Genomic DNA, 227,144 nt, shown 5'->3' on the forward strand with positions numbered 1-227,144 from the left:
GCTGATGGAATTCCGCTTCGTTGACGACGACCCGGCCGGCGCGCCCGTTGCCGTTGCCGCAGTCGGCCGGCATGGCCTCGCAGAACTGCGCATAGCCGATCGGCGTCGAGGTCGAGCCGCTCACCGCCATGTTGGCGGCGAAGGGCGAGAGCATCGCCACCGCCTCGCTGGCCCGCGCCGTCTCGGCGGGAACCGCCAGCACCGCCATCGCCACCGCGACCAGGGCCCCTGTGAGGCTCTTCAACATCGCGAACTCCATTTCCCTGTCCATGATCACATCATGGCAGAGAGATTTTGATCTTGATCTAAGCGCCACGTGGAATTCGTAACGACTGCGGCGAGGGAATGTTAACGGGTTTTCTATTGCTCGTTAACCATTGCAGCTCGCATTTTATTTACGTCTGCCCGGCACGCGGGGGGCGCGTTCCGCTTGCCGAGTCGGTGTGGGACGCCTATGTCATCGGCGTGCTTGACCCGACCCGACATGCCGATCCTCGGCACCAGCCCATCTTCAACGTGCCGGCGGTGATCGTCGGGCTGGCGGTGGTGCTTATCGCCATCCAGGCGCTGCGCAGCGTGGTGGGCGAGGCGACCGACATCGACATCCTCGCTCTGTTCGCCTTCATCCCGGCCCGCTTCGATCCGACGGTGTTCGCCGACGGCGTGCTGCCCGGCGGCACCGGGGCGGATGTCTGGACCTTCGTCACCTATGCCTTCCTGCATGCCGATTTCATGCATGTAGGCGTCAACACGCTGTGGCTGCTGGCCTTCGGCTCGCCGGTAGCCCGTCGCTTCGGGATGGCGCGCTTCCTCGCTTTCTTCCTGTTCACCGCGGCGGCGGGGGCGGGGCTGCATCTGCTCACCCATGCCGGCGAGCCGGTGCCGATGATCGGCGCCTCCGCCGCCGTCTCAGGCTGCATGGCGGCGGCGCTGCGCTTCATGTTCGCGACCGAGGGCTATGCCGCCTGGCGCCCGGATGCCATGCAGCACGCCGTGCTGCTGCCGGCGCCGCCGCTGCTGCGGGTGCTGCGCGATCGGCGGGTGATCAGCTTCGTGGCGGTGTGGTTCGCCATCAACCTCGCCTTCGGGCTCGGCGCGCCGAGCGGCATCGCGTCCGGCGCGGTCGCCTGGGAAGCGCATATTGGCGGCTTCCTCGCCGGTCTGCTGGCCTTCCCGCTGTTCGATCCCGTGCGGCGCACCCCGGCCGACCGCCGCTACGCCGACTGACGGCGACGGCATCGCCGGCCCTCTCCGGTCGAGGCGTTTTCCGCGAGTTTCAGCAACCCTATTGCCGTCCGGCCCAATCGGGTCGATCATCTGTCGCAAGGGAATGTGCCGACGCCACGGGACGTTCCGCAACCGGCGGACGATCAAACGATCCGCCCGACAAGCGGAGCACCACCATGGCGGATGGTGCCCACCGGGAAGGAGGCAAGCCATGACCGTGCGGTCTATCTTGGACGAGAAGGGTTACGACGTTGAGACCATCGGCCCGAGCGCCTCGTTGCGCGAGGCCGCGGAGGTGATGTCGCAGAAGCGTATCGGCGCCCTGGTGGTGACGGATCGCGAGCGGCGGGTGATCGGCATCCTGTCGGAACGCGACGTGGTACGGGTGATCGGCCTTGAGGGGCCGGAGCGGCTGGACGACGAGTTGTCCACGGTGATGACCGTCAAGGTGGTCACGTGCGACACCAACGAGACGGTGCCGCAGCTCATGGAGCAGATGACCGCCGGCCGCTTCCGCCACATGCCGGTTGTGCAGGGCGGCAAGCTGATCGGCCTCGTCTCCATCGGCGACGTGGTGAAACACCGCCTCGCGGAATTCGAGCGCGAGAGTTCGGCGATGCGGGAATACATCCTGTCGACCTGAACGGCGGAGAGCCTCTGGGGGCCATCATCCCGAGGCGTGAACGGCGCGAGCCTCGCTGAGGCGGGTTCCGTGCACGCCGAGGCATCGTGCGCGTTGCCGCGAGCGGCCGACCACCTTGGAAGATGACGCCGCTCCGGCCTGATCGGGCGGAGGCGACGGGGGGCGCCGCAGGGCAGGGCGAACTTGTCCCGGGCAAGAGGCGTTCAGAGCGAACGCTTGGAGGCCACGCAGTCCCGGCCCTGGCGGGGATCCTGAACGCCGTGCGCCCTCAGAAGCGCGGCGTGTCGGTCTTGCCCGGCGTGCCATAGACTTGCTGCGGGTCGAACAGCTTGCCGCCGTCATTCACCGTGAGCGTCAGTTCCGGCGAGGGCGCCGCGCCGAGCGGCACCGAGCGGAAGAAACACGAGCGATGCCCAGTGTGGCAGGCGGCACCGCTGCCGGCCATCTCGACGCGCATCAGCACGGCGTCCTGGTCGCAGTCGATCCGGAGCTCCACCACCTTCTGCAGGTGGCCGCTTTCCTCGCCCTTCTTCCACAGCTTGCGGCGCGAGCGGCTGTAATAATGCGCGAAGCCGGTCTCGATGGTCAGCGCCAGCGCCTGCGCGTTCATATGCGCGAGCATCAGCACCTCGCCGTCGCCGGCGTCGACCGCGACGGCGGTGACGAGGCCGTCGGCATCGAATTTCGGGCTGAGGCGGTCGCCTTCCTCCACCGCCAGCTTGTCGCCGGCGGGAGCGAACCAGCCAGCGGCGTCGCTCACGACCGCGCGCCGCGGATCAAGTTCATGAAGCGCACCTGCTCCTGCGGGTCGTCGCGGAACACGCCGGTGAACTGCATGGTGACGGTGGAGGCGCCCGGCTTCTGGATGCCGCGCATCGCCATGCACATGTGCTCGGCCTCGATGAGGATGGCGACGCCGCGCGGCTTCAGCGTCTCGTCGAGCGCGGTGATGATCTGCGAGGTCATGTGCTCCTGCGTCTGCAGGCGGCGGGCATACATGTCCACGACGCGGGCGATCTTGGACAGCCCGACCACGCGCTCCACCGGGAAATAGGCGACATGCGCCTTGCCCATGAACGGCACCATGTGATGCTCGCAATGCGAATAGAACACGATGTCGCGCACGACGACCATGTCGTCGAAATTGCCGATCTCGCCGAAGGTGCGGTCGAGCACGTTCTCCAGCGGCGTGCCGTAGCCCTTGTAGAGCTCCTCATAGGCCCGCACCACGCGCTTGGGCGTGTCGATCAGCCCCTCGCGTTCCGGGTTATCGCCGGCCCAGGCGATCAGGGTGCGCACCGCCGCTTCGGCTTCCTCGCGGCTGGGCTTCTGCGGGGCGGTCGTCTGGGCGTCCTCGACAGGGCTCCCGCTTTCGTTCTTGGCACTACGCATCAGAGCATTCAGCACGGCATCCATGACGAACTCCGTTCGACGGCGCATTGGTAACCGGGCGCCGGGGTGTCACCGGTTTTGTCGCCATGCGGGTGAAGGACCGGCCGGAAGACCGGCTGCTCCGCCTGCCACGCAGAGGCTCGAACGGGACCGGGGCTTCTTCCGCCACGATCCCGCATTCCTATATAAGGGACACATGCCGCGTCGCAACCAACCATTACGCAATGCTGCTCCCGCCGGATGGGCGTTCTCATGATCAACGACGTCTATAATCGCCGCATTCTCGAGCTTGCCGCTGATATACCACGGCTCGGCCGGCTCGACTCTCCCGATGCCACTGCAACCGCGCATTCGAAACTTTGCGGTTCCACCGTCACCATCGACCTCTCCATGAAAGAGGGCGTCGTCACCGATTTCGCCCATGAGGTGCGTGCCTGCGCTCTCGGACAGGCCTCCTCCTCGATCATGGCCGATCACGTGGTGGGCGCTACCGCCGACGAACTGCGTGAGGTGCGTGACGTCATGCGACGCATGCTGAAGGAAAACGGCCCGCCGCCGGAGGGGCGGTGGGCCGAACTCGCCGTGCTGGAGCCGGTGCGCGACTACAAGGCGCGCCACGCCTCCACCCTGCTGACCTTCGACGCCGTGGTCGACGCTATCGGCCAGATCAAGGCGCGGCAGGCCACCGAGGCGGCGGAATAGGGCCTCACCGCACGGTGAAGAAGGTGAACAGCACCTCGCCCTTGGCACCGGTAAGGCAGAGGAAGCGGTTCGGTTCGTCCTTGCGGTCGCGCTGAATATAGGCCTCGCCCATGATCACCCCATTCACCGGCGTCTCGCCGATTTTGCTGTTGGCGGTGGCAATGGTGAGACCGTCGACGTCGATATAGATGTCGTCGACCGAAGGGGAGACGGCCTTCAGCCGCTCCAGCGCCCGTTGCTTGCAAGCGGCGACGCGCTGCATGTCGGGGTCCACCTCCGGCGAGGTGGCGGCCGAGGGCGCCGGCTGGGTGCCGCCGGCCGGACCGGGCGGCGCCGGAGTCGCTGCGCCGGGCGTCGTGGACGGCGATGCCGGCGCGGTCTGGGCGGTGGCCGGCAGAGGTCCGAAGCTCGCGAGCAGCAATGACAGGCCCACGAAGCGGGCAGGGAAGGCGGCAATCCGGGCGGCAAAGATCATGGCGGGTTCCTCGGGGAGGCGCCTTTCGGCGCCGTGCCCCTTCTCAATGCGCCGCCCGGTACGTGGTTCCCGTTCGCGATGTCTTGCGACGGGACGAGACACCATTCAGCCGCCATAGCCGAGCACGCGGCGCACTTCCGCGCGCGCCGCCGCAAAGTCCTCCTGGAACTTGGCGTTCCGCAGCTCCTGCGTGGCGATCAGCGTGCCGGCGATGCGGCCGGCGTCGATGTCGCTCGCATAGTGAATGCCGCCGATCACGCGGTTATGCGCGTAGTCGGCCGCGCGGGCGAAGATCTCGGCCTGCTTCTCCGGCACCATGTTGGCGAGCACCACGGCGGTGAGATAGGCGAAGCTGGCATGGCCGCTCGGATAGGCGCCGCTCTTGGACAGCGGCACCATCGGCTTGACGCGCGAATCGAAAAGATGCGGGCGAGGGCGCTTCCAGACGTCCTTGGCCGGATCGACGATGTAGCCCTCATCCTCGGCGACGCGGGCGAAGAAGGCCTTGGCGACCGGCAGCTTGTCCCCCGTGAAGTCCGCCCCCATAACATTGGCGAAGCGGAATACGTCCTCGGTGGCATCGGCCTGGGCGGCGGCGGCCTGATCCGGCGTGCGCGCCTGCTGGATGAGGAGCAACTGGCCGATTTCCGCCGTGGTGGTCGGCGAATCCTGCGCCGGCGGCGGCGCCAGTACCTTGGTCAGGTCGAGCTGTTCATGGGTGATGTAGTTGCCACCATCGGCGAAGGCTGGGACGGCGACGAAAAGCACGAGGAGCAGGGGAGCAAAGGCGAGCCGGCGCATGGTGGATCTCCGCGAGGGTCAGAACACGGGCGCCAGATAAACCGCCAGTTCATGACGCCGGCATGTCGGTGGAAATCATAGTGAGATGACCTATAGTCATCGCGAACGTATGGGAAGTCTTACGAAGGGTCATGATTCGCCATTTGCTTTCGATCCCGTCCTATCTGTTGAGGGCACCGATCCTCGTCTACCGCTATTCGCTGTCCGCCTTCATGGGGCGGCAATGCCGCTACCTGCCGACCTGCTCGGAATTCGCCGATCAGGCGATCACGCGTCATGGCGCCTGGGCGGGTGGCTGGATGGCGGCGGGGCGGATTTGCCGCTGTCATCCCTGGGGTGGCTCCGGGTTCGAGGCGGTGCCGGTCGAATTGCCGCCGAAAGCCGTGTGGTATAAGCCGTGGCGCTACGCGCGGGCGCCTTCTTCCTGGACGAAGAGCTAGATCGTCTCCCGTTCGCGCGGGCGGGCGACGGCCCGCCGGTCACATCACTGAGAACAGCCTACCTGCGTGGTTCGCAGGAGTGGGCAGGAGAAAAGACCATGATCCATCTCACCTTCCCCGATGGCGCCGTGCGTGAATATGCCCCCGGCACCACCGGCGCCGAGGTCGCCGCCTCCATCGCCAAGTCGCTGGCCAAGAAGTCGCTGGCGATGAAGCTCGACGGCGTGCTGACCGACCTCTCCGATCCCATCGCCACCGATGCCAAATTCGAGCTCGTCACCCGCGAGAGCCCGGAGGCGCTTGAGCTCATCCGCCACGACGCCGCCCATGTGCTGGCCGAGGCGGTGCAGGCGCTGTGGCCGGGCACGCAGGTCACCATCGGCCCGGTGATCGAGAACGGCTTCTATTACGACTTCTTCCGCAACGAGCCGTTCTCGCCGGAGGATTTCGCCGCCATCGAGAAGAAGATGCGCGAGATCATCGCCCGCGACGCACCCTTCACCAAGGAGGTGTGGGACCGCGACGAGGCGAAGCGCGTCTTCGGCGAGAAGGGCGAGGCGTTCAAGGTCGAGCTGGTCGACGCCATCCCGGCGGACCAGAAGATCAAGATCTACAAGCAGGGCGAGTGGTTCGACCTCTGCCGTGGCCCGCACATGCCGAGCGTTGGCAAGATCGGCAACTCCTTCAAGCTGATGAAGGTGGCCGGCGCCTATTGGCGCGGCGACGCCAAGAACCCGATGCTGACCCGCATCTACGCCACCGCCTGGCGCACCGACGAGGAGATGGCCGCCTATCTTCACCAGCTGGAGGAGGCGGAGAAGCGCGACCATCGCCGCCTCGGCCGGGAGATGGACCTCTTCCACTTCCAGGAGGAGGGGCCGGGCGTCGTGTTCTGGCACCCCAAGGGCTGGAGCCTGTTCCAGAACCTCGTCGCCTATATGCGGCGGCGCCTGAAGGAGGACTATGACGAGGTCAACGCCCCGCAGGTGCTCGATAAGTCGCTGTGGGAGACCTCCGGCCACTGGGGCTGGTACAAGGACAACATGTTCAAGGTGCAGCCGGCCGGCGACACCGAGGACAATGACCGCGTCTATGCCCTGAAGCCGATGAACTGCCCCGGCCATGTGCAGATCTTCAAGCACGGCCTGAAGTCCTACCGCGATCTGCCGATGCGGCTTGCCGAATTCGGCGCGGTGCATCGCTATGAGCCGTCCGGCGCCCTGCACGGGCTGATGCGGGTGCGCGGCTTCACCCAGGACGACGCCCACATCTTCTGCACCGAGGAGCAGATGGCGGCGGAGTGCCTGAAGATCAACGATCTCATCCTCTCGACCTATGCCGATTTCGGCTTCGAGGAGATCGTGGTGAAGCTCTCCACCCGGCCCGAGAAGCGCGTCGGTTCCGACGCGGTGTGGGACCACGCCGAGGATGTGATGGGCCGCGTGCTCACCCAGATCGAGGCGGAATCCGGCGGCAAGATCAAGACCGGCATCCTGCCGGGCGAGGGCGCCTTCTACGGCCCGAAGTTCGAATACACCCTGCGTGACGCCATCGGCCGCGAATGGCAGTGCGGCACCACGCAGGTGGACTTCAACCTGCCGGAGCGCTTCGGCGCCTTCTATGTCGACGCCGACGGCGGCAAGAAGACGCCGGTGATGATCCATCGCGCTATTTGCGGCTCGATGGAGCGCTTCACCGGCATCCTGATCGAGCATTTCGCCGGGCATTTCCCGCTCTGGCTGGCGCCGGTGCAGGCGGTGGTGGCGACCATCACCTCCGAGGGTGACGACTACGCGCAGGAGATTCTCGCGCTGGCCAAGAAGCGTGGCCTGCGCGTCGAGAGCGACCTGCGCAACGAGAAGATCAACTACAAGGTCCGCGAGCACTCGCTGGCCAAGGTGCCGGCGCTGATCGTCGTCGGGCGCAAGGAGGCGGCGGAGCGCACCGTCTCCATTCGCCGCCTCGGCTCGCCCAACCAGACGACGCTGTCGCTGGATGAGGCGCTGGATGCGCTGGTGGCGGAGGCGACCGCGCCGGACGTCACCCGCGCCGCCGAGTAGGCGGCCGGGCGGCACGCCGGCAAGAGTGGCGATAACGAAAGGCCCGGGGCTCGCTCCGGGCCTTTTTCATGCGCCCCGGGCGATCCCCGAGGGGCCGGGCGGTGCCTCGCCCGCTGCCGCACCGTCGAGCGAAGGGCAGCCCCCCGGCACGTCACCGTGACGGGTGGCTGTCGTGGCCGGCAGCACGTTCCGCCGCTAGGTTGGCCTGGCTTCCTCGGAGACCCCCGCCATGCTGCTTCGCCTCGACCGTGCCCGGCTGCGATCGGAACGCCGCAAGCGCGGCTGGTCGCAGGACCAGCTGGCGGCGATCAGCCGCCTCAGCGTGCGGACCATCCAGCGACTCGAAAGGGGCGACGCGGCCACCCCCACCTCGCTCGCCGCGCTGGCACTCGCCTTGTCGCTGTCGGAAGCGGCGCTGGTGGTGCCGGACGGCCCGGTCCGCCGCGTCACGCCGCTCACCATCTGCCGCGATCTCAACGCCTCCCGCCGGCTCTACACCGGCCTCGGCTTCCGCGTGATCGAAACCGACGCCCCCGGCTGCATCGGGCTGAAGGGCGGCAGCGGCCACCTCATCCTCTGCACCCTCGCCTTCATGCGTGGCGACTATGCGCATCCCGGCCTCGACGAGTTCGTCGACCGCACCATCCCCTATATCTGGGTGCGTTCGCTCGACGCCGCGCTGGCCGGCTATGCGAACCCGCTGGAGGTGGTGGAGACGCGCGCGGGCACCCGCGAAGCGCTGGTCGAGCAGCACGGACAATGGGCCATCCTGGCTGAAACCCCGCCGTGAAGCGCTCGGCTCGGCTTGCGATCCCCTTGGAGGCATGTCAGCGCGGTCGGCAAAATGACGCCTTCGGAACGCAGCGCGGCTCCGGCTCCTTCCCCCACCACCAGCCAGCCTTCGCTCCTCGCGAGCCTTCGCTCATCATTAGGCTTCGCTTACCACAGGCCGAAGCGCGGCCGGCCCGGCCTCACCGAGGCGCCCTCGCGGACGTCGCAAAAGCAGAACGCCGGCCCCGCGAGGGACCGGCGTTCGGTCGTCATCTCGATTGAGAGCGGCCGGGCCCTCAGGCCCGGTCGCCCGGTCTCACATCTGCGGGCCGGCCGGCGGCAGTTCGCCCGCCGAACGGTTGACCGTCACGCCCACCGGCAGCGGCTGAGCGGCGCGGCCCGGCAGCAAGGCGGCGGCGCGAGAGCGCAGCGCCGTCCAGGTGGCGAACTCGTTGTACTTCGAGCCTTCCAGCCAGCCGATGAAGGCGGCGGCGAGGAAGGGCAGCGCCTGGATCGCCAGGGCAAGGGCGAACAGGTCGACCTCCACCACCGCGTGCCAGTTGGTCATGCGCAGGGCGATGGCGCTGAGCAGCAGCCCGCCGCCGATCACCGCCTCGGGCAGCGCCGGGAAGGCGCGGGCGGCGCCGGACAGCCAGGAGCCCTTGGCGGTGCGGGCGAAGGCAAGGTCCTTGTAGCGGAACCCGTCATAAACCGCCTTGGCCACGGTGAACTGCACCGCCATCGCCGCGAAGGCCGCGCCGATCATGCGCAGCGGCGTGGTGGCCACCCGCAGCCGGTAGAGGGCGCAGAAATGCAGCACATAGATGCCGAAGCAGAACACGATCGGGATGGTCAGGATCCGCTGCGGCACGGCGATGCCGAGGCCGAGCACCACCGGCGCCCACAGCAGCGACAGCACCGCGACCAGCGCGCCGATGCTCTCGGCGCCGAGCCAGCTCACCCAGCCGATCGAGAACTCGCGACGCTGCGCCGTGGTCAGGCGGGTCCCGCCATTGGGCAGCATGCGGCGCCAGTGCTTCTTGATGATCTGCATGCCGCCATAGGCCCAGCGGTGGCGCTGCTTCTTGAACGAGGCGAAGTCGTCCGGCAGCAGGCCCCAGCCATAGCGCACGCTGGTGTAGTGGCTCTTCCAGCCGCGCTCGACGATGGACAGGCCGAGATCGGTGTCCTCGCAGATCGTGTCGCTCGACCAGTCGCCGGCTTCCACCATGGCGGCGCGACGGATCAGGCACATGGTGCCGTGCACCACGATGGCGTCGTGCTCGTTGCGCTGGACCATGCCGATGTCGAAGAAGCCGGCATATTCGGTGTTCATCGCCTCGTTCAGCAGGCTGCGACGGGCGTCGCGATGGTCCTGCGGCGCCTGAACGATGCCTACCGTCGGGTCCTCGAAGGTCGGCACGAGGTCGCGCAGCCAGTTGGGCGAGACCACGTAGTCGGCGTCGATCACGCCGATGATCTCGGCGTCCGGCGCGGTCTGCTCCATGGCCACGCGCAGCGCGCCGGCCTTGAAGCCCGCGACCTTGGGCAGGTTGATGAACTTGAAGCGGTCGCCGAGCTGCTGGCAATAGGCCTCGATCGGCTCCCAGAAGGCCGGGTCGGGCGTATTGTTGATGATGACGAGGCATTCGTAGTTCGGCCAGTCGAGCCGCGCGATGCCGTCGAGCGTCTGCTTCAGCATCTCCGGCGGCTCTTTATAGGCCGGGATGTGGATCGACACCTTGGGCGTGCGGGCCGGCATCGGGCCGTTGGCGTTCTCGATCAGCCGGCGCGGGCGGCGGCCAAAGGCGATGGTCGCCAGTTCCTCGACCCGGTAGAGCATGACGATGACCAGCGGCACCAGCAGCACGATCGAGACCACGAAGGTGATCTTGTTGCCGCCGATCACATAATGCGTCAGCCAGTGGTCGGTGACGGTCGCGATCCAGGCGCCGACCAGATTGGCGGCACCGGCCATCACCGCCGCCTGGGTGAAGGTCAGGCGGGCGAAGCGGAACAGCGGCAGCGAGAAGGCGATGCCGAACAGCAGCGCGATGGCGGCAGTGGCGCTGTAGGTCGAGGGGGTGATCGGGCCGGAGAGCGGGAACTTCAGATGCCGGTCGGCATCGAGCATGCCCCAGTACTGGCCGACCGAGCCCTCGAAGCTCTTCCACGGCGCGTCGAAGGCCTCGATGAGGTTGTAGTCGATGCCGAGCGCGTCGGCGCGGGCGGCGAAGTCGCGGATCACCCGCGCCTGGATCAGCTCGCCGGGCACGGCGGCATCGCGGTTGTAGCCGGCGCTCGGCCAGCCGAACTCGGCGATGACGATACGCTTGCCGGGATAGGCGGCGCGCAGGCGGTTGTAGATGTTGATGGTACGGTCGACGACCTGATCGGCCGGCACGCCTTCCCAATAGGGCAGGATGTGCGCGGCGATGTAGTCGACGGCAGAGACGAGCTCGGGATGATCGAGCCAGACGTCCCAGGTTTCACCGGTGGTGACGGGTACGTTCACCTCGCGCTTCACGCGGCGGATGGTGTCGATCAGCTGCTCGGGGGTGCGCTCGGCGCGCAGGATCGACTCGTTGCCGACCACGATGCCGACGACGTTCGAGTTCTTCTTCGCCGCCTCGACGGCGTTGGCGATCTCGCGGGCGTTGCGGTCCTCGTTATTGTCGAGCCACGCGCCGACGGTCGTCTTCAGCCCCTTCTCGTTGGCGAGGCGGGCGACGTTCTCCAGGCCACCGGTGGAGGCGTAGGTACGCACCGCCTTGGTGTAGGGCGCCACCGCTTCCACGTCGGAGCGGATCTGGGCCTCTGTGGTGGGTTGCCCCTTGTCCGGGTTCGCATCGCGACCATACGGCGCGAAGGACATGCTGGCCAAACGGTCGGGGATCGCCGGGGCGGTCGCCTCCGAACGCATCGCGAGCCACATGAAGGCATGCACGGACGTGACTACCGCAATCGCAGCGGCAGCGACACGAACAGCGGGACGCATGGACTAACCACCAGCTTTGGAGAGGTATTGGGGCGATATATAATTCAATTCTAACGCTTTTGCAGCATCCGCATGCCTGCATCGCAAAAAATGCGATTCGCGCCTGCGGCTTGCTCCAAACACGCCAACGGAAAGATGGTTCCCGTCTGTGGCGGCGGCGTGTCGCGGCTGGGGCCGCGTGATGAATTCATTTGGGTAAAATCAGCTGTCCCAAATCACTGCGCGGCCGGTGCCGCCGCAGGCGCCGACGGCGCCGCCGGGGTCGAGTCCGGGTTCACCCAGCAGGCGTGGACGCGCTCGGAGAGACGCTCCTGCGCCTTGGGGTCGATGTTGCCCTGCCGCACGAGGCAGCGGAAGGCGATCTTCAGGTGCTCGGTAGGGCAGCCGAAGCGCTCATAGAGCTCCATGTGACGCTTGGCGGTGTCGACATCGTCGCGCCACAACAGCAGGGCGATGCGCCGGCCGCTCCACACGCATTCCGGCAGGCCGGCATTGCCGGGCAGCTTGGCCGCCTCGTTGTATTCCTCAATCGACCGGCGCTGGGCCTCCTTGGCCTGCTCTTCCGGGGATTGCTGTTCGGCCGGCTTCTGCTCGGACGCGCTGTTCTGCGCGAACGCCGGAGCGGTGACGGCAGCCGTGAGAAGAAGGCCGCCGAACAGGGCGGCGGTGAGGAGGCGTACGGAGCACAACATGGAGAAGTTCGTCACACGCGAGAGGAAACCGGACAGGCTCGAAGACACTAGGTGAAGCTGCCGAATTTGTCAGCATCGCGGCGTCGTTGCTGCCTTGTTGTGCGTAAATGTACTCACCGGACAATTAAACCCCGCGCGGCGCCTCCCCATACCGCCGCGATGTCGCACTGCCGCATGGGCCGATGTCGCGCCGTTGCGCGGGGCCCGGCCATATCGACGCCGCGATTTGCCGTCCTGCTGCCTCCCGCCTTATGCCGCCCTGTGCCCCCTTGCGCTCACCATGTTGCGCGGCTACCCCAGCCGGTGCCGCATCCTAGATCCCGCTGGAGACGTCCCGCATGCGCTTCGCCCTTCCGCTCGCCGCCGTCGTCTGCGCGGTGATCGTTGCCGTCTGGGCCTGGCTCGGCCAGCCGGTGCCCATGCCGGCCACGCCGCTGGCGGCGGGGGAGAAGATGCCCTGCGTGTCCTACGCGCCGTTCCGGCCCGGCCAGTCGCCCTTCGTCGAGGGGCTGGTCATCCCGCCCGAGCAGATCGACGACGATTTCGCCCGGCTGGCGAAGATCACCCATTGCGTGCGCACCTATTCCACCGAGATGGGGCTGGACGTGGTGCCGGCGATGGCGCGCAAGCACGGGCTGAAGGTGCTGCAGGGCATCTGGATCGGCCGCAACGAGGAGAAGAACCGCGTCGAGATCGACGCGGCGGTCAAGGCGGCGCAGGAGAATCCCGACGTCATCGACGCCATCATCGTCGGCAACGAGGTGCTGCTGCGTGGGGAGCAGTCGCCCACCGGCATGGCGGCGCTGATCCGCGAGGTGAAGTCGAAGGTGCCGGTGCCCGTCACCTATGCCGATGTCTGGGAGTTCTGGGAGCGCAACCGCGACCTCGCGCAATATGTCGACTTCGTCACCGTGCACATCCTGCCGTTCTGGGAGGATGTGCCGGTCGCCGCCGACAAGTCGGCCGCGCATATCGGCGAGATCCGCGAGCATGTCGGCAAGGTGTTCGCCGGCAAGGACATCCTGATCGGCGAGACCGGCTGGCCGAGCGAGGGGCGCATGCGCGAGGGCGCGCTGCCGTCGCCCTCCAACCAGGCGATGGTGATCCAGGAGTTGCTGGCGCTCGCCAAGGACAAGGGCTACCGCATCAACGTCATCGAGGCCTTCGACCAGCCGTGGAAGCGCGCTTCCGAGGGCACGGTCGGCGGCCATTGGGGCTTCCTCGACGCCTATACGCGCGACTTCAAGTTCGGCTGGGGCGAGGCGGTGTCCGATCATCCCTACTGGCTGCGCCAGGCGCTCATCGGCGTGTTGCTGGCGCTGGGCGTGTTCGCCGCCGGCGCCTTCGGTGGCCGCGCCGGGAACATGGACACCCGCCGCTGGCTGGCGGTGTCCGGCATCGGGCTGTTCGCCGGGCTGACCATCGGCCGCGCCTTCGTCTCGGTGCCGGTCGAGAGCCTCGGCGCCGGCGGCTGGATCCGCGGCGGCTCCATCCTCGCTCTGGCGGTCCTCGTCCCGCTCGCCGCCGCCTTCGCGGTCGGCCGGCAGGCGAGGGCGGCGGCGCTGACCCAGGCGCTGGACGGCGTGTCCCGCCGCGCCGCCGCGCCGGTGGAGCGGGTGATGGCGATCCTGCTCGCCGCCTCGGTGGTGGTGATCGCCCATGTGGCGCTCGGGCTGGTGTTCGACCCGCGCTACAAGGACTTCCAGTTCGCCGGCCTCACGCCGGTCATCATGGCCTTCGCCTTCTACGCGCTGACGGCGGCGCCGCGCGTCACCGCCGAGGCCTCGGCGGCAGAGAAGATCACCGCGGCGATCTTCCTCGGCAGCGGCCTCTACATCGTCTTCAACGAGACGCTGGCCAACTGGCAGGGCCTATGGACCGGCGTGCTCCTGGTGGTGATGGCGCTCAGCCTCTGGCGCCTTGCCACGGCCGCGCAAACGAGATGAGCAGCAGGCCGGCCGCCACGCTGGCCAGGTTGTTGTTGTACATCACCAGCCCGACGCCGGTGGCCATGGCGGCGATGGTGAACATCGGCACGGACGGCCGGATCAGTTGCACCAGCGACGTCGCCAGCGCGGCGATGCCGAAGGTGGAATAGCCGAACAGCTCGATCACCGTCCGCCGCACCGTGCAGGTGCCGGTTTCGACGCCGAGGCAGGCCAGCCCGACCGCCGACTGCTCGACCAGCGCGTAGCGCATGTAGATCGCCCAGCCGAGCGCGAAGCCGCCGAGCACCAGGATGACGTTCCAGGCGCGGGCACCCGGCAGGAAGTTGCGCTGGCTCATGGTCGGCTCCTCACATCGGCGTGTCGCAGAGACCCCTTGGATGCCACGGCCGGCGCCGCCATTCAACGGCCGGAATTTCCCAGTCTTTCCGGCGGCGTCTTTCCGGCAGCCTCCGCGCTGCGGTAAACACGGGCGCCCGCCCTCTCGGAGAAATGCGCATGCGCCGCCTGCTCGTCATCGTCCTCGCCGCCGGAGAAGGCACGCGCATGAAGTCGGCGCTGCCGAAGGTCATGCACAAGGTCGCCGGGCGCAGCATGGTCGGCCATGTTCTGGAGACCGCCAGGGCGGCCGGCGCCGCCGAGATCGCCGTGGTCATCGGCCCCGATCACGATCAGGTGGCGGCCGAGGCGCGCCGTCTGGCGCCGGAGGCGAGCGTCTTCGTGCAGAGCGAGCGGCTCGGCACCGCCCATGCCGTGCTCGCCGCCCGCGAGGCGCTGGAGCGCGGCTATGACGATATCCTCGTCATGTATGGCGACACGCCGCTGGTTCGGCCGCAGACGCTCGAGGCGCTGCGCGCGCCGCTGGCCGAGGGCGCCGGCCTCGCGGTACTCGGCTTCCGCCCCGCCGACCCCGCCGGCTATGGCCGCCTGATCACCCAAGGCGACGACCTCGTCGCCATCCGCGAGGAGAAGGACGCCAGCGCGGCGGAGAAGACCATCGGCCTGTGCAATGCCGGGCTGATGGCGCTCGACGGCGCGCTGGCGCTGGATGTGCTGTCGGGCATCGGCAATGCCAACGCCAAGGGCGAGTACTACCTCACCGACGCGGTGGAATCGGTGATCGCCCGTGGCCGTCCGGCGGCGGTGTGGGTGGCGGAAGCCGGCGAGGTCGCCGGCGTCAACACCCGCGCCCAGCTCGCCGAGGCCGAGGCGGTGATCCAGCAGCGGCTGCGCCGCGCGGCGATGGAGGGCGGCGCCACCCTCATCGCCCCGGAAACCGTGTTCTTCAGCGCCGACACCACGCTCGGCCGCGATGTCGTCGTGGAGCCCAACGTGGTGTTCGGCCCCGGCGTCGCGGTGGCCGACGGCGTCGTCATCCGCGCCTTCAGCCATCTCGAGGGCGCGACGCTGGCCACCGGCGTCTCCGCCGGTCCTTTCGCGCGCCTGCGCCCCGGCGCCGCGCTGGGGGAGGGGGTGCATATCGGCAATTTCGTCGAGATCAAGAACGCCGACCTCGCACCGGGGGTGAAGGTCAACCACCTGTCCTATGTCGGCGATTCCACCGTCGGCGAGGGCACTAATATCGGCGCCGGCTCCATCACCTGCAATTATGACGGCTTCAACAAGCACCGCACGGTGATCGGCGCCAACGCCTTCATAGGCACCAACAGCCTGATGGTGGCTCCCGTGACCATCGGCGACGGCGCCTATGTCGGCACCGGCTCGGTCATCACCGACGACGTGCCGGCCGATGCGCTCGCCATCGGCCGGGCCCGGCAGGTCAACAAGCCCGGCCTCGCCACGCGTCTGCGTGAGCGTCTTCAGGCGATCCGGAAAGCCACCCCGCAGAGCTGAGATAAGAATCGTTATCCGAATTGATTTTTGCAGTGCGGTGACACCCGGTTAAACCCGTGCCGGTAAGTTCCTGTGCTGGTTCGCGCGAAAGGTCTGCGCCATGTGTGGCATCATTGGCATCCTCGGTACCGCTCCGGTGGCCGACCGGCTCGTCGATTCGCTGAAGCGTCTCGAATATCGCGGCTATGATTCCGCCGGCATCGCGACGCTGGAGCAGGGGCGCCTCACCCGCCGCCGCGCCCAGGGCAAGCTGCGCAACCTCGAAACCGAACTCGGCCAGGCGCCGCTCGCCGGCCAGATCGGCATCGGTCACACGCGCTGGGCCACCCATGGCCGCCCGAGCGTCGCCAACGCCCATCCGCACGCCACGACGCAGGTGGCGGTGGTGCATAACGGCATCATCGAGAACTACCGCGAGTTGCGCGAGGAGCTGCTGCGCGACGGCGCCAATTTCGAGAGCGAGACCGACACCGAGGTCGTCGCCCATCTCGTCACCCGCGAGCTGCGCAGCGGCGCCGGGCCGGAAGCGGCGGTCGCCGCCTCGCTGCCGCGCCTCAAGGGCGCCTTCGCGCTCGCCTTCATGTTCGACGGCGAGGACGACCTCCTGATCGGCGCCCGCAAGGGCTCGCCGCTCGCCGTCGGCTACGGCAAGGGCGAGATGTATCTCGGCTCCGACGCCATCGCGCTCGCCCCGTTCACCGACACCATCTGCTATCTCGACGATGGCGACTGGGCGGTGCTGCATCGCGGCCGCGCCGAAATCCGCAACGCTGCCAATGACGTGGTGGTGCGCCCGATCCAGCGCTCCACCGCCTCCGCCTTCCTGGTCGAGAAGGGCAATCACCGCCACTTCATGGCCAAGGAGATGCACGAGCAGCCCGAGGTCGTCTCCCACACGCTGGCGCATTATCTCGACCTCGCCGCCGAGACGGTGCAGCTGGAAGCCGACCTGCCTTTCGACTTCACCAATCTTGAGCGCATCTCCATCGCCGCCTGCGGCACCGCCTATTATGCCGGGCTGATCGCCAAGTACTGGTTTGAGCATTTCGCCCGGCTGCCGGTGGAGATCGACGTCGCCTCCGAGTTCCGCTACCGCGAGGCGCCGCTGCCGAAGAACGGCCTCGCTATCGTCATCTCCCAGTCCGGAGAGACCGCCGACACCCTGGCCTCGCTGCGCTACGCCAAGCAGGAGGGGCAGAAGGTGATGGCGGTGGTCAACGTGCCGACCTCCACCATCGCCCGCGAGAGCGACGCGGTGATGCCGACCCTCGCCGGCCCGGAGATCGGCGTCGCCTCCACCAAGGCCTTCACCTGCCAGCTGGCGACGCTGGCCGCCATCGCGGTGGCGGCGGGCCGGGCGCGCGGCGTGCTGTCGCCCGAGCGCGAGCGCGAGCTGGTGCGGGCGCTGGTCGAGGTGCCCAGGCTGATGAACGAGGCGCTGCGGCTCGGCCCGCAGATCGAGTTGCTGGCCCGCTCCTTCGCCAAGTCGCAGGACGTGCTCTATCTCGGCCGCTCGACCGCCTATCCGCTGGCGCTCGAAGGTGCGCTGAAGCTGAAGGAGATCAGCTACATCCATGCCGAGGGCTATGCCGCTGGCGAGCTGAAGCACGGCCCGATCGCGCTGATCGACGAGAAGATGCCGGTGGTGGTGATCGCCCCGCACGACCAGGTGTTCGACAAGACCATGTCGAACATGCAGGAAGTCGCGGCGCGCGGCGGGCGCATCGTGCTGCTCACCGACGCGCGCGGAGCCGCCGAGGCCGGCATCGAGACCGAGGCGACGCTGGTGCTGCCGGAGATGAACCCGCTGATCGCGCCGCTGGTCTATGCCATCCCGATCCAGCTCATCGCCTATCACACGGCGGTGCACATGGGCACCGACGTCGACCAGCCGCGCAACCTCGCCAAGTCCGTCACTGTGGAATGACCGTCGTGGCGGGCTCGCCCTGCCGCCGCCGATCGTCTCAGAAGTTCGGCTTCTGCAGCATGACGCGCAGTATGTCGCGCAGGTAGCGGCGCGGCTGGCGCCAGGGCGAGCGCCGCCCGATGGAGATGAAGGAGACCGAAGCCGGAAGCCGAACCGGTTCGGCCTCCGGCTCGGGCTCAGGCGGGAGAGCCGGCGAGGTCTCGGTCTCCACCGGCTTTGCGATCTGCTCCAGCAACCGGGCTGCCTCGCTGCGCGGCGCCGGCAGGTGATCCAGCGGATGCACGCCGGCGGGATCGCGCGCCAGTTGCTCCATCACGTCGCGATAGCGGGCGAGCTCGCGCTCCGGCGGCGACGGCTTGGTGGCGAATTCGAGCGGCAGCATCGCCGCGCAATCCGGCCCGAGGCCGATCGCGGCGGCGCAGTAATTCACCGTGCAGCGTTTAGCGAGGGATTCGCGATAATCGGACACGTCGGTGCGGTTGGCGTACCAGCCGTTCTGGCCGTGCACCCGATAACGGACACTGTTCGTCGGCAAATAATATTTGCGGGCGCCATAGACGCTCGACGCCATCACCAGGCAGCCATCGGCGCACATGCGCCACATGCGGATGAACGGCTCGGGGAACTCGGTGCAGCGCCGCGCCCAATAGAGCCGCATCGACAGTGCCGATGTCGACGCCCCATACCAGGCGCCGGTGAGATAGGTCATCACCACCGTATGGCCGAGATCTTCCTCATCGGAGGCGAAGGCCTCGACCTCGTTCGACAGCCCGAACCGCTGCAGGTCGGAAAACACGAAATCGACGTCGGGGCGGGCATCATAAAGTGCGCCCAGCCGGGCGAGGTAGCCGGGCTCCCACAGGTCGTCGGCGTCGAGGAAGCACACCACGTCGGCCTCCGCCCGCGCCGCGCCGTTGGCGAAGCCGGCAAGCTGGCCGCGATTGGGCGAGAAGACCAGCTCGACGCGCGGATCGTCGCCATGCGCCTGCCTCAGCCGCGCCGCCGAATCGTCGGTGGAGCCGTCGTCGATGACGATCACCCGCTCCGGCAGGCGAGTCTGCGCCAGCGCGCTGGCGACCGCCTCCAGGACGAAGCGGCCATAATTGTAATTGGTGATCACCACCGCGAAGGTTGTCGGCACGGAGCGCTCCCTTCATTCCGGCCGGCGGCCGCTCCGTGAGGACGCCGAACCATCCGGACCGCCGCCCATGCTGTCAAGCCGGGGCGGGCGAGGGGGGCATGGCAGGCGGGGTGGGGAGCTAGCCGCGCCCGCGATAGGGCGGCACGCCCTGGTCGGGCAGCCAGATGTCCTTGGGCGGCGCGCCGCTCTGCCAGAACACGTCGATGGGGATGCCGCCGCGCGGATACCAGTAGCCGCCGATGCGCAGCCAGTGCGGCTTGAGCAGGTCGTGCAGCCGCCGCCCCACCGCCACCGTGCAGTCCTCGTGGAAGGCGCCATGGTTGCGGAAGCTCGCGAGATAAAGCTTCAGCGACTTCGATTCGACCAGCCAGCCATCCGGCACGTAGTCGATGACCAGATGCGCGAAATCCGGCTGCCCGGTCACCGGGCAGAGCGAGGTGAACTCCGGGCAGGTGAAGCGGGCGACATAGAGCGTGTCGGCCTGCGGGTTGGGAACCCGGTCGAGCACCGCCTCGTCGGGCGAGGCCGGCCACACGGTGGCGCGGCCGAGCTGCAGTGTCTCGTCGGTCATGTCGTTCTCCTCGCCCCCGCCCGGACGGTTGTTTAGCGCGGGCTGTTTCGCATGTCCTCTTTCGCATGTCATGGCGAGGCGGTAGAAGCGCCGAAGGCACCGCCTGCGATACTGCTCACCATGACGAATTGGGGAAGCGAATGACTGCCATTGTCGACATTATCGGCCGCGAAATTCTGGACAGCCGCGGGAACCCGACCGTCGAGGTCGATGTGATCCTGGAAGATGGTTCCAAGGGCCGCGCGGCGGTACCCTCGGGCGCCTCGACTGGCGCCCATGAGGCGGTCGAGCTGCGCGACGGCGACAAGGGTCGCTATCTCGGCAAGGGTGTGGAGAAGGCGGTCGACGCCGTCAATGGCGAGATCTTCGACGCCATCGGCGGCATGGACGCCGAGGACCAGGCGGCGATCGACCAGATCCTGATCGAGCTCGACGGCACCCCGAACAAGGCCCGCCTCGGCGCCAACGCCATTCTCGGCGTGTCGCTCGCCCTCGCCAAGGCCGCCGCCGATGCGCGCGACCTGCCGCTCTACCGCTATGTCGGCGGCGTCAACGCCCGCACCCTGCCGGTGCCGATGATGAACATCATCAATGGCGGCGCCCACGCCGACAACCCGATCGACTTCCAGGAATTCATGATCCTGCCGGTCGGCGCCCCCACCTTCGCGGAAGGCCTGCGCACCGGCGCCGAGATCTTCCACACGCTGAAGAAGGCGCTGAAGGATGCCGGCCATAACACCAATGTCGGCGACGAGGGCGGCTTCGCCCCCAACCTGCCGTCGGCCGACGCCGCGCTCGCCTTCGTGGTGAAGGCCATCGAGACCGCCGGCTACAAGCCGGGCGAGGACGTCTATATCGGCCTCGACTGCGCCTCGACCGAGTTCTTCAAGAACGGCAAGTACGACTATGAAGGCGAAGGTGTCGTGCGCGACATCGAGACCCAGGTGAAGTACCTCGCCGATCTCGTCGCCCGCTATCCGATCGTCACCATCGAGGACGGCATGGCCGAGGACGACTGGGAGGGCTGGAAGCTGCTCACCGACACCATCGGCTCCAAGTGCCAGCTGGTCGGCGACGACCTGTTCGTCACCAATGTGAAGCGCCTCTCGGCCGGCATCAAGCAGGGCGTCGGCAACTCGATCCTGGTGAAGGTCAACCAGATCGGCTCGCTCACCGAGACGCTGAACGCGGTCGAGATGGCCCACAAGGCCGGCTACACTGCGGTGATGTCGCACCGCTCGGGCGAGACCGAGGATTCGACCATCGCCGACCTCGCGGTCGCCACCAATTGCGGGCAGATCAAGACCGGCTCACTGGCGCGCTCCGACCGTACCGCCAAGTACAACCAGCTGCTGCGCATCGAGCAGGAGCTGGGCCCGCAGGCGATCTATGCCGGCCGATCGGCGCTGAAGGCGCTCGGCTGAGCCCTTTTCGCCGTTTCTTGACGACACAGTTAACGGAGCCTCAACCGGATACGGTTAGGCTCCGTTTTCATGATAGCACGCACCCGCTGGCGCTCGATTCTCCAAACCGTCACGCTGCATCTCGGCGCGGCATCGCTCATCGGCTACTTCGCCTTCCAGGGCTATAACGGCCAATACGGACTGGTGGCGCGGCGGCATTTCGAAGAGCAGATGCAGACGCTGACGCAGGAACGCGATGCCTTGCGCACCCAGCGCGAGGCCATCGAGTCCAAGGTCCGGCTCCTGTCGCCGGATCTCGTCGATGCCGACATGCTCGACGAGCAGGCGAGGTCGCTCCTGAACCTCGTCCACCCCAAGGACCTCGTGCTGCTCCGCCCGCACGTCGCGACGACAGCCACGCAATAGCGACATTATTCCGTTCGACTATCGGCGAGGCGCCTTTTGGCGCCCGCTGGCGTGTGCGCCTGGTATATCAGCGGGAAACCGATAGATCGCAAGAACTTAACTTTATTTAAGTTAAATCACACATTTAACCGAATAACAGTTCAGGCACAGAAACCCTTGCGCTGGCAACATGTTGTGCGCCGCAGCATTGCGTTGTGCGCGTAGCATTGGTGCGCAACTTGCGCTAAGACACTGGCAAAATCCGCTAACGAGCTAGGGATGCGCCTATGGCTGTAGCTGCGAAGAAGTCCCCCGCCCCCAAGGCCGCCGCGCCCCGCGCCGCCGCCAAACGGTCCGACAAACCCGTCGACAAACTGGACTTCTCCAAGGAACAGGAACTGGCCGCCTATCGCCAGATGCTGGAGATCCGGCGCTTCGAGGAGAAGGCCGGCCAGATGTACGGCATGGGCCTCATCGGCGGCTTCTGCCACCTCTATATCGGCCAGGAAGCCGTCGTCGTCGGCATGCAGCTGGCGCTCAAGCAGGGCGACCAGGTCATCACCGGCTACCGCGACCACGGCCACATGCTGGCCACCGGCATGGACCCCAAGGGCGTCATGGCCGAGCTCACCGGCCGTCGCGGCGGCTATTCCAAGGGCAAGGGCGGCTCGATGCACATGTTCAGCATCGAGAAGGGCTTCTACGGCGGCCACGGCATCGTCGGCGCCCAGGTCTCGCTCGGCACCGGTCTCGCCTTCTCCAACCACTACCGCGAGAACGGCAACGTCACCCTGGCCTATTTCGGCGACGGCGCCGCCAATCAGGGCCAGGTCTATGAGAGCTTCAACATGGCCGAGCTCTGGAAGCTGCCGGTCGTGTACATCATCGAGAACAACAAATACGCCATGGGCACCGCGGTGAACCGCGCCTCCGCCCAGACCGACTTCTCCCGTCGCGGCACCTCGTTCAACATTCCCGGCGAGCAGGTCGACGGCATGGATGTGCGGGCGGTCAAGGCGGCCGGCGAGCGCGCGGTGGAATTCGCCCGCTCCGGCAAGGGTCCCTACATCCTCGAAATGCTCACCTATCGCTATCGCGGCCACTCCATGTCCGACCCGGCCAAGTACCGGTCGAAGGAGGAGGTGCAGAAGATGCGTACCGAGCACGACCCGATCGAGCAGGTGCGCGCGCGCCTTCTGGACAAGGGCTGGGCCAGCGAGGACGACCTCAAGGCCATCGATGCCGAAATCCGCGAGGTGATGAACGCCGCCGCCGATTTCGCCAGCCACGACCCGGAGCCGGATCCGTCCGAGCTCTACACCGACATCCTCCGCTGACCGGCGGGGGCTAGGGGCATGCTCGCCTGGCTGTTCTGGGGTTTGTGGGTCGCCGGAGCATCGGCGATCGTCGTGCTGTGGGTCTTCGCCGCCGGCACGGCCTACCGCATTCTCACCGGCGTCCGCGCCGGCGGTGGCAGCAACGCAGCTGCCGACTGGATCAAGATGGTCGTGTGGCCGTTCGCCATGCGCCACCTCGCCGGGGCGCCGGCGGACCGGGCGGCCAGTCTCTCCAAGATGCTGGTCGCCCTCTTTGCCGCCTTTCTCGTGGCCACCGCTTCGCTGGCCGTCTACAGCAACCTGACGTTTGCGCCCTCCGCTCAGACGCATCAGTGACGCGCGATCTCGACGCTCGTTCTTTGGGGAACGCCGCCATGCCGACCGAAATTCTCATGCCCGCCCTGTCTCCCACCATGGAAAAGGGCAACCTTTCCAAGTGGATCAAGAAAGAGGGCGATACGGTGAAGTCCGGCGATGTCATCGCCGAGATCGAGACCGACAAGGCCACGATGGAAGTCGAGGCGGTCGATGAGGGGACCCTCGGCAAGATCCTGGTGCCGGAAGGCACGCAGGACGTCGCGGTCAACACCCCGATCGCGGTGATCCTCGCCGATGGCGAGGACGCCAGCGCCGCCGTGGCACCCGCGCCCAAGGCCGCCGAGCCCGCCCCGGTCGTGGCCGCCCCGGCCGAGCCGGCGCCGGTCGCTGCTGCTCCCGCTCCGGCGGCTCCCGCCGTCGTCTCCGCGCCGGCTCCCGAGCCGGAGGTGCCGGAAGGCACGGAGATGGTCAATCAGACCATGCGCGAGGCGCTGCGCGACGCCATGGCCGAGGAGATGCGCAAGGACGGCGACGTCTTCGTGATGGGTGAGGAGGTCGCCGAATATCAGGGCGCCTACAAGATCACCCAGGGCCTGCTGCAGGAATTCGGCCCCAAGCGGGTCATCGACACCCCGATCACCGAGCACGGCTTCGCCGGCGTCGGCGTCGGCGCCGCGATGGCCGGGCTGAAGCCGATCGTCGAGTTCATGACCTTCAACTTCGCCATGCAGGCGATCGACCAGATCATCAACTCCGCCGCCAAGACGCTCTACATGTCCGGCGGCCAGATCCAGTGCTCGATCGTGTTCCGTGGCCCGAACGGCGCCGCCGCCCGCGTCGCCGCGCAGCACAGCCAGGACTACACCTCCTGGTACTCGCACATCCCCGGCCTCAAGGTGGTGGCGCCCTATACCGCCGCCGACGCCAAGGGCCTGCTCAAGGCGGCGATCCGCGATCCCAATCCGGTGATCTTCCTCGAGAACGAGATCCTCTACGGCCACTCCTCGCCGGTGCCGAAGCTCGACGACTTCATCGTCCCGCTCGGCAAGGCGCGCATCGCGCGTCCCGGCAAGGACGTCACGCTGGTGGCCTGGTCCATCGGCATGTCCTACGCGCTGAAGGCCGCCGACGAGCTCGCCAAGCTCGGCATCGACGCCGAGGTGATCGACCTGCGCACCATCCGCCCGATGGACACCGAGACCATCCTCGCCTCGGTCCGCAAGACCGGCCGCCTGGTCACGGTGGAAGAGGGCTGGGGCCAGTCCGGCGTCGGCGCGGAAATCTCCGCCCGCGTCATGGAAGGCGCCTTCGACTATCTCGACGCGCCGGTGCTGCGCGTCTACGGCAAGGACGTCCCGATGCCCTACGCCGCCAATCTCGAGAAACTCGCGCTGCCCAACGTCCAGGAAGTGGTCGAGGCGGTGCGCGCGGTCACCTATCGCTGAGGACGGAGAGCGCCCATGCCGATCGAGATCCTCATGCCGGCCCTGTCTCCCACCATGGAGAAGGGCAACCTCGCCAAGTGGCTCAAGAAGGAAGGCGACAAGGTCGCGCCCGGTGACGTGATCGCCGAGATCGAGACCGACAAGGCCACGATGGAAGTCGAGGCCATCGACGAGGGCACGCTGGCGAAGATCCTGGTGCCGGAAGGCACGGCGGATGTGCCGGTGAACCAGCTCATCGCCGTGCTCGCCACCGATGGCGAGGACGCCAAGGCGGTCGCCGCCGGCGGCGCCTCGGCCCCCAAGGCCGCCCCGGCGCCTGCCGCCGAGGCTCCCAAGGCGGCCGAGCCGGCCCCGGCCACCGCGCCCGCTCCGGTCGCGGCACCCGCGCCGGTCGCCGCCGCGGCTCCGGCCGCCGCCGGCGCGCGCGTCTTCGCCTCGCCGCTGGCTCGCCGCCTCGCCAAGGAAAAGGGCGTCGACCTCGCTTCCGTGCAGGGCTCCGGCCCGCGCGGCCGCGTCGTCGCCGCCGACGTCGCCAGCGCGACGCCCGGCGCCGCCAAGCCGGTCGCGGCTCCGGCGGTCGCGGCTGCCGCGCCGGCCCCCGCCGCTGCGGCTCCCGCTGCGCCCAAGCCCGCTCCGGCCCCCGGCGCGCTGCTCGATCAGGTCAAGGCCTATTACGAGGCCGGGACCTATGAGGAGATCCCGCTCGACGGCATGCGCCGCGTCATCGCCCAGCGCATGACCGAGGCGCGGCAGACAGTGCCGACCTTCTACCTCACCGTCGACTGCGACATGGACGAACTGCTGAAGCTCCGCGAGACCCTGAACAAGGCCGCGCCGGAGAAGGACGGCAAGCCGTCCTACAAGCTGTCGGTCAACGACTTCGTCATCAAGGCCTACGCGCTTGCCTTCCAGCAGGTGCCGGATGCCAACATGGTGTGGGGCGGCGACCGCTACCTCAAGCTGAAGCACTCCGACATCGGCGTCGCGGTGGCGATCGACGGCGGCAAGGGCCTGCTCACCCCGATCATCCGCAAGGCGGAGACCAAGTCGCTCTCGACCATCTCCAACGAGACCCGCGACTTCGCCATCCGCGCCCGCAACAAGAAGCTGGCCCCGAACGAATATCAGGGCGGCTCCTCGGCGATCTCCAATCTCGGCATGTTCGGGATCAAGGACTTCACCGCCATCATCAACCCGCCGCACGCCACCATCCTCGCGGTGGGCACCAGCGAGCAGCGGGCGGTGGTGCGCAAGGGCGAGCTGACCGTCGCCACCCAGATGACGGTCACCATCTCCTGCGATCACCGCGTCATGGACGGCGCCATGGGCGCGCAGCTCATCACCGCCTTCAAGGCGCTGATCGAGAAGCCGATGTCGATGCTGGTGTGATCGACACCGCGTGAGGGCCGGGGCGTTCGTCCCGGTCCTTGCCTTCCTGCCTTCCACGTCTTTTCAGCGGCGCACCGGGCGGATGCCCGGCAAAAGCCGGGGCGAATGCCTCGGTGTCTTCGCGCAAGACGGCGGCCGAAAGGTCGCCTTGGCCCCGGGTATGACGGAACCACGCACATGGCCGCTTCCTACGACCTCCTCATCATCGGCTCCGGCCCCGGCGGCTATGTCGCCGCCATCCGCGCCGCCCAGCTCGGGCTCAAGGTCGGCGTGGTCGAGCGCCAGTACATGGGCGGCATCTGCCCGAACTGGGGCTGCATCCCGGCCAAGGCGCTGCTGCGCTCGGCGGAGATCTTCCACTATATCGAGCACGCCAAGGATTACGGCCTCGTCGCCGAGAAGTTCGGTGTCGACATCGCCGGCGTGGTGAAGCGCTCGCGCGGCATCGCCAGCCAGATGAGCAACGGCGTCGGCTTCCTGCTGAAGAAGAACAAGGTCGAGGTGATCTGGGGCCAGGCCACCATCACCGCGCCCGGCAAGGTGTCGGTCGCCGCCACCGATGGCGCGCCGAAGGGCGCGCTCGGCGCTGGCGAGTACACCGCCAAGAACATCATCGTCGCCACCGGCGCCCGTCCGCGCGCGCTGCCGGGCATCGAGCCGGACAGCAAGCTGATCTGGACCTATTTCGACGCGCTCGCTCCGGCCAGCGTGCCGAAGTCGCTGCTGATCATGGGCTCGGGCGCCATCGGTGTCGAGTTCGCCTCCTTCTACAAGGCGATGGGCTCGGACGTGACCATCGTCGAGCTGCTGCCGCAGATCCTCCCCGTCGAGGACGAGGAGATCGCCGAGCACGCCAAGAAGCGCTTCGAGAAGCAGGGCATCAAGATCCTCACCGGCGCCAAGGTGTCGAAGGTCGTCAAGGGCGCCGACAACGTCACCGCGACGGTCGAGACCGCCGACGGCAAGGTGCAGACCCTGGTCGCGGACCGCCTGATCTCGGCGGTCGGCGTGGTCGGCAACATCGAGAATCTCGGCCTCGAGAAGCTGGGCGTGAAGACCGATCGCGGCTGCGTCGTCATCGACGGCCTGTGCCGCACCAACGTGCCCGGCATCTACGCCATCGGCGACGTCGCTGGCCCGCCCATGCTGGCCCACAAGGCCGAGCATGAGGGCGTGATCTGCGTCGAGGGCATCGCCGGCAAGCACGCCCATCCGATGGACAAGCTGATGATCCCCGGCTGCACCTATTGCATGCCGCAGATCGCCTCGGTCGGCCTCACCGAGAAGAAGGCCAAGGAAGCCGGCTACGAGGTCAAGGTCGGCCGCTTCCCCTTCATCGGCAACGGCAAGGCGGTGGCGCTGGGCGAGGCGGATGGCCTGGTGAAGACCATCTTCGACGCCAAGACCGGCCAGCTGCTCGGCGCCCATCTCGTCGGCGCGGAAGTCACCGAGATGATCCAGGGCTTCGTGCTGGCGATGAATCTCGAGACCACCGAGGAAGAGCTGATCAACGCCGTCTTCCCGCATCCGACGGTTTCTGAGACGATGCATGAGAGCGTGCTCGCCGCCTATGGGCGCGCCATCCACATCTGAGCAGGCCGCAAGGCCGCTCCGCAGCAGGGCAGGGGTCAGCCATGGATAGCTTTGCCGCCGTCGCGGACCAGCCGGGAGTCGGCTGGTTCACCATGATCATCATCGGCCTGCTCGCCGGCTGGATCGCCGAGCGGGTGACCGCGAGCGATCACGGGCTGTTCGCCAACCTGCTATTCGGCCTGATCGGCGCCTTCGTCGGCAAGTATCTCGCCGAGCTAGCGGCGGTCCCGGTATTCGGCTTCTTCCGCACCCTGATCGCCGCCACGGTCGGCGCGATCATCGTGCTGTTCATCTGGCGCAAGCTGCGCTCGCGCTGACGCGTTGCCGCGCCGAGGCGTGCGCGGCGCTCGGGGCTCCCCTTCGCAAGGCGGGGTTTCCCGGGCGGCACGCAACGACTAAGTGTGAAGGCGAAACGCGAACGGGTATCGGGCACTTCATGGTCACCGTCCTCAACACTCTGAACCGCGCTCTCGAAAAGCCGCGTCACCCGGAAAAGGTGAACCGGCCCGAGACCCCGGTTCTGAAGAAGCCGGACTGGATCCGCGTGCGCGCGCCCGGCACGCCGGGCTGGCAGGAAACCGCCAACATCGTGCGCGCCAACGGCCTCGTCACCGTGTGCGAGGAGGCCAGTTGCCCGAACATCGGCGAGTGCTGGCAGAAGAAGCACGCCACCTTCATGATCATGGGCGACACCTGCACGCGCGCCTGTGCCTTCTGCAATGTGCGCACCGGCATGCCCGGTCCGCTGGACATGGACGAGCCGCAGAAGGTCGCCGACGCCGTTGCCAAGCTCGGCCTCGAGCACGTCGTCGTCACCTCGGTGGATCGCGACGACCTCGCTGATGGCGGCGCCGAGCATTTCGCCCGCACCATCCGCGCCATCCGCGCCACCAGCCCCGGCACCACCATCGAGATTCTCACGCCGGACTTCCTGCGCAAGGACGGTGCGCTGGAAGTGGTGGTCGAGGCGAAGCCGGACGTGTTCAACCACAATCTCGAATGCGTGCCCTCGCTGTATCTGAAGGTGCGACCGGGCGCCCGCTACTTCCATTCGCTGCGGCTGCTGCAGCGGGTGAAGGAGCTCGATCCGTCGATCTTCACCAAGTCCGGCATCATGGTCGGCCTCGGCGAGGTCAGGAATGAGGTGCTGCAGTTGATGGACGATTTCCGCTCGGCGGACATCGACTTCATGACCATTGGCCAGTACCTGCAGCCGACCCGCAAGCATCACCCGGTGATGTCCTTCGTGACGCCCGACGAGTTCAAGTCCTACGAGACCATCGCCTATGCCAAGGGCTTCCTGATGGTGTCGTCGAGCCCTCTGACCCGCTCCTCGCACCATGCCGGCGAGGACTTCGCCCGGCTGCGCGCGGCGCGGTCGACGAAGCTCGGCACCGCGGCCCCCGCCAACCTGACTTCGTCTCTCGCGCCCGCCTGAGCCATGCCGTCGTTCCGTAGCAAGCGGCAGGTCCGGCATTCGGCGGCCCACATGTTCGAGCTCGTCGCCGATGTCGAGCGCTACCCGGAATTCGTGCCGCTTTGCGAGAGCCTGCACATCCGCCGGCGGGTGGCGAGCGGCGAGGGGATCGACATCCTCGTCGCCGATATGACGGTCGCCTACAAGGTGTTCCGCGAGAGCTTCACCAGCCGGGTGACGCTGGATCGGCCACGCCTCACCATCGTCGTCGAATATCTCGACGGCCCGTTCAGCCGGCTGGAGAACCGCTGGACCTTCAAGGCGACCGGCGAGCGCACCAGCGAGGTCGAGTTCTTCATCGACTACGAGTTCCGCTCGCGCACGCTCGGCCTGCTGATGGGCGCGATGTTCGACGCCGCCTTCCGCCGCTTCGCCGACGCCTTCGAGAAGCGCGCCGACGAGGTTTACGGCACATTGGCCTGAGGCCGTTCCCTCGGCCGCGCGCGGCGGCCCGGCGTTGGCCGTGGCGCGGAGCGCGTCAGCCTTCCGCCAGTTCCGCCAGCATGGCGAGCGCCGTCATCACCGCATGCGCCCGCACGCCGGAGCGGTCCTCGCCGGCGAACACCTCGCGCCGCACGATCACCCGTCCATCGGCCCGCGCGGCGGCGAAATGCACCAGCCCGACCGGCTTCGCCTCCGAGCCGCCGCCCGGCCCGGCAATGCCGGTCACGGAGACGCCGAGCGAGGTGCCGGCGGCCTTCAACAGGCCCGCCACCATCTCCCGCGCCGTCTCCTCGCTCACCGCGCCATGCGCCGCGAGTGTCGCCTGGGAAACCCCGAGCAGGTCCATCTTGGCCTGGTTGGAATAGGTGACGAAGGCGCGGTCCACCACGTCGGAGGAGCCGGCGATCTCGGTCAGCGCGCCGCAGACGAGGCCGCCGGTGCAGGATTCCGCCGTCGCCGCCGTGAAGCCACGCGCCCGGCACAGCTCCAGCACCCGCGTGGCCAGCGCGTCGCGCTCGTTCATATCTCGTCCTCCGCGAAGGGCAGCCGCACCGTGGCGGTGGCGAGCGCGGCGATGCCCTCGCGCCGGCCCGTGAACCCCAGCCGCTCGCTGGTGGTCGCCTTCACGCTCACCCGCGCCACCGGCAGGCCGGCGATCTCAGCGATCCGCTCGCGCATCGCCTCGCGGTGCGGGCCGATCTTCGGCTCCTCGCACACGATGGTGGTGTCGAGATGGGCGACGCGCCCGCCCTTGGCCGCGACGAGGTCCACGGCATGGCGCAGGAACTGGTCGGAGGCCGCCCCCTTCCATTCCGGCTTGGAGGGCGGGAAGTGGAAGCCGATATCCTGCGCGCCGATGGTGCCGAGCAGCGCGTCGGTCAGCGCGTGCAGCACCACGTCGGCGTCGGAATGGCCGGCGAGCCCGCGCCCGAAGGGGATGGCGATGCCGCCCAGCATCACATGGTCGCCCTCGCCGAAGGCGTGCACGTCATAGCCGGTGGCGGTGCGCACATCGGCGAGGTCGCGAAGTTCCCGCGCAACAATCCGTTCGGCGTTCACGAAATCCTCCGGCGTCGTCAGTTTGAGATTTCCGGCCTCGCCGGCGAAGCTCGCCACCCGGTGCCCGGCGGCATCGGCCACCGCCGCGTCGTCGGTGAGGTCGTCGCGCCCGGCCTGCGCGAGGTGCGCGGCGCGAATCAGCGCGTAGCGGAAGCTCTGCGGCGTCTGCACGCTGCGCATCTGGTCGCGGTCGGGGCCGGAGACCACGAAGCCGTCCGCCTCCCAGCGCTTCACCGTGTCGACGAGCCGCAGCACCGGCACCGCCGCCCCATGCCGCGCCGCCGTCTCCAGCGCGTCGGCGACCAGCCGCGCGGTGATGAAGGGGCGGGCGGCGTCGTGGATCAGCACCAGTTCCGGCGGATCCTCCGCCAGCGCCTCCAGCCCGGCGCGCACCGAGGCTTGCCGGGTCGCCCCGCCGGCCACCGGCGCGGCGAGGCGGGCGCCGCCAGCCCCCGCAAGGCCTTGCGTCGCCGCCGCATAGAGCTCGGCATGGGCGGGGTCGATCACCACCACCACCCGGCGGATGCCGGGCTGGGCGAGAAAGCGTTCCAGCGTATGGCGCAGCAGCGGACGCCCGCCCAGGGGGCGATACTGCTTCGGGAGCCCGTCTCCGGCGCGGGTCCCGCGCCCGGCCGCCACCACGATGACGTCGGCCCGCAGCCCAGCCTGTCCATCCGCCTGCATGTCGACCACCCGCAACTCCGCTTCCAGCCGCCCGGCGGCACCGCCGGGCCTTGCCCCGGCCCTCCGTTTAGCGCAAAAGCGGCGCGGCAGTGCAAAAGTTTCCCGCCATCCGGCGGTAGAGACTTGATGACGGGCCTCGTCTGTCTATTATGTAGGCACCGCCCGCTGGGCTCATTTCGTGTGCACCGAGTGATCACCGCTTGATCGTTGATGCCTTTCAGAACGCCAATCTGACCGTCGGGCCGCTGACGCTGCCGAATCGCGTCGTGCTGGCGCCGATGGCGGGCATCACCGATGCCCCGTTCCGGCGCATGGCGCACCGCTACGGCGCCGGCCTCGTCGTCTCCGAAATGGTGGCCTCGGAAGCGCTGGAGACCGGCCATGCCGAAACCGCGCTGCGCGCCGAGGCGGCCGGCCTGCCGGTCCATGCCGTGCAGCTCGCCGGCAACGAGCCGGCGTCGATGGCCCGCGCCGCCGCCATGGCCGAGGCCTCCGGCGCGGCGCTGATCGACATCAATATGGGCTGCCCGGCCAAGCGGGTCACCACCGGCCTCGCCGGCGCGGCGCTGCTGCGCGACCTCGACCTCGCCACCCGCATCATCGCGGCGGTGGTCGGCGCGGTGCGGGTGCCGGTCACGCTGAAGACCCGCCTCGGCTGGGACGATAGCGGCCTCATCGCGCCGGAGCTGGCGCGCCGCGCCGCCGATATCGGCGTCCGGCTGGTCACCATACACGGCCGCACCCGCTGCCAGTTCTACACCGGCTCGGCCGATTGGGCGGCGATCGCCGCCATCAGCGGCGCCATCGATCTGCCGGTGCTCGCCAATGGCGATCTGGTGGCGGCGGAACAGGCGCCTGCCATGCTAGCCGCCTCGGGCGGGGCAGGGGTGATGATCGGCCGTGGCGCCCAGGGGCGGCCGTGGTTCCCCGCCCAGGTCGCCGCTTATCTCGCCACCGGCCAGGTACCGGCCGATCCGAGCCTCGCCGAGCAGCGCGACGTGCTGCTGGAGCTCTACGAGGACTGGCTGTCGCATTACGGGGTCGAGCTCGGCCGCCGGCAGGCGCGCAAGCACATCGGCTGGGCGCTGGAGGCGGCGGCGGTCACCGCCGGCCGCCCGCCCGACGCGCTGGCGCATTGGCGCAAGCGGATCCTCACGCAGGACGAACCGCGTGAGGTTCGTACCGGCCTCCGCGCTGCCTTCGACGAATTGTCATGGAGTGCCGCAGCATGAAAACGCTCAAGCCGGATTCAGCGGCGAAGGCTCCCGCGTCGAAAAAGCCCGCGGCCCGCGGCGGCGTCGATTCCGTCCCGCCGATCGAGGCCGGCACCCCGGCCATGTCGGATGCGGTGGTCAACGCGCTGCCGCATCCGGTGTTCACCGTCGCCGACGACGACCGGCTGGTCGACGCCAACGTCGCCGCCGAGGCCTTCTTCGAGGCTGGCCATGCGGTGCTCGCCCGCCATCGCCTGCAGGAATTCATTCCCTTCGGCAGCCCGCTGCTGGCGCTGGTCGAGCAGGTGCGGGACAGCGGCGCGGCGGTGAACGAGTATCGCGTCGATCTCGGCACGCCGCGCAATGGCGGCGAGCGCATCGTCGACATCCATGTCGCGCCGCTGCCGGAAGCGGCAGGCTATGTGGTGGTGATGCTTCAGGAGCGCACCATCGCCGACAAGATGGACCGCCAGCTTACCCATCGCGGCGCCGCCCGCTCGGTCACCGCGCTCGCCTCCATGCTGGCGCACGAGATCAAGAACCCGCTGTCGGGCATTCGCGGCGCGGCGCAGTTGCTGGAGCTCAACGCCAGCGACGACGACCGCTCGCTGACCCGGCTGATCACCGACGAGGCCGACCGCATCGTCAAGCTGGTCGACCGCATGGAGGTGTTCTCCGACGAGCGGCCGATCGAGCGCGAGCCGGTGAACATTCACGCGGTGCTGGAGCATGTGCGCACGCTGGCTTCCACCGGCTTCGCGCGCAACATCCGCTTCGTCGAGGAGTACGATCCTTCGCTGCCGCCGGTGCTGGCCAATCGCGACCAGCTCATCCAGATCTTCCTCAATCTGGTGAAGAACGCCGCCGAAGCCATTGGCGACAGCCCGGATGGCGAGATCATGCTCACCACCGCCTTCCGTCCCGGCGTGCGGCTTACCGTGCCCGGCTCGGCGACGCGCGTCAGCCTGCCGCTGGAATTCTGCGTGCGCGACAACGGTCCCGGCGTGCCGGAGGACCTGATGCAGCATTTGTTCGACCCCTTCGTCACCACCAAGCCAACCGGCACCGGCCTCGGCCTCGCTTTGGTCGCCAAGATCGTCGGCGACCATGGCGGCATCATCGAATGCGACAGCCAGCCCCGCCGCACCATCTTCCGAGTCCTCATGCCCATGTATCGCGGCGCTGCCCGCGGCACTGAGAAGAATTGAGAGCGCCATGCCCACGGGAAGTATTCTGGTCGCCGATGACGACGCCGCCATCCGCACCGTGCTCAATCAGGCGCTGTCGCGAGCGGGCTACGAGGTGCGTTCCTGCGGCAATGCCGCCACGCTGTGGCGCTGGGTGAGCCAGGGCGACGGCGATCTCGTCATCACCGATGTGGTGATGCCGGACGAGAACGCCTTCGACCTGCTGCCGCGCATCAAGAAGGTGCGTCCCGATCTGCCCGTGATCGTCATGAGCGCGCAGAACACCTTCATGACCGCGATCCGCGCCTCCGAGCGCGGCGCCTATGAATATCTGCCCAAGCCCTTCGACCTGAAGGAGCTGATCGCCATCGTCGGCCGGGCGCTGTCGGAGCCGAAGAAGCACGATCTGGCGCCCAAGGGCGGCGACGAGACCGACGCCATCCCGCTGGTCGGCCGCTCGCCGGCGATGCAGGACATCTACCGCGTGCTGGCGCGGCTGATGCAGACCGACCTCACGGTAATGATCGCCGGCGAGAGCGGCACCGGCAAGGAGCTGGTGGCCCGCGCGCTGCACGACTACGGCAAGCGCCGCAACGGCCCGTTCGTCGCCATCAACATGGCGGCGATCCCGCGTGACCTCATCGAGAGCGAGCTGTTCGGCCATGAGAAGGGGGCGTTCACCGGCGCCAATGCCCGCTCGGCCGGCCGCTTCGAGCAGGCCGAGAGCGGCACGCTGTTCCTCGACGAGATCGGCGACATGCCGATGGAGGCGCAGACCCGGCTTTTGCGCGTGCTCCAGCAAGGCGAATACACGACGGTGGGTGGGCGCACCCCGATCAAGACCGATGTGCGCATCGTCGCCGCCACCAACAAGGACCTGCGCATCCTCATCCAGCAGGGCCTGTTCCGCGAGGATCTGTTCTTCCGCCTCAACGTGGTGCCGCTGCGGCTGCCGCCGCTGCGCGAGCGCACCGAGGACATCCCGGATCTGGTGCGCCACTTCTTCCTCCAGGCCGAGCGCGAGGGCCTGCCGCGCAAACAGATCGACATCGCCGCCGTCGACCGGCTGAAGCGCTATCGCTGGCCGGGCAATGTCCGCGAGCTGGAGAACCTGATCCGCCGCCTCGCCGCGCTCTACCCGCAGGAGATCATCACCGCCTCGATCATCGAGGCGGAGCTGGCCACCCCGGTGTCGACGGCGACCCCGGAGGAGGGCGGGCAGGACGAGACGCTGTCCTCCTCGGTGGAGCGTCACCTCAACACCTATTTCGGCGGTTTCGGCGAGAACCTGCCGCCGCCGGGTCTGTATCACCGCATCCTGAAGGACGTGGAATACCCGCTGCTGTCGGCCGCTCTGGCGGCGACGCGCGGCAACCAGATCAAGGCCGCCGAGTTGCTCGGGCTCAACCGCAATACGCTGCGCAAGAAGATCCGCGACCTCGATATCCAGATCATTCGTACCAGCCGCTAGGGGGCGTCGCCCACATTCAAGTGATGTGGATGCCAGCCGATTAAATGCGGCTGGGTCTGGCGCGTGTCACATTTTTGCACCAGTGTCGTTTCACTGCATCAGTTGCGCCGGTTCGAATCGAACCGGCCGGTGCCGTGGTGAGACATGAGCGATAGTGGCCGAACACGAGAGACCGAAAGCCGCGACACTCCCGACCTCGGGGGCATGGGCTTTCGTTTCTCGTTCTGGGGGCTGGCCCCACTGGCCGTTCTGGCCGCACTGGTCACCTCACTGGTCAGCTTCGTCGTCCTGATCGGCATCACCCCGCTGGTGCCGTCGCACGAAATCGTCATCGTCGTGCTCTGCATCAACGGCGTGATGTCGCTGACCCTGCTCGGCATCATCGGCCGCGAGGTCTGGCGCATCGTCAAGGCCCGTCGCAGGGGCCGCGCCGCCGCCCGGCTGCATGTCCGCATCGTCGGGCTGTTCGGCGTCGTCGCCGTCGTCCCGGCACTACTGGTAGCGCTTCTGGCGAGCATCACACTAGATCGTGGGCTGGATCGCTGGTTCTCGGTGCGCACCCGCGCCATCGTCGACAATGCCGTGTCGGTGGCGCAGACCTATGTGCGGGAGCACGCCTATTCGATCCGCGGCGACATCCTCGGCATGGCGCGCGACCTGCAGCGTATCCGGCCGCTCTGGGACAGCGACCGCAGTCGCTTCCGTCAGGCGATGACCGCCCAGGCCGTGGTGCGCGGGCTACCGGGGGCGATGGTGATCCAGCGCGACCTGTCGGTGGTCGACCGCACGACCATCCGCACCGGCCGGGAATTCGTGGTGCCCTCCAATCTCGCGGTGAAGGACGCCACCGAAGAGCAGCCACTGATCTACTTGCCGACCGATGCCGATTTCGTCGGAGCGGTCATCCCCTTGAAAGATTTCGGAGATTTGTTTCTGTACGTGGCGCGTCCCATCGATGCGCGCGTGATCAACTATCTCAAGGAAACCCAAGCGGCGGTCGCTGATTACCGCAACCTCGAGCAGCAACGCATCGGCGTGCAGGTCGCTTTCGCTCTGCTCTACGCGGTGATCTCGCTGACCGTCCTGCTCTGCGCGGTATGGCTCGGCATCCATTTCGCCAACCACCTCGTCGCCCCGATCCGCCGGCTGATCGGAGCGGCCGACTTGGTCGCCGCCGGCAATCTTTATGTCGAGGTGCCGGTACGGCGAGCCGAGGGCGACCTGTCGAGCCTCGCCGAGACCTTCAACAAGATGACGCAGGAACTGCGCACCCAGCAGAACGACCTCGTGCAGGCGCGTGACCAGATCGACACCCGCCGTCGCTTCACCGAGGCGGTGCTGTCCGGCGTGGGAGCCGGCGTCATCGGTGTCGGTTCCTCCGGTTCCGTCACCATCATCAACCGCCCGGCGGAGAAGATGCTGGGCGTGAGCGAGGACGACGCGCTCGGAAAACCGCTCGGCGATATCGTGCCGGAGATCGCCCCGATGCTGGCCGAGGCGGTGGGCGCGGGCCCGCGCTCGGTGCAGGGCAACACCACGCTGTCGCGCAACGGCCGCGACCGGGTGATCGCCGTCCGCTTCACCACCGAGCAGTCGCGCGAGGCCGATCACGGCTGGGTCGTCACGCTGGACGACATCACCGAGCTCGTTGTCGCCCAGCGCTCGTCCGCCTGGGCCGACATCGCCCGGCGCATCGCCCATGAAATCAAGAATCCGCTGACCCCGATCCAGCTTTCCGCCGAACGTCTCCGCCGGCGCTATGGCAAGGTGATCGGCGAGGATCGCGAGGTGTTCGACCAATGCACCGACACCATTATCCGGCAGGTCGGCGACATCGGCCGCATGGTGGACGAGTTCTCTTCCTTCGCCCGCATGCCCAAGCCGGTGGTGGAGGAGCAGGATGTCGCCGAGACGGTGCGCCAGGTGGTCTTCCTGATGCGGGTCGGCAATCCGGAGATCGACATCCAGTTCGCGTCTCCGGAAGGTCCCGTGACGGCACGCTTCGATCGACGGCTTATCTCCCAGGCGCTCACAAATATCGTGAAGAACGCCACCGAAGCGCTTGCCGCCGTTGAGCCGGGGGAGCAGATCGAGCCTCCGCGTATCGCGGTGGAACTCTCGGCCGACGAGCGGACCATCACCATCGACATCATCGACAACGGCAAGGGCCTGCCGACAGAGAACCGGGCTCGGTTGCTCGAGCCCTATGTGACGACGCGTGAGAAGGGCACCGGCCTTGGCCTCGCCATCGTCGGAAAGATCATGGAGGAGCACGGCGGCGGGATCGAACTCGCCGACGCGCCGGAAGGGCGGGGCGCCTGGATCCGCCTGCGCTTCCAGCGTGCGGGCGCCGGGCTTCCTCATCTCGTAACCAGCGAAAAGGCCGCGCCTGTACCGCAGGCCGGATAAGGGAGTGCCGACATGGCGACCGACATTCTGATTGTCGACGACGAGGCCGATATTCGCGGGCTGGTCGCCGGCATTCTCGAAGACGAGGGGTATGGCGCCCGTACCGCCAAGGACAGCGACGAGGCGCTCGCCGCCATCGAAGCGCGCCGCCCGCACCTCATCTTCCTCGACATCTGGATCGAGCGCTCCAAGCTCGACGGCCTCCAACTGCTGGAAGTGATCAAGCGTCACCATCCGGAAGTGCCGGTGGTGATGATCTCCGGCCATGGCACCGTCGAAACCGCCGTGGCGGCGATCAAGCAGGGGGCCTACGACTTCATCGAGAAGCCGTTCAATTCCGACCGGCTGATCCTCGTCGCCAATCGGGCGCTGGAGACGCTGCGACTGAAGCGGGAAGTGCGCGACCTCAAGCAGCGCGCCCCGCTCGCCCAGCACCTGATCGGCAAATCCTCGGTCATGAACCAGCTGCGCCAGACCATCGAGCGGGTGGCGCCGACCAACAGCCGCATCATGATCGTCGGCCCCTCCGGTTCCGGCAAGGAGCTGACCGCCCGCATGCTCCACGCGGCCTCGGCGCGCGCCAACGGGCCGTTCGTGGTGATCAACGCCGCGGCCATCACCCCCGAGCGCATGGAAGTGGAGCTGTTCGGCGTCGAGGCGACGACGGGGCAGGGGCGGCAGGTCGGTGCGCTCGAGGAGGCGCATGGCGGCACGCTGTTCATCGACGAAATCGCCGACATGCCGCGCGAAACCCAGAACCGCATCCTCCGGGTGCTGGTCGACCAGAATTTCATGCGGGTCGGTGGCGCCACGCGCGTGTCGGTGGATGTGCGGATCATCTCCTCCACCGCCCGAAACCTGGAGAAGGAGATCGCCGAAGGGCGTTTTCGCGAGGACCTCTATCACCGCCTGGGCGTGGTACCGATCCGTGTACCGCCGCTCGCCGAGCGCCGCGACGATGTGCCCGAGCTGGTCGAATTCTTCCTCGAGCAGATCTCGCAGGGCACCGGCCTGCCGCGCCGACGCATCGCCGACGACGCGCTGGCTGTGCTGCAGTCGCACGATTGGCCGGGCAATGTCCGCCAGTTGCGCAACAACATCGAACGGCTGCTGATCCTTGCGAGCGGCGAGCCCGATGCGCCGGTGACGGCCGACATGCTGCCGCCGGACGTAGGCTCCCTGGTACCCAACCTGCCCAACGGCAATGGCGGCGAGCATCTCATGGGGCTGCCGCTGCGCGATGCCCGCGAGGTGTTCGAGCGCGAATATCTGGTGGCGCAGATCAGCCGCTTCGGCGGCAACATCTCGCGCACAGCCGAATTTGTCGGCATGGAGCGCTCGGCACTGCACCGCAAGCTCAAGGCGCTCGGCATCGGCTGAGCCGGGATCCCCGGCCCACAGTCGCGCGACACCTCCGCCCTCGATCGGACGACTATCGCCCGATCGTCAGGAAAGTGCTCTAATATCAATAGGCTGGCGCATGTTGCCTTTCGCGAAAGTCTTTCAGCTTTTGCGGAACATGCTCTAGTCTCCCGCGTAAGGGTTTGGGGGTAGCGATGAAGGTCGTGATCTGCGGCGCGGGCCAGGTGGGTTTCGGCATCGCCGAGCGATTGGCGGCCGAACAGAACGACGTGTCGATCATCGACACCTCGCCCCGGCTCATCCAGGCCGTGACCGACACGCTGGACGTGCGCGGCTTCGTCGGCCACGGCTCGCATCCCGACGTGCTGGAGCGCGCCGGCCTTGAGGCGGCCGACATGCTCATCGCCGTCACCCTGCACGACGAGGTCAACATGGTGGCCTGCCAGGTCGGCCATGCGCTGTTCGACGTGCCGACCAAGATCGCCCGCGTCCGTGCCCAGAGCTACCTGCAGGGCCATTGGCGCGACCTGTTCTCGCGCGACCACCTGCCCATCGATGTGGTGATCTCGCCGGAGATCGAGGTCGGCGAGATGGTACTTCGCCGCCTGTCGCTGCCCGGCGCGGTCGATACGGTGAGCTTCGCCGACGGCGCCGCGGTGGTGGTCGGCGTGCGCTGCGCCGATGATTGCCCGGTGCTCGATACGCCGCTGCGCCAGCTTACCGATCTGTTCCCCGACCTCCGCGCCGTGGTGGTGGCGGTCAACCGAAAGGGGCGGGTGTTCGTGCCGCGCAGCGCGGACGCACTGATCGCCGGCGATCTCGTCTATTTCGTCGCCGGCGCCGATCAGGTGACGCGCACCTTGTCGATTTTCGGTCATGACGAGCCGCCGGCGCAGCGCGTGGTCATCGGCGGCGGCGGCAATATCGGCCTTTATGTCGCCCGCGAGCTGGAACGGCGTAATCCGCGTGCCCGCGTCAAGATCATCGAGGACAATGCCGAGCGCGCGGAGGCCATCGCGCAGGAATTGTCCAAGACGGTGGTGTTGCGGGGCAGCGCCCTCGACCGACTGATCCTGGAAGAGGCGGCGGTTGGCGATGCCGACACCATGATCGCGGTGACCAACGACGATCGCGTCAACATCCTGTCGTGCCTGCTGTCGCGCGAGCTCGGCGCGTCGGGCATGCTGTCGCTGCTGAACGATCCCAACTATCCGGCCTTCGCGCGCGGGCTCGGCATCGACGCTTATGTCAATCCGCGGCAGATCACCGTCTCGAAGATCCTGCAATATGTCCGCAAGGGCCGTATCCGCGGCGTGCATTCGCTGTTGAACGGCGCCGGCGAGGTGATCGAGGCTGAAGCACTGGAAACCTCGCCGCTGGTCGGCAAGCCGCTGCGTAGCCTCGACCTGTTCGACGGCATGCGCATCGGTGCCATTCTGCGGGGCGGACAGTTGATCCTGCCGCGCGGCGATGTGGTCATCCATGCCCGCGACCGGGTGATCATCTTCGCGCTGGCCGACCGGGTGAAGCGGGTGGAGCAGATGTTCCGGGTCAGCCTGGAATTCTTTTGAGAGACGAGTTCGTCTGAAAGGCGCTTGCCTATGATCGCGCTCGCCCGCTACGGAGCCGCCGCCGCCTGCGTGCTGGCAGCTTTCCTTTTCGCCGCCGCAATGGACGCATTGCTGCGCGGCGAAGACGGAGCCGCAGCGTTCCTGGCGACCGCCCTGCTTACCGTGTTCGGTGCCGGTGCCGTCTATCTCGGGCTACGCAATGTGAAGGCGAAGCTCGAACGCCTGTCGTCCTTTGCGCTGCTGCTGGTACTCTGGCTGGGCATCCCCACGCTCGCTGCTCTTCCTATCGCGGCGACGACGCCACTCACCTTTGCTCAATCCTGGTTCGAGGCGACCTCGGCCTTCACCACCAGCGGCGGCGGACTGATCCACAGCGTCGATGGCTTGCCGCGAGCGACGCTCGGCTGGCTGCTGACCCTGCAATGGACGGGCGGCCTGCTCACCCTGGTCGGCTTCGTCGCCGTGCTCGGCCCTGCAGGAGTGGGCGGCCTGCCCGACCACGCCGAACGCAGCCATCTGCTCCGGCGCAGCGGAGCAACCTCGATCTCCGACGCCTTGCGACAGGTGCTGCCGGTCTATCTCGGCGCCACCGTGCTGTGCACGGTCATGCTCTACATTGTCGGCGTGCGGATGTTCGACGCGCTCGGCCTCGCCGGCGCCGCCTTGTCGACCGGCAGCCTGCTACCGGATGCCGACGGCATGACCGCCTATGGCCCCTTCGCCGTGAAACTGGTGATGATGCTGTTCATGCTGGTCGGCGGAACCAGCATTCTGTGGCATCGCATGATCCTTACCCGTCGCTTTCGCCTCGCCCTTGGGCAGCAGGAGAATCTCGGCGTCGTGGTGGTGAGCCTGCTTATCGGCGTGCTCGCCGCCGCCGGCTGGTACGCGACCCCGATCGGCGGCCAATCGTTGGTACTGGCGTTGGAGGACGGGTTGTTCACCGGCATCGCGCTGGTGACGACCACGGCCATCGAGCCGCATGCCGGTGCCTTCGGGGCCTTGCCCCTGGCTCTGGTGCTGGTGGTCATCTTCGTCGGAGGGGCGAGCTTTTCCTCGGCCGGCGGCATCAAGATGTACCGGGCCGCGGCCATGGCCGTGCAGGCCTCGCTGGAGCTGGAGAGGCTCGTGCATCCCAACGCCGTGCATCCGCGCCGCCTCGGGCAGCAGAGCATCTCGATGCAGATGATGAAGGCGATCTGGCTGTGTTTCGGCGTCGCCTGCTGCGGCATCGCGCTCCTGACCATCGCCATTGCACCGGCCATGCCGAGTTTCGACGCCGCGCTCGTCGCCATCGTTGCCGCCATCAGCAATGCCGCGCCGGTCTATTACGCTGGCTGGGGGGAAGCCGTCGTCTGGCCGGATTGGATCGCGCTACCAATCTACGCCCAGCTTATACTGGCCCTCGCCATGATTCTTGGACGGCTCGAAATCCTCGTCGCCCTCGGTCTGGTGCATTTCGCCTTCTGGCGGCGGTAACGAAAGACGGCTCGAGGAAACCATGTCGCGCGTGGCTTATGTGAACGGTCTCTATGTCCCGCATGCCGACGCGGCCGTGCATGTCGAGGACCGTGGCTACCAGTTCGCCGACGGGGTCTACGAGGTCTGCGAGGTGCGCGGCGGACGGATGGTCGACGAACGCCGCCACATGGAGCGGCTACAGCGCTCGCTACGCGAACTGCGTATCGCCATGCCGATGCCGCCGGCCGCGCTCGGCGTGGTGCTGCGCGAGACGATCCGGCGCAACCGGGTGCGCGAGGGCATCGTCTATCTCCAGGTGACGCGCGGCGTCGCTCGGCGCGACCATTATTTCCCGTCGCCCGACACGCTGCCGTCCATCGTCGTCACTGCACGCGCCACCGACCAGGCGAAGGCCGCCGCCTCGGTGGCGAGTGGGGCCGCCATCATCACCGTGCCGGACAATCGGTGGGATCGCGTCGACATCAAGACGGTCGGCCTGCTGCCCAACGTGCTCGCCAAGCAGGCGGCCAAGGAGGCCGGGGCGCGGGAGGCGTGGTTCGTACGGGATGGCGTGGTCACCGAGGGCGGCTCCACCAATGCGTGGATCGTCACGCAAGCGGGCGCCATCGTCACCCGGCCCGCCGAATCGGGCATATTGCGCGGCATAACCCGCACCGTGCTGTTCGAGGTGGCGAATCGCCTCGGCCTGACGGTGGAGGAGCGCGGATTCACGCTCGACGAGGCGCTAGCCGCCCGCGAGGCCTTCATTTCCTCGGCCAGCAACGTGGTGGTGCCGATCGTGAGCATAGACGGAAAGACGATTGGCGACGGCAAACCGGGACCTGTCGCCCGCTCGCTGCGCGATTCTTTCTACGATGTTGCGGAATTTGCCCGCAAATAGCGCAAAACCCCTTCACAGACGAAGGCATCTTGCGCGATAGGCTTGGTGTGCGATGCTAAATGAGCACGTCACCGTTGCCGATCCCCGGACGGGAAAGGCAGAGGTGGCGGCCGCGCCGGCGCACCACACAAACAACGGATCAAAAAACATGGCCGCGGAACGTACCCAAAACCTTCAGGACACCTTTCTCAATCACGTCCGCAAGAACAAGACGCCACTTACGATTTTCCTCGTTAATGGCGTGAAGCTGCAAGGGGTTGTCACCTGGTTCGACAATTTCTGCGTCCTGCTGCGGCGGGACGGGCATTCGCAGCTGGTCTACAAGCACGCGATCTCCACCATCATGCCCGGTCATCCCGTCCAACTGTTCGAGCCTGACGAGACCGGCGAGAAGGGTTGAGCTTGGAAAGCAGGAATTCCCGGCGCTCGCCCGCCGGTTCCGGCGAGAGCCTCGCACCGACCGACGAACCGACCGGCGACGCCACGCGTGTCGTCGTATTGGTTCCGCATGTCACCCGCAGGCCGGGGGAGGAGGGCGAGCGTCGTCGCTCGCCGGAAGCCCGGCTGGACGAGGCGGTCGGACTCGCCCGCGCCATCGATCTCGATGTGGTGTCGGCCCATGTGATCGGCCTCTCGGCCGTGCGGCCGGCTACCTATCTCGGCAGCGGCAAGGTCGAGGAGATCGGCGAGGACGTGAAGGCTCATGAAGCCGGCCTCGTCTTTGTCGACGCGCCTCTCAGCCCCGTCCAGCAGCGCAACCTCGAAAAGGCGTGGTCGGCCAAGGTGATCGACCGGACGGCTCTCATCCTGGAGATCTTCGGCCAGCGCGCCCGCACCAAGGAAGGCGTGCTGCAGGTCGAGCTCGCGCATTTGAACTACCAGAAGAGCCGGCTGGTTCGCTCCTGGACCCATCTGGAACGCCAGCGCGGCGGCTTCGGCTTCCTCGGCGGTCCCGGCGAAACCCAGATCGAGGCGGACCGCCGCGTCATCGGCGAGCGCATCTACAAGATCGAGCGCGAGCTTGAGCAGGTGAAGCGCACACGCGCGTTGCATCGAGCCAGCCGCAAGAAGGTGCCTTACCCGGTCGTCGCGCTGGTCGGGTACACCAACGCCGGCAAGTCGACGCTGTTCAATCGGCTGACCGCCGCCAGCGTGATGGCGCAGGACCTGCTGTTCGCCACGCTCGATCCGACGCTGCGCTCGGTGAAGCTCGACACCGGCGACCAGATCATCCTCTCCGACACGGTGGGCTTCATCTCCGACCTGCCGACGCAGCTCGTCGCCGCCTTCCGCGCGACTCTGGAAGAGGTGATCGAGGCCGACATCATCCTGCATGTGCGCGACGTCTCGCACGAGGACACGGCGGCACAGGCGGCCGACGTCGCCGACGTGCTGCGCGGCCTCGGAGTCGATCCCGATGACGACCATCGGCTGATCGAGGTGTGGAACAAGATCGACAGCCTCGATGAGGAAGGTCGCACCCGCATCTTCAATGCCGCCGCGCGGCTCGCCGGCGATGCCCGGCCCATTCCGGTCTCGGCGCTGACCGGCGAGGGGCTCGACGAGCTCAAGCTCGCTATCGGCCGCCGGTTGTCGCGTGACCGGGTGACACTGGCGCTCGATCTCAGTCCGGCGGACGGGGAGGGGCTCAGCTGGCTCTATCGCCACAGCGAGGTGCTGGACCGCAGGAACGGCGACAGCGGCACCCTGCACCTGGTGGTGCGGGTGGCGCCAGACCGGGCCGAGAACATCGAGAAGCGCTTCGGCGCCCGCCGCACCGCCGGACGGCGCGGCGCCGCCTGAGCAACGACCCGCCTCATCGACACCCCGGCCCGGATCCCAGACATGACCACGCCCACTTTTGCCGAGCTCGACACGCTGTTTCGCACGCGCCGGGCGAAGATCGGCATCATCGGCCTCGGCTATGTCGGCCTGCCGCTGGCGCTGGTGGCGACAGAGGCGGGCTTTCCGGTGATCGGCTTCGACATCAATCCGCGCCGCGTGGAAGCGATCAACGCCGGCGAGCAGGTGATCCGCTATATCCCCGCCGCCCGCATGGAGGCGGCACTGACCGGCGGCCGCTTCCGGGCCACGGTTGATTTCTCCGGCCTCGGCTCGTGCGACGCCATCGTCATCTGCGTGCCCACGCCGCTGACGCGCCAGCGCGAGCCGGACCTCTCCTTCGTCGCCGACACGACGAGGACTATCGCCGGAACGCTGCGGCCGGGACAGCTCATCGTGCTGGAATCGACCACCTGGCCCGGCACCACCGTCGAGCTGGTGAGGCCGATCCTGGAGGCCACCGGCCTCGCCTCCGGCCGGGACTTCTTCCTCGCCTTCTCGCCGGAGCGCGAAGATCCGGGCAACGCCCACTACTCCACCGCCACCATTCCCAAGGTGGTCGGCGGCGACGGGCCGGAGGCGGGTGCGCTGGCGCAACTGCTGTACGGACAGTTGATCAGTTCCGTGGTGCCGGTCTCGTCCACCCAGGCGGCCGAGGCGGTGAAGCTCACGGAGAACATCTTCCGCTCGGTCAATATCGCCCTGGTGAACGAGCTGAAGACCGTCTACGCCGCCATGGGCGTCGACATCTGGGAGGTGATCGAGGCGGCCAGCAGCAAGCCTTTCGGCTTCATGCCCTTCTATCCCGGCCCCGGCCTCGGCGGGCACTGCATTCCGATCGATCCGTTCTACCTGACGTGGAAGGCGCGGGAATTCGACATCGAGACGCGGTTCATCGAGCTCGCCGGCCAGATCAACACCCGCATGCCCTATCTGGTGGTCGACCAGCTGGCAGAGGCGCTGGACCGGCATTTCGGTCGCGGCCTTGCCGGCGCGCGCGTGCTGGTGCTCGGCGCCGCCTACAAGAAGAACGTCGACGACGTGCGCGAGAGTCCGGCGCTGAAGCTGATGGAACTGATCGACGAGCGCGGCGGGCTCTGCGAATTCCACGACCCGCAGGTCACAGCGCTGCCGCCGACCCGGCGTCATCCACGCCTCAGCGGCAAGCCGTCGATCCCGCTGGATGCGGCGACGCTCGCCGGCTTCGACGCCGTACTGGTCGCTACCGACCATGACGATGTCGACTATGCCCTGGTGGCCGAGGAGGCCCGCCTCGTGGTCGACACGCGCAACGTCTTCGCCCGGCTCGGCCTGACGCCGGCGCGGCTGGTCAAGGCCTGAGGCTCCCCGGTTCAGTCGGCGATTTTCGCGCAGATGGCGGCGTCGGCGACATCGGTGCAGGCCGGTCCACGCCGAAAATCGTCGTAGTAGATGCGCCAGACATTGCCATCGCCGCCGCGATACGGACCGAACTTAAAATACATGTGCTCGCCGAGCTGTGGCCCCTCATGGCCGATCTTGCCTTCGACGGTGACGATCCACTTGCCATTGGCGACGACGTCGATTCGCCCATCGCCAGTGGGGCCCGGCTTCACGCTGAAGACATAGTCGACCCAGCCTGATCCGGCAGCTGGCAGCGCTCCGCGCGGCGTCACCCGGATATCCGGGGTGCAGCCGGTGAATCCGGCCTCCTCCGGCCCCATGACGCCCGGCTCGATGGCCACCAGCGTGCGGAACTGGTTGTATTCGTCCGGGGGGCTCGCCATGGCCTCGCCCGGCTTGCAGCCAGTAGGGCGCTCCGACGTGCCGATGGGAGCGAAGGTGCCGGTGTCGGTATCCACGGTAACGGCGATGCGCCCCTCCATCAGGCGCAACGCGAGCAGGGGACTGTAGTCGCCCATCGCACCGGGATCGATCTCGCGCTTCCACTGCATCATCACATAGCGATGACGCTCGGTGGAAACCGGCTGTGCCAGCTGCATCGAAAGCGCATACCAGGTCTGCCGCCCGTACGGCACCAGCACGTCGGGCTTCTCCCAGATCTCCGCCCGCTCACTGCACAGCTCACTCTCCGGCGGACACAGCGGCCGGACCGACAGATCGAGCGACTGTCGACCGCTGCGGACCACCTGGGACTGAAACACAACGGTTCCAGCGCTCTGCTCGTGATTATGCTTGTAGAAAAGCCCCCCTCCGGGAGCGAAGTCGTCCCCCTCGAACCCGTCGGCCAGCGGAGTAGCGGACGTGTCCGCCCGCCCCGGAGAGGGCAGCATCGCGGCGGTCAGGAAGGCGACGAGCAGGGCAGCGGTCGGGGCAGCGCGCATATCACCGGGACTCGATTGTCATGCTAGGATCATAAAAAGGTGAGGCACCCGGCGAATGGGCGCCTCGCATACTATCTGATGCCGTTAGAGTAGCTTTGAGCGAGAAAAGGCGCCACGCGCGTTGTCGGTCAATTTTTTTCGTTACGTCTGGATGTACAGCCGGCGTGAGCAGCTCATCGTGCTGTTCTACGTGGTGGCCTCGTTGCCCTTCTATTGGTGGTCGCTCGACGTTCCCAAGCGGATCGTCAACGAGGGCATCCAGGGCAGCGTCTTCGAACATGGCGTCACCCAGGCTCGCCTGTTCGCCTTCACGGTGTCACTGCCCGACTTCCTCGGCGGAGGCAGCTATGTGATCTCCGATGGGCTGCTGCTGGCGCAGCTGCCCTACCTGTTCGCGCTCAGCCTGGTCTTTCTCGCCCTCACGCTGGTCAACGGCTGGTTCAAGTACGTCATCAATATCCGCAAGGGTGTGCTCGGCGAGCGCATGCTGCGGCGCCTCCGCTTCGACCTATTCGGTCTGGTCATGCGCTTCCGGCCGGAAGACATGCGCACGACCAAGTCGGCGGAAGTGACCAGCATGATCAAGGACGAAGTCGAACCGATCGGCGGTTTCTTCGGCGAGGCGTTCATCACCCCGGCCTTTCTCGGCACCCAGGCGCTCACCGCTATGGCGTTCATCCTGGCCCAGAACATGTGGCTCGGCACGCTCGCCATCGGCCTGATCCTGGTGCAGGGCGTGGTCATTCCGCATCTGCGCCGCGAGCAGATCCGCCTCGGACGGGAACGGCAGATCGAATCGCGCATTCTCGCCGGTCGCATCGGCGAGATGATCGAAGCGGCACCGGCGCTGCACAATTACGGCGTCACCGGCCATTCCTCGTCCGAGATCGGTCATCGTCTCGGGACGTTGTTCGACATCCGGCTGCGGCTCTATCGCCGCAAATTCGCGGTCAAGTATCTCAACAACCTGTTGGCCCAGCTCACGCCGTTCGTCTTCTACACGGTGGGCGGCTATCTCGCTCTCAAGGGCCAGCTCGACATAGGCCAGTTGGTCGCCGTCATCGCCGCCTATCGCGATCTGCCGACGCCGATCAAGGAGCTGATCGACTGGGACCAGCAGCGGGCCGACGTGACGGTCAAGTACGAGCAGGTCGTCAGCCAGTTCTCCAAGGACACGCTACTGCCCAAGGAAACCAACGAGCCGCCGCCGGCGTTCGCCGCCGACGCGCCGATCACGGTGGTGGGCCTGCGCGTGATCAATGGGCGCGGCCTCGTCCAGCTCGATCGCATGTCGGTCGCCATCGATCGGCCCGCACGCATTGCTTTTGCCGGCCCCACCGGGGGCGGACGCGACATTCTAGCGAAGGTAATCGGCCGCCAGATCACCGATTATCAGGGCAGCGTGACGATCGGCGGTCACGAGATCGCCACCATGTCCGACCGCGAGGCGAGCAGCATCATGCTCTACGCCTCGAGCGAGCCCTACATCATGTCGGGTTCGATCCGCGAAAACCTGACCCTCGCGCTGCGCCGGGCGACGCCGCGCCTCGACGAGCGGGCGCCCCTCACGCCCCAGCAGCGCTACTGGCTCGATGAAGCGCGCATGACCGACAATCCGCTGGTGTCGCCCGATGCCGACTGGATCGACTACGACGCCATCGGAGCTTCGAGCCCCGCCGAAGTCGACGTAGCCATCAGCAACGCGCTGCGCATCGTGCGCGGCTATGACGAGATCTTTCGCGTCGGCATGTCGAGCCGCCTCGGCGACAATCTTCCTCCCGACACCGCCGAGCGGCTACTCGCTGCGCGGCCGGCGATGATCGAGCGTTTCAGGGACCGGGGGCTCGAGCAATATGTCGAGGCATTCCAGCCCGACACCTTCAATACCAGCGCAAGCATCGGCGAAAACCTGCTCTACGGCGTCGCCGTCGGCGAGCGCTTCGCTGCGGAACACATGGCGGCGGACCCGTTCATGCGTTCGATCATCGCCGCCGAAGCTCTCACCGCTCCGCTTACCGCGATTGGTATCAAGATGGTGGAGACGGTGGCCGACGTCTTCCAGGATCTCGCTCCCGACAACCCATTGCGGGAACGCTATTCCTTCATCGACAATGCCGAAATCGAGGCGGTATGGCCCGAGGTCCGCTCGGCCTGGAACCGCGGCCAACGCCGGCACCTCAGCGCCCAGGTACGCGACAAGCTGATCGGCTACGCGCTGATGTATGTCGAGCCGCGCCACCGCCTGAACCTGATCGACGATCGCCTGGTGGCCCGCATCCTGCGGGCCCGGGTCAGCTTCCGGCAATTTCTTCCGGCGTCGGAAGCCAAGGACGTGGAGTTCTATGACGAAGGCCGGCTGATGCCGGCGGCGTCGATCCGCGACAATCTGATCTTCGGCCGCATCCGCTACGGCAAGACGCATATGCGCGACAAGCTGCTCGCCGTGGTCGGCGAGGTGCTGAACGAGCATGGGCTGGAGAGCTTCGTGGTTTCCAAGGGGCTCGACCAGGAGGTGGGTCCGGGCGGGCGGCTGATCTCGATCCAGCAGCGCGTGACGGTGCAGCTGGCGCGCGCGATGCTGCGGCGGCCGGATATTCTCGTGCTAGACGATGCGCTATCTAGCTTCGCACCGTCGGAAGGCCATATGATCCTTCAGGATATAATGGAAGCCATGCAGGGGCGTACCGTCATCGTCACCCAGGCGGGAGACGATGACTTCTCGCCCTTCGACATGGTGCTGAAATTCGAGGGTGGTAAGTTCACTGGCTTGGAGCGCAAAGACAGTGCAAAGCCCCCCTCCGAAGCGCCGGCGTCGGTGCCCGCAGCGGCGTCTGCATAAAGGGGATCGTGCTCCTCAGGAGGGTGGCAAATGACCATCGAGGACGAAGTCAGGTCGATGCAGAAATTCCGCATGTTCCATCATGTGGAAGTGTCCAAGCTGAAACTGCTTGCCATGGTCAGCGACCGGATCACCTTCCAGCCGGGCGAGGTGATCTACGAGCAGGGCGCTGCATCGGATGCGGTATATATCGTGCTGGAAGGCGAGTTTACCGTGTCGCTGCGCACGCCTGCGGGGGTGATCAACTTCGCCGAACATGTGCGTGGCGCCATTCTTGGCGAGGCGGGGGTCTTGTGCGATCAGGTCCGCATGGTAACGATCACCGCCGAAAGCCCGGTGGTGGCGCTGCGCATCGACCGTGACGTCTTCCTGCAGTTGCTGAAAGAATCGCCGCCGTTCAATTTTGCCGTCATGCGTGAGCTGGGACGACAGATCATGGATCTCAACAACATCTGCGCCCAACTTGTACAGCAGCTGCCGAAGGGGGCGCCGGCGGTGGATGCCGGCCACCGTCTCGGCGAGCCGCAGCACACGCACTGATCCACTCCGATGTCCTCCGTCGGCACGACGACTGGATCGCCGGCTTCGGGGAAGCTCCAGCAGGATTTTCGCGACCATCCCTGGTCGTGCCACGCGCGGCTATGGTCGGGCGTCGTCCTGTTCACTTTCGTGCTGACGCATCTGATCAACCACGCGCTCGGCATTTTCGGAATCGAGGCGATGGAGGTGGCGCAGCAATGGCGCTGGCTGCTGTGGAAATCCCTTCCCGGCAGCGTGTTGCTCTATGGCTGCTTCCTGACCCATATGATCCTCGCCAGCCTGCGCATCCTGCGCCGCCATACCTGGCGGATGCCGCGGGACGAAGCCTGGCAGATCGTCTCGGGGCTCGCGATTCCGTTGCTCGCGGCCGGCCATGTGCTGGAAACGCGGGTAGGTGGCACCTGGTTCGGCGCCGACGAGAGCTATCACGCGGTGCTCGCGAGGATGTGGCCGGCGGTGGCCACCTGGCAGACGGTGCTGCTTCTCGTGGCGTGGACGCATGGCGTGGTCGGCATCCACCATTCGTTGCGCTACCAGAACTGGTACCCTCACTGGCGCACCACATTGCGGATGGTGGCGATCATCGTGCCGCTATTGGCGCTGGCCGGCTTCGTCGCCTCGGGGCGGGAGGCGGGGACCAGATTTGCCAATCCCAAGCCGATGACCGAGGAGCAGCGTGCCGGTCTCGACAAGGCACGAATGATGCTCGACAGCGGGCTCGGCGCCTTCGGGATCGGACTCGCCGGCCTGATCGGCTTCGCCTATGTGCGACGGCGTTCGCGCGCCACGGTGACCATCACCTATCGCGGCTACGGCCCGGTGCAGGTGCCGCGGGGCATCTCGGTGCTGGAAGCCAGCCGCATGCACGGCATTCCGCATCCCTCCACCTGTCGGGGGCGAGGGCGCTGCTCGACGTGCCGCGTGCACATCCTCTCCGGCGCGAAGGGCCTGCCCGACGCATCGGGTCCGGAGCGTATGCTGCTGTCCCATATCGGCGCGCCGGAAAACGTACGGCTCGGCTGCCAGCTGCGCCCCACTCACGATATCGGCGTGCGGGTGCTGATGCCGGTGCTCGGTCGCCCCACGGCCGATGCCGACAGCGAGGCGAATGAATGGGCGCTGGAGCGGAACGCCACCGTGCTGTGCCTCGACCTCCGGGCATTCAGCACCCTGACCCAGAACCGGCTGCCTTATGAAATCGCGGTTCTGATCAATCGCTTCGCCGCCGAGATGACGCAGGCGGTGGAAAGTCATGGCGGGCATATCGACCTGATGTACGGGGACGGCCTGCTGGCGGTCTTCGATGCCGACGAACACCATGTCGGTGCCGGCGCACGAGCCGCACTGAGTGCGGCGCGGGACATGAGCCGGGTGCTCGACCTGCTCAACTCAGAAATGCGTGGAGCTCTTCCGATTCCGATCCGCGCCGGTATCGGCATCCACACCGGGCCAGTGGTGCTCGCCCGCATCGGCGACGGATTGCAGAACTCGGTCATGCGCGCCATCGGCACCACCGTGGCGTTCTCGGTCGGCCTTGAGGCCGCCTCCAAGGAATTCCTCGCGGACTACGTGGTCGCCGTTTCGACCGCCGAAGCTTCAGGGTATGACTTTACCGATCACAGCGTCCGTGACGTCGTGGTCGATGCTCACAACACGACGGTGCCGGCCTTCGCCATTTCCGATCGTGCAGCGCTGGACAAGATCATGGCGCGCCCTGCTATGCTGAGAGTATTGAACAAGGCCGGAGTATAGACGCGTGGCGCCCGCGACGCCTTCAGATGTCCTGCGCATCGAGGATTTGCGCATCTCCTTCGAGATGCACGGTCATCTCAACGAGGTGGTGAAAGGAGTTTCGCTACGTGTCCCGGCTGGCCGGACGGTCGCGCTCGTCGGCGAATCCGGCTCCGGCAAGACCGTCATCTCTCAGGCGATCATGGGGCTGCTGCCGCGCAACGGCATCATCTCGCAGGGCAGCATCCAGTTCAGCGATCCGCTCAAGGATGGCAAGGTCCTCGACATCGCCCAGCTTCCCGCTGACGGCAGCAAGATGCGCAAGCTGCGCGGCGGTCGCATCGGCATGATCTTTCAGGAGCCTATGTCCTCGCTCTCGCCGGTACACACCATCGGCAGTCAGATCGAGGAGGCGCTCCAGCTCCACCGCCCGCATCCGCGCAAGGAGGCGAGGGCGGTTACCGAGAAGATGCTCGGCCTGGTCGGCTTCCGCGACCCGCCGCGCTCCTACGAGCGTTATTCGTTCGAGCTCTCCGGCGGGCTGCGCCAGCGCGCCATGCTCGCCATGGCACTTATCTGCCATCCGGCCCTATTGATCGCCGACGAACCGACCACCGCGCTCGACGTCACCATCCAGGCGCAGGTGCTGAAGCTGATGAAGGAGCTTCAGCGCGACATCGGCATGGCGATCCTGTTGATCACCCATGATCTCGGCGTCGTCGCCAACATGGCCGACGAGGTCGTGGTGGTCTATCGCGGCGAGGTGATGGAGGCCGGCACGGTGGAGGACATCTTCCGCCGGCCGTCGCATCCCTATCTCAAGGCGCTGCTGAAGGCCTCGCCCGATTTCGACATGCAGGAGGGCGAGCGCCTGGTGGCGCTGCGCAACGTCGCGCCCGTCGCCCCGACGCGGGCCAAGCGGGTCTATGAGGGCAACAGCGCCCCGTTGCTGAGCGTCCGCCACCTGCGCAAGACCTATGGCAGCAAGGGCGGCGGATCGGTGCTGGCCGTCGACGATGTCGGCTTCGACATAGGCCGCGGCGAATGCCTCGGTCTCGTCGGCGAGAGCGGATCGGGCAAGACCACCGTCGGCAACATGATCATGCGGGCGCGCAAGGCCGATTCCGGCGAGGTCGTGTTCCACGGCGAGAAAGGCGCCGTGGACGTGCTGGGTCTCGATTCCCACGCGCTGAAGGCGTTCCGCCCGCATATGCAGATGATCTTCCAGGATCCGGTGAGCTCGCTCTCGCCACGCATGACCGTGCTCGACATCATCCGCGAGCCGATGATCATCCAGGGCAGGGGCGACGCCAACGCCCAGAAGCAGCGCGCCGTCGAGCTGATGCACGCCGTCGGCCTCGACCCGCGTTTCCTCAACCGCTATCCGCACAGTTTCTCGGGCGGCCAGCGCCAGCGCATCGGCATTGCCCGCGCCCTGGCGCTCGACCCGGATCTCATCATCTGCGACGAGCCGGTCTCGGCGCTCGACGTCTCGGTGCAGGCGCAGATCCTCAACCTCCTCAAGGATCTGCAGGCCTCCCTCGGGCTGACCTATCTGTTCGTCTCGCATAATCTCGCGGTCGTCCACTACATGGCCGAGCGCATCGCGGTAATGGCGCGCGGCCGCATCGTCGAAATCGGCCCCCGGCAGGAACTCTTTCGCAATCCCGCGCATCCTTATACGCGCTCCCTGCTGAAGGCGGTGCCGTTGCCGGATCTCGACCGCAAGCTCGATTTCGATGTCGCCATGTCCGGCGGCACCGCGTCCGATCCGGCGAGTTGGCCGACCGAGTTCCGTGATACCAAAGACGGGCCGTTGCGGATGATCGACCTCGGCAACGAGCACAGCGTGCTGGCGGCCGAGCGCTGCACCGCCCATGATATTCGCTGCGCATAGAGGGACATCATGCGGCGAAGGACATTCCTGGCTCTGATGATGGCGCTGGCAGGGGAGCGGGTCGCAAGCGCGGCGCCGGGACGCTACCCACCCGAGCCGCCACTGCTGCGCACCGAGGTCGATATCAATCAGATGCCGGCTTTGCCGGATCGTCTGCCGGATCATCCGCGCGTGATCGACGTCGCCGGTATGGGCCGGGAGCCCGGCCGCTATGGCGGCACCATGCGCATGCTCATGGGCGACCAGCGCGATATCCGGTCCATCAGCATTTATGGCTACACACGGCTGGTGGTGTTCGACACCTCCGGCAGGATCGTGCCCGACATCCTGGAGAGCGTCGACGTCGAAGGCGGCCGCATCTTCACCCTGCACCTGCGCAAGGGGCATAAATGGTCGGATGGCTGGCCCTTCACCAGCGAGGACTTCCGCTACTGGTGGGAGGACATGGCCAATAATGACCGGCTGAGTCCGGGAGGACCGCCGTTCCAGCTGTTCGTCGACGGCGAGGTCGCCAAATTCGAGATGATCGACGAGACGACCGTACGCTTCAGCTGGAGCAAGCCCAATCCTGCCTTCCTGCCGGCGCTGGCCGGTGCGCAGCCGCTGGAGATCTTCGTACCCGCGCATTATCTGCGGCAGTTTCACCAGCGCTACGCCGATCCGATCCGGCTGGGTGCGCGGATCCGGCAGGAACGCGTGAAGGACTGGGGCGCGTTGCACGACCGGATGGCCCGCTCCTACCGGCCGGAAAACCCCGAACTGCCGATGCTCGGCCCGTGGATCCCGCGCACCAAGCCGCCGGCCGAATTCTTCGTGTTCGACCGCAATCCCTATTTCCACCGCGTCGACGAGCGCGGCTGGCAGTTGCCCTATGTCGATCGCATCACCATCGCCATCGGCACCGCCTCGCTCATTCCGGCCAAGGTGGGTGCCGGAGGCGCCGATCTGCAGGCGCGTTATCTGCGCTTCGACAACTACACCTTCCTGAAAGAGGGCGAACAGCGCGGCAACTACACGGTACGTCTGTGGGAGCGGGGGGAGGGCGCCTATGTCGCCATTTTCCCCAATCTCAATGTGAAGGATCCTGTCTGGCGCACCGTGCTGCGCGACGCGAATGTCCGGCGCGCCCTGTCGGTCGGCATCAACCGGCGCGACATCAACCAGGTCATCTTCTTCGGGCTTGCCCATGAGGGCGCAAACACCATCCTCCCCGGCAGCGCGCTCTACGATTCCAAATATGACAACGCCTGGTCCCAGTACGATCCGGCGCTGGCGAACAAATTGCTGGATGCCGCAGGCCTGTCGAAGCGCGACGACGATGGCATCCGCCTGCTGCCCGACGGACGGCGCGCCGAGATCACCATCGAGACAGCGGGCAACAGCACCGAGGAAACCGACGTCCTCGAACTCGTGGCCTATGACTGGGAAAAGATCGGCATCAAGCTGTACGTACGGGCGACGCAGACAGACCTGCTCCGGCGCAGCGTCAGCTCCGGCAATGCGATGATGTCGGTGTGGCCGGGCTTGGACAATGCCATCCCGAGCCCCGACATGGCCCCGGACGGCCTCGCCCCGACCAACTCCATGCAGTTCCAATGGCCGCAATGGGGGCAGTTCGTCGAGACCGGCGGCATGGCCGGAGAAAAACCCGACATGCCCGCGGCGCAGGAACTCATCGACCTGCAGAACCGGTGGCGCCAGTCGGTGACCACCGAGGAACGGCAGGAAATCTGGCGACGCATATTGCAGATCAACGCCGACGAGGTCTTCACCATCGGCATCGTCAACCGGGCCTCGCAGCCGGTCGTGGTCTCGAACCACCTGAAGAATGTGCCGGAGACCGGCATCTTCAGCTTTGAACCCGGCGCCTATTTCGGCGTCTACATGCCCGACACATTCTGGTTCGACGACGGGAAGGAATAAGCGATGCTTCGCTATATCGCCCGCCGCATCCTCATCATGATCCCGACGCTGCTGATCACCAGCGCGCTGATCTTCACGGTGATGCAGCTGCCGCCAAGCGACTATTTCGAAACCTATGTCGCGGAGATGGCGGCGCAGGGCGAAAAGGCGGATATGAGCCGCGTCGAATTCCTCAAGAAGGAATACGGCTTCGACAAACCGCTGATCGAACGCTACTTCCTGTGGGTTACCGGCTTCGTCCGCGGCGATTTCGGCTATTCGTTCGAGTACGAGATGCCGGTGAGCGACGTGGTGGGCGAGCGCCTTGCGCTCACCGTGCTGGTATCGTTCTGTACGATCCTGATGACCTGGATCGTCGCTTTCCCGATCGGCATCTATTCCGCGACCCACCAGTATAGCTGGGCGGATTACGGCCTGACCTTCATCGGCCTGCTCGGCATCGCCGTGCCGCACTTCCTGCTGGCGCTGATCTTCATGTATTTCGCCAATGTGTGGTTCGGCCTGTCCATCGGCGGCTTGATGGATCCGATCTATTTCAACCAGCCGTGGAACTGGGCCAAGGTACAGTCGGTGCTCGCCCATCTGTGGATCCCGGTGCTGATCATCGGTGCCGGCGGCACCGGCAGCATGGTGCGCGCCATTCGCGCCAACCTGCTGGACGAGCTGCAAAAGCAGTACTACGTCACCGCCAAGGCCAAGGGCCTGCCGCCGGGCAAGGCGCTGGTGAAATATCCGCTGCGCATGTCGCTGAACTTCTTCGTGTCGCATATCGGCGACGTGCTGCCCTCCATCGTATCGGGTTCGGAACTCACCGCCGTCGTACTGTCGCTGCAGACCACCGGCCCGCTGCTTTTGCGGGCCCTGCAAAGCCAGGACATGTATCTCGCCGGCTCCTTCCTGTTGTTCCTTTCCTGCCTCACCGTGGTCGGCGTGCTGATCTCCGACATCCTGCTCGGCTTCCTCGATCCGCGCATCCGCCTGCAAGGGGGACGCACGAAGTGAACCAGCCGGTCTCCCTGCCGCCGTCCGGCGCGCCGCTGTCGCATTTCATCGCCGAAGGCGTGTTCGACCCCCACCAGGCCGACAAGCTGACCAAGGCGCAGGAACGGGTCTATCTCGCCTCGCAGCTGACACTGATGTGGTGGAAGTTCCGCAAGCACCGGCTGGCGGTCATTTCCGGCGTCTTCCTGATGGTGCTCTACGCCTCCATCCTGATCAGCGAATTCCTCGCGCCTTACAATTACCAGTCGCGGCACACTGACTTCATCCGCACCCCGCCACAGAGCGTCCACCTGTTCCACGACGGGCGGTTCGTCGGCCCCTTCACCTATGGGCTGACCTCCACGCTCGACATGAACAATTTGAAGCGGAACTACAGCGAGAACACGCAACAGATTTTTCCGATACGGTTTTTCTGCCGCGGTGACGGCTACCGCTTCTGGGGAATGTTCGAGGGCGACCTCCATCTCGTCTGCCCGGGCGAGGGAGGCACGATGTTCCTGCTCGGCACCGACCGGCTGGGCCGCGACATGCTCTCGCGCATCATCTACGGCGCCCGCATCTCGCTCACCATCGGCCTGATCGGCATCTCCGTCAGCTTCGCGCTCGGCATCGTGATCGGCGGCCTCGCCGGCTATTATGGCGGCCTGTTCGACCTTCTCGTGCAGCGCACCATCGAGGTGGTCCAATCGCTGCCGACCATCCCGCTCTGGCTGGCGCTGTCAGCGATCATGCCGCCGAGCTGGAGCCCGATTCTGGTCTATTTCGGCATCACCGTGATTCTCGGGCTGATGGACTGGACCGGGCTCGCCCGCGCCGTGCGCTCCAAGCTGCTGTCGCTGCGCGAGGACGACTACGTCGTTGCGGCACAGCTGATGGGGGCGGGCACGCCGCGCGTGGTGTTCCGCCATCTTGTGCCGGGCTTCATGAGCCATCTGATCGCCTCGGCGACCATCGCCATCCCCAGCATGATCCTCGGCGAGACGGCGCTGAGCTTTCTCGGCCTCGGCTTGCGCCCGCCGATCACCAGCTGGGGCGTCATGCTCAACGAGGCGCAGAACATCAACATCGTTGTGCTCTATCCCTGGCTCATCCTGCCGGTGGTACCGGTGATCGCGGTGATCCTCGCCTTCAACTTCCTTGGCGATGGGCTGCGCGACGCCGCCGATCCCTATCGATGAGCCCTGCCACGCCCATGACCAGCCCGTCCCGCCTGGAAAAGACGCTGTTCCGACTGCAATCGCAGCAGGCCTGCCTTGCCTGGGCCTTCAGGGAAATCGTCGATCGTCCCGGCCCGGTGATCGAGCTCGGCCTCGGTCTCGGCCGGACCTTCGATCACCTGCACCGGCATCTGCCCGATCGCGAGATATATGTGTTCGACCGGGTGAACGGCGCCTATGCCGATTGCCAGCCCGATCCCGCTTTCCTGTTTCTGGGAGAGATCGAGCAGACGCTACCGGCCTTGCATGATCGGCTCGAGGGACGGGTCGTACTTGCCAATTCCGACCTCGGCTCCTTCGATCGCGATTCCAACCGTCGCGTCGCGGAAATGTCGAGCCGCCTGCTGCCGCCGATCATGGCGCCGGGCGGGATCGTCATGTCAGACCTGCCGCTGAGCCTCGCCGGCTTCGACGAGGTGCCGCTGCCGCCCGGCGCCCTGGAAGGCCGCTACTATCTCTATCGCCGCGCGGGCTGAAGGTCGGCCACATCACCGGCGCCGAGAACTTCCCGCACCCCGACGAAGTTGGCCACGCCGGAATCGAGCAGACGGTCGACCAGTTCATCGAGGAAACGGTCGATCCAGCCGTCATGCACCAGATGATGGGTGAGCAGGCCGATCGGCTCCAATACGCCGGGCGCGGCCGCCAGCTCCTCCTCGATGAGCCTTGCGAGATTGTCCAGCAGCTCGCCCTCGTCAGCGAGGCCACCGCCTTGACGCCAGGCGATCGGATCGAGATGGGTGTTCAACTGCAGCAGACCGGGGGCGGCGTAGCGCGCCTTGCGCCGCTGGAAGGTCGACACCGCCCGGAAGCCACAGCCGGGCAGGGCGGCCAGGAGAGCCGGGTCCACCCGGTTCCACGGCGGCACGAAGACCGGCACCGCCTGGCCGCCGAACAGCGATGTCACCCGCTCCAGTCCCTCCACCGCCTCCGCCGTCATGGTGGAAAGCGGACGATGCGCCCCGAACTCCGCCTTCTTCGCATCGGCCGGGGCGTGGTTCGCGTGCCCCCAGCCATGCACCAGCATATCGACGCCGCCGAGGGTTGAGAGACGGCGGGCCAGTTCCGGCGTCGCGCGCGCGGGTATCGTCGCCAGCGCGAGAGGAATGCCGCGGCCGACGGTGCGGTCGAGCAGGCGGTCCAGCGCCGCGCTCGGCATCACGGCGTCGTCGTCGCGCCACCAGAAGTGCAGCTGCCGCTGCATCGCCCGCGCGCGGGCCAGCGCGGCGTCGAGCCGGTCGCGTCCTTCGGCGCGGCCGGCGGCGCGCCCGGCGAACTCGCCGACCAGCCGTGCCGCACGGACGGCGCCGTCACGGGTAATGCCGGACCAGTCCGGACGCGGCCGCTCCAGCAGGGCGGTCGCAGCCGTCGCCAACCGATCGCCGTCGATCTCCACGGTGGGGATGACACGCGCCAGCCCCCGACGCTCCAGCTCGGCCGCGCGCAGCGTCTGCTCGCGCTCGCCGCCCTCGGCGAAGGGCACCAGCAACGCCCTCGCCCCCGCCGCGGCAAGGTCCATGACGGTATTATAGCCGGCCTGGCTGATGGACAGCGCCGCTCGCCGCAGCAGCAGCGGAAAGTCCGGCCGCGCCCGCTCGACGATCAGGTTCGACGGTGCTGCCGTTACGAGAGCCGCGAAATCAGCTTCCGGAACCCCCTGGCCGACCAGCAGGCGCCAACGATGTGCTGGCAGCTTCGCGGCGGCGGCGAGGGTGGCGCGCGCTAGTGGCAGGCTAGCGGTCGAACCACCGCCCGATACCACGATCTCATCCCGGCCATCGATTCTTCCATCGTCTGAAACTCGATTTCCATCATGGAGATAGCCGGTATCTTTTACACGGCGAATCAGCGCTGGCGTCGTCGGCCAGGACGCCGACAGCGGCACGATGTCGGCATCGCCATGAAACAGCACGCCATCGTAATAGGCCGCCAGCCGCGCCAGCGCGCTTTCCGCCTTTTCCGGCCGCGACGGCGGGTTGAGCACGTCGCGGATCGAGCACAGCACCGCAGGTCGCGGATGCCGGATATGTGCGCGTTGCAGCAACGCCTCGAATTCGCCCGCCAGGCTGCGGCGGCCGAAGGGGAAGAGCTCCGTGATCAGCACATCCGGTCGCGCATGATCGAAGGCATCGACGAGTTCCTGCGTCCGGCGGGCAAGGTAGGCATCGTCGACCGGTTGTCCATTCGGCATCAGCAGGGTAGCGAAATCCGCTCCGACGCAATGAAGCGGCGGCAACTGCACGAGCTCGCAGCCGTCGAGCCGCACTGTGGGATTAGGCCGGCCACCCGACGCCAACACCACGCGCCAACCTTCGGCGGCCAGGATGCGGCCCAGCGCCGCCATGCGCGCCAGATGACCGACGCCCAGCAGATGCGTGACCGCGATGAAGACCGAGCGGTCACTCATGAAGGAACTCCAGGCGGGGGAACGGGTGCCAAGATGCCGGCTTCGGCGAAAGCCTGCCCGACAATGGCCGAGGCGGCCGCCAGATCCCGCTCCGACGCGACGAAACGGAAGGCGGCGGCAGCCATGGCCGCACGGCCGGCGGCATCCTCGATCAGGCCGTCCAGATTGGCTGCCAACGCCGCGATATCGCCCGGCGGCGACAGTTGGCCGGTCTCGCCATCGCGGATGACATCGGGAATGCCACCATAGCCGGCCGCGACGCAGGGCAGGCCATGTGCCTGCGCCTCCAGATACACCGCGCCAAAGGCCTCGTTCACGCCCGGCCAGACGAACAGGTCCGCATCGGCCAACAGACGACTGAGCACGGCTCGCTCAGAAACCGCACCCATGAAACGCACGCGCTCGCCGAACCGCGAGAAAAGCGCTTCCACCTCGCCGCGCGCCGGTCCGTCGCCGATCACCGTCAGCTGCCAGAGCTGCTCCGCAAGGCAGCCGAGCGTCTCCGCCAGTTGGCGGTAGGAGGCCAGCTTGTCGCCCGCGCGCATCATCGCCACGGTGACCAGCCGAATGTCGCGCCTGGTGGAAACCGTACGCGAGGACCCGGCCGACGGCCATTCGCTGAGGTCTAGAAAGGGGCGCAGATCGACGAGACGCTGATGCGGCGGCCGCAGCGCCTCCAGCATCTCGCGGTCGTGGCGGGTCGGCGTGAGCACCAGATCGGCGCGCGCAATGGCCGCCTCGCTGAGACGGTGCCCCTCGGCATAGGGGCCGCTGGCTCGCTTGGGGGCACGTGACGCCTCGGCGATCACGTAGGGCACGCCCAGCGCCTCGGCGAGGGCAGGGCCGATCAGGTCCGGTGCCTTGTAATAGACGTGATAGGTGAAGACGCAGGCGATCGGGCCGAGGCCGGCCTGCCGAGCCACGATGCACTCGACCTCGCCACGCGCCGCCGCGCGCAGGTCGGCCCACGCAGCTATCGATGGCGCGAGGGTCAAGCTCCGCAAACGGGACGCCAGCTCCACCTCATAGCCAAGCCGCCCGAGCAGCTTCTGAAACAGCAGCGCCATGGTCCTCTCGCCGGAAGGAACCGGATGGTCCGGCGGCTTCAGCGGCGCGAGGTACAGAACCCTCATGGGCGCGGGCGAGGGGCGGCGAGGGGGCGCATCAGCGCATCCAGCCGCGAAACGCCCGCCTCGAAGGAAAAAGCCGAGATCAATCGCCGATAAGCCGCCTCGCCTAGCCGCTGCCGCTCCGCCGGTTCGGCGATCAGCCTCCCGAGCGCCTCGGCAAGCTCCACCGGCGCCTTTGGCGGCACCAGCAGCCCGCTGACGCCGTTCTCGATGAATTCCGGCACGCCGGCGAAATCGGTCGAGACGGCCGGTAGCGCCTGCGTCGCCGCTTCCATCAGCACATTGGGCAGGCCGTCCCGGTCTCCATCGCCGGCAGGACGACTGGGCAGCACGAACAGGTCGGCCTGTCGCATCGCCTCGACCACGGCGCCCTGCGCCTGGCTGCCGCGCCACTCGATGCGGTCGGCAAGACCGAGCGCGGCAGCCTGCGACTTCAGCGCGTCGAGCAGCTCGCCGCCGCCGATATGGACAAGCCGCCAGTGCAGGGCAGGTGGCAGGCGCCCCAGGGCGGCGAGCAGATCGTCGAACCCCTTCTTTTCCACTGCGCGGCCAACCGCCAGCAGCCGCACCGGGCGCAAGGGGTCGCTGCCGTCCGCCGGCTCGCGCCGCTCCGGGGGCAGGGGAAAGCGGGCGAGGTCGAGCCCGTGATAGACGAGCTCCACCCGTTCGCCCTCTCCGGGCTCGGCCACCCGCCGCAGCTCCGACCAACCGTCACGCGTGCAGGTCACCCCCCACCGCGCCGCGCCGATCTTCTCGCGGCGCTCCCATTCAGGCGTGGTCCAGATATCCTTGGCATGGGCGGAGAAGGAGAAGGAGCGGCCGGTCAGCAGCGCCGCGTAGCGGGTCACCGAGGCCGGCGTGTGCAGGAAATGCACATGCAGGTGGCGAATGGCAGGATCGACCTCGCGCGCCAGCACCAGTGCCTGGCCGAAGCGCCGCACACGGCTGGCCGAGAAGTCGCGGCGGAGGTCGCGCAGAAAAACCGACAGCGCCGCCCGCAGATTCAACCGCCGCAGCGCGTGGAATAGTCCACCCGCGACCCGGCGCGGATCGTCGTGCAGATATTCCGGCAGGTAGAACAGCCGGGCCGTGATCTGCTCATGCATCGGATGTCGGTAGCGGTCGGTCGGCCGGCGGAGCGACCAGATGTCGAAGACGTAGCCCGCCCGCTCCAGTGCCAGGATTTCCTGCGCGATGAAGGTCTCCGACAAGCGCGGATACCCCTTGAGCACGATGGCGAGGCGAGGGGAGGTACCCTCCCCGGGCTTGACCGGCGCAAAGGTGCCGCCATCGCGGAGCGGTAGCGTCATGCGTCAGATTCCGATGCCGATGGCCGGCCCACTATCGAGATCCGCCTTGCGGATATGCGGTTCCAGATGCTGGCAAATCCGGCCCAACCCGTCGAGCAATCCCGTCATCGGCACCTTGGAGGGCGAAGGCTGATCGCACAGATTGGTCAACGCCGCCGCCATCTGGAGCGGGTCGCGGGCGTCCGCCCCGTACTCCATCGGGTCTTCGAGCATCCTCATCAATCCGAGTTCGGCGGCACGGGCGGCGCGGATGGTCTGCTCGAGCCGGGGCCGCGCACGCGGCACCAGCAGGGCCGGTTTGTCGAAGGACAGAATCTCGCAGAACGTGTTGTAACCGCCCATGGCGACCACGGCGGCGGCACGGTTCATCAACCGCTCGATCTTCGGATCGAACACGATGGCGTCGACCTTCGCGAGCCGCTCGATACGCTCCAGGAAATGCCCCCGCTGGGTATTGGACAGGAACGGCCCGAAGGCGATCACCGCGGGGAGGGGGATATAGGGGTCCGCCTCATAGGCGGAGATCACCCAGTCGATCAGCCCCGCCCCGTCGGCGCCGCCGCCGGTGGTGACGAGGATGAACGGCCCCTTGGTCGAGCGCGGATAGCGCATGGTGGCGAGGCCGCCCGGCACCGAGCGGCGCAGATAACCGGTATAGACGAGGCGCGAGCGCAACTCCGCCGGCAGCGGGATGCCGTCCAGCGGGCGGTAGAACTCCTCGAGCCCGTAGACGAGCACGTCGTCATAATACTCGGTGAGCGCACGGATCGCTCCCTTGTCGTGCCACTCCACCCGGATGGCTTCCGGTCCGTCGAGCACGTCGCGGATGCCGACCACGCGCCGCGTGCCCATATGGCCCATCAGCTTAAGCGTCGGGAGCAGCTCGCCGCGAAACCCGGCCGGCTCCTTGTCGGCGATGAAGATATCCGGGCGGAACGCCTCGGCAGTCTGGCGGATCAGCGCCTCGCGAATATTGGTGACCTGCGGCAGGCTGAGGCGAAGATTGGCGCTGGCATATTCGCCGTCCTCGCTCTTGGCGACGCTCGGCACATGCACGAAATCAATGCCCGGCGCGAAATTGAAGCTGCCGGCGAGGGCGGAGCCACAGATGATCAGGATGGACAGGTTGTCATGCGCGCCCACCAGCGCATTGGCGATGGCTCGCGTACGGCGGATATGCCCCAGCCCATAGGTGTCGTGGCTGTACATCAGGATGCGTGGCGTGGCCTTGCCCGGCCGGCCGGCCTCCGCGATCGATGGCACCGGCATACGAGGAACTTCCATCAAATCATCCACTTGCGAGCGTCCGCCAAGCCTGTGCGAGGCAAGGCTTTCGCCCTGCGCCATCCCCGGTGGCCTACCGGGGAAATCGTAGGGCTGAGATGCCCGTTCTGTCGAGCGGACTCGATTATGCCTAGCCGAGATTCGATCAAAAGTAGAGGCCCCAAAAACCACGCTCCCGATCTTGTTCGCCGTGCGGCGTCCGGGAGCGTGCCGATCGAAAATTTCCGTCGCCGTTGAACCACTTAGCCGAGTGATTTGGCCTCCTGCCACAAGGCCTCCATCTCGGCGAGACTGGCGTCGGCCGGACGGCGCTCCTCTCGGGCCAGCGCATCCTCGATATGAGCGAAGCGCCGGATAAACTTGTCGTTGGTGCCGCGCAGCGCCGCTTCGGGATCGACGCCGAGGTGACGGGCGAGGTTGGCAACCGCGAATAACAGGTCCCCGACCTCGGCGGCCGCCGCGGCACGGTCGCCGGTCGCGATCTCCGCCTCGACCTCCGCGATCTCCTCGCGGATCTTGTCGATCACCGGGCCGGCATCCGGCCAGTCGAAACCGACGGTCGCGGCCTTCTGCTGGAGCTTGACCGCGCGGGTGAGGGCAGGCGCCCCCACCGGAATGCCCGACAGCACCCGCTCACCCTCGCCGTCCGCCGGCAGGCCTCGCCGTGCCCGCCGTTCGGCCCGCAGGCGTTTCTCTTCCGCCTTGATCTCGGCCCAGGCCTGGTTGACCGCCGCGACATCGCGGCCCTGATCAGCACCGAACACGTGCGGATGGCGCCGGATCATCTTGGCGGTGATCGCCGTCACCACGTCACCGAAATCGAACAGCTGCTGCTCGCGCGCCATCTGCGCGTGAAACACGACCTGCAGCAGCAGGTCGCCAAGCTCGTCGCACAGATCCTCGGGATCCTGGCGCGCAATGGCATCGGCAACCTCGTAGGCCTCCTCGATGGTGTAGGGCGCGATGGAGGCGAAGTCCTGCTCGAGGTCCCATGGGCAGCCGGTGACCGGGGTGCGCAGCGCCGTCATGATCTCGATGAGGCGTTCAATGTCGCGGGAGGGCGTCACGATATCGGGGCTCCGCGTTTATCTCAGGAAGTCGCAGAAGACATATTATGGAAAATATTTTGATAGTGCTTTGGGTGAAGCTTACCGTTCAAGCCTCTACCCAGGCGTCGCTAATGTGATCTGCATGCCGTCATGTGCCGGCACGATGTGGGACGGCAGTTCGGCGGCCAGCCGGCGATAATCCAGATCGGTGTGCAGATTAGTCAGCACGGCGCGACGCGGCTGCATCCGCTCGATCCAGTCCAATGCCTCGCTCACCGATAGATGCGTCGGGTGCGGCGTGTAGCGCAACGCATCGATGATCCAGGCGTCGAGCCCCTCCAGATAAGGAAGGCTCTCGGCCGGAAGGTCGTGCAGATCCGGGCAATAGGCGAGGTCGCCAAAGCGGAAACCGTAGGCAATGATCGCCCCGTGGAACATGCGGAACGCCGTCGCCTCGATCGGGCCGCCGGGACCTTCGACACGGATGGTGTCGCCATGTCCGAAGCGGTGCTCGTCGAGGATGGGCGGGTAGTCGCTGCCGGGCGGCGACTGGAAGCAGTAGCTGAACCGATTGTTGAGGATCACCGAGGTTTCGGCGTCCAGGAACACGTTCATCCGCTTGCGATGCAGGATGGTGAGCGGGCGCAGATCGTCGATGCCATGCGTGTGATCGGCATGCTCATGGGTGAACAGCACTGCGTCGAGCCGGTCCACGCCGGCATCGATCAGCTGCTCGCGCAGGTCAGGGGAGGTATCGATCAGCAGCCGGGTGACCGGCCCGCCCTCCCCGTCGGAGCGCTCCACCAGCAGCGAGCAGCGCCGCCGCCGGTTGCGCGGCTCGGCCGGGTCGCAGGCACCCCAGCCCTGCCCCACCCGCGGCACGCCACCGGAAGAACCGCAGCCGAGGATGGTGAAGGTCAGGACCATGGGCGCGGACGGCTCGCTCTCAATGGGCGCGGGAGAACAGGCGGAAGAAATTCTCGGTGGTCAGCTCGGCAAGGGCCTCCGGGGCGATCCCGCGAGCCTCGGCCAATATACGCGCCGTCTCGACGACATATGAAGGCTCGTTGCGCTTACCCCGCCACGGATTGGGCGCGAGATAGGGCGCGTCGGTCTCCACCAGCAGCCGCTCGGCCGGCAGGGTCGCCGCAATCTCGCGCAGCGGCGCGCCGCTCTTGAAGGTCAGGATGCCCGAGAACGACACATAGCCGCCAATGGCGACCGCCCGGCGCGCCAGTTCGGCGCCGGCGGTGAAGCAGTGCAGCACGAAGGAAAAAGCGCCCTTGGCGTATTCCTTCTCCAGCACCTGCGCGACATCGTCATCCGCCTCGCGCGCATGGATGACGAGGGGCAGGCCGGTCTGCCGCGCAGCGGCGATGTGCAGGCGGAAGCCGGCCATCTGATCGTCGCGCGGCGCGGTATCGTAGTGATAGTCCAGCCCGGCTTCGCCGATGGCCACCACCTTGGGATGGTCGGCGGCGGCGAGAAGCTCGGGGAGGGTGACGTCGCGCTCCTCACCGGCATTGTGCGGGTGCGTGCCGACCGAGCAGAACACGTCGTGGAAGCGCTCGGCGATCGCCCTCACCTCGCCCGAACGGCGCACCCGCGTGCCGATGGTCACCATGCGGCCGACGCCCGCTGCGCGGGCACGCTCCACTACCGCGTCGAGCTCTGAGGCGAAGTCCGGGAAATCGAGATGACAGTGGCTGTCGACGATCATGCGCTCGGCGCTTCCGGCTCGACGTAGCGCGGGAACACCGGCGCCGGGGCGGGCAGGAGGGTACCGGCGACCAGACGCCCGCCCTCCCCCAGTGTGGCGAAATCGCGGGTCTCAGCCGGAACGGCGAGCAGATCCAGCAGCTTGGCCGCGCTGTCGGGAATGAAGGACTGAGCAAGCACCGCCACCTGCCGGATCACCTCCGCGGTGGTCCACAGCACGGTGCCGAAGCGCTCCGGCGCGCTCTTGCGCAGTTCCCACGGCGCCGAGGCGGCGAAATAGCGGTTGGCATCCGCCACCACTGCCCAGATGACGGCCAGCGCCTGGTGGATCTGCTGCTCGTCCATGGCATTGCGCGCGGCCGACAGCATACCGTCGGCGCTGGCCAGCATGGTCGCGTCCTCGGCCGACAGCACGCCGCGCTCGGGCAGCACACCGCCGAGGTTCTTGGCGATCATCGACAGCGAGCGCTGGGCGAGGTTGCCGAGATCGTTGGCGAGATCGGCATTGGTGCGGGCGACGATCGCCTCGTGGCTGTAGGAGCCGTCCTGGCCGAACGGAATCTCGCGCAGCAGGAAATAGCGCAGCTGATCGACGCCGTAGGCGGCAGCGAGATCGAAGGGGTCGATGACGTTGCCGACCGACTTCGACATCTTCTCCCCGCGATTATGGATGAAGCCGTGCGCGAACACGGTCTTCGGCACCGCAAGGCCCGCCGACATCAGGAAGGCCGGCCAGTACACCGCGTGGAAGCGGATGATATCCTTGCCGATGACGTGCAGGTCGGCCGGCCAGAACCGCTTGAACAGTTCGCTGGCGTCGTCGGGAAAGCCGACGCCGGTGATGTAGTTGGTGAGGGCATCGACCCACACATACATCACATGCGCGTCGTCCCCGGGCACCGGCACGCCCCAGGAGAAGGTGGTGCGGCTGATCGAGAGGTCCTGAAGACCGCCCTTCACGAAGCTCAGCACCTCGTTGCGCCGACTCTCCGGCCGGATGAAGTCGGGGTGCGCCTCGTACCAGGCCAGCAGCTTGTCCTGATAGGCGGAGAGGCGGAAGAAATAGCTCTTCTCCTCGGTCCACTCGACCGGCGTACCCTGCGGGCCGAGGCGCACGCCATCGGCGTTCACCGTGGTCTCATCCTCGGCGTAATAGGCCTCGTCGCGCACCGAATACCAGCCGGAATAGGCGCTGAGATAGATGTCGCCACTATCAGCCATGCGCCGCCAGATGTCCTGGCTCGCGGCGATGTGGTCGGCATCGGTGGTGCGAATGAAGCGGTCATAGTCGACGCGCAGCAGCGCATCCATCGCCTTGAAGCGATCGGAGTTCTTCGTCGCCCACTCGAACGGCGTCAGCCCCTGCTTTTCCGCCGTCTGCGCCATCTTCAGCCCGTGCTCGTCCGTGCCGGTGAGGAAGCGCACGTCGTAGCCGTCCAGTTTCTTGAAGCGGGCGATGGCATCGGTGGCGATCTTCTCATAGGCATGGCCGATATGCGGCGCGCCGTTCGGGTAGTCGATGGCCGTGGTGATGTAGAAGGCGGGTTTCACGAGGCGTAATCCTGGCACGATCTGGCGGCGGCCGGACCGACAGGCTGCCTCGTGCAGGCGGTGCCGAAAGCTTATGGCCCTACCGCCTCGTGGAGCGATGCGAAGATCCGGAAGACGAACGTCTTGCGATCGAGATTATAGACATCCGCGTCGATCGCAGCGCGGCGAACCTTCTCCCACACCTCCGGCAGGCGTGCAAGGCGCACGCCCGGGCTTTGCACCCTCCCCGTGGCGCGGTCGGATATCCAGTTGTCCACGGCGGCGATGAAGCTCTCGGCGCCGCCCTCACGGTCCGCCTGCAGCTTGTCGCCGAGGCTGTGAAGCGCCTTTGGATCGATACGCGGCAGCTGCGCCAGCAACTCATTGGTGGCGCGGCGCACGGCCAGGCGGTCGGCGGAGAGCAGGGCCAGCGCCTCGCGCACGCTGCCTTCGCTCGCCTCCGCCGCCTCGGCGAAGCGTTCGCGCACCAGATCGGGCATCCGGCCGGCGAGATGGTCGAGCGCCTCCGTCACCTGTTCCGGCGATAGGGCCCGCAGGGACAAGGCACGGCAACGCGAGCGGATGGTCGGCAACAGCCGCCCCGGCGCGTGGCTGACCAGCAGGAACAGCGCGTTGTCCGGCGGCTCCTCCAGCGTCTTCAAAAGGGCATTGGCGCCCTGCGCGTTCATCTCGTCGAGCGTGTCGACGACGCAGACCCGCCAGCCTCCCAAAGCCGCCGTCGAACCGAAGAAGCTCCGCACCCGCCGCACCGTCTCGGCCGGAATGGCGGTCGGCAGCTTGCCGGCATCGTTCGGCATCCTTCGCAGGACCAGCAAATCGGGATGCGACAGCGCCGTCACCTGCCGCGACACCGGATGATCGGCGCCGATCTCCAGCGTGCCGGCCGGCGCGCGGCCGCCGGAAAGCACAAAGCGCGCAAGGCGATAGGCAAATGTCGCCTTGCCGACGCCCTCCGGCCCGCCGATCAGCAGCGCGTGCGGCAGCCGGCCAGCATCCCAGGCCTCACGCATGGCGGCCTCCGCCTCGGCATGGCCGATCAGCAGATGATTGGCGCGCGGCGTCGGCGCGGTGCCGAAGCGGTCGGCCTCGATGATGGCGTCGCTCATGATGTCTTCCTGGACCGGCTCCGGCCTGCCGGCAAGGGCAGGCGTTCGCCGACGACGCGCCAGATGTCGGCCGCGACGACTTCGATGTCGCGAAGGCCGTCGATCACGGCGCAACGCTCAGGCTCAGCGCGCGCGAGATCGATGAATGCCTCGCGCAAGTGCTGGTGAAAGCTCAGGCTTTCGCTCTCGAAACGGTCGGCGGCCGCGCCGGAACGGGCGGCCGCGCGGCTGAGCCCGGCCTCAGCCGGTACGTCGAGGATCAGGGTGAGATCGGGCCGCGTCTCGCCCACCGTCACCACCTCGAGCTCGCGCAGCAGGCCGGCATCGACCTGGCCAAGCGCCCCCTGGTAGACGCGGGTGGAGTCGGCGAAGCGGTCGCAGATCACCCAGCGTCCGGCGGCGAGTGCGGGGCGGATGGTGGCGTCGAGATGATCGGCGCGGGCGGCGGCGAACAGGGTCGCTTCCGCCAATGGTCCCAAGGGCTTGGCGGCACCCGACAGGATGACGTGGCGCAGGATTTCCGCTCCCGCCGAGCCGCCGGGCTCGCGGGTGGTGACGACATCGAGCCCGGCCTGCCGCAGGCGTTCGGCAAGCAGGCGCACCTGCGTGGACTTGCCGGCGCCCTCGCCGCCCTCGAAGGTGACGAACCGCCCCGAGACCGGCGGCCGCACGGTGCGGCGGCGTGGCGCGCGCGGCTTAAGTGGCTCTGGCATAAGCACTCTTCAGCTTGCTGAATCCCTCGCGGGCAAGGCCGACCACGAGTTCATAGGCGCCGTCCAGCGCCCGGCGCCAGAGCGGGCCCTCCGGCACATCCTCGGCCGCGACCAGCGGAACTTCCAGCGCCAGCTGGTCGCCGCGCATCACCCGCAGCCGGGCGAGCTCGGTCCCGGCCTTGACCGGCGCGTCGATCGGGCCCTCGTAGAGGATGCGGGCATTGATCCGCTCGCCGCCGCTGCGCGGTACCAGAAGGCGGATCGGCGCGGTGCCGACCAGAGGGATGCCGGCACGCGCGCCGCCATAAAGCGTCGCTTCGCCAACCACTTGGCCCTTATCGAACAGCAGCTGCGACTCGAAGGAACGGAAGCCCCATTCGAGCAGCTTGCGCGCGTCCTCGGCCCGTTCCTTGTCGGTCTTGGCGCCGAGCAGCACCAGAATCAGCCGCTGCTCGCCCTGCACCGCCGAGCCGACCAGATTGAAGCCGGATTCCTTCAGATAGCCGGTCTGGAAGCCGTCCGCGCCCAAGCTCATGCTCAGCAACGGGTTGCGGTTGTTCTGACGGATCTTGTTCCACAGGAAGTCGCTCTCGGAGTAGACCTTGTAGTTCTCCGGGAACGTGCGGATGATGTAGGCCGCCAGCCGCATCATGTCGCGCGCGGTAGTGAGTTGCGAGGGGTCCGACAGCCCGCTGGAATTGGCGAATACCGAATTTGTGAGGCCGATTTTCTTGGCCTCTTCATTCATCTTCTGCGCGAAAGCGAGCTCGTTGCCGGAAATGCCTTCGGCCAGAATCATCGTTGCGTCGTTGCCGGAGGGGATGATGGCGCCGCGCAGCAGGTCGGAAACCTTGATCGAGGTGTTGAGGCCGGCAAACATGGTGGCGCCGCCCGCGGGCGCACCGCCACGCCGCCACGCGTATTCACTGACCTTGAACTCGCTGTCGAGCGTCACCCGCCCTTCCGCAAGTTCTTGAAAAACCACGGCTACCGCCATCATCTTGGCGATGCTGCCAGGGGCGACGGGGGTATCGGCCCCTCGCTCGAACAGCACGGTGCCGCTGTCATAGTCGACCAGAATCGCCTGCGGCGTGGCGATAGCCGGCGGCTGGACCTGCGCGCTCGCGGGAACGCAAATCAGCCCGGCAACCAGAGCAGCGCCGAGGCCGATGAGGTGTACGATGAGAGCGAAACGTAGGCCGATCCGGCCGATCAGGCCAGATTCGGTGGCGACAGGTGATGACAGCTTGCCCGACGACATGGCCGACGACCCTCCGCGCAGGCCGGAAGAGTTAGCAGCCGACGCCCCGAGGAGCAATCAGCGCCTCCGGCGACGCGCCGAACCGGTCGTCGAATGTGTCAGTACAGACCCTGGCCGGTGGCTGCGCCCTGCGACGGGGAGTAGCTCATGACCGGCTGCGCACCGACCACCCAGCCGGCAGCGGCAAGCGACTGCTGCTGAGTCGGCTGCGGGGCGGGCTTGGGCGCCATCTGGGCGACCGCCGCCGGCGCATTGGCCGGGACCGGACGGGCGGCGACGGGAGCGGGCCTGGCCGCCGGAGCGACCGCGACGGCGGCCGGCCGGGCAGCGGGAGCCGCGGCGACGGGCGCCGCCACCGGCTTGCTCGCCGGCTTGGGCGGCAGCGGGGCGAAGGCGACCTGCTGCGGCGCGGGAGCGGGCGGAGCCACCACGGCGGCGGCCTGCTGCGCCGGACGGGCGACGCGCACCGGACTGACGGCATAGGCGCTCGCCACCACCGGACCGGCGACCGGCGCTTCGGCGACGTCCTCGGCGCTGGGCTCGCCGAGCTCGAACGGACGGCTCGGCGGCAGCGGCACATTGGCCGCGACGGCGGCAGTGGCAGGCTTACCACCGGCCGAGGCGAACAGGCCGGAGGACAGCGCCGGCAGGCGCGGCAGCTTCGGCGCGGCCGAGGCAAGCATGGTGGTCGGGATGACCTGCTTGCCGTTCTCGCGCAGCGTGGAGGCGAGCTGGATGTCGTCCGACCCCTCAAGCGGGGCGCGGCCGACATATTCCACCCGCACGCGGGCGGTGCCGACACGCTTGAAGCCGAGCAGATCGGCGGCGCGCGAGGAGACGTCGATGACGCGGTTGCCGTGATACGGCCCACGATCATTGACGCGCACCACCATCGAGCGGCCATTGCTGATATTGGTGACCTTGACGTAGCAGGGCATCGGCAGGGTCGGGTGCGCGGCGGCGATCGACTGCATGTCGAACACTTCGCCATTCGCCGTCAGGCGACCGTGGAAATCATCGCCATACCAGGAGGCGAGGCCCTCGGCGCGGTAATTGGTGTTCTCGTAGGGCGTATAGACCTTGCCGGCCACCGTATACGGCTTGCCGACGCGATAGGTACCGCCGCCCTTGGGAACCGGATCGCCCGGCTTCACCACGCGCGGGCTCGCCGCCACGCCGTATTTGGGATCGATCTTGCTGGTGAGCTTGTTGTCACCCGTGCAGTTGGCGACCATCAGGCCGACACCGACAAGAACCGCGACACGGCAGACCCCCGAGAGGTCCATCGAAATCAACCGCGCCGATTTTTTGCCGGCAACCCGACCTCGAGCCGTTTCCTGCCCCATGCACCCGACCGTTCCGTTGGCATCCGTCGCGGCACCTTGAACGCTGGTACCGAAATTCTAGCGGATGCGAACCCACATTCGGGACATCGGGCCACCCACCCGATCCCCCACTCCTTATGTCACAGGAGGCCGCCCAAGTGCGGCAAAAATGCGACGCACATTACAATATGGTAAACAAACGGTAAGCCGACGTTCAGGAAAGCCCAGTCGCGACAGGGCTTTGGGCATGCTGAGCCGGCGCTCCAAGGCAGCCGGCCGGCGCGCCGGTGGCGGGAATACGGCAGCAATCTGGGACAGGCCGAGACCGTTGCCAACGGGATTCCGTCGGCATCCACAGGGACGATATGGCAGGCGGAAGACCCGGCCGGCCGAGCGGCGAGGACCCTGCGTAAGCGCCGCGTCGCGGGCGTCAGGAGCGCCGTGAGCCCCCTGCCCCGCCCGCCAACGGCGCGATCAGCGCTCAGGCCGCCGTGTCAGGCAACACCCGGAGCGCCGGCCGGCAGCACGATCACCTTCGAGCCGGTGGGAACCCGGCGATAGAGATCGATGATGTCCTGGTTGAGCAGCCGGATGCAGCCGGAGGACACCATGGTGCCGATCGACCACGGCTCGGTGGTGCCGTGCAGGCGGTAGAGCGTGTCGCGGCCATCCTTGTAGAGGTAGAGCGCGCGCGGCCCGAGCGGGTTGGTCGGGCCGCCGGGCAGGCCGTCGCGATAGGGGCCGTAGCGCTCCGGCTCGCGGGCGATCATGCTCGGGGTCGGCGTCCAACGCGGCCACTGCGCCTTGCGGGCGATGATCGCCTCGCCCTGGAAATTGAAGCCTTCCTGCTTGCCGACGCCGACGCCGTAGCGGATCGCCCGGCCGTTCTCGCGCACCAGATAGAGAAAGCGCCGGTTGGGATCGACCACCAGCGTGCCGGTCGGTTCGGCGCCGCGATAGGCAACCTCCTGGCGCAGGAACTGCGGGTCGATCTCGGAGATGTCCACCGCCGGCACCGGGAAGGGCTCGCCATCCACCGGGCCATACATCGCCGCCCAGCGCGGATCGACCGTCGGGGTCGCGGCGGTCGGGGCCGGGAGGCGGCCCTGCGTCGCGCAGCCGGCCAGAAAAAGCGGGGCACCGATGAGCGCGGCACGACGGGTAAGCAGCATGATTCTCCAGAGCCTCAAATGAGCGAATGCGCGGCAGCAAGCCTCATGGCCGCAGCCATGTCCATATGGCATAATGTGATTGTGATCATAACTTTGAGATATGACACTTCCCGGGAGAACCATGGACCTGTCGCTGGCGCTGCGCGCCTTCATCCGCACGGTGGAAAAGGGATCGGTGACCGGCGCGGCCCGCGATCTCGACATTTCGCAGCCGGCGGTCACCAAGCATCTGCGCAATCTCGAACGCCATGTGAACGCACGATTGCTTGAGCGTTCGGCGCGGGCGGTGCGCCCGACCGCGCAGGGACAGGCGCTGTTCGAGGCCTCGCGCGCGGCACTCGCTTCCATCGACGCGGCGCTGGAAGGGGTGCGGCGCGACAGCGGCCGGATCGAAGGTACGCTGCGGCTGTTCGCACCCGCCTGCATCGGCACCCAGTGCCTGCACCCGCTGCTGGTCGAGTTCCAGCGCGATCATCCCGGCGTCGTCGCCGACCTGGTGCTGGATGGCCGGACGGTCGACCTCGTCTATGAGAATTTCGACCTTGCCTTGCGCTATGGCCGACCGGAGGGAAGCGACATCGTCAGCCGCCGGATCGGCATGGTGCGCCGGGTGCTGGTCGCCTCCCCCGCCTATCTCGCCGAGGCCGGACCGATCGACACCCCGGAGGATCTCGCCGCGCGGCCGCTGGTGGCGACCACCGGAGCGCTCTCCGAGCGCGACCGGCTGGTGCTTGTGCGCGACGGCGAGACCTCCGAGCTGGCGGCCAACCTGAAGCTGCGCACCAATGTGGCGCAGGTGCTGGTGCGCAGCCTGAGGGAAGGGCACGGGCCGGGGCCGGTGCAGAAGCTGCTGGTGGCCGACGAACTGGCGCGCGGCGAGCTGGTGCGCATCCTGCCGGACTATGAGGCGAAACCGAGCGAGCTGTTCCTCGCCCTCCCCTCGACGCGCTTCCTGCGTCCCGCGGTGCGCGCCTTCGTCGACTTCATCGTGCCGCGGCTGAAGGCGATTGATGGCATCGACTGAGCGCAGGGTGGCGTCCGTTCAGGGCGCCCCCTTCCCTGCCCGCTCCCGCGCCGTCGGGCAGGTGAGGTGCAGCGTGCCGCCGACGGTGACCGTGGTGGCGAGGCCGAGATAATCCGGCACGGTGACGTGCGGGGTTTCCAGCGGATGGGAATGGGTGTGGCCGATCACCAGCACCGCGCCGCCGGACGCCTCCCCGGCGGCGATGCCGGCCGGCGCGTCCTCGAACACCAGGCAATCCTGCGGACGCACGCCCAGCCGCTCGGCGGCGAGCAGATAGCCGTCCGGCGCCGGCTTGCCGCGCACTATGTCCTCGGCGCAGACCATCCGCGCCGGCGGCGTCAGGCCGGCCGCGCGCAGCCGGGCTTGCGCCAGATCGCGGGTCGCCGAGGTGACGATGGTCCAGCGCTCGGCCGGCAGCGCCTCAAGGAAGGCGACGGCGCCGGGAATGGGCGCGATGCCGCCGACATCCTCGATCTCCGCCCGCGTCACCCAGGCGGCTTCCGCCTCGATGTCGAGGCCGGGAATGTTGGGCGCCTGCCGGCGGATGGTGTCGATCGCCTGCACGCCGTGAATGGTCGGCAGGAAGCGCGCGACATCGAGGCCGTGCCGCTGCGCCCAGCGGGTCCATACCCGCTCGGCCGCCGCGATGGAGGTGAGCACGGTGCCGTCCATGTCGAAGAGGAAGGCGGCGAAATCCCGGTCGAACAATCCAGGCACTCCCCGTGCGGGCCGTCTCGCACGATCAAGATGAGACGCGCACCGGACGGCGCCGGTGCGGAAGGGGTGGTGCGGACGACGGGACTCGAACCCGTAAGCCTTTAAGGGCGCAAGATTTTAAGTCTCGTGCGTCTACCAGTTTCGCCACGTCCGCCGAAAGATCGACTTACCACCGGAGCGTGCCGCGCCGGTGCGGGCCGTGCAACCCAGACTATAGGATCTCGCCGGGCGCCCTCAGCTCAGGCCGGCGATGAAGCCGGTCTCGTCGACATAGATGTTCTCCGCCGCCGGATGCGAGGGCAGGCCGGGCATGGTCATGACGTCGCCGCACAGCGCGACGACGAAGCCGGCGCCGGCCGAGAGCCGCACGTCCCGCACCGGCAGCACGAAGCCGGACGGCGTGCCGCGCAGGCCGGGATCGGCGGAGAAGCTGTACTGCGTCTTGGCCATGCAGACCGGCAGGTCGCCATAGCCGAGCCCCTCGAAATCCGCGAGCTTCTTCAGCGCCCCGCTGTCGAAGGCCACCGAGCCGGCACGGTAGATGTGGCGGGCGATCGACTCGATCTTCTGCACCAGCGGCAGATCGTCGTGATAGAGCACCTTGAAGTCGGACGGGCCGTCGGCGAGCCGCACCACCGCCTCGGCGAGGCCGGTGGCGCCGGCCGAGCCCTCGGCCCAGTGGTTGCACAGATGCACCTCGGCGCCGACCGCGGCGCAGGCCTTCTCGATCTCGGCGATCTCGGCCGGCGTGTCGGAGGTGAAGCGGTTGATCGCCACCACCACCGGCAGGCCGTAGGACTTCATGTTCTCGATGTGGCGCACCAGGTTGCCGGAGCCGGCGCGCACCGCCGCCGGGTTTTCCGGGCCGAGATCCTTCTGAGCGATGCCGCCATGCATCTTCAGCGCCCGCACCGTGGCGACGATCACCACCGCCGAGGGGGCGATCTCGCCCTGCCGGCACTTGATGTCGAGGAACTTCTCCGCGCCGAGATCGGCGCCGAAGCCGGCCTCGGTCACCACGTAATCGGCGAGGCCGAGCGCGGTGCGCGTCGCCACCACCGAATTGCAGCCATGGGCGATATTGGCGAACGGCCCGCCATGGACGAGGGCGGGCGTGCCCTCCAGCGTCTGCACGAGGTTGGGCTGGAAGGCGTCGCGCAGCAGCGCCACCATCGAACCGGTAACCTTCAGCTGGGCGGCGGTGACCGGATGGCGGGCGCGGGTATGCGCCACCACCATGCGGCCGAGCCGCTCCTCCAGATCGTCGAAGGAACGGGCGAGGCAGAAGATCGCCATCACCTCGGAGGCGACGGTGATGTCGAAGCCGTCCTCGCGCGGGAAGCCGTTGGGCGGGCCGCCGAGGCCGACGGTGACATGGCGCAGCGCGCGGTCGTTGAGGTCGACGACGCGGCGCCAGTTGATGCGGCGGGCGTCGATGTCGAGCGCGTTGCCCCAGTAGATGTGGTTGTCGATGGCGGCGGCGAGCAGATTGTGCGCGGCGCTGATGGCGTGGAAGTCACCGGTGAAGTGCAGGTTGATGTCCTGCATCGGGATGATCTGCGCCCGTCCGCCGCCGGTGGCGCCGCCCTTGGAGCCGAACACCGGACCGAGGCTCGGCTCGCGCAGCGCGATGGCGACCTTCTTGCCGATGCGCGCCAGCGCGTCGCCCAGCCCGATGGTGGTGGTGGTCTTGCCCTCGCCGGCCGGCGTCGGGTTGATGGCGGTGACGAGGATGAGCTTGCCGTCGGCCTTCGCCTCGGCCGGATGCACCGCCTCGAGCGCGATCTTGGCCTTGATGTGCCCGTAGCGGAACAGCACCTGCGGATCGAGCCCCAGCTGGGCGCCGATCTCCTCGATCGGCCGCGGGGTCACCGTGGCGGCGATCGCCGCATCGCTGTTCGGATCGATCTTGCGCGCGCCGCGATCCATCGCCGTTCCTGACATTCCCATTCCCGTCATTCCGTTCCGCGCCGCCTTAGAGCACGCCGGGGCCGGCCTGCTCAAGGCCCGACGCGAACCGCCTCAGGCGCTGCGGGTGCGCTCGCCGAGGATGGCGACCAGGATCATGCCGCCGATGACCGCCATGTGCTCGACCGCGAAGAAGAATTCGAGCTGGGCGATCTCGCCCTGCATGGTCCAGAAATGATGGGCGATCGGAATGGTCAGCGCGGTGAAGATGGCGCAGGCGCCGGCGCCGAGCCAGGCGGCGCGGTTGAGGAGAATCAGCGCCGAGCCGACTAGCTGGGTGATGATGGTGGCCACCGCGTAGAAGGCCGGCGGGCTGAGGCCGAAATGCGCCATCTCCGCCACCGCGCCGGGGAAATCCACCAGCTTGGAGATGCCGCTGCCGAGGAACGGCACCACCAGCAGCACGCGGGCGAACAGGAAGGTGGCCGGCGACCGGAGGATCGCGGAAATAATGCGAGGCGTCATGGGAGAGGCCTTGTCGCGAGGGTTGTGGAAACACCCTCGCATACCGCAGCCGGCTGTCCTTTGCGAGGCCCCCCGCCGGCTTTATTGACGCCGGGGAAACGCCCGCGCCGCGATGAGCGCGGCGTTCTTCTCCGACGGCTCGTCGGCCGACGGCTCGGCGACGGGCGCGACGGCTTCGTCGGCCGCGGCAGCCTCACCCTCCTCGGCGGCCTCCGCCTCGCGCGCGGCCTTGGCCTCGGCGATGAACTCGCCGGCGCCCTTCTTGGCCTCGCGCACCGATTCGCCCATCTCGCGGGCGTAGCGGTCGAGGTCGAGCCGGAGCCCGCCGACCGACGGCTTTTCGGTTTCCGCCGCATAGGCGACCATGCGCAGCGACAGGCCGAGATCGGAGACGAGATCCGACAGGAAGCCGTCGGCGAGGTCGTGCTCGTCGGCATAGGTCATCAGCATGTCCCACAGCGCGGCGCGATGGGTCTCGTAGGCCTCGTCATACGCCTCGTCGCCATCCTCGGGCGGGTTGCCGTGAAAATCGTTGCCACTCATCGCAAATCTCCTCAGGCGACGCCGTCGCGGATGGGCGGCTGGAAGGACAGGCCCATGTCCCAGGGGAAGTAGATCCAGGTATCCTGACTCACTTCGGTGATGAAGGTGTCGATGACATCACGTCCGGCCGGCTTGGCATAGACGGTGGCGAAATGCGCGTTGGGCAGCATCGCCCGTACCTGCCGCGCCGTGGTGCCGGTATCGACGAGATCGTCGATCACCAAAAGCCCCTGCCCGCCCTCGCCCGCCGCCTCGATGACCGAGGGGGCGATGGGCTTGAGCACCAGGGTTTCGCCCTGGTTCTTGTAGTCATGATAGGAGGCGATGGACACGGTCTCGATGACCCGCAGGCCGAGCTCGCGCGCCACGATCGCCGCTGGCACCAGACCGCCGCGAGTGATGCAGATCAGCCCCTGAAACGGGCCGAAGCCGTGCAGCCGCCAGGCGAGCGCGCGCGCGTCGCGATGGAACTGGTCCCACGAGACGGGAAACGCCTTCTGCTGATGCGGATCGGACATGGTCGGGCCTCCTTCCGGCGGACGTACGCGCCGTCGCTTGCGCGGATCAATAGCGGGTGTGGCCGCGCGGATGAAGGGGGCCGTGATGGAAATCGCGGGAGGTTCGACAGGATAGGCGGACAGGATAGCCGAGGCACCGGCCAGCGGGGGCCGATCCGGGGGCGATCGTCGCGTCGCGGCTCTGTCAGCTGCGGTCGAGGGTGGAGCGGAGGATGACGCCGCTCCGGACCTCGGACGCTGGCACCGCTGGCCGCAGGGACCGTGTCGGAGCGTCGGCCGTGGCGATCCACCCTTGGCCCGGCAAGCGCCGGCCATGGCGACCCATCCTTGGCCCGGCAAGCGCGGGCCATGGCGACGAATGTCCGACGACCCGGCCCTCTTGCCCGCGCCCCGGCCTGCGCCATGATGGAGGGCGGGTCACCCGACCGCCCTCCTCTTCCGGGGCCGCCCATGCAGCACTTTCTCTCCGCGTTTTTCGCCCTCGACCCGTTCATCGCGCTCGGCGTGTTCGTCGCCACGGCGGCGACCGATGCCTGCTATGTCGCCTTCACCTCCGCCGTGGTGGCGCGCAGGCGGCTCTCCGCCGCCAACTGGTCGAGCGTCTGGTACCTGCTCTCCTCCTTCGCCGTGATCAGCTACACGGAGAACTGGGTGTATGTGGTGTTCGCGGCCGTGGGGTCCTGGGTCGGCGCGTTCCTGTCGCTGACCCTGCTGCACCGGCCGGGAAAGACGCCCGCGCCCCTCGGCTCCTCGCCGCCAGAGTAGCGTGGCGAGGAGAGTCGAACGGGACCGAAGCTATTTGCCGGGCGGCTTGTATTTCTTCGCCGCCTTACCGGCGGCGGCGAAGACCTCCTTGGCCTCGGCGGCGGTGAACGCTTCCGTCGTCTCGTTGTCCGTGACACCGCCGGCGGCGGCCGCCGCCAGGATGAAGGCCGACGCCTCCTTGGCGTTGGCCGCCTCGGTGATCACCAGGAAATCGTAGCGACCGAGGGTGACATAGAAGTGCAGCAGCTTCGCACCGCTGGCCTCGACCAGATTGCGGACGGCTGACGAGCGATCCTCGGGGTTGGCGACGAGGTTCTTGATGGACTCGGCCGAGTAGCGGCCGCGCGTGATGTAGATCGGCATCCGACTTCCTCCCAAGTTTGATCGGGTTCTCAAGCGCCGGTAGAGCTTTCGACGGTGATCCCCGACACGGCGTACGTCAGCCGCTGATTGCGCCCAGTGCGCAGGTCGGGAGCCCTAGGTGGCTGGTCTGAACGTAATGGCGGACTGGCCGAAGATGGCCCGGCACGCGTCCGGCCGGCGGCCCGGCGGGTCTCGACCCGGGCCTGTTTGCCGGGCGGCTTGTATTCTTCGCCACCTTGCCTTGCCGGCGGCGAAGACCTCCTTGGCCTACGCGGCGGTGAACGCTGCCGTCGTCTCGTTGTCCGTGACGCCGCCGGCGGCCGCCAGCCGAGGAGGGCAAAGCACACGCTGCCGGCCTCACCTCCCCGGGGATCGACCGCGGCGGGTCGCCCGCAGCAGCAGGCGCGGCCCCGCCCCCTCCTTCGCGAGCGTGTCGTCGGGATTGCGCAGCGGACAGTCGTGCAGGGAGAGGCATCCGCAACCGATGCAGGTCTCAAGCTGGTTGCGCAGTTGCAGCAGGCTTTCTATCCGCTCGTCGAGAAGCGCCTTCCAGGATGTAGTGAGCCGTCTCCAGTCCTCGGCGGTGAGAGGCCCCACGGGGATGGTGTCGAGATAACCTTTCAAAGTAGCCAGCGGGATGCCGGCGCGCTGGGCGATCCGGATGATGGCGATTCGGCGAAGCACGGCGCGCGGGTAGCGCCGCTGGTTTCCCCCCGTGCGCGCCGCCTCGATCAGCCCCTTCGCCTCGTAGAAATGCAGCGTCGAAACCGCGACGCCGCTGCGCTGCGCCACCTCGCCCACCGTCAATCCACCGCTGCTTTCCACGGGCATGCCCGCACCTCTTGACCTCAACCATGCTTGAGGTTTTATGAAGCGGTCGGCTTGCCCCCGCAAGCTCTCGGAGCCGTCACCCGCTCCGAGCCAACGGAGGGAAACGACATGCTCACCTATTGGCGTTCAAGGGCGGCCGAGATCGGCGCCTGGCTATTGGCCGGCTTCTTCATTCTCGGCAGCTTCGGCAACGCCTTCGCCTCCGATGCCATCATCTCCGACTATGTCCGGTGGGGCTATCCCGCTTATTTCCGCTTCGTCACGGCCACACTGGAACTGGCGGCGGCGGTGCTGATCATGCGCCGGGCAACGCGGCTCGCCGGTCTCGCCTTGGGGGCGGCGGTGATGGCGGCGGCCCTCGGCACGGTGCTTCTTCACGGTGAGTACACGCACGCCTTGGCACCGCTGGTGGTGCTGATGCTCCTCACCGCCGTGGCGACGCCGGCGATCCGGCGTGTCCGGTCCGCGCAACCCGTCCGCTAATCCGGGAGCAGCCTTTCCGACGACACGCGCCTCATCGGCCCGGCGGTGGCCAGGCTGCCAAATCCAATGCCGATCAGAGGTTGGAAGTCCCTGCTTCGCAGGCGAAGCAGGCTTCCATCCGCGACGGCCCGCTCTCCCGCCAGGGAGCGGGTCGTCGCGACATGACGTCGTCGCGACTTGAGAGTCCTCAGCCCGCCCGCGCGGCCAGCATCGCCTTGACATCCGCCATGGCGGCGGCGAGCCGCTCGGCATCGCGGGCGCGCACCACCAGATTGGTGTTGGGACGGCCGAGCTCGTCGGCGAAGGGGTAGGAGCCGATCGACACCTCGGGATGGGCCTTGGCGATCTCGCCGAGCGGGCCGCCGACATCGCCCTCCTTGGCGTCCGCCCGCACCGTCTCCGACAGCATCACCCGGCCGGTCTTCAGCTGCGGCGCCACCTCGTCCAGCATCGCCTGCATGATCGAGGGCACGCCGGCCATGACGATGACGTTGCCGATCCAGAAGCCCGGCGCCTTGGAGATCTTGTTGGCGACCAGCGCCGCGCCGTGCGGAATGCGCGCCATGCGCAGCCGCGCCTCGTTGAGGTCGGCCTCGGGAATGCGCTCCAGCAGCATGGCGCGGGCCTCGGCGTTCACCGAGATGTCGACGCCGAACGCCTTGGCCACGCTGTCGGCGGTGATGTCGTCATGGGTCGGCCCGATGCCGCCGGTGGTGAACACATAGGTGTAGCGGGCGCGCAGCGCGTTCAGCGCGGCGACGATCTCGTCCTCGATGTCCGGCACCACCCGCACCTCGGCGACGTCGACGCCGATGGCGGTGAGATATTCGGCGATGTAGCCGATGTTCTTGTCCTTGGTGCGCCCCGAGAGGATCTCGTCGCCGATGACCAGAATACCTGCCGTGACCGCGTCCTGCGTGCTCATCACCCGATTCCCCGTCGCTGGCGCCGCACCGGCCGGCGCTTATGCCGCACATGCGCGCAAAGCTCGCTTGAGGCAAGGGCACGACGCCTGCGTTTTGAGCAAAATGAAACCATTCCACGCAATATCGGCCTAGGTACTCCACCCCCTCTTCCGCTGGCACGGCGTTTGTAGCTAACTTGCCGTAGTTGGGGAGTGAACCTGCCACGATGACCGTCGCGTTCGACGAAATGACCAATGCGGACGGCTCGGTCCGCGCCGCGTACACCGCCCTCGCCCGCTGGCTGAGCAACGTTCCGCCCGACGTGCTTGATCATCGCCGCAAGGAAGCGGAGTTCATCTTCCGCAAGATCGGCATCACCTTCGCCGTCTATGGCGACAGCGATGCCCAGGAGCGGCTGATCCCCTTCGACATCATCCCGCGCGTGCTGACCGGCGGCGAGTGGAGCCGGCTCTCCAAGGGGCTGGAGCAGCGCACCAAGGCGCTGAACCTCTACATCAAGGACGTCTACTCCAAGCGCGAGATCCTGCGCGCCGGCATCGTGCCGGAGGACCTCGTCTACCAGAACCCGGTGTTTCGCCCGGAGATGAACGGCCAGAAGGTGCCGCACGACCTCTACGTGCACATCGCCGGCATCGACGTGGTGCGCATCGATTCCGAGACGTTCTACGTGCTCGAGGACAATGCCCGCACGCCCTCCGGCGTCTCCTACATGCTGGAGAACCGCGAGATCATGATGCGGCTGTTCCCCGAGCTGTTCGCGGAGAACCGCGTCGCGCCGGTGGAGAACTACGCCGACGAATTGCTGGCGACGCTGAAATCGCTCGCCCCGACCACCGCCACCAGCGACCCGGTGGTGGTGGTGCTCACCCCCGGCATCTTCAACTCGGCCTATTACGAGCACTCCTTCCTCGCCGACAAGCTGGGCGTGGAACTGGTGGAGGGGCGCGACCTCTTCATCAAGAACGACATCGTCTATATGCGCACCACCGAGGGGCCCAAGCGCGTCGACGTGATCTATCGCCGGCTCGACGACGACTTCATCGACCCCCTCGCCTTCCGTCCCGACAGCGTGCTCGGCGTGCCCGGGCTGATGAGCGCCTACCACGCCGGCAACGTCACGCTGACCAACGCGGTCGGCACCGGCGTCGCCGACGACAAGGCGGTCTACAGCTACATGCCGGAGATCGTCCGCTTCTATCTCGGCGAGGAGCCGATCCTGAAGAACGTGCCGACCTGGCGCTGCCGCGAGGCCGACCACCTGAAATACGTGCTCGACAATCTGCACGAGCTCGTCGTGAAGGAAGTGCACGGCTCGGGCGGCTACGGCATGCTGATCGGCCCGCGGGCGGACAAGGCGCAGATCGAACTGTTCCGCGCCAAGCTGAAGCAGGATCCCACCAACTTCATCGCCCAGCCGACGCTGGCGCTGTCCACCTGCCCGACCTTCGTCGAGGAAGGCATCGCGCCGCGCCATGTCGATCTGCGTCCCTTCGTGCTGACCGGTTCCGACCGGGTGCGCATCGTGCCGGGCGGGCTGACGCGGGTGGCGCTGCAGGCGGGTTCGCTGGTGGTGAATTCCAGCCAGGGCGGCGGGACCAAGGACACCTGGGTGCTGGAGGAGAACTGAGGCAGGATGGGATAAAGCCCTCTCCCCCAAGGGAGAGGGTCGGCAGGTTCAGGGAGAGTCTGACATGAGCATCGAGACCTGGCTGGCCTTCGTCGCCGCTTCGGCGGTGCTGCTGCTCATCCCCGGGCCGACCATCCTGCTCGTCGTCTCCTATGCGCTCGGACAGGGGCGCAAGGTCGCCCTGCCGGTCGCCGCCGGCGTGGCGCTCGGCGACTTCACGGCGATGACGTTCTCCATGCTCGGGCTCGGGGCGCTACTCGCCACCTCCGCCGCGCTGTTCACCGTGCTGAAATGGATCGGCGCTCTCTACCTGATCTGGCTCGGCATCAAGCTGTGGCGCGCCGGCGCCAGCCCGCTGGTCGCTCCCGCGCAGGGGAACGGGCGGGCGATCAAGATGCTGGCGCATGCGTGGCTGGTGACGGCGCTCAACCCCAAGAGCCTCACCTTCTTCGTGGCGTTCCTGCCGCAGTTCCTCGACACCTCCCGGCCGATGCTCGGCCAGATGGTGGTGTTCGAGACCACCTTCCTGGTGCTGGCGGCGGCGAATGCCTTCACCTACGCGCTGGTGGCCGGCAGGCTGCGCGGCGCCATCAGCAATTCCTCGGTCGTCGTCGCGGTGAACCGCATCGGCGGCTCCCTTCTCATCGGGGCGGGCCTTGCCACGCTCGCCTGGCGCAACGCCAAATAAGGCGCGGGTTCTCATGCTGTCACGTACCGCCGACAATCTTTACTGGCTCGCCCGCTACATGGAGCGGGCCGACTGCCTCGCGCGCCTGCTCGACGTCACCCAGCGCCTCGCCCAGCTGCCGGTCGCCTATGGCGGCTCCACCAATGAATGGCGCTCGGCGCTGCTGACCGCCGGCTGCGCCGACCAGTTCAAGCAGCTCCACGGCGACGACGCCACCGAACAGAACGTCATCAACTTCCTCGCCTTCGCGCCGGAAAACCCCTCCTCGATCCGCAACTGCTTCGAGATCGCCCGCACCAATGCCCGCTCGGTGCGCACCGCGCTCACCATCGAGATGTGGGAGACCATCAACTCCTCCTGGCTGGAGCTGAAGCGCTATTCCACCAAGGACATGACCCGCGAGGAGCTGGCGCGCTTCCTCTCCTTCGTGAAGGAGACCTCGCTGCGCTTCGACGGCGCCGCCTACCGCACCATGCTGCGCAACGACGCCTTCTGGTTCTCCCGCGTCGGCATGTATGTCGAGCGGGCCGACAACACCGCGCGCATCCTCGACGTGAAGTATCACGTGCTGCTGCCCGACTCGGAGCACATCGGCGGGCCGCTCGACTACTTCCAGTGGTCGTCGATCCTGCGCTCGGTGTCGGCGCTGACCTCGTTCCACTGGGTGTACCGCGAGAGCGTGAAGCCGTGGCTGGTGGCCGACCTGCTGATCCTCAACGCGCAGATGCCGCGCTCGCTGACCAGTTGCTACCAGAACATCTCGCGTTATCTCGATGACATCGCCGCCTATTATGGACGGCAGGGAACCGCGCAACGGCTGGCCCGTTCCACCTTCACGCGGCTGTCCAACAGCCGGATGGACGACGTGTTCCAGACCGGGCTGCACGAATATATCGAGACCTTCGTCTCCGAGAACAACCGGCTCGGCGCCACGGTGACCGAGCAGTATCTTCTGTAACGGGCGCGCGCCTCCAGACCGGCCGTGCCCGCCGCCCTCTACCGCCTTCCGCGCCGCCAACGGTGTTCCCATGCGTATCCATGTCAGCCACGCGACCGTCTACCGCTACGACCCGCCGGCCAAGGGCGCCATCCAGATCCTGCGGCTGACCCCGCGCAGCCATGACGGGCAATATGTCGTCGCCTGGCGCATCGACGTCTCCGAGAGCTGCCGGCTGCAGGCGCATGAGGACGCCTTCGGCAACCTCTCCCACACCTTCGCCATTGACGGGCCGCTGTCCGAGCTGCGCGTCACCGTCGAGGGCGAGGTGGAGACGCAGGACACCTCCGGCGTGGTGCGCGGCACGGTGGAGCGCTTCCCGCCCAGCCTGTTCCTGCGCGACAGCGAGTTGACCGCCTCCAGCGCCGAGATGCGGGAATTCGCGCAGGACGCCATCGCCGGCGAGGCCGACGGCCTGGCCCGGCTGCACCGGCTGATGGGCGGGCTGGCGAAGGGCATGACCTACGATCCCGACCCGACCATCGTGTCCACCAAGGCGGCCGAGGCCTTCGCGCTGAAGCGCGGCGTCTGCCAGGACTTCGCGCATGTCTTCATCGGCTGCGCCCGCCATCTCGGCGTTCCCGCCCGCTATGTCAGCGGCTATCTGGTGGGCGACGGCGCCCATGCCGACCAGGGCGCCGGCCACCAGGCCGGGCACGCCTGGGCGGAGGCGTATGTCGAGGGATTCGGCTGGGTCGGCTTCGATGCGGCCAACGACGTCTGTCCGACCGACGCCTATGTCCGCGTCGCTGTCGGCCTCGATTATCTCAGTGCCGCGCCGGTACGCGGAAACCGCTATGGCGGAGGTGACGAGGTGTTGTCGGTAGCGCTCACCGTCGACCAATCGAGCCGCCAGATCCAGGGCTGATATTGCCCGCCCACGAAGCGTCCCGCTATAAGGACGCGCCATGAACATGCGCCATGCGCGCGCCGGGGGAAGTGCCTTCAATGACCTATTGCTGCGGAATCCTGGTGCGCGACGGTCTCGTCATGATCGCCGACACCCGCACCAATGCGGGGCTCGACAATGTCTCGACCTTCCGCAAGCTGCACATCTTCGAGGAGCCGGGCCGGCATGTGATGGCGCTGGCCACCGCCGGCAACCTCTCGATCTCGCAGGCGGTGATCTCGACGCTGCAGGAAGGCCTCGACAACCCGGAGACCGGCGAGAAGGAAACGCTGGTCGGCATGTCCAGCATGTTCCGCGCTACCCAGTTGGTGGGCCGTGCCATCCGCCACGTCCACGGCCTCTATGCCGAGGGGCTGAAGGACGCCGATCTGCGCTTCGACGTCTCCTTCCTGTTCGGCGGCCAGGTGAATGGCGGGCGGCTGCGGCTGTTCATGATCTATGCCGCCGGCAATTTCATCGAATGCACCGCCGACACGCCGTTCCTGCAGATCGGCGAGCACAAATACGGCAAGCCGGTGCTGGACCGCTCGGTCACCTACAATACCGACCTCTATGACGCGCTGAAGCTCGGGCTGATCTCGATGGATTCGACCATGCGCTCGAATCTCGGGGTGGGCATGCCGATCGACATCCTGCTGGCGCGCCGCGATGCCGGGCAGTCCGAGCTCAATTATCGCATTGAGCCGGGCGAGCCCTATTTCCACGATCTGCGCGAGCGCTGGTCGGCGGCGCTCCGGGCGGCGCACAATAATATTCCCCGCCCGCCCTATCGCTGAGCGAAGAAGAGCCCGGAGGCACGCCGTACCATCCGGGCTCTTCGCAAGGCATTCGAAGCGGAGCTGCTCGCGCCCGATCAGGTGAGCAGGTAAAGAAGAATGATGATCGGGATCGGAATGCCGATCAGCCACATAAGAATAGCAGGCATTTCTTGATTCCTCCCTGAGGTTCAGGATCTCCTGCTGCAATAACGATGTCGTAGCCGTCCGGTTCCACGCTGCTCTTTCCACGCAGATCCTGGAGAACATCTCCGGGCGACAGGAACCCGGCTCCCGGCCGAACGAGGAACACCATGAACGCCACACCCGACGCTTCCCGAAAGATCGCCCTCGTCACCGGCGCCGGCACCGGCATCGGCAAGGCCGCCGCCCTGGCGCTCGCCGCCGATGGCTGGACGCTGGCGCTGACCGGCCGCCGGCGCGAGCCGCTCGAGGCGCTGGCCGGCGAGATCGGCGCGGCGGCGCAGGTGCTGCCGGCCGATGTCAGCGACAAGGCGTCGATCGACGCGCTGTTCGCCGAGATCGCGGCGCGCTTCGGCCGGCTCGACCTGTTGTTCAACAATGCCGGCGGCTGGTCGCCCGGCGCGCCGATCGAGGACGTGTCGTTCGACGACTGGCAGCGCGTGGTGAACGTCAACCTGACCGGGGTGTTCCTGTGCTCGCAGGCGGCGATCCGGCTGATGAAGGCGCAGACGCCGAAGGGCGGGCGCATCATCAACAACGGCTCGATCTCGGCGCATGCGCCGCGCCCGCTGACCGCCCCCTACACCGCCACCAAGCACGCGGTGAGCGGGCTGACCAAGCAGGTGGCGCTGGAAGGGCGGGCGCACAACATCGCCTGCGGCCAGATCGACATCGGCAATGCCGACACCGACATGGCGGCGAAGATGAAGACCGGCATCCTGCAGGCCAACGGCCAGATCATGGTCGAGCCGGTGTTCGACCCCGTCCATGCCGGAAGAGCGGTCGCCTACATGGCGAGCCTGCCGCTCGACGCCAATGTGCTGACGATGACGGTGATGGCGAGCGCCGCCCCCTTCGTCGGGCGCGGCTGAAGCCGGCTCAGCCGCCGCGACGCTGGCGCGGCGGCTCCTCGCTTTCCAGCGAGACATCCAGCAGCTCGGCGATCGGATAGCCCTCGAAACGCTTCACCGTCTTGGTCACCACATAGGTGAAATAGACGGAGATGCCGATCTCGCGGGTCAGCAGGTCGTCGACTATCTCCTGGTAATGGGTTATGTTGCGGGCTATGATCTGCAAGATGTAGTCGATACCACCACCGACCGCATGGCAGGCCAGAACCTCGGGAATCGTCTTCACCACCTGCTCGAAGCGGGCGAAATGCGCGCTGGTATGGTGCTGCAGCGTCAGCGTGGTGAAGATCAGCTCAGTCTTGACCAGGCGGGCGAGATCGATCTCGCCGCGATAGCCGCGCACATAGCCGGCCTGCTCCATCTTCTGAAGCCGGTCCCAGCAGGAGCTCAGCGACAGGCCGATGGCGGAGGCCAGCTCGACCTTCTTGATGCGTCCGTTCTTCTGCAGCAGGGCGAGGATCCGCACATCCACCGCGTCCAGCCTGTCGCCTGCCATCGGTCCGTCCTTTCGTTGGCGCCGCGTATAAGCACCGCGCGCCGCAATCAGCCGTAACTACGCTTCAACCAATCCTTCGGCAGGGCCGGTACAAAATTACCGTCACGTCCGGTCATGTCGTCATTGGCGACCATCGCATTGAGGATGGCCTCCTCAACGCTATGCACCAATGCGTCGAAAAACCGATCGATGTCGGCCTCGGGTACGAATTCCGCAGCGAGCCGCCGGCCTCTGGCGCCGGTGGCGGCCTCGGCATTGGCGGTCGAGAAGGCGAGGAAGATGTCGCCGGACGAGTGATAGCCGAGCCCGCCGGTCCAGGCGACGCCGAGCGGCACCCGGCGCGCCAGCCGCTTGAGCTGGTGCGGCAGGAAGGGGGCATCGGTGGCGATCACCGCGATGATCGAGCCCTTCTCCATGCGCGGCGTGCGCTCGATCATCGCCGGCTCGGCGAGTTCGGCGCCGACGCGACGGCCGCGAATCATCAGGTTGCGGCGCTGGCCGAAATTCGCCTGCACGAAGGCGCCGACAGTGAACGTCTCGCCGGCCCATTCGACGCGGCGCGAGGCGGTGCCGGACCCGCCCTTGAAGTTGAACACGATCATACCGGTGCCGCCGCCGACGCTGCCTTCCTCGATCGGCCCTTCCACCGCGCCATCGATGGCGGCGAAGACATGCTCCGGCTTCACATGGAAGCCGTTGATGTCGTTTAGGAAGCCGTCATAGGTCTCGGCGGCGACCGGCAGGCCCCAGGCATCTTCCATCACCGACGGCGCGCGGGCGTTCATCCAGCCGAGGGTGGCGTCGCGGGTGACGCCGCAGCTATGGGTGTTAGTGATGGTGATCGGGAAATTGAAGGCCCCGATCTCCTCGATGATGTGCGCGCCGCTCATCTCGCCATTGCCATTGGCGCTGAACAGGCCGGCGAAGACCGGGGCGGCGAGCTGATCGCGCGGGCGCGGCAGGATGGCGGTAACGCCGGTGCGCACCGGCCCCTGCCCCACCGCCAGCGGTCCCTCGCCCTCGATGAGGGTGGTATAGCCCACGGCGACGCCGGGCACGTCGGTGATGGCGTTGTGCGGCCCCGGCACGCCTTCGAAGGGGATGCCGTAATGCCGCGCGCGCGGCCGGCCAGCCGGGGTGAAATGGTATGAATTCATAGACAACTAGTAGACGAAATCTGCGCAATATGGAATGCAGCGCACCATAAGAAACAACTATCCTAACAATAGGATAAGCCACGATTAATCGAGAATCGTTCCAATATGGAAAGGAATTTTCTCGATGCGCGGCGTCCATCGGCCCTCCGCCTCCAGCGCCCGGACGTGGTCGGCAACCTGCGCGAGCGTCGCGAACCAGACGTCTCCCTTGGCCTGCATGTGCTCGATCAGCGCGCGGATGGCAAGCGCCTGCGCCGGGCGCCCGCTCACCGCCGGGTGCCAGACCGGCACGAACAGGCCGCCGAACTCCCAGAACGCGTCGAACTCCTCGCGGAACACCGCCAGCGCCTGCGAGGGCGGCGAGATCGTCATAAGGTAATCGAAGGCGCGGGCCGACACGTACTGATTGTAGTCGTCCACCGAGGCCGGTATCGGCAGCTCGATCAGGCTACCGCGGCCATTGTCGAGCCGGAGCGGGATATCATCGGCGAAGAGGGACGAATCATAGGTGAACCCCTCCTCGATCAAGAGGTCGAAGGTGGAGCGGGACAGACCGTAATAGGGCGCGCGGTAGCCGCGCGGCTTCGCACCGCAAAAGCGTTCGATCACCTCGCTGCCGCGCCGCAGCGTGGCCAGCTCCTCGTCCCGCGTCTGCTTGCTCGGCCATTCGTGGAAATGGCCGTGATGGCCGATCTCGGCACCGGCCTTCAGCAGCGCCTCGATGGCGGCGGGATAGGTCTCGATCACCCAGCCCGGCACGAAGGCGGTCAGCGGCACGCCGGCGCGGGCGAACATATCGGCAAGGCGCGGCGTGCCGACGAAGGGATCGTAACGCATATGCGCCAGTGCCTGCGGCAGGTCGGCCGCGCCGGCGCGATGGGCGGCGTGTACGACGCTGTCGGCGTCGACATCGAAGCTGAAGGCGACGGCGCAGCGCGCGCCATTCGGCCAGGGCGGCGGATTGGCGATCATGGCGGCTCCCTCAGCTGGTGCGCACGCCGCCGTCGAGGAACAGCGCGTGCAGATCGTGGGTATCGACCGCGCCGACCGGCGCGTCCAGCGCCTCATGGCCGCGCACCAGCACGCAGACACGGCTTGCGAGGGCGAGCGCCTTGGTAACGTTCTGCTCGACCAGGAGGATCGGGATCGACAGGCGCTTGTGGACGTCGGCGATCGCCTCGAAGACGAGGTCGACGGTGGCCGGGGCGAGGTCGCTCGACGGCTCGTCGAGCAGCAGCACCGAGGGGTTGAGCAACAGCGTCGAGCCGATGGCGAGCATGCGCCGCTCGCCGCCGGACAGGTTGCCGGCCAGCGCCCGCCGCCGCTCCTTCAGGCGCGGGAACAGCGCGAACACCTTCTCCACCTCCTGCTCGAAGGTCTTCGGCCGGAGATAGGCGCCCATGCGCAGATTGTCGGCGACGCTCATGTCGCCGAACACGTTGCGAGTCTGCGGCACATAGCCGAGGCCGGCGGCGGCACGGCCATGCGCCGGCAGCTGGGTGACGTCGCGCGCGCCGAGCGCGATCGAGCCGGAACGCACGTGCGTCAGCCCCATGGCGGTCTTCAGCACCGTCGACTTGCCCGAGCCGTTGGCACCGAGCAGGGCGACCACCTCGCCGGCGCGCAGGGTGAGCGAGAGATCGTCCAGCACGGTGATCGGCCCGTAGCCGGCGGTGAGCTTGGAGAGCGTCAGCACATCGGTCATCGCGGTCATGCCGGCATGCCGAGATAGGAGCGCACCACCCGCTCGTCGGCGCGGATCTCCGCCGGGGTGCCGGCGGCGATCAGCTCGCCGGCGTCGAGCACGAACACCCGGTCGCAGACATTGGCGATCATTTCCATATTGTGCTCGATCAGCATGACGATGCGGCCTTCCGCCTTCAGCTCGTGCAGCAGCGCCGCCTGCTGCTCGATCAGCACCGGGTTGACGCCGGCCGCTGGCTCATCGAGCAGCAGCACGGCGGGATCGGACATCAGCAGCATGCCCATGGTGAGCAGCTTCTGCTGGCCGCCGGAGAGCGAGCCGGCATAGTCGTTGGCCTTGTGGGCGAGGCCGAGGCGCTTCAGCATCGCCTCGGCGCGCCCGGCGATCTCCGCCTCGCGCGAGGATACGGCGGCGGGGCGCAGGAACAGGTTGAACACGCCCTCCCCGGCCTGGTCGCGCTCGCCGGCCATCATGTTCTGGAACACGGTGAGCCGGTGCGCGAGGCGCGGCACCTGGAAGGTGCGGCCGATGCCGGCCGCCGCCACCTGCTCGGGCCGGCCATAGGCGAGCGGGCGGCCGTTCAGCGTCACCGCGCCGGAATCCGGCACATAGACGCCGGCGACGACGTTGAGCAGCGTCGACTTGCCCGATCCGTTCGGCCCGATGATGCCGGTGATGCTGGCCGGCATCGCCACCAGCGACACCGCGCGAAGCGCCTGGAAGCCGCCGAAGGACAGCGAGACGTCATCGACGCTGAGCATCGCGGACCTCCTTCTTCTCGGGAACCAGCCCCTGCGGGCGGAACAGGAACATCAGCACCAGCACCAGCCCGAACAAAGCGAGCCGGCCATTGGCCAGCACGTCGGCCGGCAGGTCGATCCAGGAGGCGACGAAGCGCGAGGACACGCTGAGCAGTTGCACCGCCGCCGCGCCGACAACGACGCCGAGATTGTTGCCGGGCCCGCCGAGGATCAGCGCCGTCCAGACGATGAAGGTCTCGGTGACGGTGAAGCTGCTCGGCGAGACATAGCCGACGATATGGGCGTAGAGCACGCCGCCCGCCGCCGCCATCGCCCAGGCGATGATCGACACGGTGCGCTGATAGGCGACCGGGTTGCGGCCGAGCGTGGCGGCCAGCACCTCGTCCTCGCGCAGCACCTTCAAGAGGCGGCCGAACGGCGAGTGGGCAATGCGGTGCGACATCAGCCACGCCACCGCCATCAGCGCCAGCGCCGCGCCCAGCGCCAGATGCGGATCGGCAAAGCGCGGCACGGTGAGGCCGTCGGCGCCGCCGAGGCTCGGCGCGTTGAGCGCGGTGAGGCGGAACAGTTCGCCGGCGCCCAGCGTGATCAGCGCCCAGTAATCCTGCGACAGCCGGCGCGCCGGCAGCAGCACCAGCAGCGAGACGGCCACCGCGACGACGAGGCCGAGCGCGGCGCCGGCCGGCCAGGGCAGGCCCGCCTGCGCGGCGAGCGCGGCGGCGTAGGCGCCGAGGCCGAAGGGCAGCACCTGGCCGAAATTGACGAGGCCGGTCAGCCCGAACTGGATGTTGAGGCTGAGGCCGAGCACCGACCAGACGGCGATGATGGTCAGGCAGTAGATCGCGAAATCAAGCATCGCCTCACCTCCCCGCCAGCGGCGACAGGCGCGGGCGCAGCAGCAGCACCACAACCAGCGCGAGGACGGCGACATAGTCGCGGAACTGGGTGGGGATCTGCCAGCTGTCGCCGCCGACCAGCGCGCCGAAGTCGACATAGATCAACAGGTTCTGCGCGAAGGACAGGATCAGCGCACCGAGGACCGCGCCGAACACGTTGGACAGGCCGCCAATGGTGACGGCGGCGAAGACCGGCAGGAGGATGATGAGGTCCATGTTCGGCTGCAGCCGGGTCTCGAAGGCGAGCAGCGTGCCGCCGATGGCGGCCAGCGCGCCGGAGAGGAACCACATCAGCCGGATCAGCCGCTCGCCGGGAATGCCGCGGGTGACCGCGAGGTCGGCGTTCGAGGCCAGCGCGCGCAGCCCCGAGCCGATGCGGGTGCGGTTGAGGAACAGGTGCAGCAGCAGCATCAGCACCGCCGCCACCGCGACCACCAGCGCGTCGAGGGTGGTGAACACCGCGTCGCCGACGATCACCGCCTCGGAGGAGATGTCGAAGGCGCGCCCGCCGCCGCCATAGATGATCGCCACCACCGAGCGGATGAACAGCGCGACGCCCCAGGAGACGATCATCTTGCCCTCCGGCGTGATGTCCCGCAGGCGGCTGAAGACCAGTATGTCGACGAGGATGGCGATGAGGCCGGTGGCCACCGCGCTCAGCGCCACGGCGGCGGGCAGCGGCAGGCCGGGAATGGCGGCGAAGCTATAGGTGAGATAGCCGCCGACCACCGCGAACTGGATATGCGCGAAATTGGCGAAGCGCAGGATCGAGTAGCACAGCGCCACCCCGACCGCGATCACCGCGATCATGCTGGCATAGACGAGGGAATTGAACAGAACCTGGAGCACGGGCGGGGAAAGCTTCCCAAGGAGCGGACGGGCAAGGAACGGACGGACGAGGAGCGCACGGACCCGCCGGACAGGCGGAACCGCCCGACGCGCAGGGCGCGCCGGGCGGTGTTGGCATCAGGCGTCAGTTGCGGGTGGCGGTGGTGACGAAGTCGCCGCCCTTGTACTCGATGACGTCGATCGGCGGGGAGACGCGCTGGCCGCGGGCGTCCCACACGATCTTGCCGGTGGCGCCGTCATAGCTCGACACCACCTCGGGCAGCGCCTTGGCGATGGCGGCGGGCTCGGCGCTGCCGGCCTTCTTGATGGCGGCGGCGATGACCATCAGCGCGTCATAGCCGTAATAGACATGCGCCATCAGGTCGGCGGTGCCGTTGAACTTGGCGCCGTACTTGTCGGCGACCGCCTTGCCGGCCGGCTGGGCGTAGCCGCCATTGTCGACGCCGAACAGCTTGCCTTCCACGAAGCCCTTGTTCTCGAGCTCGAGGATCGAGGGATAGGCGGCGTACCACTTGGCGGTGAGGCCGAGCTCGCGGGCGGCCTTCAGCATGGCGCGGGAATCATCGCCATAGCCGGCGGTGATGATCACGTCCGGCTTCGCCGGCACGACCGGCTGGATGTCGGCGCGGTAGTCGGGCTGGCCCTCGGTGAAGGCGACCTTCTTGACGATCTTGCCGCCCTTCGCTTCGAAGGCGGCCGCCGCCGCCTCGGCGACGCCGAGGCCGAAGGTGGAGTTCGGCACCACGATGGCGGCGGTCTTGGCGCCGCTGTCGGAGATCAAGAGGCCGAGTTCCTTGCCGACAATGTCGTCGAGCGGCAGGATCGAGAACAGCGTGCCGGGATAATTGCCGAGCTTGGGCGAGGAGGACGAGGTGTTGACCAGCACCCGGCCCTTCTCCTTGGCCAGCTCCGCCACCGGGATCATCAGGCCGGAGCCGCCGAACATGATGGCAGCCGGCACCTTGTCGACATTGTAGAGCTTGTTGGCGGCGTTCAGCGCTTCCTGGGCGCGGTTCTCCGAATCCTCGACGATCAGCTTCACCGGCCGGCCATCGATGCCGCCGGCGGCATTGATGGCATCGGCGGCGAGCTCGACGCCGCGGGTCATCTGCACGCTGGTCTTCACCGCCGAACCGGTAAGGTTGGCGATCACGCCGATCTGGATGGGGTCGGCGGCGCGCGCCGGACCCTGCACCGCTGCGAGAGCGAGTGCACTGCAAAATGCCAGGGACAGAAAATTCTTCATCGTCGTGCCTCTCTCCGGTCAGGTCGCTTACGGATTATTCTTTGGCACAAAGCCGGCCCCGGCGTCGCATTCGACGCGGAAAAGCCGACACTGCACATGACGTCCCCACGTTAATGGGCGCCGAGGGAAAGAAAACCCGACACGCGGCCGACCGTCCGAAGGATTTTCGGCGAAGCGAGCGGGTGTCGCCCGGCTTTTCTCCGGGGCGTCCGGCGTATCGTCTCCCTACCCGAACAGACGGACCTGAGGACCTATGACGCGACGCAAGATCATCATCGACACCGACCCCGGACAGGACGACGCCTTCGCGCTGCTGCTGGCGCTGGGCTCGCCCGACGAGTTGGAGGTGGTCGGTGTCACCTCGGTGCACGGCAATGTGCCGCTCGCCCGTACCACGGTGAATGCGCAGATGGTGATCGAGCTCGCCGGGCGCGCCGACATCCCGGTCTATCCCGGCTGCCCGCGCCCGATGGTGAAGCCCGGCTTCACCGCCGAATATGTGCACGGGCCGAGTGGGCTCGACGGCTGCGACCTGCCCCCGCCCTCGGCGCCGGTCGGCGACAAGCACGGCGTCGACTTCATCATCGACACGGTGATGGCGGCGGCGCCCGGAGACATCACGGTCTGCACGCTCGGGCCGATGACCAATCTCGCCGTGGCGATGATCAAGGAGCCGGCGATCATCCCGCGCCTCGCCGAAGTGGTGTTCATGGGTGGCGGCTTCTTCGAGGGCGGCAACACCACCCCGGCCGCGGAGTTCAACATCTATGTCGATCCACATGCGGCGCATGTGGTGCTGGCCTCCGGCGCGCCGGTGACGATGGTGCCGATCGATGTCACCTACAAGGCGTTGATGACGCCGGACTGGTTGCGGCGGCTGCGCGCGGTCGGCACCCGCGCGGCGGTGGAGGCGGCCGGCATGGCCGAGTTCTACCAGGACTACGGCAACAAGAAATTCGGCACCGACAGCTACCCGCTGCACGATCCCTGCGTGATCGGCTACCTGCTGCGGCCCGACCTCTTCACCGGCCGCAAATGCCATGTCGAGGTGGAGATCCACTCGCCGGTGACCTCGGGCATGACCGTGGTCGACTGGTGGAACGTCACTAAGAAGCCGGCCAACTGCCTGGTGCTGCGCGACCTCGACAACCCGCCGTTCTACGAGCTGATGCTGGAGCGGATCGCGCAGCTGCGCTGAGGGCTAAAGGCTCCCGGCGGCGCGGTCGTTTGCCGCCGGGGAGGCCCCTCTCCCTATTGGGAAGAGGGGCCGGCGCGCAGGCAGGAAATCAGGCGCCCGGCGGGCCGTCAGCGGTGGCGGCGCAGGCCGGCGGCGAAGTCGAGCACCGAGCGGGCCAGCCGCTCGCGGTCGCCCAGCGTCTCCATCAGCGTGCGGGTCGCCACCGAGGGGATGCCGAGGCCGGTGGAATCCGCCGCATCGGCATCGTCGAGGATGAAGCCGTCGATCAGGTCGCGATAATGGTCGGCGATGGCGCGGATCGACACCGGCAGGCCGAGTTCTTCCATGATCTTGGCGGTTGGTCCCTTCACCGCCTTGCCGCCGACGATCGGCGACACCGCGATGACCGGCGCCGCCGAGGCCTTCAGCGCCTCGCGCAGGCCGGGGATCGCCAGCATGGGATCGACCGACAGATACGGGTTGGACGGGCAGATGACGATGGCGGCCAGCGTGCCGTCGGCGAGCAGCGCCAGCACGTCGTCCTGCGGCTTCGCCGTCTCGGCGCCGGCGAAACTGATGCCGGTGACGCGCGGCCGGCAGCGATGCTCGACGAAATAGTTCTGGAAGGCCAGCCGGCCTTCCTCTGTGTCGACCAGGGTGCGCACCGGATCGTCGCTCATCGGCAGCAGCCGGGCGTGCAGGCCAAGCCGCGTGGCGAGCCCGGCCGTCACCTGCGACAGCGTCTCGCCGGCCGCCAGCCGCTGCGTGCGCACCACATGGGTGGCGAGGTCGTGGTCGCCGAGCTGGAACCAGGTGTCGCCGCCGAGCCGGCCGAGCGCCTCCATGAAGTGCCAGGTCTCGCCGGCGAGGCCCCAGCCGCGCTCGGTGTCGTTCAGCCCGGCCAGCGTGTAGGCGACGGTGTCGATGTCGGGCGAGACGTGCAGGCCGAGATGGGTGAAGTCGTCGCCGGTGTTGACCGCCACGGTGAGATGGCCCGGCCCCAGCGTGCGGTAGAGGCCGAGCGCCAGCTTGGCCCCGCCTATGCCGCCGCACAGCGCCAGCACCTGCGCCCGCGAATTCTCCTCCGGTATCGTCATCGCTCCCCCGTCAGGGCTTGATCACCAGTTCACGCGGAAAATCCGTCAACACCTCCGGCGCGCCGGAGGCGGTGATGCGGAAGGTCTCGCTAAGCTCATAGCCCCAATCGTCCATCCACATGCCAAGGATCATGTGGAAGCACATGTTTTCTTCCAGAACCGCATGCTCGCCCTCGCGCAGGCTGAGCGTGCGCTCGCCCCAGTCCGGCGGGTAGTTGAGGCCGATGGAATAGCCGATGCGCGAGGGCTTTTCATAGCCGGCGCGGGCGATGACGCGATTCCACACGCTCGCCACCTCATGGGCGGTGGTGCCGGCGCGGGCGGCGTCGAGCGCCACCTCCATGCCCTCGGCGACCACCTTCACCACGTCGAGCAGCGCGGCCGGCGGCGTGCCCATATAGAGTGTGCGCGCCAGCGCCGCGTGGTAGCGGGCGTGGCAGCCGCCGAGCTCGAGATAGGCGACCTCGCCGTGCTTGTAGCGCTCGCCGGTCCAGGTGAGATGCGGCGCGGCGGTCTTCTCGCCATGGGGGACATTGGCGAGCGCGGCGGGATAGTCGCCCCAGAAGCCGGCGCTGCCGCGGAACTGCGCGGCGGTGATCTCCGCCACCGCGTCGCATTCCCGCACGCCCGGCGCCACTGCCTGCATGCCGACCGTCATCGCGTTCGAGACGATGGCGGCAGCGCCGCGCATCAGCTCGACCTCCGCCTCCGACTTCACCAGCCGGACCCAGGCGACCAGCAATTCCGCGTCGACCAGCCGCGCGGCCGGCAGCGCCTTTCCGAGTTCCAGATAGGCGCGGGCGGTGAAGTAGAAGGCGTCGAGGTCGACGCCGACCACCGCCCGCCCCCAGCCGAGATCGGCGATGACGCCGGCAAGGAACTGCGCGGGATGCAGCACCGGCGAATCGACGTGGCTCTCGGGATAGGCGCGGATCGAATCGGCGTCGAGAAAGGCGGTGAGACGGGCGCCGGGGGCGTCCATCGCCCGGCCGACCCAGAGCGGCTCCTCGCGGTCGAGACCGACCACGACATATTGGTGCACGTAGAACGACCAGCCGTCATAGCCGGTGAGATAGTTCATGCTCGCCGGATCGGCGCAGATGAGCACGTCGAGGCCACGCGCGCGCATCCGCGCCTTCACCCGGGCGAGGCGGGCGAGATATTCCCCGCGCGCGAAAACCGGCATGCCGCCTTCTCCCTTGCCCGGCCGTCAGAACAGATGCGGCAGGGCGGCGCGGAACGCGCGGACCGCCTCGATATGCGCCTTGGGATCGTGAAGGCCGCCGATCGCCGCCTTGTTCCAGCGCTTCTCTTCCTCGACCCAGCGCTCCGGCATGGTGTTGACGGTGATGTGGGTGGCGCCGATGGCGCGCCACGCCTCGACCTCCTCGGCCAGCTCCGCCGGGGTGCGGTCGATGATGGTCATGGTCGCCTCGATGCCGATGGCGTCCGGGTCGCGACCATTGGCACGCGCCTGCGCCTTCATCTCCTCGATGCCGCGCTTGCCGGTGTCGTCGGCCTGGAAGTTCGGCAGCCAGCCATCGCCGAGCTTGGCGACCCGGCGGATCGCCGCCTCCGAGACGCCGCCGATCCAGATCGGGATCGGCCGCTGCACCGGCAGCGGGTTGATGCCGCCATCCTCGATGCGGTGATACTTGCCCTCATAAGTGATGAGGTCGGCGCACCAGAGCTTGCGCAGAACATCAATCTGCTCGTCCATCCTCCTGCCGCGATTGCCGAATTCCTCGCCGCACGCCTCGAATTCCTCCGGCTTCACGCCGACGCCGACGCCGAGCCGCAGCCGGCCGCCGGAGAGCAGGTCGACCTCGGCCGCCTGCTTGGCGACCAGCGCGGTGCCGCGCATCGGCAGCACCAGCACGCCGGTGACGAAGTCGATCTTGGAGGTCACCGCCGCGAGGTAGCCGAACAGCACGAACAGCTCGTGGAACATGTCCTCGGCGTCGTGGACATAGGTCCAGCCCGGCCGGCTCGCCTTGTTGAGGCCGATGATCTGGTCGAAGGCGGTGAGATGCGTGTAGCCGAGCTCCTCGGATACGACGGCGAACTCCTTGATGGTCTTCGGATCGGTGCCGATCTCGAATTGCGGGAACAGGGCGCCGATCTTCATGAAGCTTCTCCGGGAACACGTCGGGCGGGCGCGGTGGCCGCCCCGTCAATCTGTTTAGGACGAGAGGCGACCCGGCAAAAGCCGGGACGCCTACTTACCGGCGGATCGATCAAAGGCTGGCCGCGACGGTCTCCACCGCCTGCTTCGTCGCGTCGACGACGATGTCGGCCTCCTCGCGGGTGAGGCAGAGCGGCGGGGCGAAGCCGATGATGTCGCCCTGCGGCATGGCGCGGGCGATGACGCCGCGCTCCAGCATCGCCGCCGCGACTCGGACGCTCACCTTGTTGGAGGGCTCGAAGAACACCCGGTCGTCCTTGTCCTTCACCAGCTCCACGGCGGCCAGCATGCCCTCGCCGCGCACCTCGCCGACCAGCGGATGGTCGGCCAACGCATCAGTGAGCGCGCCGCGCAGATAGGGGCCGACCTCGCGGACATTGGCGAGGAGGTCCAGTTCGTCGATCAGCTTGAGGTTGGCGACGCCGGCGGCGGCGCAGAGCGGGTGCGAGGAATAGGTCCAGCCATGGCCGATCGGGCCGAAACTGTCCGAGCCGTCGACGAGGATCTTCCACACCTTGTCGGAGACGATGACGCCCGACAGCGGCGCATAGGCCGAGGTGAGTCCCTTGGCGATGGTGATGAGGTCCGGCTCCATGCCGTAGAAATCCGAGCCGAACATCGTGCCCAGCCGGCCGAAGCCGGTGATGACCTCGTCGACCACCAGCAGGATGTCGTATTTCTTCAGCACCGCCTGGATCTTCGGCCAGTAGCCGGCCGGCGGCGGCACGATGCCGCCAGTGCCGAGCATCGGCTCGCCGACGAAGGCCGCGACGGTGTCCGGCCCCTCGGCGAGGATCATCTCCTCCAGCTTGGCGGCACAGAAATCGGAGAACTGCTCCTCGGTGAGGCTGCGGTCGACGCGGCGGAAATAATACGGTGCCTCGGTGTGCAGGATGTTGCCCATCGGCAGGTCGAACAGATTGTGGAAGCCGGCCAGCCCGGTGAGGCTGCCGGTCATCAGCCCGGAGCCGTGATAGCCGCGCCAGCGCGAAATGATCTTCTTCTTTTCCGGCCGGCCGAGCACGTTGTTCACGTAGCGGATGAGCTTGATATTGGTCTCGTTGGCATCCGAGCCCGACAGGCCGAAGAACACCCGGCTCATGCCCTTGGGCGCGCGGTCGATCACCATCTTGGCGAGCTCGATGGACGGCTCGGAGCCATGGCCGGCATAGGCGTGGTAATAGGCGAGCTTGTGCGCCTGGTCGGCGATGGCGTCGGCGATGGATTTCCGGCCATAGCCGACATTCACGCAATAAAGTCCGCCGAAGGCATCGAGGCTGCGGCGGCCGTCGCGATCGACGATGTAGACTCCCTCGCCGCCGGTGACGATGCGGTTTGGCGTCTCGCCGCGCGCATGGGTGCCCATGGCGGTGGAGGGATGGAAGAAGTGATCCCGGTCCCAGGCATGCAGTTGGTTGTCGGTGGGGCCGGAATGGTCAAGCATCGTCGTCTCCGTCACTGCGGCGCGCGGGCCGCCCTCATGGCGCCCGCACCACCTTTCGCGCTCATCTTAGGCGGCGGCGAAGCGAGACAGTCGCGGCAAGCCGGAGCATCTTCCGGCGACATTTCGGCCAGAGGAAGAAAACCATCTGGTTTCTCCGGAGCCACGAGCCGGCGCGACCGGGGTCGGCATGGCGTCACGAGGGGGAGTCACGGGGCGGCGGCGAGACTGATCGGATTGGCGTAGATCCAGACGATCTCGCGCGTGCCGCCGAAGAGACGGGGCACGCGGACCCGTACCTCGACGCGATAGGCGCCGGGCTGCGCGCCGGTGAACTCGACTGGCTGCCCGCGCCAAGGCTGCCGCTCCAGTTCGACGCCGTCGCGCAGGATCCTCACCACCGGATGCAGGCGCTGCGCCGAGGACGGCAGGTCGACCCGGAAACGGGCGGCGCCGGTGCCGGCGAGCGTATCCCCCATCCAGCCCTGCGCCGATCCGCGCGTAGCGGCGAACATGAAGCCGGTGGCGTCGCCGAGAAGGTCGACGGACACATAGAGATGGCCGCGCCCGATGCCGTCGAGGATCTGCCCGCGCGCTCCCGGCGCGTCGGCGGCGAGCGGCCGATCGAGGAGGACATGGTCGCGCGCGAACCGCATCAGGTCGCCAGCCGGCGGCCAGTGCAGCTTGAGCGATCCGACAAGGCCGATCGACTGGTGGAAGTCGGGACCATAGGTGCCGACGAAGGGACGCGTCACATTGACCGCGTCCCAGCGCTGCAGGCCGGCCTCCGGCGTGTCGTAGATCATCAGGAAGGCGGAAGCCCGGCGGAAGGGGTAGAGCAGCACCAGCGCCAGCTTGTCGAGCAGCGGCGCCGCATAGAAGCAATCGGCGAGGTCGAGGATCTCCATGCCGGCGATGCGGGAATCTATTTGCCCCGACCATTGCCATTTCGGCCGGCTGGGATGGGCGATCAGCACGACGCCGTCCTGCGCCGCCGCCTCGGCGAGGAAACGGTCGGTCGCGTCCGCCCGAGCGGTCTGGTAGCTCCGGGTGCCCAGCGCCAGCAGATAGCCTTCCGGCCGGGAGTTCTCCACGCCGGAGAGCATCAGCACGCCGTGGTGCCAACCTTCCATGCCCTCCAGCGTCGCCCTCAGATTGTTGTGCTCGGTGAGGGCGAGGAAGCGCAGGCCCTGCGTGGCGGCGGCCCCGGCGAGGTCGTCATAGCTGCCATAGGCGTCGCCGGAAAAGCCGGAATGACCGTGGACGATGCCGGCATAGTCGTAATGGCCGTTCACCTCGCCACCCGGCGCCGTCTCGGCCGCGCGCGGCAGCATCAGGCCGAGCCGGAGCAGCGCGCCGCCAAGGATCAGGCTCGCAATGACGACGACGAGGAACAAGGCTCTGCGCATGCGTCGGCTCCGCATCGATCAGCCGACGGGACGACCGAGCACGAGTGAGGTCCGGCAGCGAAGACCATGCGGATGGCGGGAGTATGAAACCACCGCGGCCCGCATGAGGCAGGGCGGCAGGCGCGCGACGTGCGCGGTCTTGTCAGCCGGGAAGCACCGGATCGATTGGAAGGCGGCAAGGCGACGGATCGCGCGCAGCGTCCCGAACGATCCGAGAAGCACAGTTCGGCCGTCGCCGCTTGCCGTATGGCGACGAAACGGAATGGAATAGTGAGCGTCAACGCGGACGAAGCGCTTCAGGCTGCGATGAAGGGCGGAGGGCCCCTCTTTTCCGCAGCCGCTCGGCTCGGGACTTTCTCGGGACGCTCTGTCACGAAACGCAGAAACTCAGTGAGATTGAGCCCGCTCCGTTCTCATCGCAACACATGCGGAGAATGAAAATAACGTAGAAATCACAATAGGTCAGATGGCGACCCCGCCTGGGCTCGAACCAGGGACCTGCCGCTTAGAAGGCGGCTGCTCTATCCAGCTGAGCTACGGGGCCGCAGGCCGGCCGGAAATCAGCCGGCGGCAGCGCAACGGACCGCGCCACCGGCGCGACCCAGGGCCGACGTCAGTGCGTCCACTGCCCGACGCGGCGGAAGCTGAAATTATCGGAATAGGCGATGCGGCGCCGGGTCGCCTCCTTCGGCTCCTGCACCTGATAGGCGATGCCGTGCCGCTCGGCATAGGCCACCGCCTCTTCCTTGCTGTCGAATCGCAGGCGCAACTGGCTCTTCATGTCGCCGGAGCTGGTGTAGCCCATCAGCGGCTCCACCTGACGGGGCTGCTCGGGCTCGTAGTCCAGCACCCACAGCTTGGTCTTCGCGGTGCCCGACTGCATCGCGTTGCGGCTCGGCTTGTAGATGCGTGCGACCATCGACCTGCGCTCCCAAATCCCGCGCGCCCCACGGCGCGCGACCCGACATTCCAAGGCGGCAAAGGCGACGAACCGCGGCGCGTGTCCGGTCTGGTCGGGGCAGCAGGATTCGAACCTGCGACCTGAAGTACCCAAAACTTCCGCGCTACCGGGCTGCGCTATACCCCGCCGACCGAAACCCGTTGTGTTCCAACGTTTTTAGGCGCCGGTCTTTTCCGGCACCCGCACATGCTTTGGCATAGAGAGCCCCCCAATGGCAAGAGTTGGAGGCAAAAGTCCCAACAGAGTTCCAACGCGGCGTTCTTCGTCCGTTCATGAAGACGGAGCTTGCCGACCCCAGGCCCTTTCGCTGCCCCAACGACAGCGGCGCGCCATCACATTGGAGAGAGCCGCATCGGCCCCGCGCGGCGGAGGATGCACAAAAGCGCGATGGTGCGCTACGGTCGCGCTCAAGCAAGCATGAGGTAATATGATGCTGGATGGAGAAGCGATCCAGGCCGTATTGGAAGCTCTCAAGTCGGCGCGCGACTATATCATGTCCGCAGAGGTCGCGATGGACGGCGTCTGGGGCGGGGCGCGAACGCTCAACGAGATGATTGCGGAGGGCGACATCGCCCCGGTTCTCCAGCAGGTCGAAGCCGCCATCGCCGCGATGCAGACCCTTGCGGGCGACGTGTCGCCGCTGGTGAACCTCACATTCTTCCAATAGCCAGTGCGGCACCGCCGCGGACCCGCTCGCCGCGTGAAGCAGCCGGTCGCGGCGCCAGCGCGTCCGGACGCCCCTGAAGGGATCATCGCCCCGGTGCACCCATCCGACCGGGCGGGTGGGCGCGGGTGCCCCTTCCCGCGTGGAGGGCTTCCCGGCGGGCCTCGCCGGGCGCTATCGGCGCCGCGGTTTCGGCGGCCTCAATTCGCGGTGAAGAAGCGGTGCCGGATGCGGTCGCCCACCGCGATGCCGCGCGCCTTGGCGGTGCCGGCCGGCAACTCCAGCACGGCGCGCACCGGCTCGCCGGATTCGATGGTCTGCGTCGACAGCGGCGTGGTGTCGGCGGCGATGCGGGCAATGCGCCCGTCGGCGCGGATGAACACCATGTCGAGCGGAATGTAGGTGTTCTTCATCCACATATAGACCGGCTGCGACACCGCGAAATCGAACAGCATGCCGGCGGTGGGCGCCAGCTCGGTGCGGTACATCAGCCCCTTGGCGCGCTCGTCGGCGGTGACGGCTATCTCGACGTCGAAGGTCACCGGCCCCGAGCGGGTGTCGATGGTCGCCTTTTCGAAGCTGGCGGCATGGGCCGCCTGCGGCGCCAGCGCGAGAAAGATGAGGCTGAACGCCAGCAGCACGGCCGGCAGGACGGAAAGGCGGATCGATGCGGTCATGATGCGGCGGCGGCGCGGCAGGCGCCTTCCCTTGCTTGGCGGGGAGATCGGGCGAAAGCACCAGCGCAACATGGCGCCGATATGGCCGGAACCGGCGGGCATCCCTTCTCTCGACGGGACGCCGCGGAGAGATCAGTGCGAAGAGGGTATCGAGGAGCCGTCCGGCCGCACCTCGGCCGCCATCAACCCCTTCGGGCCCGGCCCGAAGCGCACCAGCACCACCTGGCCGGGACGCAGCTCGGTGAGCCCGTGGCGACGCAGCGTCTCCATATGCACGAAGATGTCGGGCGTGCCCTCGCCACGGCTGAGGAAGCCGAAGCCCCTGAGGCGATTGAACCACTTCACCCAGGCGCGCTCGAAGCCGCCGGTCGGCTGCACCGCGACATGGGTACGCGCCGGTGGCAGCTGCGAATGGTGCAGCGCCGTGGTCTCGTCCATCGACAGCACGCGCAGCGCCTGGAAGCCGCGTTCGCGCGCCACCACCTCGCAGACCACGCGCGCACCTTCCTGAGCGGTCTGGAAGCCGCCGCGGCGCAGGCAGGTGACGTGCAGGAGGATGTCGCTGCCGCCCTCGTCGGGAATGATGAAGCCGTAGCCCTTGGAAACGTCGAACCACTTGATGGTGCCGGCTACCTGGATCACGTGGGCATCTGCGTCCGCGCCCTCGTCGAGATCGCCGCCCAGCCCGCCACGCGCGTTCAGGCCATAACGTGGCGAAGATCCGTCGGACACCATCGACCCACCCCACTTGTGCCAGCGCGTAGCCGCCCCAGCTTCGGCACCACCTACGATTCAAGCAGTGCCGAGCATAGCACCCGTTTCCGCCACGAAAACACCCCAATCGAGTCAAAAAGCCCAAGTGTGGCTATTCGACTTCATCCAATATGTCGCCGATATCGGCATGGATCACCAAGTCGGCGACCGGGTCTAAATCGGTCGGCTCGCGGTTGATGATCACCAGCGTCGCCCCGTTCCTCTTGGCTTCCAAGGGAAATCCGGCCGCGGGATACACGACCAGCGACGAGCCGATGGCCAGAAACACATCGCAGTCCTGTGTAAACTGCCGCGCCCGCGCCATCGCCTCACCCGGCATCGCCTGGCCGAAGGAAATCGTCGCGGTCTTGACCGGACCGTCGCACTCCCGGCAGTCCGGCGCGCGCCCGCCCAGCGCGTCGAATCGCGTCCGCACCCAGGACAGCTCGTGCCGCAGCCCGCAGGCGAGGCAGGTGGCGTAGGTCGAATTGCCATGCAACTCGACGAGCCGCTCCTCCGGCACGCCGGAGGCCTGGTGGAGGCCGTCGATGTTCTGGGTGACGACGGCGGCGAGGCGCCCGTCCCCGATCAACCGGGCCAGCGCCCGGTGGCCGCGCCCGGGCTGCGCGCCGCCGAACGCCGCCTCCATGGCGAAGCGTCGGCGCCAGGCCTCGTCGCGCATGTCCCGCCTCGACAGGAAGGTCTCGAAATCGATCGGCTGGTTGCGGGTCCACAGCCCGCCCGGCGAGCGGAAATCGGGAATGCCGCATTCGGTGGAGATGCCGGCGCCGGTGAAGGCGACCCCGGCCCGCATGCCGTCCAGTATGTCGGCGAGCGCGGCCCGCGCGGACTTGATGTCGTCGTCGAGAACCATATGTTGCTGCCGCCTGCTCCATCGCCCGGACCGCGGGCGGTTTCATTCGCCGATCAGCCGAGGATGCCATGAAATATCTGCACACCATGGTGCGCGTCACCGACATCGATGCCTCGCTCGACTTCTACGTCAACAAGCTCGGCCTCGAGGAAGTGCGTCGCAAGGAGGTGCCCCAGGGGCGCTACACGCTGGTCTTCCTCGCCGCCCCCGGCCAGGCTGGCGTCGCCGAGGTGGAGCTCACCTATAACTGGGACCCGGAAGCCTATGGCGAAGGCCGCAATTTCGGCCACCTCGCCTATGAGGTCGACGACATCTACGCCACCTGCCAGAAGCTGATGGACGCCGGCGTCATCATCAACCGGCCGCCGCGCGACGGCTACATGGCGTTCATCCGCTCACCCGATAACGTGTCGATCGAGCTGCTGCAGAAGGGCGGCGCCAAGGCCCCGCAGGAGCCGTGGGCCTCGCTGCCCAACACCGGGAAGTGGTGAGGGGGCGGCAGCGCCCTTCCCTGCTCCGGCGAGGCCGGGGGTAACTCCCCCGCCCTCAACGCGGCGCGCCGGCCCGGAAACGGGCGACGCGGGCGCGCAGCCACGCCGCCAGCCGGGTCGCCCGTTGCCAGACCGGGCTGGCGCGCAGCACCTCGAGCGCCGCGCCGCGCACCATCTCCATCAGTCCGACCCCCCAGGCGAACCAGGGGAAGGTCATCAGCTTCGGCTTGCCGGCGCTGTAGATACGCTCCACCACCACGAAGCTGACCAGATAGGCGAAGGCGAGCGCGACGGTGCCGGAGGCATAATGCCCCTTGGCGGCCCAGATCACCGCCAGGAACTTCATCGGCTCCACCACCACCAGCGGCACGGCGAGCAGGATGAGAATGGTCAGGCGCCCATGCCCGGCCACCCAGGCCTCGAAGCGCTGCATCAGGCGCCAGCGCGCCACCGCCGCGATGAGCGGCCGATAGATCGGGCGCGCCAATTCGTCGAGCACGACGACCAGCAGCACCACGGCTTCGAAGAGCAGACGCGGAATCGATTTCAAAAGCTTCAGCATGGCGGGTGCTCAGTCAGCAACGGTATCGCGGCGAGATTAAGCCCGGAAGTGCGCGAATCTTGCTTGCTCGTCGACAGCGAAGCGCTTCCCGCTCCGGTGAGCCGACACGCCTCCATCCGCCGGGCCCGTGTATGCAAGCCATGCACTTGGCCCACTCAGTAATCGCCCGCTCTTGAGGCTCGACGCCGCGCTGGCAAAATGCGAGGCTCATTTCCGATAAATCGAACCGGGAAGCCGGATGGCGAACGCGCAAGGGGAGCTTGACACATGCCGACAGCCAAGCTCCAAGCGTTGAAAGTCTCGACACATTCCATGTTGAGGCTGGACGCGTCCCACGACGAGCGCATTAGGGAAGGACGATTGTCAGGAGCGGACAGCACCGCCGTGCCAATCAAGTAGTCTCGTACCTGTACCACAGACTGAGGAAACCAGGCTTGGAACTTTCCACATCGGTGCCATTCTCTATGTTGGCTTCCTGCCTTGTTTCCGCCCATAATGCATACCGCAACGCCATCATGAGTGAATAAGGTATAATGTCGAAAGCCAGACCGTCGTCACCTCGTGAACCGATGAAATGTATTAGTTACATCGACGAGGATGAGGTCGCCTTCCGCGTTTACAATGCCGAAGATCGGGTGCCGAAGGCGGTCTTCGTGCGCTTCATTGGCGCTGACGGAGAGATGCAGGTCGAGAAGCTCGCAAAGGCGGAGGAGCGCTTCTCCGTTCGTCTGCAGGGCCTCGAGGAGGGACTGGGAGAGAAGCACCGGGCCAAATTCGCTCCCTACCGGCGCATCGACTACAGCATCAAGCTGCCCGACTACCATGTGAAGTCGATCAAGCTGTTCAATGATGGCGAAGGCGGACAGAGCCGCGAAATCGGATGGATGACCACCGATCTGGCGCTGACCGAAATGCTGCCGTCCACCAAGGTCGAGTTCCGGGAGTTTTTCTCCTTCGCCTCCAATCGCCACCGGGACGCGCAGACCAGCCAGTTCGTGGCACGGAGCATCCTCCGCTATTACCAGGCGAAGGAAAACGTCGACCCCGAATTGTTCGGCTACATCGTCAATGCAGTGGTGATCCTGATCTACAAGTCGATCGAGGCCGGCAATACGGTCGACGACCTTGAGGATCTCTGGACCTTCGCCAACACGACGCTCGCCAAGATGCCGGAGGATCGCTCCAGCGTCCGGGAAGAGCCGTTGCAGCTGAAGATTTCCTATCTCACCGCCTTGTGGCACTACCGCATCAGCCAGGGCGATGTCGACAAGGCGCTCGAGACCGCGGAGACGGCGACCGAGATCTATTTCAGCTCGGGCGTGAACTTCCGGCTGACCTATGGCTATAATCTGTGCAAGTGCATGCTGTTCTGCGCCATCGTTTATTACGCGCGCGACAACCGCAAAAGCGCGGCCAAATATGCAAGGCTCACGGTCGATTGCTTCGTGAAGGCCGTGAACTGCCGGACCGTGAACTCGATCTGGTTCAACGAGCTGGAAGTGAGCCATCGCTCCGCTTCGGCAGCCACGCGGATATTGGAAAGCGTCACCAAAGAGAAGCCGATGACCGACGCCGATCTCGCACGCGAGCTGAGCGTCGCCCTGCGGGTTTCGGAGAGCACCTTCGTCGCGAAGGCCCGCACGCTCCTCTTCAAGAACTACAAGAACAAGGAAGAGGTGAGCGCGATCGCCGGCTGAGGGACGGCCGCGCCACCGCCGGCCCGCCCCGCCCGCGTCGATGGCGCACCCTAGCCGCGCCGCTCTCCTGAACCCCGGGAAGCTCGCCACGGGAAGCGCGCTCGCGGCAGCACGCCACAGGAAGCACGCACCCGGCAGCACATGGCCGCACGTCGGCCGCCCGCCGAGCCCCGGAATTCCCCCGAGCGTCGATCTGCGGCATCCGAGGTCCACGGGGTGCCATTCCGCCGGATTGCCGTCCCGCAGGGCTGAAACGTGCTGGGGCTCATGAGCCGGAAGGCGGGTGACGGTCTGGCCCCTCCCCTTCTGCGCCCGAACGCGAACCGTGCTCTTCCGCCGTGCGCGCCGGGGCGATCCGGCGGTGAAGCCGCCCGAGGGCCGGTCGCCGCCGCGCGACCCGCGACACGCGGGGCGCGGCCTCCCGACGCGTGATCCCTTGCGGAGCAAGAGCTTACCCCAACGGCCAGGCGGCGGCCTTACCGCTCTTGAGCCCCACAGCGGTCTGGGCTACAAGTTTTGCGGCCGGATCGAGTCATGTTTGCTTCTACAGCCGGGTGGATCGGATCGCTATCAAGAGCCGCGCCGTTTTTTCAATCGACTCTTCAAATTTACCGAGAGCATCGCGGCTTTTTAATAGAAATTTGCGAAGGGCGATTGTTTATGGATTTTGATCTCACATGAACATTACCTCCGTACTTGAGAGCGTCATCGATCGCGTCACGACGATCCTTCCCGAAATCTATGCCCGCCGCTTCGATGTGGAATGGAAGCCGGATGGCAGCCCGGTCACGAAGGCCGATGTGCTGGTCGAGCAGGAGGTCACCACCCTCCTCCGATCCGCCATTCCCGGAATCACCGTGCTGGGCGAGGAAACCTTCGTCGACGGCATGGCCGGCAGCGCCGATGGCTGGGTCGCGGTGCTCGACCCGATCGACGGCACCGAGAATTTCTGCTCCGGCCTGAAGGAATGGGGCGTTTCGCTCAGCATCTGGAATAATCGCGAGCATGCCGGCAGCCTGATCTTCATGCCGGAACTCGGTGAGTATCTCATCTCCGGCCGCCGGCCGCCCAAGCTGCGCTCGCGCATCCTCGGCATTTCATCGACCGTCAGCCCGGAGACGATGGACGCGCTCAAGGGCGTGCACGAAGCCCGCATCATGGGCTGCGCGGTCTATAATTTGTACAATGTTGCGCGCGGAGCGTTCGCGCGTTTTCTTAATCCCAAAGGCGCCTATTCGTGGGATCTTCTCGCCGGCGTGATGCTGGCGCGCGAGAATGGTTGCGACATTTTAATCGATGGACATCCCTATGACGGAACATTTCTCGAAGCAGGTCGGCGATATCGCGTCGATATACGGCACCGATACGATCTTCATTCTGGGCAAGGGTCCGTCGATTGATGCCATCGATCCGCGAGTCTTCGCCGGCTCGCTGGTCATCGCACTGAACGACGCCGAGCGGATCGCGCCGGCCGACATCACACTGTTCCACGCGGACTGGGTGCCGGCTTCGCTGCGCAGCGGGGGCGAACGCTCGCGGCTCTACGTGACCTCGACCGGGTTCCAGCCGCTGAAGGCCGAGGTGGTGCGGGCCCCCTACATCCCGCTCACCCAGGACACTTCCGACCTGATGATGCAGCGCCTGCTCTCGCCGGACTTCGCGCTGGAAGAGGTGCTGTTCCTGTCCGCCCTGAAGCTGGCGCGCTACGTCGCCGAGCAGCGTGGGCGCATGCAGACCGTCTACATGGTCGGCTTCGACTTCTCCTCGCGTCTCGGCTATTCGCACTCCATCACGTCCGACTACGCGCCCGAGAACGAGCGGACGCTGAAGATCGACATCCAGGAATTCTTCTTCCTCAACACGCTGTACATGCTGCGCGACTCCAATGTCGACATCCAGCATGTCGGCAACCAGCCTTTCTCGAAGCTCTCTCCGGTGGAGCTGAACGAGAAGCTGCTGCAGCGCGACGTTCCCGCCGGCGGCGACCGCCCCGGCACGGTGCGCGTCAAGGTCGTGGCCGAGCTCACCACCAACCATTTCGGCGACCGCAGCCGCCTCGAGCGGATGATCCGCGCCGCCGCCGCGTCGGGCGCCGATATCGTGAAGCTGCAGAAGCGCGACGTCGACACCTTCTACACGCCCGAGCAGCTGGCCGCCCCCTATGTCTCGCCCTTCGGCAAGACCTTCGCGGATTATCGCTACCAGCTCGAACTGGACCGCGACGATTTCAACTTCGTCGACGATCTCTGCCGCCGCCTGGGCATCAACTGGTTCGCCTCGGTGCTGGACAAGCCGTCCTTCGAATGGATGCAGCAGTTCAACCCGCCTTTCATGAAGCTGCCCAGCACCATCTCGGAACACACCGACTATCTCGCGCATGTGGCGCAGGTGTATCGCGGGGCGGTGGTGCTCTCGACCGGCATGACCGACACCGCCTATGAGAACTGGGTGGTGGAGAGCTTCCAGAACTGCGAGCAGCTCTACCTCATGCAGTGCAACTCGGCCTATCCGACCCCGCTCACCGATTGCCATGTCGGCGTGGTCCGGCACTATCACGAGCTGTCGCGCCGGCATCCGCATATCATCCCCGCCTATTCCAGCCATGATTTCGGCTGGCTCGCCTCGGCGCTGGCGGTGGCGGCCGGCGCGCGGATGGTGGAAAAGCACGTCAAGCTCGGCAACACCGAATGGGCGCATTTCGACGCCGTCGCGGTGGACCTGACGACGCCGGCCTTCAAGGAATATGTCGACGGCGTCCGCCAGGCCCAGACCATCGTCGGTTCCGACGAGAAGCAGGTCAACGCCAGCGAGCACCACAAATACCGCGTGACGGCCAACGACTAGCGGCGCATGGCCCTCTCCCCCGGGAGAGGGCCGCAACAGACCGGCGGAACGGCCGGCGGCGAAGACACGGTCCGCGACGATGCCGCCCTGTGCGGTAGGGGAACGTCTCCAGCCTTCGCCCGCGGTTCCGCGCATATTGTGAAGTAGGCCCGGTTCCAGGCGGAATGCGGGGTTTGTTCGGTAGGAATGGGCATGGCGAAATCGGAACGAATTGCAGCGTTGATGATCGGCCGCGGCGGCAGTTCGCTGAAGGGCAAGAACATCCTTCCCGTGCACGGCGTGCCGCTGCTGCAATGGGCGGCGGCGGCGGCGGTGCGGAGCCGGCATGTCGGCCGCTATTTCATCAGCAGCGACGACGACGACATCATCTCCACCGCCGGCAAGGCCGGCTACAAGGAAATCCGCCGCCCGCCGGAACTGTGCACGCCGACGGCGCAGAGCGCGGATGCCGTCATTCACGCGCTCAACATCATCGAGCGGGAAGGCCCGGTCGACATCGTCGTGGTGCAGCATGCCAATGTCGGGACCATCACCGAGGCGATGATCGACGACTGCATCGACCAGCTGATCGCCGACCCGTCGCTCAGCGCCGTCGTGCCGTCGCACGAAAAGGCCGAATATCATCCCTACCGCGGCAAGCGGATCACCGACGGCGTGCTGCAGCCCTTCGTCGAATCCGCCGGCAAGGTCTCCGCCAATCGGCAGGACCTGCCGACCTGCCTCTATTTTGATCACTCGATCTGGGCCTTGCGCGCCGCCACCATCCGCGACCCGAATGGGCAGCCGCCGTGGCCGTGCATGGGTCAGCGCATCAAGCCCTACATCACCGAGGGCTGCCTCGATGTGCACGACCTGGAAGACATCGTGACCACCGAGAAGTGGATCACCGCGCACGGCGTGCCGAAGCCGGGTTTCGCCTGATGCGATCATCCGCCCATGCGGGCCATGGGCGGGCAGCACGACCGGAGGATCGGCACTGCCGCGGCTCCGGCGGCTGATTTTTAGATAACGATAACCAACAGATGGCCCAATTCGCTGTTGCGCGTTCCCGGCAGCCACGTCAATCTAGCGGCAGCGTCGGACTGCTGAAGTTCGGCGCGGTTTTTGCCTGTGTTGCGAATGCTGGGCAGTGAAGATGACACAGGGGGTGTCATTCCGGACCGAGATCGAGACTCTCATCAGATTGGTTTGCAATCCTACGTAAAAACAAAGCTGACTAATTGCAATTTAAAGTTTGGTTGCTTCGATCTGCTTGCAGATGAGATCGACGGTACGGATCTTGCCAAGTCACCACCGACAGAGCTATGCTGCTCGGTGATTGTTTTGAACATTTAGTATGGCGGAGATACAATGAAAATGAATTTTTCTTGTCCCATTTGCGGCGGGGAGACTTTCGTCGATTTCCGCGGGCGCATTATGGAAGAGTGCAAGAAGTGCAAGTCCAAAGCCCGTGAGCGCGCCGAGGTTCTGACCCTGAAGAGCCTGGGGTATTTCGAAAGCAAGAAGAAGAAGGTTCTTCACATCAACCCCGAGCGGGCCACGGCCAAGCTGCTCAGCAAGACGTATGGCAAGGGCTACCAGGCCAAGACCATCGGCGCTTCGGTCGATTTCGTCGATAGCGTTAGCTATCCCGACCTGGAGGCGCTGCTCGAAGCCGCCACCGAGAAATACGACGTCATCCTGCACAACAATCTGCTCGAAGTGGTGTCGCTGCGCCCGTTCGAGGTGATTTCCAAGCTCGACGGCCTGCTGAAGCCCAACGGCATCCACCTGTTTACCGTTACGGTGCGCGGCATGCGGACCGATGAGGGTGGCGACCTGATGCTGGACGAAGCGGAGCGGGCGAAGCGCTTCGGCCGCGCCGACCGTTACCGCCTGTTCGGCGCTGCGGACTTCCCGCGGGCCCTGGCCACGCTGCGCCAGCAGAACAATCCGCGCTTCAACTTCGCCGCCCGCTTCTCCGATGCGGACCTCGATCGTTGGCGTATCCCGCCGAGCGAATTCCGCGACATCAACAGCAACACGGTGTTCAGCTATGTTGCTCCGCCGGCGGTGGCTGTTGCCGTCGCGGAAGCGGACGTGGCAGCGTGAACGACTGATCCCGCTGCAATAAAAGGACGGACATGAAGACGAATATCGCGGACCCCCTCCTCGAGGGAGCACTGGTTTCCGGTTCCCGTGCTTTCATGGGTGGTGGATGGTCGATCGTGCTGCGCCAGGGCGCGACCAAAGCCGCCTATTCCTTCGTGTCCATCCCCCTCACCGGCACGACCGGGGACGTTGTCGCTCCCGGCGTGCGGATTATGGGCGTGCAGAGCAACGGGTTTCTCCGCGTCGAAGCGGAGATCCCGGTGGCGCGCGACGACCGTCGCTTCGCGCTGTCGGTGGCTTTCGTGCTGGGAGCCGCCGAGGGCGAAACCGGCGGCATCATCGACACGATCGAAATCGTGCGCCGCGAGAAGGGTGGCCGGCTGCTCGGAACCGTGCTGCCGGTCGCCAACAATGTCGAGATCCCTCCTCATGCCGTCGGGCACGAGATTCTGCTGCGTCCCGAGGACCAGGAAATCTTCAAGGAGGCCTATGACGAGATCGCCGCGAGCAAGCTCAGCGGCAGCATCGGCGACACGCTGCATCTTGATTTCGTGATCCGCTCGCCCCGGGTTGCGCTGCGCCTCGCCCTGCCGACCATCGTCAAGGAAGGCGACCACGAGAACAGCCTTCGTCACGACAATGTCCGCATCGGCGACATCGCGACCTTGCATGAGCCCGGCATGGGCGCGCCCGAAGGGGCGGTCGCCATACCGCTCGCCATCCCCCTGACCACCGCCACGGTCCTTCCCCTTTTCGCCGCGAACCCGATCGTCGGGATCCCGGCCGCGTCCTCCGCCACAGTGCCGGCTCCCACGGCGGCGCCGGCGCCGGCGCCCGCGCCGCCGTCGGGAGTCATCTCCTCGAAGGACCTCAAGGCGATCGATAGCGAGATTTCACATCTCGAGCGCGCGCTGTGGGGCGGTTATTCGCAGGTCGCCCAGGAGGGCCTGCTCCGTGTCGCCAAGTCGCGGCTTTCCCATCCCGAGGCCCGGGTGCGGGCCTGCTGGGAACTGTCCCGCTGGTTTTCCGTCAAGGGCGACTTCCATCAGGTCGTCGAGCTGCTCAACGATGTGCGCACGCTCTCCAAGCCGTTCGCGCGCCGCAAGACCTTCCGTCTCGTCGAGATCAACGCCCTGCTGCAGATCGGCGATCTCGACGCCGCCGCCAAGCGCGTCGAGGACGCGACGAAGGGGCGCCCGGACGACAATGATTATCGGTTGATGGGCACCAATGTCGCCTATCTGCGGGCCATCAACCATCCCGAGCAGCTCAAGGAGATGAGCGCGCAGCGTCTGGCCGCGTTCAATACCATGTTCGCGCAGGACAATCTGGCGACGCTGGTGGTCGATCTCGACAAGGAAGAGCTGAACATCAACAGCCTCCGCTGCGACGCCACCGACCGCTGGATCACCGACGGCCCCAAGATCAGCGTGCTCATGGCCGCCTATGGCGCCGAGGAGCACCTGCATCTCGCGGTGGAATCCATTCTCGGCCAGACCTGGCGCAACCTCGAACTGGTCATCGTCGAGGACTGCAGCCCGGACGGCACCTGGGAACGCATGCAGCATTTCGCCGCCCTCGACGACCGGGTGCGCATCTTCCGCAACAGCGAGAACCAGGGCGCCTATATCACCCGCAACAACGCGCTGGGCTACGCCACCGGCGAGTTCATCACCGTGCACGACAGTGATGACTGGTCGCATCCGGAAATGCTGGCGGCGCAGATGAAGCCGTTCCTGGAGCGCGACCCCGAGGAGGTGAAGGCGACCTTCTCGATGATGTGCCGCGTGACGCCGGATCTGCGCTTCGGCATTCGCCCGAGCCGGCGCAACCTCGAGACGGTGCATCGCAGCTATCCCTCCCTGCTGCTGCGGCGCAGCGACCTCGAACAGGTCGGCGTGTGGGACGGCGTGCGCGCCAATGCCGACGCCGAAATGGTGGCGCGCCTACGCGCCAAGTTCGGCGCGGAACGAATGGTCGATGCGCTGCCCAGCACGCCGATGTCGTTCTTCCTTGTCCGTCCGGAATCGCTGACCGAACAGGGCGAGACCAGCCTGCTGAGCCTCACCTTCGGCGTGCGCCACGAATATGACCGCCAGGTCGCGCACATGACCCGGAAATGGGAAGCGGAAGGCGTCATTCCCGGCCAGCGGACGAGCAAGAAGGAACCCTTCGCCTCGCCGCAGCTGCTGCTGCCCTATCACATGCGGCCGGAGCCGAAATACGACATGATCCTGGTCTCGGATCTGTCGCTGCTCGGTGGCACGCGCGGCTGCAATCTCGGCTATATCGACGCTGCGGTGGCGGCGGGCCGCCGGGTCGGCCTGTTCCACTGGCCGCGCGGCGACCTTCGGCTGCTGCCGGACATCGACGCTGCCTATCGCGACCGCAACCAGCACCCGCAGGTGGACATCATCACCTGCGAGGAAGAGGCGGAGTGCGAACTGCTCATCCTTCATCACCCGCCGGTGATGAAGCACATGCTCGACCGTTTCCCGAGGATCTCCGCCAAGAACGGGGTGATCCTGGTGAACCAGCTGCCCTATCAGGTGCTGGGCGGACAGAACTCCTTCTACGAGCCGCTGCTCGCCGAGCGCAATTTCCGCCGGCTATTCGGCATCAACCCGCTCTGGGCGCCGATCTCGACGCTGGTGCGGCGGCACCTGGAGGAGCAGGACAGCGGCCTGCGGATGACCGACTTCGACTGGCTGCCGCCGATCAACGTCCCGCTGCGCGATCCGCCGGAGCGAGACAATCCCGGCCGGCCGCCGGTGATCGGTCGCCATGCCCGCGACCACTGGACCAAATGGCCGGAGAACACCGGACTGCTGTCATCCGCCTATATGGTGGACACGGAGGTTTCGGTCCGCCTGCTGGGTGGCGCCAACACGCCGGAGCGCTTGCTGAGCGGTCTGCCGGCGAATTGGGAGGTGCTGGAGTTCGACAGCATTCCGGTGCTCGATTTCATCGATTCACTGGATTTCCTCGTCCACTTCCCGCACACGCAATATATCGAGGAATTCGGCCGCAACGTCGCCGAAGCCATGGCGCGCGGCGTGCCGGCGGTGCTGCCGCCGGTGTTCCGCGAGACCTTCCACGAGGCCGCGATCTATTGCGAGCCGGAAGAGGTGGGCGAGACCATCCGGCGGATCTGGGCCGACCAGTCGCTGTACATGCACTATGCTCGGGCCGGGCGTGATTTCGTGGCGCAGAATTGCCATGTCGCCTCGCTGCAGAACCGCATGGCCGCTTTTCTGGGAACGCCGTCTTGAACGCACGCCCCGAACAGAACGGTGCCCCCATCGCCAGCGTCGCGGTTCTCGGATCCTGCGTGAGCCGGGATCTCATCCGGATCGCCGCCGACGATTCGCTGGTCAAGGTGAAAACCTATATCGCTCGCAGCACCGTGCGATCGGTGCTGGCCGCCCGGCCGGATTCGCTGCCGTTCAGCCCGTCGACGGAAGCCGCCTCGGGTTTCGAGAAGCGCAATTTCGAGATCGACGTCGATAAGTCGGCTTTCAAGCGGCTCGCCACCTCCGGCGCCGACATCTGCATCGTCGACATGATCGACGAACGCCTCAGCACCTGGCAGCGCGACGGTAGCATATTGGTGGCCTCGAAGGGGTTCGAGGCCATGCTCGGCAAGAAGCTCGGCGCACCCTGGAGGCTTCAGTCCTCGTCCACGACCCATCAGGAAACGCTGGCAAGGGCACCGCTCTGGTCCGTGAAGCTGCGGGAAGCGCTCGGCGACATGCCGGTCGTCGTCCATCGGGCCCTGTGGGCGGACGATGGCAGCATCACCACCGAGAAGCTGGCGGAGCAGAACGCGTTCCTCAACGAACTCTACGACATCATCGGCGCCAATCTGCCCGACGCGATCGTGGTGAGCGCCGATGCCTCGGTGCAACGCGCCGCGGAAGAGCATATGTGGGGCACCGCGCCCTTCCATTATGTCGATGAATATTACCACGACGTCTGGAACAAGATCCTCGCTTCGCAGCACGTCGGCGGCACCGGGCAAGCGCCCGTTCCCCATCCCGCCATCTCGTAACGCCTGTCCGCAGCGCCTTCGGGCCGGCAGACGCTTACGGCCCGGCTCGGTCGACGGCCCGGCATGACCTCGAGCTGGGTGGGAGCTGCGGGGCGACGTGTCGATGACATCAGCCGCTTCGCCCCGCGCCTTTCGCTCGCGTCGCGCCCTACTGACAGTCCAGGGCGCGCACGAGCGTCGACATCCGCCCGCCATTGCGTCCGACATTGTCGTCCGGAAGGTTCGCCGGGACGGTCTTGGTCAGCAGCGGCTCCAGCCATGAACTATCGTGCACGATCAGCTGCGCGGCGCCTGCCCTCGGGGCGAGCCACTGAGGATTCGCGAGAATGTGCTGAAGCGCCCCGACGAGCCGCTGAACGGCCGCCGAATCCTCGCGCATCGGATCGTTGAAACAGGAGCGCACGTCGGCGTAGATCAGCAGCGGCCGGGCGGCGAAGAAATGGTAATGCGACGCCTTTTCCCCACGGGCCATCTCCCGCGGCAAGGTGCCGTCGTCGCCGGTACTCATCAGGGACTGATGGATCTTGGTGTTCGCCCATTCCACAAGCTTGGAATCGTGAGTGAGATACCCCGTCGTCCCAACGCCGAGGGCCGCCCAGAGCAGATGGTTGTTAAGCTGTCCGTGCTGGTCGTGGAAAGCCATGACCTCACCGGCGAGCTGGTGCAGCCAGTCGAGCCCCTGCGGCGAAACCGACACTCCCGCACGCGAGAGCTTGAAGGCGGCCAAGGAGAGCCCGGCGAGCGCCCATTGCTGCTCGTAGCCGGACTGCATCGCATCGGACTTCCTCAGGAGGCTTGCCGCACGATCCGCGTGGGCGAAACTCTCCATCAGACAGGTGACCCCATCCTGCTTGACGGACAGCCTGGCCGCCGGGTCCGCTTGTATCGAACCGTCTGTTTCGGCGGTGAAAAAATTGACGAACCGCCGGATCTGGGCCTCGTTCTTGCGCGTCTGGCGCTCGTCTTCGCCGTCTGGTCCACCCGGTCTTTTAATGGCGTCCGGACGATCCGCCCGGATGACGTCCGGCACCGGCGGAGGGAGCGGGCAGGATTGGGCGGCAAGAAGCGGCGTCGACAGCATCGTCGTCAACAATACCGCCGCCATCAGCGCGACATGTCTCATTCGGGCAGTTACCTTCTCCGGACCCAAAGCAACCACCGCTAGAACGGCTCTCCATTTCCAGAAATGAAGGCCGATATAGCTGATCAGGCTTTATGTAAGCCTCCCTGCCGCGAAGATGAGCCTGTCAGAGAGAGGCGCCGGACGTCAAGTGATCCGGGGTTGCGCAGATTGGTATTGACCAAACTTTGATCGCGCGGCGCCCGCGGCGCGCACGCTCGCGGCCAACGCGCCGCCGCCGATCAGCGCGGCTCGCTCTCGAGCCAGCGGCGCTTGGATTCCGCCAGATGCACGCGCATCTGCGCCTCGGCGAGCGGACCGTCGCGCACCTCCAGAGCCGCCAGGATCGCCTCGTGTTCGGCCAGCGCCGATAGCCAGTTCACCGGCGTGTCGAAATGCGCGCGGAACTGCGAGGACATCGGACTGTGCCGTTCGTCGAACAGCTCCGCCACCAGCCGGACGATGACGCTGTTGCCGGTCTGGCCGGCGATGGCAAGATGGAACTGCCGGTCGTGGTCGAGCGGCTTGCGCCCCTCCTCGATGTCGGAGCGCATCGCATCGAGAATGCTGCGCATCGCCTGCAACGCCAGCGGCGTGACCCGCGCCGCCGCCAACGCCGCCACCGCGCTCTCCACCGTGGCGCGCGCCTCCATCAGCTCCACCGGGCTCTCCCCGGTCGCCGCGACGGCGAGCGGCCGGCGCTCGCCTGCCCCGGTCACATAGATGCCCGAGCCCATGCGGATCTCGACCGTGCCGTCGATCTCCAGCGCGATCAGCGCCTCGCGCAGCGAGGGACGCGAGACGCCGAGCTGCTGGGCCAGCTCGCGCTCCGCCGGCAGCCGACTGCCGGCGGAGAAATCCCCGCTCTGGATCAGCCCACGGATCTGGTCGGCCACCTGCTGATAGAGCCGGCGCTCGGCGGTTCGGATGATGTTCATCGTCGCGTCCTAGTTTGGCCTTACCATAAGAGCCACGGCCCTTTCCCACAAGCCGACGGCAAGCCACTGGAATAACGTATATTTCCCAAGAGGCCTGACCAGTTTCGCCCCTACTGGCAAAAATTGGCTTGACCAGTTCCGTGCCGGACACCATAGGTAACGCAAGCGGCCAACGAGCCGAACAAGACCCGGCGCAAGCGGGCACCACGTCGCGGTCGCGACTATGGGAGGACAGGATGGCGTATAGCCAGACCGCCGGCGACACGTTGCAGGCGCCGCACGGTGTTGCGCAGGGCGAGCCGCTGCTCGCGCTGGAGAGCATCACCAAGGAATTTCCCGGCGTGAAGGCGCTGCAGGGCGTCAGCTTCAATCTGCGGCGCCACGAGGTGCATGCGGTCTGCGGCGAGAACGGCGCCGGCAAGTCAACGCTGATGAAGATCATCAGCGGCGTGTTCCAGCCCACCTCCGGCCGCATCGTCTACAAGGGCCAGTCCCGCCAGTTCGCCTCCCCGCTGGAGGCCGAGGCGGTCGGCATCGCCATCATCCACCAGGAACTCAACCTGGTGCCGCACCTCACCGTCGCCGAGAACATCTATCTCGCCCGCGAGCCGCGCCGCGGCTTCCTGGTCGACCGCAAGAAGCTGCGCGCCGACGCCAAGGCCTGCCTCGACCGGCTCGGCGTCGCCATCGACCCGAACCGCCTGGTGCGCGAGCTCTCGGTCGCCCAGTGCCAGATGGTCGAGATCGCCAAGGCGCTGTCGCTCAACGCCGAAGTGCTGATCATGGACGAGCCGACCTCCTCGCTCACCGAGCAGGAGACCCGGCTGCTGTTCAAGGTCATCCACGACCTCAAGGCCGCCGGCGTCGGCATCATCTACATCTCGCACCGCCTCGACGAGATGGCGGAGATCGTCGACCGTGTCACCGTGCTGCGTGACGGCCGCTACGTCGCCACCGACGACTTCGCCGCCACCACGGTGGACGAGATCGTCGCCCGCATGGTCGGCCGCTCGCTGGAGGAGAAATTTCCCGAGCGCACCTCGACGCCGTCGAGCGACGTCATCCTCGCGGTGAAGGGCCTCACCCGCAACGGCGTGTTCGCCGATATCGACTTCGAGCTCAAGCGGGGCGAGATCCTCGGCTTCGCCGGGCTGATGGGCGCGGGACGCACCGAGGTGGCGCGCGCCATCTTCGGCGCCGACGCCATCGACGCCGGCACCGTGACGCTGGAAGGCCGGCAGCTGGTGATCCGCTCGCCGCGCGACGCCATCGCCGCCGGCCTCGCCTATCTCTCCGAGGACCGCAAGGCGCAGGGCCTCGCGGTGAAGATGCCGGTCGACGCCAACATGACGCTGGCGAACATGGGCGAGGTGTCCAACCGCTTCGGGCTGATCGACTTCGCCAAGCAGGCCGAGGCGGCCAAGCGCTATGTCGACCTGCTCAGCATCAAGACACCGACGATCAAGCAGCCGGTGCGCCTGCTCTCCGGCGGCAACCAGCAGAAGATCATCATCGGCAAGTGGCTGTTCCGCAAGTCACGGGTGCTGTTCTTCGACGAGCCGACGCGCGGCATCGATGTCGGCGCCAAGTTCGCCATCTACAAGATCATGGACGAGCTGGCCGCCGAGGGCATCGGCGTCGTGCTCATCTCGTCGGAACTGCCGGAGATCCTCGGCATGACCGATCGCGTCTGCGTGTTCCACCACGGGCGCATCACCGGCGTGCTGGAGACCTCCCGCACGAACCAGGAAGAAATCATGCGCTACGCCTCCGGCTACGGACGGCCGGACAGCCGCCACTGACGGAGCCGAGAATGACCATGACCGTCACCACCCCGCCCGCCAGCAAGACGCCCGCCCCGTCCGGCCGCCGCCTGTCCGACCGCCAGAAGGACATCATCCAGAAATTCGCCGCCCTCGGCAGCCTTCTGGTGCTGATCGTCGTGTTCTCGCTGAGCACCGGCGCCTTCTTCACCGTGAATAACGGCATGACCATCGCCCTGCAGGTGACCTCGATCGCCCTGCTCGGCATCGGCGCCACCTGCGTAATCATCACCGGCGGCATCGACCTGTCGGTCGGCTCGGTGCTGGCGCTGGCCGGCGTGGTGGCGGCGCTGGCGGTGAAGGAGCTCGGCATGCCCGTGCCGGTCGCCATGATGATCGGCATCCTCACCGGCTCGCTGTGCGGCCTCGTCAACGGCGTGCTGGTCACCAAGATGCGGCTGCCGCCCTTCATCGCCACCCTCGGCATGATGCTGATCGCCCGTGGCGTCGCCCTGCAGATCACCGGCGCGCGCGCGGTGTCCGGTCTCGGCGAGAGCTTCGGCGAGCTCGGCAACGGCGCGCTGTTCCGCATCGTCAACATCGGCGACGACGGCTTCCCGAACGTGGTGTTCCCCGGCATCCCCTACCCGGTGGTGCTGATGGTGGTGATCGCGCTGGCGGTATCGCTGATGCTCAACCGCTCGGTGCTCGGCCGCCACATCTACGCGGTCGGCTCCAATGCCGAGGCGGCGCGGCTCTCCGGCGTCAACGTCTCCGGCGTCACCTGCTTCACCTACATCCTGTCCGGCTCGCTCGCCGGCCTCACCGGCTGCGTGCTGATGAGCCGCCTCGTCACCGCCCAGCCGAACGAGGGCGTGATGTACGAGCTCGACGCCATCGCCTCGGCGGTGATCGGCGGCACCTCGCTGATCGGCGGCGTCGGCACCATCTCCGGCACCTTCATCGGCTCCTTCGTGATCGGCATCCTGCGCAACGGGCTGAACATGAACGGCGTCTCCGCCTTCACGCAGCAGATCATCATCGGCCTCGTCATCCTGCTCACCGTGTGGATCGACCAGCTGCGCAACCGCCGCTGACCGCGGCGCCCTCTCCTTTCCAAAGCCGCCCGGCGACCGGAAAACCGGCGCCGTCCCCCGACGAACGCATGAATCTGGAGGAAACCATGAAGAAGCTCGTCTCCGCCCTGCTCGCCTCGGCGGTGCTGCTCAGTGCCGCCGCCGTGACCCAGACCTCGGCCCAGGCCGGCGAGATCGCCGTCATCGTCAAGACGGTGAACTCCACCTTCTGGCAGAACGTGCAGAAGGGCGCCGACGCCGCGCTCAAGGAAGCCGGTGGCGCCAACACCCTCACCTTCCAGGGCCCGGCCTCGGAATCCGCCATCGCCGACCAGGTGAACATGGTGGAGAACGCGGTGAATCGCGGCGTCGCCGGCATCGTGCTCGCCCCCTCCGATCCCGACGCGCTGGTGCCGGCGGTGAAGAAGGCGTGGGAAGCCCGCATCCCGGTGGTGATCGTCGACAGCCAGCTCGCCAAGGGCGCCGAGCAGTACTACCAGTCCTTCCTCGCCACCGATAACCGCAAGGCCGGCGAACTCGCCGCCAAGGCGCTGATCGACAAGGTCGGCACCGAGGGCAAGATCGCCGTCATGTCCTATGTCGCCGGCGCCGGCTCGGAGATCGGCCGCGTGGGCGGCTTCACCGACTACATCAAGGCGAATTCCAAGCTCCAGATCGTCGGTCCGTTCTACTCGCAGTCGCAGATGGCGACGGCGCTGAACCAGACCACCGACGTGCTGGCGGCCAATGCCGACCTGAAGGGCATCTTCGGCGCCAACGAGCCGACCGCCATCGGCATGGCGCGCGCCATCAAGCAGGCCGGCAAGTCCGGCAAGATCGTCGCCGTCGGCTTCGACGGCAACCAGGACCTGCAGGAGTTCGTCAAGGACGGCACCCTCACCGCCATCGTGGTGCAGGGCTCGTTCCAGATGGGCGACCTCGGCGTGAAGACGGTCTCCAAGCTGATCGGCAAGCAGAAGGTCGAGAAGTTCGTCGACACCGGCGCGGTCGTCGTCACCAAGGCGAACATCGACCAGCCGGAAGCCAAGAACGTCCTCTACTGAGCACCTCCCGCCTGCGGGGCGCCGGACAGCCGGCGCCTCGCCTTTCCGAACGGACACGGACATCATGAAGGCCGGCGATAAACGCATCCACGCCCGTACCCAGGTCGCCGTCACCGCGATCGGCCTCGGCTGCGCGCAGATGGGCAACCTCTACCGCGTGACCAGCTACGCCGAATCCGCCGGCGCCTTTCAGGCGTCGTGGGACGCGGGCGTGCGCTATTTCGATACCGCCCCCTTCTACGGCTTCACCCGTTCCGAGCGCCGGCTCGGCACCATGCTGACCGACCTGCCGCGCGACAGCTACACCGTCTCGACCAAGGTCGGGCGGGTGATGACGCCGGACGCGACCGTCGGCGCCATGGAGGACGGCTATGCCGAGCCGCTGCCGTTCCGCCCGGTGTTCGACTATTCCCATAACGGCATCATGCGCTCCTTCGAGGCCAGCCAGCAGCGGCTCGGCCTGCTGGCGCCCGACATCCTGTTCGTGCACGACATCGGCCGCTTCACCCATGGCGAGCGCCACGAGCACTACTGGAACCAGCTGACCGAGGGCGGCGGCTTCCGCGCGCTCACCCGTCTGCGCGAGCAGGGGGCGATCAAGGCGTTCGGCCTCGGCGTCAACGAATTCGAGATCATCGAGGACGCGCTCAAGGTCGCCGATATCAACATCTGCATGCTGGCCGGCCGCTACACGCTGCTGGAGCAGCACAGCCTCGGCTTCATGGACGAGTGCGCCCGGCGCGGCGTCGGCATCGTCGCCGCCGGCGTGTTCAACTCCGGCATTCTCGCCGGCAGCAACAAGTTCAATTATGGCGACGCCCCCGCCGACATCGTCGCCCGCGTCGAAGCGCTGCGTGCCGCCTGTACCGAAGAGGGCGTGACCCTTCAGGCCGCCGCGCTGCAATTCCCGCTCGCCCATGCCGCCACGCTCACCGTGGTGTCCGGCGCCCGCAATGCCGAGCAGATCACTGCCAATGTCGGCTGGTTCGAGGAGACCATCCCCACCTCGTTCTGGAGCCGGCTGAAGGAGCGCGGGCTGATCGCCGACGGCGCCCCGGTCCCGGTGTGAGGCGGTGATGCGGATCGACGCCCACCAGCACTTCTGGCGCATCGCCGACCGGGCCGGCCAGTGGCCGCCGGCCGAGCTCGCGCCGATCTATCGCGACTTCGGGCCGGAAGACCTCGAGCCGCTGCTCACCGCCAACGGCTTCGACGGCACCGTGCTGGTGCAGACCATGGAGCGCGAGGCGGACACCGCCTACATGCTCGGCCTCGCCGCCCGGCACGACTTCATCAAGGCGGTGGTCGGCTGGACCGACCTCAAGGCGCCCGGCGCGCCGCAGGCCGTCGCCCGCCTCGCTGCCGATCCGAAGCTCAGGGGCTTCCGCCCGATGCTGCAGGACATCGCCGAGGATGACTGGATCGACGATGCCGCGCTCGACCCGGCGGTGGAGGCGATGATCGCCCACGATCTCGGCCTCGACGCGCTGGTGCTGCCGCGCCATCTCGGCCCGCTCACCGCCTTCGCGACGCGGCATCCGCAGTTGCGCGTCGTCATCGACCACGGCGCCAAGCCGCCGATCGCCGAAGGCCGCCTCACCGATTGGCGCCGCGCCATGGCGCGGCTCGCGGCGCTGCCCAATGTCTGGTGCAAACTCTCGGGCCTGCTCACCGAGGCCGGCGGCAACGCCCCGACGGCGGTGCGGCCCTATGCCGAGACGCTGCTGGAGCTGTACGGCCCGGAACGGCTGATCTTCGGCAGCGACTGGCCGGTGCTGCGCCTCGCCGGCGACTACGTCGCCTGGGTCGAGCAGTGCCAGGCCATCGTGCCGGGCGAGCACCACGACGCCGTGTTCGGCGGCAACGCCACCACCTTCTACCGGCTCGCCGACGCCCCGGCGCCGGCCGCCTGAACGGAGCCTGTTATGCAACGCATGGGCATGATGATCGGGCTCGAGCCCGGCATGGTCGAGACCTACAAGGAGCTGCACGCCGCCGTGTGGCCGGAGGTGCTCGACCTGATCACCCGCTGCAACATCCGCAACTACACCATCTTCCTGCGCGAGCCGGAGAACATCCTGTTCGGCACCTGGGAGTACCACGGCAGCGATTTCGAGGCCGACATGGCCATGATGGCCGCCGACCCGAAGAACCAGGAGTGGTGGAAGCTGACCATTCCCTGCCAGCGCCCGCTCGCCACCCGCAAGGACGGCGAATGGTGGGCGATGGCGGAAGAAGTCTTCCATCTCGATTGACCGATAGCGAAGAACGGAGAACTGGCCATGGCCAACCTTGAGGGCAAGACCGTCCTTGTCACCGCGAGCGCGCAGGGCATCGGCCGCGCGAGCGCCCTTGCCTATCTGGCGGCCGGCGCCAAGGTGTACGCTACCGACATCAACGAGGCGCTGCTCGCCGAGCTGCCGGCCTCCGACCGGCTCGTGACCGCCAAGCTGAACGTGCTCGACGACAAGGCGGTCGCCGACTACGTCGCCGGCATCGGCGCGGTCGACGTGCTGTTCAACTGCGCCGGCGTGGTGCATCCCGGCAGCATCCTCGACATGAAGGACGGCGACCTCGACTTCGCCGTCGACCTCAACATCAAGTCGATGGTGCGCACCATCCGCGCTGTGCTGCCCGGCATGCTGGAGCGCAAGGAAGGCGCCATCATCAACATGGCCTCGGTCGCCTCCTCGATCAAAGGCGTGCCAAACCGCTTCGCCTACAGCGTCACCAAGGCGGCGGTGATCGGCCTGACCAAATCGGTGGCCGCCGACTATGTCGCGCAGAACATCCGCTGCAACGCCATCTGCCCCGGCACGGTGGAGAGCCCCTCGCTGCAGGACCGCCTGCGCGCCCAGGGCGACTACGAGCAGACCCGCGCCGCCTTCATCGCCCGCCAGCCGATCGGCCGCATCGGCACGCCGGAAGAGATCGCCGACCTCGCCGTCTATCTCGCGGGCGCCACCTACACCACCGGCCAGGCCATCGCCATCGATGGCGGCTGGTCGCTCTGATCGAGTTGGGAAAGGGCAAGCCATGAAATTCGTTCGCTACGGCGAGGCGGGCCAGGAAAAGCCGGGCCTGATCGACGCCGAGGGCCGCATCCGCGACCTCTCCGCCCATGTGCCGGACATCGCCGGCGCGACGCTGGATCCCGCCGCGCTCGCCGCGCTGTCCGGCCTCGATGCCGCCACGCTGCCGCTGGTCGCCGAGGGCACCCGCCTCGGCCCCTGCGTCGCCGGGGTCGGCAAGTTCATCTGTATCGGCCTCAACTTCTCCGACCACGCGGCGGAATCCGGGATGGAGATGCCGCCCGAGCCGGTGGTGTTCATGAAGGCGACCTCGGCCATCGCCGGGCCGAACGACAATGTGCCGATCCCGCGCGGCTCCACCAAGACCGACTGGGAAGTCGAGCTCGCCGTGGTCATCGGCAAGACGGCGAAATACGTCTCGCAGGACGAGGCGATGGACTATGTCGCCGGCTACTGCGTCTGCCACGACGTCTCCGAGCGCGAGTTCCAGCTGGAGCGCGTCGGCCAGTGGACCAAGGGCAAGTCCTGCGACGGCTTCGGCCCCATCGGCCCGTGGCTGGCGACCAAGGAAGCCATTCCCGACCCGCACAAGCTCGGCATGTGGCTGAAGGTGAACGGGCAGACCATGCAGAACGGCTCGACCAAGACCATGGTCTACGGCGTCGCCTATCTGGTCTCCTATCTCAGCCAGTTCATGAGCCTGCAGCCCGGCGACGTCATCTCGACCGGCACGCCGCCCGGCGTCGGCCTCGGCTTCAAGCCGCCGCGTTACCTCAAGGCCGGCGATGTCGTCGAACTCGGCATCGAGGGTCTCGGCTCGCAGAAGCAGACCTTCGTTCCCGATCTCTGATCCTCGCTCACCGATCCTGCCGGAGGCTCCGCCATGGCGACAATCACCGATATGCGCATCATCGACCTGCGCTTTCCCACCTCGCTGTCGCTCGACGGCTCGGATGCGATGAATCCGGACCCGGACTATTCCGCGGCCTATGTCATCCTCGAGACCGACGTTCCCGGCCTTGCGGGCCACGGGTTGACCTTCACCATCGGCCGCGGCAACGACATCTGCTGCATGGCGATCTCCGCCATGCGCCATCTCGTGGTCGGCACCGATCTCGAGACGGTGCGCACGGCGCCGGGCAAGTTCTGGCGCTACCTCACCAGCGACAGCCAGCTACGCTGGATCGGCCCTGAGAAGGGCGCGATGCACCTCGCCACCGGCGCGGTGGTCAACGCCTTCTGGGACCTGCTCGCCAAGCAGGCCGGCAAGCCGGTGTGGCGCCTCGTCGCCGACATGTCGCCGGAGGAGATCGCCGACATCGTCGACTATCGCTACCTCACCGACGTGCTCGACCGCGACGACGCCCTCGCCATCCTGCGCAAGGCCGAGGCCGGCAAGGCGGCGCGCATCGCCACCCTCGAGAAGGAAGGCTACGCCTGCTACACCACCTCGGCCGGCTGGCTCGGCTATGACGACGCCAAGCTGCGCCGCCTGTGCCAGGAGGCCATCGACGCCGGCTTCAACCATGTGAAGATGAAGGTCGGCCGCGATCTCGAGGACGACATCCGCCGCCTCACCATCGCCCGCGAGGTGATCGGCCCGGACCGCTATCTGATGATCGACGCCAACCAGGTGTGGGAAGTCGGCCAGGCCATCGACTGGGTGAAGCAGCTCGCCTTCGCCAAGCCGTTCTTCATCGAGGAGCCGACCAGCCCCGACGACGTCGCCGGTCATCGCAAGATCCGCGAGGCGATCGCCCCGGTGAAGGTGGCCACCGGCGAGATGTGCCAGAACCGCATCATGTTCAAGCAGTTCATCGCCGAGGGCGCCATCGACGTGGTGCAGATCGACAGTTGCCGCATGGGCGGGCTGAACGAGGTGCTCGCGGTGCTGCTGGTGGCGGCGAAGTACGACCTGCCGGTGTGGCCGCATGCCGGCGGCGTCGGCCTGTGCGAATATGTGCAGCACCTGTCGATGATCGACTATGTCGCGGTGTCCGGCACCAAGGACGGCCGGGTGATCGAGTTCGTCGACCATCTGCACGAGCACTTCCTCGATCCCTGCGTGATCGAGAACGCCGCCTACATGCCGCCCAAGAACCCGGGCTTCTCCATCGAGATGAAGCCGGAGACGCTGGAAGCCTTCGCCTATGCGCCGGTGGTGGAAGCCGCGCCGCTGGCACGCTCGGCCTGAGCCGAGCCGGGACGCCCCGCCACACGCGGGGCGTCAATCGCCGGCAGGGCGGAAGCGCGACTGGTCGATGCCGTGGCGCTTCAGCTTGTCGTACAGCGTCTTGCGGGGAATGCCGAGCGCGCGCAGCGTCGCCTGTATGTCGCCCTGGCAGGCGGCGAGGGTGTCGCGGATCTGCATCGCCTCGAAGGCATCGACCCGCTCGGGCAGGGTGGCGCCGCCCTCCCCGGCCACCGGCGCCGGCGCGGAGGCGAGGCCGAGCGCGAAGCGTTCGGCGTAATGTGCGAGCTCGCGCACATTGCCCGGCCAGTCATGGGTATCGAGGTGACGGCGCACCGCCGCGTCGAGCAGCGGCGGCTCGCGGCGGAAGCGCTTGGCGGCGCGGCCGAGGAAATGGCCGAACAGCAGCGGCACGTCCTCACGGCGCTCGCGCAGCGGCGGGATGCGCACGAAGGCGACGTGCAGCCGGTAATACAGGTCCTCGCGAAAGCTGCCCTGCCGCACCAGTTCGGCAAGATCGGCCTTGGAGGCGGCGATCACGCGGATATCGACGCGGCGCACCTCATTGGTACCGAGCGGGGTGATCTCGCGGGCTTCCAGCACCCGTAGCATCTTCACCTGCAGCGCCGGCGACATCGCCTCGATCTCGTCGAGGAACAGCGTGCCGCCGCTGGCGTGCTCGACGCGCCCCACCCGCTTCTTCAGCGCGCCGGTGAAGGCGCCGGCGTCGTGGCCGAACAGCTCGCTCTCGATGACGTTTTCCGGCAGCGCGCCGCAATTCACCGCCACGAAGGGACGGCTCGCGCGCGCGCTCCAGCGGTGCAGCGTCTGCGCCACCACCTCCTTGCCGCTGCCGGTCTCGCCCTCCACCAGCACGTCGATGTCGGCATCGGCGATCTGCCTGAGTGTCTGGCGCAGCCGCTGCATCGCCGGCGTCTCGCCGATCAGCGGCTCGCCGGGCGAAGCCGCCTCGGCCCGGCGGCGCAGGGAGCGGTTCTCCAGGACCAGGCGGCGCTTGTCGAGCGCGTGGCGCACCGCCACCAAGAGGCGGTCGAGCGCATAGGGCTTGGCGATGAAGTCGTAGGCACCTTCGCGCATCGCCTCGACCGCCATGCCGATATCGCCATGGCCGGTGATCAGAATGACCGGCAGTTCCTCGTCGCGGCGCCTCAGGCGGCGGAACAGCTCGAGCCCGTCGATGCGCGGCATGCGCACATCGGTGACGACGACGCCGGGAAACGCCGCGTCGATCTCCTCCAGCGCCTCCACCGCCGAGGGGTAGGCGGTGACCGTGAAGCCGGCGAGCATCAGCGCCTGCACATTGGCGGCGCGCAGCGTTTCGTCGTCGTCGATGAAGGCCACGTCCATCAGTGAAGCCTCGGCAAGGTGAGGGTGAAGACCGCGCCGCCGTCATTGGCGGCATTCAGCCGGCCGCCGAACTCGGCGACGATGTCGTGCGAGATGACCAGCCCGAGCCCGAGCCCGTCCGGCTTGGTGGTGGTGAACGGCACGAACAGCTTGTCGAGCACGTCGGGCGGCAGGCCTGGCCCATTGTCGGCGACGACCAGCTCGACGGACGCCGGCGCCACGCGGACACCGAGGCGGATCTGCGTCCCCTCCCGCCCCGCCAGCGCCTCGACGGCGTTCTGCAGCAGGTTCACCAGCACCTGCTCCAGCCGCCAGCGCTCGGCGCGCACGGTCACCTCGTCCGGCGGCAGATCCAGCACCAGTTCGATGGCGTTCTGGCGCAGGCGATGACCGACCAGGATCAGCGCCCCCTCGATGGCCGGGCGCAGCGCCACCTCGCCGATGGCGGCGGGGCTCTTGCGGGCGAAGGCGCGCATTTCCTGGGTGATGGCGCCGATGCGCTCGGTAAGCGAGGCGATGGTGGCGAAATTGCCCCGCGCCACCTCCAGCTGCCCGCGCTCCAGCAGCAGGCCGCCATTGTCGGCGAAGGTGCGGATGGCGGCGACCGGCTGGTTGACCTCATGGGCGACGCTGGCGGCGATCTGCCCGAGCACGGCGAGCTTGCTCGCCTGCGCGAGCTCGTCCTGCGCCGTGCGGGCGGCGGCCTCGGCGCGGCGGCGTTCCTCCATCTCCGCGCGCAGGCGGTCATTGGCGTCGCTGAGCTCGACGGTGCGCTCCCCGACGCGGGCCTCGAGCTCGCGGCGCATCGCCGCCTGCTGGCGCCGCTCCTCGCCGAGCCGCCGGCGACGGACCAGCACCAGAGCGGCGGCGCCGATCACCGCGAGGCCGAACAGCAGAGCGCTCAACCGTGCTGCCAGCCCGGCAAGGCGTAGCGTCGCGGAAAGCGGCTCCAGCACATGCAGTGTCCAGCGGGTGGTCGGCACCGCGACCGCGGCCTCGATGAAGCTGCGCTCGCCCTGCGCCCGTGGCCACTCCACCCGTCCGCCCTCCTCGGCGCGGAGCGGCAGCAGATCGAGCGGGGCGTCGCCGAATTGCAGGCTGGCGCGGATCGCCTCGCGCTGGTCGGCCGGGATCGGGGTAATGGCGCGGAACCGCCAGTCCGCCACGCTGGTCACCAGCACGATGTCGCGCGGATCGGTCACGAAGGTCGGATCGGCGGCGCGCCGCCAGTCGGCCTCGACCTCGTCGAACTCCGCCTTGGCGACCACCACGCCGATCGGCTGCTGCGCCGCGCCGATGCGGCTGGCGATGTAGAGCCCGGGCTTGTGGCTCACCGTGCCGAGCGCGAAATGCTCGAAGCCGCCCTCCGTCATGCTGCGGGTGAAATAGGGCCGGAACGCATAGTCGTTGCCGACGAAGCTGATCGGCAGCCGGTAATTGCTGGCGGCGATGGCGATGCCGGCGGCATCGATCACATAGATGACGCCGGCGCGGGTGGCGGCGGCGAGCGCCTCCAGCTTGGCGTTGAGCGCGTCGATCCGCGCAGGATCGCGGCTCTCCAGCGCCGCGCGGACGTCGGGATCCTCAGCCAGGATGACCGGCAGGGTCCGCTGCTTCTCGATCTCGCTGCGCAGCATGGCGGCGCGAAACGTGGCCGCCGCCTCGGCCCCGGCCCGCACCTCGCCGAGTGCCCATCGCTCCGCGCCGTAGCGGGCGGCCATGTCGAGCCCGGTCAGCAGTGCGGCGCCGGCCATCCCGGCGAGCAGCCAGCGCGCGGAAGGCCGGAGACGGCGCGTTTCAGACATGAAGGGACGTCTCCGGGCAACGCGATACGTGCGGAATATCACACAGGATCGAACATTATTGTGCGGAATTCCACACAACATGTCGAGAGGCCGCACTCACCTCCCGCAAAAACCCGTTCGATAACAAGGTGTTAATTCACAGTGCCGGTTTCGGCATTGTTGGCATGCGCCTTGCGCAAGGGACGGGAAGGCGCGGCTCGCGCCGGTTCACCGCAGTTACGGCTCCCAGCGACGCCCAGGACAACGAGGCGACGACGGTTCCCTAGGAGGAATGCACATGGCGCACGCCATTTCCGCTCCCGTTCCGGCCAAGCCCCGGAAATTCTACCAGCACCTCTATGTGCAGGTTCTCGTCGCCATCGCGGCGGGCATCGCGCTCGGTCACTACTATCCCTCGCTCGGCACCGACATGAAGCCGCTGGGCGACGCCTTCATCAAGCTGGTGAAGATGATCATCGCCCCGGTGATCTTCCTCACCGTGGTCACCGGTATCGCCGGCATGCGCGACCTCGGCAAGGTCGGGCGGGTCGCCGGCAAGGCGATGCTGTACTTCCTCACCTTCTCGACGCTGGCGCTGATCATCGGCCTCATCGTCGCCAATGTGGTACAGCCGGGCGCGGGGCTGAACATCGATCCCGCCACGCTCGATCCGAAGGCCGTCGCCACCTATACCGAGAAGGTCCACGATCAGACGATCGTCGGCTTCCTGATGAACATCATACCGAACACGCCGACCAGCGCCCTCGCCTCCGGCGAGATCCTGCAGGTGCTGTTCTTCGCCGTGCTGTTCGGCATCGCCCTCGGCGCCATCGGCGAGCGCGGCCATCCGGTGATGGAGTTCTTCACCTCGCTGTCGCAGGCGATGTTCAAGCTGGTGTCGATCCTGATGAAGGCCGCGCCGATCGGCGCCTTCGGCGCCATGGCCTTCACCATCGGCAAATACGGCATCGGCTCGGTCGCCAACCTCGCCATGCTGATCGCCACCTTCTACCTCACCAGCCTGCTGTTCGTGCTGGTCGTGCTCGGCGCGGTCGCCCGCTACAATGGCTTCTCGATCCTCGCACTGCTGCGCTACATCAAGGAAGAGCTGCTGCTGGTGCTCGGCACCTCGTCTTCCGAGGCGGCTCTGCCCAGCCTGATGGAGAAGATGGAGCGCGCCGGCTGCAAGAAGTCGGTGGTCGGCCTGGTCATCCCCACCGGCTACTCCTTCAATCTCGACGGCACCAACATCTACATGACGCTGGCGGCGCTGTTCATCGCCCAGGCCACCGGTATCGAGCTGAGCCTGTGGGACCAGGTCCTGCTGCTGCTGGTCGCCATGCTCTCCTCCAAGGGCGCGGCCGGCATCACTGGCGCCGGCTTCATCACCCTGGCCGCCACGCTCTCGGTGGTGCCCGCCGTGCCGGTCGCCGGCATGGCGCTGATCCTCGGCATCGACCGCTTCATGTCGGAATGCCGTGCGCTGACCAACTTCATCGGCAATGCGGTGGCGACCATCGTGGTGGCCCGCTGGGAAGGCGAACTCGACGCCGACAAGCTGCGCCGGGCGCTGGCCGGCGAGGCCACCCTGCCCGATCCGCTGCCGGAAGTGAGCATCGCCCCTTCGCCGGTCCCCGCCGAGTGAGCGACCGGCCGATGGTCTGACGAAAACGCGAACGCGGCCTCCGGGCCGCGTTCGTCATTCCGGGGTTGCTATGCCGCGCGCCGCGACCGCCGAGCCGCCCGTCAATCCTCGCGCTTGCGACGGGCCAGCCGCCCTTCCCGCCCCTCCACCAGCGCGGTGATGACGCCGTGCAGCGTCGCCAGATCCTGCCGGGTCAGGCTAACGCGGTGGAAGATGTTGCGGATGTTGCGGATGGTCGAAGGCTTCTTTTGCGGCGAGTGGAAGAAGCCGGCCGTGTCCAGTTCGCGCTCCACGTGGTCGAAGAAGGCGAACAGATCCCCCTTGTCGGCGAGCGGCGAGCGGTCCGGCGGCTGGAATGGCAGGGCGCCGCTGGAGGCGATCTTGTACCATTCATAGCCGACCACCGCGACGGCGGTGCCGAGATTGAGCGAGGCGAAGGCCGGGTTCACCGGCAAGGTGAGGATGGCGTCGGCCAGCGAGACCTCCTCGGTATAGAGGCCGGTGCGCTCGCGGCCGAACAGCAGGCCGACATCCTCGCCGACCGAGAGACGACCGGCCACCTCGGCCGCCGCGGCATCGGCGCCCATCACCGGCTTCGCCATGCCGCGCTCGCGCGCCGTGGTGGCGACGACGAATTTGAGGTCCGCCACCGCCGCACGCACGTCCGGGAACACCGTCGCATTCTCCAGGATGCGGTCGGCGCCGGAGGCGAAGATGGTCGACTTAGGGTTCGGCCAGCCCTCGCGCGGATTGACCAGGCGCAGCCGCGACAGGCCGAAATTGCCCATGGCGCGTGCCGCCGCGCCGATATTCTCGCCGAGCTGCGGCTCGACGAGGATCACCACCGGCCCGCCCTCGTGCCACGGCTTGGTGCTGTCGGTTCCCGCGCCGGGCATCAGCGTACCCCCTCGTGGAACCGGAGGGAGCGCAGGGCGGGCGGGGTGGTGGAGATGAGCTCGGACATGCGCTCCTCCTAGAGCATGTCCGAGCAAAATTGAACGGGCATCACACGCGCATCGAACAGGTCCGGCGCAGCTCAGGCCCGTCCGGTCGCGAGGAGCCCGCCCGCGCTCACGGGCGCGGCGGCAGGCGGCTGACGGTGACGTCGTTGGGGCCGCCCGCCTTGTTGCGGATCAGCCCCCACACCACGCCGCGCTCGGCGGGATCGAAGGCGAAGCCCTGGCCGCCGATCTCCAGCGGAATCGTCTCCAGCCACTGCATGACCGAACCCATCTCCGGCGCGGCGATGACATAGAGCTCGGCATTGTCGTGGCCGGTGATATAGAGCCGGCCATCCGGCCCGAAGGCGCCGCCGGAATTGCTCATGTCCTGGAAGCGCGCCACCAGCGCATCGGGATAGACGAACGCCTCGGCGACGCTCCAGTCCGGATTGAAGCGCACGATCTGGGTATTGAACTTGTTGCCATAGGCCAGCGGGCTCTTGTCGAACACCCGGTTGTAATTGGCGAAGGCGCCCCACCAGCGGCCCTGCGGGTCGCGGTCGAGCCAGGTGAAGGAGCCACGGTCTATGCCGAAGCTGTGGCTCTCCAGATGCTTCAGCGTCTCGGCATCCCACACCTCGACCGAAGAGACCATCGGCCAGTCCGGATAGTTGGAATGGGCGGTGTAGAGCTTGCCGTCGCGCACCACGCCGCTGTCGAGATGCAGGATCGGCCCGCCCTTCGGCCCTTCCCACTTGGCGACCTGCTTGCCGGTCTCCTTGTCGAACTTGGCGATGGTGCGGTTGTCGATGGCGTAGAAGGAGCGCTCGGTCACCGCGACCGCCTGGCGGGCCTCCGGCACCTGGAAGCGCTTGATCGTCTCGGCGGCGGGGCGCTGCTCCTGCGCGAGGGCGGCCGGCGCGGCGAGCGCCAAAGCGAGCACGGCGCCGGCGGCGGCCGCGAGGAAGGGGCGACGACGGGAGGAAAATGCGGACATGGACGTCTCCTGAGGCGGCCCGGCGCACCCGACCGCCATACCTTGATGACGCCCGCCGCCTAGCAGCGGCATGTGAACCTCCCGCGACAGTCCCGCCCCGAGTTCCCCGCCCCCTGCCCCTCGGCGGTTCCGGCTTGCGGCCCGAAGCCGGTAGTCCGAAACCGGCCCGGAACTTGCCAGAAAGTCGGTGCCCGAGGCGCTTTCGTTTGACCCAAGGTCGCGGTATCACGCACGCACCGGCGCCAGCCGCGCGGACTGGCGCCGAGGCCCCATTACGAAGCCGAATCCGCGCGAGGTAGAACCATGGCGAAGATCAAGGTTGCGAATCCGGTCGTCGAACTCGACGGCGACGAGATGACCCGCATCATCTGGCAGTACATCAAGGACAAGCTGATCCACCCCTATCTCGACATCGACCTCGAGTATTACGACCTCGGCGTCGAGAACCGCGACCGCACCGAGGATCAGGTGACGATCGATGCCGCGGAAGCGATCAAGCGGGTCGGCGTCGGCGTGAAATGCGCCACCATCACCCCCGATGTCGGCCGGGTGAAGGAATACAGCCTGAAGAAGATGTGGCGTTCGCCCAACGGCACGATCCGCAACATCCTCGGCGGCGTGATCTTCCGCGAGCCGATCATCTGCAAGAACGTGCCGCGCCTGGTGCCGGGCTGGACCCAGCCGATCATCGTCGGCCGCCACGCCTTCGGCGACCAGTACCGCGCCACCGACTTCACCGTGCCGGGCAAGGGCACGCTGACCGTGAAGTTCGTCGGCGAAGACGGCACCACCATCGAGCACGAGGTCTACAAGTTCCCCGGCGCCGGTGTGGCGCTGTCGATGTACAACATCGACGAGTCCATCGTCGAATTTGCCCGCGCCTCGCTCAATTACGGCCTGATGCGCAACTACCCGGTGTACCTGTCGACCAAGGACACCATCCTGAAGCAGTATGACGGCCGCTTCCGCAAGATCTTCCAGGACATCTACGAGGCCGAGTTCAAGGCCGAGTTCGAGAAGAAGAAGATCTGGTACGAGCACCGCCTCATCGACGACATGGTCGCCTCGGCGCTCAAGTGGTCCGGCGGCTATGTCTGGGCCTGCAAGAACTATGATGGCGACGTGCAGTCCGACATCGTGGCGCAGGGCTTCGGCTCGCTCGGCCTGATGACCTCGGTGCTGATGACGCCGGACGGCAAGACGGTGGAAGCCGAGGCCGCGCACGGCACGGTGACCCGTCACTATCGCGAGCACCAGAAGGGCAAGGAGACCTCGACCAACTCCATCGCCTCGATCTTCGCCTGGACCCGCGGCCTCTCCCACCGCGCCAAGCTCGACGACAATGCCGAGCTCGCTAAGTTCGCCGCCACGCTGGAGAAGGTGTGCGTCGACACCGTCGAGGCCGGCGACATGACCAAGGACCTCGCCCTGCTGATCGGGCCGGACCAGAAGTGGCTCTCCACCACCGGCTTCCTCGACAAGATCTCCGACAATTTGCGCGCGGCCCTGGCCTGACGCGGTTTACGACAGGCGGGATGGGGGCAGCCCCCATCCCGCATTTTCTGCCGGCGCGGTCCGACGGCCCGGATGGCGAAAGGCCCGGCATGCAGATGCGAGCCCGCGCCCTATTCGACCCCCGGTGATAGCGCGCCGGGAAGCATCCGACCTTTCTTGGACATGCCGTCGACCTGCCGAGCCTATCGCAGCGGCTCCTCGAGCAAGCACTGACGCATGCCGCGCACGGCACAGGTGAGACGGCCGAAGCCCTCCCAGCGTAAGACACGGATGTCCCCGCCGAATCGGCGAAGCGTCGCCAAACGGTGGCTGGCCGTCGATGAGAGGACCTCGGAGGGATCGACAGGTGCTACGCGGCGCCGCGATCAAAATGGGCCACGAAGCGATAGGGCTCCGCCCGGGAGCCGGGCCAGCACACCGCACTGTTCGCCCGTGAGAATGCCTGTCAAACAGGCAACCGTCGTCGCCCGGCAAGCCCGCCGTCCAAGCCCAGCGACCAGCACGCCCGGCCAGCACGCCGCGCGGACGGATCGGCCCGGCCAGCCTATGCGAACCGATGAGCTCGGCTGCCTGCCGACATGCTTCCCTGCTCTGCCACGGGAGAAGGCCGGCGGTAGGCTTCGAACGGCGCAACGCCTGAATATCCCAGCCGGCTCCCGGCATCGTCACCCTGCGCCGGACAGCCGCTCTGCGAACCGCGCCAGCGGGCATGGCCCGCGCCAAGGTGCGCCACGACGTCGAGCTCGAGATTGGGCATCGATCCGGCAAACGCCTACCCGAATGGCATCCCTGCCGCCTGGGACTCACTTGGGACCCACCTTAGGCCTACCTTAGGCTCACCTTGGACCCACCTGGCACGCACTCGGCACGAACATGGCACATTGTTACGGAACGCATCGGCAATGCGGGCCGCCCAATGGGCGCGTCAAGGCCCGGCCCCCGGCCGACCGAGCGGCGCCATTCCGCAAGCGTAAAGCATCACCATCCCAAGGCGCTCCGACATTCGGTTGATATGCCTGGAAACCGCCGCCCCAGCGGCCCCTCGCCCTGTTGGCCCTCGTTGGCTCGGCCCATATTACCGCGAGCCCTTCCCCGTCACGCCCGCTGAAAGGCACCCGGCGCGGCGGCAAGAATGTCGAGCCGCCGGAATGTCGAGCGGCGAAAACGTCGACCCGGCCTTCACGCGCCCCATTCGCCGGCCACCGATCGGCGTGGCGGGGAGCGGAGAACAAGCCGACCGCCCCTTTCCACAAGCGGGGCTGATGGCCGGATGGCGCGGCGCCCGATCTCGGTCCGGCCCGGTCATAATCCATTGGCGCAAAGCGTGCATAGACTGACGGGTATCGTCTCGGAGAGAGTATCAATGGTTCTTTGCAAACTGACGCAGAACAACGGCAGTCCGGTGTGGATCAACCCCGAGCACGTCGTGCGTGTCTATGCGGGCACCACCGGCACCACCATTGCCCTGAATGGCGGCGCCGAAAAGGAGCTGCGGTCTTCGGTCCAGGAAGATCCCGAAACCGTTGTGACCATGCTCACAACGCCCGCCAAGCGACGCAAATAGGGGCACCGAATGGCGTTCCTGGCCGCCGGCACGTCAGTTTCGGCCGCACCTTGCAGGCGCACGCCTCGCCGTTCTCGGGTCCCCGCGGCCCACACCCGATCGAGGACGGCAGGCCCAGCCGCACATTGCCCCGAACTTCAGGCTTCGTCGGAGCTGTTTCGAAGCCGCGCAAGCCCGGCTGATCCGTAGCGCCGTCTCGCACGTGCCGCAGACGCCCCTTCATTGAGGGGCGTCTGCGGCATCGCCCTGAATCCAGGGAGGCACGGCGGCGGATTTCCGGCCCCGCCCGGCGAGAGGAGCAACCGCCGACATGAGCGCGCGACCAGGAATGGCCGCTCATCTCCCGGCGCTGCGGCACAAGCCGCGCGGCATGTCGCCGATGAAATGGCGGGGGCTCAACGGCATTCTGGCGCCCCCGCAACGCCGGAGCCGCGGCTCGCGCTCCCTCCGCGACCACATTCCGAATGGGCGAACCGGCGGGTCTTTCGGCCCTGCGGGAGACGGTCCCGGCACCTCCAACCGCGCCTCATCAGGGCAGGCAGTTCCCGCCCGCCGGGAGCCCCGGTCCAAAGACGCCGGGGAACGCTTCCGATGCATGGCACGCTCCCCGAGCGGCCGACCACCCGGAGCCATGCCGGGTCGATGCCGAGGCTCGTTCGATCCGGTTTCATCCTGACCGTTTGGCAGCCTGCGCTTCCCCGCCGCGGCAAGACCCCTGACGCCCGCTCACCCGGCCGGCTCCCGTTCACCGACAGCGACTGCGAGACCGATGCCATCCGGCCCAGCGCGATATCTTCGCCGGTCCGGCCACATCACCCACTGACGCCCTCTTGCCTTTCAGCCCATCACCCGCCATCAGCGGCGCCCGCCGCGCGTTCAACCGCACGAGGCCGTTCCCCGCCCCTGACAACCGGCATCCGATAAACGTCCACGCGGCCTCACCCCCGCCGCCATCCCAACTGGATCAGGGCGCCCGGCGCCGCAAGCTAGGCGCTCGCGTCCTTATCGGGCACCTCGCCGGCGGCAATGTCGCTGCGTCGCGTGACGGAGCGCGGCCCCTCTTCTTCCTTCGCCATGCTGCGGATGCGCTGGCCGATATCCGGATGGTGGCGGATCACTTCGGCCAGATCATCGGCATCCAGCACGAGCAGCATGCACCGACGGCGGGCGCGGGCGGTGGCGGCGCGGCGGGTGCTGTGGAGCAGCGCCATTTCGCCGAAGAACTGCCCCCTACCCAGCATCGCGGTTTCGTCGCCGAACTCCAGCTCCACCTCGCCGGATGCGATGAAATACATCGAACGCGCCTGCTCGCCGCGCCGAACGATGATCTCCCCGGACTGCGCCGTGTGCGCGGACAGCACCTTGTGGATCTCGCCGATCGCCGCGGCATCGAGATCGGCGAACAGCGGCACCCGTGCCAGCATGCCCCAGGTGATGACGAAATCTCGCCGCTTGATGACGTCGACGAAGGCCGTGGCGATGATGCCGACCGGCAGCGCGATCATGATGATGCCGGTCAGCATGGTCAGACCGGCGATCACCCGGCCGCCGGCGGTGATCGGATAGACGTCCCCATAGCCGACCGTGGTGACCGTCGCTATGGCCCACCACATTGCCAGCGGGATCGACCCCAGACGGTCCGGCTGCACCGAGCCTTCCGCCACATACATCGCCGAAGCGGCGACCAATACCGCCGCCACCAGCAGCCACAGGCAGGCCAGCAGCGATTGGCGCTCCGCCCGCAACACCTCGAAAAGTGATTGCATGCCAGGCGAATACCGCGCGAGCTTCACAAATCGCATCAAGCGCAGGATCGCAAGGGTGCGTAGGTCGACACCCCACAACGCCGATACCGCGAAAGGCAGCCACGCGGCCAGATCCACCAACGCCGGCAGCGTGCGCGCGTAGCGCCAGCGTGCAATGCGATGGGCAAGACCGCGATAGCGCGGATCCTCCGGCGCGATCCACAGCCGCACTGCATATTCCAGCGCGAACGCGATCAGGGAAAACGTCTCGAAGCCCCGCAGCGCCACGGCATCGTGCAGCATCAGTCTCGGCACGGTCTCCAGCACGGCGGCGAGCACATTGCCGAGCACCAGAGCGACCAAGGCGCCATTGACCGCCCGCCCGACACGATCCTCCGAGCTGCTCCCCTCCAGAAGCTCGTAGAGCCGCCGGCGGACCCCGCGGCGGCGAGTGCTGGACCACCAGCGAACATGCTGCCTGCGGGACGCCATGCGCCGGTCACTCTCCGAAAACCGCCTCGAACCGCCGCGGCCCGGGCTTCCCGTCAGTCGGCGAGCGCGGCTTCGATGGCCTCGAGCGCCGCCGACGCCTGGGCGCCGTCCGGTCCGCCGGCCTGCGCCATGTCGGCCCGGCCGCCGCCGCCCTTGCCGCCGAGCGCCTCGGCGCCGCGGCGCACCAGAGCCACCGCGTCGTAGCGATCGGTCAGGTCCGGCGTCACGCCGACCACCAGACCGGCCCGCCCCTCCTCGGTCACCGCGACGATGGCCACGATGCCGGAGCCGAGCCGCTTCTTGCCCTCGTCGGCAAGGCTCTTGAGGTCCTTGAGATCGATGCCGGAGACCTGCCGCGCCAGCAGCTTGACAGAACCGACCGTGCGCGCGGGCTCCTCGCTGGCCTCGCCGCCGCCCATCGCCAGCCGCCGACGCGCCTCCGCGAGCTCGCGCTCCAGCTTGCGGCGCTCCTCGACCAACTGGGCGACACGCGCCTCGACCTCGCCGACCGGCGCCTTCAGCACCGCCGCCGTCGCTTGCAGCGCCTTGTTCTGCGCATCGAGATGATGGCGCGCCGCATCCGCGGTCATCGCTTCGAGGCGCCGCACGCCGGCACCAACCGCACTCTCGCCGAGCACGGTGACGAGGCCGATATCGCCGGTCCGGCTCACATGGGTGCCGCCGCAGAGCTCCACCGAATACGGCGCGCCATTACCGGCATCGGTGCCCATGGAGACGACCCGCACCTCATCGCCGTATTTCTCGCCGAACAGCGCCCGCGCTCCCGAGGCGATGGCGTCGTCGACCGCCATCAGTCGCGTCTCGACCGGCTCGTTGCGCAGGATCACCGCGTTGGCGATGTCGGCAACCTCGGTGATTTCCGCCTCGCTCAGCGGCTTGGGATGACTGAAATCGAAGCGCAGCCGGTCCGGGCCGACCATCGACCCCTTCTGTGCCACATGATCGCCGAGCACGCGCCGCAGCGCTTCGTGCAGCAGATGCGTCGCCGAATGATTGGCGCGGATGGCGCTGCGGCGGGAGTGATCGACATCGAGCGCCAGCGCGGCGCCGAGCGTCAGCGTGCCGCTCTCCACCTCGACCTCGTGCACGAAGACGTCACCGAGCTTCTTCTGGGTGTCGACGACGCGCGCTTTGACCCCGCCCTCGCCGGTCAAGATGCCGACATCGCCGAGCTGGCCGCCGGATTCGCCGTAGAACGGCGTCTGGTTGAGCACCACGAGGCCGCGGCCGCCAGTGCCGATCTCCGGTACCTCGACACCCTCAGCCACCAGGGCAACGACCGAACCCTCGGCCGTCTCGGTGCCGTAGCCGAGAAATTCGGTCGCCCCGACCTTCTCGCGGATGCCAAACCAGACGGCATCGGTCGCCGCCTCGCCCGACCCCGACCACGACGCCCGGGCTTCCGCCCGCTGGCGCTCCATCGCAGTATCGAACGCACCGGTGTCGACACTGATGCCACGGGCGCGCAGCGCGTCCTCGGTCAGGTCGAGCGGGAAGCCATAGGTGTCGTAAAGTTTGAAGGCGGTCTCGCCGGAAAATTTGGCGCCGTCGCCGAGGCCTTCGCTTTCCGTCTCCAAAATCGACAGGCCGCGCTCCAGCGTCTTGCGGAAGCGCGTCTCCTCGAGGCGCAGCGTCTCGGTCACCAGCGCTTCGGCGCGCACGATCTCGGGATAGGCACGCCCCATCTCGCGCACCAGCACCGGCACCAGGCGGTGCATCAGTGGGTCGCGGGCACCGAGCAGCTGGGCATGGCGCATGGCGCGACGCATGATGCGGCGCAGCACATAGCCGCGCCCTTCATTGGACGGCAGGACGCCATCGGCCACGAGGAAGGTCGCGGCGCGCAAATGGTCGGCGATGACGCGATGGCTGGCCTTTTGCGGGCCATCCGCCGCGATGTCGGTGAGATCCTCGACCGCGCCGGTCAAGGCGCGCATCAGGTCGATCTCGTAATTGTCGTGCGTGCCCTGCAGCACCGCTGAAATACGCTCGAGCCCCATGCCGGTGTCGATCGACGGCCGCGGCAGGTTGATGCGCTCGCCGCCCGGCAGTTGCTCGAACTGCATGAAGACGAGGTTCCAGATCTCGATGAAACGGTCGCCATCCGCATCCGCCGAGCCGGGCGGGCCACCGGGAATATGCGCGCCATGATCGTAGAAGATCTCCGAACAGGGACCGCAGGGGCCGGTATCGCCCATCTGCCAGAAATTATCCGAGGTTGGGATGCGGATGATCTTGCTGTCCGACAGGCCGGCGATCTTCTTCCACAGGTCGAACGCCTCGTCGTCCTCATGGTACACAGTCACCAGCAGCTTCTCGACCGGAAGCTCGAACTCGCGGGTGATCAGGTTCCAGGCGAACTCGATGGCATTCTCCTTGAAATAGTCGCCGAAGGAGAAATTACCGAGCATCTCGAAGAAGGTGTGATGCCGGGCGGTGTAGCCGACATTGTCGAGATCGTTGTGCTTGCCACCGGCGCGCACGCATTTCTGCGAGGTAGCCGCCCGTGAATAGGGACGCTTCTCCATGCCGGTGAAGACGTTCTTGAACTGCACCATCCCGGCATTGGTGAACATCAATGTCGGGTCGTTGCGCGGCACGAGCGGCGATGACTCCACCACCTGATGGCCGTTCTTCGCGAAATAATCGAGGAAGGTCGACCTGATTTCGTTGACGCCGCTCATCGAACACTGCCCGTAGAAAATAGACCACCGGCAGGTCCGCCGGCCCGCGCCGGAGCGGCGCGCGCACCGGTTCTAACGACGCCGCAATAGCTTGTCCAGAAAGGCCGCGTGCCCGGCCACCCCCGTCCACGACCGAAGGGCGAACCGGCCGCAAGGACCGGTTGCCTTCGGGCGAGACAGCTCGAACAGGCTCAGGCGTCGGCGTCGTCCTCGCTCTCCGCCTCGCCGGCGAGGATCTGCTCGGCGATCAACCCGGCATTCTGCCGGATGGTCGCCTCGATGCGACCGGAGACGTCGGGATTCTGGCGCAGGAAATTCTTGGCGTTCTCACGCCCCTGCCCCAGCCGCTGGCTGTCATAGGAGAACCAGGCGCCGGACTTCTCGACCACCCCGGCCTTGATGCCGAGATCGATGAGTTCGCCCATCTTCGAGACGCCCTCGCCATACATGATGTCGAACTCGACCTGCTTGAAGGGCGGGGCGAGCTTGTTCTTCACCACCTTCACGCGGGTCTGGTTGCCCACCACTTCCTCGCGCTCCTTGATGGAGCCGATGCGGCGGATGTCCAAGCGTACCGAAGCATAGAATTTCAGCGCATTGCCGCCCGTGGTCGTCTCCGGGCTGCCATACATCACGCCGATCTTCATGCGGATCTGGTTGATGAAGATCACCATCGTATTGGAGCGGCTGATCGAACCGGTCAGCTTGCGCAGCGCCTGGCTCATCAGCCGCGCCTGCATGCCCGGCTGGTTGTCGCCCATCTCGCCGTCGAGTTCGGCGCGCGGGGTCAGCGCCGCCACCGAATCGACCACCAGCACGTCCACCGCGCCGGAACGCACCAGCGTGTCGGCGATCTCCAGCGCCTGCTCGCCGGCATCGGGCTGCGAGATCAGCAGATTGTCGAGATCGACGCCCAGCTTGCGGGCATAGATAGGGTCCAGCGCGTGCTCGGCGTCGATGAAGGCGCAGACGCCGCCCTTCTTCTGCGCTTCGGCGATGGTGTGCAGCGCCAGCGTGGTCTTGCCGGAAGATTCCGGCCCGAAGATCTCGACGACGCGCCCGCGCGGCAGGCCGCCAATGCCGAGCGCGATATCGAGCCCGAGCGACCCGGTGGAGACCGTCTCGATCTCCATGACCTTGTCGCCCTTGCCGAGCCGCATGATCGAGCCCTTGCCGAAATGCCGCTCGATCTGTGAAAGCGCTGCGTCCAGCGCCTTGGCCTTGTCCATGGAAGATCCTTCGACGAGTCGCAACGTAGCTTGAGTCATTGCCGGGCTCCGGGTCGCAAGCAAGTGTTTTGCGGTGATTTCGTCAATGTACCTTGTTTGTTCCATGTTCGCAATATGTTCTATTTTGCCCGACATGTTCCCGCCTTCGCCTCGGGCATCCCGGAAACGCAGCCCACACAACGACAGGCGGACGCCGCGCAGGCCAGCGTTCAGACCACCAAGTCCTTCAGCGGCACCAACGCCGGCGTATCGGGAAACACCTCGCGCGCGAGATAGCCGGCCGGCGCGCCGAACAGGTCGGCGAGGATGCCCTTGGCCACCGCGCGCACGTCGGTGGTCGGGCGCAAATCGCGCCCGTCCAGCAACGCGGCGTCGGACAGGCCGGGCCAATCGGCGATCACCCGGCCGCCGCGAATGGCGCCGCCGGCCAGCAGCACCACCGTGCCGGTGCCGTGATCGGTGCCGCGCGTGCCGTTGATGGCCGCGGTGCGGCCGAATTCCGTCACCACCATCAGCGCCGTGTCCCGCCATTTCGGGCCGAGCGTCTCGGCGAAGACGCCGATGGCGTCGTCGAGCCCGCGCAGGCGGTTGGCGAGCTGCCCCTTCACCCCACCCTCATTGGCATGGGTGTCCCATCCCTCGAAGGCGAGGCCGGCAATGCGCGGGCCCTCCTCCTGCGCCAGCAGGCGAGCGGCGCCGAGCGCGGTCCGGCTCATCCCCTTCGGGTCGGCGGGGCCGCCCTCGCGGCGGATCGCCGGGCCGTTCATCGCGATGAGGTCCTCGGTCTTCAGCCCCTCGACCAGCATGCGGTGCAGCCCGGGATCGCGCTCGGCATAGAGCGCGGCGAGACGGTCGGCCAGGTCGTCGCCGGCCGGCGGCAGCACCGCCGGGCTCCAGCCCAGCACCGGTGCCGGCCCGCGCACCACCAGCGGCGCCACCGGCCCGACGCCGAGCGCGCCCGCCGCCGCGATGCGCCCGCCCGCCGGCAGCCCGGCGAGGAAGCGGTTCAGCCAGCCGGTCTCGGTGCGGCCCGGCGCCGGCTGGCCGCTCTCCAGCACGTCCTGGCCGTCGAAATGCGAGCGCTCGCGATAGCCGGTCGCCGCCGCGTGGACGACGCTCGCCTGCCCGGCCTTGTAGAGCCGGGCGAAGTTCGGCATCGAGGGATGCAGCGCGAAGAAGCCGTCGAGCGGCAGGGCCGGGATCTCGCCGTCGAGCGCCAGCGCGAGGTCGCCATGCAGGCCGGCATAGGCGGGATCGCCCACCGGCGCCACCGTGGCGAGCCCGTCCAGCGCCCCGCGCAGCACGATGCAGACGAAGCGCGCGTCCCGCCCGCCCGCCGCGAAGGCGAGGCGCGGCATGAAGGCCCAGGCGAACAGCGCACCGGAGGTGCCCAGCACCGCGCGGCGGGAGAGCGAGGTCTCGCACAGATCCACGGCTATCTCCTCTGGAATTCCGGCGCCATCAGCAGAAGCGCGATCGCCTGCGGCCGGCTCTCGGCGCGGCGCAGCGTCTGCAGGGTTTCTCCCGATGCCGTCGAGCCGAAGGCGGCTTCGGCGAGCGCCATCGGCTCGGTGGCGCCGGCCGCCCGGCCGATCTGGTCGGCCACATCCAGGCGGGTCTTGATGCCGGTCGGCGACAGCCACGCATCGCTGCGGTCGGCGAACCCCTTGGGGCTGCCGGGGTTCCACATGGGCTGGCCCAAGGCGACGAGCTGGCCGAGCGCACCCTTGACCTGGTCCGGCTTGCCGGTCAGCCGCAGCGCCGCGAACAGGAATTCCTGCGGCGAGCGCATCTTCGTCGCCGGCGCGTCCCAGGCCTCCGGCGAATCGATCAGCACCCGGGCGAGTTCTCGTAGATCGCCGCCGCTGGTGCGGAAGCTCATGGCCAGCCGGTCCACCAGCGCCGCCGGCGGATCGTCGGCGACGAAATGCGCGGCGAATTTGCGGGCGATGTGGCGGGCGGTGGCCGGATGCGCCGCCAGCGACAGCAGCGCCGCCTCACCCTGGTCGAGGCCGTCATCCGCATAGGTGCGGCCGAGCAGCGTCTGCTCGCCGGGTTCGTGGCGGACCGGCGCGAAGGTGAAGCGTCCCCCATACAGGCCGTCCTCGTCCGCCGAGGCCACCGTCCAGCCGGTAAGGATGCGGGCAAGCGCGGTGACGTCGGCCTGCGTGTAGCCGCCGTCGACGCCGAGCGTGTGCAGCTCCAGCATCTCGCGCGCCAGGTTCTCGTTGAGGCCGCGTTTGTTCTTCAACGCCGCGTTGGAGGTCGGGCCGATGGACTGGTTGTTGTCGAGATAGAACAGCATCGCCGGGTGCTGCTCGACCGCCTTCAGCATGTCGGCGAAACGGCCGAGCACATGCGGCCGGATCGCCTCGCGCTCGAAGGCGCCGGCGGCGCTGCGCACCGAGCCGTCCTTCAGCGCGATGGCGAAGTGATTCGCCCAGAACATCACCAGCCGCTCGGTGAACCCCGTTGGCGTGTCGTGCAGGCGGATGAGCCGCGCCGCCACCTCCTGCTCATACATCGGGACATCGGGTGAGGGGCCGGCGCCGTTCCCGGCCATGGCGGGCGCCGCCATTGATCCGTCCATCGCCATGGCCGGCTGCGTCCTTGCCGATCCCGGCGGCGCATCCCGGCGCAGGGCGACCGCCACGGCGCCCGGCCGCTCCTCCTCGGCCGACCGCTGCTGGCGCGCACGGGTCACGGCGCGCTGATAGGCGGCGAAACGGGCAATCCCCTGCTGGCTGGTCGGCAGCCGGGCATCGTCCAGCCGGAGGGCGGCCGGCTGCGCCAGCTCCGCGATGAGCGCGCCGCGCGGGTCGGAGCGGATGCGTGAGAGATCGCCGGGGCGGGGGCCGAGCCCGAAGCGGCAAAGGGCGGTAAGCGCGACGCGGTCGTCGGACATGCGAACGGCCCCTGGATGAGCGCGGGATCCTCCACGCGCCGCCGGCATCGGACGGTGCGGCAAGTCTCCGTACGATACGTCGCGGTGCACCGCACCTTGCCCCGAGCCGGAACGGTGCGTGGCATTTGAGGCGATTTGGCGGCTGTCGCCTACACGACCGCCAGCCGCAGGACGATGCCGGCGAGCGCACAGCCAGCCAGCGTCGCAAACAGGCCCAGCCGGAACCACAGCGTCGCCACCAGCGCCCCGACGGCCAGCAGCGCCGCACGCCAGTCCACCGAGGCGAGCACCGGCAGATCCGGCCGCAGGCCGAGAATGTCGACGCTCTCCACCTGTCGGAAGATGATATGGAGGGCAAACCACAGGGCGAGATTGACGATGACGCCGACCACCGCCGCGGTGATCGCCGACAGCGAGGCCGAGAGCGCGCGGTTGCCGCGCAGCGCTTCCACATAGGGCGCGCCGAGGAAGATCCAGAAGAAGCAGGGCGCGAACGTCACCCACAGGGTCAGCAGCGCCCCCAGCGTGCCGGCCAGCAGCGGATCGAGCGTGCCCGGATTGCGGAACGCCGCCAGGAAGCCGACGAACTGCACCACCAGGATCAGCGGGCCGGGCGTGGTCTCGGCGAGCCCGAGGCCGTCGACCATCTCGCCCGGCACCATCCAGCCGAAACCCTCCACCGCGGCTTGCGCCACATAGGCGAGCACCGCATAGGCGCCGCCGAAGGTGACGACCGCCATGACGCTGAAGAAGGCGCTGATCTGGGTCCAGACGCTGGAAGAGCCGGTAAGCACCCACAGCAGCAGCACCGGTCCCAGCCAGAGCGGCAGCCACAGCGCCGCCACCCGCAGGGCCTTGCCGCGCGAGGGGGAGGCGTGGGCGAGTTCGCCGCGCGCGAACATGGCATCGACCACGCCGCGCACATCCGCCGCGCCCCCCGCCGCCCCGGCCCCGGCCGGCGCGAACAGTGACGGCGCGTAGCGGTTGCCGATCCAGCCGGCGAGCCCCGCCAAGGCGATGATGAGCGGAAACGGCAGATGCAGGACATAAAGGCCAAGAAAGGCCGCGACGGCGATTCCGACCATCAGCCGGTTGCGCAGCGCCCGCCGGCCGATCCGCAGCACCGCCTGCACCACAATGGCGAGCACCGCCGCCTTCACTCCGAAGAACAGCGCATCGACGAGCGGCACGTGGCGATAGAGGGCATAGAGCGCGCTCAGGGCGAGCATGACCACGGTGCCCGGCAGCACGAACAGCAGCCCGGCCATCAGCCCGCCGGCCGTGCGGTGCAGCAGCCAGCCTATATAGGTGGCGAGTTGCTGCGCCTCGGGGCCGGGCAGCAGCATGCAGTAGTTCAGCGCGTGCAGGAATCGCTGCTCGCCGATCCAGCGCCGGTCCTCCACCAGTTCCTTGTGCATGAGCGCGATCTGCCCCGCCGGACCGCCGAAGCCGAGCAGCCCGATCTTCGCCCATACGCGGAAGGCTTCCGCGAAGGTCGGAACGGCCGGGGGCGACATGTCGGCGGGCGCGGTATCGGGGAGCGGCGATGGGGTCATGGCAATGCGGTCACGGCGATAGGAGACTCGGGGAGGGCTCAGCCAGATGGCGAAGCGCCGGCATCAGAACCCCGGCACGATGACAGGGAGACGTCAGGCGTCGCCCTCCCCGTCTTCACCCACGGCCGGCTCCTCATAGAGTTCCAGCGGCAGGCCGTCGGGATCGGCGAAGAAGGTGAACCGCCGCCCGGTATAGGGATCGACCCGCACCGGCTCGACAGCGATGCCGAGGCCGGCAAGCCGCGCGACATCCCGGTCAAGCGCCTCGGTCGCAAAAGCCAGATGACGCAGCCCGCAGGCCTCCGGCCGGCTGGGGCGTGGCGCCGGATCGGGAAAGGAGAACAGCTCCAGCCGGGCATTGCCGGCGTCGAGGTCGCATTTCCACGAGCCGCGCTCGGCGCGGAATGCCTCGTGGAGCACCGGAAATCCCAGCGTCTCGCCATAGAAGCGCCGGGAGCGCTCATAGTCCGAGCAGATGATCGCGATGTGATGAACGCTCCGCATGAGCCGATCCTATCCGGAGTCGGACGGGATGGAACGCCAAGATTACAGCTGCAACGAAGTTGAGCGGCGGAGGGACTTTCCTACCCGTGGTCGCAAGGTAAAGATCGATCATCACGAGGCGGGCGGAGCACTGTGAATCGCCCGCCGCGCAGCGTCGCCCGCCCGTCCGCCCGATCTGCCTGAGATGCGTACAGGGAGATGCCCGCGCCTCCCGTGCGAATTCGCAACGGATCGCTTCGCACAAATCGTCGTCGTGCACTAGAACTATGCAGGCGACGCCAATCTCGCGTGAAAGGAGTGTTCATATGAACTGCTTCCGATCCCTTCTCATCGCCACGCTGATGCTCGGAGCGGCCGCATTGCCGGCCGCCGCCGAGAGCATCTACAACCGCGGCAACTCCGCCGACCCGGAATCGCTCGACCCGCACAAGACCTCGACCATCTACGAGTCGCACATCCTGCGCGATCTCTATGAGGGCCTGGTCATGCCCAACGCCACCGCCGGCCTCATGCCCGGCGCGGCGGAAAGCTGGACCGTCTCGCCGGACGGCAAGGTCTACACCTTCAAGCTGCGCGCCGACGGCAAGTGGTCGAACGGCGATCCGGTGACGGCCGACGACTTCGTCTACTCGTTCCGCCGCCTGGAGGATCCGGCCACCGGCGCCGAATACGCCTCCATGCTCTACGTCATCGACAAAGCCGAGGAGGTGAACACCGGCAAGGCGAAGCCCGAGCAGCTCGGCGTGCGCGCGCTCGACCCCGCGACGCTGGAGGTCACCCTGAAGGCGCCGACGCCGTATTTCCTCGAAATGCTCACCCACCAGTCCACCTATCCGGTGAACAGGAAATCCATGGACGCGCTCGGCGCCGACTGGATCAAGCCCGGCAAGCTGGTGTCCAACGGGCCGTTCACGCTGGCCGAGTTCGTGCCCAACGATCACATCAAGCTGGTGAAGAACCCGACCTTCCACGCCGCCGGCGAGGTGAAGCTCGACGCGGTGAACTACATCCCGACCGAGGACCGCTCCACCGCCATCAAGCGCTTCGAGGCCGGCGAGCTCGATTCCAATGACGACCTGCCCACCGAGCAGCTCGCCGATCTCAAGAAGAAGTTCGGCGACCAGGTGAAGGTCGGCCCCTATCTCGGCACCTATTATTACGCGATCAAGACCGACAAGGCGCCGTGGAACAACCCGAAGCTGCGCCGCGCCGTCTCCCTGCTGATCGACCGCGACTTCCTCGCCGAGAAGGTGTGGCAGAACTCCATGATCCCCGCCTATTCCATGGTGCCGCCGGGCATCGAGGGCTATACGCCCTCCGAGGCGGACTACGCCAAGACCTCCCAGTTCGACCGCGAGGACGAGGCGAAGAAGATCCTGTCCGATCTCGGCTACGGCCCCGGCAAGCCGCTGAAGCTGGAGATCCGCTACAACACCTCGGAGAACCACAAGAACACCGCGGTGGCGATCCAGGAGCAGCTCAAGCCGTTCGGCATCGAGGTGTCGCTGATCAACACCGACACCAAGACCCATTACGGCCTACTGGAGCAGAAGGGCGACTACGACTATGCCCGCGCCGGCTGGATCGCCGACTACAAGGACCCGGAGACCTTCCTCGGCATCTCGCGCAAGGCGAGCGGCAACAACTACTCGAACTTCAGCAATGAATCCTTCGAGAAGCTGATGGGCGAGGCCGCCGCGGCCGGCGGCGACGCCAAGGCCCGCATGGCCAAGCTCGCCGAGGCCGAGAAGGTGCTGATCGATCAGCTCGGCAACATGCCGCTGCTCTACTACAGCTACCACAGCATCGTGTCGCCGAAGCTGAAGGGCTGGCAGGCGAACGTGATGGACATCCATCCCTCGCGCTTCATCAGCAAGTGAGCCCCCGGCCGGCGCCGCGACGACCGGAACTGGTCTTCGCGCTGCCGGCCGCCCCTCCCCGATACGAGGATGACTCTCTTGCTGCGCTATGTGCTGCGGCGGCTCCTCACCGCCATCCCGACGCTGTTCTTCATCGTCACCCTGTCCTTCTTCCTGCTGCGGGTGGCGCCCGGAGGGCCGTTCAGCCAGGAGCGGGGGCTGAGCCCGGAGGTGCGGGCCAATCTCGAGCGGGTCTACCAGCTCGATGCGCCGCTCTGGCGGCAATATCTCAACTATCTGGCCGACCTCCTTCAGGGCAATTTCGGGCCCAGCTACAACCTGCCGGACTTCACCGTGGCCGACCTGTTCCGGGTCGGGCTGCCGGTGTCGATCCAGTTGGGCGCCTCGGCTCTCATCCTCGCGCTCATCCTCGGCTCCGTGCTCGGCGTCGTCGCCGCGCTCCGGCAGAACCGGGGCGCCGATTATGCCGTGGTGGCGCTCGCCACCGCCGGCTCGACTATCCCGACCTTCGTCATCGCCCCGCTCTACCAACTGGTCTTCGCGCTCACCTTGTCATGGGTGCCGGTCGCCGGCTGGGGCGGCGGCGCACTGGTCAACAAGATCGGCCCGGTGCTGACCCTCGCTTTGCCGCAGATCGCCATCGTCGCCCGGCTGATGCGCGGGGCGATGATCGAGTCGCTGCGCGCCAACCACATCCGCACCGCCCGCGCGCTCGGGCTCGGCGGCTGGTCGGTGGTGGTGAAGCACGCGCTGCGCGGCGCCCTGCTGCCGATCATCTCCTATGCCGGGCCGGCGGCGGCGGCGCTGCTCACCGGCTCGGTGGTGGTGGAGACCGTCTTCGCCATTCCCGGCGTCGGCCGCTACTTCGTCGATGCGGCGCTGAACCGCGACTACACGCTGGTGATGGGCACGGTGGTGGTGATCGCCGTGTTCGTCATCATGTTCAACCTGATCGTCGACCTGCTCTATGCGCTGGTCGATCCGCGGGTGCGCTATGACTGACACCGCCCTTCCCGGCCCTGCTGCCACCCCGCCCGCTGCCACCCCGCCGGCCGCGTCCCCGCCCGCGAAAGGGCGTTCCTTGTGGACCGACGCGTGGCGGCGGCTCGCCGGCAACCGCGCAGCGGTGGTCAGCGCGGTCTATCTGCTGCTGATGGCGGTCGCCTGCCTCGGTGGCCCGCTGGTCACCGGCCACGCCTACACCACCATCTACACCGACTATGTCCGCGTGCCGCCGAGCCTCTCCGCCTACCCCAAGCCCGACCAGATCGCCGGCATGCTGGACGAGGTGATCCGGCGCATGCGGGTCGAGCTGGTGTCGTGGAACGAGCAGGACGATCGCCTGTCGATGACCATCCGCTCGTCGCGGCCAATCGATCCGCGCGTGGTGCGCTATTTCGACCGCTCGTCGAGCTTCGCCGACCCGAAGGTAGAAAGCACCTCCCCCGACGGCCTGACCATGACGCTGAGCGCGGCGGTGGCGAAGCACCATTTCCTGTTCGGCACCGACAATACCGGCCGCGATCTGCTCACCCGCACCCTCATCGCCGGCCGGGTATCGCTGGCCATCGGCCTGCTCGCGGGGCTCACCGCCGTGATGATTGGCGTCATTTACGGCGCCACCGCCGGCTATCTCGGCGGGCGGGTCGACGACGTGATGATGCGCATCGTCGACGTGCTCTATTCGCTGCCCTTCATCTTCCTCGTCATCATGCTGGTGGTGTTCTTCGGCCGGAACTTCGTGCTGATGTTCATCGCGGTCGGCGCGGTGCAATGGCTGGACATGGCGCGCATCGTGCGCGGGCAGGCGCTATCCATCCGCCGGCAGGAATATGTGCAGGCCGCCACCGCACTTGGCGTCTCCTCCGCCGGCATATTGTGGCGGCACGTGGTGCCGAACACGCTCGGCCCGGTGGCCGTCTACATGACGCTGCTGGTGCCGCAGGTGATCCTCCTGGAGAGCTTCCTGTCCTATCTCGGCCTCGGCGTGCAGGAGCCGCTCACCAGCTGGGGCGTGCTGATCGCGCAGGGCGCAAAGAACATCCCCGCCGCCAACTGGCTGCTGCTGTTCCCCTCGCTGTTCCTGACCTCGACGCTGTTCGCGCTGAACTTCCTCGGCGACGGCCTGCGCGACGCCCTCGACCCCAAGGACCGCTGAAATGACCGACGGGACGACAGCCCTCCTCGAACTCGCCAGCCTCGACGTGCGCTTCGACACGCCGGACGGCGAGGTGCACGCGGTGCGCGGCATCGACCTCGCCCTGAAGCCCGGCGAGACCCTCGCCGTGGTCGGCGAATCCGGCTCCGGCAAGAGCCAGGCGATGATGGCGGCGATGGGCCTTCTGGCCAAGAACGGCCGCGCCGGCGGCAGCGTGCGCTATCGCGGCCGCGAGATCCTCGGCCTCTCCTCCCGCAAGCTCGACGAGGTGCGGGGCGCGAAGATCGCCATGATCTTCCAGGAGCCGATGACCTCGCTCGATCCGCTCTACACCATCGGCAGTCAGCTCGCCGAGCCGCTGGTCCGCCACAAGCGGCTGAGCGCCCGGACCGCCCGCGCGCGCGCCGTCGAATTGCTGACGCTGGTCGGCATCCCCGAGCCGGAGCGGCGCCTGCGGGCCTATCCGCACGAGCTGTCGGGCGGCCAGCGCCAGCGTGTGATGATCGCCATGGCGCTCGCCGCCGAGCCGGAGGTGCTGATCGCCGACGAGCCGACCACCGCGCTCGACGTCACCGTGCAGGCGCAGATCATCGAGCTCCTGCGCTCGCTGCAGCGACGCTTCGGCATGGGCATCGTGTTCATCACCCACGATCTCGGCCTCGCCCGGCACTTCGCCGACCGGGTGGCGGTGATGCGCTACGGCAAGGTGGTGGAGGAAGGCCCGGCAGGCGAGGTGCTGACCCGGCCGGCGCACGACTACACCCGCATGCTGCTCGCCGCCGAGCCGACCGGCACCAAGGCGCCCCCGCCCGGCGACGCGCCGGTGGTGCTGGAGGCACGCGGCGTCGACGTCACCTTCCAGATCGGCGGCGGACTGTTTGCGGGACCGCCGCTGGAGATCCACGCGGTGGACAAGGTGAGCCTCACCCTCAGGCAGGGCCAGACCATCGGCATCGTCGGCGAGTCCGGATCGGGCAAGTCGACCCTCGGCCGCGCGCTGATCCGACTGGTCAATGCTAAGGGCGAGATCAGCCTCTTCGGTCACCCCACTGCACAGATCGACGCGGCCGGATTGCGCGCCCTGCGCCGGCAGGCGCAGATCGTTTTCCAGGATCCCTATGGCTCGCTGTCGCCGCGCATGACGGTCGGCGAGATCATCGCCGAGGGCCTGCGCGTCCACGAGCCCAGCCTCGACGCCCGCGCCCGCGAGCGGGCGGTGATCGCGGCGCTGGAGGACGTAACCCTCGATCCGGCCCTACGAAACCGCTACCCGCACGAATTCTCCGGCGGCCAGCGCCAGCGCATCGCCATCGCCCGCGCGCTCATCCTGAAGCCCAAGGTGCTGGTGCTGGACGAGCCGACCTCCGCACTGGACCGCTCGGTACAGAAGGGCATCGTCGAACTGCTTCGCCGGCTACAGAAAGAGCACGGCCTGTCCTATCTCTTTATCAGCCATGATCTTTCCGTCGTGAGAGCCCTCTCCGACTGGATCATGGTGATGCGGCACGGGCAGCTGGTCGAGGCCGGGCCGACCGAGGAGGTCTATCGCGCGCCGGCCGCCGCCTATACGCACGCCCTGATCGCCGCCGCTTATGGGCTGGACGGCACGGCAGCGGACGCCCGCACGGCCTGAGCGCGGCGGGCGTCCCGTTTTCCCGTGGTCAGACGATGAAGTCGACCAGCCCGCCATCGACGCGCAGCGCCGCCCCCGTGGTGGCAGAGGCCAGCGGCGAGGCGATGTAGACCGCCATGTTCGCCACCTCCTCCACGCTGGCCGGCCGCCCGATGAGCGAGCCCGGCCGGTGCGCCTTGACGAAATCGGCGCCCGCCTGCTCCAGCGTCTTGCCGGCCGCCACCTCATCCTTGAGCATCGCCGCGACGCCTTCCGACAGCGTCGGCCCGGGCAGGATGGAATTGACCGTCACGCCGGTGCCCGCCATGCGCTTCGCCAGCCCGCGCGCCACCGCGATGTCGGCGGTCTTGCTGACGCCGTAATGGATCATCTCGACGGGGATGTTGAAGCCGGATTCCGAGGAGAGGAACAAGACGCGCCCCCAACCCTTCTGCGCCATCCCCGGCAGATAGGCGCGCGCCACGCGCACCGACGCCATCACGTTCACCTGCCAGTGACGCTCCCACACCTCGTCGTCGGCCTCGAAGAAATCGAGCGGCTGGAAGATGCCGAGATTATTGACCACGATGTCGAAGGCCGGCTCGGCCGCGACCAGTGCCTTCGCGCCTTCCGCCGTCGCGAGGTCGATCGCCTGGCCACGCGCGCTTCCGCCCAGCCGCGCCACGGCGGCGTCGACCTTGGCCTGCGTGCGCCCATTGATCACCACCGTGGCGCCCACGTCGTGCAGGCCCTTGGCGATGGCGAACCCGATGCCTTCCGTGGAGCCGGTGACGAGGGCAGTCTTGCCCGAAAGATCGATCTTCATGATCCATTCCCTGTTTGCGCGGAGGTGAGAAAGTCCGGCCCGTCGGCTCGCCCGCTCACCGGAGGACGTCCTGACCATAGTCCTGCATCCGGCCGGTGGATTGCCACCTCGCAGCCTCGTGACCCGACAAAAAAAGCCCGCCGGGTCCTGGGACCGGGCGGGCCTTAAGTTGCGGTCGAACTCGGCCTACTCCGCGGGATGCGGCAAGGCGACGATGGCGTGCCCGTGCTGGCGCAGCGGCCGGTTGCCGGTGAGCCGCCGCAGCAGCACGTAGAACACCGGCGTCAGGAACAGGCCGAAGAAGGTGACGCCGATCATGCCGGCGAACACCGCCACGCCCATGGCGTGCCGCATCTCGGCGCCGGCGCCGGTGGAGAGCACCAGCGGCAGCACGCCCATGATGAAGGCGAAGGAGGTCATCAGGATCGGCCGCAGACGCAGTCGGGCCGATTCCACCGCCGCCTCCACCGGATTGCTGCCGGTGAATTCCAACTCGCGGGCGAACTCGACGATCAGGATCGCGTTCTTCGCCGACAGGCCGACCAGCACCACCAGGCCGATCTGGGTGAAGATGTTGTTGTCCCCTCCCCCCATCCACACGCCGAACAGTGCCGCCAGCAGCCCCATCGGCACGATCAGGATGATCGCGATCGGCAGGGTCAGGCTTTCATACTGCGCCGCCAGCACCAGGAAGACGAGCAACAGGGCGAGCGGGAACACCAGGAAGGACGAATTGCCGGCCAGGATCTCCTGATAGGTCAGATCCGTCCATTCGTAGTCGAAGCCGGGCGGCAGCACCTCGGCGGCGATCCGCTTGGCCGCGTCCTGCGCCTGGCCGGAAGAATAGCCCGGCGCCGGCGAGGCGTTGAAGTCGGCGGTGAGGAAGCCGTTATAGCGCATGGCGCGTTCCGGCCCCGCCGTCATCTCCACCTTGAGCAGCGCCGAGAGCGGGATCATCTCGCCCGAATCCGAGCGCACTTTCAGCTTGCCGATGTCCTCGGGCTTGGCGCGGTAGGGCGCGTCCGCCTGCACCCGCACCGAGTAGGTGCGGCCGAACTTGTTGAAGTCGTTGACATAGAGCGAGCCGAGATAGACCTGCAGCGTCTCGAACACCGACTGGATGGGCACGCCGAGCTGGCGGGCCTTGGTGCGGTCGACATTGGCGAAGAGCTGCGGCACGTTCACCTGGAAGGTGCTGAACTGGCCGACCAGTTCCGGCGCCTGCATCGCCTTGGCCATGAAGGCGTTGGAGACGCGAGCCAGTTCCTCGAAGCCGCGGCCGGCACGGTCCTCGATCTGCATCTTGAAGCCACCCACCACGCCGAGGCCCTGCACCGGCGGCGGCGGGAACATGGCGATGAACGCATCCTGGATCGCGGCGTATTTCCGGTTCAGCGACATGGCGATGGCGCCGGCGCTGAGCGAGGGATCCTTGCGCTCCTCGAAGGGCTTCAGCACCGAGAACACGATGCCGGCGCTCGACGAGTTGGAGAAGCCGGCGATCGACAGGCCGGGGAAGGCCACCGCATTCGCCACACCTGGCTCAGCCAGGGTGATCTCCGTCATGCGACGAATGACCTCCTCGGTGCGGTCGAGCGTGGCGCCGTCGGGCAGCTGGGCGAAACCGACCAGATACTGCTTGTCCTGCGCCGGCACGAAGCCGCCCGGCACCGCCTGGAACAGCCACCAGGTGGCACCCAGCATGACGGCGTAGAAGATCATCACCACGCTCTTCACGGTGAGCACGCCGCGCACGCCGCGGCCATAGCCGGACGAGCCGCGGGTGAACACGTAGTTGAAGCCGCGGAAGAACCAGCCGAACAGTGCGTTGATGACGCGCTGTAGGCGGTCCGGCTCGGCATGGTGCCCCTTCAGCAGCATGGCGGCCAGCGCCGGCGACAGGGTGAGCGAGTTGATCGCCGAGATCACCGTCGAGATGGCGATGGTGAGCGCGAACTGCCGGTAGAACTGGCCGCTGAGGCCGGTGATGAAGGCGAGCGGCACGAACACCGCCACCAGCACCAGTGCGATGGCGATGATCGGACCGGACACCTCGCTCATCGCCCGGTAGGCGGCGTCGCGTGGGGAAAGCCCGTCCTCGATGTTGCGCTCGACGTTCTCCACCACCACGATGGCGTCGTCGACGACGATGCCGATGGCCAGCACCAGGCCGAACATGCTCAGCGCGTTGATCGAGAAGCCGAAGACATACATCACCGCGAAGGTGCCGACGATGGAGACCGGCACGGCGAGCAGCGGGATGATCGAGGCACGCCAGGTCTGCAGGAACACCACGACGACGATGACCACCAGCAGCACCGCCTCGAACAGCGTGTGCACGACGGCCTCGATGGAGGCGTCGACGAAGCGGGTGGTGTCGTAGACGATCTCGTAGCCGACGCCGTCCGGCATGGTCAGCTTGACCTCGTCCATCGTCTTGCGGACGTTCTCGGCGATCTCCAACGCGTTGGAACCCGGCGCCTGGAACACGCCGATGCCCACCGCCTGCTTGTTGTCGAGCAGGGCACGCAGCGCATAGTCGGAGGCGCCGAGTTCCATACGGGCGACGTCGCGCAGGCGCACCACCTGTCCGTCGGCGCCGGTCTTCACGACGATGTCGCCGAACTCCTCCTCGGTCTCGAGGCGGCCCTGGGCATTGACGGTGAGCTGAAGCTCCACCCCCTGCGACGCTGGCGAGGCGCCCACCGTGCCGGCAGCCGCCTGCACGTTCTGGGCGCGGATCTCGTTGACGACGTCGCCGGCGGAGAGCCCGTGCTCGGCGATCTTCTGCGGATCCAGCCAGACGCGCATCGAATAGTCGCCGGCGCCGAAGATATCGACCTGGCCGACGCCGGAGATGCGCGCCAGCCTGTCCTTCACGTTCAGCACCGCATAGTTGCGCAGATAAGTGGTGTCGTAGCGGTCATTGGGCGAGACGAGATGCACCACCATGATGAAGTTAGGGGAGCTCTTCGCCGTGGTCACGCCGAGGCTACGCACCTCTTCAGGCAGACGCGGCTCGGCCTGGCTGACGCGGTTCTGCACCAGTTGCGTCGCCTTGTCCGGGTCGGTGCCGAGCTTGAAGGTGACGGTGAGCGTCATCGCGCCGTCGGTCGTGGCCTGCGAGGACATGTAGAGCATGTCCTCGACGCCGTTGATCTGCTCCTCGATGGGCGTGGCCACCGTGGCAGCGATGACCTTCGGGCTGGCGCCGGGATAGGTGGCGCGCACGATCACCTGCGGCGGCACGACCTCGGGATATTCCGAGATCGGCATCACCCGCAGCGCCAGAAGGCCGGCCACGAAGATCAAGACGGAGATAACACCGGCGAAGATCGGCCGGTCGATGAAGAATTTGGACAGATTCATAGCGTCCTCCCCCCAAAGGAGGCGAAAAACGGATCAGGTGCGAACGCGGACGACGTTACTGCGCGGCGACCGTGGCAGGGTCCGTCACCTTGGCGGCGGAGGCGGTTTCCATGGGCACGACTTCCGGCGCCAGCAGCGCGCCGGGGCGCACCCGCTGCAGGCCGTTGACGACGACGCGCTCGCCGTCCTTCAGGCCGCTCGCGACCACGCGCAGCCCCCCGGTCGGCGGGCCGAGCTTCACCTCGCGATAGGCGGCCTTGCTGTCGGAATCGACGACGAAGACGAACTTCTTGTCCTGGTCGGTGCCGACGGCGCGCTCGTTGATCACCAGCGCCGGCTCGGTCTTGGCCCGGCCCATCCGCACGCGGGCGAACTGTCCGGGCACCAGCCGACCCTGCGGATTGTCGAACACCGCGCGCAGACGGAACGTGCCGGTCGCGGCATCCACCTGGTTGTCGACCAGCTGGAGATGGCCACGCATCGGCTCGCCGCCGGTGGTCGCGGTGACGATCTCGACCGGGATACGGTCGATCTCGCCGAGCACGTCGCCATCGCCGATGGTGGCCAGTGCCTGGCTCACCACGCCCTCGTCGGCGTCGAAGCTGACATAGATGGGATCGACCGAGACCAGCGTCGTCAGCACCGGCGAGGTCGGGCCGGCGGCGACGAGATTGCCGACGGTGACGTTGAGCCGGCCGACGCGGCCGTCCACCGGCGCGCGCACCTCGGTGTAGTCGAGATCGAGCTTGGCGGTCTGCACCGCCGCCTCGGCCGCTTTCAGATTGGCCTCAGCCTCGCGGAAGCTGTTGGTGCGCTGGTCGAGGTCGCGCACCGACACCACCTTGTTGTCGACCAGTTGCTTGCCGCGGTCGAGTTCGCTGCGGGTGAACTCGACCTGAGCCGCCGAGGCCTGGCGCAGCGCCTCGGCACGGTCGAGCGCCGCCTGGAACGGATCGGGATCGATGGTGACGAGCAGGTCACCCTGCTTGACCAGCGCGCCCTCGCGGAAATGCACCGTCTTCACCGCGCCGGCAACGCGAGGCCGCACCTCGACACGCTCGACCGCCTGCAGGCGGCCGGAGAACTCGTCCCACTGCATGGTGTCGCGCGTCTTGAGCACGGCCACCGACACCGGCGTCGCCGGCGGCTGCTGCGCCTGCCCGGCCGGCGGATCGGTGGCCAGCGCCTCGGTGATCGGCCAAGCGAGCCAGACCGCGGCGGCGGTCGCCATGCCGGCGAGCCCGAAGGCGAACCCAGCCTCGCGCCAGCGGCGGCGGTGCGGGGTCTCTCCGGCACGCGCCAGTTCGGCGCGGACGATTTCCGGTACGGCGGAATGACTACGAGCGTGTTCGGTGCTCATGCGGCAATCTCCCGGCCCTCAGGCCTGAACGGATTCGGCGGCGGCGATGGAGTGCCCCGCCAGAAAGGAAGCGAACAAGGGCCGCAGCTCCTGCGCCCAACGGGGCAGGCTGTCGGCATCGGCAGAGTCTTGCGGCCAGTCCGAGGTATCGGCGATGACATGGCTCTCGACCGGCACGCCGCAGCCCTGCAGGCGGCGCACATAGTCGAGGCTCTCGTCGCGCATCGGGCAGTCGTCCGAGGTGATGATCAGTGCCGGCGCGACGCCGCCGAGACGGCGCGAACCGAGCGGCGCGGCATAGGGGTGGGCTCCCTTGTCGGCCGAGCCGAGATAGGAATGCCAGCCATCCGCCCATTTGCAGCCGGCGGCGCCGGCCTCGGCGGCATGGATGGAGCCGGAGGCGAGGCTCGGATCCAGCATCGGCGAAATCAGGATCTGGCCGGCGACCGGCGGCTGGTGCTGGTCGCGCGCCATCAGAGTGAGGGCGGTGGCGATGTTGGCGCCCGCCTCCTCGCCGGCGACGAACAGTTTGGCCCCCCGCCCCGCCCAGCGAGCCCGCTGGCGATGCAGCAGGCCGAGCGCGGCGAAACTGACATTCAGCGCGGCGGGAAACGGATGCCGCGGCGCCAGCGGATAGTCGGCCGACACCACGACGGCGCCCGCCTCCGCCATCGCCCGGCAGATCAGCGCACTGCAATCGAGATCGCCGCAGGTGAAGGTGCCGCCATGCAGATGCAGGACGAGCGGCGCCGGCCGCGCCAGCACACCGGAACGGTAGACGCGGATCGGCAACACCGTCCCGTCGAGATCCAACCTGTCCTCGGTCCACAAAGCCGACATGCGATTACCCTGGAAAAATGGAGGCCGCACAGGCCACCCGATTTCATCCCTGTTGCGGTGCAGCGAGATGTAGACCCTCGCTCATGGTGAAAAAATATCGGATTCGGGATTTCATTATTCACACAGAGAAACAATATCGGGTTTCATTCGTCACAGGCGGGGACAAGGGGCATGGATCAGATCGCGGCAATGCGGGCCTTCGTCCGCGTGGTCGAGGCCGGAAACTTCACCCGTGCCTCCGACCTGCTCGACATGCCCAAGCCGACGGTGACCAAGCTGATCCAGCAGTTGGAGGCGCATCTGCGCACCAAGCTGCTGAACCGCACCACGCGGCGGGTCGGCGTCACCCCCGACGGCGCGGCCTATTACGAGCGCGCCGTCACGCTGCTGTCCGATCTGGAGGAACTCGACGGTTCGATGACGCGTTCGCAGGCCAGCCCCGCCGGGCGGCTGCGCGTCGACATCAGCACATCGCTGGCGCTGCATGTGCTGATCCCGGCGCTGCCGGACTTCCACGCCCGCTATCCCGACATCCAGCTCGATCTCGGCGTGTCGGACCGCCCGGCCGATCTGGTGGCGGAGAATATCGATTGCGCCATACGCGGCGGCGATGTGCTCGATCCCGGCCTGATCGCACGCCGGGTCGGCGAGATCGAGCTCGTGATGTGCGCCACCCCCGGCTACATCCAGCGCCACGGCATGCCCCAGCATCCGAGCGATCTGGAGAACGGCCACCAGACCATCGCCTATTTCAGCCCGCGCACCGGCCGTCGCCTGCCTTTCGACGTCACGCGCGGCAAGGAGGCCTACGACCTCGACCCGCCCTATGTGCTGGCGGTGAACGATTCCACCGCCTATCTCGCCGCCTGCCTGACCGGGCTCGGCATCGCGCAGTCAATCTATTCGCTGATCGAACCCTATCTGGAGGATGGCCGGCTGGTGCGCGTGCTGCCGGAATGGCGCTCGGCGCCGATCATCCTGCACGTCGTCTATTCGCCCAACCGCCATCTCAGCAGCCGGCTGCGCGTCTTCGTCGACTGGGTGGCGGAACTGCTCGCCACCTCGAACACGCTGCGGCGGCGGCCGGCGCCCTAGATCCCGCGAGGCTCCCGCGCACGACGCCGGAAGGCGCGCGAGGACTTGTCCCGGCCGGCCAGCCGAGGCTTGATGAACCTGATTCAATAATGATCGGATCAGGATTCACGCATGGCCGCCTTCTCGCGCTCCGATCTCGCCGATCTCAGCACCTTCGCCGCCATCGTCCGCCACCGCAGTTTCACCGGGGCGGCGATCGAGATGGGGCTGACGACCTCGGCGCTCAGTCATGCCATCCGCCGGCTGGAGGCGCGGCTAGACTCACGGCTGCTCAATCGCACCAGCCGCTCGGTGGCGCCGACGGCGCTTGGCCTCACCCTCGCCGAGCGGCTGGGCGAAGGCTTCGACACTATCGCCGCCGCGCTGGACGAGGCCGCGGGCGAACGCGCCGCCGCCCTCGGCGAGATCCGCCTCAACGTGCCCAGCGACGCCGCGAACCTGCTGCTGCACCCGGCCCTGCCGGACTTCGTCACCCGGTTTCCGCAGACACGGCTGACCATCGCCGTGGAGGACCGGCCGGTCGACATCGTCGCCGAAGGCTTCGATGCCGGCATCCGCTACGCCGACACCGTGCCGGAGGACATGGTGGCCATGGCGCTCACGCCGCCGCTGCGCTGGGTGACGGTGGCCTCCCCGGCCTATCTGGCACGCGCCGGCCGCCCGACAGAACCGGCGCAGCTCACCGATCACAGCTGCCTGCGGCTGATGCTCGGCAACAATGCGGTCTATCGCTGGGAGCTCGGCGACGGCGCGCGCCTCGTCCGCCTCGATCTGCCGGGCACCCTCACCTTCAACGACACCGCGACGACCATCGACGCCGCCGTGCGCGGCCTTGGCATCGGCTATGTGCTGGAAGAACGGGTGCGCCCGCATCTCGCCGACGGCCGGCTCGAAATGGTGCTGCCGGACTGGGCCTCCACCGGCGCGGGCTTCGCCATCTACTATCCGAGCCGGCGGCAGAACCATGCGGCGCTGCGCCAGCTCGTCGAGATCATCCGCGCCGCCTGGGAGCGGCGCGCGGTTCACGGATGAACCAGCCGGCTCAACGCCATGGCGATGACGAACACCAGGCTGAGAACGACCGCCATGTGAGTGATGAACTCGTGGCCATGGCGCCAGCGGCCGTCCGGCCGGCGGCAGGAACGTCGCATCCGAAGATCGGTTTTCATCACATGAACTCGCTGTGCAGGCATTCATGCGCCCTCGCCAGCCCGGCCAGGGCGGCGCGAATGGCGGCCGCGCAATCCGCATCCGGCTCGGTCAGCGGCAGGCGGGGCTGGTGGCCGAAAAGCGGGTTCACCAGCGACACCGCATATTTCAGCCCCGCCGGCTCGGGGGCGAGATCAAGCGCCTGCTGCAGCCGGATCAGCGCCGCCGCCAGCCGCGCCTCCTCCTCGACCCGGCCGGACAGCCGCTTCGCCCACAGCGAGGCGCATAGCCGAGGGTCGATATTTGCCAGCGGCGCCAGGCACGCACGCGGCGGCCGAAGGCCCGGCGCGAAGGCCGCCTGCCCGCTCGGCGCGATCCGCCACAGCCGCTCGGCGCAGACCTGCGCCAGGGCCGCGCTGCGGCTCGGGCTGTCGTCCTCGTCGAGCAGCGCGAACAGGCCGGGCAACTCGACCAGCCGGCGCAGCGTCGCCGGCGCGAGGCTTAAATTGGTACGCTGGGGCACATTGTGCAGCGCCAGCGGCAGCGGGCAGGCCTTCGCCACCGCCTCGACATGGCGGAACAGCCCCTCCTGCGAGGGCTTGTTGTAATAGGGTGTCACCAGCAGCGCCGCCGCGGCGCCGGCATCGGCCGCCGCCTGCGTCGCCTGGATCGTCGTCGCGGTGCAGTGGGTGCCGGTCGCGGCGATCACCGGCACCCGGCGATTGGCGACCGCCACCGCGATATGGACCAGCCGCACCAGTTCGGCCGGCGCAAGGGTCGGCCCCTCGCCCACAATGCCGCCGACGACGAGACCTCCGACGCCGCCGGCCAGCATCCGCTCGATATGGTCGGCATAGCTGTCCGCATCGACGGCCGCGCCGAGGAACGGGGTGACCAGCGGGACCAGGGTTCCGCGCAACATCTCTCCCTCCCGGTTCAGAACGGCGGCGACAGCGGACGGCGCGCGAGGCGCACGGCGCTGCGCCGTCCGCCGCATTCGGTCATCGCGTAGTGCAGCGCGGCCTCCTGGCTGCGGAAGAAGCCACCCGCACGCCCCTGCAATTCGAGGGCGACCCAGCGGCCGAAGCTGTCCTTGCCGACGGCAAAGCGCAGCTTGTTGGCGATGGGGGCGATGCGGGCCGTCACGGCATTCCTGAGACGTTTCATGATGCTTCGCGAGTTACCCGGCGCGGGATCGTGCGCCGCAACGGAAAGCTAGGAGCGACGGCATCAGGATGCGATTGCGAACGACGGGGTGTCGCATAAGGTGGACATAAAGAGCCCGCCCGACGTCAGGCCGGTGGCACGTGACGGCGGGCTTGGATAGGCTGCGGTCCTCCACCCATCCGCCGACGAGGGAGGCCGCAATGACGACATGCATCCTGCTGGGGGCTCCGGTGCAGGAGGGCACGGGGCGGCTCGGCTGCGACATGGGCCCCAGCGCCTTCCGGGCGGCCGGCCTCGCCGCCGCGCTCAGCGATCTCGGACATGTCGTCCTCGACCGCGGCAACCTGTTCCCGTCGCTGGAAGCGCGGCCCGATGTGCGCCACGGCAATGCCGCCATCAAGTCGCTGCCGGAAATCGTCGCCTGGACCGAGTTGCTCGCCACCGCGACTTATGAGGCGAGCGCCGAGGGCATGCCTATCACCCTCGGCGGCGATCACAGCCTCGCGGCCGGCACGCTGTCCGGCCTCAGCCGGCGGGCCGCCGAGCTCGGGCGGCCGCTGTTCGTGCTGTGGCTCGACGCCCATCCCGACCTGCACACGCTCGACAGCACGGAGAGCGGCAATCTCCACGGCGTGCCCCTAGCCTATGCCACCGGCCAGCCGGGCTTCGAGGGCATCTTCCCGCCGCTCGCCGCCCCGCTCGATCCCGCACGCATCTGCATGATGGGGATACGCAGTGTCGATCCCGCCGAGCGGGCGCGGCTCGCCGCCGGCAAGGTGACGGTGCACGACATGCGCGCCATCGACGAGCACGGCATCTCGGCGCTGCTGCGCGGCTTCATCGAGAAGGTCGAGGCGGCGCAGGGCCTGCTGCATGTCAGCCTCGACGTCGACTTCCTCGATCCCGACATCGCGCCCGGCGTCGGCACCACCGTACCGGGCGGGGCGACCTTCCGCGAGGCGCATCTCGTCATGGAGATGCTGTGCGACAGCGGCCTCGTCACCAGCCTCGACCTCGTCGAGCTGAACCCGTTCCTCGACGAGCGCGGCCGCACCGCCCGCCTGATGGTCGATCTGGTGGCCAGCCTGATGGGCCGGCGCGTGCTCGACCGGCCGACGCGCAGCCATTAGCGCCGGAGAGGCGCCGATTTCAGGAAGCTGGCGGCCCGCTCAGCGCGCCGCCGCCTCGAAGATCGCCTGCGTGTCGGTCAGCCACACCGGATCGAGCGACTTCGCCACGTCGAGCACCCGCCGCATGGCGGCGGCGCCCGAGGGCGTGCCGACCACGAAGGGATGGATGCCGATCGCCACCACCGTCGCCTCACGCGACGGATCGGCCGCCGCCTCGCGGGCGAGTTCGCCGATATAGTCGGTCCACAGCCGCTCGAGGTCGCCCGGCTCCATGCCGCGCAGCAGATAGTGCCCCATGTCGACCGTGACCGCCGGATAGGGGATCTGCAGCAGCGGGCCGGACGGCGTCTTCAGCTGGGTGAGATTGTCGGAATCCATCGCGTCGAGCGTGTAGCGTATGCCCTCGGCGGTGGTGGCGGCGAAGGTCTCGCCATCGGGATAGACGCTCGGGCTGGACCAGCCGACGGGACGCTCGCCGGTATCGTGCTCGATCATGTCCAGCGTGCGGCGGATATAGGCCCGCTGCGCCGCCGGCCCTTCGGAAAGCGGCAGCATCTGCGTCGAGTTGTTGAGGCCGTGACCGAGGATCGGCGCGTTGGGCTGGACGGCGCGCAACGCCTTCCACACCTCGGGATGCGCGGCGGGGAACAGCGCGTTCAGCGCGAAGCTGAGCGGCACACCCTCATCCTTGAACAGCCGACCGACCCGCGTGAGGCCAAAGTCGATGGCATATTGCCGGAACGCCTCGTTCACCACGTCGGGGCGACGCTCGGTCATGTCCGGGCGCAGCACCGGGCCACGGCCGACGCCCCAGTCCTCGACATAGAGCACGAAGGCCACCGCGACCTTCTTACCATTGGGCCACGCCGTCACCGGCACCGCCTCGCGCGGCAGGCCGGTGATGACGTCCTGCGTGGTCTGCGCCATGCTTGAGGCCGCCGGCCACCCGGCCGCCGCCAGCAGCCCAAGCAGCAGCGTCCGGCCGGCGGCCGCACGCCATCCTCCCCGTCCGCCGCGGCGCGGCCGGATCGAGCCGGTGGTGAGATGAAACCTGTCCATGTTCGCCCTGCTTTGCTTCGCCGTGCTGTCGATCCCGCGCAGCCACGGCGGTCAAGCCGCCGCAGCGATGTGCTCGCCCTGCCCTCGTCCACCCGTCGCGACGCGGCGACGGGCAGAGCGACTGCGACAGCCCGGCTGGGCTGACTTGGCTACGGCAGGTCGGCCAGCGAGGCCGCACCGGGGCCGGGGGTGATCAGCGTCGGCCATTGGTGCGAGCCGAACGGCACCTTGGGCGGCAGGTTGGCCGGCAACCCCATCGCCTTGGTCTGCGCGACGATGGAATCGCGGGCGTCGCCCCCCATCAGCTCGTAGTCCATCAAATAGCGGCTGCCGAAGAAGGTCTCGCCCACCGTGCGGTCGGCGATGATGCGGGTCAGCGAGTCCAGCATGTCGCTCGGCGTGGTGGTGAAGGACACCGTCTCGATCAGGATCAGCCGGGAATTGATGTCTTCCGGCGTGAAGAACTGCGCCAGCACGCTGTAGAGCACGTTGTTCTGCCGGGCGACATAGATGGTGTTGGAGGCGGCATAGACCTTGTCCCAGTCGGGACCGAGGTCCTTCTTCCAGCCGGCCAGCACGCCCATCCAGTGCTTCACCTGCGTGTCGGCCGCCCACTGGATGTTGAGCTTCAGCCGGTTCTTCTGCTTCGCGGCGAAGGCCTGCACATCGGCGAAGCTCACTGTCTCGCCGGCCGCCACCTTGTCGATGAAGGCGATGTTCTCGGAGATCAGCTCACGGTTGTTGGCGCGCCATTCCTCCGGCATCGAGGTCTTGTCGAGGCTGTCGAGCGCCGCCTTGAGCCGCACGCGATAGGCCTGCACCTGGGGTTGCCAGGAGTCGTCGTCCTTCTTGCCGATATGCGGCCCGACGACGACGCCGAGCGCCATCACGCTGTGGCCGACCGATTTCAGCAACTGGTACACTTCCGGCACCGGCGGGCCTTCCAGCGGCGGCTGGCCGGGACGGTAGAGGATGAAGCGGCCGCCGGCGCCGGAGAACAGGCCGAGGATCACCGGATGCTGGGCGAGAATGCTCGCCTGCACCAGCTTGGAGGCGTCGGAATACAGGTCGAACATGCCGGTATTGAGCGCCAGCACGTTGTTCTTGGCGACCGTGGCGGCGTCCGGCACCTTGGCGCCGACGATGACGTCCATATAGGCCGGGAGGTCGGATTGCGCCTGCGCATGGGCCGGCGCGCAGGCGAGGCCGGCCAGCGCGGCGCCCGCCAGCAGCGCCCGGCGAAGAGTGACGAAACGGTTCACGGCATTCTCCCCTCGCGACCTCCGCCGGCCGCTATTTTGTTGATGGATTGCGGCGCCTGGCCGGTCAGGGGCAGTAGGCCCCCGATTCCACCCAGGCCTCGACCAGCGCGCCGGCCTGTTCCTGCGTGCCCGGCAGGGGCGTCCGGCCCGGCCCCGGATGCCACGCCCAGCCGACCAGCGTGTCCTTGCCGATATGCTCGATCAGGTCGGTCAGCTTGCGGTTGCCGTTGCGCTTCGGGTCCTTGATCTGCTCGCAGATCTGCGAAACCGTCTTGCCTTCCCAGGCCATTTCAGCCGGCGCCAGATGCCAGGCCTCGTGGCCCGGCATGCGGGCGGGATCGAAATTGGCTTTGCCGTGGCAGGAATTGCAGCGCATCGTCTCCAGCCCGAAGCCGTCGACGCCGCGGAACACCGGCGGCTGGTGCGGGCGCGCTTCGTCGCCTTGCCGCGGCCGGTCGGTGACCGGATGGCAATTGGTGCAGCGCGGATTGGTGACCACCTTGCCGAGCTCGGTGAAATAGGCCGCCGAGCGGGCCTTGGGATCGGCGATGCTGGCGAAATCGGCCGGAGCCGCCAGCGTCCCCGCGCCGGTGGCCGACTGGCCGGGATCGCTGAAACCCGTCGCCACCGCGCTCGCCAGCACGGCGGCCGTCATCAGGGCGGGAAGGCGCCATTCGCGGATCATGTGCCCCCCGCTCAGGTGAGATAGCGGCCGGCATCGGCCAGGACGACCGCGCGCACCGCCTCGTGATATTTTACATAGCCGGAGCAGCGGCAGAGATGCCCGTCCAGCGCTTCGGTGATGGTGCGCTCCAGATCCGCGCGCGGGATCGGATCGCGCGCCAGCCGCTCCAGCAGCACCTGCCCTTCATTGAGGAAGCCGGGGGTACAGTAGCCGCACTGGAAGGCGAAATGCTCGATGAAGCTCACCTGCAGCGGGGTGAGCCCGCCGCCGGTGGCATGGCCTTCCACCGTGCGGATGCTCAGGCCGTCGAAGTCCACCGCCGGGGCGATGCAGGTCGGGCGGGTGGCGCTGATGCCACCGTCGTCGACGATGACCGCGCAGCTGAGGCATTGCGCGGCGCCGCAGCCGAACTTGGTGCCGGTCATGCCCAGCACTTCGCGCAGGAAGTCGTTCATCGAGAGGTCGTCGCGCACCTCGATGGGGCCGACGGCCCGGCCGTTGATGGTGAGGCTGAGCGCGGTCACGCAAGAACTCCCTTGATCATCTGCGGCGTGACCGGCAGCGACTGGAAACGATGTCCGGTGGCGTCAAAGATGGCGTTGAGGAGCGCCGGCACCACCGGGATCATCACCACCTCGGCCATGCCCTTGGGCGGCTCGCGTGGCGACAAAGGCGGCAGAATCTCCACCTCGAGGTCGTGCAGCGGCAGGTCGGAAGCGCGGGCGACGACGTAGCGCCCGAGATTCCACTGGCCGTTGCCGGGACCATCCTCGTAAAGCGGCAGGTTTTCCAGCAGCGCATAGCCGACGCCCATGGCGAAGCCGCCCTGCGACTGGCCGCGCACGATCTCCGGCACCAGCGCCTCGCCGCATTCGACCACACTATAGGCCTTGGCGATGGTGAGCCTGCCGGTGGCGCGCTCGATCTCGATCCGCAACGTCGTGCCGCACATGGAGGAGAACGAGGTGCCGATGCGGTTGTAATCGGCGGGCGGGAACGCCACCGCCTTGCGGTCGAGCCGCGTGAACTCGCCGGAGCCTTGCCGGAGCGCCAGCGCGTCGATGTCGGCGGTCCACGACTCGCCGGCGACATCGAACGTGGCCTGCGCCCAGGCCCAGCGCGAGAAGGCGTGCGTCATCGCGCCGGTGACGCCGCCCATGGCGTGCGCCTTGGCGGCGATGGCCTTGAGCGGCAGCGGATTGAGGCCGGAGATCACCAGCGTCTCGCCCTGCCAATACGCCTCGCCGTGCTGCTTCGCGCGGGGATCGCCCGGCGCGATGCCCCAGATCGCCAGCGCCGCCGGCCACAGTCCGAAGCGGAACAGGATCCGTGCCGCTTCGGCCGCCGCCTGGGTGCCGACATGGGCGCCGATGGAGGCGCTGGTCGCCGAAGAAATCTCTGGCACCCAGCGCGGATCGGCCGCCGCCTTGTCCTGTTCTTCCTGGGTGATCGAATAGGGATCGCCGGATTTGAACAGTTCGAGCTCGTCGAACACATCGACCTGCGCCACCGTCACCTCGTCGGCAATGCCGCCGATATGGCCGGCGACGCGGTTGGCGAGTGCGGTGCCGATGCCGTTACCCATCTCCACCGAGTCAGAGTGGATGGTGATGCGCCCTTCGGCGTCGATGCTCACCGAGCCCAGCGAACAGTCGGCGCCGGTGCCATAGTCCTTCGCGGCGACGGCGACACCGGTGCCGACGAGCACGCCGGGCTTCGCCCTGGTCTTCTCGGCCGCACGATCGCGCCAGATGGCGTGGGCGTCGAGCTTGTCGAGGATCTCCGGCGCCCGCACCGACACCGAATAAGGGTTGCCGGTCATGGTGCGGCCGCCGACCTTCAGCGCGTTGCGCCGGCGGAACTCGATGGGGTCGAGCGGCAGGGAGGTGGCGGCCTCGTCGACCAGCACCTCCAGCGCCGTCATGGTCTGCAGCGTGCCGTAGCCGCGCATCGAACCGGCGGTGACGCCGCGCGAATGCAGGGCGACCGTCGTCACGTCGACCTTGGGCACGTCGTACATGCCGATGGCGGCGGTGGCGCCGACCACCGCGACGCTGGGCGAGTAGTTGGCGAGACCGCCGCCGTCGAGTTCGTGATCGGCCGCGAAGGCGGTGATCAGGCCGGTGGCACGGTCGACGCCGATCCGCGAGCGCATCTTGAAAGCGTGACGCTTGATGCCGCCCTGGAACTGCTGGAAGCGGTCATGCGCGAGCCGCACCGGCTTGCCGGGGAAATACAGCGCCGCCAGCGTCATATAGAGCGGGAACGGCGTGTGGTCGCGCCCGCCGAAGCCGCCGCCGACATAGCAGAACTGCGCATCGATCTTCGCCGGGCGAAAATCGGGCTGCGCCTCGCCGACCAGATGCGCGAGAGCCTCCGCCGCCTCGAAGGGCGACTGGACGCCGAGCACGATCTCCAGCTTCTTGGCATCCGGCTCGTACCAGGCGAGGCCGGCTTCCGGCTCCAGGAACATCGGGTCGATGGACTGGGTCTCGAACTGGCGGTCGAGCACCAGCGTGCTGGCCGCCGGCTTGGCAAGTTCGTCGCGGATCTGCGTGCCGAAATTGGCGCCCTTCACATACTCGCCACCCTCGGCGACCGGCAGCGGCTCCCAGATCGGACGGCCGGAGCCTTCGAAGAAGCCGGGGCGGATCCACCCCTCCTGAATGGGCGAATAGAGGTCCGGCCCGTTCGGGTCCGGTCCGGCGACGCGGGTGAAGCGGAAGGCGACGTAGTTCGGCCCGACAATCGGGCCGGTCTCGGCGCCGAACTTCAGATGCGGATTGTCGCGCAGGAACACCCGGGCGCGGTCATAGGCATCGAAGCGGTCGAACAGCAGCAGCGCCACCGGCTGGCCGAGATAGAGCGGCGTCTTGCCGAGCGGGCAGAACAGGTCGCCCGTATAGAAGGCCGGCACCCGCAGGCCGATCTTGGCGATATCCTCGGCGGTAACGATGACCGCCGGCCGGGCCGACGCGTCCAGTCCGTCGAGCGCGAGCCCCTCATAGACATGGCTGGCATCGGGCGTGCGCAGCAGCAGCGCGTGATGCGTCTCGGCGGGCCAGCCCGGCAGATCGGCGGCGCGGAAGTCCGAGGCGTAAAGCTTGGCGCCCGTTACCTTGGCGACGCCGTCGACGCGCCCTGCCGCGGGGTGGACAACACCCCTGCCCGGCAATGTCTCGCGGTCAAGGAAACTGGGGGTCTGTGCGCTGGCCATGCGCGAAAGGCTGAGCGAGATGCCGCCGGCCGCGCTCCACTGCAAGAATTCGCGCCGCGAGGGACGCATGCTGTGCTCCTACCCGATCGAAACGCGCAACATCACTTCGGCAGAAGCACTTCCGTGCAATATTTCACGGAGAACACTTGAGGCCGGGGGGATATATTTCTTTTAGGGAGTCACTATTAACTTAGTAAGCTAGCCTGACGCAGGTGTCGACGAGCCTACCCGACGAAAGCGAGCTGTTTGTGCTTGAAGCGACGGTACATAGGCGCGAACCGACTGACAAGGTCAGTTTGGATATGTTTCAATTTTACCTTTTTTTCCGCCGGGAACAATAGGCAAGGCGTCTCAATCAAGGGCTTCGACGCTTGATCGTGCGTCTCCATTGGCGAGAAGCGCACCCGGCAGGAATGCCTACATCCTGGCGGAACGATCCACCGCGGGCATCCCGGTGAAGGAGCGGCTGAATTACTGGCGCCATGCCGTGTTGCACCGCGTCGAGCCGCTCATCCTTGCCAATGGCGCGCGCTTCTCCGGCCGGATGGTGCATATCGCCGGGGTCGGGTGCGACTTCGTGGACCACACCTCCGACGCCATCCACACGCGCCGCAACACCCAGCGCCTGAGGCGGGACGATCACGACGAGCTCATCATCAGCCTCGTCGGCCGGCCGCTCGACGCATCTCAGCCATATGGGCCAGCACAGCCTGCGCGGCGACGATCTGTGCATCGCCGATTTCAGCCGGCCGATTGAGCATGTGCGCTCACGCCATCAAGACATCACGCTGATCTTCAAGCGCGAGCAGCTGGCGGAACTGCTCGAGGGCGACGTCTCCCTGCTCGCCGGCCGGCTGCCGCCGCGCGAGGGCATCGCCAACCTGCTGCGCTCGCATATGCGCCTCGTGGCCTATGAGACCGAACGGCTAAGCCTCGCAGAGCGGGTCGTCGCGCTGGATGCCGCCGCCCACATGGCGCCGCTGGCCTTGCAGGCGACGCTTGGCCGCACCACCGATACCGAAGCTAGAGCGCTGCGCGGGAACCCTAGTCGAGCGGCACGAAATGCCGCACCGTCTCCAGGAACTTCGCCACCGAGATCGGCTTGGAGAGATAGGCCTCGCAGCCGCCCTGGCGGATCCGCTCCTCGTCGCCCTTCATGGCGAAGGCGGTCACCGCCACCACGGGAATCGCTTTCAGTTCCGGATCCGCCTTCAGCCAGGCAGTGACCTGCAGGCCGGATACCTCCGGCAGCTGGATGTCCATCAGGATCAGGTCAGGCTTGTGCCGGCGGGTAAGTTCCATCGCTTCCACGCCATGGCGGGTGGCGAGTGTTGCATAGCCGTGCGCTTCCAGCAGATCGCGAAAGAGCTTCATGTTGAGCTCATTGTCTTCCACGATCAAAACGGTCTTGGGCATGGGACGCTCGATATGCGATTCTCGGTGGCCCGACCTTGGGCAGTTCGACGATGCGCCTGCGAGATGTCGAGAAGCTCTCGGCCGAAAGAAGATTCGACCGTTGCGAACCTAGCCTGCCATTCCTTACGGAACCACAAATGCGAAGCTTCAAATCCAAGCCACTTTCCACCCGGCAGGCCGCTCAGGAAGTCGCCCTCGGCGTCCTCGGCTTCATGGCCGGCGATCCCGAGCGGATCGGCGCTTTCCTCGCCGAGAGCGGCCTCTCCCCGGCCGATCTGCGCGGCGTCGCCGGCTCTCCGGCCTTTCACGTGGCGCTGCTCGATCACCTCATCAACCGGCAGGATCTCCTGCTCGACTATGCGGCGCAGGCGAAGATCGATCCCGGCCATGTGGCGGCCGCGCGCGAAATCCTCGCCCATGTCGGCAGCGAGGACTGACGCGGGGCAAAAGGGTTCAGCACCATGGCCGCCTTCTGCCGCGACTGCCTGAACGATATGGCGGCGGGCGCGCGCTGTGCCCGCTGCGGCAGCCCGCGCGTCATCCGCCACGACGAGCTCGATACGCTGCACATCGGCCATATCGATTGCGACGCCTTCTATGCCGCGGTCGAGAAGCGCGACGATCCGGCGCTGCGCGATGTTCCCGTGATCATCGGCGGCGGCAAGCGCGGCGTGGTCTCCACCGCCTGCTACCTCGCCCGGGTGCAGGGCGTGCGCTCGGCCATGCCGATGTTCAAGGCGCTGGCACTGTGTCCCGAGGCGGTGGTGGTAAAGCCGAACATGGCGAAATACGTGGCGGTGGGACGCGAGGTGCGCGAGCGCATGCGTCGCCTCACCCCGCTGGTCGAGCCGCTGTCGATCGACGAGGCCTTCCTCGACCTCGCCGGCACCGAGCGGCTGCATGGCGAGAGCCCGGCACGCAGCCTTGCCCGGCTGGCGCGCGACGTCGAAGCCGAGATCGGCATCACGCTCTCCATCGGCCTCGCGCCGAACAAGTTCCTCGCCAAGATCGCCTCCGACCTCGACAAGCCGCGCGGCTTCGCGGTGATCGGCAAGGAGGAAGCGGCGGCGTTCCTCGCGCCGCGCCCGGTCGGTACGATCTGGGGAGTCGGGCGGGTGACGCAGGAACGGCTGGCCAAGGAGGGCTTCCGCACCATCGCCGACCTCCAGGCGGCTGGCGAATCCACCCTCGCCCGCCGGCTGGGCAATGAAGGCCTCCGCCTCGCGCGCCTCGCCTTCGGCCGCGACGAGCGCAAGGTGAACCCGGAGCACGAGACCAAGAGCGTCTCCACCGAAACCACCTTCGACACCGACATCGCCGAGTTCCGCGAGCTGGAACAGGCGCTCTACGCGCTGTGCCGCAAGCTCTCCGACCGGCTGAAGGCCGGCGGCCATGCCGGCCGCACCATCACGCTGAAGCTGAAGACCGCCGATTTCCGCCTGATCACCCGCGCCCGCTCGCTGGAAGACCCGACCCGCCTCGCCAACCGGCTGTTCGACCACGGGCGCGACCTGCTGCGCGTCGAGGCGAACGGACGCCGCTTCCGGCTGATCGGCATCGGCGTCTCCGACCTCGCCGATCCCACCACCGCCGACCCCGACGATCTCGTCGATACGCGCGGCACCAAGGCCGGCAAGGTGGAGATCGCCGCCGACCGGCTGCGCGAGCGCTTCGGTCGCGGTATCATCGAGCGCGGCATCCTTATCGATGCCGGGCGGCCGGGGCGGCGCGAGGAAAAGCCGCCCGCCTCGGACGGTACGACTTCCAGCAGCTCTACTTCGAGCAGCTTTCCTGCGGCAGCGCCTCGTAGGAAGTGAGCGTGCCGCGCAGGGCGAAGTCGCCGTAATCCAGCTTCAGCGCCCGGCTGACGCCGTTGTCATAGAGGTCGAAGCTGATCGTGTAGTCCGGCGCCGTCTCCTGCGAGCCGCGCTCGTAATAGCTGATCACCACCGGATAGCGGGGACGGCCGGCGAGATCGCCGCCATTGGCCGATTGTTCCAGCCCGGCGCCGCCGGTGAGCGGTCGGCCGATGACCGACAGCGTGTCGTAGATCTTCCGCGCATCCGGCGACCCGTCATAGACCGGCGCCTCCAGCACCGAATCGCCCTGCTCGGCGGCGGCAAGCACGCGGATCATGTGCTGGGTCGGCAGCAGCACGCCCTTGGCAAGTTCGATGGTGCCGGCCTCCGGCTTGGTGGCCTTGACGATCAGCCGCCCGTCCTTGCGCTCGGCGACGCCGTCCGCTTCCTCCGGCCGGTCGTCGTTCACGGTGTTCTCCACCCGGAAGCGGTAGGAATTGCCGTCGCCGTCCTCCCAGGTCGCGGTGGTGATGGCACTGCTCATCCGGCCGCCCTCGGTCTCCAGATTGGTGCTCTGGCGCAGTTGCACCGAATAGCCGTCGCAGGCGTTGCCGCGCAGCTCGTAGACGATGGTGCCCTCGGCGGCGTTGACGTTCTTCGCCGGCTTGCCGCCGTCGAGCGACAATTCATAGGTCGCACGATGCGGCTCCAGCCGGATCGCCGCCGCGGCCGGCAAAGCCAATGCCAGGAGCGAGGCGCCGGCGAACGCGCAAATCCTGAGTGTCGCGGGCACAGTCATCAGTTCCAGCTCCTTCCGGAAGGCGCGTCTTGCGCGCGTCGGATCGATAGGCCAAACATCGCTACCCACAACGAAGGCGACAAGATGGGCAAAATTTGGAGCGCCCGCCTGGTCCGCCCGCATCCATCGTCAATGGAGACACAGATGTCCGGCACCGTCGAATCCAAGCTCGCCTCCCTCGGTATCACGGTGCCGGCCGCCACCGCGCCGGTGGCCAATTATGTGCCGACGGTGATCAGCGGCAACCAGCTCTGGATTTCCGGTCAGGTGTCCATCGCCGACGGCAAGCCGATCACCGGCAAGCTCGGCGTCGATACCGATGTCGATGCCGGCAAGGCAGCAGCGCGCCAGTGCGCGATCAACATCATCGCCCAGGTCAAGGCCGCGCTCGGCGATCTCGACCGGGTGACGCGGGTGGTGAAGCTCAACGCCTTCGTGAACTCGGCGCCGGATTTCGTCGACCAGCCCAAGGTGGTGAACGGCGCGTCCGACCTGTTCGTCGAGGCGTTCGGCGATGCCGGCAAGCATGCCCGTTCGGCGGTCGGGGTGGCGGCGTTGCCGCTGGGCGTCGCCGTCGAGATCGACGCGGTCGTCGAATTCGCCTGACCGCGTCATGAGCGCCCCCGCCTGGCTGACCGCCCGCCCCGTCGCCCACCGGGCGCTGCACGACATGGCGCGCGGCATCATCGAGAACACCGTCTCGGCGGTGGATGCGGCGCTGGTGCACGGCTTCGCCATCGAGGTGGACATCCAGCTGTCCGCCGATGGCGAGGCGGTGGTGTTCCATGATGACGATCTCGACCGCCTGACGGAAGCGAGCGGGCCGGTGCAGGCACTCACCCTGGCGCAACTGTGCCAGGTGCCGATGCGCGGCACAGCCGACCACATCTTGACGTTCGACGAACTGCTGCAGCGTGTCGGCGGCCGGGTGCCGCTGGTCATCGAGCTCAAGAGCCGCTTCGACGGCGATACCTCGGTGGCGATCCGCGCCGTCGAGAGGCTGGCGGGTTATGACGGGCCGGCGGCGCTGATGTCCTTCGATCCTGATCTGGTGGCGGCGGTGCGCACGCTCGCCCCCGCCATTCCGCGCGGCTTCACCATGGAGCGGCGCTATGACGACCCGGAATGGGATTTCGTCAGCCCGGCGGACAAGTTCGCCTGGGGCAACCTGCTGAACTTCCCACGGATGCAACCGGACTTCCTCGCCCATTACGTGAAGGACCTGCCCTCGCCGGCGGTGTCGCAGGCCAAGCGAACCACCGGGCTGCCGGTGCTGACCTGGACGGTGCGCACGCCGGAAGACCGGGCGATCGCAGCGCGGCACGCCGATCAGATCATCTTCGAAGGCTTCGTGCCCGATATCGAATCGGCGTGAGCTCCCCTTTCCGGGAACGGATCGGAGGCGCACATTGTGCGTTGCGGCGCTCCGCCGCACTTCGGCCCAAGGTTTCGCGACGCCCATGAGTTCCGACACCATCCGCCTGCGCGTCGAGAGCGACATCACCGCCCTCCCCGCCGCACAGTGGAACGCCTGCGCCAATCCAGCCAATGTCTTGGATGGCATTCCTCAGGCAAAAATTGAGAACAAGCCCGGCAATCCCTTCGTTTCGCATGAGTTTCTCTCCGCCTTGGAGGAATCGGGCACCGTCAGCGCCCGCACCGGCTGGCACCCGCAGCATCTGGTCCTCGAAGGGGAAGACGGCCAGCCGCTCGCGGTCTGCCCGGCCTATCTGAAGTCGCATTCGCAGGGCGAATACGTCTTCGACCATGGCTGGGCCGACGCCTATGAGCGGGCTGGCGGGCAGTATTACCCGAAGCTGCAGGTCAGCGTGCCCTTCACCCCGGCCACCGGCCCGCGCCTGCTGACGCGCCCCGGCGCCCACGCGCCGACGGCGCGGCGGGCGTTGGCGCAGGGGCTGGCCACGCTGTGCGACATGCGCGGCGCCTCCTCCGTGCACGCCACCTTCCTCACCGAGACCGACGCCGCGGTGTTCGAGGCCGAGGGCTGGCTGGCGCGCATCGACCAACAGTTCCACTGGACCAACCAGGGCTATGGCAGCTTCGAGGATTTCCTCGGCGAGCTCGCCTCGCGCAAGCGCAAGGTCATCCGTCGCGAGCGGCGCGACGCGCTGGCCAACGACATCGAGATCCGCTGGCTGACCGGCAAGGACATTACCGAGGCGGATTGGGACGCCTTCTTCGCCTTCTACATGGAGACCGGCTCGCGCAAATGGGGCCGGCCCTATCTCAACCGCCGCTTCTATTCGCTGATCGGCGAGCGCATGGCCGACCGCATCCTCTTGGTCATGGCGCGCCGTGCCGGCCGCTGGATCGCCGGGGCGATCAACTTCATCGGTTCCGACACGCTCTATGGCCGGCACTGGGGCTGCATCGAGGACCACCCGTTCCTGCATTTCGAGGTCTGCTACCACCAGGCCATCGACTTCGCCATTTCGCGCGGCCTCTCGACCGTCGAGGCCGGCGCGCAGGGCGAGCACAAGCTGGCGCGCGGCTATCTGCCGGTCACCACCCGCTCGGCGCATTTCATCGCCGATCCCGGCTTCCGCGAGGCGGTGGCCGCCTATCTCGAACGCGAGCGCGCCTATTCGCAGGAGGCACAGGCGGAGCTCGCGACGCATGCCCCCTTCCGGCAGGACACGGACGAGCCTTGACCGGCGCCTGCCGGCTTGCCATCCAAGCCCGGCACATGGGAAGCCTGCACTCGGGAAGCCGGTGCTTGGAGGGTGAGATGACCTACGATCCGAACAACATCTTCGCGAAGATCCTGCGCGGCGAGATTCCGTCGCATCGGGTTTATGAAGACGACAAGGTGCTCGCCTTCCTCGACATCATGCCGCGCGCGACCGGCCACACGCTGGTGATTCCCAAGGCGCCGTCCCGCAATCTCCTGGACGTCGAGGCCGACGATCTCGCCGCGGTGATGGCCGCCGCCCAGCGCATCGCCCGCGCGCAGCTCGGCGTCTTCGAGGCGGAGGGCATCACCCTCACCCAGCACAACGAGCATGCCGGCGGGCAGGAAGTCTTCCACCTGCATGTGCATGTGATTCCGCGCCAGCTCGGCGTCGAGCTGCGCGCGCCGCTCTCCTATAAGGAAACCCCCGAGGTGTTGGCCGATCAGGCGGCGAAGCTCAAGGCAGCGCTGCAGGACTGAGATGGTCGCGCGCGGCGGCGTCAGCCGCCGACGCCAAGCCACCAGGCACCGGCGACCAGTACCGCCTCGGCGGTGAGGACGCCGGCAAGCACCGAGCGCCGTATCAACAGGAAGCCGGCGACGCCGGCTGCCAACGCGCCGGCCCGCAACAGGAAGGGCAGCGCCACCAGCGTCCCGCTCGGGGTGAGGAGGAGGCGCGCCACCACCGCGGCCAGCAGCGCCGTCGCCACCGCGCGCACCCACTGCATCCAGGCGCTGTTCTCGTCGAGCCCGCGCCCCAGCACGACGCCGAGCACGCGCCAGATCTCGTTCGGCAGGAAGCCGACGACGATCACCACCAGAATGGCGGTCAGTTCGCTGGAAAACAGCGTCATGCCCGGTCCGCCTTCCACAGCCGGGCGATGAAGAAGGCGAGCGTGCCGCCGCCAACGCCGCTCCAGAACAGGTCGAGCCCGCCCGGCGTGTTGGCGACCAGCGGCGCCAGCGCGGCGCCGAGCCCGATGGCGAGCCAGTCCACCCGCTCGCGCGCATTGCGCACCAGAAGGATGGTGAAGGAGATCGGGGTCAGCAGCAGCAGCGCCACCGCCAGCGGTCCCGGCAGCGAGCCGGTGAGATAGAAGCCGGCGGCTGTGGCGATCATGCTGGCGGCGGTCAGCCCGGCCCCGAGCCCGATGGCGTAGGAGGGACGCCCCTCCACCGCCACCTTGGGCAGCAGCCGGAAGCCTTCCACCCACATGGTGACGGCGACGAAATGCGCCGCGATCAGTTCCAGCCAGAGGCTGGGGCGCCTGCCGCGCATCAGCGGCATCAGCGCCACCACCATCGGCATCAGCCGCACACCCGAAAGGCACACCGCGACCGCGACCGCCGGCAAGGCGGCGCCGGAGGCGATGCCGCCGATCATGATCACCTGCGCCGGCAATGCCCAGATCAGCAGCGTCGACAGCAAGCCGGCCCCGATCGGAAAGCCGACATCGTGCAGCAGGCCGCCGAAGCCGAGAAAGGTCGCCATCAGCACGCATCCCGGCACCGAGAAGGCGCCGGCGACACCACGCAGGAAATAGCGGACACGAAAGGCGGGGGCCGCCTCGACGGCTGGATCGGATGGCTGCATCGGCACACTCATGTCAGCCGTTGATCGACCGGTGTGCCGCCGCGGTCAAGCGCGACCTTCGGAAGAATCTTCCCTTTCGCAAACCGGCAGCAGCCCCCGCAAAGAAAAACCCGCCCGCCGGAGGACCGGCGGGCGGGCTATTGTTACGACAAGACGGTTCAGGCCTTGACCAGCGGCACCTTCGGCACCCGCGAGCCGCCGGACGGACGACCGCCACGGCTGCCGTCGCTCGGGCCTGGCTTGCGGGCCTTGGTCGCGGCCGGCTTGCGACGCGGGGCGCGCTTGGCCTTCTCCGGCTCGATCTTCTCCGGCTTGGGCGTCACCGGCCCCTCCGGGAACTCGAAGCTGAGCGTGCTCTCGTCCGCCTCGTCGGTGGTGACGACGACGCGGACATGGCCGCCATTCTTCAGCTTGCCGAACAGCACCTCGTCGGCCAGCGGCTTCTTGATGTGCTCCTGGATGACCCGGCCCATCGGGCGGGCACCCATCTGCTGGTCGTAGCCACGCTCCACCAGCCACTGCGTCGCCTCGTCCGACAGCTCGATGGTGACGTTGCGGTCGGCGAGCTGCGCCTCCAGCTGCAGCACGAACTTCTCCACCACCAGCCCGATGACGTCGCTCGTGAGGTGGGCGAAGCCGATGATGGCGTCGAGCCGGTTGCGGAACTCCGGCGCGAACAGCCGGTTGATCGCCTCCACGTCGTCGCCTTCCCGCTTCGAGCGGGTGAAGCCGAAGGCCGACTTAGACAGGTCGGCGGCGCCCGCATTGGTCGTCATGATCAAAATGACGTTGCGGAAACTCACCTGCTTGCCGTTGTGGTCGGTCAGCTGGCCGTGATCCATCACCTGCAGCAGGATGTTGAACAGGTCGGGATGCGCCTTCTCGATCTCGTCAAGCAGCAGCACGCAATGCGGATGCTGGTCGACGCCGTCGGTGAGCAGGCCGCCCTGGTCGAAGCCGACATAGCCGGGAGGCGCGCCGATCAGCCGCGAGACGGTGTGGCGTTCCATATATTCCGACATGTCGAAACGCAGCAGCTCGACGCCGAGCGAGGAGGCCAGTTGCTTGGCGACCTCGGTCTTGCCGACGCCGGTCGGGCCGGAGAACAGGTAGGAGCCGATCGGCTTCTCCGGCTCGCGCAGGCCGGCACGCGCCAACTTGATCGCCGAGGACAGTGCCTCGATGGCCTTGTCCTGGCCGTAGACCACACGCTTGAGCGTGGTCTCCAGCGCGGCGAGCACCTCGGCGTCGTCCTTGGAGACCGTCTTGGGCGGGATGCGGGCGATGGTGGCGACGGTCGCCTCGATCTCCTTCACGCCGATGGTCTTCTTGCGCTTGGCTTCCGGCAGCAGCATCTGCGCCGCGCCGGATTCGTCGATGATGTCGATCGCCTTGTCCGGCAGCTTGCGGTCGTGGATGTAGCGCGCGGAAAGCTCCACCGCCGCCTTGATGGCCTCGTTGGTGTAGCGCAGCCGGTGATAATCCTCGAAATAGGGCTTGAGACCCTTGAGGATCTCGATGGCGTCCGGAACCGTCGGCTCGGCGACGTCGATCTTCTGGAAGCGGCGCACCAGGGCCCGGTCCTTCTCGAAGTACTGACGGTACTCCTTGTAGGTGGTCGAGCCGATGCAGCGCAGCGAGCCGGAGGCGAGCGCCGGCTTGAGCAGGTTCGAGGCGTCCATCGCGCCGCCCGACGTCGCTCCCGCACCGATCACGGTGTGGATCTCGTCGATGAACATGATGGCGTTGGGATAGGCCTCGATTTCCTTGACGACCTGCTTGAGGCGCTCCTCGAAGTCACCACGGTAGCGGGTGCCGGCGAGCAGCGAGCCCATGTCGAGCGAGAAGACGGTGGCGGTACGCAGAACCTCGGGCACTTCGCCATCGACGATGCGACGGGCCAGCCCCTCGGCGATGGCGGTCTTGCCAACGCCGGGGTCACCAACGAAAAGCGGATTGTTCTTGGACCGGCGGCAGAGCACCTGGATGGTCCGCTGAATCTCGCTGTCGCGGCCGATGAGCGGGTCGATCTTGCCGTCGCGCGCCTTCTTGTTGAGGTTCACGCAATAGGCGTCGAGCGCATCGGCCTTCTTCTTGGTCTCGTCCCCGGTCTTCGTCTCGGTCTCCTCTTCGGCACCGCGCACCGGCCGGCTCTCCGACATGCCCGCGCGCTTGGCGATGCCGTGGCTGATGTAGTTCACCGCGTCGTAGCGGGTCATGTCCTGCTCCTGCAGGAAATAGGCCGCGTGGCTCTCGCGCTCGGCGAAAACCGCGACGAGAACGTTGGCGCCGGTCACTTCCTCGCGCCCGGACGACTGGACATGGATCACCGCGCGCTGGATCACGCGCTGGAAGCCGGCGGTGGGCTTGGAATCCTCGCCGCCGTCCTGCACGAGGTTGTCGAGCTCGGTGTCAATATATTCGACGAGATTGCGGCGGAGCTTCTCGAGATCGACGTTGCACGCCCGCATCACGGCCGCGGCATCCTGATCGTCGACAAGGGACAGCAGCAGGTGCTCGAGGGTCGCGTATTCGTGGTGACGTTCGTTGGCGAGCGCCAGGGCCCGGTGAAGCGATTGCTCGAGGCTGCGGGAGAAGGTGGGCATGAGGACCTCTTCGTTTAGCCGCTGCGGAGCGTCACTTCTTCTCCATGACGCACTGCAAAGGATGCTGGTGCTTTCGTGCGAAGTCCATCACCTGAGTGACCTTTGTTTCGGCCACCTCGTAGGTGAAGACGCCGCACTCCCCCACGCCGTGCTGATGCACATGCAGCATGATGTGGGTGGCCTCCTCCCGGTTCTTGTTGAAGAACTGCTCCAGCACGTGAACGACGAACTCCATTGGCGTGTAGTCGTCGTTGAGAAGCAGCACCCGATAGAGACTCGGCCGCTTGACCTGCGGCTTGGTGCGCGTGATCACCGCTGTTCCGGGCATGCCATCCCCGCGGCGGCGACGTTCGTCGTCGGCCATGGAGATCTCGACAGTTCGGGAAGGCGACGTCACTGACATGAAAGGCTCACCTCGCTCGGCTAAGCTCGCCGGGCTGCACGATATAATAGGTACGCTCGGCTCACTCTGCCAGAGTAGCGAGACCACGAGCCGGTCGCAATGAGTTGACCGGCGATCGGCAGCGTCCGGCATCGTGCGAAGCGGGAAAAGCCGCGGCGAGCCGCCCTTCTCCGAATAAAAAAAGCCCGGCTGGAGCCGGGCTTTTCTGGCGCGTGAAGCAAATCTCAGCGGCCGCGACAGGCAGCCGCACCCGGGACAGCTAGAAAGCCGTCGTCACTTGCCGACGGGCAGCTTGCCGAGAATGCCTTCGTACGGCTTGTAGGTTTCCTTGGCGAGGTCGGCATACAGCTCGCCGATCTTGGTCGCCTGGGCGACGAAGCCCTCATAGGCGCTCTTGAAATACTCGGACTGGATCTCGACGGCCTTGTCGAGCGTCTTGGCGCCGAACAGCTTCTCCGCGGTGGCGGTGCCCTCTTCGAACGACTTCTTCGAATAGTCGGCAACTTCCACGGCAATCGCCTGCACGCCCTTCGACACGGTGCCGAAGCTCTTCATGGCCAGGTCGAGGTTGTCTTTGCCCAGCTTCTGGATCTCGTCGATGTTCTGAATCATCAGGTCGCCCTCCACAGACTTCATGCGCCAACACGAATGAACCGCGCGCCGCCAGCATGAACGTCGCTGGCAAGAGGAATAATGCGCCGCAGCATCGCCGTCAATGATTTTTGTGCGGCGCAACAAGACAGCATCACTGACCCAGTTTCACCGATGCTCGGAAATTGCCTCGCTTACGCCGGGATTTACGAGTTCGTAACCGCGCTCTCCGTAACATTGTCGGAGTGATCGTCCGGCAACGGTCGGCCTGGAAGGCACCTCCTGAGGATGCTGCACCCGGCTCGTGTCGGCTTCATGCGAATGACCGGCGCGGGCCGGCAAATTTAGTGACGGGACGGGTTCATGCGGCTTCCGGGGTTTGTCAGCGCGCAGATCATGCGTGCGGGGGTGGCCATTCTGGTACTGTCGGTCGCGGGCACCGGCGTTGCCGATGCCGCGGCGAAGAAAAAGAAGGTCAGCCAGCGAAAGCCGGTGGCGGCGCAGGTCGTCGATACGCGATGGCAGACCGGCTATGCCGACATCGTGATCGATGCCAATACCGGCCGCGTCCTTCACGAGGACAATGCCGACGCCCTGCGGCATCCCGCCTCGCTCACCAAGGTGATGACGCTCTATCTGCTGTTCGAGCAGCTCCAGGCCGGCAAACTCCGCCTCGAATCCCGCCTTCCCGTCTCGGCCCTTGCCTCGCGGCAGTCGCCGACCAAGCTCGGCCTCAAGGCCGGCTCGACCATTTCGGTGGAAGACGCGCTTCAGGGGCTGATCACCCGTTCGGCCAATGACGCCGCCATGGTCATCGCCGAAGCCATCGCCGGCGACTCCGATACCTTCGCCGCGCTGATGACCCGTCGCGCCCGCCAACTCGGCATGTCGCGCACCACCTTCCGGAACCCGAACGGCCTGCCCAACCCGCAGCAGGTCACCACCGCCCGCGATCTCGCGGTGCTGGGCCGGGCGATCCAGGAGCGCTTCCCGCGCTACTACGAATATTTCTCGATCCGCTCATTCAATTATCAGGGCGTGGCGATCCGCAACCACAACCGCATGTTCGGCCGCCTCGACGGCGTCGACGGCATCAAGACCGGCTACACCAACGCCTCCGGCTTCAACCTGCTCACCAGCGTCAAACGCGACGGCCGCTACGTCATCGGCGTGGTGCTCGGCGGTGCCAGCGCCACCTCGCGCGACAACCGCATGGCGCAGCTGATCACCGGTACCTTCGACAAGGCCTATGCCGGCCGCCAGATGGTGGCGCGCATGTCCTCACCGCCGTCGGGCGGCGCCGACCTCGAGCAGGTGGCGGTGGCCCAGGCTGCTCCGGTTCCCACGCCGACCGCGGCGCCGGCACCGGCGGTCATCCCGGTTCCCTTCGGCCGGCCGAATCTCGCCATGGCCTCGGTCGTCGACACCTCCGCGTCGAACGAGATCGACGAGGACACCGCCGAGCAGGCGAACGAGGCCGATCCCGTCACTACCGGCGCCCTGCCGCCGCAGCGCATCGCAATGGTCGCGCCGGCGATGCCGGAGCCCGCCCCTGCCCGTTCGGCGCCGCTGCCGCCGCCCGCTCCGTCCGTCGGCTCGGTCGCTCCAATCGTCCCAACCGCGGTGAAGACCGTGGCGGTCGCCAAGCCGTCCGCGCCCGTTGCCGGCTTCTCGAACCAGCCCGGCATTCTCGGCACCCTGTCCTTCGCTCCGTCGATGCCGACCGCCCAGGCGCTGCCCCCGCAGATCGCCCAGGCTCCCAAGCCGACGCCCACCGCCAAGCCCGTGCGCCTCGCCAGCGCCGATCCGGCGGAAATTCCCCGGCAGATCGCCGAAACGACCTCCCGTGCGACGGCTGCGCCGCGGTCCGGCTGGGCGATCCAGATCGGCGCCTTCGGCAGCGAGGCCGATGCCCGTGCCCAGCTCGCCAAGGCCAAGGCCAAGGCCGGTTCGGCGCTCGCCAAGGTCGATCCCTATACCGAGTCGGCGACCAAGGGTTCGTCCACCATCGTGCGGGCCCGCTTCGCCGGCTTCGACGAACAGGCGGCGGCACAGAAGGCGTGCAAGGCGCTGAAGGGCCAGTTCGGCTGCATGGTCTTCCGCAACTGAGTGAGACGAATCAATGGCTGCGGAGCAGGATGTCCTTGGCTTCGTTCACCCGGGCGGCGAGATAATTCGACCCGCCCTGGTCGGGATGGAGTTTCTTCATAAGGGTGCGATGGGCCTTTCGGATCTCGTCCGCCCCCGCCCCCGGCTGAAGCCCCAGCACTTCGTAGGCCTGCTGTTCCGTCATCGCTCCGCTCTGCGGCGGCGCAGCGCTCCGCCGGCCCGTCTCGCCCTCAGCGTGTTCACGCCAACCGGGCGCCCGGCGGTCCAGATAAGCTTCGAGTAGCTGCCGGCTTTCCGCATCGAGCGTCAAGGCGAGGCGCGCGACGTCGCCTACCGGCACGGTATCGAGATCGCGTCCGGCCAGCGGACCGATGAGAACGCGGCCCGCGAGCCGGCCGCTGTCATGATCCAGTACCATTTCGAGACTGGGCGTCCGCACCGTCGAGGAACGGCCGGCGCTGCGGCGCAGACGTGACCAGGGCGATCCTCTGGTGCTGGTACCGAGATTCCAGCCGAGCAGCGACAGGCCGAAAATGCCCAGCGGCAGCGCGGTTTCGATATGGCCGCGCGCGCCCAGGAAACCGGCCAACAGCACGGCTATCCATCCACCCACGCTGCGCGCGAGGCGGGCAAGACGCTTGGGATCGGTGCGCGCGAAGAATTTCAGCCCGTAATAGAGCAGGGCGACAATGGCCGCACCGGCCAGGAGGTTGATCATCGCGTCTCCGAATGCGGTCCGGACATCGCCGCCAGCAGTTGCCGGGCTGCGGGCGACGATTTCGCCAGCGCCGTGAGGGCCTGCTGCCCGCCAGCGGCGTAGCGCGCGGCGGCACGCAGCAGCGCGGCGAGTTGCTCCGCCGCCCCGGCATCGAAGCGGCACCAGGCGCCGCCGGTAAGCCGGGCAATCTCCCGGAAGCCGCGCTCGGCCACCGGATCGCGACCTTCCTGGAACAGGAACACCGGCACGCCCCGCAGGGCGAGGGGCCCGGCCTTGGCGCAGAGATCGTCCAGCGCCTCCTCCATGGCGTCGCCGACGAAGACGACGGCTCCGACCCGCCCGCGCTCGCACTCATTGCCGGCGTGGGCAAGCACCCGGCCGATCTGGGTCCGTCCGCCGCGGCAGTCGATCCGCGCCATCAGCTCTCCCAGCCGCCGGCCGTCGCCGACCCAGCTGGACGACCGGCACTCCTGGAGGCCGCGGTAATAGACCAGTTGCATGTCCAGCCCGCCAATGGCGGCCGCCTCGTCGAACATGCCGGCCTGCAGCGTGCAGGCGAGGTCCCAGGTCGGCTGGCGGCTCATGGTGGCGTCGAGCGCGAAGATCAGCCGCCCGCGCCCCTGCCCCGGCATCGGGGAGCGCGCCGCCACCTCGGCCAGAAAGGCGTTCACCGCCGCTCCGGCCGGAGCGGTCGACGGGGCGATCTTCGGTCCGGTGACCGGAGGCTTCGAGGTGGGATGTCGGTCGGTGGCCATGGGGTTCAATCGCGATTCGGCGGAGATACTAAACCGGCTCTGGCGTTACGTGGGAGGCGGGTGCCGCGGCAGCAAGGCGCGGTTGACGGGCAGTTGACCGCCCGGGCGCCGCTGCTAGGTTCCCCGCCCGCATTCAGGAGCGCAGGGACGGGCAGCCGTGACCGACATCGAAACCCTTCATACCGTTGCCGAGCTTCGCGCCCGGGTGCGCGCCTGGCGAGCCAATGGCGAACGTGTCGCGCTGGTACCCACCATGGGCGCGCTTCATGCCGGGCATGTCGCGCTCATGGAGGCCGCGCACCGGCATGCCGACCGGATCGTGGTGTCGATCTTCGTCAATCCGACCCAGTTCGCTCCCACCGAGGATCTCGCGCGCTACCCGCGCACGTTGGACGCCGACCGGGACAAGGCGTCCGCCGCCGGTGTGGATGTGGCCTTTGCGCCAGATGCCGTTGAAATGTACCCGAACGGTTTCGCCACAACCGTGTCGCTCGCCGGCCCGGCGCTCGGCCTGGAGACCGACTTCCGCCCCACCCATTTCGCCGGCGTCGCCACCGTGGTGGCCAAGCTGTTCACCCAGACCACGCCCGACGTCGCCCTGTTCGGCGAGAAGGATTATCAGCAGCTTGCCGTCGTCACCCGCATGGCACGCGACCTCGACCTGCCGGTGCAGGTAATCGGCGTGCCCACCGTACGTGAATCCGACGGTCTCGCCCTCTCCTCTCGCAATATCTATCTGAGCGCCGAGGAACGGCGCACGGCACCGCTGCTATACAGGGCCTTGAACGAAGCCGCCGGGGCCATTCGCTCGGGGCTTCCCGTGGCCGGTGCGATCGAAGCCGCCCGCGACGCGGTGCGGCAAGGCGGTTTTGCGCTGGATTATCTGGACGCGCGCCACGCCGAGACGCTGGCGCCGATTGCCGCTCTCGGCGACGGGCCGATCCGCCTCCTCGTCGCCGCGCGACTGGGCGCGACCCGGCTCATCGACAATATCCCGGTGCCCGACTAGACGCTCAGATACGCCACCATCATGCCGGCGATGACGAGAAGCAGGCCGATTCCCAGCACGTAGCGCATGGGACGGACCTCGGTCGCCTGGCGCTCCTTCGTCTTCGCCTCGACGACGACCTGTCCGCTTTCCAGCACCTGGCGTTCTTCGGAAACCGCCTGATTCTGCTTCAGTCCCGCATTGTCCGTGTTCTGAGCCATCTCTGCCTCCTGCGATTGGATTTCCGCAGGGACAACGTCGCAAGCGACCGTTTCGGTTCCATCCGACGTCAGAGCAGACCGAGCGATCGCAGCTCCCGGCGCAGTTCGTCGGGCAGCACGGCCGCCTGCTCGCCCACCAGATCCGACGGCGCATCCTTGGAGGCGAGATAGCGCCATCCCTGGAAGGGCCGGCTCGGCCGCGGCTCCACCCGATGCAGGATCGGCTCCAGCACCAGATGGCAGCGGCGGATGCCGTCGGAATCGACGAAGGGGCGGACGGCGGTCAGCCGCTGGCGGCACGCCACCTCGCCCTTGATCACCCAGTAGAGCGAGCCGCCATCCAGCAGTTCCTCGGTGCGGGTCGGCACCATGCGGGTGGTGTGCGTCTGCTCGACGGCAAGGCCGCGCGCATCCCGCGCGGCCAGCGTCTCGGCGATCCACTCCTCGAGATCCTTGATCGATTCGGCTCCGACACAGAGCTTGAGCAGGTTCAACGGCATGCGGGTCTCGAAAAGCAACGGGATCGAGGAGCCACGCGGCCGGGGCCGGTGGACGGCCTCCTATACGCGCTTCACCACGGGCCAGTCGACCTCGTCCTCCGGCAGCAATTGCTCTTCTTCCAGCGCCGCGGCCTTCCATTCGACGAAGGCCGGATGCGCATGGATCGCCTCCACATAGGCGGCGACCACCGCGTCGACCGGCAGATCGTAGGTACGGATACGGGTGGCGACCGGCGCATACATCGCATCGGCACCGCTGAAGGCACCAAACAGGAAATCGCCGCCGGCGCCGAAGCGCTCGCGCGCCGTCCGCCAGCGGGCGGCGAGGCCCGCGAGATCGGCGGCCGCCTTGTCGGAAAGCGCGAGCGGCTCCACCGGCCGCCACAGATTCATCGGCACGACCGAGCGCAGGGCGCCGAAGCCGCCATGCATCTCCGTGGCGATCGAGCGGGCATGAGCGCGCGCTACCGGCTCGGCGGGCCAGATCGCCTTGTCGGGAAACCGCTCGGCGATATGTTCGATGATGGCCAGCGACTCCCACACCGCCGCCTCGCCGTCGAGCAGCAGCGGCACCCGCTTCGCCGGCGAATGCACGCCGATCCGGGCCTTGAAATCGGGGTCGCCGAGCAGCACCACTTCTTCCGCGAAGGGGATGTCGAACGCCTTGAGCAGCAGCCAGGGCCGCAGCGACCAGGACGAATAATTCTTATTTCCGATCAACAGCTTCAGTGCCATCAGCCCCTCCTCGCGCGCTCCGCGTTTCATGCCAGAGTGGAGTGGCACGACGTCACGGACAAGCGAAGAGCTGTCATGGCGCCCATCAGCGTCGATGATTCATTGCATGAGGATCGGGCGCCAAGTCTCGGCTGGCAGCCCTCAATCGTCCCGGCCGGCGGGCCCAAACAATAGACCCTCGCTCGGCGGCCGCCATCAACGGCCGGTACCGTGCCGGATCAGCTCGGGATCGGCGATCAGCCAACCACCGCGTTCGCGCCACCAAAGCCGCCGAACAGATAGACGAGGGCAATGCCCGCCAGGAAAGCGACGACAGCCCAACGCGCAACTCCCCAACAGGAGCGCTCGGTAAGGGAATTCATTCTTAACTCCGGATATTCCCGTTTCACCGCTCGAAGGCCGGAACAAGACATCAGCCATATGCGGACTGTTTCAATATTTAATGAAACGTTACTGTCCGTGCAATCGCGTTACGGAAGCCGCGCACTGCATAATGCACATATCTGGTGCGCAAATAACGCATGCCCGCTTTTTGCACATCGGCCTTTTGCGGTTGTCTTGAAAGCCCTTTCGGAGCTTATCACGATGGCATCGGCAGGCGGCGGGTTCGCCGAATCGGCTTCAGGGAATCACATCAGAAATGGAAGCCAAGTCCGTGATCGGCTTTTCCTATCTCGACTATGGCGCGCTCGCGGTCTTCGCCCTGGCCTGGTTTGCCTATCATCAGCTGATGGAAGGTCACTGGGCGGAGGGACGCACGCTCAACCAGCGCATGGATGCCTTCCGGCACGAGTGGATGCAGAGGATGCTGGCGCGCGAGAATCGCATCGTCGACACCCAGATCGTCGCCGCGCTGCAAAACGGCACCGCTTTCTTCGCCTCGACGTCGCTGCTCGCCATCGGCGCCTCGCTGGCGATTCTGCGCTCCACCGAAGAGGTGCTGGCCATCTTCTCCCACTTGCCGATGGTGCAGATCGATCGGGCGGGCTGGGAGATCAAGACGCTGGGCATCACCCTGATCTTCGCCCATGTCTTCTTCAAGTTCGCCTGGGCGTATCGGCTGTTCAATTACACCGCGATCCTGCTCGGCTCGACGCCGCCTCCCGCGGAAGCCGCGACGCCGCAGGCGCAGGCGCATGTCGCCAGGCTGGCGCGCATGGCGACCCTCGCCGGGCGGCACTTCAACCGGGGGCAACGCTCCTTCTTCTTCGCCATAGCCTATCTCGGCTGGTACATTAACGGCTGGGTACTCATCATGGGGACGATCGCGATCTTCGTGGTGATGCTGAACCGCCAGTTCGGGCGCGACTCGCACTGGGTGCTCGACGAGACCGCTACCTTGGAAAACTCATGACCGACGCCGCGCCTTCCACCCTGCCCTCCGAAAGCGACATCGAGGCGGCGATCCATGCCGCGCTGGACGGTGCCGCCCGCACCATCGGCCCGGAAACCCTGGCGCGCGCGCTGATGCCGGACGGCAAGTGGCAGGCCGTGCTGCCGATGGTCCGGCGCGTCGCGGTGCGTCTGGCGAAGGAAGGCACGCTCGGCATCTATCGCAAGGGTAAGCCCGTCGACCCCGCGGATTTCCGCGGCGTCTACCGGCTCGGACCGCCGGCGACGGCAGCCACGGAAGCTCCCATAGAGGACTGATGCGCCGCGCAGGCGTTATGTGGTCGGCCCGGGGAACAGCACGCCGATGCGCCCGGTGATCCGGTAGGCGATCAGGCCGATCCACTCGCGCAGCGCCGCATCGGTCATTTCCAGCCCCTCGCTCACCCGCGCGAAGGGCCGGGTCCATTGCGGTGTCCCCGCCGTGCGGTAATCGACGGGATAGGCGACGACCGGGAAACCGGCCGCCTCGAAGCATCCGATGGCGCGCGGCATGTGCAGCGCCGAGGTGACCAGCAGCCAGCGCTCGCCGGGCGCCGGCCGGGCCAGATCACGCGACAGAGCGGCGTTCTCGGCGGTGTTGCGCGAGGCGGCCTCGAATAGGACGCGGGCCGGGTCGACGCCGAGCTGCGGCAGCAGCATGCGCACCACATCAGCTTCCGACAGGGAGGGCTTCTCGAAATCGCCGCTGCCGCCGGAGAACAGGATACGCGCCTGCGGATAGCGCCGCGACAGATCGGCGAGCGCGATCAGACGCTCGCCCGCCTGGGTCAGCGCGGGCTGCCCGCGCGCCGCGGTGATGTCTGGCCGCTCGCTGCCGCCCAGCACCACCACGCCGACGATGGGCCGGCCGTCATCGACGAAGCTGGGGAAGCGGTTTTCCAGCGGCACAGCCAGCACCCGGCCGACGGGACCCAGGCCGCAGATCAGCAGGCCGACGATGCCGAGCGCCATCATCCACCATCCGGTCCGGCGCCGGCGCAGGCTCACCAGCAGGCCGAGCCCGGCAAGGAGGGCAAGCGCGCTGGAGGGCACCGCCAGCATCCACAGCAGCTTGGCGGCGTAGAAGAAGGCGGAGCCCTCCATCAGACCTCCGCATGGCGGATGACGGCATATTCGCGGGCGCGTCGCACCTGGTCGAGATAGCGACCGAGACTGCTCACCGGCATCGGGCTGGCCAGCAGATAGCCCTGGACATGATGGCAGCCGACCGACTGGAGGTAGCGCAGTTGCTCCCGCGTCTCCACGCCCTCGGCGGTGACGGTGATGGCCAGTGCCCGGGCGAGGCGCACCACGCAGTCGATGATGGCGGCGGCGTCGTCGGTCTGGCCGATGTTCTGGATGAAGCTGCGATCGATCTTGATGGTGTCGACGCGGAAACGGCGGAGATAGCCGAGCGAGGAATAGCCGGAGCCGAAATCGTCGAGGGCGACCCGCACCCCCATATTGCGCAGCGCCGTGAGGGAGGCGAAGGCCTCCGGCTGGTTGCCCAGCAGCAGGTTCTCGGTGATCTCGATTTCCAGCCGCTCGGCGGGGAAGTTGGTCTCCTCCAGGATCTTCTGGACCGCCCCGGCGAGGTCGCGCATGCGAAAATCCACCGGCGACAGATTGACCGCCACTCGCGCCGCGCCCCAGTCGCCGGCCTGTTCGCAAGCCCGCCGCAGCGCCCAGAGGTCGAGCTCGCTGATCAGTCCCGACTGTTCGGCGACCGGCACGAACTCGGCGGGCGAGATCATGCCGCGCGAGGGATGGATCCAGCGCAGCAGCGCCTCGAAGCCGATGACGGTGCGGCCATCCGCCGAGAATTGCGGCTGGTAGAACAGCGTCAGCTCGTTGTCCTTCAGCGCCCGCTGCAGATCGGTCTCGATTTCCCGCCGCTGACGAACCTCATGCTCCATGTGCGGCTCGAACAGCCGCATCACGCCACGGCCATCCGCCTTGGCACGATACACGGCAATGTCGGCCAGCCGGATCAGTTCGCTGGCCTCACCGCCATCCGTGGGGGCGACCGTCGCGCCGATCGAGCCTCCGACGGCGAGGGGCTGGCCGCCGATCGACGTCGGCCGCCGCACCGCCTCCAGGATGGTGTTGCCGATCGCCTCCACCTCGCCCGGCGTGTCGCCGACCGGAACGAGGATGACGAACTCGTCGCCACCGAACCGCGATGCCAGCAGGCCTGGTATCGTCAGTTCCTTCAACCGTGCCCCGATCTCGGCCAGCACCACGTCGCCGACATGATGGCCGAGCGTGTCGTTGATATCCTTGAAGCCATCCAGGTCGAGGAAGAAGACCGCCAGCCTGTTCCCCTCGCCTTCCAGCCGCGACAGCCGATCGCCGAGCACCCGCATCAGCATGGCGCGATTGGCGAGGCCGCATAGCGGATCGACATAGGCGAGCCGCGAGGCATAGGCTTCGCTCGCCGCAAGGTTGCGGGTGGCCCGGCGCGCGTACCAAAGCACGCCGGCCGCTGCCACGAGCAGCAGAATCGTCGTGGCGATCAGCGCCGGCAGCAGCGCGTGCAACAGGGCCGTGCCGGGCGTGTCGGGCTTCCACACCAGCCAGGCCGGCGGGGTATCTGCGGCGGCGAACGGTATCGCCACGCCGTGGCGGTCGGCCGCCGGCGGATCGAGGCTGACGGTCGGCTCGGCGATCCGCAACTCGCGGGCGAGGCTGTTCAGGAAATGGTCGTCGATGAACAGCACCGTGACCGCGACCGGCGGTATCTGCTTCGGCGCGATCACCCGGCCGTAATCCGGCGTGATGCTGATGGCGCCGACCAGTGCGGGCCGGCCCTCGACGCGCACATAGCCGGCGCGGAACGCCGAGGGCGTGCCACTGCCCGCCCCGCCGCCGGGCGTCATCCCCTTCTGATCGCTTCGTGCGGCGACCGCCTTCTGAACGTCGAAGACGAAAGGCAGCAGCACCGAGCCGTCGAAGATGGCCTGCTCGCCGGCAACCTTCTCGCCGTCGATCGCGGCATAGGCCACCGTGGTATCGAGCACGATATAGGAACGGTCGTGATGATCCTGGTCGCGCAGCCACCTGCCAAAATTGCGGTGCACCCAGTCGACATCGAGGAAATAGGCGGTCCGCAGCACCGACTCGTCCCAATGGGCGAAGCTCGCGAGATCGCGCTGAAGCAGGCCGACCTTGCTCTGCAACGCATCGGCGACGACGCCGGTCCAGCGCTGGCGCGCCGTCTGATCGACGCGCTCCGCCGCCAGCAGCGCAAAGGCACCCATGGCGACGATCGCCGCGCACACGACCAGCGCCACCGCCAGAATGGTACGGTCGCTCGCCCTTGCCGACGTCGCCCCGGCTCCGCTGTCGATCGGAATACGCATTGCCGCCTGTCCGCTGCGATTTCCGATCAGAGGGTCAAAGCCGGTGGTCCGGACTCCCTCATGCCATCAATCCTCGTTATTTCCTGATCTTAGCAACCGAAACTTAATGTGACTTGAAAGAATGGGAACGGATCGGCCGTCGCCGCCGAGCCTCTATCATGTGACATCATGGAAGCCCTTCGCGCAAACCTGAAACGGAACCGGTTTCAAAACCAGAGCGCGGCAATACCCAAAAATGCGAAGAATCCGATCACATCGGTAATGGTGGTCACGAAGGGCCCGGACGATACCGCCGGATCGACGCCGATCCTGTTGAGCGCTAGCGGTACCAATATGCCGCCCAGCGCGGCGGCGACCAGGTTGATGATCATCGCCAGCGCGATGATGAAGCCGAGATCGGCGACGCCGAAGCGGGCGAACACCACCGCCGCCATGATCACCGCGAAGACCACGCCGTTGAACAGGCCGACCAGCAATTCGCGGGCGATGACGCGCTTGGCGTTGCTGGCGCGCAGTTCGCGCGTGGCGATGGCGCGGACGGCGACCGTCATGGTCTGCGTGGCGGCATTGCCTCCCTGGCTGGCGACGATCGGCATCAGCACCGCCAGCGCAACCAGTCGCTGCAGCTCGTCCTCGAACAGCGAGATGACGAAGGAGGCGAGATTGGCGGCGATGAGGTTGAGCAGCAGCCAGGAAAAGCGGCTCTTGGCGATGTACCAGAAGCTGTCGGACAGCTCCTCGTCGGCGGCGACGCCGCCGAGCGCCTTCACGTCCTCGTCGGCCTCCTCCTGGATGACGTCGACGATGTCGTCGACGGTCAGCACGCCGACCAGCCGGCCGGCGCCGTCGACCACCGGCGCGGAGATCAGGTTGTAGCGCTCGAAGACGCGCGCCACGTCCTCCTGGTCGTCGATCGCCTGCACCACGTGGCGATCGGGCGTCACCACGTCGCCGAGCTTCAGCCCGCGCTTGGTGCGCAGCAGCCGGTCGAGCGGCACCGACCCGGTGAGCCGGTAGGTGGGATCGACGACGAAGACCTCGAAGAAGGTTTCCGGCAGCCCCTCCGCCTCGCCGAGATAGTCCAGCGTCTGCCCGACCGTCCAGAACGGCGGCAGCGCGATGAACTCGGTCTGCATGCGCCGGCCGGCGCTCTCTTCCGGGTAGTCGAGGCTGCGCTGCAGCGCCGCACGCTCAGTGAGCGGCAGATGCCCGAGAATCTCCTGCTTGTCGGCATCGTCGAGATCTTCGAGAATGTAGACCGCGTCGTCGGAATCGAGGTCGCGCACGCCCTCGACCACCGTCTCGGTCTCCAGCTCCTCGAGGATCTGGACGCGAACGGTTTCGTCGAGTTCGGTAAGCGCGGTGAAGTCGAAATCGGCGCCGAGCAGTTCGATCAGTTTCGGCCGTGCCGGTGCCGGCAGCGCTTCCAGCAGGCGGGCGAGATCGGTCTCGTGGAAATCGGCGACCAGCTCGCGCAGTTCGTCGCCACGGCCCGCCTCGATGGCATTGCTTACCCGCTCGATGAAGGCGGGATCGTCGATCAGAGCCTGTTCGTCCTCGGGCTCGCGCTCGTCCGGCCGAACGGCGAGGTCGGTATCGTCGTTCATGCCGGCCTCCAGCGTCGACGGATCGAGGTCCGAGTGGGGGATTCGAGGAACGGAGTTGTTCTTATGAAGCATCGCCGTGGAAGGCAAATAGCGGATCGGGCGGCCGTGGCCAGCCATAAAAGCCTCGTGCCGCTCACAATGCGGTTCCCTTCCGCCTTCGGCCCGTCGACGGCATCATGAGCGCGCCACGCAGCCTGCGCATCGTCGTGCACGGTCGGGTCCAGGGCGTGGGCTATCGCGCCTGGCTGGCGATGGAGGCCGGGCGGCGCGGCCTGCGGGGCTGGGTCCGCAATCGCCGCGACGGCACGGTGGAAGCCTTGCTCCATGCCGACGAGGCGACGCTGGAAGCCCTGGTCGACGCCTGCCGGCACGGGCCGGCGGCGGCGGCGGTGCGCGCCATCGACCTTTTCGAGACGGACGAGATGCCGCCGACGGCCTTCGAGGTTCGTTCCTCCGCGTGAGCGGCGTCAGGCCTCGTCCGCGACCGTCGGGCCGAACAGGGCCTCGAACTCGCGCCGCAGGGCGAGATCGACATCTTCCATCGTCACCGGCAGGCCGAGATCGACGAGGCTGGTGACGCCATGCTCGCGCACGCCGCAGGGCACGATGCCGCCGAAATGGCCGAGATCGGGATCGACGTTCAGCGCCACGCCGTGCATCGTCACCCAGCGCCGCACCCGGATGCCGAGCGCGGCGATCTTGTCCTCGCCCGAGCCGGCCCGCTCCGGCCGCCGCACCCAGACTCCGACGCGGTCCTCGCGCCGCTCGCCGTGGACATGGAAGTTCCACAAGGTGCGAATCAGCCATTCCTCGAGCGTCGCCACATAGCGGCGCACATCCGGCGAACGCCGCTTGAGGTCGAGCATCACATAGGCCACCCGCTGGCCGGGGCCGTGATAGGTGAACTGGCCGCCGCGCCCGGTCTCGTAGATCGGGAAGCGGTCGGGATCGACGAGATCCTCCGCCCGCGCGCTGGTGCCAGCCGTGTAGAGCGGGGGATGCTCCAGCAGCCACACGGTCTCCGGCGCGGTACCGGCGGCGATGGCCAGGGCGAGCGCGTCCATTTCAGCGAGGGCGTCGGGATAGGCGACCGGCGCATTGGCGATGCGCCAGCGCACCGGCGGCGCACCGGGTGCCGGCAGCATGGTGGCGATAAGCTCGTCGCGGACGGGCGGTGCGGTATGTTCCATGGACGACCAGATAGTGATCGGGAAGGCGTCTGTCTCTAGGAGCGGCCCATGCGGCGAACAAGCCTTTCCACAGCTGCGCGCGCGGCCCTTGTGAAGCCGGAACCGATCTGTTAGACGATGCCGCGCCGCGGGGCCAGCCAATGGTTCGGCTTCCGGTGGTTGCGGTCGTGGCGGAATTGGTAGACGCGCTGCCTTGAGGTGGCAGTGGGTAACACCGTGGAGGTTCGAGTCCTCTCGACCGCACCATTCTTCTCTTTTGGTGCATCTTCAGTCCCTTAGTGATTTTCAAGGGTTTTCGGTCGCCTCCTTGGTTCGGTGATGCAGCCCCGGTGCAAGTAGCACCCCTCCTCTAGGCGTGACCCGAAATCTGGCCCATAGCGGTTTCGGAGGGTCGTTCCCGAGAAGCTCGGGAACGGATCGGACGAGGTGAGATAATCCGCCGGCCGGTCGCGAGCGCGACTGAAGCACGCAAGCGCAGTGCTGATCTCCACCTCGAATGGGACTCGAAGTTTACCTCCCTGTCGCAGGGAGTGACCTCCCTCTCCCGCAAGCAAGCCCTCGCAGGCCGCTGGTATCAGTGGTTCGTGAAGCAGTTCGAGGAAGAGCCGGCACCAATCCCGAATGATGGCTCCTCGTTCTGGAGGAGCTAGAGCGGCTTGAGTCGGCCGGTACTTCAATGGATGCGGATGAGGATGCCTGTAGGGGTGGCATCGGTCATGATGCGGCAGGCTCCATGGTTTTGAAGGAAGGTTGCCGGCGCGGCGAAATGGCCCCTGACGAGGGTCAACTCATTGTTGCGCCGGTACGGCAATATGCCTTGTATGACGCGCGGTCGGTTCAGGACGAGCTGGCCTGCACAGCGTGGAGAGTGAAATGGCCGACCTCGTAATCATCGCCTACGACTCCGAAGAGAAGGCTGAGGCCGCGCGGCAGGAGCTTCTGAAGCTTCAGAAGGAATATCTGATCGAGCTGGGTGACGCCGTGATAGCGGTTCGGCGGGAAGACGGCACGATCAAGCTGAACCAGCTCGTCAACACGACTCTTACCGGCGCGGCCTCGGGTGGTCTTTGGGGCGGACTTGTCGGCCTGATTTTCCTCAACCCGCTGCTCGGGATGGCGATTGGAGCTGGCGCGGGAGCGATTGCCGGGAAGTTCACGGACGTGGGCATCAACGATGACTTCCTCAAGGAAGCCAGTTCAGCTCTCGGCCCCAATCAGGCCGCGCTCTGCGTTCTTATCCGCAAGGTGACGGCGGACAAGGTGGTGGCGGACATGGCCAAGTTCGGCGGCACAGTCCTCCAGACCAGCCTCTCCAACGAACAGGAAGAGAAGCTTCAGGCCGCCCTCAAGGCCGGCTAACGTCCCCTGAGGTATACCCTAGCGGTCGATCAACGGACACACCGAAACCCTGACCGCTAGGGTTGGTATCAAGTCAACGTACATATTATTTGCGGACACCTTCCTTGCCGACACCGGAGAGGCTCGATGTCCACCGTGCTCTATGCCCGCGTCTCCACCGCCGATCAGACCCTAGCCCACCAGCGTAAGCAGGCCGAAGCGGCCGGCTACAGCTTCGACACGGTGATTGCCGATGAAGGCGTCTCGGGCGTCTCCATGCCCCTCAGGGAACGCCCTCAGGGCCGCAGGCTGTTCGACGTACTGCGCTCTCAGGCGACACCCTTGTGGTCCGCTGGGTGGACCGCCTCGGCCGCAACTATGCCGATGTCACCGAGACCGTCCGTGAGCTCATGCGCCGGGGCGTGGTGGTGAAGACCATCATCAATGCCATGACCTTCGACCGGGCCACCAAGGACCCCGTGGAGCAAGGCGTCCGAGGCTGGACCGAGGGGGAGCTGATGGTGGTCTTCCCCTTCATCCACGCCTCCCCCTTTGAGCTATCTCCCTAGGTCTCCCCATTCCATGGTCAGCCCAGGTCTCCTCCTCAATCTCCCCGTGAGCGGGCCTCTTCCTTCGTCTCATATCCCACGGGCTCCTCCCTATAATGGGGGTTCGCCGGAGCGGTATCCTGAGGTGGCCTTCTCAGGCTGTCATACTGGGGACGCATTGTCCCGCTAGGTCAGTATCGTCGCACACGCGGCCACGCCCTGCCTCAGGCATCGGGCTCTACTCAAATCGACGCACGAGCGTCAGCCACCGGCTATTTGCCGGAGGCACAGAGGATATATGCATACTCAGATTACACGCCGTCCCCTCCCCGTCCTTCAGCCCGCCCCTGCCCCCGAGGCGCGCCGTTCCAACCCCGATTGGAAGCCGGAGCCGTGCGGACTGACCCGCGAGCAAATCCGCGCCATCGTCATCGAACAGATCGGCTGACCTGCGGACTCAGGGAGCCCCACAGGCTGGCGTTCACGCCCCACCGCAGGGTGATAGCGGCGACGCTCAGCGCCCGCCCGTGGAGTCCTGAGGGCCACTGACGAGCCCCCTATCCATCATCCGAAGACCCACGCGATTACTCAAGACACGCGCGCCTCTACGGCAAGCGGGGGCACGCGCGAGCCCTTGCCGCGCAGGCGAGGCCCCCACGGGGGGAACGCGCGGTTCCTTCTATTCAGATACGCGCTCAGACTTCTCCGGTGGAATATCCCCCCGAAAGGCCCCCCAGGAATTCCCTACGGAGCCCCCGGAGACCTCTCCTCGCCCTGGCTCTCCAGCCGATACCGCGGCTGCCGTTCAGCCAACTCCCGCTCCGGCGGGCTCCTCCGGCACGACATGCAGCGCTTGCGGGGCCACGACGGTGAAGGGAGCCTCCACGGTCGGCGCAGGAGGCCGCGCCAGCGCCCGCGTCACCGCAACAATTCCCAGCAGCGCGGCTGACGCGGCCATGAAGTAAAACACCCCACGCAGATTGAGAGAGCCCATAATCCACGCGCCGGTCAGCGGCCCGATGGTGGAGCCTATGCCGCTCATGAGTATCAGTCGTCCGCTGATCGATACGGCCCCCTCCTGGGCCATGTTGTCCATCGCGTGCGACACGCAGACGGGATAGAGCGTGGACATGAAGCCACCGAGCAGGGCCGCGACCGGGAGGACGACGTTCAACTGACGTGGCAGGAAAATAAGGGTCACGGCGGCCAAGGCGAAGCCGAGTGCCAGAACCCCAAGGAGCATTCGCCGGTCGATGCGGTCGGACAACCATCCGACGGGGACCTGAAAGGCGAGGCCGCCCAGCACCGCGCTGAGCATGACCAGTCCTATCGTCCCCTGAGGGATGTTGTTTGCCAGCATCCAGCTCGGGACGACCGCATAGAATGTGGCGCTGATCATGCCGGCAATGGCCGCTCCGAGAATGGCAACGGGGGCCGCTCGCAGGATTTCACCGTAAGGCAGCGTAACCTCTTTCGTGACGATGGGCTGCTCAGCGCGCGTCATGCTGACGATGACGAGCGCCACCGCGAACAGGGCCACGATGATGTCGAAAGCCGTTGCACCTTCAAGTGGGAGCCGCCCGACAAGCAGCTGTCCCAGAGCAAGGGCGAGGAAGGTTCCGACCATGTAGGTGGAGAAGACCTTGCCCCGCAAAGCCGGCGTGGCCTTCGAATTCAGCCAGCTTTCCGTCGCCACGAACAGGCCGACACAGCCGAAACCAATGGCAGCACGCAAGAGTCCCCAGACGAGCGCGTCCACCACGAGGCTCATGCCCACGGTGCCGGCAATGACGATGCCGCCGAACGCCGCGTAGCCGCGAATATGTCCAATCCGCTGGATGATGCCGCCGCAGGTAACGGAGCCGATCGTGAACCCGACGAAATAGGCGCTCATGACGAGGCCTTCGAGTGCCGGATTGAAATCCTCAACGCCCAAGCGAAGCGATACCAGGGTCGTGAAGAAGCCGTTTGCCAACTGAACGAGACTTGTCGCGAAGATGAGCGCTCCGACCTGTGCGTACAATGGTCACTCCCTTGAACATTCCTGAGGTATATGGCTCCACCTTCCGCCCCACAGCGGGACCGTAACACCTCAAGCCGAATTGTTCATCTTACGGTGCAGAGACACGGATCAGAGACACCCGAGGCTGCATCTGGGCACCACCTCGGCGTCTTGTTCATCACGCCTTCCCGCTACCTGCCGGCGGCCTTCGGCACGAATTCCGGCGCCCCGGCGACATGCCTCCGAACAGGGCACCGGCGGGGGCGTGTTCTGCCAGATCAGCAGGCGGATGATGGCCCGTATCTCCTGCCGCGAGATCTGCCGCCCCTGCGCGAAGGGGGCCGTAGCGTTGCCGGAGCGGGTCGTGATCAGGAGGGGCCAGCGCTGATAGCTTCCCTCATATGCCGGGCGTCGCGGCACCACTTCGCGCTGCAAGACTCGCTTGTTCCCTGATCGAGATTTCCCGCCGCTCGCTATACCGGCTGGTGAAGTAGTCCGTCCTGTCTCGCAGCAGCAGGGTAAACTTCACCAACTCCTCCATGACATCCACCACCCGCTCATAATAGGGCGAGGGCTTCATGCGCCCGGCCTCGTCAAACTCCTGAAACGCCTTCGCGACTGACGACTGGTTGGGGATGGTCACCATGCGCATCCATCGCCCGAGCACCCTCAGCGCGTTCACGGCATTGAAGGACTGAGAGCCGCCGGAAACCTGCATCACGGCCAGGGTGCGACCCTGCGTCGGACGGATGCCGCCATATTCGAGCGGAAGCCAGTCAATCTGGCTCTTGAATATCCCCGTGATGGTGCCGTGCCGCTCCGGGCTGCACCACACCTGCCCCTCCGACCACAGCGACAGTGACCGAAGCTCTTGCACCTTGGGATGATCGGGCGGGACGCTATCGGGCATCGGCAGGCCGCGCGGATCGAATATTTGCGTCTCGGCACCCATGCGGGTCAGCAGGCGAGCCGCCTCCTCGACCAATAGCCGGCTGTAGGAGCGTTCCCGCAGCGACCCGTAGAGCAGCAGAATGCGAGGCGGATGTTGGCTCGGCCCCAGCCCCGCCAGCTTGGCAAGGTCGGGCACGTCGAGATGATCAATATCGAGAGCGGGAAAGTCATCGGCTTCAGGCATGAGGGCTCCCGGCGGTTCGGGCGATGGGATGGCGTGACAGGCCGGCAGCGATCCAGAAGCCGGCCGCGAGCAACAGGGCCCCTGCGATCAGGGCATAGAGAACGGCCTCATAGGAGCCGCTCGCGGTCCACAGGAATGCCGCCCCGAGCGGCGCGACAGCCCGGCTGATCGAAGCCGGCGCTGCCAATGCACCGTTGACCGAGCCATAGGCCTGCTTCGTCAGCATCTCGGGGACCGCAAGGCCGCGCACGATGGTCATGATGCCGTTGGCCCCGCCATAGAGCACGGCCATGATGGCGATGACGATGAAGCTCGGAGGCAGTTCGAGCACCATCAGCGCGAGCGGAAACACCAGCACGACGGCACAGCCGATGATCCGAACCGAAGCTTTCGGCGCAAGTATCCAGATGGCCAGCCGTCCAGCGACCTGCGCAGGGCCGATGACAGCCATCGCCGCGACCACGGCCGAACTGTCGAAGCCCCGCTCCATCAGCAGCGGATACAGATGGAAAGTGAAAGCGGAGAACGTTGCGGCATAGGCCGTGAAGGCGACCGCGAGCGCCCAGAAGACAGGCTGTCGCATCGCCCAACGGACGACGGAGTTCGGCGTCCATGAGGCGCCAGACGGCCCGGCAGCGTCGACCTGATGCCGATCCAATGCCGGCCGGATGGCTCCTCCATAGAGGCAAGCGCAGAGGAGGAGGTTGATTGCGCCCAGCACCATCAGCGTGTCACGCCAGCCGATCCGCTCGAGGAGCAACTGGACCAGCGGAATGAAGACCGTGGAGGCGAAGCCGCCCCAAAGCGTCAAGGCCGTTATCCCCGCGCGGGCATTGGCGGCCCCGGCCCGACGCGCCACCACCGCGAAGGCGGGCTCATAGAGGGTGGCCGCCTGAAGCGCCCCGATGCCGGCGACGCAGACATAGAAGGCCGGCAGGCTCGACATTTGCGACCATGCCAGCAGGAGGAGGCCCGCCAGCATGGAGCCCGCCGTCATCACGAGGCGACCATGGCCACGGTCGATTGCCGCCCCGACCGGATAGGCCGCGAGCCCCGCCAGCGCCAGCCCAAGCGTCACTGCCCCGTACAGTTCCGTCTTCGACCATCCAAGATCATGGCGCATCGCCTCGGCGATCAGCGGGAAGCTGTAATAGAGCGAGCCCCATGAGCAGATCTGCCCAATGCCCAGTCCGGTGATGAATAGGCTGGTGGGGCGCGGCGCGGCAATCTCGTCAGGCGCGGTCATTGCCGGCGAGTGACCCGAGAGACGTGCGGACGCTCGCCCTCATACCAACCCTTGGATCGATTCACGATCCAGACGACGGTGAGCATCACCGGCACCTCGATGAGCACACCGACCACGGTGGCGAGCGCCGCCCCCGACTGGAAACCGAACAGGCTTATGGCAGCGGCGACCGCCAACTCGAAGAAGTTGGAAGCCCCGATGAGCGCCGATGGACCCGCCACGCAATGCTGCTCACCCGAGAGGCGGTTCAGCACATAGGCGAGGCCGGCATTGAAGTAGACCTGTATGAGGATCGGCACCGCCAGCAGGGCGATCACCATCGGCTGGGCGATGATCTGCTCGCCCTGAAAGCCGAACAGCAGCACGAGGGTCGCGAGGAGCGCCACCAGCGAGAGCGGCTGGAGCCGCGCCAGAAGCCGGGTGAGCGCCTGTTCTCCGCCACGCAGAACCCGCCCCCGCACGATCTGGGCGATGAGCACCGGCACCGCGATATAGAGCACCACCGACAGCACCAGCGTGTCCCATGGCACGGTGATGGCGGAGAGCCCCAGCAGGAGGCCGACGATGGGCGCGAAGGCGAACACCATGATGGCGTCGTTGAGTGCCACCTGGCTCAGCGTGAAATGCGGCTCGCCCTTCGTCAGATTGGACCACACGAACACCATGGCGGTGCACGGCGCGGCGGCGAGGATGATCAGCCCGGCGATATAGCTGTCGATCTGGTCGGCCGGCAGGTAGGGCCGAAACAGCCATCCGACGAACAGCCAGCCCAACGCCGCCATGGAGAACGGCTTCACCGCCCAGTTGATGAACAGCGTGACCCCGATGCCCCGCCAGTGCTGGCGAACCTCCGACAGGGCGGCGAAGTCGATCCTGAGCAGCATCGGGATGATCATCAGCCAGATGAGCACCGCCACCGGCAGGTTGACCTTGGCAACCTCCGCCGCGCCTATCGCATGAAAGAGGCCCGGCAGCAGGTGCCCCAGCGCGACACCGACCACGATGCACAGGGCCACCCAGAGGGTGAGATAGCGTTCGAACGTGGACATGGTGCCTCAGAGGGCGATGCGGCGAGTGAGCAGCGGGGCGGAGGCCGGACAAAGGGCCACGGCTTGCGGCGTGGCGGCTATGGCGGCCGGAGCCTTGTCCCGTGCCGTCACCTTGAAGCCGATCTTCTCGAAGAACGGAGAGGCGGAGGTCGTCAGTAGCCAAGCCTGCCGGGCGCCGGCCTCAAAGGCCCGGCTCATCAGCAGCAGGGCTATGTTGCGCCCGATGCCCCGGCCTCGTGCCTCCTCCTTCACGAGGATGGAGCGCAGCAGCACGTCATCGCCATGAACCTCAAAGCCGCCATAACCGACCAACGTGCCCCCGAGCGTGCGGAAGCTGAAGAAACGTCCCGCGCTGTCCCGCAGGTCGTCGGTCGGCAACCCGGCATCGCGCAGCGCCTTGGCGAGGCGTGGGTCCATCGATGCCACCTGCTCATCCCGAAGGAAGGGCGAGCCATCGTCCTTGTCGAGGTCCGTCGTCGGAGCCACGGGCAACAGATCGAGCACCGTCTCGGAGGGGCGGCACAGCTTCACCCCGAGCGGTGACACGACCAACGGCCGATTGATGAGGATGGGATGAGCCGCCACCGCCTCCAGCAGGGCAGTGTCGGACAGTCCGGGATCGCCCAGCCCCAACTCCTGAAACGGCGTTCCGCGCTCGCGCAGGAGATCCCTGAGCGGCCATCCTGCCCGTTGCGCCAACTGCATCAGGAGCGCGCCGGCTGGCGGGGTCTTCAGGTACTCGATGACGTGTGGCTCGATACCAGCATGGCGAATGAGTGCGAGAGTGTTCCGCGACGTGCCGCAATCGGGGTTGTGGTAGACGATGATGTCCATTGGGTCACGCCTTTGCCGGAACGTCGCAACAGGGGGACAACTGGTCCACGAGCGGCTGGCAGACTTCAGCCCGGCCCTGACAGCAGTTCTGGATGAGGAAGCCTGTGAGCGCCGTCACAGCCTCAAGCCGAGCGCGGTAGATGATCGTGCGGCTTTGACGCTCGGCGCCGATCAGTCCCGCCCGCGTCAGCACCGCCAGATGGGTGGACATCGTGTTGTGCGGGACGGCTAACCGCCGGGCGACTTCCCCGGCTGGCAATCCATGAGGCTCATGCTCGATCAGCAGCCGGAACACATCCAGCCGCGTCGATTGCGCAAGCGCCGCGAAGGCGAGGATGGCTTGCTCTGATTCCATATGTCCACGCTAATCGACATATCGAATTGGATCAAGTCACCTCTCCCTCCAGAACCCGCCAGCGTGACGCACAAACGCCTCTGCGCCGCCCTTCTCTCCGAAGCATATCAGCCCCCCCAACACCGTTCCTCGTTGGAGGCAGCCCTGAAGGCATTGGAGCGGCAGAACTGAGAGCCCCTGAGCAGGCCCCTCTCCTACTCCTTAGGGAACACCACGTGGAACGGATGCGTCCGCAGGATGATCGTCGAGGCAATCTCACCCTTCCTGCGCATCTCCCGCCCCTTCGTCTTCCGCGATGGACGGCCCCTCACACAGCCCCAGTTCGCCTCCTGACGGACCTCGTCAAAACCCGCTTCGGTGACAGTGAAGGGTTCCGTGAAGTCGGCCTCAGCACGCACGGACCGGGATGGTCAGGCGCCGTTTACATGATGACGGCCTCCTCGTTCCCGCGATCGAAGCAAGGGAACGAGGAGGGGCAATCCTCACCTGATGGGGAGTGGATGATGTTGCGCCGAGGGCTTGCCATCGCGACCCGGGACGCCGCGCACCGCTTAGGCGGCAGCCACCTCGGCACGGATCGCCTTCGACCGCGTAGCCAGCCGCATACGGATGGCCTCTGGCAACTGACGTGCCGACTTGACACGAGGCAGATCCATCTCGGGGCAAGCCTTATCCCGGTCGCCATAGAGCGCCGCGAACTCCGCATAATTGTCGAACCGGCGGCGGGACACATTGTCCACGAAGGTCTCCGCCGGCGCCCCCTCGGCGAGCACCAGCGCATGATCCTCAAGCTCGATATGGAAGTAGGTGAAGCGCTCCTCGGGGGTATCGACGCGGGTGATGGCGGTACCGTTGACAAGGGCGCCGGCCTGCGCCAGCACGCCGTCGATCATCAGTGCGTGATCCGGCGAGAGAAAGAGATCGCGCAGGGGAACGCTCTCGCCCAGGGCACCGGCAGCCACACGAATGGGATAGGAACGCAGAGGGTCCGCGAACCGGCGCGTCACGGTCTGGCGGCCGATCCAGCGGACGGGGCGCGTCTCGCCGGACATGGTAAGCACGAGGTCGCCGATGGCGAGGTCCTCCACGAGACACTCGCCCCCCGGCGTGGCGATATGGGTGCCGGCGAGGAAGCAAACCGTGAAACTGCCGCCAGTGTTTGCCGAGACCGACCCTATGGTCTGTAAAGTATCGGTGAAAAGATAAGTCTCCATATTCATGGTGAAGACAAATCCGTCACCGCTCGCATAGAGAAAACTGGCCGACATTGTCGCGCCATACCCAATTTTCGTAAAACTCTCACCAAGCGTCAACGTATCGTCGCTGTAGGTTTCCACACCCCACATTCCCGTTTCAAGACTGTATATCTTGTCGTCGACGATACGATACGTATACATGAAAAGCTGCCAAGCCATCGGTATCCCCCAAATTTCGGATGCGTGTTGGCGCCACGAAACGAATAACCATACCTGAATATTTCAAAAAAACATCTAAACCTTGCGGCATTTTCAAATAAAACGCATCTCTCAGCTTGCTTGGCTGCCGTCTCCTCATGACCTTGATGGAAGCCGGAAAGAAGAACGACCGTAGCCTGACGGCGCGTGAACAGCGGGGATGGAACGCCGCATGCGGTGCCGTCCGATGCAGGCCCATGCGGGCCTGCCGGCCTTCCCCGAAACCTCGACGGGCCCGGGCCTCGATGTGAAGCGGATCGCGCTTGAGCATGGGGATCTCGCGCGTCGTTGCCGGGCAGGAACCGACGCGCGGGAATCGATGCGAGGGAATCGGCCCGGCGGCTTCCGCCGCTCCAGCGTCCGCCGGCCCCCTCCGGGGGCGGGCTACGCCGCCCGCCGAACCGCGTGCCGCATTATCGAAAACGCAGCTTTTGTTGGCACTCCAAGCCGATCCCGGCGTGCACGACGCCCGGCCGCTAATTGCCCTTGTCGCCGCCCACCTTTACCCTTTCGGCAGAAGCTGGCGCCGGAAGGACTGGGCCGCGAGAAAAGGACGACCTGATGGCTGTCGAAGCCGCTGCCGAAGCCGCATCCCACGCCGCCGCCCATGGCTTCAACCTGCTACCGGTCGTGGTGCTCCTGGCAGCGGCGGTGATCGCCGTTCCCCTGTTCAAGCGCCTGGGCCTCGGCTCGGTGCTGGGCTATCTGGCGGCCGGCCTCGTCATCGGCCCGTTCGGCCTCGGCCTGTTTTCCGACCCGCAGTCGATCCTGCACGTCGCCGAGCTCGGCGTCGTCATGTTCCTGTTCATCATCGGCCTGGAGATGCAGCCCTCGCGCCTGTGGGCGATGCGCGGCGAGATCTTCGGCCTCGGCCTTGCCCAGGTCGGCGTCTGCGTCGCGCTGCTCACCTGCGTCGGCCTCGCGCTCGGCTATCCGCTGGTGCCGAGCTTCGTCTCCGGCACCGGTTTCGTGCTCACCTCCACCGCCATCGTCATGCAGGTACTGGAGGAACGCCACGCGCTCGGCGCGCCCAAGGGCCGGCGCATCGTCGCCATCCTGCTCTTGGAAGACCTCGCCATTGTGCCGCTGCTGGCGCTGGTCGCCTTCCTCGCCCCGGGCGGCGGCGAGGTGACGGTGGGCGAGCGGCTGACCGGCATCGCCCTCGGCCTCGGCTCCATCCTCGCCCTCGTGCTCGCCGGACGCTACCTGCTCGATCCGATGTTCCGCATCCTCGGCAAGGCCAAGGCGCGCGAGGTGATGACGGCGGCGGCGCTCCTGGTGGTGCTCGGCGCCGCGCTCGCCATGCAGCTCGGCGGGCTGTCCATGGCGATGGGCGCCTTCCTCGCCGGCGTGCTGCTGTCCGAATCCTCATTCCGCCACCAGCTGGAAGCCGATGTCGAGCCGTTCCGTGGCGTGCTGCTCGGCCTGTTCTTCCTCGGGGTGGGCATGGCGCTCGACCTCGCGGTGATCGCCGCCAACTGGCGGCTGATCGTCATCTGCGTCATCGGCTACATGATCCTGAAGACGCTCGCCATCTACGCGGTGGCCCGGCTGTTCCGCGCCAACAACCGCGAAGCGCTTGAACGGGCGGTGCTGATGGCGCAGGGCGGCGAATTCGCCTTCGTCCTCTATGCCGCCGCCACCACGGTCGGCATCCTCACCGGCGAGGAAAACGCCATCCTCACCGCCACCATCATCGTCTCGATGGCGCTGACCCCGCTGATGATCATCGCCCATGACCGGCTGCTGCCCAAGCCGCAGGCCTCGATGGACGGCATCGAGGCGGTTGAGAACCTGTCGGCCAGCGTGCTGATGATCGGCTTCGGCCGCTTCGGCCAGATCGCCAGCCAGCCGCTGCTGGCGCACAGCTGCACCATCTCGCTCATCGAGAGCGACACCGACGCCATCCGCGACGCCCGCGACTTCGGCTTCAAGGTCTATTACGGCGACGGCACCCGCCTCGACATCCTGCATGCCGCCGGGGCGCCTGAGGCGCGGCTGATCATCGTCGCGGTGAACGATCCCGAAGCGAGCGTGAAGATCGTCGAGCTCATCAAGGCCGAGTTCCCGCTGGTGCCGGTGCTGGCCCGCGCCGCCGACCGCGAGCACGCCGCCGAGCTGATCCATGCCGGGGCCGACTTCCAGATCCGCGAGACCTTCGAATCCGCGCTCGCGCTCAGCGAGCAGGCGCTCGCCGTCATGGGCGTCGAGGAGGAAGAGCGCGCCACGGTGATCGCCGATTTCCGCCGCCGCGACGCCGAGCGTTTCACCTTCGAGCTCACCGGCGGTCTCTACGACGCTTCCGCCCGCAGCCTCATCGTCGGCAACCTGCCGCAGAAGGCGGCGGGGCCCGGAACCTCGTCGTGACCCATCCGGCGGTGCAGGACGTCTGCGGCTTCTGGCGGCAAGCCGGCTCGCGCGATCTGTGGTTCGAGAAGGACATCGCCTTCGACGCCACGTTCCGCGACCGCTTCCTCGAGCTGCACATGCAGGCCGCCGCCCGCCGCCATGACGACTGGATGGCGACCGCCGAGGGCGCGCTGGCGCTGCTGATCCTGACGGACCAGTTCCCGCGCAACGCCTTTCGCGGCACCGGCCACATGTACGCCACCGACCCGCTGGCGCGGTTTTATGCGCGGCAGGCGCAGGCCGCCGGGCACATGCAAAACGTGGAGCCGGACATCCGGCTGTTCTTCATGCTGCCCTTCGCGCATTCGGAGGATCTCGCCGACCAGGATCTCTCCGTCGCGCTCACCCGGCCGCTCGGCGCGCCGTGGATCGCCCATGCCGAGGACCACCGCGCCATCATCCGCCGCTTCGGGCGCTTCCCCCACCGCAACCCGATGCTCGGCCGCGAGACGACGCCGGAGGAAGCCGCCTTCCTCGCCGCCGGCGGCTTCGCCGGCTGAACGGCATTACACACATGCTGCCCGCCGCCATCGGTGGCGGGACACCTACCTTCCCTGTTCCCCTCCGTACCCTTGACTCCGTCGCCGGAACGCGGTTTTGTATAGAACAAAAAGGGAACAAACATGAGTATGACACCGGCTGTCTCCGCGCTGCGGGGAATGCTCGCCGGCCTTGAGGCGGAGCGGCTTCCCGGCGGCACCCAGTTCTTCCATCTCGGCGCCCCGCGCGCGGATGCCGCGCTCGGCGGCCCGCTCGCCTGCGGCGCCCTGCATGAGGTATTCGCCGCCGAGGCTGGCGACATGGCCGCCGCGGCCGGCTTCGCGCTGACCCTGGGCCTGCGCGCCGCCGCCGGCCGCCCGGCGGGAGACGGGCGGCCACTGCTGTGGGTGCGGCAGGAGACCGTCGACACCGAGGTCGGCCGTCTCGCGGCGACAGGCCTGCGGGCGCTCGGAATCGACCCGGCGCAACTGCTGCTGGTCCGCGCTCCCGGTGCCGAGGCGGCACTGCGGGCCGCGGATGATGCGGCACGCTGTTCGGCGCTCGGCGCGGTGATCCTGGAGCCCTGGGGCGAACCGAAGGCGCTCGATCTTACCGCCACGCGCCGCCTCGCGTTGCGGGCCGGCGAGTCCGGCGTCCCCCTGCTGCTGCTGCGCCCGAACGGCCGGCCCGGCCCGAGCGCCGGCGCCACGCGCTGGCAGATACGGGCGACCCCCTCGCGCCCCCTGGCGGGCGAGGCGCCGGGTGCGCCCGGCTTTCTCGTCGAGCTCTTGCGCCACCGTGCCGGCCATGCCGGCGGTTCCTGGCACCTGGAGTGGAATCATGAGACCTGTTCCTTCGACGACGTCGTCGCGCTACCTCGCTTTGTGGTTCCCGTTCCTGTCCGCCGAGAGGCTGGACAGGCAGCGACTGGAACGACAGCCCCCCGCGAGTCCGCGCGCCAGCTCCCCTTCCGCCGCGCCGGCTGAAGGCGGGCCGACGGGCGCCGCCAGCCCGCTCGTCTTCGCCGAGCGGACGACCGGCGGCTTGCGGCTCGCCGCGCTGTCGCGGGCGGCACGCGAAGCGGGGCTTGAGCCCGGGCTCACCCTTGCCGATGCACGGGCGCGCCGGCCCGATCTTCAGGTTGTCGCCTTCGATCCCCCCGCCGACGCCGCCTTCCTCAACCGGGTGGCGGATGATTGCGACCGCTGGACGCCGCTGGTGGCGCTCGACGCCCCGGACGGGCTCGTGCTGGACATCAGCGGCTGCGCGCATCTGTTCGGCGGCGAGGCAGCGCTGCGCACACGCCTCCTCGCGCATCTGAAGGCGCATGGCCTCACCGCCTATGCCGTGGTGGCGAGCACGCCGGACGCCGCCCGCGCCCCGGCCCGCTGCGGGCTCGGCGGCCTCATCGCGCCCGGCGAGGAAGCGAGGCGGCTCGCCGGCCTGCCCGTCGCAGCCCTCGGGCTGGCGCCGGCGACGGCAAGCGGGCTCTCCCGCGCCGGGCTGAAGACGCTCGGCGATCTCGCCGGACGGCCTGCCACCCCGCTCGCGGCACGTTTCGGCGAGGAGTTGCTGGTCAAGCTGCGGCGCACCCTCGGCATCGAGGATGCGCGCATCGTGCCGCGCCGGCCGCTGCCGGACTGCATCGCCGAGCGACGCTTCGCCGAACCGATCGCCCGCGCCGCCGACATCGAGGGCGCGCTCGCCCAATTGGTCGAGGATGTCGGGCGGATGCTGGAGGCGCGCGGCGAGGGCGGGCGCGCCTTCGAGGCCTCGTTCTTCCGCACTGATGGCGCGGTGCGTCGGCTGGCAGTGGAGACGGCACGTCCCTCGCGCGAGGGTCTCACCCTCGCCCGGTTGTTCCGCGAGCGGCTGGACAGCCTCGCCGACCCGCTGGACCCCGGCTTCGGCTTCGATCTCGTCCGTCTCGCCGTCTTGCGTGCCGAGCCGCTCGCCGCGGCACAGATCGGCCTCGACGGACGCGTCAACGAGGAGGAGGAAGTCGCCGCCCTCATCGACAGGCTGACCACCCGGCTGGGGCGCGAGCGCGTGCTGCGCTTCGTGCTGCGCGACAGCCACGACCCCGCGCGCGCCGCCACCCTGGTGCCGGCGATCGACGGCCCGGCCCCGCCCGCGCCGATGGCGGAGACAGAAGCGGAAACCTTGCCCCGCCCGATCACGCTATTCGAGCCGCCGCAGCCCATCGAGGCTCTGGCGGAGGTGCCGGACGGTCCGCCGCTGCGCTTCCGCTGGCGGCGTGTCCTGCATGAAGTGGCCCGCGCCGAAGGCCCGGAGCGCGTCGCGCCGGAATGGTGGCGCCGGCTCACGGCACAGACGGCACCGGAGGGCGCCCGCACGCGCGACTATTACCGGGTGGAAAACCGCGAGGGCCGGCGTTTCTGGCTGTTCCGCGCCGGGCTCTATGAGCGCGGTGGCGGCACGCCGCGCTGGTTCCTGCACGGCCTGTTCCCATGAGGAGACAGGCATGAGCGGGCATGACGACGCAACGATCCCCCCGGAGGAAGCGGCGAGTGAGACGCGGCCGGTGCCATTTTATGCGGAACTGGCCGTCACCTCGAACTTCTCCTTCCTGCGCGGCGCCTCGACCGCGGCGGATCTGGTGACGCAGGCGCTCGCCCTCGGCCATGCCGGCATCGGCATTGCCGACCGCAACACCGTCGCCGGGGTGGTGCGCGCCTATGCGGCGGTACAGGAGGCCAACGAAGCCTGGAAGACGAATTGGCAGGCAGAGCGCGCGCGGCCCGCCACCGAAGCGGAGAAGGCCGGCAACGCCAATGATGCGCCCATCCGACGGCAGGACGGGCAAGCGGCCGGCCGGCTCACGCTCGTCGCCGCGCCTGGCGACGCGAACGAGCACGATGCCGAATCCCCCGGCGGCGAGGAAACCGGCTCCCCGGATCCGCGCCCTCGGCCCCTCCATCAGACGCACGGCACGCCCGGACGCGAGGGTGAAGACCGGAAGCCGGAGAAACTCTCCCCCACTTCCTGCATCCCGAGCGACGGAGACGGCACCGAGGCGGGATCTGTCGATATCGGCACCGCCTCGAAGGAGGCCGATGCCATTGATCCGTCCCCCGCCCCGTCCCTCGGGAGCACGGCGGACGATACCGACCGCGAGACGACGCGTTCAGGGTCGCCTGCGGACGCCGACGCGGCTTCGGACGCTCCCCCGCCCCTCCCCTTCAAGCTGGTGGTCGGCGCCCGGCTCGCCTTTGCCGATGGCACGCCGGACATTCTCGCCTATCCGCAGACCCGCACCGGCTGGGGCCGGCTCTGCCGCCTGCTCACCGCCGGTAATCTGCGCGCCGGCATCAAGGGCGAGTGCCATCTCCACCTCGACGACCTGCTCGCCGATGCCGGCGGCCTGTCGCTCATCCTGATGCCCCCCCGCCAGATCGACGGGCTCGATGACCTCCTCGCCCGCCTCCACGATGCGGCGCCCGGTTCGCTGTGGCTCGCCGCCGACATGCCGCGCCGGGGCGACGACCGCCGCCGCCTTGCCGGGCTGAAGGCCTGCGCCGCCCGTGCGGGCGTGCCGTTGCTGGCGGTCAACGACGTCCTCTACCACCACCCCGACCAGCGCGACCTGCAGGACGTGCTCACCTGCATCCGCCAGGGCACCACCATCGCCACGGCCGGCCGCCTGCTCGAGGCTAATGCGGAGCGGCACCTGAAGTCACCGGACGAGATGGCCCGCCTGTTCCGCGAGGCGCCGGAAGCGCTCGCCGAGACCCGCGACTTCCTCGACCGCATCGACTTTTCGCTCGACGAGCTGAAATACGAATATCCGGAAGAGCCGGTGCCCCCCGGCTATACGCCACAGGACTGGCTGGAGGAACTCACCTGGCGCCGGGCCGCCCTCCGCTACCCGGCCGGCGTGCCGGGCAAGGTTGAGGCGCAGTTGAAGACCGAACTCTCGCTCATCGCCGAGCTCGGTTATGCTCCCTACTTCCTCACCATTCGCGACATCGTCGATTTCGCCGAGCGCAACCGCATCCTCTGCCAGGGGCGCGGCTCGGCGGCCAATTCCGCCGTCTGCTACGTGCTGGGCATCACCGCCGTCGATCCGTCGACCAGCAACCTCTTGTTCTCCCGCTTCATCGCCCGCGAGCGCCGCGAGCCGCCCGACATCGACGTCGATTTCGAGCATGAGCGGCGGGAGGAGGTGATGCAGTATGTCTATCGGCGCTACGGCCGCGACCGCGCCGGCATCGTCGCCACCGTCATCTCCTATCGCCCGCGCAGCGCCTTCCGCGATGTCGGCAAGGCGCTCGGCCTCACCGAGGACGTCACCGCGCGGCTCGCCGGCACCGTGTGGGGCAGCTGGGGCGAGGTCGAGACGCGGCGGGCGCGCGAGGCGGGCCTCGACCCGGACAACCCGACCATTGCCCGGGTGATCGGCCTCGCCCGCCGCCTCATCGGCTTCCCCCGCCATCTGTCCCAGCATGTCGGCGGCTTCGTGCTCAGCCAGAAGCGCCTCGACGAGATCGTGCCGATCGGCCCGGCGGTGATGGCGAACCGCACCTTCATCGAATGGGACAAGGACGACATCGACACGCTCAAGCTGATGAAGGTCGACGTGCTGGCGCTCGGCATGCTCACCTGCATCCGCAAGGCGCTCGACCTGATACGCGCGCATGAGGGCCTCGATTACGGCCTCGCCGACGTGCCGCTGGAACAGACCGACATCTACGACATGCTGTGCCGCGGCGATTCCATCGGCGTGTTCCAGGTGGAGAGCCGGGCGCAGATCAACATGCTGCCGCGCCTGAAGCCGCGCAAACTGTACGACCTCGTCATCCAGGTGGCGATCGTCCGCCCGGGGCCGATCCAGGGCAATATGGTGCACCCCTATCTGCGCCGACGGGAGGGCGTGGAGCCCGTCAGCTACCCCTCCCCGGCCCCGCCGCACGATCCCGACGAGCTGAAGGAGGTGCTCTCCCGCACCCTGGGCGTGCCGCTGTTCCAGGAGCAGGCGATGCAGCTCGCCATGGTCGCGGCCAGGTTCACGGATGTCGAGGCCAACCAGCTGCGCCGCGCCATGGCGACTTTCCGCAATCTCGGCACCATCGGCCGGTTCCGGGACAAGCTGATCGGGGGCATGACCGCTCGCGGCTACCAGCGCGCTTTCGCCGAGCGTTGCTTCCAGCAGATCCAGGGCTTCGGCGAATATGGCTTCCCGGAAAGCCATGCGGCCTCCTTCGCCAAGCTGGTCTACATCTCCGCCTATATCAAATGCCGGCATCCGGCCGTCTTCGCCTGCGCGCTACTCAATTCGCAGCCCATGGGCTTCTACGCGCCGGCGCAGATCGTGCGCGATGCCCGCGAGCACGGCGTCGAGATCCGCCCCGTCGACGTCAATCGCAGCGCGCACGACTGCACGCTGGAGGAGCGGGCCGACGGCACGCTCGCGCTGCGGCTCGGCTTCCGCCAGGTCGACGGCATCGGAGAGGCCGCCGGCGCGCAGCTGGTCGAGGCACGCGGCGCGGGCTATCCGGACATCGAGGTGCTCGCCCGTCGGACCCGCCTGCCGACCGCCCTGCTGACCAGGCTCGCCGAGGCCGATGCCTTCGGCTCGATGGGGCTTTCCCGCCGCGAGGCCGCGTGGGCGGTACGCCGGCTGCCGGACGACGCGCCGCTGCCGCTCTTCGCCGCCGCCGACGCCCGCGAGCTCGGCGAGGAGCACGATGCGCCACTGCCGCTCATGCCGCTGCCCGAGGCGATCGCCATCGACTACCAGACCACGCGCCTGTCGTTGAAGGGCCATCCCATGGGCGTGCTGCGGCCGGTCTTCGCCGCCGAGCGGGTACTGTCCAGCGCCGAGGTGGCGGCGAGCCGCGACGGCGCCTTCCTGCGCACCGCCGGCATCGTGCTGGTGCGCCAGCGGCCCGGCAAGGGCAACGCCATCTTCATGACGCTGGAGGACGAGACCGGCATCGTCAACGTGCTCATCTGGGCGCGGCTGTTCGAGCGCTACCGCGCGCAGGTGATGGGCGCCCGCCTCGTCATGGTGGAAGGGCGGGTACAGAAGAGCAAGGAAGGCGTGGTGCATCTGATGGGCGAACGCATACACGACCGCACCGCCGAGCTGTCCCGCCTGTTCGACGGGCCGCCCCGGCTCACCCCGCCGAACGTCGATCCCGGCGTCGACGACCGGGCGAACCATCGCCCCGGTCATATGCTGCAAGGCCGGCGCTCCACCCAGGGGCACCCGCGACAGGTACGGCTGCTGCCGAAATCGCGGGACTTCCACTGAGCCCGCAGTTCCGGCCGCATCGCGCGACGTCAGCCGGCCTGCGCCACCTCGCGCAGCGCGCCCATGTCGATCAGCGCGCCCCGGCTGCAGATCACCCGCGCCGCCACCTTGTGCGCGAGGCGCACCGCCTCCGCCGGCTCCCGCCCGGCGAGGCGCGCCGCAAGATAGCCGGCATTGAAACTGTCGCCGGCACCGGTGGTGTCCAGCGGCTCGGCCACCCGCACAGCGGGGATCGCCTCGATGCGCCCCCCGGCCTGCAAGGTGCAGGGTTCCGCGCCGTCCTTCACCACGATCTCGGGAACTCCATAGCCGGCTACGCGCTCGATCATCGCCTCGGGGGAGGTGTCGCCGAAAATCTCGCTCTCGTCGGGGAAGGTCGGCAGCGCGATGGTTGCGGCGCGGTATCCCTCCTCCAGCCCGACCCGCAGCGCGTCGAGGCTCGGCCACAGGCGCAGCCGGATATTGGCGTCGAAGGCGATCATGGCGCCGCGCGCCCGCGCTTCGGCGAGCACGGCGAACAGATTGCCGCGATGCTCCGGCGGCAGGATCGCCAGGGTGATGCCGGACAGGTAGATGCACGCGGCATCCGCCAGCGCTGCCCGCAGCGCGTCGCGATCAGCGGCGAGCAGCTTCGCCGCCGAGGTGTCGCGCCAATAGGTGAAGCTGCGCTCGAAGCCCTGCAGCGCGATCATGTAGAGCCCGACCGGCCGGCCCGGCACCCGGCCGACATGGCTGGTATCGATCCCCGCCCCGGCGAAGAAGCCCAGCATCTCGTCCGACGGCGCGTCGTCGCCGACCCGGGTGACGTAGCGCACCGACACCTCGGCGGGATCGGTCAGCCCGCGCACGCCCCAGGCGGTGTTCAGCGTGTCGCCAGCGAAGCCGCGGCGGTAGAGCCCGCCGCCGGCATCGGCCAGTTCGATCATGCATTCGCCGATGCTGGCAAAGACCTTGGTCACGTGGAAACTCCGGCAGGAATGGGCTGGGAACGGAACGGGCCGAATTCGATCGAGCGCGCCAGCGTGGCGCGGGCGGTGCGCAGGTGCTTGCGGCAGCGGGCATCAATGGCGCGCTGGTCGCGCGAGCGCAGCGCCTCGATATAGTCGAGGTGCTCCATCAGCGCGACGGTGTTGCGCTGCTGCTCGTCCGAGCGGTTCCAGCGATAGGTGTAGTGGAACAGCGTCGAGATCACGTCGTAGAAATCGATGATGAAGCGATTGTTCGACGTCTCGTGGATGACGCGGTGCAGCCGCTCGTCGAGCTGCGGGAAGCGTCGGTATTCCTCGCCTATATTGGCCAGCAGCGCGCGATGCTCCGCCTCAATGGCGTCGAGCTCGCGCCAGGGCGGCGAATCGTCGGGCAGTTCGATGAAGCTGCGGGTGGCGCGCAGCTCGAACATTTCGCGCACGTCGTAGATCTCGGTAGCGAAGTCCGGGGTCACGCCCTTGTAGAGCCAGGCGCTGTTGGGCCGCCGTTCCAGCAGCCCGACGTGCTGGAACTGCGCCAGATATTCGCGGATGGTGGTGGTCGAGGTGCCGAACTGCCGCGCGAGTTCCGCCGCGTTCAGCAACTGGCCGGCTCGGAAGTCCCCCAGCAGGATCCACTCCATGAAGCGCCGCTCCACCGCGGCACCGGCCGAGAGCGTCTGCATGTCCGGAAAATAGTCCGCCTCCAACGGGTGGCGGACCAGCGCGCGCCCGCTCGTCCCGAGGCTGACGATGCCGGCCTCCGCCAGCGACGCGAGCACCGCCCGCACCGTGGTGCGGCTGACATCCAGCGTGTGCGCGAGATCGCTTTCGGAAGGCAGCGCGGCACCGATGTCATGCGCGGTCAGCCGGCGCAAACACTGGTTATAGCTGCGTTTGAAGACGGTATTGCCCTTCATGCGGCCCCCACGGCTCGTTTTCCCCAAGCGCCACTCTGTCGGTGACGCTGTTTTTTCTACATTAAAAACAGATTGACACGCCGCGTCCAGCGTGGATTTTATACATAAGAAACAAGAACAATAATAAGCTAGGGTGAGGAAATACGCGATGTGGCGCGCAAGCGGCTGCAATAAACTCCTTTGTCTTCAATATATTGAGCCGCGCGACGCCGTCTGCTCCTCTAGGGCGGCGCTTGTCGGCGGCATGCTGGGAGCTCGCCGTTCGTGAGCACGCGTATCGTTCAGTTCGGCACCAGCCGTTTCCTCCAGGCGCATGTCGACCTCTTCGTCCATGAGGCGCGCGAGGCCGGGCAGGACATCGGCCCCATCGCCGTGGTGCAAGCCTCCGGCTCGGCGGCCCGCGCCGGGCGCGTCTCCGCCTTCGGACGCCCGGAAGGCTATCCGGTGATCATCCGCGGCATGGTCGACGGCGCCCCTGTCGAGCGCGAGGTGACGGTACGGGCCGTCGATCGTGGCCTGTCGGCCGCTACCGACTGGACGGCGCTGACCGCCCTTTTCGCCGGCGAGGCCGGGCTGGTCGTCTCGAACATGGGCGACGCCGGCTACGTGATCGCCGACGCGGATCGCGGCCCGGCCCTGCTGGTCGGCGGCGTTCCCGCCTCCTTCCCCGGCAAGCTCACCGCCCTGCTCCACCATCGCTGGACCCAGGGCGGCGCGCCGATCACGGTGCTGCCCTGCGAGCTGATCAATCGCAATGGCGAGGTGCTGAAGGCGGCGGTGAAGGAGCTCGCAACGGCGGGCGGCGCGCCGGCGGCCTTCTCCGACTGGCTCGACGCCAAGGTGATCTTCGGCAACACGCTGGTCGACCGCATCGTCTCCGAGCCCATCGAGCCGGTCGGCGCCGTCGCCGAGCCTTATGCGCTGTGGGCGATCGAGGCGCAGCCGGGTCTCACCCTGCCCTTCTCGCATCCCGATGTCGTGCTCACCGACGATCTCGAACCTTTCGAGCGGCTGAAGCTGCACATTCTCAATCTCGGCCACACCTTCCTCGCCGACATCTGGGCCCGCGAAGGCCGCCCCGCGGCTGAGACGGTGCGCGCCATCCTCGCCGACGACGCCATCCGCACCCGGCTCGATGCGCTCTATGCCGACGAGGTCGTGCCCGGCTTCGCTGCGCGGGACATGGAGAGCGAGGCGCAGGCCTATGTCGCCGTCACGCTCGACCGCTTCCGCAACCCCTTCCTCGACCATCGCATCGCCGACATCGCCCAGAACCACACGGTGAAGGTCGAGCGGCGCGTGAAGGCCTTCCTCGACTGGATCGCCGGCCGTCCGGGCGCTCCCGCGACGCCTGTGCTCGACGCGCTGGTCGCCCGGCAGGCCGACGGAGTGGCGGCATGACCTATCAGTTCGACTTCTCCGCGCTCTGGGCGTTCTGGCCGGAGTTCCTGCAGGGCGCCTGGCTGACGCTACAACTCTCGGCGGTCTCCACCGTGCTCGGCTTCGTGCTCGGCACGCTGTGCGCCATTGGCCGCTCCGACGGTCCGCCCTGGGTGAAGTTCCTGGTGGCGAGCTATGTCGAGGTGATCCGCAACACTCCGCTGCTGGTGCAGGTGTTCATCGTCTATTTCGGCATCGCCACGCTGGGCATCAAGGTGTCCGCCAACGCGGCGGCGGTGATCGCGCTGGTGGTGAATGTCGGCGCCTATACCTGCGAGATCGTGCGCGCCGGCCTCGAATCCGTGCACAAGTCGCAGCTGGAAGCCGCCGACTGCCTCGGCCTGTCCAAGCCGCAGATCTACTGGCACGTGATCATCCGCCCGGCGATCGAGCGCGTCTATCCGGCGCTCACCAGCCAGTACGTGCTGCTGATGCTGGCCTCATCGATCACCTCACAGATCTCGGCGGAAGAGCTGACGGCGGTCGCCAACCGCATCCAGTCCGACACCTTCCGCTCCTTCGAGACCTACATCGTCGTCGGCATCATCTATCTCGCTTTGTCTTTCGTGGTGCGCATCGCGCTGTGGCTGTTCGGCCTCGTCGTCTTCGTGCGCAAGCGCAAGCTCGGCACGGCGCTGTGAGGGTCTGATCATGCCGAGTTTCAGCCTCGTACACCTCGAATTCCTCGGTTGGGCGGCCATGTGGACGCTCGGCCTGTCCGCCATCGCCTTCATCGGCGGCGGTCTCGTCGGCTTCGCCGTCGCCCTGATGCGCATCTCGTCGGTCCACTGGGTGCGCTACGCCGCGATCGCCTACATCCAGGTGGTGCAGGGCACGCCGCTGCTGATCCTGCTGTTCCTGATCTATTTCGGCATCGCCATCGTCGGCTTCCAGGAAGTGCCGGCGATCATCGCCGCCGGCATCGGCCTGACCATCTATTCGTCCGGCTTCCTCGCCGAGATCTGGCGCGGCTGCCTGCAATCGGTGCCGAAGACCCAGTGGGAGGCCGCCGAGTGCCTCGCCCTCACCCCCTGGCAGCGCATGACGCGGGTGATCCTGCCGCAGGCGATGCGCATCGCCACGCCGCCGACGGTCGGTTTCCTCGTCCAGATCGTCAAGAACACCTCGCTGGCCTCGGTGGTCGGCTTCGTCGAGCTCGCCCAGGCCGGCAAGCTCATCAACAACTCGATCTTCGAGCCCTTCACCGTCTTCATGGTCGTGGCGGCGATCTATTTCGCGATCTGCTTCCCGCTCTCGACCTGGAGCCGGCGGCTGGAAAGGAAGCTCAATGTCAGCCGTCGTTAAACTCTCGAACGTTCACAAGAGCTTCGGCACTAACAAGGTGCTGGACGGCGTCTCCTTCGAGGTCGGCCGCGGCGAGGTTGCCGCCGTCATCGGTCAGTCCGGCTCGGGTAAGTCGACGGCGCTGCGCTGCATCAACGCGCTGGAGACCATCGACGGCGGCACCATCGACGTGTGCGGCCATGCGGTACACGACGCCAAGCTCGACCGCCGCTCGCTGCGCCGCGACGTCGGCATCGTGTTCCAGAGCTACAACCTGTTCCCGCACCTCACCGCCGAGCAGAACATCATGCTGGCACCGAGCTGCGTGAAGAAGGTGTCCAAGTCCGAGGCGCGCGACCTCGCCCATGACGTGCTGCGCCGGGTCGGCCTCGCCGAGAAGGCCGGGCACTTTCCCGAACAGTTGTCCGGCGGCCAGCAGCAGCGCGTCGCCATCGCCCGCTCGCTCGCCATGCAGCCCAAGCTGATGCTGTTCGACGAGGTCACCTCGGCGCTCGACCCGCAGCTCACCGGCGAAGTGCTGAAGGTCATGGAAGACCTCGCGCGCGGCGGCATGACGATGATCCTCGTCACCCATGAAATGGCCTTCGCCCGCAAGGTCGCGAGCCAGGTCGTCTACATGCACAAGGGCAAGGTCTGGGAAACCGGCCCCGGCTCCATGCTGGACAGCCCGAAGACCGCCGAGCTCGCCGACTTCGTCGGCAGCGGTCTCTGAGAACCACCACGCCAGAACAGCTTCAATCGCGCAGAACCGCTCAATATCCCAGGGAGGGAAACCATGAACCGCCGTACATTCCTTGCCGCTTCCGCGCTCGCCGGCCTTACCGGCTCCTTCGCCCTGCCGCTCGCGGCGCAGGCCGACACGCTCGACGAGATCAAGAAGCGCGGCAAGCTGCTGGTCGCCATCGACCTCGGCTCGCCGCCCTTCGGCCTCACCGACGCGCAGATGCAGCCGACCGGCTCCGATGTCGAGAGCGCCAGGCTGCTCGCCGCCGATCTCGGCGTGCCGCTGGAGATCGTGCAGGTCACCAGCCCGAACCGCGTGCCCTTCCTGCTCACCGGCAAGGCCGACATCGTGATGGCCTCCTTCTCGGTGAACGAGGAGCGCAAGAAGGTCATCGACTTCTCCGACGCCTATGGCGTGATCGAGATCGCCATCGCCGCGCCGAAGGGCACCGCGATCAAGACCATCGACGGCCTCAAGGGCCTGCGCATCGGCACCACCCGCGGCTCGACCAACGACAAGGAAGTCACCTCGCAGATCAAGAACGCCGAGATCGTCCGCTATGACGACGACGCGACGCTGATCACCGCGCTGGTCTCCGGCCAGGTCGACATCATGGGCTCCTCGCCGCAGGTGATGAAGGCGGTCAACCAGCGTCGCCCGAACGACCCGCTCGAGACCAAGATCATCCTGAAGACCAACCCCTACGCCATCGGCCTGCGCAAGAACGAGGACGCGCTGCGCGCCCGTCTCAACGAGTGGATCGCCAAGGATCTCGCCAACGGCAAGCTCCGCGAGGTGTTCCTCAAGTACAACGGCTCGCCGCTGCCGCAGACCCTGCCCCCGACCATGTGACGAGCCTCCCGACTGCGGCCCGGCGACCCGGGCGACGCGCTCTCCGAGCCGGGCCGCATCTTCTTCTCGAAGCCTCCTGCTGTGGAAAGCATTCTGCGATGAAAGCCCTGATCTGCGATGAACCCGGCCGCCTGTCGATCATCAGCCGCCCCGAGCCGGTGCCGGCTGCGGGCGAGGCGCTGATCCGCATCCGCCGCGTCGGCATCTGCGGCACCGATTTCCACATCTATCAGGGCAAGCACCCCTTCCTCGAATACCCGCGCGTGATGGGCCACGAGCTCTCCGGCACGGTGGAGAGCGCGCCCGAAGGCAGCGGCCTGGCCAAGGGCCAGAACGTCTACATCGTGCCGTATCTGTCCTGCGGCACCTGCCACGCCTGCCGCAAGGGCGTGAACAATGCCTGCATGAACATCAACGTGCTCGGCGTGCATCGCGACGGCGGCATGGCGGAGTTCCTCTGCGTGCCGGTCGGTAATGTCGTGCCGGCGGGTTCCGCCTCCATCGACGAGGCAGCGATGATCGAATTCCTCGCCATCGGCGCCCATGGCGTGAAGCGCGGCGGCATCACCGCTGACGATCGCGTGCTGGTGGTCGGCTCCGGCCCGATCGGCATGTCCGCGATCATCTTCGCCAAGGCGCGCGGCGCGCACGTCACGGTAATGGACCTGCGCGAGGACCGCATCGCCTTCACCATCAACGAGCTCGGCGCCGACCAGATGCTGATCGCCGACGCGCAGGCGGAAGAGACCGCCAAGCGCCTGACCGGCGGCGACTTCTTCGACGTCGTCATCGACGCCACCGGCAATGCGGCGGCGATGCAGCGCGGCTTCGGCTTCCTCGCCCATGCCGGCCGCTATGTGCTGGTGAGTGTGGTGCGCACCGACATTACCTTCTCCGACCCGGAATTCCACAAGCGCGAGGCGACGCTGTTCGCCAGCCGCAACGCCCAGGCCGACGACTTCGCCGAGGTGGTCAGGCAGATGGAAGCCGGCAAGGTGCCGACCAAGGCGCTGAACACCCATCGTGGTCCGCTGAGCGAAGGCCCGAAGCTGTTCGACGCCTGGCTGAAACCGGAAGCCGGCGTGATCAAGGCGATCCTCGAAGTCTGAACCTCTCGCAGCCTGAACGCTTGAAGTCCTTGGAAGTCTGAAGCCATGAGCGCCCCGCGCATCCTGCGTCTCAACGACGCCGACAATGTCATCATCGCGGTCGACAAGATCGCCGCGGGCGCGGAGCTGCCCGACGGCGTCGCTGCCGGCCGGATGATCCCCAAGGGCCACAAGGTCGCCTCGCGCCCGATCCCCCAGGGCGAGGCGATCCGCAAGTTCGGCCAGGTCATCGGCTTCGCCAAGGACGACATCCCGGCGGGGGAATGGGTGCACGAGCACAATGTCGTGCTGCACGATTTCGAGCGCGACTACGCCTTCGCCACCGAGGCGAAGGCCGATACCGGCCTGCGGCCCGGCGAAGAACCCGCCACCTTCCAGGGTTTCCGCCGCGCCGACGGACGGGTGGGTACGCGCAACTATATCGGCATCCTGTCGTCGGTGAACTGCTCGGCGACGGTGGCGGACTTCATCGCCGACGCCGTCACCCGTTCCGGCGTGCTCGCTGACTACCCGAACATCGACGGCGTCGTCGCCTTCACCCACGGCACCGGCTGCGGCATGGCCTCCAAGGGCGAGGAATTCGACATCCTCGCCCGTACCCAATGGGGCTATGCCAGCCATCCGAACTTCGCGTCGATCCTGGTGGTGGGCCTCGGCTGCGAGGTGTTCCAGATCCCGCGGATGATGAAGGAATACGGCATCGTCGAGGGGCCGCGTTTCCAGACCCTGACCATCCAGGAGAGCGGCGGCACCCGCAAGTCGATCGAGACTGGCGTCAGCAAAATCAAGGAGATGCTGGCGCACGCCAACGCCTCCGTGCGCGAGACCGTGCCGGCCTCCGAGCTGGTGCTGGCGCTGCAATGCGGCGGCTCGGACGGCTATTCCGGCCTCACCGCCAACCCGGCACTGGGCGCGGCGGTCGACCTTTTGGTGCGCCATGGCGGCACCGCCATCCTGTCGGAAACGCCGGAGATCTTCGGCGCCGAGCATCTGCTCACCCGCCGCGCCGAGAGCGAGGAAGTCGGTCGCAAGATCGTCGATCTCATTGATTGGTGGACGGAATATGCCGCCCGCACCGGCGGCGAGCTCAACAACAACCCCTCCCCCGGTAACAAGGCGGGCGGGCTCACCACCATCCTGGAGAAGTCGCTCGGCGCGGTGGCCAAGGGCGGCACCTCGACCCTGCGCGGCGTCTACCGCTATGCCGAGAAGATCGACCGGCGGGGTTTCGTCTACATGGATACCCCCGGCTATGACCCGGTCGCCGCGACCGGTCAGGTGGCCGGTGGGGCCAATATGCTGTGCTTCACCACCGGGCGCGGCTCGGCCTATGGCTGCAAGCCGACCCCCTCGGTGAAGCTCGCCACCAACTCCGACCTCTTCGCCCGGATGGAAGAGGACATGGACATCAA

At 67.3% G+C, this 227,144-nt stretch carries 205 protein-coding genes, 4 tRNA genes and 2 pseudogenes (2 of these 211 cut by a window edge); 103 read left to right on the forward strand and 108 right to left on the reverse strand.

Features of this window, described 5'->3' with window-relative positions:
* Positions 1-247: the beginning of a transglutaminase-like cysteine peptidase gene (locus tag LGR54_RS06475; RefSeq protein ID WP_230361139.1), read on the reverse strand. The gene continues 392 nt to the left of window position 1, outside the view; only the first 247 of its 639 coding nucleotides appear in the window; its start codon is at positions 245-247; the stop codon falls past the left edge of the window.
* Positions 248-441: 194 nt separating this feature from the next.
* Between LGR54_RS06475 and LGR54_RS06480 the strand changes: the two genes are divergently transcribed.
* Both LGR54_RS06480 and LGR54_RS06485 read left to right on the forward strand, forming a co-directional pair.
* Positions 442-1,227: a rhomboid family intramembrane serine protease gene (locus tag LGR54_RS06480; protein ID WP_230361140.1), complete on the forward strand. Its 786-nt coding sequence runs from the start codon at positions 442-444 to the stop codon at positions 1,225-1,227.
* Positions 1,228-1,438: 211 nt separating this feature from the next.
* The gene (locus tag LGR54_RS06485) at positions 1,439-1,870 is read left to right on the forward strand and encodes a CBS domain-containing protein (protein WP_230361141.1); all 432 of its coding nucleotides are present in this window, start codon (positions 1,439-1,441) and stop codon (positions 1,868-1,870) included.
* A gap of 268 nt (positions 1,871-2,138) precedes the next feature.
* On the opposite strand, the gene hisI is transcribed toward LGR54_RS06485, so the two are convergent.
* Positions 2,139-2,630 carry a phosphoribosyl-AMP cyclohydrolase gene (gene hisI / locus LGR54_RS06490; protein ID WP_230361142.1) on the reverse strand — a complete coding sequence of 164 codons (492 nt, stop codon included), beginning with the start codon at positions 2,628-2,630 and terminating at the stop codon, positions 2,139-2,141.
* Positions 2,627-3,286 carry a GTP cyclohydrolase I FolE gene (gene folE / locus LGR54_RS06495; protein ID WP_230361143.1) on the reverse strand — a complete coding sequence of 220 codons (660 nt, stop codon included), beginning with the start codon at positions 3,284-3,286 and terminating at the stop codon, positions 2,627-2,629. The genes hisI and folE overlap by 4 nt, the downstream gene beginning before the upstream one ends.
* A 228-nt stretch (positions 3,287-3,514) precedes the next feature.
* Here folE and LGR54_RS06500 point away from each other — a divergent pair, with 228 nt between their 5' ends.
* A complete protein-coding gene (locus LGR54_RS06500; RefSeq protein WP_230361144.1) occupies positions 3,515-3,964 on the forward strand; it encodes an iron-sulfur cluster assembly scaffold protein in 450 nt (149 codons plus the stop codon).
* 4 nt (positions 3,965-3,968) lie between these two features.
* Here LGR54_RS06500 and LGR54_RS06505 read toward each other — a convergent pair whose 3' ends face one another.
* A complete protein-coding gene (locus LGR54_RS06505; protein WP_230361145.1) occupies positions 3,969-4,439 on the reverse strand; it encodes a hypothetical protein in 471 nt (156 codons plus the stop codon).
* A 105-nt stretch (positions 4,440-4,544) separates the two neighbouring features.
* Entirely contained in the window at positions 4,545-5,240 is a 696-nt protein-coding gene (locus tag LGR54_RS06510) for a phosphatase PAP2 family protein (protein ID WP_230361146.1), read from the reverse strand.
* 131 nt (positions 5,241-5,371) lie between these two features.
* On the opposite strand from LGR54_RS06510, the gene yidD reads away from it, so the two are divergent.
* From yidD to LGR54_RS06525, 3 genes are all read left to right on the forward strand, one after another.
* Positions 5,372-5,680 carry a membrane protein insertion efficiency factor YidD gene (yidD, locus tag LGR54_RS06515; RefSeq protein ID WP_230361147.1) on the forward strand — a complete coding sequence of 103 codons (309 nt, stop codon included), beginning with the start codon at positions 5,372-5,374 and terminating at the stop codon, positions 5,678-5,680.
* A gap of 98 nt (positions 5,681-5,778) precedes the next feature.
* Complete coding sequence (gene thrS / locus LGR54_RS06520; RefSeq protein WP_230361148.1) at positions 5,779-7,740, forward strand: threonine--tRNA ligase; 1,962 nt, start codon at positions 5,779-5,781, stop codon at positions 7,738-7,740.
* A gap of 229 nt (positions 7,741-7,969) precedes the next feature.
* On the forward strand, positions 7,970-8,530 hold the full coding sequence (locus LGR54_RS06525; protein WP_230361149.1) for a helix-turn-helix transcriptional regulator: 561 nt from the start codon (positions 7,970-7,972) through the stop codon (positions 8,528-8,530).
* Between the two features lie 297 nt (positions 8,531-8,827).
* Here LGR54_RS06525 and LGR54_RS06530 read toward each other — a convergent pair whose 3' ends face one another.
* Positions 8,828-11,446 carry a glycosyltransferase gene (locus LGR54_RS06530; RefSeq protein ID WP_230361150.1) on the reverse strand — a complete coding sequence of 873 codons (2,619 nt, stop codon included), beginning with the start codon at positions 11,444-11,446 and terminating at the stop codon, positions 8,828-8,830.
* A 278-nt stretch (positions 11,447-11,724) separates the two neighbouring features.
* Positions 11,725-12,201, reverse strand: coding sequence for a hypothetical protein (locus LGR54_RS06535; RefSeq protein ID WP_230361151.1), 477 nt, complete (start codon positions 12,199-12,201; stop codon positions 11,725-11,727).
* Between the two features lie 338 nt (positions 12,202-12,539).
* Here LGR54_RS06535 and LGR54_RS06540 point away from each other — a divergent pair, with 338 nt between their 5' ends.
* Positions 12,540-14,147 (forward strand): beta-1,6-glucan synthase, encoded by a 1,608-nt coding sequence (locus LGR54_RS06540; protein ID WP_230361152.1) that lies wholly within the window; start codon positions 12,540-12,542, stop codon positions 14,145-14,147.
* Here LGR54_RS06540 and LGR54_RS06545 read toward each other — a convergent pair.
* Positions 14,107-14,487: a hypothetical protein gene (locus LGR54_RS06545; protein WP_230361153.1), complete on the reverse strand. Its 381-nt coding sequence runs from the start codon at positions 14,485-14,487 to the stop codon at positions 14,107-14,109. The genes LGR54_RS06540 and LGR54_RS06545 overlap by 41 nt on opposite strands.
* 152 nt (positions 14,488-14,639) lie before the next feature.
* Between LGR54_RS06545 and glmU the strand changes: the two genes are divergently transcribed.
* The gene (gene glmU, locus LGR54_RS06550; protein WP_230361154.1) at positions 14,640-16,001 is read left to right on the forward strand and encodes a bifunctional UDP-N-acetylglucosamine diphosphorylase/glucosamine-1-phosphate N-acetyltransferase GlmU; all 1,362 of its coding nucleotides are present in this window, start codon (positions 14,640-14,642) and stop codon (positions 15,999-16,001) included.
* Between the two features lie 100 nt (positions 16,002-16,101).
* Positions 16,102-17,928 carry a glutamine--fructose-6-phosphate transaminase (isomerizing) gene (gene glmS, locus LGR54_RS06555; protein WP_230361155.1) on the forward strand — a complete coding sequence of 609 codons (1,827 nt, stop codon included), beginning with the start codon at positions 16,102-16,104 and terminating at the stop codon, positions 17,926-17,928.
* 37 nt (positions 17,929-17,965) lie between these two features.
* On the opposite strand, the gene LGR54_RS06560 is transcribed toward glmS, so the two are convergent.
* Together LGR54_RS06560 and queF are read right to left on the reverse strand one after the other, a co-directional pair.
* Complete coding sequence (locus tag LGR54_RS06560; protein ID WP_230361156.1) at positions 17,966-19,069, reverse strand: glycosyltransferase family A protein; 1,104 nt, start codon at positions 19,067-19,069, stop codon at positions 17,966-17,968.
* 118 nt (positions 19,070-19,187) lie between these two features.
* The gene (gene queF, locus LGR54_RS06565) at positions 19,188-19,640 is read right to left on the reverse strand and encodes a preQ(1) synthase (RefSeq protein WP_230361157.1); all 453 of its coding nucleotides are present in this window, start codon (positions 19,638-19,640) and stop codon (positions 19,188-19,190) included.
* Between the two features lie 140 nt (positions 19,641-19,780).
* On the opposite strand from queF, the gene eno reads away from it, so the two are divergent.
* From eno to LGR54_RS06615, 10 genes are all read left to right on the forward strand, one after another.
* Positions 19,781-21,064: a phosphopyruvate hydratase gene (gene eno, locus LGR54_RS06570; RefSeq protein WP_230361158.1), complete on the forward strand. Its 1,284-nt coding sequence runs from the start codon at positions 19,781-19,783 to the stop codon at positions 21,062-21,064.
* Positions 21,065-21,133: 69 nt separating this feature from the next.
* Positions 21,134-21,469, forward strand: a complete 336-nt coding sequence (locus LGR54_RS06575) for a septum formation initiator family protein (protein ID WP_230361159.1) — start codon at positions 21,134-21,136, stop codon at positions 21,467-21,469.
* A gap of 266 nt (positions 21,470-21,735) precedes the next feature.
* Positions 21,736-22,785, forward strand: a complete 1,050-nt coding sequence (gene pdhA, locus LGR54_RS06580; protein WP_214009659.1) for a pyruvate dehydrogenase (acetyl-transferring) E1 component subunit alpha — start codon at positions 21,736-21,738, stop codon at positions 22,783-22,785.
* 18 nt (positions 22,786-22,803) lie between these two features.
* Positions 22,804-23,121 (forward strand): hypothetical protein, encoded by a 318-nt coding sequence (locus LGR54_RS06585; protein ID WP_230361160.1) that lies wholly within the window; start codon positions 22,804-22,806, stop codon positions 23,119-23,121.
* 38 nt (positions 23,122-23,159) lie between these two features.
* On the forward strand, positions 23,160-24,548 hold the full coding sequence (locus LGR54_RS06590; protein WP_230361161.1) for a pyruvate dehydrogenase complex E1 component subunit beta: 1,389 nt from the start codon (positions 23,160-23,162) through the stop codon (positions 24,546-24,548).
* 15 nt (positions 24,549-24,563) lie between these two features.
* The gene (locus LGR54_RS06595) at positions 24,564-25,937 is read left to right on the forward strand and encodes a pyruvate dehydrogenase complex dihydrolipoamide acetyltransferase (RefSeq protein ID WP_230361162.1); all 1,374 of its coding nucleotides are present in this window, start codon (positions 24,564-24,566) and stop codon (positions 25,935-25,937) included.
* Positions 25,938-26,114: 177 nt separating this feature from the next.
* The gene (gene lpdA / locus LGR54_RS06600) at positions 26,115-27,530 is read left to right on the forward strand and encodes a dihydrolipoyl dehydrogenase (RefSeq protein ID WP_230361163.1); all 1,416 of its coding nucleotides are present in this window, start codon (positions 26,115-26,117) and stop codon (positions 27,528-27,530) included.
* Between the two features lie 41 nt (positions 27,531-27,571).
* Positions 27,572-27,847, forward strand: a complete 276-nt coding sequence (locus LGR54_RS06605) for a GlsB/YeaQ/YmgE family stress response membrane protein (protein WP_214009654.1) — start codon at positions 27,572-27,574, stop codon at positions 27,845-27,847.
* A gap of 119 nt (positions 27,848-27,966) precedes the next feature.
* On the forward strand, positions 27,967-28,968 hold the full coding sequence (gene lipA, locus LGR54_RS06610; protein ID WP_230361164.1) for a lipoyl synthase: 1,002 nt from the start codon (positions 27,967-27,969) through the stop codon (positions 28,966-28,968).
* A gap of 3 nt (positions 28,969-28,971) precedes the next feature.
* On the forward strand, positions 28,972-29,430 hold the full coding sequence (locus tag LGR54_RS06615; RefSeq protein ID WP_230361165.1) for a type II toxin-antitoxin system RatA family toxin: 459 nt from the start codon (positions 28,972-28,974) through the stop codon (positions 29,428-29,430).
* On the opposite strand, the pseudogene LGR54_RS06620 reads toward LGR54_RS06615, so the two are convergent.
* Positions 29,384-29,974 (reverse strand): annotated as a pseudogene (locus LGR54_RS06620) (CinA family protein); the annotation flags it as partial. The gene LGR54_RS06615 and the pseudogene LGR54_RS06620 overlap by 47 nt on opposite strands.
* The gene (locus LGR54_RS06625; protein WP_230361492.1) at positions 29,971-31,194 is read right to left on the reverse strand and encodes a bifunctional 2-C-methyl-D-erythritol 4-phosphate cytidylyltransferase/2-C-methyl-D-erythritol 2,4-cyclodiphosphate synthase; all 1,224 of its coding nucleotides are present in this window, start codon (positions 31,192-31,194) and stop codon (positions 29,971-29,973) included. The gene LGR54_RS06625 and the pseudogene LGR54_RS06620, both read right to left, overlap by 4 nt.
* A gap of 200 nt (positions 31,195-31,394) precedes the next feature.
* Between LGR54_RS06625 and dusB the strand changes: the two genes are divergently transcribed.
* From dusB to LGR54_RS06680, 11 genes are all read left to right on the forward strand, one after another.
* Entirely contained in the window at positions 31,395-32,426 is a 1,032-nt protein-coding gene (gene dusB / locus LGR54_RS06630; RefSeq protein ID WP_370638150.1) for a tRNA dihydrouridine synthase DusB, read from the forward strand.
* A gap of 104 nt (positions 32,427-32,530) precedes the next feature.
* A complete protein-coding gene (locus tag LGR54_RS06635) occupies positions 32,531-33,616 on the forward strand; it encodes a nitrogen regulation protein NR(II) (protein ID WP_230361494.1) in 1,086 nt (361 codons plus the stop codon).
* Positions 33,617-33,623: 7 nt separating this feature from the next.
* A complete protein-coding gene (ntrC, locus tag LGR54_RS06640; RefSeq protein ID WP_214009650.1) occupies positions 33,624-35,066 on the forward strand; it encodes a nitrogen regulation protein NR(I) in 1,443 nt (480 codons plus the stop codon).
* A gap of 204 nt (positions 35,067-35,270) precedes the next feature.
* A complete protein-coding gene (locus tag LGR54_RS06645; RefSeq protein WP_230361166.1) occupies positions 35,271-37,475 on the forward strand; it encodes a PAS domain-containing sensor histidine kinase in 2,205 nt (734 codons plus the stop codon).
* Between the two features lie 12 nt (positions 37,476-37,487).
* Positions 37,488-38,855 (forward strand): sigma-54 dependent transcriptional regulator, encoded by a 1,368-nt coding sequence (locus LGR54_RS06650; RefSeq protein WP_230361167.1) that lies wholly within the window; start codon positions 37,488-37,490, stop codon positions 38,853-38,855.
* A 176-nt stretch (positions 38,856-39,031) separates the two neighbouring features.
* A complete protein-coding gene (trkA, locus tag LGR54_RS06655; protein WP_230361168.1) occupies positions 39,032-40,408 on the forward strand; it encodes a Trk system potassium transporter TrkA in 1,377 nt (458 codons plus the stop codon).
* Positions 40,409-40,438: 30 nt separating this feature from the next.
* Positions 40,439-41,887, forward strand: coding sequence for a potassium transporter TrkG (locus LGR54_RS06660; RefSeq protein WP_230361169.1), 1,449 nt, complete (start codon positions 40,439-40,441; stop codon positions 41,885-41,887).
* A 22-nt stretch (positions 41,888-41,909) separates the two neighbouring features.
* Positions 41,910-42,770, forward strand: coding sequence for a D-amino-acid transaminase (locus LGR54_RS06665; protein WP_230361170.1), 861 nt, complete (start codon positions 41,910-41,912; stop codon positions 42,768-42,770).
* A 148-nt stretch (positions 42,771-42,918) separates the two neighbouring features.
* The gene (gene hfq, locus LGR54_RS06670; RefSeq protein WP_213351732.1) at positions 42,919-43,170 is read left to right on the forward strand and encodes an RNA chaperone Hfq; all 252 of its coding nucleotides are present in this window, start codon (positions 42,919-42,921) and stop codon (positions 43,168-43,170) included.
* A 2-nt stretch (positions 43,171-43,172) separates the two neighbouring features.
* Positions 43,173-44,573 carry a GTPase HflX gene (gene hflX, locus LGR54_RS06675; protein ID WP_370638151.1) on the forward strand — a complete coding sequence of 467 codons (1,401 nt, stop codon included), beginning with the start codon at positions 43,173-43,175 and terminating at the stop codon, positions 44,571-44,573.
* 42 nt (positions 44,574-44,615) lie between these two features.
* Complete coding sequence (locus LGR54_RS06680; RefSeq protein ID WP_230361171.1) at positions 44,616-45,953, forward strand: nucleotide sugar dehydrogenase; 1,338 nt, start codon at positions 44,616-44,618, stop codon at positions 45,951-45,953.
* An 11-nt stretch (positions 45,954-45,964) separates the two neighbouring features.
* Here the strand turns inward: LGR54_RS06680 and LGR54_RS06685 are convergent, their stop codons facing one another.
* A complete protein-coding gene (locus tag LGR54_RS06685; protein ID WP_230361172.1) occupies positions 45,965-46,936 on the reverse strand; it encodes a polysaccharide lyase in 972 nt (323 codons plus the stop codon).
* Between the two features lie 151 nt (positions 46,937-47,087).
* Here LGR54_RS06685 and LGR54_RS06690 point away from each other — a divergent pair, with 151 nt between their 5' ends.
* The 8 genes from LGR54_RS06690 to LGR54_RS06725 all read left to right on the forward strand — a co-directional run bounded on the left by LGR54_RS06690 (position 47,088) and on the right by LGR54_RS06725 (position 58,561).
* Positions 47,088-49,775 (forward strand): ABC transporter ATP-binding protein/permease, encoded by a 2,688-nt coding sequence (locus tag LGR54_RS06690; RefSeq protein ID WP_230361173.1) that lies wholly within the window; start codon positions 47,088-47,090, stop codon positions 49,773-49,775.
* Positions 49,776-49,805: 30 nt separating this feature from the next.
* Positions 49,806-50,315, forward strand: a complete 510-nt coding sequence (locus LGR54_RS06695; RefSeq protein WP_230361174.1) for a cyclic nucleotide-binding domain-containing protein — start codon at positions 49,806-49,808, stop codon at positions 50,313-50,315.
* Positions 50,316-50,324: 9 nt separating this feature from the next.
* Entirely contained in the window at positions 50,325-52,067 is a 1,743-nt protein-coding gene (locus LGR54_RS06700) for a 2Fe-2S iron-sulfur cluster-binding protein (RefSeq protein ID WP_230361175.1), read from the forward strand.
* A 64-nt stretch (positions 52,068-52,131) separates the two neighbouring features.
* Positions 52,132-53,943, forward strand: coding sequence for an ABC transporter ATP-binding protein (locus LGR54_RS06705; protein WP_230361496.1), 1,812 nt, complete (start codon positions 52,132-52,134; stop codon positions 53,941-53,943).
* Positions 53,944-53,949: 6 nt separating this feature from the next.
* A complete protein-coding gene (locus tag LGR54_RS06710; RefSeq protein WP_370638162.1) occupies positions 53,950-55,866 on the forward strand; it encodes an ABC transporter substrate-binding protein in 1,917 nt (638 codons plus the stop codon).
* 3 nt (positions 55,867-55,869) lie between these two features.
* A complete protein-coding gene (locus tag LGR54_RS06715; protein WP_230361177.1) occupies positions 55,870-56,868 on the forward strand; it encodes an ABC transporter permease in 999 nt (332 codons plus the stop codon).
* The gene (locus LGR54_RS06720; protein ID WP_230361178.1) at positions 56,865-58,046 is read left to right on the forward strand and encodes an ABC transporter permease; all 1,182 of its coding nucleotides are present in this window, start codon (positions 56,865-56,867) and stop codon (positions 58,044-58,046) included. The genes LGR54_RS06715 and LGR54_RS06720 overlap by 4 nt, the downstream gene beginning before the upstream one ends.
* Positions 58,047-58,060: 14 nt before the next feature.
* Entirely contained in the window at positions 58,061-58,561 is a 501-nt protein-coding gene (locus LGR54_RS06725) for a class I SAM-dependent methyltransferase (protein WP_230361179.1), read from the forward strand.
* Here the strand turns inward: LGR54_RS06725 and LGR54_RS06730 are convergent.
* From LGR54_RS06730 to LGR54_RS06790, 13 genes are all read right to left on the reverse strand, one after another.
* Positions 58,543-60,492 carry a glycosyltransferase gene (locus LGR54_RS06730; protein ID WP_230361180.1) on the reverse strand — a complete coding sequence of 650 codons (1,950 nt, stop codon included), beginning with the start codon at positions 60,490-60,492 and terminating at the stop codon, positions 58,543-58,545. The genes LGR54_RS06725 and LGR54_RS06730 overlap by 19 nt on opposite strands.
* A complete protein-coding gene (locus LGR54_RS06735; protein ID WP_230361181.1) occupies positions 60,489-61,559 on the reverse strand; it encodes a glycosyltransferase family 4 protein in 1,071 nt (356 codons plus the stop codon). The genes LGR54_RS06730 and LGR54_RS06735 overlap by 4 nt, the downstream gene beginning before the upstream one ends.
* Positions 61,560-61,621: 62 nt before the next feature.
* On the reverse strand, positions 61,622-62,932 hold the full coding sequence (locus LGR54_RS06740; protein WP_230361182.1) for a glycosyltransferase family 4 protein: 1,311 nt from the start codon (positions 62,930-62,932) through the stop codon (positions 61,622-61,624).
* A 3-nt stretch (positions 62,933-62,935) separates the two neighbouring features.
* On the reverse strand, positions 62,936-64,216 hold the full coding sequence (locus LGR54_RS06745; RefSeq protein WP_230361183.1) for a glycosyltransferase family protein: 1,281 nt from the start codon (positions 64,214-64,216) through the stop codon (positions 62,936-62,938).
* 242 nt (positions 64,217-64,458) lie between these two features.
* Positions 64,459-65,283 carry a nucleoside triphosphate pyrophosphohydrolase gene (gene mazG / locus LGR54_RS06750; protein WP_230361184.1) on the reverse strand — a complete coding sequence of 275 codons (825 nt, stop codon included), beginning with the start codon at positions 65,281-65,283 and terminating at the stop codon, positions 64,459-64,461.
* A gap of 96 nt (positions 65,284-65,379) precedes the next feature.
* Entirely contained in the window at positions 65,380-66,192 is an 813-nt protein-coding gene (locus LGR54_RS06755) for an MBL fold metallo-hydrolase (RefSeq protein WP_230361185.1), read from the reverse strand.
* A 19-nt stretch (positions 66,193-66,211) separates the two neighbouring features.
* Complete coding sequence (locus tag LGR54_RS06760) at positions 66,212-66,985, reverse strand: TatD family hydrolase (RefSeq protein WP_230361186.1); 774 nt, start codon at positions 66,983-66,985, stop codon at positions 66,212-66,214.
* Positions 66,982-68,535, reverse strand: a complete 1,554-nt coding sequence (metG, locus tag LGR54_RS06765) for a methionine--tRNA ligase (protein WP_230361187.1) — start codon at positions 68,533-68,535, stop codon at positions 66,982-66,984. The genes LGR54_RS06760 and metG overlap by 4 nt, the downstream gene beginning before the upstream one ends.
* 71 nt (positions 68,536-68,606) lie before the next feature.
* On the reverse strand, positions 68,607-69,641 hold the full coding sequence (locus LGR54_RS06770) for a DNA polymerase III subunit delta' (protein WP_230361188.1): 1,035 nt from the start codon (positions 69,639-69,641) through the stop codon (positions 68,607-68,609).
* Positions 69,638-70,354 (reverse strand): dTMP kinase, encoded by a 717-nt coding sequence (gene tmk / locus LGR54_RS06775; RefSeq protein WP_230361189.1) that lies wholly within the window; start codon positions 70,352-70,354, stop codon positions 69,638-69,640. Before tmk ends, LGR54_RS06770 begins: the two co-directional genes overlap by 4 nt.
* A complete protein-coding gene (locus tag LGR54_RS06780; protein WP_230361190.1) occupies positions 70,338-71,615 on the reverse strand; it encodes a D-alanyl-D-alanine carboxypeptidase family protein in 1,278 nt (425 codons plus the stop codon). Before LGR54_RS06780 ends, tmk begins: the two co-directional genes overlap by 17 nt.
* Positions 71,616-71,713: 98 nt before the next feature.
* The gene (locus LGR54_RS25990) at positions 71,714-72,901 is read right to left on the reverse strand and encodes a septal ring lytic transglycosylase RlpA family protein (RefSeq protein ID WP_370638152.1); all 1,188 of its coding nucleotides are present in this window, start codon (positions 72,899-72,901) and stop codon (positions 71,714-71,716) included.
* A 533-nt stretch (positions 72,902-73,434) separates the two neighbouring features.
* Entirely contained in the window at positions 73,435-74,112 is a 678-nt protein-coding gene (locus tag LGR54_RS06790) for a L,D-transpeptidase (RefSeq protein ID WP_230361191.1), read from the reverse strand.
* Between the two features lie 121 nt (positions 74,113-74,233).
* On the opposite strand from LGR54_RS06790, the gene LGR54_RS06795 reads away from it, so the two are divergent.
* Positions 74,234-75,136, forward strand: coding sequence for a LysR family transcriptional regulator (locus LGR54_RS06795; RefSeq protein ID WP_230361192.1), 903 nt, complete (start codon positions 74,234-74,236; stop codon positions 75,134-75,136).
* 18 nt (positions 75,137-75,154) lie between these two features.
* Here the strand turns inward: LGR54_RS06795 and LGR54_RS06800 are convergent, their stop codons facing one another.
* From LGR54_RS06800 to gpt, 6 genes are all read right to left on the reverse strand, one after another.
* The gene (locus LGR54_RS06800; RefSeq protein ID WP_304511993.1) at positions 75,155-75,844 is read right to left on the reverse strand and encodes an HAD-IA family hydrolase; all 690 of its coding nucleotides are present in this window, start codon (positions 75,842-75,844) and stop codon (positions 75,155-75,157) included.
* Positions 75,845-75,920: 76 nt separating this feature from the next.
* Positions 75,921-76,007, reverse strand: a tRNA-Leu gene (locus LGR54_RS06805).
* 80 nt (positions 76,008-76,087) lie between these two features.
* Positions 76,088-77,782 (reverse strand): formate--tetrahydrofolate ligase, encoded by a 1,695-nt coding sequence (locus tag LGR54_RS06810; protein WP_230361193.1) that lies wholly within the window; start codon positions 77,780-77,782, stop codon positions 76,088-76,090.
* Between the two features lie 93 nt (positions 77,783-77,875).
* Positions 77,876-78,286, reverse strand: coding sequence for a DoxX family protein (locus LGR54_RS06815; RefSeq protein ID WP_230361194.1), 411 nt, complete (start codon positions 78,284-78,286; stop codon positions 77,876-77,878).
* A gap of 81 nt (positions 78,287-78,367) precedes the next feature.
* Positions 78,368-78,829: a hypothetical protein gene (locus LGR54_RS06820; RefSeq protein WP_230361195.1), complete on the reverse strand. Its 462-nt coding sequence runs from the start codon at positions 78,827-78,829 to the stop codon at positions 78,368-78,370.
* An 11-nt stretch (positions 78,830-78,840) separates the two neighbouring features.
* Entirely contained in the window at positions 78,841-79,347 is a 507-nt protein-coding gene (gene gpt / locus LGR54_RS06825; RefSeq protein ID WP_230361196.1) for a xanthine phosphoribosyltransferase, read from the reverse strand.
* A gap of 450 nt (positions 79,348-79,797) precedes the next feature.
* Between gpt and LGR54_RS06830 the strand changes: the two genes are divergently transcribed.
* Positions 79,798-80,112 (forward strand): hypothetical protein, encoded by a 315-nt coding sequence (locus LGR54_RS06830; RefSeq protein ID WP_230361197.1) that lies wholly within the window; start codon positions 79,798-79,800, stop codon positions 80,110-80,112.
* A gap of 30 nt (positions 80,113-80,142) precedes the next feature.
* Here the strand turns inward: LGR54_RS06830 and LGR54_RS06835 are convergent, their stop codons facing one another.
* Positions 80,143-80,475, reverse strand: coding sequence for a GYD domain-containing protein (locus tag LGR54_RS06835; protein WP_230361198.1), 333 nt, complete (start codon positions 80,473-80,475; stop codon positions 80,143-80,145).
* Positions 80,476-80,832: 357 nt separating this feature from the next.
* The gene (soxR, locus tag LGR54_RS06840) at positions 80,833-81,306 is read right to left on the reverse strand and encodes a redox-sensitive transcriptional activator SoxR (RefSeq protein WP_230361199.1); all 474 of its coding nucleotides are present in this window, start codon (positions 81,304-81,306) and stop codon (positions 80,833-80,835) included.
* Between the two features lie 108 nt (positions 81,307-81,414).
* Between soxR and LGR54_RS06845 the strand changes: the two genes are divergently transcribed.
* Complete coding sequence (locus LGR54_RS06845) at positions 81,415-81,789, forward strand: DoxX family protein (RefSeq protein WP_230361200.1); 375 nt, start codon at positions 81,415-81,417, stop codon at positions 81,787-81,789.
* A 187-nt stretch (positions 81,790-81,976) separates the two neighbouring features.
* On the opposite strand, the gene LGR54_RS06850 is transcribed toward LGR54_RS06845, so the two are convergent.
* A complete protein-coding gene (locus tag LGR54_RS06850; RefSeq protein WP_230361201.1) occupies positions 81,977-82,714 on the reverse strand; it encodes a molybdopterin-binding protein in 738 nt (245 codons plus the stop codon).
* Between the two features lie 206 nt (positions 82,715-82,920).
* Here LGR54_RS06850 and LGR54_RS06855 point away from each other — a divergent pair, with 206 nt between their 5' ends.
* The 6 genes from LGR54_RS06855 (at position 82,921) to LGR54_RS06880 (ending at position 88,768) form a co-directional block, all read left to right on the forward strand.
* Positions 82,921-84,342 (forward strand): circularly permuted type 2 ATP-grasp protein, encoded by a 1,422-nt coding sequence (locus LGR54_RS06855; RefSeq protein ID WP_230361202.1) that lies wholly within the window; start codon positions 82,921-82,923, stop codon positions 84,340-84,342.
* 64 nt (positions 84,343-84,406) lie between these two features.
* Complete coding sequence (locus LGR54_RS06860; RefSeq protein ID WP_230361203.1) at positions 84,407-85,030, forward strand: LysE family translocator; 624 nt, start codon at positions 84,407-84,409, stop codon at positions 85,028-85,030.
* Positions 85,031-85,043: 13 nt separating this feature from the next.
* Positions 85,044-85,988 (forward strand): alpha-E domain-containing protein, encoded by a 945-nt coding sequence (locus LGR54_RS06865; protein ID WP_230361204.1) that lies wholly within the window; start codon positions 85,044-85,046, stop codon positions 85,986-85,988.
* A 70-nt stretch (positions 85,989-86,058) separates the two neighbouring features.
* Entirely contained in the window at positions 86,059-86,895 is an 837-nt protein-coding gene (locus tag LGR54_RS06870; RefSeq protein ID WP_230361205.1) for a transglutaminase family protein, read from the forward strand.
* 80 nt (positions 86,896-86,975) lie between these two features.
* Complete coding sequence (locus LGR54_RS06875; RefSeq protein ID WP_230361206.1) at positions 86,976-87,713, forward strand: peptidase; 738 nt, start codon at positions 86,976-86,978, stop codon at positions 87,711-87,713.
* 293 nt (positions 87,714-88,006) lie between these two features.
* Positions 88,007-88,768 carry an SDR family oxidoreductase gene (locus LGR54_RS06880; RefSeq protein WP_230361207.1) on the forward strand — a complete coding sequence of 254 codons (762 nt, stop codon included), beginning with the start codon at positions 88,007-88,009 and terminating at the stop codon, positions 88,766-88,768.
* A gap of 7 nt (positions 88,769-88,775) precedes the next feature.
* Here the strand turns inward: LGR54_RS06880 and LGR54_RS06885 are convergent, their stop codons facing one another.
* From LGR54_RS06885 to LGR54_RS06920, 8 genes are all read right to left on the reverse strand, one after another.
* Positions 88,776-89,303: an Lrp/AsnC family transcriptional regulator gene (locus LGR54_RS06885; RefSeq protein ID WP_230361208.1), complete on the reverse strand. Its 528-nt coding sequence runs from the start codon at positions 89,301-89,303 to the stop codon at positions 88,776-88,778.
* Between the two features lie 47 nt (positions 89,304-89,350).
* The gene (locus LGR54_RS06890) at positions 89,351-90,466 is read right to left on the reverse strand and encodes a P1 family peptidase (RefSeq protein ID WP_230361209.1); all 1,116 of its coding nucleotides are present in this window, start codon (positions 90,464-90,466) and stop codon (positions 89,351-89,353) included.
* A gap of 78 nt (positions 90,467-90,544) precedes the next feature.
* The gene (locus LGR54_RS06895) at positions 90,545-91,432 is read right to left on the reverse strand and encodes a polysaccharide deacetylase (RefSeq protein ID WP_230361210.1); all 888 of its coding nucleotides are present in this window, start codon (positions 91,430-91,432) and stop codon (positions 90,545-90,547) included.
* 10 nt (positions 91,433-91,442) lie between these two features.
* Positions 91,443-92,174, reverse strand: coding sequence for an ABC transporter ATP-binding protein (locus tag LGR54_RS06900; protein ID WP_230361211.1), 732 nt, complete (start codon positions 92,172-92,174; stop codon positions 91,443-91,445).
* Positions 92,171-92,926, reverse strand: coding sequence for an ABC transporter ATP-binding protein (locus LGR54_RS06905; protein WP_230361212.1), 756 nt, complete (start codon positions 92,924-92,926; stop codon positions 92,171-92,173). The genes LGR54_RS06900 and LGR54_RS06905 overlap by 4 nt, the downstream gene beginning before the upstream one ends.
* On the reverse strand, positions 92,910-93,782 hold the full coding sequence (locus LGR54_RS06910; protein WP_230361213.1) for a branched-chain amino acid ABC transporter permease: 873 nt from the start codon (positions 93,780-93,782) through the stop codon (positions 92,910-92,912). Before LGR54_RS06910 ends, LGR54_RS06905 begins: the two co-directional genes overlap by 17 nt.
* 4 nt (positions 93,783-93,786) lie before the next feature.
* Complete coding sequence (locus LGR54_RS06915) at positions 93,787-94,671, reverse strand: branched-chain amino acid ABC transporter permease (protein ID WP_230361214.1); 885 nt, start codon at positions 94,669-94,671, stop codon at positions 93,787-93,789.
* A 124-nt stretch (positions 94,672-94,795) separates the two neighbouring features.
* Positions 94,796-95,917, reverse strand: coding sequence for an ABC transporter substrate-binding protein (locus LGR54_RS06920; RefSeq protein ID WP_230361215.1), 1,122 nt, complete (start codon positions 95,915-95,917; stop codon positions 94,796-94,798).
* A 253-nt stretch (positions 95,918-96,170) separates the two neighbouring features.
* Here LGR54_RS06920 and LGR54_RS06925 point away from each other — a divergent pair, with 253 nt between their 5' ends.
* Positions 96,171-97,115 carry a nucleoside hydrolase gene (locus LGR54_RS06925; RefSeq protein WP_230361216.1) on the forward strand — a complete coding sequence of 315 codons (945 nt, stop codon included), beginning with the start codon at positions 96,171-96,173 and terminating at the stop codon, positions 97,113-97,115.
* A 107-nt stretch (positions 97,116-97,222) separates the two neighbouring features.
* On the opposite strand, the gene cofD is transcribed toward LGR54_RS06925, so the two are convergent.
* The 8 genes from cofD to LGR54_RS06965 all read right to left on the reverse strand — a co-directional run bounded on the left by cofD (position 97,223) and on the right by LGR54_RS06965 (position 104,313).
* Entirely contained in the window at positions 97,223-98,191 is a 969-nt protein-coding gene (gene cofD / locus LGR54_RS06930) for a 2-phospho-L-lactate transferase (RefSeq protein WP_230361217.1), read from the reverse strand.
* Positions 98,192-98,201: 10 nt separating this feature from the next.
* A complete protein-coding gene (locus LGR54_RS06935) occupies positions 98,202-99,377 on the reverse strand; it encodes a M24 family metallopeptidase (RefSeq protein ID WP_230361218.1) in 1,176 nt (391 codons plus the stop codon).
* 24 nt (positions 99,378-99,401) lie between these two features.
* Complete coding sequence (locus tag LGR54_RS06940) at positions 99,402-100,319, reverse strand: LLM class F420-dependent oxidoreductase (RefSeq protein WP_230361219.1); 918 nt, start codon at positions 100,317-100,319, stop codon at positions 99,402-99,404.
* 109 nt (positions 100,320-100,428) lie between these two features.
* Complete coding sequence (locus LGR54_RS06945) at positions 100,429-101,820, reverse strand: aspartate aminotransferase family protein (RefSeq protein WP_230361220.1); 1,392 nt, start codon at positions 101,818-101,820, stop codon at positions 100,429-100,431.
* 206 nt (positions 101,821-102,026) lie between these two features.
* Entirely contained in the window at positions 102,027-103,226 is a 1,200-nt protein-coding gene (locus tag LGR54_RS06950; protein WP_230361221.1) for a hypothetical protein, read from the reverse strand.
* A gap of 467 nt (positions 103,227-103,693) precedes the next feature.
* Positions 103,694-103,770, reverse strand: a tRNA-Arg gene (locus LGR54_RS06955).
* 69 nt (positions 103,771-103,839) lie between these two features.
* A complete protein-coding gene (locus LGR54_RS06960) occupies positions 103,840-104,145 on the reverse strand; it encodes an ETC complex I subunit (RefSeq protein ID WP_214009594.1) in 306 nt (101 codons plus the stop codon).
* Between the two features lie 91 nt (positions 104,146-104,236).
* Positions 104,237-104,313 (reverse strand) — tRNA-Pro (locus tag LGR54_RS06965).
* 301 nt (positions 104,314-104,614) lie between these two features.
* Here LGR54_RS06965 and LGR54_RS06970 point away from each other — a divergent pair.
* Positions 104,615-104,854 carry a hypothetical protein gene (locus LGR54_RS06970; protein ID WP_230361222.1) on the forward strand — a complete coding sequence of 80 codons (240 nt, stop codon included), beginning with the start codon at positions 104,615-104,617 and terminating at the stop codon, positions 104,852-104,854.
* 197 nt (positions 104,855-105,051) lie between these two features.
* On the opposite strand, the gene LGR54_RS06975 is transcribed toward LGR54_RS06970, so the two are convergent.
* The 3 genes from LGR54_RS06975 to LGR54_RS06985 form a co-directional block, all read right to left on the reverse strand.
* The gene (locus LGR54_RS06975; protein WP_230361498.1) at positions 105,052-105,528 is read right to left on the reverse strand and encodes a DUF192 domain-containing protein; all 477 of its coding nucleotides are present in this window, start codon (positions 105,526-105,528) and stop codon (positions 105,052-105,054) included.
* A 132-nt stretch (positions 105,529-105,660) separates the two neighbouring features.
* Entirely contained in the window at positions 105,661-106,263 is a 603-nt protein-coding gene (locus tag LGR54_RS06980; protein WP_230361223.1) for a cold-shock protein, read from the reverse strand.
* Positions 106,264-106,393: 130 nt separating this feature from the next.
* Positions 106,394-107,155, reverse strand: coding sequence for a Sir2 family NAD-dependent protein deacetylase (locus LGR54_RS06985; protein ID WP_230361224.1), 762 nt, complete (start codon positions 107,153-107,155; stop codon positions 106,394-106,396).
* 68 nt (positions 107,156-107,223) lie between these two features.
* On the opposite strand from LGR54_RS06985, the gene LGR54_RS06990 reads away from it, so the two are divergent.
* A complete protein-coding gene (locus LGR54_RS06990) occupies positions 107,224-107,646 on the forward strand; it encodes a VOC family protein (RefSeq protein ID WP_230361225.1) in 423 nt (140 codons plus the stop codon).
* Between the two features lie 55 nt (positions 107,647-107,701).
* On the opposite strand, the gene LGR54_RS06995 is transcribed toward LGR54_RS06990, so the two are convergent.
* Complete coding sequence (locus tag LGR54_RS06995) at positions 107,702-108,208, reverse strand: hypothetical protein (protein WP_230361226.1); 507 nt, start codon at positions 108,206-108,208, stop codon at positions 107,702-107,704.
* A gap of 569 nt (positions 108,209-108,777) precedes the next feature.
* Here LGR54_RS06995 and LGR54_RS07000 point away from each other — a divergent pair.
* The 7 genes from LGR54_RS07000 to LGR54_RS07030 all read left to right on the forward strand — a co-directional run bounded on the left by LGR54_RS07000 (position 108,778) and on the right by LGR54_RS07030 (position 118,891).
* Positions 108,778-109,905: a hypothetical protein gene (locus LGR54_RS07000; RefSeq protein ID WP_230361227.1), complete on the forward strand. Its 1,128-nt coding sequence runs from the start codon at positions 108,778-108,780 to the stop codon at positions 109,903-109,905.
* Positions 109,906-110,582: 677 nt separating this feature from the next.
* Positions 110,583-111,305 carry an inositol monophosphatase family protein gene (locus LGR54_RS07005; RefSeq protein WP_230361228.1) on the forward strand — a complete coding sequence of 241 codons (723 nt, stop codon included), beginning with the start codon at positions 110,583-110,585 and terminating at the stop codon, positions 111,303-111,305.
* Positions 111,214-112,749 carry an N-acetylneuraminate synthase family protein gene (locus LGR54_RS07010; RefSeq protein WP_230361229.1) on the forward strand — a complete coding sequence of 512 codons (1,536 nt, stop codon included), beginning with the start codon at positions 111,214-111,216 and terminating at the stop codon, positions 112,747-112,749. Before LGR54_RS07005 ends, LGR54_RS07010 begins: the two co-directional genes overlap by 92 nt.
* Before the next feature lie 192 nt (positions 112,750-112,941).
* Positions 112,942-113,670, forward strand: coding sequence for a cytidylyltransferase domain-containing protein (locus LGR54_RS07015; protein ID WP_230361230.1), 729 nt, complete (start codon positions 112,942-112,944; stop codon positions 113,668-113,670).
* Positions 113,671-114,099: 429 nt separating this feature from the next.
* Entirely contained in the window at positions 114,100-114,840 is a 741-nt protein-coding gene (locus LGR54_RS07020; RefSeq protein ID WP_230361231.1) for a class I SAM-dependent methyltransferase, read from the forward strand.
* A gap of 32 nt (positions 114,841-114,872) precedes the next feature.
* Complete coding sequence (locus tag LGR54_RS07025) at positions 114,873-118,112, forward strand: glycosyltransferase (protein ID WP_230361232.1); 3,240 nt, start codon at positions 114,873-114,875, stop codon at positions 118,110-118,112.
* Positions 118,109-118,891: a DUF6270 domain-containing protein gene (locus LGR54_RS07030; RefSeq protein ID WP_230361233.1), complete on the forward strand. Its 783-nt coding sequence runs from the start codon at positions 118,109-118,111 to the stop codon at positions 118,889-118,891. Before LGR54_RS07025 ends, LGR54_RS07030 begins: the two co-directional genes overlap by 4 nt.
* Before the next feature lie 148 nt (positions 118,892-119,039).
* Here the strand turns inward: LGR54_RS07030 and LGR54_RS07035 are convergent, their stop codons facing one another.
* Positions 119,040-120,014 (reverse strand): alginate lyase family protein, encoded by a 975-nt coding sequence (locus LGR54_RS07035; protein WP_230361234.1) that lies wholly within the window; start codon positions 120,012-120,014, stop codon positions 119,040-119,042.
* Positions 120,015-120,253: 239 nt separating this feature from the next.
* Positions 120,254-120,949 carry a FadR/GntR family transcriptional regulator gene (locus LGR54_RS07040; RefSeq protein WP_230361235.1) on the reverse strand — a complete coding sequence of 232 codons (696 nt, stop codon included), beginning with the start codon at positions 120,947-120,949 and terminating at the stop codon, positions 120,254-120,256.
* A 236-nt stretch (positions 120,950-121,185) separates the two neighbouring features.
* Between LGR54_RS07040 and LGR54_RS07045 the strand changes: the two genes are divergently transcribed.
* The 9 genes from LGR54_RS07045 (at position 121,186) to LGR54_RS07085 (ending at position 130,078) form a co-directional block, all read left to right on the forward strand.
* A complete protein-coding gene (locus LGR54_RS07045) occupies positions 121,186-122,751 on the forward strand; it encodes a sugar ABC transporter ATP-binding protein (protein ID WP_230361236.1) in 1,566 nt (521 codons plus the stop codon).
* Between the two features lie 17 nt (positions 122,752-122,768).
* Positions 122,769-123,809: an ABC transporter permease gene (locus LGR54_RS07050; protein ID WP_214008189.1), complete on the forward strand. Its 1,041-nt coding sequence runs from the start codon at positions 122,769-122,771 to the stop codon at positions 123,807-123,809.
* Between the two features lie 86 nt (positions 123,810-123,895).
* Positions 123,896-124,852, forward strand: coding sequence for an ABC transporter substrate-binding protein (locus LGR54_RS07055; protein WP_214007966.1), 957 nt, complete (start codon positions 123,896-123,898; stop codon positions 124,850-124,852).
* A gap of 64 nt (positions 124,853-124,916) precedes the next feature.
* Positions 124,917-125,921 carry an aldo/keto reductase gene (locus LGR54_RS07060; RefSeq protein ID WP_230361237.1) on the forward strand — a complete coding sequence of 335 codons (1,005 nt, stop codon included), beginning with the start codon at positions 124,917-124,919 and terminating at the stop codon, positions 125,919-125,921.
* A gap of 7 nt (positions 125,922-125,928) precedes the next feature.
* The gene (locus tag LGR54_RS07065; RefSeq protein ID WP_230361238.1) at positions 125,929-126,765 is read left to right on the forward strand and encodes an amidohydrolase; all 837 of its coding nucleotides are present in this window, start codon (positions 125,929-125,931) and stop codon (positions 126,763-126,765) included.
* Positions 126,766-126,777: 12 nt separating this feature from the next.
* Entirely contained in the window at positions 126,778-127,107 is a 330-nt protein-coding gene (locus tag LGR54_RS07070) for an L-rhamnose mutarotase (RefSeq protein WP_230361239.1), read from the forward strand.
* 27 nt (positions 127,108-127,134) lie between these two features.
* Complete coding sequence (locus LGR54_RS07075; RefSeq protein WP_230361240.1) at positions 127,135-127,866, forward strand: SDR family oxidoreductase; 732 nt, start codon at positions 127,135-127,137, stop codon at positions 127,864-127,866.
* A 22-nt stretch (positions 127,867-127,888) separates the two neighbouring features.
* Positions 127,889-128,734: a fumarylacetoacetate hydrolase family protein gene (locus tag LGR54_RS07080; RefSeq protein ID WP_230361241.1), complete on the forward strand. Its 846-nt coding sequence runs from the start codon at positions 127,889-127,891 to the stop codon at positions 128,732-128,734.
* A 33-nt stretch (positions 128,735-128,767) separates the two neighbouring features.
* The gene (locus LGR54_RS07085; protein WP_230361242.1) at positions 128,768-130,078 is read left to right on the forward strand and encodes an L-fuconate dehydratase; all 1,311 of its coding nucleotides are present in this window, start codon (positions 128,768-128,770) and stop codon (positions 130,076-130,078) included.
* Positions 130,079-130,111: 33 nt separating this feature from the next.
* Here LGR54_RS07085 and LGR54_RS07090 read toward each other — a convergent pair whose 3' ends face one another.
* A complete protein-coding gene (locus LGR54_RS07090) occupies positions 130,112-131,443 on the reverse strand; it encodes a sigma-54 dependent transcriptional regulator (RefSeq protein ID WP_230361243.1) in 1,332 nt (443 codons plus the stop codon).
* Positions 131,443-133,248 carry an ATP-binding protein gene (locus LGR54_RS07095; RefSeq protein WP_230361244.1) on the reverse strand — a complete coding sequence of 602 codons (1,806 nt, stop codon included), beginning with the start codon at positions 133,246-133,248 and terminating at the stop codon, positions 131,443-131,445. The genes LGR54_RS07090 and LGR54_RS07095 overlap by 1 nt, the downstream gene beginning before the upstream one ends.
* Positions 133,249-133,519: 271 nt before the next feature.
* Here LGR54_RS07095 and LGR54_RS07100 point away from each other — a divergent pair, with 271 nt between their 5' ends.
* The gene (locus LGR54_RS07100) at positions 133,520-134,872 is read left to right on the forward strand and encodes a dicarboxylate/amino acid:cation symporter (protein ID WP_230361245.1); all 1,353 of its coding nucleotides are present in this window, start codon (positions 133,520-133,522) and stop codon (positions 134,870-134,872) included.
* Positions 134,873-134,973: 101 nt separating this feature from the next.
* Here the strand turns inward: LGR54_RS07100 and LGR54_RS07105 are convergent, their stop codons facing one another.
* The gene (locus LGR54_RS07105) at positions 134,974-135,768 is read right to left on the reverse strand and encodes an RNA methyltransferase (RefSeq protein ID WP_230361246.1); all 795 of its coding nucleotides are present in this window, start codon (positions 135,766-135,768) and stop codon (positions 134,974-134,976) included.
* A gap of 175 nt (positions 135,769-135,943) precedes the next feature.
* Positions 135,944-136,810, reverse strand: a complete 867-nt coding sequence (locus LGR54_RS07110) for a cycloisomerase (protein WP_230361247.1) — start codon at positions 136,808-136,810, stop codon at positions 135,944-135,946.
* A gap of 303 nt (positions 136,811-137,113) precedes the next feature.
* On the opposite strand from LGR54_RS07110, the gene LGR54_RS07115 reads away from it, so the two are divergent.
* Positions 137,114-138,325 (forward strand): NADP-dependent isocitrate dehydrogenase, encoded by a 1,212-nt coding sequence (locus tag LGR54_RS07115; RefSeq protein WP_230361248.1) that lies wholly within the window; start codon positions 137,114-137,116, stop codon positions 138,323-138,325.
* Between the two features lie 1,363 nt (positions 138,326-139,688).
* Positions 139,689-139,889 (forward strand): hypothetical protein, encoded by a 201-nt coding sequence (locus tag LGR54_RS07120; RefSeq protein ID WP_230361249.1) that lies wholly within the window; start codon positions 139,689-139,691, stop codon positions 139,887-139,889.
* Between the two features lie 986 nt (positions 139,890-140,875).
* Here LGR54_RS07120 and LGR54_RS07125 read toward each other — a convergent pair.
* The 7 genes from LGR54_RS07125 to LGR54_RS07155 all read right to left on the reverse strand — a co-directional run bounded on the left by LGR54_RS07125 (position 140,876) and on the right by LGR54_RS07155 (position 151,025).
* Complete coding sequence (locus LGR54_RS07125; RefSeq protein ID WP_230361250.1) at positions 140,876-142,126, reverse strand: cyclic nucleotide-gated ion channel; 1,251 nt, start codon at positions 142,124-142,126, stop codon at positions 140,876-140,878.
* A 53-nt stretch (positions 142,127-142,179) separates the two neighbouring features.
* Positions 142,180-144,831 carry an alanine--tRNA ligase gene (gene alaS, locus LGR54_RS07130; RefSeq protein WP_230361251.1) on the reverse strand — a complete coding sequence of 884 codons (2,652 nt, stop codon included), beginning with the start codon at positions 144,829-144,831 and terminating at the stop codon, positions 142,180-142,182.
* Between the two features lie 191 nt (positions 144,832-145,022).
* Entirely contained in the window at positions 145,023-146,099 is a 1,077-nt protein-coding gene (recA, locus tag LGR54_RS07135) for a recombinase RecA (protein ID WP_230361252.1), read from the reverse strand.
* Between the two features lie 170 nt (positions 146,100-146,269).
* On the reverse strand, positions 146,270-147,493 hold the full coding sequence (locus tag LGR54_RS07140; RefSeq protein WP_230361253.1) for a DUF1501 domain-containing protein: 1,224 nt from the start codon (positions 147,491-147,493) through the stop codon (positions 146,270-146,272).
* Between the two features lie 2 nt (positions 147,494-147,495).
* Positions 147,496-148,965, reverse strand: a complete 1,470-nt coding sequence (locus LGR54_RS07145) for a DUF1800 family protein (protein WP_230361254.1) — start codon at positions 148,963-148,965, stop codon at positions 147,496-147,498.
* 149 nt (positions 148,966-149,114) lie between these two features.
* A complete protein-coding gene (chrA, locus tag LGR54_RS07150; protein WP_230361255.1) occupies positions 149,115-150,521 on the reverse strand; it encodes a chromate efflux transporter in 1,407 nt (468 codons plus the stop codon).
* Between the two features lie 93 nt (positions 150,522-150,614).
* Entirely contained in the window at positions 150,615-151,025 is a 411-nt protein-coding gene (locus LGR54_RS07155; RefSeq protein ID WP_230361256.1) for a VOC family protein, read from the reverse strand.
* Between the two features lie 305 nt (positions 151,026-151,330).
* Here LGR54_RS07155 and LGR54_RS07160 point away from each other — a divergent pair, with 305 nt between their 5' ends.
* The 4 genes from LGR54_RS07160 (at position 151,331) to LGR54_RS07175 (ending at position 156,696) form a co-directional block, all read left to right on the forward strand.
* Positions 151,331-152,905 (forward strand): peptide ABC transporter substrate-binding protein, encoded by a 1,575-nt coding sequence (locus LGR54_RS07160; RefSeq protein WP_230361257.1) that lies wholly within the window; start codon positions 151,331-151,333, stop codon positions 152,903-152,905.
* Positions 152,906-152,983: 78 nt separating this feature from the next.
* Positions 152,984-153,907, forward strand: coding sequence for an ABC transporter permease subunit (locus LGR54_RS07165; protein ID WP_230361499.1), 924 nt, complete (start codon positions 152,984-152,986; stop codon positions 153,905-153,907).
* Positions 153,900-155,063, forward strand: coding sequence for an ABC transporter permease (locus LGR54_RS07170; RefSeq protein WP_370638153.1), 1,164 nt, complete (start codon positions 153,900-153,902; stop codon positions 155,061-155,063). The genes LGR54_RS07165 and LGR54_RS07170 overlap by 8 nt, the downstream gene beginning before the upstream one ends.
* A 1-nt stretch (position 155,064) precedes the next feature.
* Complete coding sequence (locus LGR54_RS07175) at positions 155,065-156,696, forward strand: ABC transporter ATP-binding protein (protein ID WP_230361259.1); 1,632 nt, start codon at positions 155,065-155,067, stop codon at positions 156,694-156,696.
* Between the two features lie 28 nt (positions 156,697-156,724).
* On the opposite strand, the gene LGR54_RS07180 is transcribed toward LGR54_RS07175, so the two are convergent.
* The 4 genes from LGR54_RS07180 to LGR54_RS07195 all read right to left on the reverse strand — a co-directional run bounded on the left by LGR54_RS07180 (position 156,725) and on the right by LGR54_RS07195 (position 163,070).
* Positions 156,725-157,501, reverse strand: a complete 777-nt coding sequence (locus tag LGR54_RS07180) for an SDR family NAD(P)-dependent oxidoreductase (protein WP_230361260.1) — start codon at positions 157,499-157,501, stop codon at positions 156,725-156,727.
* A 186-nt stretch (positions 157,502-157,687) separates the two neighbouring features.
* On the reverse strand, positions 157,688-160,870 hold the full coding sequence (locus LGR54_RS07185; RefSeq protein WP_230361261.1) for an efflux RND transporter permease subunit: 3,183 nt from the start codon (positions 160,868-160,870) through the stop codon (positions 157,688-157,690).
* Between the two features lie 55 nt (positions 160,871-160,925).
* Positions 160,926-162,101, reverse strand: coding sequence for an efflux RND transporter periplasmic adaptor subunit (locus tag LGR54_RS07190; protein ID WP_370638163.1), 1,176 nt, complete (start codon positions 162,099-162,101; stop codon positions 160,926-160,928).
* 147 nt (positions 162,102-162,248) lie between these two features.
* Positions 162,249-163,070, reverse strand: a complete 822-nt coding sequence (locus LGR54_RS07195; protein ID WP_230361263.1) for an alpha/beta hydrolase — start codon at positions 163,068-163,070, stop codon at positions 162,249-162,251.
* Between the two features lie 171 nt (positions 163,071-163,241).
* Between LGR54_RS07195 and LGR54_RS07200 the strand changes: the two genes are divergently transcribed.
* Positions 163,242-164,165, forward strand: coding sequence for a LysR family transcriptional regulator (locus LGR54_RS07200; protein WP_230361264.1), 924 nt, complete (start codon positions 163,242-163,244; stop codon positions 164,163-164,165).
* Between the two features lie 111 nt (positions 164,166-164,276).
* The gene (locus tag LGR54_RS07205; RefSeq protein WP_230361265.1) at positions 164,277-165,197 is read left to right on the forward strand and encodes a LysR family transcriptional regulator; all 921 of its coding nucleotides are present in this window, start codon (positions 164,277-164,279) and stop codon (positions 165,195-165,197) included.
* Here LGR54_RS07205 and LGR54_RS07210 read toward each other — a convergent pair.
* The 3 genes from LGR54_RS07210 to LGR54_RS07220 are packed head-to-tail and all read right to left on the reverse strand — an operon-like array spanning position 165,188 to position 166,481.
* A complete protein-coding gene (locus LGR54_RS07210) occupies positions 165,188-165,334 on the reverse strand; it encodes a hypothetical protein (protein WP_230361266.1) in 147 nt (48 codons plus the stop codon). The two genes, LGR54_RS07205 and LGR54_RS07210, sit on opposite strands and share 10 nt — an antisense overlap.
* On the reverse strand, positions 165,334-166,236 hold the full coding sequence (locus LGR54_RS07215) for a dihydrodipicolinate synthase family protein (RefSeq protein ID WP_230361267.1): 903 nt from the start codon (positions 166,234-166,236) through the stop codon (positions 165,334-165,336). The genes LGR54_RS07210 and LGR54_RS07215 overlap by 1 nt, the downstream gene beginning before the upstream one ends.
* 14 nt (positions 166,237-166,250) lie before the next feature.
* Positions 166,251-166,481: a hypothetical protein gene (locus tag LGR54_RS07220; RefSeq protein WP_230361268.1), complete on the reverse strand. Its 231-nt coding sequence runs from the start codon at positions 166,479-166,481 to the stop codon at positions 166,251-166,253.
* A 200-nt stretch (positions 166,482-166,681) separates the two neighbouring features.
* On the opposite strand from LGR54_RS07220, the gene rocF reads away from it, so the two are divergent.
* The gene (gene rocF / locus LGR54_RS07225; protein ID WP_230361269.1) at positions 166,682-167,611 is read left to right on the forward strand and encodes an arginase; all 930 of its coding nucleotides are present in this window, start codon (positions 166,682-166,684) and stop codon (positions 167,609-167,611) included.
* Between the two features lie 39 nt (positions 167,612-167,650).
* Here rocF and LGR54_RS07230 read toward each other — a convergent pair whose 3' ends face one another.
* From LGR54_RS07230 to LGR54_RS07250, 5 genes are all read right to left on the reverse strand, one after another.
* A complete protein-coding gene (locus tag LGR54_RS07230; RefSeq protein ID WP_230361270.1) occupies positions 167,651-168,670 on the reverse strand; it encodes a polysaccharide deacetylase in 1,020 nt (339 codons plus the stop codon).
* A gap of 149 nt (positions 168,671-168,819) precedes the next feature.
* Positions 168,820-169,932, reverse strand: a complete 1,113-nt coding sequence (locus LGR54_RS07235) for a hypothetical protein (protein ID WP_230361271.1) — start codon at positions 169,930-169,932, stop codon at positions 168,820-168,822.
* Between the two features lie 64 nt (positions 169,933-169,996).
* Positions 169,997-170,617 (reverse strand): Isoquinoline 1-oxidoreductase subunit, encoded by a 621-nt coding sequence (locus LGR54_RS07240; RefSeq protein WP_230361272.1) that lies wholly within the window; start codon positions 170,615-170,617, stop codon positions 169,997-169,999.
* A gap of 11 nt (positions 170,618-170,628) precedes the next feature.
* On the reverse strand, positions 170,629-171,141 hold the full coding sequence (locus LGR54_RS07245; RefSeq protein WP_230361273.1) for a 2Fe-2S iron-sulfur cluster-binding protein: 513 nt from the start codon (positions 171,139-171,141) through the stop codon (positions 170,629-170,631).
* Positions 171,138-173,903: a xanthine dehydrogenase family protein molybdopterin-binding subunit gene (locus LGR54_RS07250; RefSeq protein ID WP_230361274.1), complete on the reverse strand. Its 2,766-nt coding sequence runs from the start codon at positions 173,901-173,903 to the stop codon at positions 171,138-171,140. Before LGR54_RS07250 ends, LGR54_RS07245 begins: the two co-directional genes overlap by 4 nt.
* Before the next feature lie 385 nt (positions 173,904-174,288).
* Between LGR54_RS07250 and LGR54_RS07255 the strand changes: the two genes are divergently transcribed.
* Positions 174,289-174,591 (forward strand): hypothetical protein, encoded by a 303-nt coding sequence (locus tag LGR54_RS07255; RefSeq protein ID WP_230361275.1) that lies wholly within the window; start codon positions 174,289-174,291, stop codon positions 174,589-174,591.
* 10 nt (positions 174,592-174,601) lie between these two features.
* On the opposite strand, the gene LGR54_RS25705 is transcribed toward LGR54_RS07255, so the two are convergent.
* Positions 174,602-174,730 (reverse strand): hypothetical protein, encoded by a 129-nt coding sequence (locus tag LGR54_RS25705; protein ID WP_255607336.1) that lies wholly within the window; start codon positions 174,728-174,730, stop codon positions 174,602-174,604.
* 148 nt (positions 174,731-174,878) lie between these two features.
* Entirely contained in the window at positions 174,879-175,250 is a 372-nt protein-coding gene (locus LGR54_RS07260; protein WP_230361276.1) for a response regulator, read from the reverse strand.
* A 137-nt stretch (positions 175,251-175,387) separates the two neighbouring features.
* Here LGR54_RS07260 and LGR54_RS07265 point away from each other — a divergent pair, with 137 nt between their 5' ends.
* Together LGR54_RS07265 and LGR54_RS07270 are read left to right on the forward strand one after the other, a co-directional pair.
* Positions 175,388-175,687: a DUF3572 domain-containing protein gene (locus LGR54_RS07265; RefSeq protein ID WP_230361277.1), complete on the forward strand. Its 300-nt coding sequence runs from the start codon at positions 175,388-175,390 to the stop codon at positions 175,685-175,687.
* Between the two features lie 24 nt (positions 175,688-175,711).
* Positions 175,712-177,067 carry a DNA polymerase IV gene (locus LGR54_RS07270; protein ID WP_230361278.1) on the forward strand — a complete coding sequence of 452 codons (1,356 nt, stop codon included), beginning with the start codon at positions 175,712-175,714 and terminating at the stop codon, positions 177,065-177,067.
* Here the strand turns inward: LGR54_RS07270 and LGR54_RS07275 are convergent.
* Positions 177,024-177,848, reverse strand: a complete 825-nt coding sequence (locus tag LGR54_RS07275) for a cell envelope integrity EipB family protein (protein ID WP_230361279.1) — start codon at positions 177,846-177,848, stop codon at positions 177,024-177,026. The genes LGR54_RS07270 and LGR54_RS07275 overlap by 44 nt on opposite strands.
* Before the next feature lie 144 nt (positions 177,849-177,992).
* Between LGR54_RS07275 and LGR54_RS07280 the strand changes: the two genes are divergently transcribed.
* The 4 genes from LGR54_RS07280 to LGR54_RS07295 all read left to right on the forward strand — a co-directional run bounded on the left by LGR54_RS07280 (position 177,993) and on the right by LGR54_RS07295 (position 181,020).
* A complete protein-coding gene (locus LGR54_RS07280) occupies positions 177,993-178,454 on the forward strand; it encodes a RidA family protein (RefSeq protein WP_230361280.1) in 462 nt (153 codons plus the stop codon).
* Between the two features lie 7 nt (positions 178,455-178,461).
* The gene (locus tag LGR54_RS07285) at positions 178,462-179,223 is read left to right on the forward strand and encodes a glycerophosphodiester phosphodiesterase family protein (RefSeq protein ID WP_230361281.1); all 762 of its coding nucleotides are present in this window, start codon (positions 178,462-178,464) and stop codon (positions 179,221-179,223) included.
* 85 nt (positions 179,224-179,308) lie between these two features.
* On the forward strand, positions 179,309-180,520 hold the full coding sequence (locus tag LGR54_RS07290) for a GNAT family N-acetyltransferase (RefSeq protein WP_230361282.1): 1,212 nt from the start codon (positions 179,309-179,311) through the stop codon (positions 180,518-180,520).
* Positions 180,521-180,597: 77 nt separating this feature from the next.
* The gene (locus LGR54_RS07295) at positions 180,598-181,020 is read left to right on the forward strand and encodes an HIT family protein (protein ID WP_230361283.1); all 423 of its coding nucleotides are present in this window, start codon (positions 180,598-180,600) and stop codon (positions 181,018-181,020) included.
* Between the two features lie 20 nt (positions 181,021-181,040).
* Here LGR54_RS07295 and LGR54_RS07300 read toward each other — a convergent pair whose 3' ends face one another.
* From LGR54_RS07300 to LGR54_RS07320, 5 genes are all read right to left on the reverse strand, one after another.
* Positions 181,041-181,394 carry an AzlD domain-containing protein gene (locus LGR54_RS07300; protein ID WP_230361284.1) on the reverse strand — a complete coding sequence of 118 codons (354 nt, stop codon included), beginning with the start codon at positions 181,392-181,394 and terminating at the stop codon, positions 181,041-181,043.
* A complete protein-coding gene (locus LGR54_RS07305; RefSeq protein ID WP_230361285.1) occupies positions 181,391-182,134 on the reverse strand; it encodes an AzlC family ABC transporter permease in 744 nt (247 codons plus the stop codon). Before LGR54_RS07305 ends, LGR54_RS07300 begins: the two co-directional genes overlap by 4 nt.
* 158 nt (positions 182,135-182,292) lie before the next feature.
* Entirely contained in the window at positions 182,293-184,740 is a 2,448-nt protein-coding gene (gene clpA / locus LGR54_RS07310) for an ATP-dependent Clp protease ATP-binding subunit ClpA (protein ID WP_230361286.1), read from the reverse strand.
* Between the two features lie 31 nt (positions 184,741-184,771).
* Entirely contained in the window at positions 184,772-185,104 is a 333-nt protein-coding gene (gene clpS / locus LGR54_RS07315) for an ATP-dependent Clp protease adapter ClpS (RefSeq protein WP_230361287.1), read from the reverse strand.
* Between the two features lie 312 nt (positions 185,105-185,416).
* Positions 185,417-185,755 carry a phasin family protein gene (locus LGR54_RS07320; protein WP_230361288.1) on the reverse strand — a complete coding sequence of 113 codons (339 nt, stop codon included), beginning with the start codon at positions 185,753-185,755 and terminating at the stop codon, positions 185,417-185,419.
* A 342-nt stretch (positions 185,756-186,097) separates the two neighbouring features.
* On the opposite strand from LGR54_RS07320, the gene LGR54_RS07325 reads away from it, so the two are divergent.
* A complete protein-coding gene (locus tag LGR54_RS07325; protein ID WP_230361289.1) occupies positions 186,098-187,843 on the forward strand; it encodes an SPOR domain-containing protein in 1,746 nt (581 codons plus the stop codon).
* Positions 187,844-187,853: 10 nt separating this feature from the next.
* Here LGR54_RS07325 and LGR54_RS07330 read toward each other — a convergent pair whose 3' ends face one another.
* Positions 187,854-188,561 (reverse strand): DnaJ domain-containing protein, encoded by a 708-nt coding sequence (locus LGR54_RS07330; protein ID WP_230361290.1) that lies wholly within the window; start codon positions 188,559-188,561, stop codon positions 187,854-187,856.
* Positions 188,558-189,316 (reverse strand): VWA domain-containing protein, encoded by a 759-nt coding sequence (locus tag LGR54_RS07335; protein ID WP_230361291.1) that lies wholly within the window; start codon positions 189,314-189,316, stop codon positions 188,558-188,560. The genes LGR54_RS07330 and LGR54_RS07335 overlap by 4 nt, the downstream gene beginning before the upstream one ends.
* Before the next feature lie 157 nt (positions 189,317-189,473).
* On the opposite strand from LGR54_RS07335, the gene panC reads away from it, so the two are divergent.
* Complete coding sequence (panC, locus tag LGR54_RS07340; protein ID WP_230361292.1) at positions 189,474-190,325, forward strand: pantoate--beta-alanine ligase; 852 nt, start codon at positions 189,474-189,476, stop codon at positions 190,323-190,325.
* Here the strand turns inward: panC and LGR54_RS07345 are convergent.
* The 4 genes from LGR54_RS07345 to LGR54_RS25710 all read right to left on the reverse strand — a co-directional run bounded on the left by LGR54_RS07345 (position 190,322) and on the right by LGR54_RS25710 (position 192,122).
* A complete protein-coding gene (locus LGR54_RS07345; RefSeq protein ID WP_230361293.1) occupies positions 190,322-190,525 on the reverse strand; it encodes a hypothetical protein in 204 nt (67 codons plus the stop codon). The two genes, panC and LGR54_RS07345, sit on opposite strands and share 4 nt — an antisense overlap.
* Before the next feature lie 68 nt (positions 190,526-190,593).
* Positions 190,594-191,025 carry a DUF1489 family protein gene (locus tag LGR54_RS07350; protein ID WP_230361294.1) on the reverse strand — a complete coding sequence of 144 codons (432 nt, stop codon included), beginning with the start codon at positions 191,023-191,025 and terminating at the stop codon, positions 190,594-190,596.
* A gap of 60 nt (positions 191,026-191,085) precedes the next feature.
* Positions 191,086-191,760, reverse strand: coding sequence for a glutathione S-transferase family protein (locus LGR54_RS07355; protein ID WP_230361295.1), 675 nt, complete (start codon positions 191,758-191,760; stop codon positions 191,086-191,088).
* A 236-nt stretch (positions 191,761-191,996) separates the two neighbouring features.
* The gene (locus LGR54_RS25710) at positions 191,997-192,122 is read right to left on the reverse strand and encodes a hypothetical protein (RefSeq protein WP_255607342.1); all 126 of its coding nucleotides are present in this window, start codon (positions 192,120-192,122) and stop codon (positions 191,997-191,999) included.
* Positions 192,123-192,400: 278 nt separating this feature from the next.
* Between LGR54_RS25710 and LGR54_RS07360 the strand changes: the two genes are divergently transcribed.
* Both LGR54_RS07360 and LGR54_RS07365 read left to right on the forward strand, forming a co-directional pair.
* Positions 192,401-193,114 carry a DUF599 domain-containing protein gene (locus LGR54_RS07360; RefSeq protein WP_246564959.1) on the forward strand — a complete coding sequence of 238 codons (714 nt, stop codon included), beginning with the start codon at positions 192,401-192,403 and terminating at the stop codon, positions 193,112-193,114.
* Positions 193,111-193,410 (forward strand): DUF3253 domain-containing protein, encoded by a 300-nt coding sequence (locus LGR54_RS07365; RefSeq protein WP_230361296.1) that lies wholly within the window; start codon positions 193,111-193,113, stop codon positions 193,408-193,410. The genes LGR54_RS07360 and LGR54_RS07365 overlap by 4 nt, the downstream gene beginning before the upstream one ends.
* Before the next feature lie 15 nt (positions 193,411-193,425).
* Here LGR54_RS07365 and LGR54_RS07370 read toward each other — a convergent pair whose 3' ends face one another.
* From LGR54_RS07370 to mgtE, 3 genes are all read right to left on the reverse strand, one after another.
* The gene (locus LGR54_RS07370; RefSeq protein ID WP_230361297.1) at positions 193,426-194,235 is read right to left on the reverse strand and encodes a YdcF family protein; all 810 of its coding nucleotides are present in this window, start codon (positions 194,233-194,235) and stop codon (positions 193,426-193,428) included.
* On the reverse strand, positions 194,235-196,493 hold the full coding sequence (locus LGR54_RS07375; RefSeq protein WP_230361298.1) for a bifunctional diguanylate cyclase/phosphodiesterase: 2,259 nt from the start codon (positions 196,491-196,493) through the stop codon (positions 194,235-194,237). Before LGR54_RS07375 ends, LGR54_RS07370 begins: the two co-directional genes overlap by 1 nt.
* A gap of 206 nt (positions 196,494-196,699) precedes the next feature.
* The gene (gene mgtE / locus LGR54_RS07380; protein WP_230361299.1) at positions 196,700-198,100 is read right to left on the reverse strand and encodes a magnesium transporter; all 1,401 of its coding nucleotides are present in this window, start codon (positions 198,098-198,100) and stop codon (positions 196,700-196,702) included.
* A gap of 176 nt (positions 198,101-198,276) precedes the next feature.
* Between mgtE and LGR54_RS07385 the strand changes: the two genes are divergently transcribed.
* Complete coding sequence (locus LGR54_RS07385; RefSeq protein WP_230361300.1) at positions 198,277-198,561, forward strand: acylphosphatase; 285 nt, start codon at positions 198,277-198,279, stop codon at positions 198,559-198,561.
* A gap of 6 nt (positions 198,562-198,567) precedes the next feature.
* On the opposite strand, the gene lipB is transcribed toward LGR54_RS07385, so the two are convergent.
* Complete coding sequence (gene lipB / locus LGR54_RS07390; RefSeq protein WP_230361301.1) at positions 198,568-199,290, reverse strand: lipoyl(octanoyl) transferase LipB; 723 nt, start codon at positions 199,288-199,290, stop codon at positions 198,568-198,570.
* A 161-nt stretch (positions 199,291-199,451) separates the two neighbouring features.
* Between lipB and LGR54_RS07395 the strand changes: the two genes are divergently transcribed.
* The 3 genes and pseudogenes from LGR54_RS07395 to LGR54_RS07405 form a co-directional block, all read left to right on the forward strand.
* Positions 199,452-199,536, forward strand: a tRNA-Leu gene (locus tag LGR54_RS07395).
* Between the two features lie 627 nt (positions 199,537-200,163).
* Positions 200,164-200,649: a DUF1269 domain-containing protein gene (locus LGR54_RS07400; RefSeq protein WP_230361302.1), complete on the forward strand. Its 486-nt coding sequence runs from the start codon at positions 200,164-200,166 to the stop codon at positions 200,647-200,649.
* A 126-nt stretch (positions 200,650-200,775) separates the two neighbouring features.
* A pseudogene (locus LGR54_RS07405) lies at positions 200,776-201,125 on the forward strand (recombinase family protein); the annotation flags it as partial.
* Between the two features lie 856 nt (positions 201,126-201,981).
* Here LGR54_RS07405 and LGR54_RS07410 read toward each other — a convergent pair.
* From LGR54_RS07410 to LGR54_RS07445, 8 genes are all read right to left on the reverse strand, one after another.
* Positions 201,982-203,199 (reverse strand): MFS transporter, encoded by a 1,218-nt coding sequence (locus tag LGR54_RS07410; protein ID WP_230361303.1) that lies wholly within the window; start codon positions 203,197-203,199, stop codon positions 201,982-201,984.
* Positions 203,200-203,575: 376 nt separating this feature from the next.
* Positions 203,576-204,313, reverse strand: a complete 738-nt coding sequence (arsH, locus tag LGR54_RS07415) for an arsenical resistance protein ArsH (protein WP_230361304.1) — start codon at positions 204,311-204,313, stop codon at positions 203,576-203,578.
* A complete protein-coding gene (locus LGR54_RS07420) occupies positions 204,306-205,559 on the reverse strand; it encodes an MFS transporter (RefSeq protein WP_230361305.1) in 1,254 nt (417 codons plus the stop codon). The genes arsH and LGR54_RS07420 overlap by 8 nt, the downstream gene beginning before the upstream one ends.
* Positions 205,556-206,608, reverse strand: a complete 1,053-nt coding sequence (gene arsB / locus LGR54_RS07425; RefSeq protein WP_230361306.1) for an ACR3 family arsenite efflux transporter — start codon at positions 206,606-206,608, stop codon at positions 205,556-205,558. Before arsB ends, LGR54_RS07420 begins: the two co-directional genes overlap by 4 nt.
* A 6-nt stretch (positions 206,609-206,614) precedes the next feature.
* Complete coding sequence (gene arsN2, locus LGR54_RS07430; protein WP_230361307.1) at positions 206,615-207,442, reverse strand: arsenic resistance N-acetyltransferase ArsN2; 828 nt, start codon at positions 207,440-207,442, stop codon at positions 206,615-206,617.
* 4 nt (positions 207,443-207,446) lie between these two features.
* Positions 207,447-207,797, reverse strand: a complete 351-nt coding sequence (locus LGR54_RS07435) for a helix-turn-helix transcriptional regulator (protein WP_230361308.1) — start codon at positions 207,795-207,797, stop codon at positions 207,447-207,449.
* Between the two features lie 551 nt (positions 207,798-208,348).
* Entirely contained in the window at positions 208,349-209,212 is an 864-nt protein-coding gene (locus LGR54_RS07440; RefSeq protein ID WP_230361309.1) for a Hint domain-containing protein, read from the reverse strand.
* Complete coding sequence (locus LGR54_RS07445) at positions 209,151-209,522, reverse strand: hypothetical protein (protein WP_230361310.1); 372 nt, start codon at positions 209,520-209,522, stop codon at positions 209,151-209,153. The genes LGR54_RS07440 and LGR54_RS07445 overlap by 62 nt, the downstream gene beginning before the upstream one ends.
* Positions 209,523-209,812: 290 nt before the next feature.
* Here LGR54_RS07445 and LGR54_RS07450 point away from each other — a divergent pair, with 290 nt between their 5' ends.
* The 5 genes from LGR54_RS07450 (at position 209,813) to LGR54_RS07470 (ending at position 218,417) form a co-directional block, all read left to right on the forward strand.
* Complete coding sequence (locus tag LGR54_RS07450) at positions 209,813-211,618, forward strand: monovalent cation:proton antiporter-2 (CPA2) family protein (protein WP_230361311.1); 1,806 nt, start codon at positions 209,813-209,815, stop codon at positions 211,616-211,618.
* Entirely contained in the window at positions 211,615-212,160 is a 546-nt protein-coding gene (locus LGR54_RS07455; protein WP_230361312.1) for a DUF924 family protein, read from the forward strand. Before LGR54_RS07450 ends, LGR54_RS07455 begins: the two co-directional genes overlap by 4 nt.
* A gap of 123 nt (positions 212,161-212,283) precedes the next feature.
* Positions 212,284-213,126 (forward strand): ImuA family protein, encoded by an 843-nt coding sequence (locus tag LGR54_RS07460; protein ID WP_230361313.1) that lies wholly within the window; start codon positions 212,284-212,286, stop codon positions 213,124-213,126.
* Positions 213,023-214,615 carry a DNA polymerase Y family protein gene (locus tag LGR54_RS07465; RefSeq protein WP_255607411.1) on the forward strand — a complete coding sequence of 531 codons (1,593 nt, stop codon included), beginning with the start codon at positions 213,023-213,025 and terminating at the stop codon, positions 214,613-214,615. The genes LGR54_RS07460 and LGR54_RS07465 overlap by 104 nt, the downstream gene beginning before the upstream one ends.
* A gap of 10 nt (positions 214,616-214,625) precedes the next feature.
* Positions 214,626-218,417, forward strand: a complete 3,792-nt coding sequence (locus LGR54_RS07470; protein ID WP_230361315.1) for an error-prone DNA polymerase — start codon at positions 214,626-214,628, stop codon at positions 218,415-218,417.
* Positions 218,418-218,446: 29 nt separating this feature from the next.
* Here LGR54_RS07470 and LGR54_RS07475 read toward each other — a convergent pair whose 3' ends face one another.
* A complete protein-coding gene (locus tag LGR54_RS07475; RefSeq protein ID WP_370638154.1) occupies positions 218,447-219,376 on the reverse strand; it encodes a sugar kinase in 930 nt (309 codons plus the stop codon).
* Complete coding sequence (locus LGR54_RS07480; RefSeq protein WP_230361316.1) at positions 219,373-220,302, reverse strand: GntR family transcriptional regulator; 930 nt, start codon at positions 220,300-220,302, stop codon at positions 219,373-219,375. The genes LGR54_RS07475 and LGR54_RS07480 overlap by 4 nt, the downstream gene beginning before the upstream one ends.
* Before the next feature lie 264 nt (positions 220,303-220,566).
* Between LGR54_RS07480 and LGR54_RS07485 the strand changes: the two genes are divergently transcribed.
* From LGR54_RS07485 to LGR54_RS07515, 7 genes are all read left to right on the forward strand, one after another.
* Positions 220,567-221,703 carry a mannitol dehydrogenase family protein gene (locus LGR54_RS07485; RefSeq protein ID WP_230361317.1) on the forward strand — a complete coding sequence of 379 codons (1,137 nt, stop codon included), beginning with the start codon at positions 220,567-220,569 and terminating at the stop codon, positions 221,701-221,703.
* Positions 221,700-222,383, forward strand: a complete 684-nt coding sequence (locus LGR54_RS07490) for an amino acid ABC transporter permease (protein WP_214009454.1) — start codon at positions 221,700-221,702, stop codon at positions 222,381-222,383. The genes LGR54_RS07485 and LGR54_RS07490 overlap by 4 nt, the downstream gene beginning before the upstream one ends.
* A 10-nt stretch (positions 222,384-222,393) precedes the next feature.
* A complete protein-coding gene (locus LGR54_RS07495) occupies positions 222,394-223,047 on the forward strand; it encodes an amino acid ABC transporter permease (RefSeq protein WP_230361318.1) in 654 nt (217 codons plus the stop codon).
* Complete coding sequence (locus LGR54_RS07500; protein WP_214009452.1) at positions 223,031-223,759, forward strand: amino acid ABC transporter ATP-binding protein; 729 nt, start codon at positions 223,031-223,033, stop codon at positions 223,757-223,759. Before LGR54_RS07495 ends, LGR54_RS07500 begins: the two co-directional genes overlap by 17 nt.
* A gap of 63 nt (positions 223,760-223,822) precedes the next feature.
* Entirely contained in the window at positions 223,823-224,623 is an 801-nt protein-coding gene (locus LGR54_RS07505) for a transporter substrate-binding domain-containing protein (RefSeq protein WP_230361319.1), read from the forward strand.
* A gap of 98 nt (positions 224,624-224,721) precedes the next feature.
* Positions 224,722-225,732 carry a zinc-binding alcohol dehydrogenase family protein gene (locus tag LGR54_RS07510; protein WP_230361320.1) on the forward strand — a complete coding sequence of 337 codons (1,011 nt, stop codon included), beginning with the start codon at positions 224,722-224,724 and terminating at the stop codon, positions 225,730-225,732.
* A 45-nt stretch (positions 225,733-225,777) separates the two neighbouring features.
* On the forward strand, positions 225,778-227,144 hold the 5' portion of the coding sequence (locus LGR54_RS07515; RefSeq protein ID WP_230361321.1) for a UxaA family hydrolase. The gene runs 157 nt beyond the window's last position; only the first 1,367 of its 1,524 coding nucleotides appear in the window; its start codon is at positions 225,778-225,780; its stop codon lies beyond the right edge, outside the window.

Source organism: Ancylobacter sp. Lp-2, assembly GCF_020523795.1.
In the GTDB taxonomy this organism is placed as follows: domain Bacteria; phylum Pseudomonadota; class Alphaproteobacteria; order Rhizobiales; family Xanthobacteraceae; genus Ancylobacter.

Excerpts from the sequence above, each read along its gene's own strand:
- LGR54_RS06485 (WP_230361141.1), top strand. The coding sequence starts at position 1,439 with ATGACCGTGCGGTCTATCTTGGACGAGAAGGGTTACGACGTTGAGACC.
- folE (WP_230361143.1), bottom strand. The coding sequence starts at position 3,286 with ATGGATGCCGTGCTGAATGCTCTGATGCGTAGTGCCAAGAACGAAAGC.
- LGR54_RS06500 (WP_230361144.1), top strand. The coding sequence starts at position 3,515 with ATGATCAACGACGTCTATAATCGCCGCATTCTCGAGCTTGCCGCTGAT.
- LGR54_RS06505 (WP_230361145.1), bottom strand. The coding sequence starts at position 4,439 with ATGATCTTTGCCGCCCGGATTGCCGCCTTCCCTGCCCGCTTCGTGGGC.
- LGR54_RS06510 (WP_230361146.1), bottom strand. The coding sequence starts at position 5,240 with ATGCGCCGGCTCGCCTTTGCTCCCCTGCTCCTCGTGCTTTTCGTCGCC.
- yidD (WP_230361147.1), top strand. The coding sequence starts at position 5,372 with ATGATTCGCCATTTGCTTTCGATCCCGTCCTATCTGTTGAGGGCACCG.
- thrS (WP_230361148.1), top strand. The coding sequence starts at position 5,779 with ATGATCCATCTCACCTTCCCCGATGGCGCCGTGCGTGAATATGCCCCC.
- LGR54_RS06525 (WP_230361149.1), top strand. The coding sequence starts at position 7,970 with ATGCTGCTTCGCCTCGACCGTGCCCGGCTGCGATCGGAACGCCGCAAG.
- LGR54_RS06530 (WP_230361150.1), bottom strand. The coding sequence starts at position 11,446 with ATGTGGCTCGCGATGCGTTCGGAGGCGACCGCCCCGGCGATCCCCGAC.
- LGR54_RS06535 (WP_230361151.1), bottom strand. The coding sequence starts at position 12,201 with ATGTTGTGCTCCGTACGCCTCCTCACCGCCGCCCTGTTCGGCGGCCTT.
- LGR54_RS06540 (WP_230361152.1), top strand. The coding sequence starts at position 12,540 with ATGCGCTTCGCCCTTCCGCTCGCCGCCGTCGTCTGCGCGGTGATCGTT.
- LGR54_RS06545 (WP_230361153.1), bottom strand. The coding sequence starts at position 14,487 with ATGAGCCAGCGCAACTTCCTGCCGGGTGCCCGCGCCTGGAACGTCATC.
- glmU (WP_230361154.1), top strand. The coding sequence starts at position 14,640 with ATGCGCATGCGCCGCCTGCTCGTCATCGTCCTCGCCGCCGGAGAAGGC.
- glmS (WP_230361155.1), top strand. The coding sequence starts at position 16,102 with ATGTGTGGCATCATTGGCATCCTCGGTACCGCTCCGGTGGCCGACCGG.
- queF (WP_230361157.1), bottom strand. The coding sequence starts at position 19,640 with ATGACCGACGAGACACTGCAGCTCGGCCGCGCCACCGTGTGGCCGGCC.
- eno (WP_230361158.1), top strand. The coding sequence starts at position 19,781 with ATGACTGCCATTGTCGACATTATCGGCCGCGAAATTCTGGACAGCCGC.
- LGR54_RS06575 (WP_230361159.1), top strand. The coding sequence starts at position 21,134 with ATGATAGCACGCACCCGCTGGCGCTCGATTCTCCAAACCGTCACGCTG.
- pdhA (WP_214009659.1), top strand. The coding sequence starts at position 21,736 with ATGGCTGTAGCTGCGAAGAAGTCCCCCGCCCCCAAGGCCGCCGCGCCC.
- LGR54_RS06585 (WP_230361160.1), top strand. The coding sequence starts at position 22,804 with ATGCTCGCCTGGCTGTTCTGGGGTTTGTGGGTCGCCGGAGCATCGGCG.
- LGR54_RS06590 (WP_230361161.1), top strand. The coding sequence starts at position 23,160 with ATGCCGACCGAAATTCTCATGCCCGCCCTGTCTCCCACCATGGAAAAG.
- LGR54_RS06595 (WP_230361162.1), top strand. The coding sequence starts at position 24,564 with ATGCCGATCGAGATCCTCATGCCGGCCCTGTCTCCCACCATGGAGAAG.
- lpdA (WP_230361163.1), top strand. The coding sequence starts at position 26,115 with ATGGCCGCTTCCTACGACCTCCTCATCATCGGCTCCGGCCCCGGCGGC.
- LGR54_RS06605 (WP_214009654.1), top strand. The coding sequence starts at position 27,572 with ATGGATAGCTTTGCCGCCGTCGCGGACCAGCCGGGAGTCGGCTGGTTC.
- lipA (WP_230361164.1), top strand. The coding sequence starts at position 27,967 with ATGGTCACCGTCCTCAACACTCTGAACCGCGCTCTCGAAAAGCCGCGT.
- LGR54_RS06615 (WP_230361165.1), top strand. The coding sequence starts at position 28,972 with ATGCCGTCGTTCCGTAGCAAGCGGCAGGTCCGGCATTCGGCGGCCCAC.
- LGR54_RS06625 (WP_230361492.1), bottom strand. The coding sequence starts at position 31,194 with ATGCAGGCGGATGGACAGGCTGGGCTGCGGGCCGACGTCATCGTGGTG.
- LGR54_RS06635 (WP_230361494.1), top strand. The coding sequence starts at position 32,531 with ATGTCGGATGCGGTGGTCAACGCGCTGCCGCATCCGGTGTTCACCGTC.
- ntrC (WP_214009650.1), top strand. The coding sequence starts at position 33,624 with ATGCCCACGGGAAGTATTCTGGTCGCCGATGACGACGCCGCCATCCGC.
- LGR54_RS06645 (WP_230361166.1), top strand. The coding sequence starts at position 35,271 with ATGGGCTTTCGTTTCTCGTTCTGGGGGCTGGCCCCACTGGCCGTTCTG.
- LGR54_RS06650 (WP_230361167.1), top strand. The coding sequence starts at position 37,488 with ATGGCGACCGACATTCTGATTGTCGACGACGAGGCCGATATTCGCGGG.
- trkA (WP_230361168.1), top strand. The coding sequence starts at position 39,032 with ATGAAGGTCGTGATCTGCGGCGCGGGCCAGGTGGGTTTCGGCATCGCC.
- LGR54_RS06660 (WP_230361169.1), top strand. The coding sequence starts at position 40,439 with ATGATCGCGCTCGCCCGCTACGGAGCCGCCGCCGCCTGCGTGCTGGCA.
- LGR54_RS06665 (WP_230361170.1), top strand. The coding sequence starts at position 41,910 with ATGTCGCGCGTGGCTTATGTGAACGGTCTCTATGTCCCGCATGCCGAC.
- hfq (WP_213351732.1), top strand. The coding sequence starts at position 42,919 with ATGGCCGCGGAACGTACCCAAAACCTTCAGGACACCTTTCTCAATCAC.
- LGR54_RS06680 (WP_230361171.1), top strand. The coding sequence starts at position 44,616 with ATGACCACGCCCACTTTTGCCGAGCTCGACACGCTGTTTCGCACGCGC.
- LGR54_RS06685 (WP_230361172.1), bottom strand. The coding sequence starts at position 46,936 with ATGCGCGCTGCCCCGACCGCTGCCCTGCTCGTCGCCTTCCTGACCGCC.
- LGR54_RS06690 (WP_230361173.1), top strand. The coding sequence starts at position 47,088 with ATGTACAGCCGGCGTGAGCAGCTCATCGTGCTGTTCTACGTGGTGGCC.
- LGR54_RS06695 (WP_230361174.1), top strand. The coding sequence starts at position 49,806 with ATGACCATCGAGGACGAAGTCAGGTCGATGCAGAAATTCCGCATGTTC.
- LGR54_RS06700 (WP_230361175.1), top strand. The coding sequence starts at position 50,325 with ATGTCCTCCGTCGGCACGACGACTGGATCGCCGGCTTCGGGGAAGCTC.
- LGR54_RS06705 (WP_230361496.1), top strand. The coding sequence starts at position 52,132 with ATGCACGGTCATCTCAACGAGGTGGTGAAAGGAGTTTCGCTACGTGTC.
- LGR54_RS06715 (WP_230361177.1), top strand. The coding sequence starts at position 55,870 with ATGCTTCGCTATATCGCCCGCCGCATCCTCATCATGATCCCGACGCTG.
- LGR54_RS06725 (WP_230361179.1), top strand. The coding sequence starts at position 58,061 with ATGACCAGCCCGTCCCGCCTGGAAAAGACGCTGTTCCGACTGCAATCG.
- LGR54_RS06730 (WP_230361180.1), bottom strand. The coding sequence starts at position 60,492 with ATGAGTGACCGCTCGGTCTTCATCGCGGTCACGCATCTGCTGGGCGTC.
- LGR54_RS06735 (WP_230361181.1), bottom strand. The coding sequence starts at position 61,559 with ATGGCGCTGCTGTTTCAGAAGCTGCTCGGGCGGCTTGGCTATGAGGTG.
- LGR54_RS06740 (WP_230361182.1), bottom strand. The coding sequence starts at position 62,932 with ATGACGCTACCGCTCCGCGATGGCGGCACCTTTGCGCCGGTCAAGCCC.
- LGR54_RS06745 (WP_230361183.1), bottom strand. The coding sequence starts at position 64,216 with ATGGAAGTTCCTCGTATGCCGGTGCCATCGATCGCGGAGGCCGGCCGG.
- LGR54_RS06755 (WP_230361185.1), bottom strand. The coding sequence starts at position 66,192 with ATGGTCCTGACCTTCACCATCCTCGGCTGCGGTTCTTCCGGTGGCGTG.
- LGR54_RS06760 (WP_230361186.1), bottom strand. The coding sequence starts at position 66,985 with ATGATCGTCGACAGCCACTGTCATCTCGATTTCCCGGACTTCGCCTCA.
- LGR54_RS06770 (WP_230361188.1), bottom strand. The coding sequence starts at position 69,641 with ATGAGCGACGCCATCATCGAGGCCGACCGCTTCGGCACCGCGCCGACG.
- tmk (WP_230361189.1), bottom strand. The coding sequence starts at position 70,354 with ATGCCAGAGCCACTTAAGCCGCGCGCGCCACGCCGCCGCACCGTGCGG.
- LGR54_RS06780 (WP_230361190.1), bottom strand. The coding sequence starts at position 71,615 with ATGTCGTCGGGCAAGCTGTCATCACCTGTCGCCACCGAATCTGGCCTG.
- LGR54_RS25990 (WP_370638152.1), bottom strand. The coding sequence starts at position 72,901 with ATGGACCTCTCGGGGGTCTGCCGTGTCGCGGTTCTTGTCGGTGTCGGC.
- LGR54_RS06790 (WP_230361191.1), bottom strand. The coding sequence starts at position 74,112 with ATGCTGCTTACCCGTCGTGCCGCGCTCATCGGTGCCCCGCTTTTTCTG.
- LGR54_RS06795 (WP_230361192.1), top strand. The coding sequence starts at position 74,234 with ATGGACCTGTCGCTGGCGCTGCGCGCCTTCATCCGCACGGTGGAAAAG.
- LGR54_RS06810 (WP_230361193.1), bottom strand. The coding sequence starts at position 77,782 with ATGGATCGCGGCGCGCGCAAGATCGATCCGAACAGCGATGCGGCGATC.
- LGR54_RS06815 (WP_230361194.1), bottom strand. The coding sequence starts at position 78,286 with ATGACGCCTCGCATTATTTCCGCGATCCTCCGGTCGCCGGCCACCTTC.
- LGR54_RS06820 (WP_230361195.1), bottom strand. The coding sequence starts at position 78,829 with ATGAGTGGCAACGATTTTCACGGCAACCCGCCCGAGGATGGCGACGAG.
- gpt (WP_230361196.1), bottom strand. The coding sequence starts at position 79,347 with ATGTCCGATCCGCATCAGCAGAAGGCGTTTCCCGTCTCGTGGGACCAG.
- LGR54_RS06830 (WP_230361197.1), top strand. The coding sequence starts at position 79,798 with ATGCAGCACTTTCTCTCCGCGTTTTTCGCCCTCGACCCGTTCATCGCG.
- LGR54_RS06835 (WP_230361198.1), bottom strand. The coding sequence starts at position 80,475 with ATGCCGATCTACATCACGCGCGGCCGCTACTCGGCCGAGTCCATCAAG.
- soxR (WP_230361199.1), bottom strand. The coding sequence starts at position 81,306 with ATGCCCGTGGAAAGCAGCGGTGGATTGACGGTGGGCGAGGTGGCGCAG.
- LGR54_RS06845 (WP_230361200.1), top strand. The coding sequence starts at position 81,415 with ATGCTCACCTATTGGCGTTCAAGGGCGGCCGAGATCGGCGCCTGGCTA.
- LGR54_RS06850 (WP_230361201.1), bottom strand. The coding sequence starts at position 82,714 with ATGAGCACGCAGGACGCGGTCACGGCAGGTATTCTGGTCATCGGCGAC.
- LGR54_RS06855 (WP_230361202.1), top strand. The coding sequence starts at position 82,921 with ATGACCGTCGCGTTCGACGAAATGACCAATGCGGACGGCTCGGTCCGC.
- LGR54_RS06860 (WP_230361203.1), top strand. The coding sequence starts at position 84,407 with ATGAGCATCGAGACCTGGCTGGCCTTCGTCGCCGCTTCGGCGGTGCTG.
- LGR54_RS06865 (WP_230361204.1), top strand. The coding sequence starts at position 85,044 with ATGCTGTCACGTACCGCCGACAATCTTTACTGGCTCGCCCGCTACATG.
- LGR54_RS06870 (WP_230361205.1), top strand. The coding sequence starts at position 86,059 with ATGCGTATCCATGTCAGCCACGCGACCGTCTACCGCTACGACCCGCCG.
- LGR54_RS06875 (WP_230361206.1), top strand. The coding sequence starts at position 86,976 with ATGACCTATTGCTGCGGAATCCTGGTGCGCGACGGTCTCGTCATGATC.
- LGR54_RS06880 (WP_230361207.1), top strand. The coding sequence starts at position 88,007 with ATGAACGCCACACCCGACGCTTCCCGAAAGATCGCCCTCGTCACCGGC.
- LGR54_RS06885 (WP_230361208.1), bottom strand. The coding sequence starts at position 89,303 with ATGGCAGGCGACAGGCTGGACGCGGTGGATGTGCGGATCCTCGCCCTG.
- LGR54_RS06895 (WP_230361210.1), bottom strand. The coding sequence starts at position 91,432 with ATGATCGCCAATCCGCCGCCCTGGCCGAATGGCGCGCGCTGCGCCGTC.
- LGR54_RS06900 (WP_230361211.1), bottom strand. The coding sequence starts at position 92,174 with ATGACCGCGATGACCGATGTGCTGACGCTCTCCAAGCTCACCGCCGGC.
- LGR54_RS06905 (WP_230361212.1), bottom strand. The coding sequence starts at position 92,926 with ATGCTCAGCGTCGATGACGTCTCGCTGTCCTTCGGCGGCTTCCAGGCG.
- LGR54_RS06910 (WP_230361213.1), bottom strand. The coding sequence starts at position 93,782 with ATGCTTGATTTCGCGATCTACTGCCTGACCATCATCGCCGTCTGGTCG.
- LGR54_RS06920 (WP_230361215.1), bottom strand. The coding sequence starts at position 95,917 with ATGAAGAATTTTCTGTCCCTGGCATTTTGCAGTGCACTCGCTCTCGCA.
- LGR54_RS06925 (WP_230361216.1), top strand. The coding sequence starts at position 96,171 with ATGACGCGACGCAAGATCATCATCGACACCGACCCCGGACAGGACGAC.
- cofD (WP_230361217.1), bottom strand. The coding sequence starts at position 98,191 with ATGACGATACCGGAGGAGAATTCGCGGGCGCAGGTGCTGGCGCTGTGC.
- LGR54_RS06935 (WP_230361218.1), bottom strand. The coding sequence starts at position 99,377 with ATGCCGGTTTTCGCGCGCGGGGAATATCTCGCCCGCCTCGCCCGGGTG.
- LGR54_RS06940 (WP_230361219.1), bottom strand. The coding sequence starts at position 100,319 with ATGAAGATCGGCGCCCTGTTCCCGCAATTCGAGATCGGCACCGATCCG.
- LGR54_RS06945 (WP_230361220.1), bottom strand. The coding sequence starts at position 101,820 with ATGCTTGACCATTCCGGCCCCACCGACAACCAACTGCATGCCTGGGAC.
- LGR54_RS06950 (WP_230361221.1), bottom strand. The coding sequence starts at position 103,226 with ATGCGCAGAGCCTTGTTCCTCGTCGTCGTCATTGCGAGCCTGATCCTT.
- LGR54_RS06960 (WP_214009594.1), bottom strand. The coding sequence starts at position 104,145 with ATGGTCGCACGCATCTACAAGCCGAGCCGCAACGCGATGCAGTCGGGC.
- LGR54_RS06970 (WP_230361222.1), top strand. The coding sequence starts at position 104,615 with ATGATGCTGGATGGAGAAGCGATCCAGGCCGTATTGGAAGCTCTCAAG.
- LGR54_RS06975 (WP_230361498.1), bottom strand. The coding sequence starts at position 105,528 with ATGACCGCATCGATCCGCCTTTCCGTCCTGCCGGCCGTGCTGCTGGCG.
- LGR54_RS06980 (WP_230361223.1), bottom strand. The coding sequence starts at position 106,263 with ATGGTGTCCGACGGATCTTCGCCACGTTATGGCCTGAACGCGCGTGGC.
- LGR54_RS06985 (WP_230361224.1), bottom strand. The coding sequence starts at position 107,155 with ATGGTTCTCGACGACGACATCAAGTCCGCGCGGGCCGCGCTCGCCGAC.
- LGR54_RS06990 (WP_230361225.1), top strand. The coding sequence starts at position 107,224 with ATGAAATATCTGCACACCATGGTGCGCGTCACCGACATCGATGCCTCG.
- LGR54_RS06995 (WP_230361226.1), bottom strand. The coding sequence starts at position 108,208 with ATGCTGAAGCTTTTGAAATCGATTCCGCGTCTGCTCTTCGAAGCCGTG.
- LGR54_RS07000 (WP_230361227.1), top strand. The coding sequence starts at position 108,778 with ATGAAATGTATTAGTTACATCGACGAGGATGAGGTCGCCTTCCGCGTT.
- LGR54_RS07005 (WP_230361228.1), top strand. The coding sequence starts at position 110,583 with ATGAACATTACCTCCGTACTTGAGAGCGTCATCGATCGCGTCACGACG.
- LGR54_RS07010 (WP_230361229.1), top strand. The coding sequence starts at position 111,214 with ATGACGGAACATTTCTCGAAGCAGGTCGGCGATATCGCGTCGATATAC.
- LGR54_RS07015 (WP_230361230.1), top strand. The coding sequence starts at position 112,942 with ATGGCGAAATCGGAACGAATTGCAGCGTTGATGATCGGCCGCGGCGGC.
- LGR54_RS07020 (WP_230361231.1), top strand. The coding sequence starts at position 114,100 with ATGAAAATGAATTTTTCTTGTCCCATTTGCGGCGGGGAGACTTTCGTC.
- LGR54_RS07025 (WP_230361232.1), top strand. The coding sequence starts at position 114,873 with ATGAAGACGAATATCGCGGACCCCCTCCTCGAGGGAGCACTGGTTTCC.
- LGR54_RS07035 (WP_230361234.1), bottom strand. The coding sequence starts at position 120,014 with ATGAGACATGTCGCGCTGATGGCGGCGGTATTGTTGACGACGATGCTG.
- LGR54_RS07040 (WP_230361235.1), bottom strand. The coding sequence starts at position 120,949 with ATGAACATCATCCGAACCGCCGAGCGCCGGCTCTATCAGCAGGTGGCC.
- LGR54_RS07045 (WP_230361236.1), top strand. The coding sequence starts at position 121,186 with ATGGCGTATAGCCAGACCGCCGGCGACACGTTGCAGGCGCCGCACGGT.
- LGR54_RS07050 (WP_214008189.1), top strand. The coding sequence starts at position 122,769 with ATGACCGTCACCACCCCGCCCGCCAGCAAGACGCCCGCCCCGTCCGGC.
- LGR54_RS07055 (WP_214007966.1), top strand. The coding sequence starts at position 123,896 with ATGAAGAAGCTCGTCTCCGCCCTGCTCGCCTCGGCGGTGCTGCTCAGT.
- LGR54_RS07060 (WP_230361237.1), top strand. The coding sequence starts at position 124,917 with ATGAAGGCCGGCGATAAACGCATCCACGCCCGTACCCAGGTCGCCGTC.
- LGR54_RS07065 (WP_230361238.1), top strand. The coding sequence starts at position 125,929 with ATGCGGATCGACGCCCACCAGCACTTCTGGCGCATCGCCGACCGGGCC.
- LGR54_RS07070 (WP_230361239.1), top strand. The coding sequence starts at position 126,778 with ATGCAACGCATGGGCATGATGATCGGGCTCGAGCCCGGCATGGTCGAG.
- LGR54_RS07075 (WP_230361240.1), top strand. The coding sequence starts at position 127,135 with ATGGCCAACCTTGAGGGCAAGACCGTCCTTGTCACCGCGAGCGCGCAG.
- LGR54_RS07080 (WP_230361241.1), top strand. The coding sequence starts at position 127,889 with ATGAAATTCGTTCGCTACGGCGAGGCGGGCCAGGAAAAGCCGGGCCTG.
- LGR54_RS07085 (WP_230361242.1), top strand. The coding sequence starts at position 128,768 with ATGGCGACAATCACCGATATGCGCATCATCGACCTGCGCTTTCCCACC.
- LGR54_RS07090 (WP_230361243.1), bottom strand. The coding sequence starts at position 131,443 with ATGGACGTGGCCTTCATCGACGACGACGAAACGCTGCGCGCCGCCAAT.
- LGR54_RS07095 (WP_230361244.1), bottom strand. The coding sequence starts at position 133,248 with ATGTCTGAAACGCGCCGTCTCCGGCCTTCCGCGCGCTGGCTGCTCGCC.
- LGR54_RS07100 (WP_230361245.1), top strand. The coding sequence starts at position 133,520 with ATGCACATGGCGCACGCCATTTCCGCTCCCGTTCCGGCCAAGCCCCGG.
- LGR54_RS07105 (WP_230361246.1), bottom strand. The coding sequence starts at position 135,768 with ATGCCCGGCGCGGGAACCGACAGCACCAAGCCGTGGCACGAGGGCGGG.
- LGR54_RS07110 (WP_230361247.1), bottom strand. The coding sequence starts at position 136,810 with ATGTCCGCATTTTCCTCCCGTCGTCGCCCCTTCCTCGCGGCCGCCGCC.
- LGR54_RS07115 (WP_230361248.1), top strand. The coding sequence starts at position 137,114 with ATGGCGAAGATCAAGGTTGCGAATCCGGTCGTCGAACTCGACGGCGAC.
- LGR54_RS07120 (WP_230361249.1), top strand. The coding sequence starts at position 139,689 with ATGGTTCTTTGCAAACTGACGCAGAACAACGGCAGTCCGGTGTGGATC.
- LGR54_RS07125 (WP_230361250.1), bottom strand. The coding sequence starts at position 142,126 with ATGGCGTCCCGCAGGCAGCATGTTCGCTGGTGGTCCAGCACTCGCCGC.
- alaS (WP_230361251.1), bottom strand. The coding sequence starts at position 144,831 with ATGAGCGGCGTCAACGAAATCAGGTCGACCTTCCTCGATTATTTCGCG.
- recA (WP_230361252.1), bottom strand. The coding sequence starts at position 146,099 with ATGACTCAAGCTACGTTGCGACTCGTCGAAGGATCTTCCATGGACAAG.
- LGR54_RS07145 (WP_230361254.1), bottom strand. The coding sequence starts at position 148,965 with ATGTCCGACGACCGCGTCGCGCTTACCGCCCTTTGCCGCTTCGGGCTC.
- chrA (WP_230361255.1), bottom strand. The coding sequence starts at position 150,521 with ATGACCCCATCGCCGCTCCCCGATACCGCGCCCGCCGACATGTCGCCC.
- LGR54_RS07155 (WP_230361256.1), bottom strand. The coding sequence starts at position 151,025 with ATGCGGAGCGTTCATCACATCGCGATCATCTGCTCGGACTATGAGCGC.
- LGR54_RS07160 (WP_230361257.1), top strand. The coding sequence starts at position 151,331 with ATGAACTGCTTCCGATCCCTTCTCATCGCCACGCTGATGCTCGGAGCG.
- LGR54_RS07170 (WP_370638153.1), top strand. The coding sequence starts at position 153,900 with ATGACTGACACCGCCCTTCCCGGCCCTGCTGCCACCCCGCCCGCTGCC.
- LGR54_RS07175 (WP_230361259.1), top strand. The coding sequence starts at position 155,065 with ATGACCGACGGGACGACAGCCCTCCTCGAACTCGCCAGCCTCGACGTG.
- LGR54_RS07180 (WP_230361260.1), bottom strand. The coding sequence starts at position 157,501 with ATGAAGATCGATCTTTCGGGCAAGACTGCCCTCGTCACCGGCTCCACG.
- LGR54_RS07185 (WP_230361261.1), bottom strand. The coding sequence starts at position 160,870 with ATGAATCTGTCCAAATTCTTCATCGACCGGCCGATCTTCGCCGGTGTT.
- LGR54_RS07190 (WP_370638163.1), bottom strand. The coding sequence starts at position 162,101 with ATGGCGACCGCCGCCGCGGTCTGGCTCGCTTGGCCGATCACCGAGGCG.
- LGR54_RS07195 (WP_230361263.1), bottom strand. The coding sequence starts at position 163,070 with ATGTCGGCTTTGTGGACCGAGGACAGGTTGGATCTCGACGGGACGGTG.
- LGR54_RS07200 (WP_230361264.1), top strand. The coding sequence starts at position 163,242 with ATGGATCAGATCGCGGCAATGCGGGCCTTCGTCCGCGTGGTCGAGGCC.
- LGR54_RS07205 (WP_230361265.1), top strand. The coding sequence starts at position 164,277 with ATGGCCGCCTTCTCGCGCTCCGATCTCGCCGATCTCAGCACCTTCGCC.
- LGR54_RS07210 (WP_230361266.1), bottom strand. The coding sequence starts at position 165,334 with ATGAAAACCGATCTTCGGATGCGACGTTCCTGCCGCCGGCCGGACGGC.
- LGR54_RS07215 (WP_230361267.1), bottom strand. The coding sequence starts at position 166,236 with ATGTTGCGCGGAACCCTGGTCCCGCTGGTCACCCCGTTCCTCGGCGCG.
- LGR54_RS07220 (WP_230361268.1), bottom strand. The coding sequence starts at position 166,481 with ATGAAACGTCTCAGGAATGCCGTGACGGCCCGCATCGCCCCCATCGCC.
- rocF (WP_230361269.1), top strand. The coding sequence starts at position 166,682 with ATGACGACATGCATCCTGCTGGGGGCTCCGGTGCAGGAGGGCACGGGG.
- LGR54_RS07230 (WP_230361270.1), bottom strand. The coding sequence starts at position 168,670 with ATGGACAGGTTTCATCTCACCACCGGCTCGATCCGGCCGCGCCGCGGC.
- LGR54_RS07240 (WP_230361272.1), bottom strand. The coding sequence starts at position 170,617 with ATGATCCGCGAATGGCGCCTTCCCGCCCTGATGACGGCCGCCGTGCTG.
- LGR54_RS07250 (WP_230361274.1), bottom strand. The coding sequence starts at position 173,903 with ATGCGTCCCTCGCGGCGCGAATTCTTGCAGTGGAGCGCGGCCGGCGGC.
- LGR54_RS25705 (WP_255607336.1), bottom strand. The coding sequence starts at position 174,730 with ATGCGAGCGCAGCAGGTTGGCGATGCCCTCGCGCGGCGGCAGCCGGCC.
- LGR54_RS07260 (WP_230361276.1), bottom strand. The coding sequence starts at position 175,250 with ATGCCCAAGACCGTTTTGATCGTGGAAGACAATGAGCTCAACATGAAG.
- LGR54_RS07265 (WP_230361277.1), top strand. The coding sequence starts at position 175,388 with ATGCGAAGCTTCAAATCCAAGCCACTTTCCACCCGGCAGGCCGCTCAG.
- LGR54_RS07270 (WP_230361278.1), top strand. The coding sequence starts at position 175,712 with ATGGCCGCCTTCTGCCGCGACTGCCTGAACGATATGGCGGCGGGCGCG.
- LGR54_RS07275 (WP_230361279.1), bottom strand. The coding sequence starts at position 177,848 with ATGACTGTGCCCGCGACACTCAGGATTTGCGCGTTCGCCGGCGCCTCG.
- LGR54_RS07280 (WP_230361280.1), top strand. The coding sequence starts at position 177,993 with ATGTCCGGCACCGTCGAATCCAAGCTCGCCTCCCTCGGTATCACGGTG.
- LGR54_RS07285 (WP_230361281.1), top strand. The coding sequence starts at position 178,462 with ATGAGCGCCCCCGCCTGGCTGACCGCCCGCCCCGTCGCCCACCGGGCG.
- LGR54_RS07290 (WP_230361282.1), top strand. The coding sequence starts at position 179,309 with ATGAGTTCCGACACCATCCGCCTGCGCGTCGAGAGCGACATCACCGCC.
- LGR54_RS07295 (WP_230361283.1), top strand. The coding sequence starts at position 180,598 with ATGACCTACGATCCGAACAACATCTTCGCGAAGATCCTGCGCGGCGAG.
- LGR54_RS07300 (WP_230361284.1), bottom strand. The coding sequence starts at position 181,394 with ATGACGCTGTTTTCCAGCGAACTGACCGCCATTCTGGTGGTGATCGTC.
- LGR54_RS07305 (WP_230361285.1), bottom strand. The coding sequence starts at position 182,134 with ATGCAGCCATCCGATCCAGCCGTCGAGGCGGCCCCCGCCTTTCGTGTC.
- clpA (WP_230361286.1), bottom strand. The coding sequence starts at position 184,740 with ATGCCCACCTTCTCCCGCAGCCTCGAGCAATCGCTTCACCGGGCCCTG.
- clpS (WP_230361287.1), bottom strand. The coding sequence starts at position 185,104 with ATGGCCGACGACGAACGTCGCCGCCGCGGGGATGGCATGCCCGGAACA.
- LGR54_RS07320 (WP_230361288.1), bottom strand. The coding sequence starts at position 185,755 with ATGATTCAGAACATCGACGAGATCCAGAAGCTGGGCAAAGACAACCTC.
- LGR54_RS07325 (WP_230361289.1), top strand. The coding sequence starts at position 186,098 with ATGCGGCTTCCGGGGTTTGTCAGCGCGCAGATCATGCGTGCGGGGGTG.
- LGR54_RS07330 (WP_230361290.1), bottom strand. The coding sequence starts at position 188,561 with ATGATCAACCTCCTGGCCGGTGCGGCCATTGTCGCCCTGCTCTATTAC.
- LGR54_RS07335 (WP_230361291.1), bottom strand. The coding sequence starts at position 189,316 with ATGGCCACCGACCGACATCCCACCTCGAAGCCTCCGGTCACCGGACCG.
- LGR54_RS07345 (WP_230361293.1), bottom strand. The coding sequence starts at position 190,525 with ATGGCTCAGAACACGGACAATGCGGGACTGAAGCAGAATCAGGCGGTT.
- LGR54_RS07350 (WP_230361294.1), bottom strand. The coding sequence starts at position 191,025 with ATGCCGTTGAACCTGCTCAAGCTCTGTGTCGGAGCCGAATCGATCAAG.
- LGR54_RS07355 (WP_230361295.1), bottom strand. The coding sequence starts at position 191,760 with ATGGCACTGAAGCTGTTGATCGGAAATAAGAATTATTCGTCCTGGTCG.
- LGR54_RS25710 (WP_255607342.1), bottom strand. The coding sequence starts at position 192,122 with ATGAATTCCCTTACCGAGCGCTCCTGTTGGGGAGTTGCGCGTTGGGCT.
- LGR54_RS07360 (WP_246564959.1), top strand. The coding sequence starts at position 192,401 with ATGGAAGCCAAGTCCGTGATCGGCTTTTCCTATCTCGACTATGGCGCG.
- LGR54_RS07365 (WP_230361296.1), top strand. The coding sequence starts at position 193,111 with ATGACCGACGCCGCGCCTTCCACCCTGCCCTCCGAAAGCGACATCGAG.
- LGR54_RS07370 (WP_230361297.1), bottom strand. The coding sequence starts at position 194,235 with ATGGAGGGCTCCGCCTTCTTCTACGCCGCCAAGCTGCTGTGGATGCTG.
- LGR54_RS07375 (WP_230361298.1), bottom strand. The coding sequence starts at position 196,493 with ATGCGTATTCCGATCGACAGCGGAGCCGGGGCGACGTCGGCAAGGGCG.
- mgtE (WP_230361299.1), bottom strand. The coding sequence starts at position 198,100 with ATGAACGACGATACCGACCTCGCCGTTCGGCCGGACGAGCGCGAGCCC.
- LGR54_RS07385 (WP_230361300.1), top strand. The coding sequence starts at position 198,277 with ATGAGCGCGCCACGCAGCCTGCGCATCGTCGTGCACGGTCGGGTCCAG.
- lipB (WP_230361301.1), bottom strand. The coding sequence starts at position 199,290 with ATGGAACATACCGCACCGCCCGTCCGCGACGAGCTTATCGCCACCATG.
- LGR54_RS07400 (WP_230361302.1), top strand. The coding sequence starts at position 200,164 with ATGGCCGACCTCGTAATCATCGCCTACGACTCCGAAGAGAAGGCTGAG.
- arsH (WP_230361304.1), bottom strand. The coding sequence starts at position 204,313 with ATGCCTGAAGCCGATGACTTTCCCGCTCTCGATATTGATCATCTCGAC.
- LGR54_RS07420 (WP_230361305.1), bottom strand. The coding sequence starts at position 205,559 with ATGACCGCGCCTGACGAGATTGCCGCGCCGCGCCCCACCAGCCTATTC.
- arsB (WP_230361306.1), bottom strand. The coding sequence starts at position 206,608 with ATGTCCACGTTCGAACGCTATCTCACCCTCTGGGTGGCCCTGTGCATC.
- arsN2 (WP_230361307.1), bottom strand. The coding sequence starts at position 207,442 with ATGGACATCATCGTCTACCACAACCCCGATTGCGGCACGTCGCGGAAC.
- LGR54_RS07435 (WP_230361308.1), bottom strand. The coding sequence starts at position 207,797 with ATGGAATCAGAGCAAGCCATCCTCGCCTTCGCGGCGCTTGCGCAATCG.
- LGR54_RS07440 (WP_230361309.1), bottom strand. The coding sequence starts at position 209,212 with ATGGCTTGGCAGCTTTTCATGTATACGTATCGTATCGTCGACGACAAG.
- LGR54_RS07445 (WP_230361310.1), bottom strand. The coding sequence starts at position 209,522 with ATGCTCAAGCGCGATCCGCTTCACATCGAGGCCCGGGCCCGTCGAGGT.
- LGR54_RS07450 (WP_230361311.1), top strand. The coding sequence starts at position 209,813 with ATGGCTGTCGAAGCCGCTGCCGAAGCCGCATCCCACGCCGCCGCCCAT.
- LGR54_RS07460 (WP_230361313.1), top strand. The coding sequence starts at position 212,284 with ATGAGTATGACACCGGCTGTCTCCGCGCTGCGGGGAATGCTCGCCGGC.
- LGR54_RS07470 (WP_230361315.1), top strand. The coding sequence starts at position 214,626 with ATGAGCGGGCATGACGACGCAACGATCCCCCCGGAGGAAGCGGCGAGT.
- LGR54_RS07480 (WP_230361316.1), bottom strand. The coding sequence starts at position 220,302 with ATGAAGGGCAATACCGTCTTCAAACGCAGCTATAACCAGTGTTTGCGC.
- LGR54_RS07490 (WP_214009454.1), top strand. The coding sequence starts at position 221,700 with ATGACCTATCAGTTCGACTTCTCCGCGCTCTGGGCGTTCTGGCCGGAG.
- LGR54_RS07495 (WP_230361318.1), top strand. The coding sequence starts at position 222,394 with ATGCCGAGTTTCAGCCTCGTACACCTCGAATTCCTCGGTTGGGCGGCC.
- LGR54_RS07500 (WP_214009452.1), top strand. The coding sequence starts at position 223,031 with ATGTCAGCCGTCGTTAAACTCTCGAACGTTCACAAGAGCTTCGGCACT.
- LGR54_RS07505 (WP_230361319.1), top strand. The coding sequence starts at position 223,823 with ATGAACCGCCGTACATTCCTTGCCGCTTCCGCGCTCGCCGGCCTTACC.
- LGR54_RS07510 (WP_230361320.1), top strand. The coding sequence starts at position 224,722 with ATGAAAGCCCTGATCTGCGATGAACCCGGCCGCCTGTCGATCATCAGC.